Origin of the sequence: Mycobacterium sp. NPDC051804, assembly GCF_044452905.1 — a bacterium.
GTDB lineage: Bacteria > Actinomycetota > Actinomycetes > Mycobacteriales > Mycobacteriaceae > Mycobacterium.
Genome location: NZ_JBITCD010000002.1, coordinates 392984 through 623669 on the forward strand (window position 1 = coordinate 392984; position 230686 = coordinate 623669).

At 65.1% G+C, this 230686-nt stretch carries 217 protein-coding genes, 2 tRNA genes and 2 pseudogenes (2 of these 221 cut by a window edge); 88 read left to right on the top strand and 133 right to left on the bottom strand.

The features are described 5' to 3' along the window. The 3 genes in view from ACIA48_RS07620 to ACIA48_RS07630 are tightly spaced (at most 34 nt apart) and all read right to left on the bottom strand, a layout consistent with a single transcriptional unit that may run on beyond the window. Window positions 1-84, bottom strand: partial view of a vitamin K epoxide reductase family protein gene (locus ACIA48_RS07620; RefSeq protein WP_396729326.1) — the 5' end (the start) only. It extends 549 nt beyond the left edge of the window; 84 of the gene's 633 nt are visible here — the first part of the coding sequence; the start codon lies at window positions 82-84; its stop codon lies beyond the left edge, outside the window. Beyond that, a complete protein-coding gene (locus tag ACIA48_RS07625; RefSeq protein ID WP_396729329.1) occupies window positions 81-881 on the bottom strand; it encodes a thioredoxin domain-containing protein in 801 nt (266 codons plus the stop codon). Before ACIA48_RS07625 ends, ACIA48_RS07620 begins: the two co-directional genes overlap by 4 nt. 34 nt (window positions 882-915) lie before the next feature. Beyond that, the gene (locus tag ACIA48_RS07630; protein WP_396729332.1) at window positions 916-2013 is read right to left on the bottom strand and encodes an alpha/beta hydrolase; all 1098 of its coding nucleotides are present in this window, start codon (window positions 2011-2013) and stop codon (window positions 916-918) included. Between ACIA48_RS07630 and ACIA48_RS07635 the strand changes: the two genes are divergently transcribed. Together ACIA48_RS07635 and ACIA48_RS07640 are read left to right on the top strand one after the other, a co-directional pair. After that, window positions 2012-2857: an aldo/keto reductase gene (locus ACIA48_RS07635; RefSeq protein WP_396729335.1), complete on the top strand. Its 846-nt coding sequence runs from the start codon at window positions 2012-2014 to the stop codon at window positions 2855-2857. The genes ACIA48_RS07630 and ACIA48_RS07635 overlap by 2 nt on opposite strands. 5 nt (window positions 2858-2862) lie before the next feature. After that, entirely contained in the window at window positions 2863-3705 is an 843-nt protein-coding gene (locus ACIA48_RS07640) for an aldo/keto reductase (RefSeq protein ID WP_396729338.1), read from the top strand. Between the two features lie 54 nt (window positions 3706-3759). Here ACIA48_RS07640 and ACIA48_RS07645 read toward each other — a convergent pair whose 3' ends face one another. From ACIA48_RS07645 to ACIA48_RS07660, 4 genes are all read right to left on the bottom strand, one after another. Then, window positions 3760-5328 carry a long-chain-fatty-acid--CoA ligase gene (locus ACIA48_RS07645; protein WP_396729340.1) on the bottom strand — a complete coding sequence of 523 codons (1569 nt, stop codon included), beginning with the start codon at window positions 5326-5328 and terminating at the stop codon, window positions 3760-3762. 105 nt (window positions 5329-5433) lie between these two features. Next, the gene (locus ACIA48_RS07650; protein WP_396729342.1) at window positions 5434-6141 is read right to left on the bottom strand and encodes an HNH endonuclease family protein; all 708 of its coding nucleotides are present in this window, start codon (window positions 6139-6141) and stop codon (window positions 5434-5436) included. Further along, window positions 6138-8372 carry an ATP-dependent DNA helicase RecG gene (gene recG, locus ACIA48_RS07655; protein WP_396729344.1) on the bottom strand — a complete coding sequence of 745 codons (2235 nt, stop codon included), beginning with the start codon at window positions 8370-8372 and terminating at the stop codon, window positions 6138-6140. Before recG ends, ACIA48_RS07650 begins: the two co-directional genes overlap by 4 nt. Window positions 8373-8374: 2 nt before the next feature. After that, entirely contained in the window at window positions 8375-10009 is a 1635-nt protein-coding gene (locus ACIA48_RS07660) for a DAK2 domain-containing protein (RefSeq protein ID WP_396729347.1), read from the bottom strand. 224 nt (window positions 10010-10233) lie between these two features. On the opposite strand from ACIA48_RS07660, the gene rpmB reads away from it, so the two are divergent. Beyond that, window positions 10234-10428, top strand: a complete 195-nt coding sequence (rpmB, locus tag ACIA48_RS07665) for a 50S ribosomal protein L28 (RefSeq protein WP_396729350.1) — start codon at window positions 10234-10236, stop codon at window positions 10426-10428. Window positions 10429-10482: 54 nt separating this feature from the next. Here rpmB and ACIA48_RS07670 read toward each other — a convergent pair whose 3' ends face one another. Further along, window positions 10483-11163, bottom strand: coding sequence for a uracil-DNA glycosylase (locus tag ACIA48_RS07670; RefSeq protein WP_396729353.1), 681 nt, complete (start codon window positions 11161-11163; stop codon window positions 10483-10485). Window positions 11164-11191: 28 nt separating this feature from the next. Then, window positions 11192-12148 (bottom strand): thiamine-phosphate kinase, encoded by a 957-nt coding sequence (locus ACIA48_RS07675; RefSeq protein WP_396729355.1) that lies wholly within the window; start codon window positions 12146-12148, stop codon window positions 11192-11194. 74 nt (window positions 12149-12222) lie between these two features. Here ACIA48_RS07675 and ACIA48_RS07680 point away from each other — a divergent pair, with 74 nt between their 5' ends. Both ACIA48_RS07680 and ACIA48_RS07685 read left to right on the top strand, forming a co-directional pair. Then, window positions 12223-12465: an Lrp/AsnC ligand binding domain-containing protein gene (locus ACIA48_RS07680; protein ID WP_396729358.1), complete on the top strand. Its 243-nt coding sequence runs from the start codon at window positions 12223-12225 to the stop codon at window positions 12463-12465. A gap of 10 nt (window positions 12466-12475) precedes the next feature. Next, on the top strand, window positions 12476-13018 hold the full coding sequence (locus ACIA48_RS07685) for a DUF3515 domain-containing protein (RefSeq protein WP_396729361.1): 543 nt from the start codon (window positions 12476-12478) through the stop codon (window positions 13016-13018). 11 nt (window positions 13019-13029) lie between these two features. Here the strand turns inward: ACIA48_RS07685 and ACIA48_RS07690 are convergent, their stop codons facing one another. From ACIA48_RS07690 to ACIA48_RS07700, 3 genes are all read right to left on the bottom strand, one after another. After that, complete coding sequence (locus ACIA48_RS07690; RefSeq protein ID WP_396730693.1) at window positions 13030-14142, bottom strand: D-alanine--D-alanine ligase family protein; 1113 nt, start codon at window positions 14140-14142, stop codon at window positions 13030-13032. A 75-nt stretch (window positions 14143-14217) separates the two neighbouring features. Continuing rightward, window positions 14218-15318 (bottom strand): cystathionine gamma-lyase, encoded by a 1101-nt coding sequence (locus tag ACIA48_RS07695; protein ID WP_396729364.1) that lies wholly within the window; start codon window positions 15316-15318, stop codon window positions 14218-14220. Window positions 15319-15322: 4 nt separating this feature from the next. After that, window positions 15323-16321: an NAD(P)H-dependent glycerol-3-phosphate dehydrogenase gene (locus ACIA48_RS07700; RefSeq protein ID WP_396729366.1), complete on the bottom strand. Its 999-nt coding sequence runs from the start codon at window positions 16319-16321 to the stop codon at window positions 15323-15325. A 44-nt stretch (window positions 16322-16365) separates the two neighbouring features. Between ACIA48_RS07700 and cofC the strand changes: the two genes are divergently transcribed. The 3 genes from cofC to ACIA48_RS07715 are packed head-to-tail and all read left to right on the top strand — an operon-like array spanning window position 16366 to window position 20244. After that, window positions 16366-17010 (top strand): 2-phospho-L-lactate guanylyltransferase, encoded by a 645-nt coding sequence (gene cofC, locus ACIA48_RS07705; protein ID WP_396729369.1) that lies wholly within the window; start codon window positions 16366-16368, stop codon window positions 17008-17010. Window positions 17011-17064: 54 nt separating this feature from the next. Continuing rightward, complete coding sequence (locus tag ACIA48_RS07710; protein WP_396729371.1) at window positions 17065-19263, top strand: RNA degradosome polyphosphate kinase; 2199 nt, start codon at window positions 17065-17067, stop codon at window positions 19261-19263. Window positions 19264-19314: 51 nt separating this feature from the next. Further along, window positions 19315-20244 carry an NUDIX domain-containing protein gene (locus ACIA48_RS07715; RefSeq protein WP_396729374.1) on the top strand — a complete coding sequence of 310 codons (930 nt, stop codon included), beginning with the start codon at window positions 19315-19317 and terminating at the stop codon, window positions 20242-20244. Between the two features lie 96 nt (window positions 20245-20340). Here ACIA48_RS07715 and ACIA48_RS07720 read toward each other — a convergent pair whose 3' ends face one another. From ACIA48_RS07720 to leuC, 3 genes are all read right to left on the bottom strand, one after another. Continuing rightward, window positions 20341-20988: an HU family DNA-binding protein gene (locus tag ACIA48_RS07720; RefSeq protein WP_396729376.1), complete on the bottom strand. Its 648-nt coding sequence runs from the start codon at window positions 20986-20988 to the stop codon at window positions 20341-20343. Window positions 20989-21181: 193 nt separating this feature from the next. After that, window positions 21182-21775: a 3-isopropylmalate dehydratase small subunit gene (gene leuD, locus ACIA48_RS07725; RefSeq protein WP_396729378.1), complete on the bottom strand. Its 594-nt coding sequence runs from the start codon at window positions 21773-21775 to the stop codon at window positions 21182-21184. Between the two features lie 9 nt (window positions 21776-21784). Continuing rightward, window positions 21785-23221, bottom strand: coding sequence for a 3-isopropylmalate dehydratase large subunit (gene leuC, locus ACIA48_RS07730; RefSeq protein ID WP_396729380.1), 1437 nt, complete (start codon window positions 23219-23221; stop codon window positions 21785-21787). Window positions 23222-23259: 38 nt separating this feature from the next. Between leuC and ACIA48_RS07735 the strand changes: the two genes are divergently transcribed. After that, window positions 23260-23961, top strand: a complete 702-nt coding sequence (locus ACIA48_RS07735) for an IclR family transcriptional regulator (protein WP_396729382.1) — start codon at window positions 23260-23262, stop codon at window positions 23959-23961. A 72-nt stretch (window positions 23962-24033) separates the two neighbouring features. On the opposite strand, the gene ACIA48_RS07740 is transcribed toward ACIA48_RS07735, so the two are convergent. The 4 genes from ACIA48_RS07740 to ACIA48_RS07755 form a co-directional block, all read right to left on the bottom strand. Beyond that, window positions 24034-24106: transfer RNA gene (locus ACIA48_RS07740), tRNA-Glu, on the bottom strand. A 94-nt stretch (window positions 24107-24200) separates the two neighbouring features. Further along, window positions 24201-24275 (bottom strand) — tRNA-Gln (locus ACIA48_RS07745). A 118-nt stretch (window positions 24276-24393) separates the two neighbouring features. Further along, window positions 24394-25872: a glutamate--tRNA ligase gene (gene gltX / locus ACIA48_RS07750; protein WP_396729384.1), complete on the bottom strand. Its 1479-nt coding sequence runs from the start codon at window positions 25870-25872 to the stop codon at window positions 24394-24396. After that, complete coding sequence (locus ACIA48_RS07755) at window positions 25869-26657, bottom strand: fumarylacetoacetate hydrolase family protein (RefSeq protein WP_396729386.1); 789 nt, start codon at window positions 26655-26657, stop codon at window positions 25869-25871. Before ACIA48_RS07755 ends, gltX begins: the two co-directional genes overlap by 4 nt. 114 nt (window positions 26658-26771) lie before the next feature. Here ACIA48_RS07755 and ACIA48_RS07760 point away from each other — a divergent pair, with 114 nt between their 5' ends. Continuing rightward, a complete protein-coding gene (locus tag ACIA48_RS07760) occupies window positions 26772-27956 on the top strand; it encodes an MFS transporter (RefSeq protein WP_396729388.1) in 1185 nt (394 codons plus the stop codon). A 2-nt stretch (window positions 27957-27958) separates the two neighbouring features. Here ACIA48_RS07760 and ACIA48_RS07765 read toward each other — a convergent pair whose 3' ends face one another. Genes ACIA48_RS07765 through serA form a run of 3 tightly spaced genes read right to left on the bottom strand, consistent with a single transcriptional unit; the run spans window position 27959 to window position 31141 of the window. Then, window positions 27959-28573: a hypothetical protein gene (locus tag ACIA48_RS07765; RefSeq protein WP_396729391.1), complete on the bottom strand. Its 615-nt coding sequence runs from the start codon at window positions 28571-28573 to the stop codon at window positions 27959-27961. After that, entirely contained in the window at window positions 28548-29558 is a 1011-nt protein-coding gene (locus ACIA48_RS07770) for a 3-isopropylmalate dehydrogenase (RefSeq protein ID WP_396729393.1), read from the bottom strand. Before ACIA48_RS07770 ends, ACIA48_RS07765 begins: the two co-directional genes overlap by 26 nt. Then, window positions 29555-31141, bottom strand: coding sequence for a phosphoglycerate dehydrogenase (gene serA / locus ACIA48_RS07775; RefSeq protein ID WP_396729396.1), 1587 nt, complete (start codon window positions 31139-31141; stop codon window positions 29555-29557). The genes ACIA48_RS07770 and serA overlap by 4 nt, the downstream gene beginning before the upstream one ends. Window positions 31142-31171: 30 nt before the next feature. On the opposite strand from serA, the gene ACIA48_RS07780 reads away from it, so the two are divergent. The 3 genes from ACIA48_RS07780 to ACIA48_RS07790 are packed head-to-tail and all read left to right on the top strand — an operon-like array spanning window position 31172 to window position 33184. After that, window positions 31172-32602 carry a phytoene desaturase family protein gene (locus ACIA48_RS07780; protein ID WP_396729398.1) on the top strand — a complete coding sequence of 477 codons (1431 nt, stop codon included), beginning with the start codon at window positions 31172-31174 and terminating at the stop codon, window positions 32600-32602. A gap of 37 nt (window positions 32603-32639) precedes the next feature. Then, on the top strand, window positions 32640-32852 hold the full coding sequence (locus tag ACIA48_RS07785; RefSeq protein ID WP_396729400.1) for a DUF2945 domain-containing protein: 213 nt from the start codon (window positions 32640-32642) through the stop codon (window positions 32850-32852). A gap of 5 nt (window positions 32853-32857) precedes the next feature. Continuing rightward, window positions 32858-33184, top strand: coding sequence for a DUF3140 domain-containing protein (locus ACIA48_RS07790; RefSeq protein WP_396729402.1), 327 nt, complete (start codon window positions 32858-32860; stop codon window positions 33182-33184). 13 nt (window positions 33185-33197) lie between these two features. On the opposite strand, the gene ACIA48_RS07795 is transcribed toward ACIA48_RS07790, so the two are convergent. Continuing rightward, window positions 33198-34061, bottom strand: coding sequence for a MerR family transcriptional regulator (locus ACIA48_RS07795; RefSeq protein ID WP_396729403.1), 864 nt, complete (start codon window positions 34059-34061; stop codon window positions 33198-33200). Between the two features lie 109 nt (window positions 34062-34170). On the opposite strand from ACIA48_RS07795, the gene ACIA48_RS07800 reads away from it, so the two are divergent. Both ACIA48_RS07800 and ACIA48_RS07805 read left to right on the top strand, forming a co-directional pair. Continuing rightward, a complete protein-coding gene (locus tag ACIA48_RS07800) occupies window positions 34171-34593 on the top strand; it encodes a hypothetical protein (protein WP_396729405.1) in 423 nt (140 codons plus the stop codon). 43 nt (window positions 34594-34636) lie between these two features. After that, window positions 34637-35107: a phosphoribosyltransferase gene (locus ACIA48_RS07805; protein WP_396729407.1), complete on the top strand. Its 471-nt coding sequence runs from the start codon at window positions 34637-34639 to the stop codon at window positions 35105-35107. A 106-nt stretch (window positions 35108-35213) separates the two neighbouring features. Here the strand turns inward: ACIA48_RS07805 and ilvC are convergent, their stop codons facing one another. From ilvC to ACIA48_RS07820, 3 genes are read right to left on the bottom strand one after another with little or no spacing between them, the layout of a single operon-like run. Continuing rightward, a complete protein-coding gene (ilvC, locus tag ACIA48_RS07810) occupies window positions 35214-36215 on the bottom strand; it encodes a ketol-acid reductoisomerase (RefSeq protein ID WP_396730695.1) in 1002 nt (333 codons plus the stop codon). 53 nt (window positions 36216-36268) lie between these two features. Next, entirely contained in the window at window positions 36269-36778 is a 510-nt protein-coding gene (gene ilvN, locus ACIA48_RS07815) for an acetolactate synthase small subunit (protein ID WP_396729409.1), read from the bottom strand. After that, the gene (locus ACIA48_RS07820; RefSeq protein ID WP_396729411.1) at window positions 36775-38628 is read right to left on the bottom strand and encodes an acetolactate synthase large subunit; all 1854 of its coding nucleotides are present in this window, start codon (window positions 38626-38628) and stop codon (window positions 36775-36777) included. Before ACIA48_RS07820 ends, ilvN begins: the two co-directional genes overlap by 4 nt. Before the next feature lie 332 nt (window positions 38629-38960). Between ACIA48_RS07820 and ACIA48_RS07825 the strand changes: the two genes are divergently transcribed. After that, window positions 38961-39302 carry a PH domain-containing protein gene (locus ACIA48_RS07825; RefSeq protein WP_396730697.1) on the top strand — a complete coding sequence of 114 codons (342 nt, stop codon included), beginning with the start codon at window positions 38961-38963 and terminating at the stop codon, window positions 39300-39302. A 4-nt stretch (window positions 39303-39306) separates the two neighbouring features. On the opposite strand, the gene ACIA48_RS07830 is transcribed toward ACIA48_RS07825, so the two are convergent. Then, entirely contained in the window at window positions 39307-40137 is an 831-nt protein-coding gene (locus tag ACIA48_RS07830; RefSeq protein ID WP_396729413.1) for a DoxX family protein, read from the bottom strand. A 138-nt stretch (window positions 40138-40275) separates the two neighbouring features. Here ACIA48_RS07830 and ACIA48_RS07835 point away from each other — a divergent pair, with 138 nt between their 5' ends. After that, complete coding sequence (locus tag ACIA48_RS07835) at window positions 40276-41397, top strand: PQQ-dependent sugar dehydrogenase (RefSeq protein WP_396729415.1); 1122 nt, start codon at window positions 40276-40278, stop codon at window positions 41395-41397. Between the two features lie 39 nt (window positions 41398-41436). Here ACIA48_RS07835 and ACIA48_RS07840 read toward each other — a convergent pair whose 3' ends face one another. Together ACIA48_RS07840 and ACIA48_RS07845 are read right to left on the bottom strand one after the other, a co-directional pair. Then, the gene (locus ACIA48_RS07840; protein ID WP_396729417.1) at window positions 41437-41754 is read right to left on the bottom strand and encodes a DMT family transporter; all 318 of its coding nucleotides are present in this window, start codon (window positions 41752-41754) and stop codon (window positions 41437-41439) included. Window positions 41755-41756: 2 nt separating this feature from the next. Continuing rightward, window positions 41757-42491, bottom strand: coding sequence for a 3-oxoacyl-ACP reductase family protein (locus tag ACIA48_RS07845; RefSeq protein WP_396729419.1), 735 nt, complete (start codon window positions 42489-42491; stop codon window positions 41757-41759). Window positions 42492-42590: 99 nt separating this feature from the next. On the opposite strand from ACIA48_RS07845, the gene ACIA48_RS07850 reads away from it, so the two are divergent. Beyond that, on the top strand, window positions 42591-43190 hold the full coding sequence (locus ACIA48_RS07850) for a TetR/AcrR family transcriptional regulator (RefSeq protein ID WP_396729420.1): 600 nt from the start codon (window positions 42591-42593) through the stop codon (window positions 43188-43190). Here the strand turns inward: ACIA48_RS07850 and gatB are convergent. Genes gatB through ACIA48_RS07875 form a run of 5 tightly spaced genes read right to left on the bottom strand, consistent with a single transcriptional unit; the run spans window position 43187 to window position 47928 of the window. Further along, complete coding sequence (gene gatB, locus ACIA48_RS07855; protein ID WP_396729422.1) at window positions 43187-44689, bottom strand: Asp-tRNA(Asn)/Glu-tRNA(Gln) amidotransferase subunit GatB; 1503 nt, start codon at window positions 44687-44689, stop codon at window positions 43187-43189. The genes ACIA48_RS07850 and gatB overlap by 4 nt on opposite strands. A 23-nt stretch (window positions 44690-44712) precedes the next feature. After that, window positions 44713-45744, bottom strand: a complete 1032-nt coding sequence (locus tag ACIA48_RS07860) for an ATP-dependent 6-phosphofructokinase (protein WP_163686237.1) — start codon at window positions 45742-45744, stop codon at window positions 44713-44715. A gap of 17 nt (window positions 45745-45761) precedes the next feature. Then, a complete protein-coding gene (gene gatA / locus ACIA48_RS07865; RefSeq protein WP_396729425.1) occupies window positions 45762-47246 on the bottom strand; it encodes an Asp-tRNA(Asn)/Glu-tRNA(Gln) amidotransferase subunit GatA in 1485 nt (494 codons plus the stop codon). Further along, entirely contained in the window at window positions 47243-47542 is a 300-nt protein-coding gene (gatC, locus tag ACIA48_RS07870) for an Asp-tRNA(Asn)/Glu-tRNA(Gln) amidotransferase subunit GatC (protein WP_083125977.1), read from the bottom strand. Before gatC ends, gatA begins: the two co-directional genes overlap by 4 nt. 11 nt (window positions 47543-47553) lie before the next feature. Then, the gene (locus ACIA48_RS07875) at window positions 47554-47928 is read right to left on the bottom strand and encodes a MerR family transcriptional regulator (RefSeq protein WP_396729427.1); all 375 of its coding nucleotides are present in this window, start codon (window positions 47926-47928) and stop codon (window positions 47554-47556) included. A gap of 70 nt (window positions 47929-47998) precedes the next feature. Between ACIA48_RS07875 and ACIA48_RS07880 the strand changes: the two genes are divergently transcribed. From ACIA48_RS07880 to ACIA48_RS07890, 3 genes are all read left to right on the top strand, one after another. Beyond that, window positions 47999-48469 (top strand): SRPBCC family protein, encoded by a 471-nt coding sequence (locus ACIA48_RS07880; RefSeq protein ID WP_396729429.1) that lies wholly within the window; start codon window positions 47999-48001, stop codon window positions 48467-48469. A gap of 89 nt (window positions 48470-48558) precedes the next feature. Beyond that, window positions 48559-49215, top strand: a complete 657-nt coding sequence (locus tag ACIA48_RS07885; RefSeq protein WP_396729431.1) for an amino acid-binding protein — start codon at window positions 48559-48561, stop codon at window positions 49213-49215. A gap of 116 nt (window positions 49216-49331) precedes the next feature. Beyond that, window positions 49332-51053, top strand: coding sequence for a hypothetical protein (locus tag ACIA48_RS07890; RefSeq protein WP_396729433.1), 1722 nt, complete (start codon window positions 49332-49334; stop codon window positions 51051-51053). 59 nt (window positions 51054-51112) lie between these two features. Here the strand turns inward: ACIA48_RS07890 and ACIA48_RS07895 are convergent, their stop codons facing one another. Then, window positions 51113-51367 (bottom strand): hypothetical protein, encoded by a 255-nt coding sequence (locus tag ACIA48_RS07895; RefSeq protein ID WP_163725721.1) that lies wholly within the window; start codon window positions 51365-51367, stop codon window positions 51113-51115. A gap of 118 nt (window positions 51368-51485) precedes the next feature. On the opposite strand from ACIA48_RS07895, the gene ACIA48_RS07900 reads away from it, so the two are divergent. After that, window positions 51486-51980 carry a DUF2510 domain-containing protein gene (locus ACIA48_RS07900; RefSeq protein ID WP_396729435.1) on the top strand — a complete coding sequence of 165 codons (495 nt, stop codon included), beginning with the start codon at window positions 51486-51488 and terminating at the stop codon, window positions 51978-51980. On the opposite strand, the gene ligA is transcribed toward ACIA48_RS07900, so the two are convergent. Beyond that, window positions 51977-54061: an NAD-dependent DNA ligase LigA gene (gene ligA / locus ACIA48_RS07905; protein WP_396730699.1), complete on the bottom strand. Its 2085-nt coding sequence runs from the start codon at window positions 54059-54061 to the stop codon at window positions 51977-51979. The two genes, ACIA48_RS07900 and ligA, sit on opposite strands and share 4 nt — an antisense overlap. Before the next feature lie 102 nt (window positions 54062-54163). On the opposite strand from ligA, the gene ACIA48_RS07910 reads away from it, so the two are divergent. Both ACIA48_RS07910 and ACIA48_RS07915 read left to right on the top strand, forming a co-directional pair. Then, window positions 54164-54571 (top strand): MmcQ/YjbR family DNA-binding protein, encoded by a 408-nt coding sequence (locus tag ACIA48_RS07910; RefSeq protein ID WP_396729437.1) that lies wholly within the window; start codon window positions 54164-54166, stop codon window positions 54569-54571. Window positions 54572-54605: 34 nt separating this feature from the next. Beyond that, complete coding sequence (locus ACIA48_RS07915; RefSeq protein WP_396729438.1) at window positions 54606-56213, top strand: 4-coumarate--CoA ligase family protein; 1608 nt, start codon at window positions 54606-54608, stop codon at window positions 56211-56213. On the opposite strand, the gene ACIA48_RS07920 is transcribed toward ACIA48_RS07915, so the two are convergent. The 6 genes from ACIA48_RS07920 to ACIA48_RS07945 form a co-directional block, all read right to left on the bottom strand. Beyond that, a complete protein-coding gene (locus ACIA48_RS07920; protein WP_396729441.1) occupies window positions 56199-57011 on the bottom strand; it encodes a hypothetical protein in 813 nt (270 codons plus the stop codon). The genes ACIA48_RS07915 and ACIA48_RS07920 overlap by 15 nt on opposite strands. A 126-nt stretch (window positions 57012-57137) precedes the next feature. Continuing rightward, window positions 57138-57464 (bottom strand): ArsR/SmtB family transcription factor, encoded by a 327-nt coding sequence (locus ACIA48_RS07925; protein ID WP_396729443.1) that lies wholly within the window; start codon window positions 57462-57464, stop codon window positions 57138-57140. Beyond that, entirely contained in the window at window positions 57461-57955 is a 495-nt protein-coding gene (locus ACIA48_RS07930) for an SRPBCC family protein (RefSeq protein ID WP_396729445.1), read from the bottom strand. The genes ACIA48_RS07925 and ACIA48_RS07930 overlap by 4 nt, the downstream gene beginning before the upstream one ends. Window positions 57956-58011: 56 nt before the next feature. Further along, window positions 58012-59496, bottom strand: a complete 1485-nt coding sequence (locus ACIA48_RS07935) for a CATRA conflict system CASPASE/TPR repeat-associated protein (RefSeq protein WP_396729447.1) — start codon at window positions 59494-59496, stop codon at window positions 58012-58014. After that, window positions 59493-60131 (bottom strand): hypothetical protein, encoded by a 639-nt coding sequence (locus ACIA48_RS07940; protein ID WP_396729448.1) that lies wholly within the window; start codon window positions 60129-60131, stop codon window positions 59493-59495. The genes ACIA48_RS07935 and ACIA48_RS07940 overlap by 4 nt, the downstream gene beginning before the upstream one ends. Before the next feature lie 72 nt (window positions 60132-60203). Beyond that, window positions 60204-61214, bottom strand: coding sequence for a methionine synthase (locus ACIA48_RS07945; RefSeq protein ID WP_396729451.1), 1011 nt, complete (start codon window positions 61212-61214; stop codon window positions 60204-60206). Window positions 61215-61267: 53 nt separating this feature from the next. On the opposite strand from ACIA48_RS07945, the gene ACIA48_RS07950 reads away from it, so the two are divergent. Then, entirely contained in the window at window positions 61268-61909 is a 642-nt protein-coding gene (locus tag ACIA48_RS07950; RefSeq protein ID WP_396729453.1) for a sensor domain-containing protein, read from the top strand. 5 nt (window positions 61910-61914) lie between these two features. Here the strand turns inward: ACIA48_RS07950 and mnmA are convergent, their stop codons facing one another. From mnmA to ACIA48_RS07985, 7 genes are all read right to left on the bottom strand, one after another. Continuing rightward, window positions 61915-62982 carry a tRNA 2-thiouridine(34) synthase MnmA gene (gene mnmA / locus ACIA48_RS07955; protein ID WP_396729455.1) on the bottom strand — a complete coding sequence of 356 codons (1068 nt, stop codon included), beginning with the start codon at window positions 62980-62982 and terminating at the stop codon, window positions 61915-61917. Further along, window positions 62982-64202, bottom strand: coding sequence for a cysteine desulfurase family protein (locus tag ACIA48_RS07960; RefSeq protein WP_396729457.1), 1221 nt, complete (start codon window positions 64200-64202; stop codon window positions 62982-62984). The genes mnmA and ACIA48_RS07960 overlap by 1 nt, the downstream gene beginning before the upstream one ends. A 47-nt stretch (window positions 64203-64249) precedes the next feature. Beyond that, a complete protein-coding gene (locus ACIA48_RS07965; RefSeq protein ID WP_396729459.1) occupies window positions 64250-65089 on the bottom strand; it encodes a lysophospholipid acyltransferase family protein in 840 nt (279 codons plus the stop codon). Then, the gene (locus ACIA48_RS07970; RefSeq protein ID WP_396729460.1) at window positions 65086-65934 is read right to left on the bottom strand and encodes a GNAT family N-acetyltransferase; all 849 of its coding nucleotides are present in this window, start codon (window positions 65932-65934) and stop codon (window positions 65086-65088) included. The genes ACIA48_RS07965 and ACIA48_RS07970 overlap by 4 nt, the downstream gene beginning before the upstream one ends. 125 nt (window positions 65935-66059) lie before the next feature. Continuing rightward, window positions 66060-66725: a nitroreductase gene (locus ACIA48_RS07975; protein WP_396729462.1), complete on the bottom strand. Its 666-nt coding sequence runs from the start codon at window positions 66723-66725 to the stop codon at window positions 66060-66062. A gap of 111 nt (window positions 66726-66836) precedes the next feature. Next, a complete protein-coding gene (locus tag ACIA48_RS07980) occupies window positions 66837-67793 on the bottom strand; it encodes an electron transfer flavoprotein subunit alpha/FixB family protein (RefSeq protein ID WP_396729464.1) in 957 nt (318 codons plus the stop codon). Between the two features lie 41 nt (window positions 67794-67834). After that, a complete protein-coding gene (locus ACIA48_RS07985) occupies window positions 67835-68626 on the bottom strand; it encodes an electron transfer flavoprotein subunit beta/FixA family protein (protein ID WP_396729467.1) in 792 nt (263 codons plus the stop codon). 195 nt (window positions 68627-68821) lie between these two features. Here ACIA48_RS07985 and ACIA48_RS07990 point away from each other — a divergent pair, with 195 nt between their 5' ends. The 3 genes from ACIA48_RS07990 to ACIA48_RS08000 all read left to right on the top strand — a co-directional run bounded on the left by ACIA48_RS07990 (window position 68822) and on the right by ACIA48_RS08000 (window position 72448). Further along, on the top strand, window positions 68822-69598 hold the full coding sequence (locus ACIA48_RS07990) for a class I SAM-dependent methyltransferase (protein WP_396729469.1): 777 nt from the start codon (window positions 68822-68824) through the stop codon (window positions 69596-69598). After that, on the top strand, window positions 69595-71118 hold the full coding sequence (locus tag ACIA48_RS07995) for a 1,4-alpha-glucan branching protein domain-containing protein (protein WP_396729471.1): 1524 nt from the start codon (window positions 69595-69597) through the stop codon (window positions 71116-71118). The genes ACIA48_RS07990 and ACIA48_RS07995 overlap by 4 nt, the downstream gene beginning before the upstream one ends. A gap of 88 nt (window positions 71119-71206) precedes the next feature. Further along, window positions 71207-72448 carry a glycosyltransferase family 4 protein gene (locus ACIA48_RS08000; RefSeq protein WP_396729473.1) on the top strand — a complete coding sequence of 414 codons (1242 nt, stop codon included), beginning with the start codon at window positions 71207-71209 and terminating at the stop codon, window positions 72446-72448. Window position 72449: 1 nt separating this feature from the next. Here ACIA48_RS08000 and ACIA48_RS08005 read toward each other — a convergent pair whose 3' ends face one another. After that, window positions 72450-73700: a carboxylesterase family protein gene (locus ACIA48_RS08005; RefSeq protein WP_396729475.1), complete on the bottom strand. Its 1251-nt coding sequence runs from the start codon at window positions 73698-73700 to the stop codon at window positions 72450-72452. 74 nt (window positions 73701-73774) lie between these two features. Then, window positions 73775-74512, bottom strand: coding sequence for an acyltransferase (locus ACIA48_RS08010; RefSeq protein ID WP_396729478.1), 738 nt, complete (start codon window positions 74510-74512; stop codon window positions 73775-73777). A 90-nt stretch (window positions 74513-74602) separates the two neighbouring features. On the opposite strand from ACIA48_RS08010, the gene ACIA48_RS08015 reads away from it, so the two are divergent. Next, window positions 74603-75901, top strand: coding sequence for a PQQ-binding-like beta-propeller repeat protein (locus ACIA48_RS08015; protein ID WP_396729480.1), 1299 nt, complete (start codon window positions 74603-74605; stop codon window positions 75899-75901). Here ACIA48_RS08015 and ACIA48_RS08020 read toward each other — a convergent pair. The 7 genes from ACIA48_RS08020 to ACIA48_RS08050 form a co-directional block, all read right to left on the bottom strand. After that, entirely contained in the window at window positions 75898-76596 is a 699-nt protein-coding gene (locus tag ACIA48_RS08020; protein WP_396729483.1) for an esterase, read from the bottom strand. The two genes, ACIA48_RS08015 and ACIA48_RS08020, sit on opposite strands and share 4 nt — an antisense overlap. A 67-nt stretch (window positions 76597-76663) precedes the next feature. Next, window positions 76664-77797 carry a class I SAM-dependent methyltransferase gene (locus ACIA48_RS08025; RefSeq protein WP_396730700.1) on the bottom strand — a complete coding sequence of 378 codons (1134 nt, stop codon included), beginning with the start codon at window positions 77795-77797 and terminating at the stop codon, window positions 76664-76666. Window positions 77798-77823: 26 nt separating this feature from the next. Then, window positions 77824-78792, bottom strand: coding sequence for a class I SAM-dependent methyltransferase (locus ACIA48_RS08030; RefSeq protein ID WP_396729485.1), 969 nt, complete (start codon window positions 78790-78792; stop codon window positions 77824-77826). Window positions 78793-78803: 11 nt separating this feature from the next. Further along, a complete protein-coding gene (locus ACIA48_RS08035) occupies window positions 78804-79451 on the bottom strand; it encodes an enoyl-CoA hydratase (RefSeq protein ID WP_396729487.1) in 648 nt (215 codons plus the stop codon). Next, window positions 79448-80293 carry an NUDIX hydrolase gene (locus tag ACIA48_RS08040; protein ID WP_396729490.1) on the bottom strand — a complete coding sequence of 282 codons (846 nt, stop codon included), beginning with the start codon at window positions 80291-80293 and terminating at the stop codon, window positions 79448-79450. Before ACIA48_RS08040 ends, ACIA48_RS08035 begins: the two co-directional genes overlap by 4 nt. After that, window positions 80290-81132 (bottom strand): ABC transporter ATP-binding protein, encoded by an 843-nt coding sequence (locus ACIA48_RS08045; RefSeq protein ID WP_396729492.1) that lies wholly within the window; start codon window positions 81130-81132, stop codon window positions 80290-80292. The genes ACIA48_RS08040 and ACIA48_RS08045 overlap by 4 nt, the downstream gene beginning before the upstream one ends. Then, window positions 81090-81818 carry a YitT family protein gene (locus tag ACIA48_RS08050; protein WP_396730701.1) on the bottom strand — a complete coding sequence of 243 codons (729 nt, stop codon included), beginning with the start codon at window positions 81816-81818 and terminating at the stop codon, window positions 81090-81092. The genes ACIA48_RS08045 and ACIA48_RS08050 overlap by 43 nt, the downstream gene beginning before the upstream one ends. Window positions 81819-82048: 230 nt before the next feature. Here ACIA48_RS08050 and ACIA48_RS08055 point away from each other — a divergent pair, with 230 nt between their 5' ends. Beyond that, on the top strand, window positions 82049-83491 hold the full coding sequence (locus ACIA48_RS08055; protein WP_396729494.1) for a PLP-dependent aminotransferase family protein: 1443 nt from the start codon (window positions 82049-82051) through the stop codon (window positions 83489-83491). A 71-nt stretch (window positions 83492-83562) separates the two neighbouring features. Here ACIA48_RS08055 and serB read toward each other — a convergent pair whose 3' ends face one another. Further along, window positions 83563-84801: a phosphoserine phosphatase SerB gene (gene serB, locus ACIA48_RS08060; RefSeq protein ID WP_396730702.1), complete on the bottom strand. Its 1239-nt coding sequence runs from the start codon at window positions 84799-84801 to the stop codon at window positions 83563-83565. A 48-nt stretch (window positions 84802-84849) separates the two neighbouring features. Further along, window positions 84850-86595 (bottom strand): cytochrome c oxidase subunit I, encoded by a 1746-nt coding sequence (gene ctaD, locus ACIA48_RS08065; protein WP_396730703.1) that lies wholly within the window; start codon window positions 86593-86595, stop codon window positions 84850-84852. Between the two features lie 160 nt (window positions 86596-86755). Between ctaD and ACIA48_RS08070 the strand changes: the two genes are divergently transcribed. The 19 genes from ACIA48_RS08070 (at window position 86756) to ACIA48_RS08160 (ending at window position 108513) form a co-directional block, all read left to right on the top strand. Next, window positions 86756-87859, top strand: a complete 1104-nt coding sequence (locus tag ACIA48_RS08070) for an iron-siderophore ABC transporter substrate-binding protein (protein WP_396729497.1) — start codon at window positions 86756-86758, stop codon at window positions 87857-87859. Between the two features lie 10 nt (window positions 87860-87869). Further along, the gene (locus ACIA48_RS08075; protein WP_396729499.1) at window positions 87870-88145 is read left to right on the top strand and encodes a YciI family protein; all 276 of its coding nucleotides are present in this window, start codon (window positions 87870-87872) and stop codon (window positions 88143-88145) included. 118 nt (window positions 88146-88263) lie between these two features. Beyond that, window positions 88264-89313 (top strand): NAD(P)-dependent alcohol dehydrogenase, encoded by a 1050-nt coding sequence (locus ACIA48_RS08080; RefSeq protein WP_396729502.1) that lies wholly within the window; start codon window positions 88264-88266, stop codon window positions 89311-89313. Between the two features lie 107 nt (window positions 89314-89420). Continuing rightward, window positions 89421-90062 (top strand): cutinase family protein, encoded by a 642-nt coding sequence (locus tag ACIA48_RS08085; protein WP_396729504.1) that lies wholly within the window; start codon window positions 89421-89423, stop codon window positions 90060-90062. Between the two features lie 312 nt (window positions 90063-90374). After that, window positions 90375-90812 (top strand): DUF732 domain-containing protein, encoded by a 438-nt coding sequence (locus ACIA48_RS08090; protein WP_396729507.1) that lies wholly within the window; start codon window positions 90375-90377, stop codon window positions 90810-90812. Window positions 90813-90848: 36 nt separating this feature from the next. After that, window positions 90849-90977, top strand: a complete 129-nt coding sequence (locus tag ACIA48_RS08095) for a hypothetical protein (protein ID WP_396729509.1) — start codon at window positions 90849-90851, stop codon at window positions 90975-90977. 240 nt (window positions 90978-91217) lie between these two features. Further along, window positions 91218-92240 (top strand): 3-deoxy-7-phosphoheptulonate synthase, encoded by a 1023-nt coding sequence (gene aroF / locus ACIA48_RS08100; protein ID WP_396729511.1) that lies wholly within the window; start codon window positions 91218-91220, stop codon window positions 92238-92240. Between the two features lie 13 nt (window positions 92241-92253). Next, complete coding sequence (locus ACIA48_RS08105; RefSeq protein ID WP_396729513.1) at window positions 92254-94245, top strand: FAD/NAD(P)-binding protein; 1992 nt, start codon at window positions 92254-92256, stop codon at window positions 94243-94245. Beyond that, the gene (locus ACIA48_RS08110) at window positions 94242-95639 is read left to right on the top strand and encodes an adenylosuccinate lyase family protein (protein ID WP_396729515.1); all 1398 of its coding nucleotides are present in this window, start codon (window positions 94242-94244) and stop codon (window positions 95637-95639) included. The genes ACIA48_RS08105 and ACIA48_RS08110 overlap by 4 nt, the downstream gene beginning before the upstream one ends. Before the next feature lie 61 nt (window positions 95640-95700). Then, window positions 95701-96870 (top strand): pyridoxal phosphate-dependent aminotransferase, encoded by a 1170-nt coding sequence (locus ACIA48_RS08115; RefSeq protein WP_396729518.1) that lies wholly within the window; start codon window positions 95701-95703, stop codon window positions 96868-96870. A 213-nt stretch (window positions 96871-97083) separates the two neighbouring features. Beyond that, the gene (locus ACIA48_RS08120) at window positions 97084-98487 is read left to right on the top strand and encodes a phenylacetate--CoA ligase family protein (protein WP_396729520.1); all 1404 of its coding nucleotides are present in this window, start codon (window positions 97084-97086) and stop codon (window positions 98485-98487) included. A 1-nt stretch (window position 98488) separates the two neighbouring features. Continuing rightward, window positions 98489-98845, top strand: a complete 357-nt coding sequence (locus tag ACIA48_RS08125) for a chorismate mutase family protein (RefSeq protein WP_396729522.1) — start codon at window positions 98489-98491, stop codon at window positions 98843-98845. Next, complete coding sequence (pabB, locus tag ACIA48_RS08130) at window positions 98845-100950, top strand: aminodeoxychorismate synthase component I (RefSeq protein WP_396729524.1); 2106 nt, start codon at window positions 98845-98847, stop codon at window positions 100948-100950. Before ACIA48_RS08125 ends, pabB begins: the two co-directional genes overlap by 1 nt. Continuing rightward, window positions 100947-101870 (top strand): prephenate dehydrogenase/arogenate dehydrogenase family protein, encoded by a 924-nt coding sequence (locus ACIA48_RS08135; RefSeq protein ID WP_396729525.1) that lies wholly within the window; start codon window positions 100947-100949, stop codon window positions 101868-101870. Before pabB ends, ACIA48_RS08135 begins: the two co-directional genes overlap by 4 nt. After that, on the top strand, window positions 101867-103141 hold the full coding sequence (locus ACIA48_RS08140) for an aminotransferase class I/II-fold pyridoxal phosphate-dependent enzyme (RefSeq protein ID WP_396729527.1): 1275 nt from the start codon (window positions 101867-101869) through the stop codon (window positions 103139-103141). Before ACIA48_RS08135 ends, ACIA48_RS08140 begins: the two co-directional genes overlap by 4 nt. 48 nt (window positions 103142-103189) lie before the next feature. Then, the gene (locus ACIA48_RS08145; RefSeq protein WP_396729529.1) at window positions 103190-104884 is read left to right on the top strand and encodes a class I adenylate-forming enzyme family protein; all 1695 of its coding nucleotides are present in this window, start codon (window positions 103190-103192) and stop codon (window positions 104882-104884) included. Further along, the gene (locus tag ACIA48_RS08150) at window positions 104881-106155 is read left to right on the top strand and encodes an MFS transporter (RefSeq protein WP_396729531.1); all 1275 of its coding nucleotides are present in this window, start codon (window positions 104881-104883) and stop codon (window positions 106153-106155) included. Before ACIA48_RS08145 ends, ACIA48_RS08150 begins: the two co-directional genes overlap by 4 nt. Further along, complete coding sequence (locus ACIA48_RS08155) at window positions 106152-107492, top strand: ATP-grasp domain-containing protein (RefSeq protein ID WP_396729533.1); 1341 nt, start codon at window positions 106152-106154, stop codon at window positions 107490-107492. The genes ACIA48_RS08150 and ACIA48_RS08155 overlap by 4 nt, the downstream gene beginning before the upstream one ends. A gap of 166 nt (window positions 107493-107658) precedes the next feature. Next, window positions 107659-108513: an SDR family oxidoreductase gene (locus tag ACIA48_RS08160; protein WP_396729535.1), complete on the top strand. Its 855-nt coding sequence runs from the start codon at window positions 107659-107661 to the stop codon at window positions 108511-108513. 63 nt (window positions 108514-108576) lie between these two features. On the opposite strand, the gene ACIA48_RS08165 is transcribed toward ACIA48_RS08160, so the two are convergent. From ACIA48_RS08165 to ACIA48_RS08200, 8 genes and pseudogenes are all read right to left on the bottom strand, one after another. Beyond that, window positions 108577-110085 (bottom strand): adenylate/guanylate cyclase domain-containing protein, encoded by a 1509-nt coding sequence (locus tag ACIA48_RS08165; protein WP_396729537.1) that lies wholly within the window; start codon window positions 110083-110085, stop codon window positions 108577-108579. Window positions 110086-110165: 80 nt separating this feature from the next. Continuing rightward, window positions 110166-110255 (bottom strand): annotated as a pseudogene (locus tag ACIA48_RS08170) (hypothetical protein); the annotation flags it as partial. A gap of 403 nt (window positions 110256-110658) precedes the next feature. After that, window positions 110659-113331: an ATP-binding protein gene (locus ACIA48_RS08175; RefSeq protein ID WP_396729539.1), complete on the bottom strand. Its 2673-nt coding sequence runs from the start codon at window positions 113329-113331 to the stop codon at window positions 110659-110661. Between the two features lie 48 nt (window positions 113332-113379). Beyond that, window positions 113380-114876 carry an adenylate/guanylate cyclase domain-containing protein gene (locus ACIA48_RS08180; protein WP_396729542.1) on the bottom strand — a complete coding sequence of 499 codons (1497 nt, stop codon included), beginning with the start codon at window positions 114874-114876 and terminating at the stop codon, window positions 113380-113382. Between the two features lie 556 nt (window positions 114877-115432). Then, the gene (gene nrdF / locus ACIA48_RS08185) at window positions 115433-116395 is read right to left on the bottom strand and encodes a class 1b ribonucleoside-diphosphate reductase subunit beta (protein ID WP_396729544.1); all 963 of its coding nucleotides are present in this window, start codon (window positions 116393-116395) and stop codon (window positions 115433-115435) included. Window positions 116396-116531: 136 nt separating this feature from the next. Further along, a complete protein-coding gene (locus ACIA48_RS08190) occupies window positions 116532-118052 on the bottom strand; it encodes a flavin-containing monooxygenase (RefSeq protein ID WP_396729545.1) in 1521 nt (506 codons plus the stop codon). Window positions 118053-118178: 126 nt separating this feature from the next. Beyond that, window positions 118179-118925 (bottom strand): hypothetical protein, encoded by a 747-nt coding sequence (locus tag ACIA48_RS08195; protein WP_396729547.1) that lies wholly within the window; start codon window positions 118923-118925, stop codon window positions 118179-118181. Window positions 118926-118978: 53 nt separating this feature from the next. Next, the gene (locus ACIA48_RS08200) at window positions 118979-119719 is read right to left on the bottom strand and encodes a TetR/AcrR family transcriptional regulator (protein WP_396729549.1); all 741 of its coding nucleotides are present in this window, start codon (window positions 119717-119719) and stop codon (window positions 118979-118981) included. 151 nt (window positions 119720-119870) lie between these two features. Between ACIA48_RS08200 and ACIA48_RS08205 the strand changes: the two genes are divergently transcribed. Continuing rightward, window positions 119871-121055 carry an NAD(P)/FAD-dependent oxidoreductase gene (locus ACIA48_RS08205; RefSeq protein ID WP_396729551.1) on the top strand — a complete coding sequence of 395 codons (1185 nt, stop codon included), beginning with the start codon at window positions 119871-119873 and terminating at the stop codon, window positions 121053-121055. Window positions 121056-121124: 69 nt separating this feature from the next. On the opposite strand, the gene ACIA48_RS08210 is transcribed toward ACIA48_RS08205, so the two are convergent. Continuing rightward, window positions 121125-121838 (bottom strand): LysR family substrate-binding domain-containing protein, encoded by a 714-nt coding sequence (locus ACIA48_RS08210; RefSeq protein WP_396729554.1) that lies wholly within the window; start codon window positions 121836-121838, stop codon window positions 121125-121127. A 28-nt stretch (window positions 121839-121866) separates the two neighbouring features. On the opposite strand from ACIA48_RS08210, the gene ACIA48_RS08215 reads away from it, so the two are divergent. Next, the gene (locus ACIA48_RS08215; RefSeq protein WP_396729556.1) at window positions 121867-122241 is read left to right on the top strand and encodes a DUF5997 family protein; all 375 of its coding nucleotides are present in this window, start codon (window positions 121867-121869) and stop codon (window positions 122239-122241) included. Between the two features lie 135 nt (window positions 122242-122376). On the opposite strand, the gene ACIA48_RS08220 is transcribed toward ACIA48_RS08215, so the two are convergent. The 7 genes from ACIA48_RS08220 to ACIA48_RS08250 all read right to left on the bottom strand — a co-directional run bounded on the left by ACIA48_RS08220 (window position 122377) and on the right by ACIA48_RS08250 (window position 129423). Beyond that, window positions 122377-123051, bottom strand: a complete 675-nt coding sequence (locus ACIA48_RS08220) for an ArsR family transcriptional regulator (RefSeq protein ID WP_396729558.1) — start codon at window positions 123049-123051, stop codon at window positions 122377-122379. Between the two features lie 12 nt (window positions 123052-123063). Beyond that, entirely contained in the window at window positions 123064-123861 is a 798-nt protein-coding gene (locus ACIA48_RS08225; protein WP_396729561.1) for a methyltransferase domain-containing protein, read from the bottom strand. Window positions 123862-124206: 345 nt separating this feature from the next. After that, a complete protein-coding gene (nrdE, locus tag ACIA48_RS08230; RefSeq protein WP_396729564.1) occupies window positions 124207-126375 on the bottom strand; it encodes a class 1b ribonucleoside-diphosphate reductase subunit alpha in 2169 nt (722 codons plus the stop codon). Next, complete coding sequence (nrdI, locus tag ACIA48_RS08235) at window positions 126342-126785, bottom strand: class Ib ribonucleoside-diphosphate reductase assembly flavoprotein NrdI (RefSeq protein ID WP_396729567.1); 444 nt, start codon at window positions 126783-126785, stop codon at window positions 126342-126344. Before nrdI ends, nrdE begins: the two co-directional genes overlap by 34 nt. A gap of 31 nt (window positions 126786-126816) precedes the next feature. After that, window positions 126817-127065: a redoxin NrdH gene (locus tag ACIA48_RS08240; protein WP_396729570.1), complete on the bottom strand. Its 249-nt coding sequence runs from the start codon at window positions 127063-127065 to the stop codon at window positions 126817-126819. A gap of 429 nt (window positions 127066-127494) precedes the next feature. Continuing rightward, the gene (locus tag ACIA48_RS08245; RefSeq protein WP_396729573.1) at window positions 127495-129114 is read right to left on the bottom strand and encodes a GMC oxidoreductase; all 1620 of its coding nucleotides are present in this window, start codon (window positions 129112-129114) and stop codon (window positions 127495-127497) included. A 111-nt stretch (window positions 129115-129225) separates the two neighbouring features. Then, on the bottom strand, window positions 129226-129423 hold the full coding sequence (locus ACIA48_RS08250; RefSeq protein WP_396730705.1) for a rubredoxin: 198 nt from the start codon (window positions 129421-129423) through the stop codon (window positions 129226-129228). 132 nt (window positions 129424-129555) lie between these two features. On the opposite strand from ACIA48_RS08250, the gene ACIA48_RS08255 reads away from it, so the two are divergent. Continuing rightward, window positions 129556-130779 (top strand): alkane 1-monooxygenase, encoded by a 1224-nt coding sequence (locus ACIA48_RS08255; protein ID WP_396729575.1) that lies wholly within the window; start codon window positions 129556-129558, stop codon window positions 130777-130779. Window positions 130780-130781: 2 nt separating this feature from the next. Here ACIA48_RS08255 and ACIA48_RS08260 read toward each other — a convergent pair whose 3' ends face one another. Beyond that, complete coding sequence (locus tag ACIA48_RS08260; RefSeq protein ID WP_396729578.1) at window positions 130782-131333, bottom strand: NAD(P)H-dependent oxidoreductase; 552 nt, start codon at window positions 131331-131333, stop codon at window positions 130782-130784. Between the two features lie 90 nt (window positions 131334-131423). On the opposite strand from ACIA48_RS08260, the gene ACIA48_RS08265 reads away from it, so the two are divergent. From ACIA48_RS08265 to ACIA48_RS08275, 3 genes are read left to right on the top strand one after another with little or no spacing between them, the layout of a single operon-like run. Further along, window positions 131424-132020 carry a helix-turn-helix domain-containing protein gene (locus tag ACIA48_RS08265; RefSeq protein ID WP_396729581.1) on the top strand — a complete coding sequence of 199 codons (597 nt, stop codon included), beginning with the start codon at window positions 131424-131426 and terminating at the stop codon, window positions 132018-132020. 5 nt (window positions 132021-132025) lie between these two features. Next, a complete protein-coding gene (locus ACIA48_RS08270) occupies window positions 132026-133072 on the top strand; it encodes a DNA polymerase IV (RefSeq protein ID WP_396729583.1) in 1047 nt (348 codons plus the stop codon). A 51-nt stretch (window positions 133073-133123) separates the two neighbouring features. Next, entirely contained in the window at window positions 133124-134305 is a 1182-nt protein-coding gene (locus tag ACIA48_RS08275; RefSeq protein ID WP_396729585.1) for an AAA family ATPase, read from the top strand. A gap of 3 nt (window positions 134306-134308) precedes the next feature. Here the strand turns inward: ACIA48_RS08275 and ACIA48_RS08280 are convergent, their stop codons facing one another. Further along, window positions 134309-135175, bottom strand: a complete 867-nt coding sequence (locus ACIA48_RS08280) for an SDR family oxidoreductase (RefSeq protein ID WP_396729587.1) — start codon at window positions 135173-135175, stop codon at window positions 134309-134311. A gap of 26 nt (window positions 135176-135201) precedes the next feature. Further along, on the bottom strand, window positions 135202-135831 hold the full coding sequence (locus ACIA48_RS08285; RefSeq protein ID WP_396729589.1) for a TetR/AcrR family transcriptional regulator: 630 nt from the start codon (window positions 135829-135831) through the stop codon (window positions 135202-135204). Window positions 135832-135949: 118 nt separating this feature from the next. Here ACIA48_RS08285 and ACIA48_RS08290 point away from each other — a divergent pair, with 118 nt between their 5' ends. Together ACIA48_RS08290 and ACIA48_RS08295 are read left to right on the top strand one after the other, a co-directional pair. Continuing rightward, window positions 135950-137431 carry a cytochrome P450 gene (locus ACIA48_RS08290; RefSeq protein ID WP_396729592.1) on the top strand — a complete coding sequence of 494 codons (1482 nt, stop codon included), beginning with the start codon at window positions 135950-135952 and terminating at the stop codon, window positions 137429-137431. A 2-nt stretch (window positions 137432-137433) separates the two neighbouring features. Beyond that, window positions 137434-137814 (top strand): hypothetical protein, encoded by a 381-nt coding sequence (locus tag ACIA48_RS08295; protein WP_396729595.1) that lies wholly within the window; start codon window positions 137434-137436, stop codon window positions 137812-137814. A gap of 15 nt (window positions 137815-137829) precedes the next feature. Here the strand turns inward: ACIA48_RS08295 and ACIA48_RS08300 are convergent, their stop codons facing one another. After that, entirely contained in the window at window positions 137830-138330 is a 501-nt protein-coding gene (locus ACIA48_RS08300; RefSeq protein WP_396729597.1) for a homocitrate synthase, read from the bottom strand. Between the two features lie 230 nt (window positions 138331-138560). On the opposite strand from ACIA48_RS08300, the gene ACIA48_RS08305 reads away from it, so the two are divergent. Continuing rightward, complete coding sequence (locus ACIA48_RS08305) at window positions 138561-139325, top strand: sulfite exporter TauE/SafE family protein (RefSeq protein ID WP_396729599.1); 765 nt, start codon at window positions 138561-138563, stop codon at window positions 139323-139325. Here ACIA48_RS08305 and ACIA48_RS08310 read toward each other — a convergent pair. From ACIA48_RS08310 to ACIA48_RS08325, 4 genes are all read right to left on the bottom strand, one after another. Next, entirely contained in the window at window positions 139322-140389 is a 1068-nt protein-coding gene (locus ACIA48_RS08310) for a phosphotransferase family protein (protein WP_396729602.1), read from the bottom strand. The genes ACIA48_RS08305 and ACIA48_RS08310 overlap by 4 nt on opposite strands. Before the next feature lie 23 nt (window positions 140390-140412). Further along, the gene (locus ACIA48_RS08315; RefSeq protein WP_396729604.1) at window positions 140413-141768 is read right to left on the bottom strand and encodes a neutral zinc metallopeptidase; all 1356 of its coding nucleotides are present in this window, start codon (window positions 141766-141768) and stop codon (window positions 140413-140415) included. A 60-nt stretch (window positions 141769-141828) separates the two neighbouring features. Beyond that, a complete protein-coding gene (gene poxB / locus ACIA48_RS08320) occupies window positions 141829-143565 on the bottom strand; it encodes a ubiquinone-dependent pyruvate dehydrogenase (RefSeq protein ID WP_396729606.1) in 1737 nt (578 codons plus the stop codon). A gap of 72 nt (window positions 143566-143637) precedes the next feature. Further along, window positions 143638-144405 carry an SDR family NAD(P)-dependent oxidoreductase gene (locus tag ACIA48_RS08325; protein WP_396729608.1) on the bottom strand — a complete coding sequence of 256 codons (768 nt, stop codon included), beginning with the start codon at window positions 144403-144405 and terminating at the stop codon, window positions 143638-143640. Window positions 144406-144504: 99 nt separating this feature from the next. Between ACIA48_RS08325 and ACIA48_RS08330 the strand changes: the two genes are divergently transcribed. The 3 genes from ACIA48_RS08330 (at window position 144505) to ACIA48_RS08340 (ending at window position 148698) form a co-directional block, all read left to right on the top strand. Then, a complete protein-coding gene (locus ACIA48_RS08330) occupies window positions 144505-146031 on the top strand; it encodes a molybdopterin-dependent oxidoreductase (RefSeq protein ID WP_396729610.1) in 1527 nt (508 codons plus the stop codon). A gap of 57 nt (window positions 146032-146088) precedes the next feature. Continuing rightward, complete coding sequence (locus ACIA48_RS08335; protein ID WP_396729612.1) at window positions 146089-147636, top strand: ATP-dependent DNA ligase; 1548 nt, start codon at window positions 146089-146091, stop codon at window positions 147634-147636. A gap of 72 nt (window positions 147637-147708) precedes the next feature. Continuing rightward, window positions 147709-148698 carry an Acg family FMN-binding oxidoreductase gene (locus ACIA48_RS08340; protein WP_396729614.1) on the top strand — a complete coding sequence of 330 codons (990 nt, stop codon included), beginning with the start codon at window positions 147709-147711 and terminating at the stop codon, window positions 148696-148698. Here ACIA48_RS08340 and ACIA48_RS08345 read toward each other — a convergent pair. From ACIA48_RS08345 to ACIA48_RS08375, 7 genes are all read right to left on the bottom strand, one after another. Further along, window positions 148691-150379 carry a GAF domain-containing sensor histidine kinase gene (locus tag ACIA48_RS08345; RefSeq protein ID WP_396729616.1) on the bottom strand — a complete coding sequence of 563 codons (1689 nt, stop codon included), beginning with the start codon at window positions 150377-150379 and terminating at the stop codon, window positions 148691-148693. The genes ACIA48_RS08340 and ACIA48_RS08345 overlap by 8 nt on opposite strands. A gap of 2 nt (window positions 150380-150381) precedes the next feature. Next, window positions 150382-151029 (bottom strand): hypoxia response regulator transcription factor DosR/DevR, encoded by a 648-nt coding sequence (dosR, locus tag ACIA48_RS08350; RefSeq protein ID WP_396729618.1) that lies wholly within the window; start codon window positions 151027-151029, stop codon window positions 150382-150384. 25 nt (window positions 151030-151054) lie between these two features. After that, entirely contained in the window at window positions 151055-151492 is a 438-nt protein-coding gene (locus ACIA48_RS08355) for a pyridoxamine 5'-phosphate oxidase family protein (protein WP_396729620.1), read from the bottom strand. Window positions 151493-151496: 4 nt separating this feature from the next. After that, window positions 151497-152906 (bottom strand): wax ester/triacylglycerol synthase family O-acyltransferase, encoded by a 1410-nt coding sequence (locus ACIA48_RS08360; protein ID WP_396729622.1) that lies wholly within the window; start codon window positions 152904-152906, stop codon window positions 151497-151499. 64 nt (window positions 152907-152970) lie between these two features. Continuing rightward, the gene (locus tag ACIA48_RS08365; protein WP_396729625.1) at window positions 152971-153387 is read right to left on the bottom strand and encodes a pyridoxamine 5'-phosphate oxidase family protein; all 417 of its coding nucleotides are present in this window, start codon (window positions 153385-153387) and stop codon (window positions 152971-152973) included. A gap of 22 nt (window positions 153388-153409) precedes the next feature. Continuing rightward, window positions 153410-153835 (bottom strand): hypothetical protein, encoded by a 426-nt coding sequence (locus ACIA48_RS08370; protein ID WP_396729627.1) that lies wholly within the window; start codon window positions 153833-153835, stop codon window positions 153410-153412. Beyond that, window positions 153832-154506, bottom strand: a complete 675-nt coding sequence (locus ACIA48_RS08375; protein ID WP_396729629.1) for a helix-turn-helix transcriptional regulator — start codon at window positions 154504-154506, stop codon at window positions 153832-153834. Before ACIA48_RS08375 ends, ACIA48_RS08370 begins: the two co-directional genes overlap by 4 nt. Before the next feature lie 48 nt (window positions 154507-154554). On the opposite strand from ACIA48_RS08375, the gene ACIA48_RS08380 reads away from it, so the two are divergent. Further along, window positions 154555-154959 (top strand): group III truncated hemoglobin, encoded by a 405-nt coding sequence (locus ACIA48_RS08380; protein ID WP_396729631.1) that lies wholly within the window; start codon window positions 154555-154557, stop codon window positions 154957-154959. Window positions 154960-154961: 2 nt separating this feature from the next. Here ACIA48_RS08380 and narI read toward each other — a convergent pair whose 3' ends face one another. The 7 genes from narI to ACIA48_RS08415 form a co-directional block, all read right to left on the bottom strand. Next, window positions 154962-155690, bottom strand: a complete 729-nt coding sequence (gene narI / locus ACIA48_RS08385; protein WP_396730707.1) for a respiratory nitrate reductase subunit gamma — start codon at window positions 155688-155690, stop codon at window positions 154962-154964. A 2-nt stretch (window positions 155691-155692) separates the two neighbouring features. After that, a complete protein-coding gene (gene narJ / locus ACIA48_RS08390) occupies window positions 155693-156328 on the bottom strand; it encodes a nitrate reductase molybdenum cofactor assembly chaperone (RefSeq protein WP_396729633.1) in 636 nt (211 codons plus the stop codon). Next, entirely contained in the window at window positions 156325-157971 is a 1647-nt protein-coding gene (gene narH / locus ACIA48_RS08395; protein ID WP_396729635.1) for a nitrate reductase subunit beta, read from the bottom strand. Before narH ends, narJ begins: the two co-directional genes overlap by 4 nt. Next, window positions 157968-161663 carry a nitrate reductase subunit alpha gene (locus ACIA48_RS08400; RefSeq protein WP_396729638.1) on the bottom strand — a complete coding sequence of 1232 codons (3696 nt, stop codon included), beginning with the start codon at window positions 161661-161663 and terminating at the stop codon, window positions 157968-157970. The genes narH and ACIA48_RS08400 overlap by 4 nt, the downstream gene beginning before the upstream one ends. Further along, window positions 161660-162886: a nitrate/nitrite transporter gene (locus tag ACIA48_RS08405; protein WP_396729640.1), complete on the bottom strand. Its 1227-nt coding sequence runs from the start codon at window positions 162884-162886 to the stop codon at window positions 161660-161662. The genes ACIA48_RS08400 and ACIA48_RS08405 overlap by 4 nt, the downstream gene beginning before the upstream one ends. 149 nt (window positions 162887-163035) lie before the next feature. After that, on the bottom strand, window positions 163036-164424 hold the full coding sequence (locus ACIA48_RS08410) for an MFS transporter (protein ID WP_396729643.1): 1389 nt from the start codon (window positions 164422-164424) through the stop codon (window positions 163036-163038). Window positions 164425-164533: 109 nt separating this feature from the next. Next, a complete protein-coding gene (locus tag ACIA48_RS08415) occupies window positions 164534-165118 on the bottom strand; it encodes a carboxymuconolactone decarboxylase family protein (protein WP_396729645.1) in 585 nt (194 codons plus the stop codon). Between the two features lie 107 nt (window positions 165119-165225). Between ACIA48_RS08415 and ACIA48_RS08420 the strand changes: the two genes are divergently transcribed. Together ACIA48_RS08420 and ACIA48_RS08425 are read left to right on the top strand one after the other, a co-directional pair. After that, complete coding sequence (locus ACIA48_RS08420; RefSeq protein ID WP_396729648.1) at window positions 165226-166524, top strand: amidohydrolase family protein; 1299 nt, start codon at window positions 165226-165228, stop codon at window positions 166522-166524. 112 nt (window positions 166525-166636) lie between these two features. After that, window positions 166637-167158 carry a chitin-binding protein gene (locus ACIA48_RS08425; RefSeq protein ID WP_396729651.1) on the top strand — a complete coding sequence of 174 codons (522 nt, stop codon included), beginning with the start codon at window positions 166637-166639 and terminating at the stop codon, window positions 167156-167158. 49 nt (window positions 167159-167207) lie between these two features. On the opposite strand, the gene ACIA48_RS08430 is transcribed toward ACIA48_RS08425, so the two are convergent. Further along, a complete protein-coding gene (locus tag ACIA48_RS08430; protein ID WP_396730709.1) occupies window positions 167208-168428 on the bottom strand; it encodes a cytochrome P450 in 1221 nt (406 codons plus the stop codon). Window positions 168429-168453: 25 nt separating this feature from the next. Beyond that, window positions 168454-169491, bottom strand: a complete 1038-nt coding sequence (locus tag ACIA48_RS08435) for an LLM class F420-dependent oxidoreductase (protein WP_396729653.1) — start codon at window positions 169489-169491, stop codon at window positions 168454-168456. Window positions 169492-169577: 86 nt separating this feature from the next. Between ACIA48_RS08435 and ACIA48_RS08440 the strand changes: the two genes are divergently transcribed. Next, window positions 169578-171074: an acyl-CoA carboxylase subunit beta gene (locus ACIA48_RS08440; protein WP_396729656.1), complete on the top strand. Its 1497-nt coding sequence runs from the start codon at window positions 169578-169580 to the stop codon at window positions 171072-171074. A gap of 211 nt (window positions 171075-171285) precedes the next feature. On the opposite strand, the gene ACIA48_RS08445 is transcribed toward ACIA48_RS08440, so the two are convergent. From ACIA48_RS08445 to ACIA48_RS08455, 3 genes are read right to left on the bottom strand one after another with little or no spacing between them, the layout of a single operon-like run. After that, entirely contained in the window at window positions 171286-172332 is a 1047-nt protein-coding gene (locus ACIA48_RS08445) for a TIGR03857 family LLM class F420-dependent oxidoreductase (protein WP_396729658.1), read from the bottom strand. Next, complete coding sequence (locus tag ACIA48_RS08450) at window positions 172329-172703, bottom strand: nuclear transport factor 2 family protein (RefSeq protein WP_396729659.1); 375 nt, start codon at window positions 172701-172703, stop codon at window positions 172329-172331. Before ACIA48_RS08450 ends, ACIA48_RS08445 begins: the two co-directional genes overlap by 4 nt. Next, a complete protein-coding gene (locus ACIA48_RS08455; RefSeq protein WP_396729661.1) occupies window positions 172700-173755 on the bottom strand; it encodes a phosphotransferase in 1056 nt (351 codons plus the stop codon). The genes ACIA48_RS08450 and ACIA48_RS08455 overlap by 4 nt, the downstream gene beginning before the upstream one ends. A 59-nt stretch (window positions 173756-173814) precedes the next feature. Here ACIA48_RS08455 and ACIA48_RS08460 point away from each other — a divergent pair, with 59 nt between their 5' ends. Then, on the top strand, window positions 173815-174444 hold the full coding sequence (locus ACIA48_RS08460) for a TetR/AcrR family transcriptional regulator (RefSeq protein WP_396729663.1): 630 nt from the start codon (window positions 173815-173817) through the stop codon (window positions 174442-174444). Here the strand turns inward: ACIA48_RS08460 and ACIA48_RS08465 are convergent. The 3 genes from ACIA48_RS08465 to ACIA48_RS08475 form a co-directional block, all read right to left on the bottom strand. Next, entirely contained in the window at window positions 174413-175537 is a 1125-nt protein-coding gene (locus ACIA48_RS08465) for an alpha/beta hydrolase (RefSeq protein ID WP_396729665.1), read from the bottom strand. The two genes, ACIA48_RS08460 and ACIA48_RS08465, sit on opposite strands and share 32 nt — an antisense overlap. After that, window positions 175534-177159, bottom strand: coding sequence for a flavin-containing monooxygenase (locus tag ACIA48_RS08470; RefSeq protein WP_396729667.1), 1626 nt, complete (start codon window positions 177157-177159; stop codon window positions 175534-175536). The genes ACIA48_RS08465 and ACIA48_RS08470 overlap by 4 nt, the downstream gene beginning before the upstream one ends. 99 nt (window positions 177160-177258) lie before the next feature. After that, on the bottom strand, window positions 177259-178191 hold the full coding sequence (locus ACIA48_RS08475) for an acyl-ACP desaturase (protein ID WP_396729668.1): 933 nt from the start codon (window positions 178189-178191) through the stop codon (window positions 177259-177261). Between the two features lie 241 nt (window positions 178192-178432). On the opposite strand from ACIA48_RS08475, the gene ACIA48_RS08480 reads away from it, so the two are divergent. Genes ACIA48_RS08480 through ACIA48_RS08495 form a run of 4 tightly spaced genes read left to right on the top strand, consistent with a single transcriptional unit; the run spans window position 178433 to window position 182377 of the window. Next, window positions 178433-179446 carry an aromatic ring-hydroxylating dioxygenase subunit alpha gene (locus tag ACIA48_RS08480; RefSeq protein ID WP_396729670.1) on the top strand — a complete coding sequence of 338 codons (1014 nt, stop codon included), beginning with the start codon at window positions 178433-178435 and terminating at the stop codon, window positions 179444-179446. Continuing rightward, window positions 179443-180072 carry a cysteine hydrolase gene (locus ACIA48_RS08485; RefSeq protein WP_396729672.1) on the top strand — a complete coding sequence of 210 codons (630 nt, stop codon included), beginning with the start codon at window positions 179443-179445 and terminating at the stop codon, window positions 180070-180072. Before ACIA48_RS08480 ends, ACIA48_RS08485 begins: the two co-directional genes overlap by 4 nt. Then, entirely contained in the window at window positions 180069-180683 is a 615-nt protein-coding gene (locus ACIA48_RS08490; protein WP_396729675.1) for a PaaI family thioesterase, read from the top strand. Before ACIA48_RS08485 ends, ACIA48_RS08490 begins: the two co-directional genes overlap by 4 nt. 8 nt (window positions 180684-180691) lie before the next feature. Next, window positions 180692-182377, top strand: a complete 1686-nt coding sequence (locus ACIA48_RS08495; protein ID WP_396729677.1) for an acyl-CoA synthetase — start codon at window positions 180692-180694, stop codon at window positions 182375-182377. On the opposite strand, the gene ACIA48_RS08500 is transcribed toward ACIA48_RS08495, so the two are convergent. After that, window positions 182361-183839, bottom strand: coding sequence for a coniferyl aldehyde dehydrogenase (locus ACIA48_RS08500; RefSeq protein ID WP_396729679.1), 1479 nt, complete (start codon window positions 183837-183839; stop codon window positions 182361-182363). The genes ACIA48_RS08495 and ACIA48_RS08500 overlap by 17 nt on opposite strands. Before the next feature lie 115 nt (window positions 183840-183954). On the opposite strand from ACIA48_RS08500, the gene ACIA48_RS08505 reads away from it, so the two are divergent. From ACIA48_RS08505 to ACIA48_RS08515, 3 genes are all read left to right on the top strand, one after another. After that, window positions 183955-184731 carry a coniferyl-alcohol dehydrogenase gene (locus tag ACIA48_RS08505; RefSeq protein ID WP_396729681.1) on the top strand — a complete coding sequence of 259 codons (777 nt, stop codon included), beginning with the start codon at window positions 183955-183957 and terminating at the stop codon, window positions 184729-184731. A 64-nt stretch (window positions 184732-184795) separates the two neighbouring features. Next, a complete protein-coding gene (locus ACIA48_RS08510; RefSeq protein WP_396729684.1) occupies window positions 184796-186004 on the top strand; it encodes a cytochrome P450 in 1209 nt (402 codons plus the stop codon). 3 nt (window positions 186005-186007) lie between these two features. After that, on the top strand, window positions 186008-186649 hold the full coding sequence (locus tag ACIA48_RS08515) for a TetR/AcrR family transcriptional regulator (RefSeq protein ID WP_396729686.1): 642 nt from the start codon (window positions 186008-186010) through the stop codon (window positions 186647-186649). 15 nt (window positions 186650-186664) lie between these two features. Here ACIA48_RS08515 and ACIA48_RS08520 read toward each other — a convergent pair whose 3' ends face one another. Further along, window positions 186665-187513, bottom strand: coding sequence for a mycofactocin-coupled SDR family oxidoreductase (locus ACIA48_RS08520; RefSeq protein WP_396729689.1), 849 nt, complete (start codon window positions 187511-187513; stop codon window positions 186665-186667). Window positions 187514-187582: 69 nt separating this feature from the next. Continuing rightward, window positions 187583-189046 carry an aldehyde dehydrogenase family protein gene (locus ACIA48_RS08525; protein WP_396730711.1) on the bottom strand — a complete coding sequence of 488 codons (1464 nt, stop codon included), beginning with the start codon at window positions 189044-189046 and terminating at the stop codon, window positions 187583-187585. Window positions 189047-189240: 194 nt separating this feature from the next. On the opposite strand from ACIA48_RS08525, the gene ACIA48_RS08530 reads away from it, so the two are divergent. Beyond that, window positions 189241-190452 (top strand): CaiB/BaiF CoA transferase family protein, encoded by a 1212-nt coding sequence (locus ACIA48_RS08530; protein WP_396730713.1) that lies wholly within the window; start codon window positions 189241-189243, stop codon window positions 190450-190452. 9 nt (window positions 190453-190461) lie between these two features. On the opposite strand, the gene ACIA48_RS08535 is transcribed toward ACIA48_RS08530, so the two are convergent. Beyond that, complete coding sequence (locus ACIA48_RS08535) at window positions 190462-191106, bottom strand: DUF2510 domain-containing protein (protein WP_396729692.1); 645 nt, start codon at window positions 191104-191106, stop codon at window positions 190462-190464. Between the two features lie 272 nt (window positions 191107-191378). Here ACIA48_RS08535 and ACIA48_RS08540 point away from each other — a divergent pair, with 272 nt between their 5' ends. Both ACIA48_RS08540 and ACIA48_RS08545 read left to right on the top strand, forming a co-directional pair. Then, the gene (locus tag ACIA48_RS08540) at window positions 191379-194543 is read left to right on the top strand and encodes an adenylate/guanylate cyclase domain-containing protein (RefSeq protein ID WP_396729693.1); all 3165 of its coding nucleotides are present in this window, start codon (window positions 191379-191381) and stop codon (window positions 194541-194543) included. Window positions 194544-194559: 16 nt separating this feature from the next. Further along, window positions 194560-195792: a glycosyltransferase gene (locus ACIA48_RS08545; RefSeq protein WP_396729695.1), complete on the top strand. Its 1233-nt coding sequence runs from the start codon at window positions 194560-194562 to the stop codon at window positions 195790-195792. A gap of 54 nt (window positions 195793-195846) precedes the next feature. On the opposite strand, the gene ACIA48_RS08550 is transcribed toward ACIA48_RS08545, so the two are convergent. Beyond that, on the bottom strand, window positions 195847-197991 hold the full coding sequence (locus ACIA48_RS08550) for a molybdopterin-dependent oxidoreductase (RefSeq protein WP_396730715.1): 2145 nt from the start codon (window positions 197989-197991) through the stop codon (window positions 195847-195849). A 126-nt stretch (window positions 197992-198117) separates the two neighbouring features. Here ACIA48_RS08550 and ACIA48_RS08555 point away from each other — a divergent pair, with 126 nt between their 5' ends. Genes ACIA48_RS08555 through ACIA48_RS08565 form a run of 3 tightly spaced genes read left to right on the top strand, consistent with a single transcriptional unit; the run spans window position 198118 to window position 200931 of the window. Continuing rightward, a complete protein-coding gene (locus ACIA48_RS08555) occupies window positions 198118-198531 on the top strand; it encodes a Zn-ribbon domain-containing OB-fold protein (RefSeq protein ID WP_396729697.1) in 414 nt (137 codons plus the stop codon). Window positions 198532-198550: 19 nt separating this feature from the next. Then, window positions 198551-199699 carry a thiolase family protein gene (locus ACIA48_RS08560; protein ID WP_396729699.1) on the top strand — a complete coding sequence of 383 codons (1149 nt, stop codon included), beginning with the start codon at window positions 198551-198553 and terminating at the stop codon, window positions 199697-199699. A 2-nt stretch (window positions 199700-199701) separates the two neighbouring features. Continuing rightward, complete coding sequence (locus ACIA48_RS08565; protein WP_396730717.1) at window positions 199702-200931, top strand: amidohydrolase family protein; 1230 nt, start codon at window positions 199702-199704, stop codon at window positions 200929-200931. On the opposite strand, the gene ACIA48_RS08570 is transcribed toward ACIA48_RS08565, so the two are convergent. The 11 genes from ACIA48_RS08570 to ACIA48_RS08620 form a co-directional block, all read right to left on the bottom strand. Further along, window positions 200932-201708 carry an SDR family NAD(P)-dependent oxidoreductase gene (locus tag ACIA48_RS08570; RefSeq protein ID WP_396729701.1) on the bottom strand — a complete coding sequence of 259 codons (777 nt, stop codon included), beginning with the start codon at window positions 201706-201708 and terminating at the stop codon, window positions 200932-200934. It lies immediately after the preceding gene. After that, window positions 201705-202688, bottom strand: coding sequence for an NAD-dependent epimerase/dehydratase family protein (locus ACIA48_RS08575; protein ID WP_396729702.1), 984 nt, complete (start codon window positions 202686-202688; stop codon window positions 201705-201707). Before ACIA48_RS08575 ends, ACIA48_RS08570 begins: the two co-directional genes overlap by 4 nt. A 34-nt stretch (window positions 202689-202722) precedes the next feature. Further along, a complete protein-coding gene (locus ACIA48_RS08580) occupies window positions 202723-203916 on the bottom strand; it encodes an acyl-CoA dehydrogenase family protein (protein ID WP_396729705.1) in 1194 nt (397 codons plus the stop codon). An 8-nt stretch (window positions 203917-203924) separates the two neighbouring features. Continuing rightward, window positions 203925-204962, bottom strand: coding sequence for an acyl-CoA dehydrogenase family protein (locus ACIA48_RS08585; protein ID WP_396729708.1), 1038 nt, complete (start codon window positions 204960-204962; stop codon window positions 203925-203927). A 2-nt stretch (window positions 204963-204964) separates the two neighbouring features. After that, complete coding sequence (locus ACIA48_RS08590; RefSeq protein WP_396729711.1) at window positions 204965-205801, bottom strand: amidohydrolase family protein; 837 nt, start codon at window positions 205799-205801, stop codon at window positions 204965-204967. Next, window positions 205798-207414 carry an acyl-CoA synthetase gene (locus ACIA48_RS08595; protein WP_396729713.1) on the bottom strand — a complete coding sequence of 539 codons (1617 nt, stop codon included), beginning with the start codon at window positions 207412-207414 and terminating at the stop codon, window positions 205798-205800. The genes ACIA48_RS08590 and ACIA48_RS08595 overlap by 4 nt, the downstream gene beginning before the upstream one ends. Window positions 207415-207416: 2 nt before the next feature. Further along, complete coding sequence (locus tag ACIA48_RS08600) at window positions 207417-208625, bottom strand: amidohydrolase family protein (protein ID WP_396729716.1); 1209 nt, start codon at window positions 208623-208625, stop codon at window positions 207417-207419. 13 nt (window positions 208626-208638) lie between these two features. Continuing rightward, entirely contained in the window at window positions 208639-209490 is an 852-nt protein-coding gene (locus ACIA48_RS08605; protein ID WP_396730719.1) for an enoyl-CoA hydratase, read from the bottom strand. A gap of 88 nt (window positions 209491-209578) precedes the next feature. Beyond that, window positions 209579-210583, bottom strand: coding sequence for a dihydrodipicolinate synthase family protein (locus tag ACIA48_RS08610; RefSeq protein ID WP_396729719.1), 1005 nt, complete (start codon window positions 210581-210583; stop codon window positions 209579-209581). Window positions 210584-210593: 10 nt separating this feature from the next. After that, window positions 210594-211391 (bottom strand): SDR family NAD(P)-dependent oxidoreductase, encoded by a 798-nt coding sequence (locus ACIA48_RS08615; RefSeq protein ID WP_396729722.1) that lies wholly within the window; start codon window positions 211389-211391, stop codon window positions 210594-210596. Between the two features lie 13 nt (window positions 211392-211404). Further along, window positions 211405-212166: a crotonase/enoyl-CoA hydratase family protein gene (locus ACIA48_RS08620; RefSeq protein ID WP_396729725.1), complete on the bottom strand. Its 762-nt coding sequence runs from the start codon at window positions 212164-212166 to the stop codon at window positions 211405-211407. Between the two features lie 178 nt (window positions 212167-212344). On the opposite strand from ACIA48_RS08620, the gene ACIA48_RS08625 reads away from it, so the two are divergent. Then, window positions 212345-213082 carry a TetR/AcrR family transcriptional regulator gene (locus ACIA48_RS08625; protein ID WP_396729727.1) on the top strand — a complete coding sequence of 246 codons (738 nt, stop codon included), beginning with the start codon at window positions 212345-212347 and terminating at the stop codon, window positions 213080-213082. 3 nt (window positions 213083-213085) lie between these two features. Here the strand turns inward: ACIA48_RS08625 and ACIA48_RS08630 are convergent, their stop codons facing one another. The 4 genes from ACIA48_RS08630 to ACIA48_RS08645 all read right to left on the bottom strand — a co-directional run bounded on the left by ACIA48_RS08630 (window position 213086) and on the right by ACIA48_RS08645 (window position 216643). After that, window positions 213086-214261 (bottom strand): thiolase family protein, encoded by a 1176-nt coding sequence (locus ACIA48_RS08630; RefSeq protein ID WP_396729729.1) that lies wholly within the window; start codon window positions 214259-214261, stop codon window positions 213086-213088. A 78-nt stretch (window positions 214262-214339) separates the two neighbouring features. Then, a complete protein-coding gene (locus tag ACIA48_RS08635; RefSeq protein ID WP_396729731.1) occupies window positions 214340-215212 on the bottom strand; it encodes an enoyl-CoA hydratase/isomerase family protein in 873 nt (290 codons plus the stop codon). Window positions 215213-215222: 10 nt separating this feature from the next. Then, window positions 215223-215990: a FadR/GntR family transcriptional regulator gene (locus ACIA48_RS08640; protein ID WP_396729733.1), complete on the bottom strand. Its 768-nt coding sequence runs from the start codon at window positions 215988-215990 to the stop codon at window positions 215223-215225. After that, window positions 215990-216643: a hypothetical protein gene (locus tag ACIA48_RS08645; RefSeq protein WP_396730721.1), complete on the bottom strand. Its 654-nt coding sequence runs from the start codon at window positions 216641-216643 to the stop codon at window positions 215990-215992. Before ACIA48_RS08645 ends, ACIA48_RS08640 begins: the two co-directional genes overlap by 1 nt. Window positions 216644-216754: 111 nt before the next feature. On the opposite strand from ACIA48_RS08645, the gene ACIA48_RS08650 reads away from it, so the two are divergent. Genes ACIA48_RS08650 through ACIA48_RS08675 form a run of 6 tightly spaced genes read left to right on the top strand, consistent with a single transcriptional unit; the run spans window position 216755 to window position 223632 of the window. Further along, on the top strand, window positions 216755-217549 hold the full coding sequence (locus ACIA48_RS08650; protein ID WP_396729736.1) for an enoyl-CoA hydratase/isomerase family protein: 795 nt from the start codon (window positions 216755-216757) through the stop codon (window positions 217547-217549). Between the two features lie 23 nt (window positions 217550-217572). Further along, entirely contained in the window at window positions 217573-218376 is an 804-nt protein-coding gene (locus ACIA48_RS08655; protein ID WP_396729738.1) for an enoyl-CoA hydratase/isomerase family protein, read from the top strand. After that, window positions 218373-219164 carry an enoyl-CoA hydratase/isomerase family protein gene (locus ACIA48_RS08660; protein ID WP_396729740.1) on the top strand — a complete coding sequence of 264 codons (792 nt, stop codon included), beginning with the start codon at window positions 218373-218375 and terminating at the stop codon, window positions 219162-219164. The genes ACIA48_RS08655 and ACIA48_RS08660 overlap by 4 nt, the downstream gene beginning before the upstream one ends. Then, window positions 219164-220624: a class I adenylate-forming enzyme family protein gene (locus ACIA48_RS08665; RefSeq protein ID WP_396729743.1), complete on the top strand. Its 1461-nt coding sequence runs from the start codon at window positions 219164-219166 to the stop codon at window positions 220622-220624. Before ACIA48_RS08660 ends, ACIA48_RS08665 begins: the two co-directional genes overlap by 1 nt. Next, window positions 220617-222131, top strand: coding sequence for a class I adenylate-forming enzyme family protein (locus ACIA48_RS08670; RefSeq protein WP_396729745.1), 1515 nt, complete (start codon window positions 220617-220619; stop codon window positions 222129-222131). The genes ACIA48_RS08665 and ACIA48_RS08670 overlap by 8 nt, the downstream gene beginning before the upstream one ends. Next, window positions 222124-223632 (top strand): class I adenylate-forming enzyme family protein, encoded by a 1509-nt coding sequence (locus ACIA48_RS08675; protein ID WP_396729746.1) that lies wholly within the window; start codon window positions 222124-222126, stop codon window positions 223630-223632. The genes ACIA48_RS08670 and ACIA48_RS08675 overlap by 8 nt, the downstream gene beginning before the upstream one ends. On the opposite strand, the gene ACIA48_RS08680 is transcribed toward ACIA48_RS08675, so the two are convergent. From ACIA48_RS08680 to fabG, 4 genes are read right to left on the bottom strand one after another with little or no spacing between them, the layout of a single operon-like run. Beyond that, window positions 223607-224284: a GntR family transcriptional regulator gene (locus tag ACIA48_RS08680; protein WP_396729748.1), complete on the bottom strand. Its 678-nt coding sequence runs from the start codon at window positions 224282-224284 to the stop codon at window positions 223607-223609. The genes ACIA48_RS08675 and ACIA48_RS08680 overlap by 26 nt on opposite strands. Before the next feature lie 3 nt (window positions 224285-224287). Then, window positions 224288-225481: an acyl-CoA dehydrogenase family protein gene (locus ACIA48_RS08685; protein ID WP_396729750.1), complete on the bottom strand. Its 1194-nt coding sequence runs from the start codon at window positions 225479-225481 to the stop codon at window positions 224288-224290. After that, window positions 225478-226698, bottom strand: coding sequence for an acetyl-CoA C-acetyltransferase (locus tag ACIA48_RS08690; RefSeq protein WP_396729752.1), 1221 nt, complete (start codon window positions 226696-226698; stop codon window positions 225478-225480). Before ACIA48_RS08690 ends, ACIA48_RS08685 begins: the two co-directional genes overlap by 4 nt. Beyond that, complete coding sequence (fabG, locus tag ACIA48_RS08695; RefSeq protein ID WP_396729754.1) at window positions 226695-227432, bottom strand: 3-oxoacyl-ACP reductase FabG; 738 nt, start codon at window positions 227430-227432, stop codon at window positions 226695-226697. Before fabG ends, ACIA48_RS08690 begins: the two co-directional genes overlap by 4 nt. Window positions 227433-227543: 111 nt before the next feature. Here fabG and ACIA48_RS08700 point away from each other — a divergent pair, with 111 nt between their 5' ends. Together ACIA48_RS08700 and ACIA48_RS08705 are read left to right on the top strand one after the other, a co-directional pair. Continuing rightward, on the top strand, window positions 227544-228716 hold the full coding sequence (locus ACIA48_RS08700; RefSeq protein WP_396729756.1) for an acyl-CoA dehydrogenase family protein: 1173 nt from the start codon (window positions 227544-227546) through the stop codon (window positions 228714-228716). Continuing rightward, window positions 228713-229540, top strand: coding sequence for a mycofactocin-coupled SDR family oxidoreductase (locus tag ACIA48_RS08705; RefSeq protein ID WP_396729758.1), 828 nt, complete (start codon window positions 228713-228715; stop codon window positions 229538-229540). The genes ACIA48_RS08700 and ACIA48_RS08705 overlap by 4 nt, the downstream gene beginning before the upstream one ends. A 13-nt stretch (window positions 229541-229553) precedes the next feature. Here ACIA48_RS08705 and ACIA48_RS08710 read toward each other — a convergent pair whose 3' ends face one another. The 3 genes and pseudogenes from ACIA48_RS08710 to ACIA48_RS08720 form a co-directional block, all read right to left on the bottom strand. Next, the gene (locus ACIA48_RS08710) at window positions 229554-230006 is read right to left on the bottom strand and encodes a MaoC family dehydratase (RefSeq protein WP_396729760.1); all 453 of its coding nucleotides are present in this window, start codon (window positions 230004-230006) and stop codon (window positions 229554-229556) included. An 11-nt stretch (window positions 230007-230017) separates the two neighbouring features. Next, window positions 230018-230134 (bottom strand): annotated as a pseudogene (locus ACIA48_RS08715) (formyltetrahydrofolate deformylase); the annotation flags it as partial. 25 nt (window positions 230135-230159) lie between these two features. Then, window positions 230160-230686: the 3' portion of a GGDEF domain-containing protein gene (locus ACIA48_RS08720; RefSeq protein WP_396729763.1), read on the bottom strand. It continues 295 nt past the right edge of the window; the window shows 527 of its 822 coding nt (coding positions 296-822); its start codon lies off the right edge, out of view; it ends in the stop codon at window positions 230160-230162.

The window sequence follows — 230686 nt, forward strand, 5'->3', positions numbered from 1 at the left end:
GCTGGGCCTACCGACTGTGACACCCGTCGCCTGCGCCGACGCGGGTTCGCGCGGCTCGACGGTGCTGGGTGTGGTCACGGTCATGGCGCAGGTGCTGGTGCCGGTGCGCCGGGCGGAGGTGCGAGGGGCGTCGGCTCGGCGGCTGGCGGCGGTACACCGGCGTCGAAGGCGGGCAGCTTGCCGACGATCTCCTCGATCTTGGCGACCAGTGCTTCAGGAGTGGTCGGGCTGTAGTCCTCACCGTTGATGCGAATCGTCGGTGTCGAGTTGACCTTGGTGGCCGCGGCGAGTCCCGACACCATGTCGGCGTTTGTCTCCTTGGAGATGCACTGGGGAACCTCGCCCGCGGCGCCTGCCTGACGCGCGATCTCGGCCAGCCGGGCGTTGTCGGGGAACGGGCCGACGCCCTCCTGGGGCTGCTGTGCGTACAGCGCGGCGTGGAACCGACGGAACGCCTCGATCGAATCGCCGGCGACGCAGTACGCGGCGTTACCGGCCCGCGTCGAGTAGCCGTCGCCCTGGCGGTCCAGGATCGACACCATGTAGTAGTCGGCCGCGACAGCACCCGAATCGATCAGCTTGTTCACCGTTGGACCGAACTGCTGCTCGAAGCTGCGGCAGGCCGGGCACAGGAAGTCCTCGTAAAGCCCCAGGACCACCTTGGGCTCGTCGGTGCCTTCCTTCTTGATCAACTGAGCAGATGTCGAAGTGACCCGGATCGGATCCGCCTGGCCCGCGGTCGGCTTTTCGTCGGCCGACAGCACGATGTACATCACGAGCGTCACGGCGAAGATCACGACGATCGCGGTCAGGCCGATCTGGACCGCGCGATTGCGCTTGCGGTCGGAGGCGTTCAGGTCGTATTTCGGTTTCGAAGCCACGCGCTAAGAGTACCGGCGGCCTTTCCCAGGTTTCTCACGTGCGGGCCAGATGAGCCCGTAGCGCTGAGATCGATTCCGCGATGGCGGTCGCGCTGTCGCCCCCGACCGGGAAGAAATTGAGGAAGCCGTGGATCAGCGATTGGAACTCTCGGTAGTCGACCTCCACGCCTGCCGCGCGCAGAGCGTCGGCGTACTGCCTGCCTTCGTCGCGCAGCGGATCGAAGCCGGCGGTCAGCACCAGCGCCGGCGGCAGTCCGGACAGGTCGTCTACCAGCAGCGGCGATACCCGCGGATCGGCCGCATCGACGTCCGCGCCGTCGATGTATTTCTCGAGGCCGAACTCCAGGTCCCCCCGGGTGAGAAAGAACCCGTCGCCGAACAACGTTCGCGACCGCGTCTGCGCATTCCATTCGGTCACCGGATAGAACAGCAATTGCAGCGCCGGGAGCTGAACACCCTCGTCACGGGCGCGCAGCGAAACCAGCGCGGCGAGGTTCGCACCGGCGCTGTCGCCCCCTACCGCCACTCGGCCGACGTCGGCTCCCAACTCCGCGGCGTGGTCAAGGGCCCAGGTGAATGCGGTGAACGCGTCGTCGACACTGGCAGGCGCTTTGTGCTCCGGCGCGAGCCGGTAGTCGACCGACAACACATGCATGCCGCCCTCCCGGCAGATCTGCCTGCACGCGTCGTCATGCGTCTCGAGATCGCCGACCACCATTGCGCCACCGTGGAAAAACACCAGCAGCGGCGCGCCATCGCCGCTGATCGGTCGGTAATGACGCGCACGGATGGCCCCGACCGATCCGGGAATGACGAGGTTCGTCACCGATGCGACGGGGATGTCCTGTCTGAAGCTGTCCGTCAGCATCCTCAACAGCGCGCGAGCTGTCGGGACGTCGGGATCCAGGATCAGACTTCCAAGGCCCAATCTGTTCTGGCCGAAGAGCATGAACTGCAGTGTCGTATCAAGGGTGTTGCCGTCGATGACGACCGAACGACCACCGAGCAGCACCCTTTTGACGGACCGCGGGATGTGCGGAAGGGCCCGCAGACTCGTGCCGCCGAGCTTCACCAACCGGGCCTTGCCGCCTGTCGGCGTTTTCTCGGTCTGGACTGGCAGACTCGAAGTCATGGCTTCTCCTTCGATCACGCTGAACGACGGTAACCCGATCCCTCAGGTCGGACTCGGTGTCTTCCAGACACCCCCCGATGACACCGAACGCGCGGTGACCACGGCCTTCGAGGCAGGCTACCGCCACGTCGACACGGCCGCGGCGTACCGGAACGAACGCGGGGTCGGACAGGCGCTCGCGAAGTCGGGCCTGTCCCGCGAGGACGTCTACATCACCACCAAGCTGTGGAACTCCGACCAGGGCTACGACTCCACCCTCAAGGCGTTCGACCGCAGCATGGACAAATTGGGCTTCAATGGATCGGACTCCTACCTCGACCTGTATTTGATCCATTGGCCGTTGCCCGCGAGGAACACGTTCGTCGACACGTTCAAGGCGTTCTCTCGGTTGCGCGACGAAGGCCGCATCAAATCGATCGGAGTCAGTAATTTCGAGCCAGAGCACCTGCGAATTCTGGTGGACGCGACCGGCATCGTCCCGGCCGTCAACCAGGTCGAACTACACCCGCTGTTTCCGCAGGAGGAGCTGCGTCAGGTGCACGGACAACTGGGCATCGCCACGGAGGCGTGGGCCCCATTGGGCCAGGGTGCGCTACTCGACAATCCGACGGTGACCGAGGTCGCCGACCGGCATGGGAAAACGCCGGCACAGGTACTGATTAGGTGGCATATCCAACTCGGCAATATAGTCATCCCGAAATCGGTGACCCCCGAGCGAATTGTGAGTAATTTCGACGTGTTCGATCTTGAACTGAGCGAGCAGGACATGGCGTCCATTTCCTCGCTCGGCAGCGATGGATCACGGTTGGGTCCCGATCCTCGGACCTTCGACTTCACAGGTTAGGTGACATGACCCCCTCGCCCGGTGCGATCCCCGCCGTCACTCTGAACGACGGGAACACCCTTCCGGTGATCGGTCTCGGCGTCGGCGAGTTGTCGGAATCCGAGACCGAACAGTCGGTGGCCGCTGCGCTGGAGGCCGGCTACCGATTGATCGACACCGCGTCGGCCTACGGAAACGAAGCCGCCGTTGGCCGCGCGATCGCCTCGTCCGGAATTCCGCGCGAAGAGGTGTTCGTCACCACCAAGCTGGCGACGAAGGATCAGGGGTTCCAGGCGTCGCAGGACGCGCTGAAGGCCAGCCTCGAACGTCTCGGCCTCGAGTACGTCGACCTGTACCTGATCCACTGGCCGGCCGGTGACCCCGGTAAGTACGTAGACAGCTGGGGCGGTCTGATGAAGCGAAAGGAAGAGGGCGACACCAAGTCGATCGGCCTGGCGAATTTCCACGCCGAGGATCTGTCCAACGTCATCGACCTGTCCTACTTCACGCCGGCGATCAACCAGATCGAATTGCACCCGCTGCTGAACCAGGCGGAATTGCGCGCGACCAACGCCGACTACGGCATTGTCACCGAGGCCTACGGTCCCTTGGGCGTCGGAAACCTGTTGGACAACCCGGCAGTCGTTTCTGTGGCGGAGGCGAACGGCAAGACGGCGGCGCAGGTGCTCATCAGGTGGAGCATTCAGCTCGGCAATATCGTCATTCCGCGGTCGTCGTCGCCGGAGCGGATCAAGTCGAACATCGAGGTCTTCGACTTCGAGCTGAGCGACGACGACATGGCCACACTCAACGGGCTGAACGACGGCACCCGTTTCCGGCCGGACCCCGAAACCTACACGGGCTCTTAATTTTCGTCACGACACCTCGCGGGTAAAGCTCGCTCAAGAAGCGGCGCGGCACGGCTAGGCTTGTCCGCTCGGAGCACCCGCGTTCTCGCCCGCTCCCCAGAAGGGCTCGCGCAGTTGTCGTTTCAGTATCTTGCCGGGTCCGGATTGCGGCAGCGGTGTGTCGCGGAACTCGACAGAGCGCGGACATTTGTAACCGGCGATCTGTGTGTTGCAATGCGCGATCACATCCTCTGCCCTGAGCTCGGCTCCAGCCGTCGGCACGATGATCGCGTGCACGCACTCACCCCACTTGGGGTCGGGTACGCCGATGACCGCCACTTCGGCGACACCCGGCATGAGAGAGATCGCATTCTCGACTTCGGCCGAGTAGACGTTCTCACCGCCCGTGATGATCATGTCCTTGACCCGATCGACGATGAACACGAAACCCTCGTCATCCATGAAGCCCGCGTCGCCGGTGTAAAGCCAGCCGTCTGCAAGCACCGCTGACGTCTCAGTGGGCTTGTTCCAGTAACCCTGCATGATCATCGGACCGCGCGCCGCGATCTCACCAACCGTGCCCCGCGGCAACTCCTTTCGCTCCGTACCGACGATTCTCAACTCGGCCGAGAGCACCGCCTGCCCGCACGACTTGATACGGCCGGCAAACGGCCCGTCAAGTGTGGCGTAGCGCGGCGGCAGCATGGTCAAGCCAGGGGACGCCTCGGTCATACCGTAGGCATGAATGAACCCGCAGGTGGGGAAGGTGTCAATTGCCTTGCGCAACATGCCTTCCGGCATCGGCGACGCACCATACGTGATGTATTCGAGGTTCGACAGATCGACTTCGCCCACTGTGGAAGAACTGATCAGCATGTTGATCATGGTCGGCACATACACGGCGTGCGTGACCTTCTCGCGCTCCATGGTCTGCAGGCAGTCGACGGCATCGAAACGAGGAACAAAGACGTGGCGTCCGCCGCAGATCGTGACACCGAATGTTGCACCGCCATCTGCCAGGTGGAACATCGGGGCGGAATGGAGGTAGGCCATGTCTTGGTCGTAATACATTCCGGCGATGGTGTTCATCGCATTCCACACCAGGTTGTTGTGACTGAGCATCACACCCTTGGTCTTGCCCGTGGTGCCACCGGTATAGAACAGACCGGCCAGCGTGTCACCACCCGCGCCCGAATCTGCGGCCGGAGGTCCGGTCGCAAGGTCTTCAAATGACAGCGCACCCGTCGGCGGCGTGTCGTCGTCAAGATAAAACACCGCTTCGATTGTCGACAGATCCGCCAGCGCAGCGGCATGCTCTTGCATAGCGCCGTCGACGAACAGGACGCGCGCGCCGGAATCTTCGAGGATGTGGCGGATCTCCGGTATTGCCAGCCTCGTGTTCAGCGGCACGACGGCCGCACCGAGCCACGGGATGGCGTACAGAAGTTCGAAGTAGCGATCACTGTTGAGCGCCAGGATCGCGACGCGATCGCCGAGTTGCACTCCGACCTCTTTGAGTCCACCCGCGATTCGCGCCACACGGTCCACCGTCTCCGACCAGACCCGCCGTCGTTCCCTGAAGACAGTGGATTCCTCAAACGGCCGGATCTGCGCTGCGCGTCGCAACCCCTGAGTCAGATACATGGCCCACCTCCATGCCTGCCCGACCATAACCGGGCCGTCCTTGACGGCGGCGCGTTTTGTGGCGCGCAATTACCGAGTTGCTCAGCAAAGGCGCGGCGAATGCAGTCAGCCGGTCGGGCAGGTCGCGGCCGCATCGCGTAGGACAACTGCCGACGGCGCGTCCACCGGCAGCGCGTAGCCGCGCAGCACGGCGATGAACTGGACCGAGTACTGACACCGGAACGCGGCGTTGGGCGGCATCCAGGCCGCAGGCTCCTGGTCGCCCTTGTCCTGATTTGCCCCTCCGGCGACGGCAATGAGATTGGCCGGATCGTTGGCGAATCGCAGCCGCATATCGTCTGTCCAGAACCGTGCGCCGAGATCCCACGCCAACGCCAGCGGAACGATGTGGTCGATCTGCACTGCGGCGCCAGTCTTCTCACCGCGGGTAAAGGCGATCTCGGCGTTGGTGTAGGGATCGTGCATCAGACCCGTCGCCACGGCATTGGGACAACGTTTGATCGAAATGTAGGACTTGTCGACGAGGTCGCGGTCGAGGATGTCGTTGCGAGTATCGCAGCCGTTGTGGCCACCCGGCGCAGAATTGTCATCGGTCCAGCTGTCGCCGAACGCATCCCGTCGATAGTCGTATCCTCGGATGCGCAGCGGTATCTGGGCGACGCCTGCGAGCACGTCGACTCCTGGCGCGACAGTCGGGATGTCGGCGCTCGCGATGAACTGCGATCGGTTGATCGACGAGTTGGTGACTTGAATGGCGACCAACACCGCGATGGACACGATCGCGACCAGCCACAGCAGGTACCTGCGGTTCACGCCTTTTCCAGATATTCGATGCGGTCGGTGTCGGAGAACGGCGCGGCCAGCGACGCCATCCCGGGGTCACCGGGATTCGTCGCGTAGTGCCCATCGCAGAAGTCGCGCGCGGCGAGAATGAGATCGAGATGTTCGAACAACGACAAGAAGCGCAGCGTGATCGGGCGCCCGGATTGGCTGTAGCCCAACACATCTCCCTCGCGTCGCTCCATGAGATCGAGGTCGGCGAGTGTGAAACCGTCGAGGGTCGAGGCGACGGCCCTGAGGCGCTCCCCCGCCTTCGAGGCCTCCGGCAGTTGGGTGACGAGCAGACACAGGCTGGGATGTTGTCCGCGGCCGATACGACCGCGCAGCTGGTGCAGCTGGCTTATGCCGAACCGGTCGCCGTCCATCACCAGCATCACGGTCGCGTTGGGCACATCGACGCCGACCTCGATCACCGTGGTGCAGATGAGGACATCGATGTCTCCCGCGCGAAACGCGGCCATCACCGCGTCCTTTTCGTCGGCGGACAACCGGCCGTGCATGAGCCCGAGCCGCAGGCCTGAGAGTGGGCCGCGCCGCAGCCGCTCGAACAATTCGACGACGGTCACTGCGGGTGGGCCCTGTTCCTTGACCTGGTCGCGCCGCTTACCTCTGCCCTTGCCGTCGTCGTCCGCATCGATGCGCGACGCGACGATGTAGGCCTGCCGTCCGGCGCCGACTTCTTCGATGATCCGTTGCCAGGCACGGTCGAGCCAGCGCGGATGCTCTTTGAGAAAGATCGTGTTGGTGGTGATCGGTTGGCGACCGCGTGGCAGTTCACGAAGCACCGACGTCTCGAGATCGCCGTAGTGGGTCAGCGCGACGGTGCGCGGGATCGGTGTCGCGGTCATCACCAGCAGATGCGGTGTGACGCCCTCGGGCGCCTTGGCGCGCAGCCGATCTCGTTGTTCGACCCCGAACCGATGCTGTTCGTCGACAACGACCATGCCGAGGCGATGGAACTCGACGGTGTCCTGGAGCAGCGCATGTGTGCCGATGACGATGCCCGCTTCACCGGAGGCGACTTCGTCGCGCACCTGCTTCTTCTGTTGTGGGGACATCGATCCCGTCAGCAGCGCAATGCGCGTCGCCCTCTCGGCACCGCCGAGTTGACCGGCCATCGCCAGCGGTCCGAGGACATCGCGAATCGAGCGGGCATGCTGGGCGGCAAGGACTTCCGTCGGGGCCAGGAGTGCGCACTGGTATCCGGCGTCGACCATCTGCAGCATCGCCAGTACCGAGACGATGGTCTTGCCGGAGCCGACCTCGCCCTGCAGCATGCGGTTCATCGGTCGGCTCGCCGCCAACTCGGTGGTCAGCACCTCCAGGACATCCTTTTGACCTTCGGTCAGTTCGAATGGCATTTGATGGCGCATGGCCGCGACGAGACCGTCGTCGGATGGCACCGCGATGGGTCCGGCGTCACTCAATGCGCCGAACCTGCGCTGCGCCAACGCCCATTGCAGCCCGATGGCCTCGTCATAGGTCAGACGCGCGATCGCCGCATCGCGTTCCGCGGCCTTTTCCGCCATGTGGATAGCGCGCAGAGCTTCGTCCTCGCCGATCAGATGGTGTTCGCGCAGAAAGGCTTCAGGCAGCGGTTCCTCCATCGGATCCAGGACGTCGAGCACCTGGCGCACACAGGCGTAGATGTCCCAGCTCTGCACCTTGCTGTTGGCGGGGTAAATCGGGAAGAAATCGCGATCGAAGAGGGAGAGCAACTTGCCTTCGTCGGCTGTCCCTTCCGCTCGGGCAATCGCGGTGAGCGATCGGGTCCCGGCGACTCTGCCGTCCTCGTGGATCACCAGGAAGGCCGGATGCGTCAGCTGCATGGTGCCTTTGAAATAGCCCACCTCGCCCGAAAGCATCACCCGCTGGCCTTCTTTGAGGGTTTTCTTGATGATCTTCACGTTGAAGAAGGTCGCGGTCACCTTGGGCTTGCGGTTGCCGATCGTGACGACCATGTATTCCCGTTTAGGCGGACGGTTTGTCACCCGAAGATCCACCTTGGTGACGCGGTCGATGAACGTGACGTGTTCGCCTTCTTCGAGTTCCTCGCCTTCGCCGGACGTAATCATCTCGTCGCTGTACTTGCGCGGATAGTGCCGCAGCAGGTCGTTGACGGTGACGATGCCGAAATGCTCTTCCAACAGATCGGCGGAGTTCTTGCCGACGACGAAGTCGAGCCGATCGGTCAGCTTGGCCACGGCTACTCGACGCCGATCAGCAGAGCATCTCCGCGATGGTCGGTGTGGTAGGTCACCAACTCGGTGCCGATGTGTTCGCGATGCACGTGCTCCGCCAACGCCTCGCCGACCGCTGCGTCGACACCGGCACCGGTGAGAACGGTGACGAGTTCACCGCCCGCCGCCAACAGGAGGTCGATCAATCCCGCACCCGCTGTCGCGACGTCCTTCCCCACAATCAGCACCTCGTCGGCCGCGATGCCGAGGCCGTCGCCCGGTTCGCACGTGCCAGCCCACGTGAGCGCCTCCTCGGTGGCGACGCGCACCGATCCGTGCCTTGCAGCGGCCGCAGCGCGCGCCATCGTGTAGCCGTCGTCGACGGCTTGCCGGTCCGCTTCGTGCATGGCCAGCGCGGCGAGGCCCTGCACCATCGACGCCGTCGGCACCGGCACCACGTCGATACCCCAGCCGATGGCGGCGGTGCAGCCCGCGACGAGTTCCTCGGCCGCGACGTACCCGTTGGGCAGCACCATGATTTGCGCCGCACCCGTGTTGACCAGGGCGTGCAGGAGCTCTTTGGCGCTGACGGGCCCGCCCGGATCGAGACGCAGCACGTGCGCACCCTCACCCGCGAACAGCTCTCGGGCGCCGGCACCGTCGACCACGGCGAGCACGGCCCGCTCCCGGGCCCATCCGCCGGACGGCCGCGCACCCGTCGTGCCGCTGAGCGACGTGATTTGGATGCGGCTCAGCGTGCCCAGCGGCAGCGCCGCCTCGACCGCGGCGCCGGCGTCGTCGGCATGCACATGCACGGAGTACTGGCCCGCATCGGTTGTCGTCGCGATGGCCACCGACTCGCCCAACCGGTCGAGGCTGCGCCGAAGCGTCTCCACCCCGGCCGCGTCACACCCGCTGAGCAGGTACATAACCTCGAAATTGGGGGTTGTCACCGTCGCGGCGGCGGCGACGGGCTCCTGCGGCGGGGACGGCACGTACTCCTCTCGGTGCCGGACCTGCCCGGTCAGAGTCGCGCTCATCGCATCCAGCAGTACCAGCAGGCCCCGCCCACCGGCGTCCACCACGCCGGCCTCGGCCAGAACGTCGAGCTGCCCGGTGGTCTTGTCCAGTGAAACGGCCGCCGCGTCGGCCGACGCCGCGACCACGGTGGCGATTCCGGAGTCGTCGGCGCCTGCATCCTCGGCGGCATCCGCCGCATCCTGGAGCACCGACACGATAGTGCCGGGAACCGCTTCACCCATCGAGCTGACGACCAGGCCGACCGAATGCCGCAGAGCCGCCCCGAACAGCGCTCCGCTGACGTCGGCGAGCACACCGTCACGATCGGCGGCCGCCGAAGCGGTGACATCGGCCAGCCCGCGCAGGATCTGGGACAGGATGACGCCGGAGTTCCCCCGTGCGCCTTGCAGCGCACCGCGAGCGAGCGCGGCGGCGATCTCTACGACGTTGTCGGACGTCGCGAGGGCATCGGCCTGCGCCCACGCCGCACGCATTGTGAACAGCATGTTTGTACCGGTATCGGCGTCGGCGACGGGGAATACATTGAGGCGGTTGATCTCGTCGGTGTGGGTGATGAGGTCGCCGACGGCGGTATGCGCCCAATCCCGCAGTGCGGAGGCGTCGAGCCGCCGATCCGACATGCCCACCTCCAGCCGCCATGGCGGCACCCGCTGGCTCGGGGCGTCGCCGTGCGCGCAAGCCTAGCCATTCGTCCTGACAGCCCCTACAGAACGTTCGCGCCTGTGGAGACCATTTTGGTGATCCTTGGCGCGGCCGGTATCCTGGTCAGGTTGTCGGGTCGACCCGCCGCCGGTTGTGGGCGGAAACCCAGGCCCCCCAAGTACTGATTCGAGGAGTTCTACATATGGCTGCCGTGTGCGATATCTGCGGGAAGGGCCCCGGCTTCGGCAAGTCGGTGTCGCACTCCCATCGCCGGACCAGCCGTCGGTGGGATCCGAACATCCAGACCGTGCGCGCCGTGTCCACCCCGGGTGGCAACAAGAAGCGCGTCAACGTGTGCACGTCGTGCATCAAGGCCGGAAAGGTCTCGCGCGGCTGACGCGCGCTGACGGTTTAAACCGCCGTATAAATCCGTACGCTCACCACGCCGGTACTACGGAAGGCGCCAGTCGATCGGTTCGGCGCCCATCTTCGCCAGTAGTTCATTCGCCCGGCTGAACGGCCGCGAGCCGAAGAAACCCCGGGACGCCGACAGCGGTGACGGGTGCGGCGACTCGATGGCCACGCAATCGGCACCGAGCATCGGCTTCAAGGTGGACGCGTCGCGGCCCCACAACACCGCGACGAGCGGCTGCTGCCGCGCGACCAGAGCCCGGATAGCGCACTCAGTCACCGCCTCCCAGCCCTTACCGCGATGCGAGGCGGGGGTTCCCGGCCGGACGGTGAGCACCCTGTTCAGCAGCATCACGCCACGCTCGCACCACGGCGTCAGATCCCCTGTCGCGGGAGCCGGATACCCGAGATCGTCGACGTACTCGGTGAAGATATTGGCCAGGCTGCGCGGCAACGGCCGCACCTCGGGCGCCACCGAGAAGCTCAGACCGACGGCGTGGCCCGGTGTGGGGTACGGGTCCTGGCCGACGATGAGAACCCGCACTCGATCGAACGGGAAACTGAAGGCGCGCAACACGTTCTGGCCTGCTGGTAGATAGCGTTGGCCCGCTGCGATCTCGGCCCGCAGGAACTCCCCCATCTGCGCGACCTGAGACTGCGCGGGTTCCAGCGCGCGCGCCCAACCATCCTCGACGATTTCATTAAGCGGTCGTGCACCCACGATGGGTCAACTTAGCGTGCGTGCCGGCTCAGAACGACTGCCATCCCGATTCGCCGCGCCATGGCTGTCCATCTAGCAGGACTGTGGCGGGACCATCCAGCACCCGTCCGATCACCCGCCAGCCCTCCGGCGGCGACCCTGGGAACGTCGCCACCAGCGAGTGGTCCTCGCCTCCCCCGAGCACCCAATCAAGCGGATCAACCCCCAGAGCTGCGCCCGCCGAGACGAGCGGATCGAGATCTGCGCTCAGCGATTCCGACGAGAGGGCGATCCCGACGTCGGACGCTTTCGCGATGTGCCCGAGGTCGGCCATCAGCCCGTCGGAGACGTCGGTCATCGACGTCGCACCGGCGGCCGCCGCGGCCGCGCCCCGACCGTATGGCGGTTGCGGCACCAGGTGACGGCGACGCAGCGCGTCGAAATCATCAAAGCCGTTGAGCAACAGCGCATATCCAGCGGCAGACCATCCACTGTCTCCCACGACCGCGACGGTGTCACCGGACCGGGCGCCGTCGAGACGAACGGCTTGGCGACCGCCCAGATCGCCGAGTGCGGTCACCGAGATCACCCATTGCGGCGCCGTCACGAGGTCGCCTCCCACGATGCCGGCGCCCAGCAGCCTCGCCTCGTGCCAGAGGCCGTCGGCCAGCTCCACGGCGTGCGCGGCCTGCGTATCACCGGGCGCTCCGAATGCGACGACGAACGCGGTGGCCGTCGCCCCCATCGCCTCTATGTCGGCCGCATTCTGCGCGATCGCCTTGCGGCCGACATCGTGAGGTGTCGACCAGTCGAGCCGGAAATGGCTCCCCTCGACGAGCATGTCCGTCGACACCACCGTCGCGCCGTCGCGGGCCAACACCACCGCGGCGTCGTCACCGGGCCCCAGCGCCACCACGTCGGGTTGCTGGCGACCTGCGACGAGCCGGTCGATGACGGTGAACTCGCCCACCCCGGCGAGGGTTTCGGGGGGCTCGTCGCTCGCCATGTCGCCTCCCCTGCGCTGCGGTACGTTTGGTCCCTGCGGCGTGGAGTCTATGCAGCCAGAGGGAGGACAGCCGGGTGGTCGAGGCTTTCATGCTGATCCAGACCGAGGTGGGCCGCGCTGAAGTCGTCGCCAAACAGCTCGCGGGCCTGCCCGGTGTGGTGTCGGCCGAATACGTCACCGGTCCTTACGACGTGGTGGTGCGCATCGGCGCGCAAAACCTCGACGAACTGCAGGCCAGCGTGGTTCCCAGCGTCCAGCATGTCGCCGGCATCACCCGCACTCTGACCTGCCCGATCGCCGACGGGCCGCGCCCATAGAGTTTGGGGTGTGGACGACGCCGAAACCCGTGACGGACCCCCGAAGGCCCTGATCATCGCGGCGCTCGCCGTGGCCGTCGCCGCTATCGGCTCGATCCTGGTCTTCGCGGCCCTTCGGCAGGCCCCCGCGACGGAAAAGCCCGTTGCGATCGTCTCGGTGCCCGCCCCGCAGGCCGACAGCGCGGACTGCCGGGCGCTGATCGACAACCTGCCTGAACGGCTCGGCAACTATCAGCGCGCCTCCGCAGCCGACCCCGCGCCACCGGCGGCCGCGGCGTGGCGTGCGACTCCGGACGGTGAGGCCGTGATTCTGCGGTGTGGTTTGGACCGGCCGGCGGAGTTCGTGCTCGGCAGCCCCCTGCAGGTGGTCGACGACGTGTCGTGGTTTGAGATCGCCGACCAAGGACGCAGCACGTGGTTCGCTGTCGACCGCCCGGTCTACGTCGCATTGACGTTGCCAGCGGACTCCGGCCCGACACCGATTCAGGAGATCTCGCGGAGCATCGCGAAGTCGTTGCCCGCCAAGCCAGTTGATCCCGGACCGGTGCGCTGATCCTCAGCGCCCTAGCGTAGGCCGGTGCCGCGCTTGAGTGCGGTTTCGACCATGGTGGCCAGAAGCGTCGGATAGTCGACACCGCTGGCCGCCCACATCCTCGGGAACATCGAGATGGTGGTGAATCCCGGCATCGTGTTGATCTCGTTGATGATCGGACCATCGTCGGTCAGGAAGAAGTCGACACGGGCAAGGCCCTGGCAGTCGATGGCCTGAAACGCCTGAATCGCCAACTGGCGCACCTCATCTGCGATGCTGTCGTCGACCTTGGCCGGCACGTCAAGCTCCGCCGCGTCTTCGAGGTACTTCGTCGCGAAGTCGTAGAACGAGTCCTCGCGACCGCGAACACCCGCCACCCGGATCTCACCGACGGTGCTGGCTTCGACGCGGCCGTCGGGGAATTCCAGTACCCCGCACTCCAATTCACGTCCGACGATCGCGGCCTCGACGATCACCTTGGGATCGTGGCGCCGGGCCAGCTCGATCGCCGCGGGCAGCTGATCCCACGCCGTCACGCGGCTCACCCCGATCGACGATCCACCGCGCGCGGGCTTCACGAACACCGGCAGCCCGAGGCGTTCGCGCTCCTCGAGATCCAGCGTGTCCTGCCGGGGCCGAAGTACGACCTGGTCGCCGATCGGCAGACCTTCCGCGGCCAACAGCTTCTTGGTGAACTCCTTGTCCATGCCGGACGCGCTGGCCAGCACACCGGCGCCGACATACGGCACACCCGCCAGCTCGAGCAGGCCCTGGATCGTGCCGTCTTCGCCATACGGGCCGTGCAGCACGGGAAAAACCACGTCGACGGCTTCGAGCACCTCCGGAGCGCCGCGGCCAACCGATAGCAGCTCACCGCGCCGTCCGGGATCGGCGGCGAGGGCCAGCTCCCGGCCCGTTGACCCGGTGACCTGCGGCAACTGACCGTCGGCGATGGCTAGGGTGTCGGGCTCGGCATCGGTGAGCATCCACGCACCCTCGGGGGTGATGCCCACAGCGACCACCTCGAAGCGCTCCGGATCGAGGTTGCGCAGGATGCTTCCTGCGGAAACACAGGAGATTGCATGCTCATTGCTGCGGCCGCCATAGACGACGGCGACGCGAATACGCCGGGTCGCGTTGGGCACATTGCTGGCAGTCACAACCTAGAGAGGCTACCGTCCAGCCCGATCGCAGGTCGCCCAATATCCTGACCTGCGGTTTTAGGATAATGCCTGCTCGAAATCGCTGATCAGGTCGTCGGTGTCCTCGATGCCCAGCGAGATACGGGCGAAGCCGTCGCCGACCGGATCGTTCCAGCGCCCGCGACGGTCCACCGAGGTGTGGATGCCCCCGAAGCTCGTCGAGGAGACCACCAGCGCGCTGCGCTCCACGAGTGCGTGCACCGCCTGTGCGTCCTCCAGCTCGATCGCGACCAGCCCACCGAACCGCTTCATCTGCAACGCCGCGACTGGGTGCGACGGGTCGTCGGGCAGCCCGGGATAGCGGACCGACCGCACCGCCGGATGCGTTTCCAACATCACCGCGAGCGCCTGCGCGTTGTGGCATTGCCGCTCGAAACGCAGACCCGCGCTGCCGAGGCTACGCAGCACCAGCCACGCCTCGAACGGTCCGAGGATCGGTCCGGCGAGCAGACGCTCCTTTTCCACCGCGGCCATCAGCTCGGGGTGGCTGCCCGCGACGTATCCCGCGATCAGGTCGCTGTGCCCCGACAACGATTTCGTCGCGCTGGCGACAACGAGATCGGCGCCGAGCGACAGCGGCTGCTGGCCGAGCGGCGTTGCGGTGGTGTTGTCGACGACGAGGGTCGAACCCCGACGACGGCAATCCATCGCCAACCGGTGCAGGTCGACGACATCGAGTCCGGGATTGGCCGGCGTCTCCGCAAGCACCACGTCGGCATCCGACGCCGAACACATCTCGGCGCACGAGGCCTCAACCACCGTGATCCCAAGTGGCGCAAGGTGTTCCGTGGCATAGCGGCGAACTTGGTTATAGCCGTCGGCAGGCACCACGAGTTTGGCGCCGGGCTTGGCGAGCACACGCAACACCGCCGTGATGGCGGCCATTCCGGAGCCGAACGTCAATGCTGCCGCGGCGCCTTCGAGTTCGGCGAGCGCCGACTCCAGCTGTCGCCAAGTCGGATTCGAGTAACGCCCGTACTTGTCGAGCGACTCCGAATCCTCGGCTGGCAGATAAAAGGTCGAAGCGAGTACCGGCGGTGACACGACCGGGTTGCCCGGAACAGCTGCTGAGCCAACTGCTTTGACGCTGCGAGTGGAATCGCCGTACAGGCCGTCCATTGCCCTACTCCGGTTTGGTACTGCGTCCGAGCAAGAGCGTAACCGCCTCGTAGACCGATGCGCCCTTGTGGCAGACCCGATTCACGGCGTCGGTAAGTGGCATCTCGACGTCGTAGCTGTCCGCCAGCGCCAAGATGGACTGGCATGACGCCACGCCCTCCGCGACGTGCCCGTCAGCGGCGCGCATCGCCGACTCCATGGTGCCGCCCTTGCCCAGCCGCTCACCGAATGAACGGTTCCGGGAGTGCCGCGACGTACACGTCGCGATGAGATCACCGACGCCCGCAAGACCCGCCAGCGTTGCCGGCTTGGCGCCCAACGCGATTCCGAGTCGCATGATCTCGGCGAGCCCGCGGGTGATGATCGCCGCCGCCGTGTTCTCCCCCAGCCCCACACCCGCGGCCATCCCCGACGCCAGCGCGATCACGTTCTTACATGCGCCACCGACTTCGGCGCCGATGACGTCAGCGTTGGTGTAAGGACGGAAGTATCCGGTCGAGAACGCGCGCTGCAGCGCCACCGCCCGCCCGGAGTCAGTGCATGCGACAACCGTCGCCGCCGGTTGTTCGTCGGCGATCTCGCTGGCGAGGTTCGGCCCGGAGATCACCGCGACGCGCGACGGGTCGGCCCCGGTGACTTGCACGATCACCTGGCTCATCCGCATCAACGTGTCCAGTTCGATGCCCTTGGCCAGGCTCACCAGTGTGGTGTCCCCACCGATGAGAGGAGCCCACTGCACGAGGTTGGTGCGCAACGACTGAGCGGGCACGGCAAGCAGCACGGTGCAGGCGCCGGTCAGCGCTTCGGCCGGGTCACTGGTCGCGCGGATGGTCTCCGGCAGTTCGGCGTCATCGAGATAGAAGGGGTTGCGATGGGTTTTGTTGATCTCGTCGGCCAACTCGGGCCGACGGGCCCACAACCTCACATCATTGCCGGCGTCAGCCAGGACCTTGGCGAGTGCCGTTCCCCAAGCTCCGGCCCCCAGCACCGCCGCGTCGACCACGCCTTCACCCTAGCGCGGTACGGCCTGCTGGCAGGATGGCGCTCATGGTCGGGTCAGCGGAAGCCGATATCGGGCTGGTGATCGCGGTCAAACGGCTGGCTGCCGCCAAGACCCGGCTGGCGCCGGTTTTCTCCGCGGCCACTCGCGAAGGCGTCGTGCTGGCGATGCTGATCGATACCATCACCGCAGCCGCGGCCGTGCCTACGGTGCAGTCGATCACCGTCGTGACCCCCGACGATGTCGCCGGCGACGCCGCCAGGCAGCTCGGCGCGCGGGTGCTTCCCGACCCGACGCCGCAGGGTCATCGGAACCCGCTGAACAACGCCATCGCCGCCGCGGAGGAAGCGGTGCGCACCGAAACCTCGAACATCGTTGTGCTGCAGGGCGATCTGCCTGCGCTGCAAACGCAGGAACTGACCGAGGCGATCGCGGCCGCCCGCACCTACCCTCGCAGCTATGTCGGTGACCGGCACGGCACAGGGACATCGGCCTTGATTGCCTTCGGCGTCGAACTGGATCCGCAGTTCGGCCAGGATTCGGCCGAGCGCCATCGCCATTCGGGCGCCATCGAGCTGACCGGCGCCTGGCCTGGGCTGCGCTGTGACATCGACACTCCCGACGACCTGCTGGTGGCGCGTCGACTCGGCGTCGGCGCGACAACCGCGCAGGCCATCGCTGGTGCCAAGTAACAGTTCGCTCATCGCGGTGGCAGGGCCACTACTCAATAGGGAATCATTTGAGGCATGACGGACGCCGATACTGAGATCCTTGCCCGCGATTCCGGGTCGACGGCCGAAACCGCGCAGCCGGCGCGACCCGGTGCGCCGCAGTCCGGAGACTCAGCGCCTGAAGCGCCACCCGCCGCGACATCGCGAGCGGTCGACAACGCGCTGCCGGAAGATCGTTACCTCAATCGGGAGCTCAGCTGGCTCGACTTCAACGCCCGGGTCCTCGCGCTCGCTGCCGACCCATCGCTGCCCTTGCTGGAGCGCGCGAAGTTCCTCGCGATCTTCGCGTCGAACCTCGACGAGTTCTACATGGTCCGCGTGGCGGGACTGAAAAGGCGCGACGAGATGGGCCTGTCGGTGCGGTCTGCCGACGGATTGTCGCCGCGCGAGCAACTGCGTCGCATCAACGAGCGGACACAACAGATCTCAAGCCGGCACGCACACGTATTCCTCGATGCGGTGCGGCCTGCGCTCGCCGACGAAGGCATCGTCATCGTCACGTGGGCCGAACTCGACGAGGACGAGCGCTCACGGTTGTCGACGTACTTCCACGAGCAGGTGTTCCCGGTACTCACGCCGTTGGCTGTCGACCCGGCCCACCCGTTCCCGTTCGTGAGCGGCCTGAGCCTGAACCTCGCCGTCACCGTGCGGCAACCCGAAGACGGCGGGCAGCACTTCGCCCGAATCAAAGTGCCCGACAACGTCGACCGCTTCGTCGAACTGGCGCGACGTGAAGGCTCGTCCGATGTCGTGCGGTTCCTTCCGATGGAGGAATTGATCGCGGCATTCCTGCCAGTGCTGTTCCCCGGTCTGGACATCGTCGAGCATCACGCATTCCGCATCACCCGCAACGCGGACTTCGAGGTGGAAGAAGACCGCGACGAAGATCTATTGCAAGCACTGGAACGAGAATTGGCACGGCGGCGCTTCGGTTCGCCGGTGCGCCTCGAGGTGTCCGACGACATGACCGAGAGCATGCTCGAGTTGCTTCAGCGCGAACTCGACGTGGACAGCGGCGACGTCATCGAGGTGCCCGGCCTACTCGACCTTTCATCGCTGTGGCAGATCTACGGTCAGGACCGTCCCGCGCTCAAGGACCGTCCATTCGTGCCAGCGACGCCACCAGCGTTCGGTGAGCGAGAGACCCCCAAGAGCATCTTCTCGACGTTGCGTGACGGCGACGTGCTGGTGCACCACCCCTACGATTCGTTTTCCACCACGGTGCAACGGTTCATCGAGCAGGCGGCCGCGGATCCCAACGTGTTGGCCATCAAGCAGACGCTGTACCGGACATCGGGTGATTCGCCGATCGTCAACGCACTCATCGATGCCGCCGCGGCGGGTAAACAGGTTGTCGCGCTAGTGGAGATCAAGGCGCGATTCGACGAACAGGCCAACATCAAGTGGGCCCGCGCTCTGGAACGCGCGGGCGTGCATGTGGTCTATGGACTCGTCGGGTTGAAGACCCACTGCAAGACCTGCCTCGTGGTGCGCCGCGAAGGATCGACGATTCGCCGCTACTGCCATATCGGCACCGGCAACTACAACAGCAAGACCGCGCGCCTCTATGAGGATGTCGGTCTGCTGACGGCCGCACCCGACATCGGCGCGGACCTCACCGATCTGTTCAACTCGCTGACGGGCTACTCGCGTAAAGACTCGTACCGCAACCTGTTGGTCGCGCCGCACGGTGTCCGCAAGGGCATCATCGAACGGATTGAACGCGAGATCGCGGCAAAGCAGTCCGGTGCTGACGCCGGCATTCGGCTGAAAGCCAACGCATTGGTCGACGAGCAGGTGATCGATGCGCTGTATCGGGCATCGCAGGCTGGTGTCCGCGTCGAGGTCGTGGTCCGCGGCATTTGCGCATTGCGTCCTGGCGTGAACGGATACTCCGAAAACATTTCCGTGCGCTCGATTCTGGGCCGCTTCCTCGAGCACTCGCGGATTATTCACTTCCGCGCCATCGACGAGTTCTGGATCGGAAGCGCCGACATGATGCATCGTAATCTCGATCGACGAGTCGAGGTCATGGCTCAGGTCAAGGATCCGAGACTGGCTTCCCAGTTGAACGACGTCTTCGATTCCGCCCTTGACCCTGCCACCCGATGCTGGGAGTTGGACATGGACGGCAAGTGGACGGCGTCGCCGCACGAGGGGCAGACGGTCCGCGACCATCAGGTGTCGTTGATGGAAAGTCGCCGCCACCCTTGAAGTCCGTCGGCTATGAGCTCTCCAGGCCCCGAATGACCAGCAGGAGTTGACGTGCCGAGGGACAATCCACCCCGCACGGTTCCGGCGGGCAAGGCAGTTTTCGCCGCGGGCGCGGTGCTGTGGCGACCGGGTGACGATGACGCCTCGCCAGAGGTCGCAATCATTCACCGTCCCCGGTACGACGACTGGTCACTTCCCAAAGGGAAAGTCGACCCCGGCGAAACAGAACCCGTGACTGCTGTGCGCGAGGTGGCGGAGGAGACCGGCTACGCGGCACATCTCGGTCGGCGGCTGGCCGCGGTGAGCTATCCCGTCGACGAGAACATCAAGAAAGTGCGGTACTGGACAGCACGCACTATAGGGGGCGAGTTCAGCCCGAACTCCGAAGTCGACGATCTCAAATGGCTTCCCATATCCGAGGCCGTCAAGGCGGTGGGCTATCCGCACGACCGAAAGGTCCTACGCCGCTTCAAGAAGCTGCCGGCCGACACGAAGACTGTGCTGATCGTCCGGCACGGCACCGCGGGCAGCAAGTCCCGATACAAGGGCGACGACCGGCACCGTCCGCTGGACAAGCACGGGCGCGCTCAAGCGGAGTCTCTTGTCGGACAGTTGTTGTCCTTCGGGGCCGAAACGCTGTTCGCGGCCGACCGGACTCGCTGCGAACAGACGATCGCACCGCTGGCCGAAGAACTCGGTGTCGATATCAGCAGCGAGCCACTCCTGACCGAGGAAGCCTATTCGGAGAATCGGAAGGCCTCCCGGAACCGATTCTTGGAAATCGCCACATCCGAGGGCACCCCCGTGATCTGCACTCAGGGCAAGGTGATTCCGGATCTCATCTCGTGGTGGTGTGCGCGCGACAGCGTCCGCCCGGACAAGTCGCGCAACCGCAAGGGCAGTACGTGGGTCCTGTCGTTGTTCGACGGACGCCTGATCGCCGCCGATCACATCGGCAGTCCGCTCGCCATCAAAAAATAAGCGCTGCAGTCGGCGGCCAGCTAGCAGGCCTGACTTTCATTCAAAACACAAACACGCCGTGGGTCGGGATGACCCACGGCGTGTTCGATGCTGAACCTACCTGCGGCCCTTCTTGGCCGGGGCACGCTTCACTGCCTTCTTGGCGGCGGTGCGCTTCACTGCCTTCTTGGCGGCGGTGCGCTTCACTGCCTTCTTGGCGGCGGTGCGCTTCACTGCCTTCTTGGCTGCTGATTTCTTCACAGCCTTCTTGGCGGCGGTGCGCTTCACTGCCTTCTTGGCGGCGGTGCGCTTCACTGCCTTCTTGACGGCTGCTTTCTTCACAGCCTTCTTGGCGGCGGTGCGCTTCACAGCCTTCTTGACGGCTGCCTTCTTCACAGCCTTCTTGACGGCTGCACGCTTCACAGCCTTGCGGGCGCCGCCCGCAGTCACGCCACGCTTCACTGCTGGTCCTTCCGCCGGGAGGCGCTGCGCGCCAGAGACAACCGCTTTGAACTGAGCACCGGGCCGGAATGCCGGCACGGACGTTGGCTTAACTTTCACGGTCTCGCCGGTGCGCGGGTTGCGCGCAACACGAGCGGCGCGACGACGCTGTTCGAAAACGCCGAAGCCGGTAATTGTGACGCTGTCACCCTTATGAACCGCACGCACGATGGTGTCTACGACATTCTCCACCGCTTCTGTTGCCGACCGACGATCCGAGCCCATTTTCTCCGTCAGTGCGTCGATGAGCTCTGCTTTGTTCATGCAAAACCTCCGAAAACCAGTAGCCCACTTTGGGCCGACTAGAGGACACGGTAAACCCAATGGCCACTGATTTCCAAGAGCCACGCGCAATTTCACGAGAATCTAGCGAACTTTCTTGCCCCCCTTGGGCTCCTGCCGGGGCCCCCGATAACCGGGTTCAGGGGTGATGATTTCGGCTCAGAAAGCCATTTCGTCACGCCGGCAAGGTACGCGGCTTCCAGCTCGGCCGACGCGTTTCATACGAATCGATTTCATCGCATTTGCGCAGCGTAATGCCTATATCGTCGAGTCCTTCGAGGAGCCGCCAGGCGGTGTAATCGTCAATGTTGAACGGCACCATGACCGTTCCCGCGACGATGTTCCGATCTTGAAGATTCACAGTAATTTCCATGCCGGGATGCTCCTCGATGAGCTTCCACAACAGTTCGACATCATCTTGCGCGACTTCGGCGGCCAAGAGGCCCGCCTTGCCCGCGTTGCCCCGAAAAATATCGGCGAAGCGAGATGAGATGACGACTCTGAAGCCGTAGTCCATGAGTGCCCACACGGCATGTTCGCGCGACGAACCGGTGCCGAAATCGGGACCCGCCACCAACACCGACCCTTTGTCGAACGGCGACATGTTCAGGATGAAAGACGCATCGGATCGCCATGCTGCGAACAAGCCATCCTCGAAACCTGTTCGGGTTACCCGCTTCAAATACACGGCGGGGATTATTTGGTCGGTATCGACATTGGACCGGCGAAGCGGAACGCCGATACCGGTATGAGTGCGGAATGGTTCCATCACAGGCTCCTATGAATGAGTCAGATCAGCGGGCGAGGACAACGTGCCGCGCACAGCAGTGGCCGCAGCGACCGCGGGCGACACCAGATGAGTGCGGCCGCCCTTGCCCTGCCGTCCTTCGAAATTTCGGTTCGATGTCGATGCGCAGCGCTGCCCCGGGGACAGTTGATCTGGATTCATTCCAAGACACATCGAGCAGCCGGCCTGCCGCCACTCGGCGCCTGCAGCGGTGAAGATCTCACCGAGGCCCTCTGATTCAGCCTGCGCGCGCACCCGCATCGAGCCGGGTACGACGAGCATCCGCACACCGTCGGCGACCTTACGTCCGCGGAGCACATCGGCGACTACGCGCAAATCCTCGATGCGCCCGTTCGTGCACGAGCCGACGAAGACTGTGTCGACGGCGATGTCACGCATCGCCGTTCCGGCCCGAAGATCCATGTACGCCAACGCCTTTTCAGCGGCTTGACGCTCACCCTCATCGAATATCAGCTCAGGATCCGGTACCGACGCTGACAGCGGAACCCCCTGCCCGGGATTGGTCCCCCACGTAACGAACGGGCTCAGCGTGGCCGCGTCGATGTAGACCTCGGTGTCGAACTCAGCGCCGTCGTCGGTGCGCAGCTGACTCCACGCCGCCACTGCGGCATCCCAGTCGGCCCCCTGCGGCGCGTGCGGGCGACCACGCAAGAACTCGAAAGTTGTCTCGTCGGGCGCGACCATGCCGGCCCGCGCCCCGGCCTCGATGCTCATATTGCAAACCGTCATACGCCCTTCCATCGACAGCGATTCGATGGCGCTGCCGCGGTATTCGATGACGTATCCCTGTCCTCCGCCGGTGCCGATCTTTGCGATCACCGCGAGGATGATGTCTTTCGCGCTCACGCCCGCGGGCAGCTGTCCGTCGACGTTGACCGCCATCGTCTTGAACGGCCGCAGCGGAAGCGTCTGCGTTGCGAGCACGTGCTCGACCTCGGAGGTGCCGATGCCCATCGCCAGCGCACCGAACGCGCCGTGCGTAGACGTGTGGCTGTCGCCGCACACCACCGTCGTACCCGGCTGGGTCAAACCCAACTGCGGCCCGATGATGTGCACGATGCCTTGTTCGGCGTCACCCATCGGGTGCAATCGGATGCCGAACTCTTCACAGTTGCGGCGCAGCGTCTCGACCTGAGTGCGCGAGACCGGGTCGGCGATCGGCTTGTCGATGTCGACCGTCGGCACGTTGTGGTCTTCGGTGGCGATTGTCAGATCGGGTCTGCGAACCGGACGACCGTTGAGCCGGAGGCCGTCGAACGCCTGTGGACTGGTGACCTCGTGCACGAGGTGCAGGTCGATGTAGATGAGGTCGGGTTCGCGGGCCGCGCCGTCCCCCGAACCTTTCGCGACGACGTGGTCATCCCACACTTTTTCGGCGAGCGTGCGTGGCTTTTCTTGGGCTGCCATCTTGACTTTCTCACATTCTGGGACGCTAGTATCTCCCTGTGAGACAGGATAGCGGTATCGGCGTGCTGGACAAAGCGGTGGGCGTGCTGCATGCGATCGCCGATTCGCCGTGCGGACTTGCGGAGCTGTGCGAGCGCACCGGGCTGCCCCGCGCGACTGCGCATCGCTTGGCCGCCGGCCTGGTAGTGCACCGGCTGTTGACCCGCAACGGCGACGGCCAATGGCGGCTCGGGCCTGCGCTTACCGAATTGGCGGGGCAGGTCAACGATCCCCTGCTGGCCGCCGGCGCCGTGGTGCTGCCGCGCCTGCGTGAAATCACCGGGGAAAGCGTGCAGATCTATCGCCGCGAAGGGACCGCGCGCATTTGTATCGCAGCTCTGGAACCACCTGCCGGGCTTCGCGATACCGTCCCTGTCGGCGCGAGGCTTCCGATGACGGCCGGCTCTGGCGCCAAGGTGCTGTTGGCCTACGCTGACGCCGCCACGCAGCAGGCTGTGCTGACCACGGCGAAATTCACCGACCGCACGCTCGCCGAGATACGCAAACGTGGCTGGGCGCAGAGCGCCGCGGAACGCGAGCCAGGGGTGGCGAGTGTGTCGGCACCGGTGCGCGATGCCAACGGCGCGGTGATCGCCGCCGTATCGGTATCGGGACCGATCGATCGGATGGGGCGTCGCCCCGGAGCAAGATGGGCCGCCGATCTGTTAGCTGCCGCCGATGCGCTCACGCGCCGGCTGTAAAACTGACCTTGGCCTCAAGACTCAATCGCCTCGGCATGAGAGCAAGCTCTCTGCGCTCGGCTCACTCGCTTGTACCCCCGATGGGATTCGAACCCACGCTACCGCCGTGAGAGGGCGGCGTCCTAGGCCGCTAGACGACGGGGGCCAGAACTATTTCCGGACAGCCAGCATAGCCCAGCGGATTATGCGGACCTAATCAGCTCGAGACCGATGCTCTTCGCGAACTGCTCATCGCGAAATGGCTGGGGTACCAGGACTCGAACCTAGAATGGCTGAACCAGAATCAGCTGTGTTGCCAATTACACCATACCCCATTGGCTGCCTGTAACCGCAGGTCACAGGCCTTTTTCGACCCAACTAAGCAATCGGCGGCACCGCCGCGCGTTGTTTCGGGCCGACGTGCAGACTACCAAAGATTCGCGGCCACTTTTCTCACGCCTGCGCTGCGACGGCGGCGGCATGTTCGCGGCCCGCTCGTAGTCGCTGCAGGCTGCGCTCTCGACCCAGCAGCTCGAGTGATTCGAACAGCGGCGGGCTGACTGACGCGCCCGTGACGGCGACTCGAAGCGGGCCGAACGCCTTGCGCGGCTTGAGCTCCAAATTCTCGAGCAGCGCAACCTTCAGCGCGTTTTCGATCGCCGCGGTGGTCCACTCCCCGACTTCCTCGAGCGCGACAAGGGCGGCGTCCAGGACCGCAACGGCGTCGGCCTTGAGTTCTTTCGCCGCGGACTTCTCGTCAAGCGCGAACTCCGCGTCGTTGAGGAACTTCAACAGGTCCCATGCGTCGCCGAGCACGACGATGCGTGTCTGCACGAGCTTCGCCGCCTCCGCGAACTGGGCCTCGTCGAGCCTCGTGTCGTGACCGTGGACCGCGAAATACGCCGCCAGCCGAGCGGTGAAATCGTCCTCGCTCAAGATCCGGATGTGTTCGGCGTTGAGTGCGTCCGCCTTTTTCTGATCGAACCGGGCCGGATTGGAGTTGACGTCGACGACGTCGAACGCAGCCACCATCTCGTCGAGGCTGAATACGTCATGATCCTCGGCGATACCCCAGCCCAGCAGCGCCAGGTAGTTCAGCAGCCCCTCCGGTATGAAGCCACGCTCGCGGTGGATGAAGAGGTTCGACTGTGGATCGCGCTTGGACAGCTTCTTGTTGCCATCTCCGAGAACACTTGGCAGGTGGGCGAACTCGGGCACCCGGTCGGCAACACCGATGCGAATCAGCGCTTGGTACAGCGCAATCTGGCGCGGTGTACTCGGAAGCAGATCCTCGCCGCGCAGGACATGCGTGATCTTCATCAGCGCGTCATCGACCGGATTGACCAAGGTGTACAACGGATCTCCGCTGGCGCGGGTCAGGGCGAAATCGGGAACGATACCCGCCGCGAATGTGGTTTCCCCTCGGACGAGGTCATTCCAGGTGATGTCCTCTGCGGGCATCCGTAACCGAAGCACCGGCCTGCGTCCTTCGCCGAGGAACGCGGCGCGCTGCGCGTCGGTGAGTTCGCGGTCGTAATTGTCGTAGCCGAGTTTGGGGTTTCGGCCCGCCGCGACGTGACGGGCTTCGACTTCCTCAGCAGTCGAAAATGCCTCGTAGGCATCACCGGATTCCTGCAACCGGGCCAGCACATCGCGGTAGATTTCGCCGCGTTCCGACTGCCGGTACGGCGCATACGGACCGCCGATATCGGGGCCCTCGTCATAGTCGAGGCCAAGCCAGCTCAACGCATCCAGCAGCGCCAGATAGCTTTCCTCACTGTCCCGTTCGGCATCGGTGTCCTCCAGCCGGAACACGAACGACCCGCCGCAATGACGTGCGTAGGCCCAGTTGAACAGCGCAGTACGGATGAGGCCGACGTGTGGTGTGCCGGTTGGCGACGGGCAGAACCGAACTCGCATGTCGCTCGTCATGACTTTCCTTTGCGCACAACTGGATTCGACAAGGATCCGATGCCTTCGATGGACACCGTGACGGTGTCGCCGTCCTCGATCGGGCCGACACCGTCCGGTGTCCCGGTCAAGATGATGTCGCCGGGCAGCAGTGTCATCACCGCTGAGATCCATTCCACAATTGCGCCGACGTCGTGGATCATCAGCGACGTCCGGCTGTCCTGTTTGGCCTCGCCGTTGACTTCGGTGCGCAACGCCAGATCGGATGGATCGAGATCGGTGACGATCCACGGTCCGATCGGACAGAACGTGTCATGCCCTTTTGCCCGGGTCCACTGCCCGTCCTTCTTCTGCTGATCACGCGCCGACACGTCGTTGGCGATCGTGTACCCCAAGATGTTCTCCGCGGCGCGCGCGGCCGGAACGTCCTTGCAGGGTCGGCCGATGACGACGCCGAGTTCGCCCTCGAAATGCACCGGGTCGGCGTCAACGGGCAGCTGAATGGGCACATGCGGGCCGACGATTGCGGTGTTGGGCTTCATGAACATCACCGGGTCGGGGAAATCTCCCCCACCCATTTCCGCTATGTGCGCCGCGTAGTTCTTTCCAATGCACACCACCTTGCTGGCCAGGATCGGCGCAAGCAGTCGCACATCGGCCAGCGGCCACTCCCGTCCCGTGAAGGTCGGCGTACCGAAGGGGTGCTCGGCGATCTCTTTGGCGACTGCCTGGGTCGGGTCGTCGGGAGATCCGTCGATGCTGACAAAGGCGACCCCGTCGGGGCTGGCGATACGTCCAAGGCGCATGCCGTCAGCCTAGTGGCCGCGGTCCTCGGCGCTGCGCCCACTCCCGACGCTTCAGCGTCTCAAATAGTGAGATCTGAGTTCAGATATATGAGACACCCGTGTAACCATGAAGCCATGCCCGCCGACTCGATCAGCACCGCGCGATGCTGGTCGATGCTCGTCATTGCGCTGACCGCGACGACGAGTGCCAACGTGTTCATCAACGGCGCGGCATTTCTCATACCGGCCCTGCAGCGCGAGCGCGGGCTCGACCTTGCCTCCGCGGGCTTGTTGTCGTCGCTGCCCGGTTTCGGTTTGGTGCTCACGCTCATCGCGTGGGGCTACATCGTCGATCGGATCGGCGAACGCATCGTGTTGAGCCTCGGTTCGGTGCTCATCGCCGCAGCGGCGTTCGCTGCCGCATCCGTGGACTCTTTGTTCGCGATGGGCGCGTTCCTGTTCGTCGGCGGAATGGCGGCTGCGAGCAGCAATTCGGCCAGCGGCCGATTGGTGGTCGGGTGGTTTCCACCGGATCGACGCGGGTTGGTCATGGGCATCCGCCAAACCGCGACGCCGCTTGGGGTTGGTCTGGGCGCCTTGGTGATTCCGCGGGTCGCCGACTCTTACAGCATCTCCGTTGCGCTGTGGTTCCCGGCGATCGTGTGCGCGCTTTCCGCGGTCATATGCGCGTTGTTCGTGATCGATCCGCCGCGTCCGCCACGCTCCGAGGCCCCGCCCGAGCACCTGACGAACCCCTATCGGGCGTCGTCGGTGTTGACCCGGATACACGCTGTCTCCGTACTGCTGGTGGTACCTCAAGCGGTGCTGTGGACATTCGCACTGGTGTGGTTGATGACCGACCGTGGGTGGTCGGCAGCGTCAGCGGGCGCGCTCGTCACGGTGGCGCAGGTGCTTGGCGCAGGTGGTCGAATCGCCGCCGGCCGTTGGTCTGATGTGACGGGTTCGCGGCTGAGGCCGATCCGCACCATCGCGCTGGCGGCCGCCGCCGCGATGGGCCTGTTGGCGTTGACCGACTGGCTCAGTTCACCAGTCAGTGTCGCCATCATGGTTATCGCGTCGGTGATCACCGTGTCGGACAACGGGTTGGCATTCACCGCCATTGCCGAGATCGCCGGACCGTTCTGGAGTGGACGGGCATTGGGTATGCAGAACACCAGCCAGCTCTTCGCCTCCGCCGCTTCGGCCCCGCTGTTCGGCGCTTTGATCGGTGTCATTGGCTATCCCGTGGCGTTCGCCGCGTGCGCGGTTCTGCCGCTGCTGGCTGTGCCCATGGTCCCGGTCGAACCAGCAGCGGACTGAACTCACTCGCGCTGCGAGCTGCGCGGCAGCATGACCAATGCGGCCACCAAGAAGCACAACGCGCCGATGAAGGTACCCACGTTGGCCAGCAGGGCATCTGCGGTGACGCCGGTTTCGCTGACGAACGCGCCGAGTGCGGACACCGCGAAGGCGACGCAGCCGATCATGTTGATCCACTCCCCCTGCCAGTCACGCGATTTCAGCTGGATGACGCCGACGATCGCCGTCACCGCGATCACGCCGAGGACACCGCTGATCAGAAACGCGAGAGACCCCAACGCGTCCGGTGCCCACACGAGGCGGCGCTCCGGTTTGACCGCGTGGGCCCACAGGGCGGAACCGGTACTGATGTTGAACAGGATTGTTCCGACGAACTGAGTTGCCGCAGAAAGCCATCCGATCCCCTTTGTGGGACCGGACAACACCAGCTGCATCCAGCCTGCAGTAGTGAAGAACCAGGAGCCAACGAAGCACAACAGGTTGGCGAGACCGGCACCGGCGACTGCGGACAGCCCCGGAATCGTCGCGATCGCGAACAGCGACGAGCCGACGGCGAACAGCCAGCACTGCCGACTGAGGGTCGCAACGCGACTAGAGATTTGACGCGATCCGATCACCGATCTCGGTGGTGGACCGCTTCTCGTCGCCGCGCGTGGCCAAATGCTGCTCGACGGCCTTGTCGACGCGGGCGGCCGCATTGAGTTCACCGGCGTGCGAGAGCAACAACGCTACCGACATGATCGCCGCGGTGGGATCGGCGATGCCCTGCCCCGCGATGTCGGGCGCACTGCCGTGGACCGGTTCGAACATCGACGGGTTCGTGCGCGTCGCATCGATGTTGCCGCTCGCCGCCAGTCCGATGCCGCCACACACCGCGGCGGCCAGGTCGGTGACGATGTCGCCGAACAGGTTGTCGGTGACGATGACGTCGAACCGGCCTGGATCGGTGACGAGGTGAATGGTGGCGGAGTCGACGTGCTGATACGCGACCTCGACGTCGGGGTACTCGGCGCCGATCTCTTGCACAGTGCGCCACCAGAGTGCGCCTGCATAGGTAAGGACATTGTTCTTGTGCACCAAGGTCAGCTGCTTGCGTCGCTTCGCAGCGCGACCGAACGCGTCGTGCACAACCCGTCGCACACCGAACGCGGTGTTGACGCTGACCTCGGTGGCGATTTCGTGAGGAGTGCCCACCCGGATCGCGCCCCCGGTACCCGTGTACGGGCCCTCGGTGCCTTCGCGGACCACGACGAAATCGATCTCCGGGTTTCCGGCCAGCGGACTGCTGACCCCCGGATAGAGCCTGGCGGGACGCAGGTTGATGTGGTGGTCGAGTTCGAACCGGATTCTCAGCAGCAGACCGCGTTCCAGTAGACCGCTGGGAACCGACGGATCGCCGATCGCGCCGAGCAGAATCGCGTCGTGCGCGCGGAGCTCGTCGAGGACCGATTCGGGCAGCACCTCACCGGTGGCGTGGTACCGCCGCGCGCCGAGGTCGTAGTTGGTCTTCTCCACTCCGGGCACGACGGCGTCGAGCACCTTGACCGCCTCGTCGACGACCTCCGGGCCGATGCCATCGCCTGCGATGACCGCCAGTTTCACGTCAGATCCACCACTTCCAGCAGCTTGGCGCCGACGGCCGCGCTGATCGCGGCGCGGACATCCTCCGGCACATCACGGTCGATGCGCAGCAGGATCGTCGCGCCCGGCCCCTCGGCATCCTCGCTGAGTTGGGCGGCATGGATGTTGATGTCGGCCGTGCCCAGCAACGTGCCGATCTTGCCGAGCGTGCCGGGCTGGTCGATGTAGTTGACGATCAGGTAGACGCCCTCGGCGCGCAGATCGAAGTTGCGACCGTTGATCTGCACGATCTTCTCGACCAGTTGCGGACCTGACAGTGCACCGGACACGTTGGCAACCGAACCGTCTGAGTAAACCGCGCGGACGTCGACGACGCTGCGGTGGTTCGGGCTCTCCGTGGCGGTGCTGATGTCGGCCTCGACACCGCGCTCGGCGGCGAGGGCCGGCGCGTTGACGAACGTCACCGGATCCTCGATGACGGCGCTGAACAACCCGCGCAGCGCTGAAAGGCGCAGAATGTCAACATCTTCGGCGGCGAGCTCGCCACATACGTGGACCGACACCGACACCGGGAATTCGTCGGACAGCACCCCGACGAGCAGGCCCAGCTTGCGGACCAGATCCAGCCACGGCGCGACCTCCTCGCCGACGACACCGCCGCCGACGTTCACCGCGTCGGGCACGAACTCGCCAGCCAGCGCGAGCTTCACGCTTTCGGCGACGTCGGTACCCGCCCGGTCTTGCGCCTCTGCGGTCGACGCGCCCAGGTGTGGCGTCACCACCACCTGGGCCAGTTCGAAAAGCGGGCTGTCCGTGCACGGTTCGGTGGAGAACACGTCAAGGCCTGCACCGCGCACATGGCCGCTGTTGATCGCGTCCGCGAGCGCGGCCTCATCGATCAGGCCGCCACGTGCCGCATTCACGATGATCACCCCGGGCTTGGTCCTGGCCAGCGCGTCCTTGTCGATCAGGCCTGCTGTCTCCTTCGTCTTGGGCAGGTGCACCGAGATGAAGTCGGCGCGGCCCAACAACTCGTCGAGGCTGAGTAGCTCGATACCCAGCTGGGCTGCGCGTGCCGCGGATACATACGGGTCGTACGCCACGACGTGCGTGCCGAACGCGGCCAGCCGCTGAGCGACCAACTGGCCGATTCGCCCGAGACCAACGACGCCGACGGTCTTGCCGAAGATCTCGGTGCCGGAGAACGAAGAGCGTTTCCAGGTGTGCTCGCGCAGTGTCGCGTCGGCGGCAGGGATCTGGCGCGCCGCCGACAGCATGAGCGCCAGTGCGTGCTCGGCCGCGCTGTGGATATTGGAGGTCGGCGCATTGACCACGAGGACGCCGCGGGCGGTGGCCGCGTCGACGTCGACGTTGTCGAGACCGACGCCGGCGCGGGCGACGATCTTGAGTTTCGAGGCCGCGGCAAGCACCTCGGCGTCGACCGTGGTCGCCGAGCGCACCAGGAGCGCGTCGGCTTCGGGCACCGCGGCCAGTAACTTCTCTCGGTCCGGACCGTCGACCCACCGCACTTCCACTTGGTCACCCAGTGCGGCCACGGTCGACTCCGCCAGCTTGTCTGCGATCAATACAACGGGCAGGCTCACGCGGTCAGCCTAATGGGCTGTAATTGAGCGGTGGACGTCACCGTGGTCGGCAGTGGACCCAATGGCTTGGCCGCCGCCGTAATCTGCGCGCGCGCCGGTCTGTCGGTGCAGGTGTTCGAGGCACAGCCGACGCTGGGCGGCGGTGCGCGGACCCTGGCCGATCCCGAGTACACCGGCATAGCCCACGACATCTGCTCGGCCGTGCACCCGCTCGCCCTCGCATCGCCATTCCTGGCCGCATTCGATCTGCCCTCCCGCGGGGTGGACTTGAAGGTGCCCGCCGTCTCGTACGCCAACCCCCTCCCCGGTAGGCCGACGGCGATCGGGTATCACGATCTCGACCGCACCTGCGCGGAGCTGCTCGACGGAGATTCGTGGCGGCGGCTACTCGGCCCACTCACCGGCCGCGATGACGGTGTCGTCGACTTTCTCCTCGGAGACAAACGTTCGATCCCGCGCGATCCGATTGCCGCGGCCTTCATAGCGCGCAACATGCTCGAGCAGGGCACGCCGCTGTGGGGCAGGCTCGCGGGTCCAGACGCGCGGGCGTTGTTCACCGGCGTTGCCGCGCATGCCATCAACCGGATGCCGTCCTTCGTCACCACCGGGGCGGGCCTGATGCTGGCCACCCTCGCGCACACCGTCGGCTGGCCCATCCCGGTCGGCGGCAGTCAGGCCATCCCCGACGCCCTGATCGCCGACCTGCGCGCGCACGGCGGCGTCATCAGGGCGGGCGAAGAGGTCACCCAACCGCCGGGCGGCGTAGTGCTATTCGACACCGCCCCCACGGCGCTGCTGTCGATCTACCGGCACACTATCCCCACGCGATATGCAAAAGCTCTGCAGCGCTACAGGTTTGGCCCGGGGGTGGCCAAGGTGGATTTCGTGCTGTCCGACGAAATTCCATGGGCGGACCGGCGTGCGGCGGAAGCGCCGACTCTGCACATGGGTGGCAGCCGGGAGCAGATGGCGCTCGCGGAAAAGGAGATCGCGGCCGGCAGGCATCCGGACTGGCCGATGGTGCTCGCTTCGCTGCCCCACCTCGCCGACCCGAGCCGTATCGATGCGCAGGGACGCAGACCGCTGTGGACGTATGCGCATGTGCCGCATGGTTCGCCCGTCGACCAGGCCGAAGCGATCACCGGGATCTTCGAGCGGTTCGCACCCGGATTCCGCGACATCGTCGTCGCAGTGCGATCGGTACCGGCGTCACGATTGGCCGAGCACAACGCCAACCTCGTCGGCGGTGACATCGGCGTGGGCGGCAACACCCTGCTGCATGCGCTGGCCGGACCGACGCCGCGGGTGAACCCGTGGACGACACCGATTCCGAAGGTCTACCTGTGCTCGTCGGCAACTCCCCCCGGCGGCGGCGTGCACGGCATGGCCGGCTTGTATGCAGCTCGCACGATGCTGCGTCGCGAATTCGGCATCAAGTCCTTGCCGCAACTCTCGCCATAGCCTGTTTTGTCGGGAATCGCCGGGGTACACCCGCGATATGAGTTCGGATTTTCACAAGGGCGACAAGGTCCAGTGGAGCAGCCACGGAAGTACCGTCACCGGGACTGTCGAGGAGAAGATCACCAGCGATACCGAGACGGCGGGACGAACGGTGCGCGCATCACCGGATGAACCGCAGTACCGGGTGCGCAGCGACAAGAGTGGGCGCGACGCCGTACACAAACCCGACGCATTGAAACGGGCGAAGTAGGCATCATGGCTGACGACAACGCCGCCACCTGGAGCGAGTTTCGCAATACCGTGAACATGACCGCCGCGAAACTCGAAAAGTGGCTCGACACAGACGAATCCAAAGCCGTAGGACAAAAATCCGGCGGGGAGTCCACAGGCCATGCCAGTGGGAGGCGGATCGTGAAGTTACTCCGATCCGACAAGTCGGATCTGAGCGACGACGACTACAGCCATATGCGCAAAGTAGTCGGTTACACGCACCGGCACTTGGCTCAGCGTCCGTCGGGTGACATCAGTGAGTCTGCGTGGCGATATTCACTGATGAACTGGGGACACGATCCGTGTAGTTAGTGCCCTCCCCACGCTACTGGCCAGCGGTCGCGAAGAAATCGACAGCCGCACGCAGGCTGTCCAATCGCGGCGCGTGCAGCTCCTCGATCACTCCATCCCAACCCGGCCCGCCGACACTGACCGACGCATGCGCTGCAAGGTCATTGGCCGTGCTGACGTCGGCGGTGTTCTGGGTCTGTGACCACAAGAGTGCCGCCACCGGTCGTCCTTTGCGTTGGACCGCGTCGAGTAGCGCAGCCCGCGGGACATCCGCGCCGAGCATCAACGCCCCGCGTCCGTGCTCGGCAAGCGCCGCGCGTAGCGCTTCCAGTGCCAGAAAGTGTGTTTCGCCGGACGTGCACGCGAGAATGATCGACGCGGAATCTTCAGGCGCGACGATGGGAAAGCGCTGCAGCGACCGGGCTACCGCCCACGACACCGCATGCTCGACATCGATACAGCCCTCGCCCTGGGCCTGCCGTTGAGCGATGTCGTCAAATGCCGGGCATATAAGTTGATCCCAGGTGTCGAGCACGCCGAAGTGGTGCAGATGGCGGTCGAGTAGAAGACCCGCGGTGAACAGATCGAAATCGAAGGCGGCGTCGAGCAGTGTCGTGGAATCACCACGCGCGGGTTTTATCGAGTCGATCGCGGTTCGCGCGGCGCTGCGGGGGCTCGCACCCTCGACGATGAGTTCGTACATCCGTCGCGCCACCGCGATATCGGTCTCGCTGTAGAGGCGATGACGACCCGGGCTGTGTTCGGACGGACCCACGCCGTAGCGCTGATTCCAGCTGCGCAACGTCGCGGTGGGCACGCCCAGGCGCTCGGCAACGACGCGGACCGTGTAGAGGGGTTCGTCCGCGTTGGCGAGCTCACGCTTTCTGGAAGTTCTCAACCCCGACAGAATAAGACTTCAAACTGGGCAGATCGAGATTCAATGCATAATCGATGCAAATCTTTTTCGGATCGGTGTTTCGCCTGATATTTGGGGTATCCCGTCCAGCGTGACCGCGCCCGACGACGCCCGGCGACCAGTTGGACTTGACGATGCGACTGTCGAGGCCGTCGGTGAGGTGTCCGAAGCGCTGGAATTCGTCGAGCGAGCACGCGGTCACCTCTATTCCTTTCATCAGCTGATGGGCCATGGTGATCTCCTGCTCGGCAAAGCGTGCGACAAGCTGCGCGAGGCTGGGCACGACGCGGTGGCCGACCGACTCGAAGAGGATCTCGTCGGCCGCAATGTCCTGCACGGACGCTGGACGTTCCAGATCGTCGAGGAGTTCGACGACACCTACTGGTCGGTGTTCCGCGACCATGAACGACGCGTGCGCGAGGAGCTGCAGCAGGGTGCGCGTCACGTGTTCGAGGCGGAGATGAAGGAGCGTCGCCGTACCCACGGCAAGGCGGGCCACGAACGACATCCGTAGCGGCGTCACCACGAAAACGGCCGCAACCGATTACGGTTTGCCAATGACCGATCGGGAAGAATTGTCGTGGGACCAGTTCGGTGCCGCCACACGGCAACTCGCCTCCTCCGTCGTCACCGACGGTTTCGCACCCGACCTGATCCTCGCGGTGGCGCGCGGCGGGTTGTTCGTCGCAGGTGCGCTCGGCTACGCGCTCGACGTCAAGAACGTGCACATGATGAATGTCGAGTACTACACCGGCGTGGACGAACGTCTCGACGCACCGGTACTCCTGCCTCCACTTCCCGATGTCGCCGATCTGGGTGGCGCACGCATGTTGATCGCCGACGACGTCGCTGACACCGGAGCGACCCTGCGTTTCGTGCGCGACTTCTGCGCGGAGCACGTCGCCGAGGTCCGGTGCGCCGCCGTCTATCAGAAGCCGCAATCGGAAATCGATTGCGAATACGTCTGGCGCCGGACCGATCTGTGGATCGAGTTCCCGTGGACGGGCCTGCAGCCGACGCGGTCCTAAACCAAACGACGCGCTCGACCATTTGGCCAAGCGCGTCGTCAGTCTCCTAGCAATTTGTGGAGTCGCAGCCGCGCTCACCGCGGCTCACACTCCACAAATCACACGGTCAGGCGGTTTCGGTGATGGGCCGGTCGACCCAGCTCATCAGGTCGCGCAGCTTCTTACCGGTCACCTCGATGGGATGCTCGGCGTTGTCCTTGCGCAGTCCCTCGAGTTCCTTGTTACCGCCCTCGACGTTGGCGACCAGACGCTTCACGAAGGTGCCGTCCTGGATCTCGGTGAGGATCTGCTTCATGCGCTTCTTGGTGTCGGCGTCGATCACCCGCGGCCCGGACAGGTAGCCGCCGAACTCTGCGGTGTCGGACACCGAGTAGTTCATCCGTGCGATGCCGCCCTCGTACATCAGGTCGACGATGAGTTTGAGCTCGTGCAGCACCTCGAAGTAAGCGAGCTCGGGTTCGTAGCCCGCCTCGACCATCACGTCGAAGCCCGTCTTCACGAGTTCCTCTGTGCCACCACACAACACGGCCTGCTCACCGAACAGGTCGGTCTCGGTCTCGTCTTTGAACGTCGTCTTGATGACGCCGGCGCGGGTGCCGCCGATGCCCTTGGCGTAGGACAGTGCAAGCGCCTCACCCTCACCCTTGGGGTCCTGGTCGACCGCGATCAGACATGGCACACCCTTGCCGTCGACGAACTGACGGCGGACCAGGTGGCCCGGCCCCTTAGGGGCGACCATGCCGATGGTGACGTTGGCAGGCGGCTTGATCAGGTCGAAATGGATGTTGAGACCGTGGCCGAAGAAGAGCGCGTTGCCGTCCTCCAGGTTGGGCTCGATGTCGTTCTTGAAGATGTCAGCCTGGGCGGTGTCGGGCGCCAGCAGCATGATCACGTCGGCCCACTTGGCCACCTCGGCGGGCGTGTCGACGTCCAGCCCCTGCTCGGTGACCTTCGCGCGGGACTTCGATCCTTCCTTGAGGCCGACCTTCACCTGCACGCCGGAGTCGCGCAGGGACAGCGAATGGGCGTGGCCCTGGCTGCCGTAGCCGATGACGCCGACCTTGCGGCCCTGGATGATCGACAGGTCCGCGTCGTCGTCGTAGAACATCTCAACTGGCATTCGTGACTTTCCTTCTCTTTGACTCTTCTACTGATTGGGGATTACTTGACGGTGCCGATGCCACGCGGTCCGCGCGACAGGGACACCACACCGGACTGCACGAGTTCGCGGATCCCATAGGGCTCCAACACCCGCAGCAGCGCCTCGAGCTTCTCCGGGGTGCCGGTTGCCTCGACGGTCAGCGACTCCGTAGAGACATCAACGACCTTGGCGCGGAAAAGATTCACAGCCTCGATAACCTGGCTACGGGTCGTCGCGTCGGTGCGCACCTTGATGAGTGCCAACTCTCGCGCGACCGCATTGTCTTCGTCCTGTTCGACGATCTTGATCACGTTGACCAGCTTGTTGAGCTGTTTGGTGATCTGCTCGAGCGGTGAGTCTTCGACACTCACCACGATCGTCATCCGGGACATGTCCTTCTGCTCGGTCGCACCGACGGCGAGCGACTGGATGTTGAAGCCACGCCGCGAGAACAGCGATGCGACGCGCGCCAGCACGCCGGGCTTGTCCTCGACGAGCACCGACAGAGTATGGGTGTTGACGGTGCTCACGCGTGCCCCTCTTCATTGTCGAACAGCGGGCGGATACCGCGCGCGGCCTGGATCTCGTCGTTACTCGTGCCTGCGGCCACCATGGGCCACACCTGGGCGTCGGCGCCGACGATGAAGTCGATGACGACGGGGCGGTCGTTGATCTCACGCGCCTGCTGGATGACGGACTCGACGTCTTCGGCACGCTCGCAACGCAATCCGACACAACCAAGGGCCTCGGCCAGCTTGACGAAGTCCGGGATGCGATGAGAATGCGTGGCGAGATCGGTTTGGCTGTAACGCTCTTCGTAGAACAGCGTCTGCCACTGCCGCACCATGCCAAGGTTTCCGTTGTTGATGATCGCCACCTTGATGGGCGCGCCCTCGACCGCGCAGGTCGCGAGTTCCTGGTTGGTCATCTGGAAGCAACCGTCGCCGTCGACGGCCCACACCTCGGCTTCGGGGCGGCCGAACTTGGCCCCCATCGCAGCCGGAACCGCGAAGCCCATCGTGCCGAGACCACCTGAGTTCAGCCAGGTTTTCGGCTTCTCGTACTTGATGAACTGCGCAGCCCACATCTGGTGCTGCCCAACGCCTGCGACATACACGGCGTCCGGGCCGGCCAGCTTGCCCAGAGTCTCGATGACATACTCCGGCGAGAGGCTTCCGTCACTTTGCGCGCCGTAGCTCAACGGGTAGGTCGATTGCACCCCGCGCAGATACTCCCACCAGTTATCGGTCTTGATCGAACCGATGCTGCCGTCGCGCCGCAACACCTCGGTCAGGTCGGTGATCACGGCTTTGACGTCGCCGACGATCGGCACGTCGGCGTGACGGTTCTTACCGATCTCGGCGGGGTCGATGTCGGCGTGGATCACCTTGGCTTCTGGCGCAAAGGAATCCAGCTTGCCGGTGACGCGGTCATCGAAGCGCGTGCCGAGCGCGATCAGCAGATCGCTGCGCTGCAAGGCGGCCACCGCGGCCACCGTGCCGTGCATTCCGGGCATGCCCATGTTCTGCGGATGGCTGTCGGGAAACGCACCGCGGGCCATCAACGTGGTGACGACCGGGATGCCCGTCAGCTCGGCCAGATTCAGCAGCTCGTCGGTCGCCTCGCCGCGGATCACGCCGCCGCCCACGTACAGCACCGGCTTGCGCGCCGCCACGATCAGCTTGGCAGCCTCACGAACCTGGCGGTTGTGCGGCTTGGTGTTCGGCTTGTAGCCGGGCAGATCGATCTGCGGCGGCCAGCTGAACGTGCACTGCCCCTGCAGCACATCCTTCGGGATGTCAACGAGCACCGGGCCCGGGCGGCCCGACCGTGCGATGTGGAACGCCTCGGCCATCACCCGTGCGATGTCGTCGCCGTTGCGGACCAGGAAGTTGTGCTTGGTGATCGGCATCGTGATGCCCGAGATATCGGCTTCCTGGAAGGCGTCCGTACCGATCAGCGCGCGGCCGACCTGGCCGGTGACAGCGACGACCGGGATCGAGTCCATGTACGCGTCGGCCAGCGGAGTGACCAGGTTGGTGGCACCGGGACCCGACGTCGCCATGCACACACCTACCTTGCCGGTGGCGTGCGCATAGCCGCTGGCGGCATGACCCGCGCCCTGCTCATGGCGCACCAGGACGTGACGCAGCTTCTGCGAGTCGAAAAGCGGGTCGTACACCGGCAGCACGGCACCGCCGGGGATGCCGAAGATGGTGTCGACGTCGAGTTCTTCCAGCGACCGGATTACCGCCTGCGCTCCGGTGAGCTGGTGCGGCGCAATGCGTTTGGTTTGAGCCGAGCCGGGCTTGGGCGCGGCGGGTGTCCCGTTCGGCGCGGTCTCCGACTGCTCGGGCGGTCGCGTGGTGGGTGCGCTCACGATGTCTCTCTCTATTCCTGGTTGTTTCTAGGATCTCAAATCGGTGGTGGGGCAAGAAAAAACCCCCGTCAGCTGGGCTGCTGTACGAGGGTCGCGCGTCGATGCTGTTGGCTATGCCCGGGCGAGGGCTAGCGCGGCATCAACGCGCTTCCCAATTACTACGAGCATTCCCGGGGCCTGCATAACACTCGACGGTAGCCTCCGCACAGGTCACGGGTCAAATTCCGGGCTCGCACGGGTGACCGAATTTTCGGCACCGGCGCGCACAGTGCGAAAATGACGTCGTGAGTGCCGACACCGATCAGAAGCCCGTCGTCATCCGGATCTCTCCGATGGCCCATTTCGCGGTCGGATTCCTCACGCTGGGCATGCTGGCGGTGATTCTCGCCGGCCCGCCCTGGGTCGCACTCCTGCTCGTCATTCCGATCATGCTGTCTGTGGCAGTGGTCAGGTACCGCACGACCGCCGACAGCGCGACAGTGACGGCGCGTTCACTGCTGGGCAGCCAGACCGTCGGCTGGGACGACATCGACGGCCTGCGGTTCGGCCGGTCGTCCTGGGCGACCGCGCACCTGCGCGACGGCAGCGAACTTCAGCTCCCCGCAGTGACGTTTGCGACATTGCCGCAGCTCACCGAGGTGAGCGCGGGCCGGGTGCCCAATCCGTACGCGTAGCCCGTTATCCGAGCGGGTTGCCGCCGTTGAGCAGCACCCAAGCCGCCACACCCACAGCGATCGCAAGCAGCAACGCGATGAACGAGCCGACGAACGGCCGCCGCGCCCAGCCGCGCCCGGCGTCGAGTCCGTATCGGCCGGGACCGGTCAGGACGAGCACCGCGACCGCACCCGCGAGGAACACCTTGTACTCGTGGCCGTCGGTGAGGAACAGCGCCAGCCTGGCCTCTTCATGGGCCGCCATTGCTTCGGCGCATAGGCCGGTGACCAGGTATGCCAGCGCGCCGGCCGCTGCCACCGGGGTGAACAGGCCGAGCGCCAGGAGCAGACCTGCGGCGATCTGACCGAAGGTCGTGACGTAGGTCAAGATGTCGGCGTACTTGAAGCCCATCGTGCTCAGCGAGTCGCCCCAGCCGTCCAGGCCGGGGCCGTCCCACAATCCGAAAGCCTTCTGCAGTCCGTGGACGATCAGGATCGCGCCGACGCCGAGGCGCAGAAGGAGCAGACCGAGATCCTGGGTGCCGCGACGGTCGTCGCCGCGGGCACCGGCGTCGATATCCGGTCCGTATTCGGCGGGTTCGGCTCCGTACGACGGGACCGCGTGCCGACCGCCAGGCTGGACGTACGGGAGCGGTTCGGGCTCGTTGAGCAGCCCGAAGCTGGGCGTTTCGGAGGACGACCCGCCGGCGTCGTACGGCGGGATCGCCGTGGTCTCGAAGTCGCCGGCGTAATTCGCGGACGGAAGATCGTCCTCGGGGTCGACCAGGCTTGCCGACGCGGGGCGCCCGGCCGAGTCTTCAGGCCGCTGCCACGCACTGGGGTCGTGGGGGTTCACGACCCCAGGGTAAGGGCACGTCACCTGTGAACCGAGGATTGGCACGGCGCTTTCGGCACCCTATTCGCGGGCCTTCCGCAGACGCGCCGGACGCATCTGCGTGGCGCGCACTGCCGAACAATCCGTAACCTGGCTCGCATGAGACTGAGCCGGCCGACGCGGGCTGTGTTCGCCGTGGTGTCCGCGGCGTTGCTCGTGGTGTCCGGCTGCGCACGATTCGACGACCTGCAATCGCAGCCGTTCACGACCGAACCGGAGCTGAAGCCCGGGCCGTCATCGAAGCCGCCACCCCCGCCGCCGCTGCCGCCGAAGCCGTTTCCGAAGGAATGCCCCGCACCCGGCGTCATGCAGGGCTGCTTGGAGAGCACCAGCGGTCTGATCATGCTGCCCGACAGCCAGTCGGCGCTGGTGGGCGAACGCACGACCGGCGCGGTCAAAGAGGTGTCGGTGCGCGCCGAACCCAAGGTCAAGCTCGTCCTACCGGTCGACGGGGCCGGGGACGGCGGGCTGATGGACATCGTGTTGTCGCCGACCTACAGCCAGGACCGGCTGATGTACGCCTACGTCAGCACGCCGACCGACAACCGGGTCATCCGCATCGCCGACGGCGACATTCCCAAGCCGATCCTGACCGGTATCCCCAAGGGTCCTTCCGGCAACACCGGGTCGCTGATCTTCACGAGTCCGACAACGCTGCTCGTACAGACGGGCGACGCCGGTAATCCCGCCCAGGCGGGCGACCCTGGCTCGCTGGCCGGCAAGCTCCTGCGGATCGAGCAGCCTACGACGGTCGACCAGGCGCCGACGACCACGGCGCTGTCCGGCTTGGGCGCAGGCGGCGGATTGTGCATCGACCCGTCGGACCAGTCGCTGTACGTCACCGATCGCACCCCTACCGGGGACCGCCTCCAGAAGATCGCCAAGGATTCCAAGGTGTCGACAGTGTGGACGTGGCCCGACAAGCCCGGAGTCGCCGGCTGCGCCGCGCTCGACGGCACCGTGCTGGTGAACCTCGTCAACACCAAACAGTCCGTCGCCGTGCGCATGGCACCGGACACGGGCGCGGTCACCGGCGATCCCGAGGTGGTCCGTCAAGACCAGCACGGGCACGCCTGGGCCATGGCGGTCTCGCCCGACGGCAATGTCTGGGGCGCGACCATCAACAAGACTGCCGGTGACGCCGAGAAACTGGACGACGTCGTCTTCCCACTGTTCCCGCAGGGCGGTGGCTTCCCGCGCCAGAACGCCGACAACACCTGATATCGCTGCAGCACTTCGGTTTTCATGATTCGACGCTTTTCAGGATTCGACGAGGCGTAGTCCCACGATCCCGACGACGATGATCGACAGGAACAACAATCGCGCAATACTGACGGCCTCGCTGAACAAGACCATGCCTGCCACCGCGACGCCGACGGCGCCGATACCGACCCACACGGCATAGCCGGTTCCGGCCGGCAGCTGCCGAAGTGCCACCGCGAGCAGGACGAAGCTGAGCACCGCACCGCCGATCCCGATGACACTCGGCCACAGCCGGGTGAACCCGTCGGATTGTTTGAGCGCGATCGCCCACACAATCTCGAGCAGACCCGCGAAGACGAGCAGCATCCAGGCCATCGTCAGGCGTTCGTGCCGCCGTCGGCGGTGAGCACCGCGCCGGTGACGTAGGACGCGCCGGGACCGGCCAAAAACGCCACCACATCGGCGATCTCGCCGGCGTCGGCGAACCGGCCCAGCGCCGCAGCCTCCCGCTGATAGTCGGCGGTGTGGCCGTCGACGGGGTTCATGTCGGTGTTGGTCGAGCCGGGCTGGACGAGGTTGACCGTGATCCCCCGGTCACCGACGTCACGCGCGAGGCCCTTGGTGAAGCCGATGAGCGCGGACTTGCTCATCGCGTACAACGCGATGCCCGGATACGGCACGCGCTCAGCGAGATTGCTTCCGATGCTGATGATTCGGCCACCACTAGACATGTGCCGCACTGCGGCCTGGCTGGCCAGATATACGGCTCGGACGTGAATGTTGAGGGTGCGGTCGACCTCCTCGGGTGCCACGTCATCGATGACCCCAACCGGAAAAATGCCGGCGTTGTTGACGAGGATGTCCAGCCCGCCCAACTCCGCGACGGTCTGCTCGACCGCGTTCACCACCTCCTCGGCGGCGGCACTGTCGGCCTTGATGGCGACCCCGCGGCGGCCGAGGCCGCGGATCTGATCGACGATCTCGTCGGCGCCCTTCTTGGAAGAGACGTAGGTGATCGCGACGTCTGAGCCCTGTTCGGCCAGGCGCAGCGCGATGGCTGCCCCCATCCCCCTGCTTCCGCCGGTCACCAACGCGACTCTCGACTCAGACATCAGATCCTCCTATTTTGTGTCGTTCGATATATAATTAAACGAACGCGCTAAACTTGTCAATGATTTACCTGTCGTTCGATACATAAATGGAGGCGCGGTATGGCGACACGTGGCAGACCACGGTCCTTCGACCGTGCTGACGCCCTACGACAGGCGATGGCCGTGTTCTGGGAGCACGGCTACGAGGCCACGTCGATCAGCGACCTGACCGCCGCGATGGGGATCAACTCGCCGAGCCTGTATTCGGCGTTCGGCAGCAAGGAACAGTTGTTCCGCGAAGCCGTCGCGTATTACAACGACACCTTCGGAGCGACGGCCGCCACCGAGTTGCGTGAGCGACCCACGGCCCGCGACGCCATCTCAGCGGTGTTGCGCCACCACGCGGAGGTCTTCTGCGACCCCGCAAACCCCCGTGGGTGCATGATCGTGCTCGCCGCGAACACGTGCAGCGACGACGCCCGATCGGTACACGAATATCTCGCCGACTGGCGGATGGATCTCGAGCGCGACTTCCGCGCTCGCGTCGAACGCGGGATCCGCGAAGGTGATGTGCCCGCCGGCGCCGATGCCGCCTCGATCGCCGCGTTCTACAACACCGTCAACCACGGCATGGCGATTCAGGCCCGCGACGGCGCCGATCGAAACAAGTTGTCGGCTATCGCCGAATCGGCGATCTCGGCGTGGGACGGACTGACCTAGCTGCAGGCAGCAAGCACCAATTCGCGGACCCGCGCCGCATCGGCCTGACCCTTTGTCGCCTTCATCACCGCACCGACGATGGCGCCGGCCGCCTGGACCTTGCCACCCCGGATCTTCTCCGCGACATCGGGATTGGCGGCCAGCGCGTCGTCGACCGCCGCCTGGATCAGCGAGTCGTCGCGCACCACGGCGAGCCCCCGATCGGTCATCACCTGTTCGGGCTCACCCTCGCCGGCCAGCACACCCTCGACCACCTGACGGGCCAGCTTGTTCGACAGCTTGCCCTCGGCAACCAGCTTCACCACCGCGGCGACCTGCGCCGGGGTTATCGGAAGCGCCTCGAGTTCCACTCCGCCTTCATTCGCCTTCTGCACCAAGAAGTTTCCCCACCACGCCCGTGCAGCCTCACTGGACACGCCATGCTCGACGGTCGCGGCCACGAGATCGATGGCGCCGTTGTTCACGAGATCGCGCATCACCTCGTCGGAGATGCCCCAGTCGTCCTGAATTCGCCTGCGGGTCAACCACGGTAGCTCGGGAATGGTGCCGCGCAGGCGCTCGACGAGTTCGGCGCTCGGCGCGACGGGTTCGAGGTCGGGCTCCGGAAAATACCGGTAGTCCTGCGCGGTCTCCTTGCTGCGGCCAGCGGTGGTGTGGCCGGCCTCGTGGAAGTGCCGCGTCTCCTGCGTGATCGTGCCGCCCGCGTCGAGAACTGCCGCCTGACGCCGCATCTCGTACCGAACGGCGACCTCGACGCTCTTGAGTGAGTTCACATTTTTGGTCTCGGTGCGTGTGCCGAACTCGGTGGCACCCTTGAGCTTCAGCGATAGGTTCGAGTCGCAGCGCATAGAGCCCTGGTCCATCCGGACGTCCGAAACTCCTAGGGCGCGCAACAGATCCCGCAATGCGGTCACGTACGCTCTCGCGATTTCCGGCGCCCGCTCGCCGGTGCCCTCGATGGGCTTGGAGACGATCTCGATCAGCGGTACGCCGGCGCGGTTGTAGTCGAGCAGGGAGGTGGTTGCACCTTCGATGCGGCCGGTGTCGCTGCCGAGGTGCGTCAGCTTGCCGGTGTCCTCCTCCATGTGCGCGCGTTCGATATCCACGCGCCAGGTGGTGCCGTCCTCGAGGGGCACGTCGAGGTAACCGTTGACGGCGATCGGCTCGTCGTACTGGCTGATCTGGTAGTTCTTCGGCTGGTCCGGGTAGAAGTAGTTCTTCCTCGCGAACCGTCCCCACGGAGCGATGTCACAGTTCAACGCGAGTCCGATCCGGATCGCTGACTCCACGGCGGACTGGTTGAGCACCGGCAACGACCCGGGCAATCCCAGGCAAACGGGGCACACCTGCGTGTTGGGCTCGCCGCCGAACTCGTTGGTGCACCCACAGAACATCTTGGTGGCTGTGGAGAGCTCGACGTGGACTTCCATGCCCATCACCGGTTCGTAACGGGCGATGACCTCGTCGTAGTCGAGTAGTTCAGAGGCGGCGACAGTCATGCCACCGAGTCTAGTGAGCGGCCTCAGCCGAAGAACTCGGCGGCGTCGTCGTAGCGGCTCTGTGGCACCAGCTTGAGCTGACGCACCGCGTCGGCGAGCGGCACCCGGCCTATTTCCTGGCCCCTCAGCGACACCATCATCCCGTACTCACCCGCGTGAGCAGCGTCGGCGGCGTTCACGCCGAAGCGGGTCGCCAGAATCCGGTCGTACGGCGTCGGGGTGCCGCCGCGTTGCACATGGCCGAGCACGGTGACCCGCACTTCCTTGTTGATCCGCTTCTCCACCTCGACGGCGAGCTGTTGCGCGATACCCGTGAACTTCTCGTGACCGAACTCGTCAATTCCGCCCTCGCGCAACCGCATTGTGCCCTCGGCGGGTTTAGCTCCTTCGGCCACCACGCAGATGAAGTGGGCATCGCCGCGCACGAAGCGCTGCTTGATCAGCCGGCACACCTCGTCGACGTCGAATGGCTGCTCGGGGATCAACGTCATATGCGCCCCGGACGCCAGGCCCGCGTTCAATGCGATCCAGCCGGCGTGACGGCCCATCACCTCGACGAGCATCACCCGCTGATGCGATTCCGCGGTGCTGTGCAGCCGGTCGATGGCCTCACTGGCCACACCGAGCGCAGTGTCGTGGCCGAACGTGACATCGGTGCAGTCGATGTCGTTGTCGATCGTTTTGGGCACCCCGACGACGGGGACATTCTCCTCCGAGAGCCAGTGCGCGGCCGTCAACGTGCCCTCGCCACCGATCGGGATCAGCACATCGATCCCGTTGTCGTCGAGTGTCTGCTTGATCTGATCCAGTCCGGCGCGCAGCTTGTCGGGGTGCACCCGCGCGGTGCCGAGCATTGTGCCGCCCTTGGCCAGCAGCCTGTCGTTCCGATCGTCGTTCGCCAGCTGAATGCGCCGGTCCTCGAGTAGGCCACGCCAGCCGTCCAGGAAGCCGACCACTTTGGAGCCATAGCGCACGTCACAGGTGCGGACCACGGCGCGGATCACCGCGTTCAGGCCGGGACAGTCGCCTCCGCCAGTGAGTACTCCGATGCGCATCTGTCCATCCTCCCCTGTCAGAGCGCGGTTGGCAGCGGACCTCGCGCAACTTCATAGGCCGCCCCGACCCGATACAGCCGGTCGTCGGCCATCGCGGGCGCCATGATCTGGAGCCCGACCGGCAGATTGTCATCCGTGGACAGTCCCGACGGCACCGACATCCCGCAGTGCCCCGCCAGGTTCAGCGGCAACGTGCACAGGTCGAACAGATACATCGCCAGCGGGTCGTCGACCTTCTCCCCCAGTCCGAACGCGGTCGTCGGGGTCGCGGGCGAGATCAGTACGTCGACCTTCTGGTAGGCCTCGTCGAGATCCCGTGCGATCAGCGTGCGCACCTTCTGCGCCTGGTTGTAGTACGCGTCGTAATAGCCTGCCGACAGCGCATAGGTGCCAATCATGATGCGGCGCTTCACCTCTGGACCGAACCCGGCCGCCCGCGTCATCGCCATCACTTCCTCGGCGCTGTGCGTACCGTCGTCGCCGACGCGCAGTCCGTACCGCATCGCATCGAACCGCGCGAGGTTCGACGAGACCTCCGACGGCAGGATCAGGTAGTAGGCAGGCAGCGAGTAGTCGAAGTGCGGGCAATCCACCTCGCTGATCTCGGCGCCGAGCGTGGTGAGCTGCTCGACGGCGGCGTTGAACGACGTCAGCACGCCGTCCTGGTAGCCGTCGCCACGCAACTGCTTCACCACCCCGATCCGCACGCCCTTCAGGTCGCCCGCCGCGCCGGCCTTCGCCGCCGCGACGACGTCGGGCACCGCGGCGTCCACCGACGTCGAATCCTTCGGGTCGTGTCCGGCTATCACCTCGTGCAGCAGCGCGGTGTCCAGCACCGTCCGCGCGCACGGCCCGCCCTGGTCAAGCGACGAGGCGCAGGCGATGAGCCCATAGCGCGACACCGTGCCGTAAGTCGGCTTCACGCCGACCGTCGCGGTCAGCGCGGCGGGCTGACGGATCGACCCGCCCGTATCGGAACCGATGGCCAGCGGCGCCTGGAACGCCGCCAGCGCTGCGGCACTGCCGCCACCCGAACCGCCGGGCACCCGGTCGGTGTCCCACGGGTTGCGGGTCGGCCCGTAGGCCGAGTTCTCGGTCGAGCTGCCCATCGCGAACTCGTCCATGTTCGTCTTGCCCAGGATCGGGATGCCTGCCGACCGCAGCCGCGCGGTGACCGTCGCGTCGTAGGGCGACGTCCAGCCCTCGAGGATCTTCGACCCGCAGGTCGTGGGCATATCAGTGGTGGTGAAGACGTCCTTGAGCGCCAACGGCACACCCGCCAGCGGCGACGGCAGCGTTTCGCCGGCGGCCACCAAATCGTCGATCCGCGTGGCCTCTGCCAACGCCTTCTCCTCGGCGACGTGCAAAAAGGCGTGATACTCGCCGTCGGTCGCGGCGATCTGATCCAGGCAGGCCCGCGTCACCTCGGTGGACGACACCTTTTTGGCCGCGATCTTGGCCCCCAGCGTGGCGGCGTCGAGCCGGGTCAGGTCCGAGCTCACTCCGCCTCCCCCAGGATCCGCGGGACGGCGAACCGGCCGTCGACCGCCTTGGGCGCCTCGGCCAGCGCTTCGTCCTGCGTCAGGCAGGGCTCGACGTCGTCGGGACGGAACACGTTGACGTCCTTGAGCGGGTTGCCGGTCGGGTCGACCCCGGCGACGTCAACGGCCTGGATCTGGCTGACGTGGCTGAGGATGGCGTCCAGCTGTCCGGCGAAACTGTCCAGCTCGTCCTCCGCCAGTGCGAGGCGAGCCAGGCGCGCCAGGTGGGCTACCTCATCTCGAGAGATCTGTGACACGACTCCCAAGCCTAGTCAGGCAGGAGTCCGTGTTGCCGCGCACTGTCCTCCAACCGCAGCTGCTCCTCTCGCAGTAGGCGGCTGACGGTGCGGAGGTCGCGGATCTGTTGTTCCACGCGGGCGCGCTTGTCGGCGACGAGGCGGGCGCCGTCGGCGCAGTCGATGCCGCGGGCGCGCAGGCTTTCGAGCACCTCACGAATCTCGGCCAGGCTGAATCCGAGTGACTGCATGCTACGAAGCAGCTTGACCTGTTTGGTCAGCGACGGCGGATAGTCGCGGTAATTGTTGTGCCCTCGCGGAATCTCGCCGAGCAATCCCTCGCGCTCGTAATAGCGCAGAGCATGCCGTCCCACGCCGGTTGCGGCCTCTAAATCGCTGATACGCATCGCAACTCGCTTGACTGTAGACCCAACTTCACACTTTAACATCCGGCTACCGACCGAAAAGGAGCGTTACATGTATCTACTGGCGGACGCGGACGTCGACATCGCGTGCTCGGCCGCAGACGCGTTCGACTACGCCTGTGACCTCGAGAATTTCTCGGACTGGTTTCCCGGCGTCATAGACGTCGTCGCCCACAACGACGTGGCGTTTTCCCAAAACGGGCGTGAGTACCGCGAGACTGTCGATGTGCCCTTGCGCGGGCGCCGATCGGTGGGTATCCGGGTCATCGACGCCGAAGCGCCGCACCGGCTCATCACCGAAGGTGACCTATCGATCGTGCTGCCGCGCATGGAGATTCACCTCACCCAGTCGTCGCCGCAGGTATGCACGGTGCGATGGCGGATGCTCAGCCGCAACCCCAACACCTTGGCCCGCCTCGTAGTCCTGCCCATGGCGCGCACCGTGATGACCAAGCGGGCTGGGGCAGGTCTGCAACGGCTCAAGCAGCACCTAGAGAAGGTTCACAGCGACGGCCATCCGTAGCCGCCCAGCTGGACAAACGTCGCTGTGCGGCTTAGCGCGGGCCACATACCGGAGTGCTGACCGGCGGCCCCTGTGCAACAGTGTTGCGCGTGCCTTCGTATCTGCTGCGGGTCCAGCTGGAGGACCGACCGGGCAGCCTCGGCTCTTTAGCCGTGGCTCTCGGCTCCGTGGGCGCCGACATCCTGTCCCTCGACGTCGTCGAACGCGGGACGGGCTACGCCGTCGACGACCTGGTGGTCGATCTGCCCGCCGGCGCGATGCCCGACATGCTGATCACCGCCGCCGAGCAGATCAAGGGCGTCTATGTCGATGCCATCCGGCCGCACACCGGCCTGCTGGAAGCGCACCGCGAACTCGAACTCATCGACCACATTGCGGCGGCACCTGCGAAGGGCAGGCTGCAAGTGCTCGCCGATGAAGCGCCGCGCGTCTTACGGGTGGGGTGGTGCACCGTCGTCCGGCTGACCGAGTCCGGCCCCAAGCGCGTTGTCGGCAGTCACGGAGCTCCCGAGACACAGGCCGCCGAAACCCCTTGGCTGCCAATCGAACACGCCGAATCACTAGACGGCGGCGCCGATTGGGTGCCCCAGATCTGGCGTGACATGGACACGACGCTGGCGGCCGCCCCGCTGGGCAACTCCACCACCGCCATCGTGCTGGGCCGGCCCGGCGGCCCGCAGTTCCGGCCTTCGGAAGTAGCGCGACTGGGTTATCTGGCCGGCATCGTCGCGACGCTTCTGCGCTGAGTCAGGCTCCCGCGATGTCACTCGCAGCGGTCTTGGCGTAGTCAACTACTCTAGCCGCGCTTTCGCGCTGCCTCGAGGCTGATCATCACTGTTGATCACCTCGGGGGGAGAAGCCCATGTCCACTGCCATTCAAAATTCCGTCACGAGCACCGTGACCGATCGTCACGTCACCGCGGCGAAGAAAACGACGCCCGGAAAGCTGCAGGCGATTACTGCGAGCGGGCCGATCTATGCGGTGCCTGCCACCTACACAATGATTCCGCTCAGCTCAGCGATGGCGCTATACGGCGAACTGGCGGCCAAGGTGGTCAATCCGCGGGCCAAGGTCGTGTCCTCGCTGGCTGCCAGGGTCGAAGGAAAGACGGCCTACAAGGCGTGGGCCCAACAGACGTCTGCCTTCGCGTTGAGCATCACGCGATTGTCCCCAGCCCAGCGAGTCGCCGTCCTGCACGAAATACTGAACTACGTCCGCCATCGAGGAGTCGACGGCAACGAAACCGTCCTCGCCGCAGCGATCAACGGTGCGTGGCCATACCTGCGTCCCGAGGTTCTCGAGTGGAGTCTGCGTTACGCCAAGTCGGCGATTGCGCGCTCGACATTCACAGACAGAGTTCCTGTCGCGGTTGTCGACCCGACGACACGGGCTGTTGCGATTTTAGAACCGGGTGAGTTGAAGAACCAAGATCCGTTGGAGTGGTTGGCTTTTCACAGGTTGAAGATCGACGAGTGGCGCTTGTGGTTTCCGAACCAAGGCGTCGATGTTCCCGGCTTGGGCTCGATCGAGGACGCAGAGGGCTGGTTCAAGGATTCCGGCCTCGGCGGACCCGATCCTTTCAATGACCCGTCATTCAATGGGACACACGGCCTACCGAACGGACGCGGCCCGAAGGGACAAGGCAACGGCACCAATGGATTCGACTTTGGCTTAGGGCACGGCCCACTGGACGACCCATCCTTGACCGGACTTTACGGCGACTTGCCCGGTCGCGGCCCGAAGGGACAGCGCAACGGCACCAATGGATTCGACTTTGGCTTAGGGCACGGCCCACTGGACGACCCATCCTTGACCGGACTTTACGGCGACTTGCCCGGAGGTGCGAGAGGCGGCCGAAGCTCGGGCGGCGGTCTGCTGGACCGCTTGGGAGCGAACGGGATTGGCTCGCCTGGCGGTCCGCTGGGCTTTGGCAGCTCGCTCGGACCGAACGGTGGTGCCAGCCCGGATCGCGACGAACAGAAGGAAACGGGCGGAGCGCTTGCCGTCGGCGGGCTTATCGCGGGGGGCCTCGGTGGGATGGTTGCGGCGGGCAGCGCCATGGGGACTGGCAGCGTGATCGTCGGCGGCGTCGCTCTCGCCGGTTTTGGCGCGGGTCTTGTCATCGCTGGCGCGGTCATCGTGGCGGTCGCCGTTATCGCCAATGAGATGGACAAGGACCACACCAGCACTCGCCCGGGGGACGGCAACGCCCAACCAAAAGAGCAGAAGCCCGCCCCCGCAGAGCAGCCCAAGCCGGCAGAGCCCAAGCCGAAAGAGGATCCAACCCAACCTGTCGCCGAGAAAGATAAGTACAACGATCCATTCGGGAAAGGGAAGTCGCTTCCCTCTGGCGACGGAGAGGGCGGCGGTGACCCGACCACCATCTGGGACGGCGACGGCGGCGTTGGCCCGACCACCATTTGGGAGGGCGACGGCGGCGTAGGTCCAGCCTCGATCTGGGATGAGAATGGCGGCGGCGGCAATCCGACGACCGTCGGCGTTCGGGTCACGGGAACGACCGCGGTCGGTCCCGGACTGCGAGCAGCTGTGATGCAGGTTGGCCCGAACTTGTTCGTCTACTGACCTACGCCGTTGGGCCGGTTCCACCGCAACACGTACCGCGGTGGTGCCGGCCTTCGGTCTCAGGCTCCCGCGGGCACCGGATAGCGGTCGTTGACGTCGGCGTTGCTGTCCTTGCGCGCGCAGTGAGCGCAGCAGAAGATCGCGTCGGGTGTCTCGATGCCATGGCCCAGGATTCGGCACCCGCAGTGTGCACACTCCGGCGCCAGTTGCGCCGCGGCGCACTCGATGCTGTCGAATGTCGCGCTCTTGTCGTCGCCCCAGGTCACGGTGAAGGCTTTGTCGTAGTCGTTGCCGCAGGTATCGCAGATCGCCATCAGAACTCCTTTTATCTGTTCCCGTCGGGTTCCCGGTCCTCTCCACAACAAACTCACGCACCGATCCCCGCAGCCGTTCAGCAAACTGTGTCACCTTCGCGGTGAAATACTGTCGGCCATGAATGGGCCACAGCCCGGCTGGTATCCCGATCCCGCGAACCCGGCGCAGCAGCGGTACTGGAACGGAACAGGCTGGGCACTCGCCACTCCACCGACGAGCGTGGCCGGAGTGTTCGGCCGCGTGTTCGCCTACATGCTTGCGGTCGGTGTGCTCACCGGAATCATCAGTGGGACAGTGGGAATGCCGATCTTCGGCACCATCTTCGGGCTTATCGCCGGGATCGCCATCGGCATCGGGGTCGGGCTGATCGCCGGGGCAGTCATTGCTTTTGCCGCACGACCGTCCGTCGCACCCAAGACCTATCGCCTCTGCATCGACGTGACGCTGGTGGTGCTATACATCGCGACAGCCGCACTCGCCATCGTGTGGATCAACCAGAAAGCGCTGGTGGGCCCCCGGCCCGCGTACACGATGCTGGTCGTCGTCCTGATTGCCTTCATCGCAGTGCGGCCGCGATTCCGCCGCCTCGTGCCGACGCAGGCGACGCCCTAGACGGCGTCGGGCCCGTTCTCCAGCAGCCGCGTGAAGCCGTCCTCGTCGAGAACCGGGACCCCGAGTTCGACTGCTTTGTCGAATTTCGAGCCGGGTGAATCGCCCGCCACCACGTAGGCCGTCTTCTTCGACACCGAACTGGCGGCCTTGCCGCCGCGCGCGACGATGGCCTCCTTCGCGTCGTCGCGGGAGTACCCGGTCAGCGAGCCAGTGACGACGATCGACAAACCTTCGAGTGTGCGCTCGATGCTGGTGTCGCGTTCGTCGGCCATCCGCACACCGGCCGCGCGCCATTTGTCCACGATCGCGCGATGCCAATCGACGGCGAACCATTCGGTGACGGCCGCGGCAATCGTCGGACCCACACCCTCGACAACCGCGAGTTCTTCCTCTGAAGCAGCCATGATCGCGTCAAGCGTCCCGTACTCGGTGGCCAGTGCACGTGCGGCGGTCGGACCGACGTGCCGAATCGACAGGGCGACCAGCACCCGCCACAGCGGTTTCGCTTTCGCCTCATGCAAATTCACCAGCAATCGCTTGCCGTTGGCCGACAGGTTGCCGTCCTTGGTCTTGAACAAATCCGTACGCAACAGATCGGGGCTGCCGAGGGTGAACAGGTCACCTTCGTCGGTGATGACGCCGGCCTGCAGGAGCGCGACGGCCGCCTCGTAGCCCAGACCCTCGATGTCGAAGGCGCCGCGACCCGCGACGTGGAACACGCGCTCTCGCAACTGCGCCGGGCACGACCGCTGATTCGGGCAACGGATGTCCGCGTCACCCTCCTTCGCCGGCGCGAGGGTGGTGCCGCATTCGGGACACTGTGTGGGCATGACGAATTCGCGCTCGGAGCCGTCACGCAGATCGACGACCGGTCCGAGCACTTCCGGAATCACATCGCCGGCCTTGCGAATCACCACGGTGTCGCCGATCAGCACGCCCTTGCGCACGACCTCGGACGCGTTGTGCAGTGTCGCCTGGCTGACGGTGGAGCCGGCGACCTTGACAGGCTCCATGAACGCGAACGGCGTGACCCGACCGGTACGCCCGACGTTGACCTTGATGTCGAGCAGCTTGGTGGTCGCTTCCTCCGGCGGGTACTTGTAGGCGATCGCCCACCGCGGGGCGCGCGACGTGGAGCCGAGCCGCCTCTGCAGCGCGAGTTCATCGACTTTGACTACAACACCGTCGATTTCGTGCTCGACGTCGTGCCGGTGCTCACCCCAGTACGCGATGTGTTCGGTGACGGCGTCGATGCCCTGGACCTTAGCGGTGTGATCTGACACCGGCAGTCCCCACGCCTGGAGCGCGCGATATGCGTCGTGCAGGGTCTTAGGGCTGAATCCTTCCGTCTTTCCGATCCCGTGACAGATCATCCGCAGCTTGCGGCGTGCGGTGACCGCCGGGTTCTTCTGGCGCAGCGAACCGGCGGCGCTGTTTCGGGGATTGGCGAACGGCGGTTTGCCCTCCGCGACGAGCCCGGCGTTGAGGTCCTCGAAGTCGGCGACACGGAAGAACACCTCACCACGCACCTCGAGCACCTTCGGCACCGGGAATTCCTTGGTGCCGGTGAGCTTTTCGGGAATATCGTCGATGGTGCGAGCATTCAGCGTGACGTCCTCGCCGGTGCGGCCGTCACCTCGGGTGGCACCCCGCTCCAGCCGTCCGTCGCGATACACCAGCGCCAGCGCGACACCGTCGATCTTGAGCTCGCAGAGGTAATGAGCGTCTTGGGCAGCGGTGGGACCGATCTCTCCTTGAATTCTTGTCGTCCACGCCGTGAGTTCGTCGGGGGTGAACACGTTGTCCAGCGACAGCATCCGCTCCAGGTGATCGGCGGACGTGAAGTCGGTGGCGAAGCCGGCGCCGCCGACCAGTTGCGTTGGCGAGTCAGGGGTGCGCAGCTCCGGGTGACCGTCTTCGAGCGCCTGCAGTTCCCGCAGCAGCGTGTCGAACTCGGCGTCGGAGATGACCGGGGCGTCGCGGACGTAATAGCGGAACTGATGGCCCCGCACCTCGTCGGCCAGCTCTTGCCAGCGGCGGCGCACATCGGCGTCCGGGGCGTCTTCTGACTGTTCGGCCAGCGCGGTCTTCGCATCAGGGGTCGCCTTCGGGCTCACTCTCGCAGGCTAGCCGAGGCCCCAGACACGTCCGGACACGTCTCGGCGGGCAGATACTCTGACCGCATGCCGCATCCGGTGATGTTCCGCGACGACGACCCGGTGCTTGCGAAGGTGCGCACCATCGCCCTGGACTTCCCGGAGGCATACGAAAAGGTGTCGCACGGCAGGCCGTCGTTCTTCGTCACGAAGATGTTCGTGATGTACGGCGGGAGCGTCAAACCGGCGACCAAGGGTGCCGACTACACCCAGTACCCCAAGTCGATCATGGTCAAAGTCGACGAGAGCGACCGTCGGGCGCTCGAACAGGATCGACGCTTCTTCTTCCCCGCCTACCTGGGGCCCGCGGGCTGGCTGGGCCTGGATCTCGCCGCGACGAAGAAGCCCGATTGGGGCGAGGTCACCGAACTGATCGACGCGTCGTATCGGTTGACCGCACCCAAGAAGCTCATCGCGCGCCTCGACGAAGCTTGACCCGCCACCGGCCGGTCATGGTTCGATACGGGCCATGAGCTTCGCGAGCCCGTTCCCCGAAGTCGATATCCCGTCTTCAAGCGTCTACGACTTCCTGTTCGACCGCATCGACGAGGCCGACCTGGACCGAGTCGCTCTCGTCGATGCGAAGTCGGGCAGGGAGACCACCTACCGCGAGATGATCGCGCGGGTCGACGCGTTCGCCGGGGCGCTGACCGGGCGAGGCATCGGCGTCGGGGATGTCGTCGGACTGCTCTCGCCGAACAGTTCGGGATTCGCCGTCGCGTTCCACGGCATCCTTCGCTCGGGCGCGACCGCCACGACCATCAACGCGTTGTTCACCGCCAAGGACATTGCCAAGCAGCTGACCGACTCGAACGCCAAAATGCTGGTGACCGTCACGCCGCTGCTAGCGCAGGCGAAGGAAGCGGCCGCAGCGGTCGGGCTGGCCGCCAGCGATCTCGTTGTTCTCGACGGTGAGGGCCATGAGATCGCCGGCCATCCGAATGCCGCCGACCTGATGAAGCCGGGGCTGCCGGCACCCGACGTCAGCTTCGCGCCGTCGTCGCATCTGGCGGTGCTGCCATACAGCTCCGGGACGACCGGAAATCCCAAGGGCGTGATGCTGACTCACCGAAATCTGGTGGCCAATGTCGCCCAGATCCGGCCGCTGCACGGGATGGTCGCCGACGACGTGGTGGTCGCCGTGCTGCCCTTTTTCCACATCTATGGGATGACGGTGCTGCTCAACGCCGCTCTACAGGCGCGGGCACGCCTCGTCATCATGCCGAGCTTTGATCTGGGCGAATTCCTCGCCAACATCGCGAGCCACAAGTGCACGATCGCGTTCATCGCGCCGCCGGTCGCCGTCGCGCTGGCCAAGCATCCGCTGATCGGCGACTACGACCTCGGATCGCTGAACGTCGTCATGTCCGGCGCCGCCCCGCTGGATGCCGACCTTGGTCAGGCGGTCGCCGACCGGCTTGGGTGCCGCGTCGTGCAGGGCTACGGGATGAGCGAGCTGAGCCCCGTCAGCCACATCACCCCATTCGACGCGGGCGCGCACGACGTGCAGGGCAGAGCACCGTTGAGCTCGGTCGGGTGGACGGTGTCCAACGCGGCGTCCAAGATCATCAATCCCGAGACGGGCGACGAAATCGATATCCCCGCAGAGGGTCTCAGCGAGACCGGCGAGCTCTGGTTCAAGGGGCCGAACGTGATGGCGGGCTACCTGAACAACGACACCGCCACCAAGGAGACGATCGACGACGACGGCTGGTTGCACACCGGCGATCTCGCCCAGGTCGACGCCAACGGCTGTGTCTACATCGTCGACCGCCTCAAGGAGCTGATCAAGTACAAGGGATACCAGGTGCCGCCCGCCGAACTCGAGGCCGTGCTGCTGAGCCATCCGGCGATCGCAGACGCGGCGGTCATCGGCGTCGTCGATGCAGAAGGCGAAGAGGTACCGAAGGCTTTCATCGTCACGCAGACGGAGAGCGAACTGAGTGCGGACGAGGTGATGGAGTTCGTCGCCGGTCAGGTTGCGCCGTACAAGAAGGTCCGCCAGGTGGAGTTCATCGAGGCGATCCCGAAGTCCGCATCGGGCAAGATCCTGCGCAAGGATTTACGGACGACGTAGTCTCTCCGCCGCGTGCGCAGCGCGTGCCTGCCGGTATCCGAGGACAGCACCCGCGGCCGGGATCAGCAGCAGCCCGGCCAGCCCCCACAACGGATCCGACCAGTCGACCGGCGGGGCGTCACCCATCTGTTGCGTCAGGACCGGGGCCGCCGGGAGCCGGTTCACCCATGACGGCGCCGGGGCCGGCGCGGGGGCCGGAGGCGGAGGTGGCGGTGCAGCGGGTGCCGGTTCGGACACCGGGGCGCGCCACTGAGGTTCGGGATCGCGCTTCTGTATGCCCGGCGTGCGCCCATTGCCGACCGTCACGCGTGGAGCGTTGAATCCCGCGTTCGGTGCACCGGCGCGATCCGAACCGGAACGGCCGGGTGCGTCCGCCGCGCCAAATCCGCCGAACACGCTCGCGTCAGATCCCGCCGAGCGCGATGCCGCGCCGCTGTCGCCAGAGCCGGCGGCCAGACTCGGCGCCAACTCCCCGACGTCGGCCGTGGCGATACGGCCCGAGCCGAACGTGACCTCCGGGCTCTCGACACCACCCTTGTCGGAGTCGCCATCGCCCTCGTCGCGCTTGCCGCTGTCGCCGTTGCGGTCGCCGCGATCCGAGCCGCCGCGTCCGTTGCCGTCGCCGCGATCCGAGCCGCCGCGTCCGTTGCCGTCGCCGTTGCCGCGGTCAGAACTGTGGCCTCGATCGGAATGCGATCCGCGCGGATCAGCGAACGCCACCGTGGCAGAGCTGCCCAACAGGAGAAACGCCGCGAGTACACCGGCAGACGCGGTGAGACGCGGGCCGAGTCGGGCCACATTTACTCCTGCGAGTGGCAAATATGAAAAGACCTGATAAGACGTTGTCGCCGATGCATTGTTGCACGCGGCGGGCGGGTAGGACGGACATGTTGGACGAACGCGCGAAGAACGTGACGCAGGCCTCTATTTTTTCTCGACGTAAGTCCGCAAGCGGTCAATTGCGCTGTCCCAGCGTCGCGACAACGCATTCAGGTATTCGCTGGCATCGGCCAACGGCTGCGGTTGCATCCGCCAGATTCGTTCCCTGCCGTGACGCTGGCTGCTCACCAGCCCCACCGCCTCCAGCAGCAACAGATGTTTGGTCGCCGCCTGTCGGCTAACCGAAACCACGGTGGTGACCTCCGTCGTGGAGCAAGGTCCGCCGTCACAGAGTCGGGTGATGATGCGTAGGCGATTCGCGTCACCTAGAGCGTCGAACAACGGCGCTCGGTCGACGGCGGACGTACTCACAGTTTCTCGCTGAGGGCCAGGTACTTGCGGACCAGCTCGGTCTGCGCCGACCAGCCTTCGTCGTTGCCTTCGAATGCCGACTGCCTACGCTCGGCCGGGAGCGCCTCAAACCCGGACTCGACGATGCGCAGCAGCACTCCGTCCGACATTTCCTCGAGGGTGAACTCGACAAGCGTCGTCGGCTCGTCCGAGGAGTCGGCACCGTCATCGACCCCGAACGGGTGCCAGCGGAACGCCAGCCTGTGCTGCGGTTCGACCGCGACGATGTGCCAGGCGTCCGCCTTTCCGGCGTGCGGTTGCTGCGCCTTGGCGACGTCCGCGTCGACTGTGGTCGGGGTGATGGTCCCGATCACCGAGGTGCCCGGCACGAACGGTCCGTCGAAGCGCACACCGAACCACCGACCGAACTCGTCGGCATCGCTGATCGCGCGCCAGACTCGCTCCAGCGGGGCTTTCAACAGAACTTCCTTCTCGATCCGATCTGAATTCATATGCAACCTCCTGGTTGCTTTTCACGCTAATCGCGATGGCTGGAACGTGCAACCTTTTAGTTGCGTATAGATCGGCTACCGCGCCCGCTGTTGATCACGCTCGCGGCGCCGGCGAACAAAGCGCAGCCCAACACGGCCGCGGCGAGAATGATCAACGGTGTCGCGTCCAGCCACCCCGCCTGCCGTGCCCACGCCGTTGCGGCCCACCCAGACGCAGCGCCGACGAGTCCCGCGGCAAGAAGTTCCGGCCATCGGTAGCCGTGCGACCACCGGACCGCCAACACCGGCAGCGTCAATGCGACAACCGCGACAAGCACCATCATCGCTGCGCGCACGGACTTCGCCACCTCGAAATGCTCGCCAAACGCGGTGGCCACCCCGAGAGCACCGAGAAGCGAACCCACCACGCTGGTCTGCAGCACCGTCAACCAGTTCGCAGTACGCGCGTGCGCCGCGGCGACCTGCTGCAAGCGCAAGTCAGTCAGCGACTGCGCTTCACCGACCCGTTCACGACATGACTCGAGGTAAGCGATTTCATGACCGATGCGGTCGTCAATCCATCCCGCAAGGGTCAGCTCCCAAGCGAACGGTGACGTATCGGATGTCGTGCCCTGCAACGGTTCCGGTGAGTACGCACGCAGGTTGTGTGCCGCGATCTGAACAGTGCGGCCCAGATCACGCAGGTGGGTGATGGAGATGAGAAGCCCCGCGGCATCGCCCTGCGCTCGTCCCAACCTGCTTTGGGCATCGATCAACTCATTGGCCGCTGCGCCCGACCGTTCGAATTGCTCATGGAGCGAGAACAATTCCTCCAAGCCAGTATCGAGTCTGCGTTCCAGGTCACGCAACGTCGAGATGTCGGTCTCGAAGACTCCGATCTCAAAGCGAAGTTTTATGGCGTGCATGAGAAAGCGCCCCAGCGCGCCGACATCGTCGGCTGCCGCGGACAGCCAGCACCAGTCTGCCAACTCGGCGGACGCGGTAGGCGCAGACAACGCGACCAGGGAACGGCCCCATGCCCTTTCCATCTGCCATAACGCGATTCCCGGCTGTAGTGCGGCCGAGTATTCAACTCCGGCAGGGCAATTCCGTGTCAGAATGGCTCGTGCGGTGTCCGCCGCCGCTTCCTTGTGCGGTTCAGCGCAGGCGCCCGCGTACACCTGAGCGACGCCTAGGGCGCCGGTCCAGTCGTCGTCTTCCACCGCTTCGCGCCAGGCGTCGTCCAGCTCATCCCAACCGTCGCCAGATTCCGCACCCAGCCTCATCATGACCGCCGCCACGTCGTGGGCGGTGAAGGCAATCGCGTGGCGCCGTCCGCCGACATCGGATTTGGCGGCGACGATCCGAAACCACACGTCGTCCGTCGGCATCTGTTGGGGTAAGTCCACGGGCTGGTCATAACCGATCAGTGCCTCCGTCACCCCGAGTTTCGACGCCGCCGACCATGCCTTGGCCAGGGCCAGTGCCGGACCGGTGACGTCAGGTCCGAGCGGTGCGAAGACGAAGACATAGAAGGTCGGCTCGGTGACAGCGGCTGTCACGGTCGCCCACCATGCGCGGCGAGACTCATGATGGTGCGGTTGGCCTGCTCACGGACCTGCGCAGGAGCCGGCATGAGGCGGGGCGGTTCGACTAGGGGCCGCGGCGCGACGGCGGATTCCGGTGCAGGCGGAACGCGTCGCCGTTTGCGCAGAATGTTGATCACGATGGCGATGGCCACGACAGCGACGGCGAGCGCCGCCAAAACCCCGGCGATCCAGAGGCTGCTGGTGCCTGGACCGTCAGTCGGCGGAACGCCCGGTGGCGAGGTGACTGTTGGAGCAGCTTGTGTTGCAAGAAGGGCAATCGCGACTAGCGCGACACACAGCGCCGCCAGTGCCAGAGTCACCCGCAGAGAGGCCCTGCCACGGCCTCCGCGAGTCACGACGGGTCTCGCGCCATAGACGGGCGGCGGAGCGCCATACGCGGGCAGAGGCTCGGGTTCGTCTACCATCCAACGCAATTGGACGAGTTCCCGTCGGAGTACGACTTCCTCGCCTGCACGCACGGCATCGTCGACGCGATTCAAAGTTGCCGCGAAGTCGTCCCAGTATTCGGCGGGTAGGTGCGTATGCACGACGCGCTGCAGCATCTGCCCGGTTTCATCGAGCAGATTCGCCGGCAGATTGCCCGCCACGGGCCGACTATATCGCCGCAAAAGCGCCTGGGCAGCGGTAATGACCTGTCTCGTGGCCGCCGCGATTTAGGGCTAGACCGCGTCCGGATCCTCGGCGAAGACGTCGGCGGCCTTCTGCGCGAGTTCGATCGCGGTACGAGCCCATTCCGAAGTGGCCCCCGCGAGCCCGCACGCGGGAGTGACGCCGATCCGTTCACGCAACACCGAGCGTGAAAAGCCAAGCCGGTCGGTCACGGCCACCGCCGCCTTGGCGACCTCCTCGAACGACAGGCGGGTGGCGGGCGCGGTCGCCGGAACCACCCCAAGCAGAACGGTTCGCCCGCTTTCGACGAACTCGCCGATGCCGTCGAGATCGGCTGCTGTCAGCGTGGACACGTCAACAGACACGGCATGAACAGAGCTGCGCTGCAGCATGTTCCACGGCAGCTCCGCGGCGCAACTGTGCAACACCACCTCGGCGCCCATGGTGACGACACAGTCATCGATCAGGCCGATAGCGACGGGTTCGTCCACGGGATGCACAGGCGTCAGACTCGTCACCCCGGTGAGCCGGCCTTCGAGCGCCGCGGGCAACAGGGGTTCGTCCAACTGCATGACGACCGAGGTGTCCAGACGCCTGGCGACCTCGGCCCGGTGCCGCGCCATGCCCTCGCCGAGCGAGGCGGCTAGGTCACGCACCGCGCCCGCATCCGTGATGGCGCGATGTCCACCGGATAGCTCCAGCTGGGCCGCCAACGTGATGGGGCCCGGCGACTGAACTTTGACGGAGCGGTCACCGCCGCGCAGACCGGCGTTCTCCCATGCCTCCTCGAGTGCGTCGAGGTCCTCGTTGAGCAGACTGACGGCCCGACGTACCACCGAGCTACGGCCTGATGAGATCCGGTAACCGCGTGGCACGGTGTCGATCCCGATGTCGACCAGCAGCGCACCGGTCCTGCCGATCATGTCCGCGCCGACGCCCCGGGCCGGCAACTCGACGAGATGCGGCAGGGTGTGCAATTCGCCGACGACGATCTCTGCCGCCTGGCGGGGCGACATACCCGGCCACGATCCGATGCCGGTGGCGGCGGCGAAAACACTCACTCGTTGAACAGTATTCGATAGGGCTAATCTCGATCGGGAAGGGGGAGGTAGCCATGCCCGTAGCAACCAGGCCGTTTCTGGTCTGGGGCGCGGCATTGCTCATGGTTGCGGGCTGCACACAATCGGTCACCGGCACCGCAATACGGGCGGTTCCCGGTCTCGACGACGATTCGCTGTCGCCGGTCGACGTTGAGGCGGTCGTCCTGGATCAAGCACAGATGCGGGCGATCACCGGGGCGGGCGAGGACCTCTCGATCATCCCGAGCATGGACGGCAAGATTCCCGTCGACGTCGAACCATTCGTCAAAGGTGCTCCCCCACAATGTGAATGGCTCTTTGCAGACTCCCAGACGTTCGGTCCCGATGTGGAGGAGTTCCACAAGACAACGTTCCAGAATCCGCCCGACGGCGCCCTCATCTCCGAAGGCGTGGCGGCCTACCGCAACGCCGAGACGGCCCGCGCCGCCTTCGCCAGTCTCGTCGGCCGGGTCGACGACTGCGGCTCAACCACTTTGGGGTCGACGTTGGTCGGCGAATGGACGAGCGCCCGCGACACGCTGACGATGCGCGCGGGCGCCTGTGGTCGGGACTATCGCGTGAAATCGGTAGTACTGGTGGAGGTCACGTTCTGTCACTTCTCCGGCTCGGTACCAGACATCGTGATGACGAACATCCTCGCAAACGTGCCGGAGTGATGCCGCTAGCGCGTGATGGTCGCGCTGCCGAGCACTTCGTCACCGTCGGGATCTGGACGATAGAGCACTATCGTCTGACCCGACGCGACCCCGCGAATCGGGGCGCGCAGGTCGACAACAACGCGACCGTCGCACAGTTCAGCGACGCCGTCACCGATTCCACCGTGTGCGCGCACCTGGACCTGGCATTCCACCGGGCCGGTCGGCGCGACGCCGGACGTGAACACAGGCTGCTCGCCGGTGAGCGTCCATACGTCGAGATCCTCGGCGTTCCCGACGTGCACCGTGCCGGTGTCAGCATCGATGCCGGTGACATATCGCGGCTGGCCGTCGGGTCCGGGTCCGGCGATGCCAAGCCCCCTGCGCTGACCGACGGTGAAACCGTGCACACCCTCGTGTTCGGCGAGCACCGTTCCACCCGGGTCGACCACGTTGCCGCGGCGGACACCGATCCGGGCGCCGAGGAACGCGCGCGTGTCGCCCGAGGGAATGAAGCAGATGTCGTGGCTGTCCGGCTTTTCCGCGACAGCAAGACCCCGGCTCGCGGCTTCCACGCGAATCTGGGGCTTGGGGGTGTCGCCGATCGGAAATACCGCGTGGCGTAGCTGTTCGGCGGTCAGCACCGCGAGAACGTAGGACTGGTCCTTGTCAGCATCGACGGCGCGGCGGAGCCGCCCGTCGGACAGCCGCGCGTAGTGGCCCGTCGCCACAGCGTCGAATCCCAGCGCCAGCGCACGAGCGGCCAACGCGGAGAACTTGATTCGTTCATTGCACCGCACGCAGGGGTTCGGCGTTTCGCCGCGAGCGTAGGACGAGACGAAGTCGTCGACCACGTCCTCTTTGAACCTGTCCGCGAAATCCCAGACGTAGAACGGGATGTCGAGCACATCGGCGACCCGGCGAGCGTCACCGGCGTCCTCCTTGGAGCAGCAGCCCCGCGATCCGGTGCGCAGGGTGCCCGGCGCCGACGAGAGCGCCAGGTGCACGCCGACTACATCGTGACCGGCGTCAACCATCCGGGCGGCTGCGACCGAGGAATCCACGCCACCGCTCATCGCTACGAGCACGCGCACTACTCCACGGCTCCCATACTCGCCAGCGCCGCCTGTCGCGCCCGCTCGACCGCGGCGGGCAAGACCGCCAACGCGGCCTCGACATCGGATTCGGTGCTGGTGTGGCCCAACGACAATCGCAGTGATCCTCGCGCGCTGGCAGGGTCGGCACCCATCGCGATCAGCACGTGGGAGGGCTGGGCCACTCCGGCGGTACAGGCCGAACCCGTCGAGCATTCGACACCCTTTGCGTCCAGCAGCATCAGCAGCGAGTCGCCCTCACAGCCGCGGAACGTGAAGTGGGTGTTGCCGGGCAGCCGACCGCTGCCCTCCGCACCGTTGAGATGTGCATCATCGATGGTCGACAGCACGCCGTCGATCAGGCGGTCGCGTAGTTCGGCGACGCGCGCGCTGTTGGCTTCCAGCCCCTCGACCGCTATCCGCGCCGCGGCGGCCATGGCGACGGCACCTGCGACATCCGGTGTGCCCGAACGGACATCACGTTCCTGTCCCCCGCCGTGCAGCAACGGCACACATGCCGTGTCGCGGCGTAACAGCAGCGCACCGACGCCGGTGGGTCCACCGAATTTGTGCGCGGCGATGCTCATCGCCGACAGTCCGCTCGCGGTGAAGTCGACCGGAATCTGGCCGACCGCCTGGACGGCGTCGCTGTGCATCGGGATGGCGAATTCGGCCGCTATAGCGGCTAGTTTCGTGATCGGCATGATCGTGCCGACCTCGTTGTTGGCCCACATGACAGAAACCAGCGCGACATCATCATGGTCTCGCAACGCGTCCCGCAGCGACGACGGTGACACCGATCCGTCGGCCTCGACAGGCAACCAGGTCACGTCGGCGCCTTCGTGCTCGACGAGCCATTCGACGGCATCGAGCACCGCGTGGTGCTCGACCGGCGTGGCGATGATGCGTCGCCGACGCGAATCGCTGTCGCGGCGGGCCCAATAAATACCCTTGACCGCTAGGTTGTCGCTCTCGGTTCCGCCCGCGGTGAAGATCACCTCCGACGGGCGCGCGCCCAACAGCTTGGCGAGCGTCTCGCGGGCCTCCTCCATGCGGCGGCGGGCGGTCCGTCCGGTGCCGTGCAGCGACGAGGCGTTGCCGACCGTCGCCAGGACAGACGTCATCGCCTCGATGGCAGCGGGGTGCATCGGCGTGGTGGCGGCGTGATCCAGATAGACCGGCAGTGCGCCGCTTGCGCGAAGATCATCTGGCGAGGTCATAGCCGTTCCATGGTAGCGGCCCCTGACCGGCCGGCCAGAGCCCGAGGTCAGGCGACCAAGGCGTGACCGTGTCCGCGGCGCGCCACGTGTGTCGAGTCGCCACGCACGGCCGATTCGCACCGGTTGGCCAGGTCACGGCGATCGGAGCCCGGCAGCTGCAGCGATTCGACGTGCACCCGCACGACGGTGCGCTGTGCGGTGATGAGCCGCTTGATCGACGCGAGCAGCGTGTCTTCACCGACATAGGCGGCGATGGTCGACGGCTGGCCGTCGCGACGGTGGTAGCTCAACCGCAGGGGCTGAACCGGCCTGCCCGCATCGACGGCAGCCTGGAACATCGCCGGGCGGAACTGGCCGTACGCCAGACCACACCAGGTCGTGCCCTCGGGGAAGGCGACGACGGTCTGTCCGTCCCGCAACCGGGTGGCGATCATGGAGACGACGTCGGGCAGGCGCCGCAGGTTGTCCCGGTCGATCGGGATGACTTTCATCAGCCGCGCCAGGAACCCGAGCCCGGGCCAGTTGATCATCTCGGACTTGGCGACGAACCGGCCCGGTAGCACAGAGCCGATCGCGAAGATGTCGACCCACGACACGTGCCCGCTGACCACCAGCACGCCCTGCAGATTGCGAATCGGTCCGCCGGACACCGTGATTCGCACACCCAGGCAGCGCAGCATCATTCGGCAGTAGCTTCGCTGCACGTGGGAGCGACCCGGCACGGGAATGGCCAGCAGCGGCACGGCAGCCAGCATGAGGAAGGCGAAGGTGGCGCGTATCGCGACACGCCAGGCGACGATTACACGCTGGCCGACGGGCGCTTCCGTGGCGGCGACGCAGCTCGCGTCGCACGTGGCGCGTGGCAGCCAGGGACTGTCGACGCTCATGACGTCATCCCGTCGGCCATCGCGCTCGCCGCACCGACCGATCTCAACCGCTTGAGGTATCTGATGTCGGCCTGGCGTTTGTCCAGTAGCGCCGGGAAGTCGCCCACCCCGAAATCCGGATCGTGCGCCGGATCACCGCAGATCTGCGCGCCGAGCCGCAGATAGCCGCGCATCAGCGGTGGTACGGAGACCCGCGCGGGTGCGTCGATGTCATCCAGACCTCTGCCGTCGACCGTCACCGGCCGGTACGGATACACCGTGTACTCCGCGGGGGCGGCGTGGCGGCGGCGCACGAAGTCACGCACGCCGCGGATCTGGCTGCCCGGCGCGGTGTCGTCGGCACCCTCGACGGGAACCGACACGCAGCCGGTCACGTAGTCGTAGCCGCAGCGGTCCAGGTAGGCCAGGATGCCCGCCCACATGAGCAGCACCACGCCACCGTTGCGATGATCCTCGCGAACCACCGCGCGACCCATCTCGACCAGCGACGGCCGCAGCGCGTCGAGGCCCTGTACCTCGAATTCGGTTGCGGTATAAAGGCCTCCGGCAGCGATCGCGCCGGGCGGCGGCAGCATGCGGTAGCAGCCGACGATTTCGCCGGAGGTGTCTTCGCGGACCAGCAGATGGTCGCAGTGCTGGTCGAAGCGATCGGCGTCGAGGCCACAGGTTGCCCCGGTGAGCGCAAATCCGGGCTCGGAGGTGAACACGTCGTGACGGAGGCGCTGCGCGGCTTCGATGAGCGCAGGGTCGGTGGACAGCAACAGGGTGTAGCGAGGCATCGATGTAGCGGATCCCGCGCGGGTGTCGATGTCGTCGGGGGCGATGAGTACAGAAGCTCTGCTCATGAGGGCACGGTCGCCCAGCTGCATCTCCGGATGGCATCGGGCGCGTGACGTGTCCGTGATCGCTAGGTGACGAGTTGGGCGTTCTGTGTGCAAAAACACACGTTTTCCAGCTGACCCAGGAGAACTCAGCTGTCGAGGAACATCACGTTCACCCCGACGGGGTTGCGTGGGGTCCGCAGCCGGTTGGCGGGAAATCCCGGGTCGGCATAACCCACCGCGAGGCCGCAGAGGATCTGCAAATCATCCGGTATGTCCAGCTGTTTGCGTAGGACGTCGGGAAAGTGGGCGATCGACACCTGAAGGCACGTTCCGAGCCTGCGTTCGGTGAGGGCGAGAACCAGCGTCTGCAGGAACATCCCCACGGCGAGGCTGTCCGCGTTCCCCAGATCGCGGTGCATGCACACCACCCCGGCCACCGGCGCCCGGAAGAACTCCCAGTTGCGCAGCTGCGCGGTACGGCGCCCGTCGGCATCGTCGCGGGCGATGCCCATGGATCCGTACACCAGCGATCCGATCTCGCGGCGCAGCCGGGCGAAGCTGTCGGGCAGGCCCACGGTGGCGGGATATCCGGTTGACGCCTCGGCCAGTAGTGCCTCGACCAGTCGGTCGCGGCGCGGTCCGGTAGCCAAAAATAGTCGCCACGGCTGGATGTTGGAGTTCGACGGCGCCCGCATCGCCAGCGCCAGCGCCTCGTCGAGAAGTTCCCGCGGTACCGGTTTGTCGCGCAGGAACATTCGGGTGGAGTGGCGTTCCTGGACAACTTTGGCCAGTTCACTGGGACGTTCGTTCACTACTTCAGCTTGGCACCGGAGGATGTGAGGCGAACCCTGGAAAACGCGTAGTTCTGCGGAACGCAAAAACCCCCGACCACTGAACGTGTCGGGGGTTTTGCGTGCGTTTGGTCAGCCCTTGCGAGCCTTCACAGCCTCGGTCAGCTGCGGCGTGACCTTGAACAGATCACCCACGATGCCGAGGTCGGCGATCTCGAAGATCGGCGCCTCTTCGTCCTTGTTCACCGCGATGATCGTCTTGGACGTCTGCATGCCCGCGCGGTGCTGGATGGCTCCGGAGATGCCCAGCGCGATGTACAGCTGCGGCGACACGGTCTTACCGGTCTGGCCCACCTGGAACTGGCCCGGGTAGTAGCCCGAGTCGACCGCGGCGCGCGATGCGCCAACGGCGGCACCGAGGGAATCGGCCAGTTCCTCGACCACGCTGAAGTTCTCGGCGCTGCCGACACCACGACCGCCCGACACGACGACGGTGGCCTCGGTGAGCTCCGGGCGATCGCCGGCGACTGCCGGTTCACGCTTCGTGATCTTGGTGGCATTCTCGGCCTGCGCCGGAACCTCGACGCTGACGACCTCACCCGCGCCGTCAGCGGGCTCGGCGTCAATGGCACCGGGCCGGACGGTGATCACGGCCAGCTCGCCGGTGGACTCGGCCTCAACGGTGTAGGCGCCACCGAAGATGGAGTGAATGGCCTTGCCGCCGTCCTGGACCTCCACGACGTCGGTCAGCACGCCGGCGCCGATACGCGCGGCCAACCGGCCCGCGATCTCCTTGCCGTCCGCGGAAGCGGCCAGCACCACACCGGCGGGGCCTGCGGACTCGACCAGCGAGGCCAGCACATCCACGTACGGGGTGATCAGGAAGTTGTCGGCGTCGTCGGACTCGGCCACGTAGATCTTGGCCGCACCGGCGGCCTTGAGGCCGTCGGTGAGGCCCTCGGCGGTGCCCGGCTTGCCCACCACGACAGCGGAAGGCTCGCCCAATTTGCGTGCGGCAGTGATCAGTTCGGCGGTGACCTTCTTGGGGGCACCTTCAGCGTGCTCAACGAGCACAAGTACTTCAGCCATGTGTCTTCGTTATCTTTCTGGGTTCTGTTCGGAGTCTGGGGCTAGATGATTTTCTGACCGACGAGGTACTCGGCGACCTTGGTGCCACCGTCACCTTCGTCGGTGACCTTCTCACCGGCGGTCTTGGGCGGCTTCGGGGTCGACGCGTTCACCTTGGTGCCCGCGTTGGCGACGCCCACCTCGTCCGCTTCCACACCGATCTCGGCCAGCGTCAGCGTCGTGACTTCCTTCTTCTTCGCGGCCATGATGCCCTTGAAGGACGGGAAGCGAGGCTCGTTGATCTTCTCGTTCACGCTGACTACCGCGGGCAGCGATGCCTCGACGGTGAACACACCGTCGTCGGTCTCGCGCTCGCCCGTGACCTTGCCGCCCTCGACCGTCACCTTGCGCAAGTGGGTGAGCTGCGGAAGGCCCAGGTACTCGGCCACGATCGCGGGAACCGCGCCGCCGACGCCGTCAGTGGCCTCGTTGCCGGCGATGACGAGTTCCGTGCCCTCGATCGTGCCCAGCGCACGCGCGAGCGCCCAGCCGGTCTGGACCATGTCGGATCCGTGCATGCCCTCGTCGACGAGATGCACCGCCTTGTCGGCGCCCATCGACAGCGCCTTGCGAATCGCCTCGGTCGCGCGCTCCGGGCCGGCTGTGAGCACTGTCACAGTGCTGTCGCCGCCTTCCTTCTCCTTGATGAGAAGCGCCTCCTCGACGGCGCGCTCGTTGATCTCGTCGAGCACGGCGTCGGCCGCCTCACGGTCGAGAGTGAAGTCGCCGTCGGACAGCTTGCGCTCCGACCAGGTGTCAGGGACCTGTTTGATCAGGACCACGATGTTCGTCATGAGTCTGGTTCGTCCTCCTCGAAGGGGCCACTGACCGGCCCGCACTACCACGTTTCAAGCAACCACCATCATGTTACTCGTAAGTAACTTATGGGGGATCGCACGAACACCATAGCTGGTCGAAGTTTGCGTTCTAGCAGCCCGTAGGCGGTGAACAGTTCGTTAGTGAGCCGTTTCACGTTAGCCTGCCTTCCAATGAGCGCATTCGTCACTGATGGTCCGGACCTGCCTTTGACCGGCGAACGCACGGTTCCGGGCCTCGCGGAAGAGAATTACTGGTTCCGCCGCCATGAGGTCGTCTATGAGCGGCTGGCCAGTCTGTGCGCCGACCGCGACGTGCTAGAAGCCGGCTGCGGAGAGGGATACGGCGCCGACCTCATCGCCAACGTGGCACGCAACGTCATCGGTCTCGATTACGACGACTCTGCGGTTGCCCACGTACGCGCTCGCTACCCGCGGATCGACATGCGCCAGGGAAACCTGGCTGAGCTTCCACTAGCAGACGAAGCGGTGGACGTAGTGGTGAATTTCCAGGTGATCGAGCACCTCTGGGATCAAGGGCAATTCGTTGCCGAGTGCCTGCGAGTGCTGCGCCCCGGCGGCGTGCTGTTGATGTCGACACCGAATCGAATCACCTTCTCCCCCGGCCGCGACACCCCGATCAACCCGTTCCATACCCGGGAGTTGAACGCTGCCGAGTTGTCCGAACTGCTGTCCGGCGAGGGCTTTTCGGTCGAATCGATGCTGGGCGTGTTCCACGGCCCGAAGCTGCTCGAGCTCGACGGACGCCACGGGGGCTCGATCATCGACGCCCAGATCGTGCGCGCACTGGCCAACGCGCCGTGGCCCGCGGACCTGCTCGACGACGTGGCGTCCGTGACAACGGCGGACTTCGACCTCGTCGACGCGCAGGACGGCGACCGCAATATCGACGACAGCCTCGACCTCGTGGCGATCGCGGTGCGGCCGTGACGACCCCCACGGTTCCGGGGCAGTTCACCCTGGTTCTCCACACCCATCTCCCGTGGCTCGCCCACCACGGCCGCTGGCCGGTCGGCGAGGAATGGCTCTACCAGTCGTGGGCGGCCGCCTACGTCCCGCTGATGCGTGTGCTGCGCAAGCTAGCCGCCGAGGACCGCCGCCACCTGGTAACGCTCGGCATGACGCCGGTGGTGACCGCACAACTCGACGATCCCTACTGCCTCACGGGCATGAACCACTGGCTGGCCAACTGGGGCCTGCGCGCTCTCGAGGCGACGACACTCGGTGATCCATTACGGCAGTTCGGTGTTCGCGAGCGCGCCGAGGCCGAGCGTGCCCTCGACGACTTCTCGACGTTGTGGGCTCACGGTGGCAGCCCGCTGCTGCGCGAGCTGATCGACGCCGAGGCCATCGAACTACTCGGCGGCCCGCTGTCGCATCCGTTCCAGCCGCTGCTGAATCCGCGACTGCGCGAATTCGCCCTGCGGGAGGGACTCGCCGACGCCCAGCAGCGGTTCGCCCACACCCCCGCCGGGATTTGGGCGCCCGAATGCGCCTATGCGCCCGGGATGGAATTCGACTACGCCGCAGCAGGTATCAGCCACTTCATGGTCGACGGCCCGTCGCTGCACGGGGATACCGCCCTCGGACGTCCGGTCGGCTCGTCCGACGTCGTCGCGTTCGGCCGCGACCTGCAGGTCAGTTACCGGGTCTGGTCGCCGAAGTCCGGTTACCCCGGCCACTCCGCCTACCGAGACTTCCACACCTACGACCACACAACGGGTCTGAAGCCGGCACGGGTCACCGGCCGCAACGTCGCCTCTGACGCGAAGGCGCCCTACGACCCCGTTCGCGCGGACAGCGCGATCGACGGTCACGTCGCCGACTTCGTTTCGCATGTGCGCCAGCGGCTCATCAATGAGAGCGAGCGGATCGGCAGACCCGCGCACGTCATTGCGGCGTTCGACACCGAACTCTTCGGGCATTGGTGGTACGAGGGCCCGGTGTGGCTGGAGCGGGTGTTGCGCGCCCTGCCCGAAGCCGGCGTCCGGGTTGGCACGCTGTCCGACGCCATCGCAGACGGCTTCGTCGGCTCCCCCGTCGAATTGCCGCCCAGCTCATGGGGTTCCGGCAAGGACTGGCAGGTGTGGGCCGGTGAGCAGGTGGCCGATCTCGTCCAGCTGAACACCGAAGTGGTCGACACCGCGCTGACGACGGTGGACAAGGCTCTGGGCGAGACGGACGCGCCGCCCGCCCGTAACTTCGTTGCGGACCAGATCCTGCGGGAGACCCTTCTCACGGTATCCAGCGACTGGCCGTTCATGGTCAGCAAGGACTCGGCGGCGGACTATGCGCGGTATCGAGCGCACCTGCATGCGCATGCCACTCGGGAGATCGCAGGCGCCATGGCCTCGGGTCGCGAGGAGCACGCGCAGCGGCTAGCCGAAGGGTGGAACCGCGCTGACGGTCTGTTTGGCGCGCTCGACGCAAGGCGCCTGCCCCGCCCATGAAGCCAATTCTTCGCGACCGTGCGTGTCTGCACACGACACGCCGACAAGACGCACCATTTGGCGCACTCTCGCGGAGGACGAGCGCCCGATGAAGATTCTGATGGTGTCATGGGAGTACCCACCGGTGGTGGTCGGCGGTCTCGGCCGCCACGTGCACCACTTGGCCACCGCGCTGGTCGAGGCCGGACACGAGGTTGTGGTGCTCAGCCGCCGCCCCACCGGCACCGATCCGAGCTCGCATCCGTCGACCGACGAGATCGCCGAGGGCGTGAGGGTTGTCGCCGCGGCGCAGGATCCGCACGAGTTCGATTTCGGCACCGACATGATGGCATGGGTGCTGGCGATGGGCCATGCGATGGTCCGGACCGGCCTGGGAATCAAGAACACCCGCGGCAAACCCTGGCGGCCTGACGTGGTGCACGCCCACGACTGGCTCGTCGCTCACCCTGCGATCGCGCTCGCCGAATACTTCGATGTGCCATTGGTTTCCACCATCCACGCCACCGAGGCGGGAAGGCATTCGGGGTGGGTCTCGGGTGCGATCAGCCGCCAGGTGCACGCTGTAGAATCATGGCTGGTTCACGAATCCGACTTGCTAATCACTTGTTCGGCGTCGATGAGCGACGAGATCACCGAACTGTTCGGACCCGGTCTCGCCGAGACACGGGTGATCCGGAACGGAATCGACGCCGCGCGTTGGCCGTTCGCGAAGCGTCGCCCCCGGACCGGGCCCGCCCATTTGGTGTTCCTGGGCCGACTCGAGTACGAGAAGGGCATTCACGACCTGATTGCGGCCATGCCCCGTATCCGGCGCACCCATCCGGGGACGACGTTGACGGTGGCGGGTACCGGCACGCAGCAGGCGTGGCTCGCCGAACAGGCACGAAAGCACAAGGTACTGAAGGCCACAACGTTCGTCGGCCACCTCGATCACGAGCAGCTCGTTAGTCTGCTGCACACGGCTGACGTCGCCGTGCTGCCCAGCCACTACGAACCGTTCGGCATCGTTGCTCTCGAAGCCGCCGCGACAGGGATCCCGCTGGTGACCTCCAACGTCGGCGGATTGGGCGAAGCGGTGATCGACGGTCAGACCGGAAAGTCGTTCGCCCCGCGCGATGTCGCCGGGCTAGCCACGGCGGTGCGCACCGTGCTCGACGACCCAGACCATGCTCAGAGCATGGCGACCGCAGCACGGGAACGGCTCACGTCGGCCTTCGACTGGAACACAGTCGCCGACGAAACCGCACAGGTGTACGTAGCCGCCAAACGTGGTGAGCGCGAACCACATCGGCGCCGCACCATCGTCGAGCACGCACTGCCCGACCGCTGATTTAGGCGTCGAACCGGAGCTTCTCGACACCCAGGCCATCGACCCCCTCGTAGGCGAAGCGACTCCACAGCCCGCGCATCTCGCGGCCGAGTCCGTGATCTACCGGATCCGGGTGTGGGCCCAGCATCGGCGCCTTCGACCACGCACTCGGCATGCCGAGCAGCAGCGGCAGATCCATGCAGTGGCAGGCACCCAAGGGCGCATCCCGTGGCGACCAGTCAAGCCGATACACCGCGGCGCGGCCCCCGTGGGAACGCCAGCGGCGAGCCAGCCTCTCCGCGGGCCCGCTGAACACTCGGCGGGTCATCGCCACCGCGGCGGCGCGCGTGCCGAGCTTCTCGAACGGTCCCAGCGCCGCCAGCCGGGACGCCTTCGCACTGATCGTGACGAACGGGGCGGCGTCGCGTTTGGTACAGCCGACGAAGAGGTCGACCGTGCGGGCCACATGCGCGATCCGGGCACTCACCGCGTTGGCGGCGGGAAGCGGGTCGACCCCCAGGCTCGGCGCGAATGCCAATCCGCTGATGAGGCCGAACCGTTGCGCTGCAACCAAAGACGCGGTCTGGGCGCGGTGTAGTTGTTCAACGCTCGCCACGTAAGGGTCGACGTTCCCCAGGGACTCCGCTGCGGCGGCTCGCATCGCCGCCGTCATCGCGTCGCGGTCCTCCCGCATATCCAGCGGCGCGCTCTGGATGATCGCGCGCGAGTACAAGCCGTCGGCGGCCTCCGAAAGCAGCAGCGAGTACACCGAGTCACCGCCCGCGGACTGCCCGAACAGCGTGACGCGCTGCGGGTCGCCGCCGAATGCGGCGATATTGTCGTGCACCCACCGCAGCGCCAGGAGCTGGTCGCGGAGACCGAGGTTGTCTTCGTCGAGGCCGAACGGGGTGCAGTAGCCGAAGATGCCGAGCCGATAGCTGACTGTCACCACCACGACGCGGCCCTCGGTGACGAGGTCGTCGGGGTCGTAGTTCGGGGACTCACCGCCGCCGGAGACGTACGCGCCGCCGTGGAACCAGACCATCACCGGCAGCCCGTCGGCATCGCTGGGCGCGGTGACGGTGAGCACCTGACAGTCCTCATTTCGTGCCAGGCCGTCGGTGACCGGGCCCGTCACGAACACCAGCCGCGACGGCAGCTGGGGACACACGGGGCCGCGTGCGGTCAGTTCGCGGAGTTCAGCCCAGGAGGCCGGTGGCACCGGCGAGGCGAACCTGCCTGCGCTGCCGTAGGGCACACCGCGCGCCCGCACGAGCGCGCCGTCGTCTTCGATGAGGGCAGGGCCGGTCGACAGGTCGACGCGCCGCAGCGACAGCTCCGGAATCGTTAGCGCGCGGCTTTCTTGCGTTCGATGTCCGCCAGCGCGGCCGCAAGCTCGGCGCGCTGGGCTGCTGACGTCTCCCACGACAGCTTGCGATTCTTGACGACCTTCGCCGGCGCGCCGACTGCGATCGAGAAATCCGGGATGTCACCCTTCACCACCGCGTGCGAGCCCAGCACGCAACCACGGCCGATCATCGTGTTGCGCAGGATCGTGACCTTGGTCGCGACCCACGTGTCTGGTCCGATTCGTACCGGCCCCTTGATGATGCCCTGGTCCTTGATGGGCAGCTCGATGCTGTCCATCCGGTGGTCGAAGTCGCACACATAGACCCAGTCCGCCATCAGAACGGAATCGCCGAGCTCGATGTCGAGGTAGGTGTTGATCACGTTGTCCCTGCCGAGGACGACCTTGTCGCCGAAACGCAGCGAGCCTTCGTGGCAGCGGATCGTGTTCTTGTCGCCGATGTGCACCCAGCGACCGATCTCCATCGTCGACAGCTCCGGGGTCGCCTGGATCTCCACGCCCTTACCGAGGAACACCATGCCGCGCGTGATGATGTGCGGGTTGGAGAGCTTGAACTTCAGCAATCGCCAGTAACGCACGAGGTACCACGGGGTGTAGGCCCGGTTTTTGATGACCCATTTCAGCGAAGCCATGGTGAGGAACTTGGCTTGGCGCGGGTCGCGCAGCCGCGAACCCCGCCACCGCTTGTGCAGCGGCGCGCCCCACATCGTCGTCATGGCCGGAAAGCCTACGCGAGGCCACGAGCGCCGAACGGTTACCCTCACTGGGACTTCCAAGCGCGTGCAGAACAAAACCGAAGGGACGCAGTGTTTCGGCGATTGATCGTGCTGGCCTCAACAGTGCTGATCACGGCCTCTCTAGCCGGTTGCGGGAACACCGACACCTGGGTCGAGGCCCAGCCGGCGTCGGGCTGGCCTGCGCAGTACGGCGATGCCCGCAACAGCAGCTACGAACCGGCCGCGGGAGCTGACGGGCTGCGGCTGGAGTGGACGCGCTCGGTCAAGGGCGAACTCGCCTCCGCTGTCGCGCTCGGATCGGGCAGCTACCTGGCCGTCAACGCGCAGACCCCCGCGGGCTGCTCGCTGATGGTGTGGGAGACCGACAACCGTGCCCGGCAGCGCTGGTGCACCCGCTTGGTGCAGGGGCCGGGCACTGAAGGTCCTCTCTCCGGTCCTCTTTGGGATGGCTTCGACAACCTCTACGTCGGCCAGCCCGGCGCGATGCTGTCCTTTCCGCCCACGCAGTGGATCCGCTGGCGCCAACCCGTCATCGGGATGCCGACGACGCCGCGGATCCTGTCGCCGGGTCATCTACTGGTGGTGACGCACCTGGGCCAGGTGCTGTTGTTCGACGCCCAGAAGGGTGTGGTCGACGGGTCTCCTCTGGATCTGATCGCCGGTGTCGACCCCAAGGATTCCGAGCGCGGACTCACCGACTGCAGGCCGGCCCGCGCGCGCTGCCCGGTGGCGGCCGCACCGGCGTTCGCGAACCAGACCGGCATCATCGTGCTCGGCCTGTGGGAGCCCGACGCCGACGCTCCCGTTCTGGTCGGGTTGCGCTACCGCCCGGGCCAGAACCCCGTACTCACCCGCGAGTGGACCAGCGACGCCGTGGGCGGCGGCCCACTCGCCAGTCCCGTGCTGTCCGCGGACGGATCGACCGTGTACGTCAACGGGCGTGACGAACACCTGTGGGCGATCAACACCGACGACGGTGAACCGAAATGGTCGGTCCCACTGGACTTTCTGGCGCAGACGCCGCCGTCGGTGTCACCTGATGGGTTGATCGTGGCCGGCGGTGGACCCGGGGCGAAGCTGATGGGCATCAAGGACTCGGGCGACCGGGGTGAGGTGGTGTGGACCCACGACGACGTCGCACCACTGACCACGTCGAGCCAGGCCGGCGCCCACACCGCGTACGCGGTGGCGCGCGACGGCGAGAACGGTCAGGCGCTGGTCGTGTTCGACCCGGCCGACGGCCGCACTCTCAACCGCTATCCGCTGCCCAACGCGGGCGGCTGGCCCGTCGGTGTCTCCATCGGCCATGACCGACGCGTCGTCACCGCGACAAGCGAAGGCCGCGTGTACGGATTCGCGCCGGCTTAGACCGCCAGCATCGGTGCGAGCGCCGCGCGCGGCACCGACGCCTGGACCGGCCCCGCCGACTCCGGGAGAATTTCGCCCTGGCTGAAAAAGAAGATGAGCTTGTCATCAGTCAGCACGAAGTTCTGGTAGCTGGCCGGATCGAGTCCTGCGCTCTGCGGGATCGCGTCCAGCACCCCTTGCGATTTGAACAGGTCGTCGTTCACCGCGGGGTAAATCACGTCGAGCGGTTTGGTGCCCGGCTTGAACAGCGAATCGAACGTGATCGGCGCCTTTGTGGCGAGATTCCAGTTGAACGCCTCGTACCACGTCAATGGATGCGCACCTCCGACGTTCTGGTACACCTCGAAAACCAAGCTCTCGGTGCCGAGAAGAGGCAGACCCGAGCGGTAGCCGGTGCCCTTCGCGTCGAGGACGTAGGGCAGTCCGCGCGAGCCGGGCATATCTGAGACGTTGACGAATCCGTCGCGAGCCTGCTTCAGGTAGTCGGTCACCGCCCGCTGATCCGGGTACTGCGCGGGAAAGGAGAAGTCGAGCTGATAAGTGTCGTTCTGGGCGTGCACCCGGCAGATCTGGTCCGGGCTCACCGTGCCACCCAAATCGACGCAGGCCGACTGCGCCAGCGCCGTCGGAGTGCCGATCGTGCCGGCAACGGCACAGGCCGCCATTACGGCGGCCGCCAACTTGAGAATGCGCATCGTTGGACGTCCTCGCAGCCGGCACCGGCTCCACCGCCGGCGCATCACTGCCAGGGTACGTGGAGTTTCAGCGGGAGGGGCGGCAGATGAATGCCGTTGCCCTGCTTGCGGCCCCGGCACCGAGGCGGGTGATCACCACCGAGACCGCCTGCGCGCCCCGCAGGCGCATCCGCTGCCGCAGCGCGTCGGGGTCGATATCGACACCGCGGACCAGGATCTCGACGGCGCCGACATCGCGGCCCGAAAGCGCCTGGCGCAGTCGACGTTCGCTGTATACGAGCTCCTCGAGCACCTCGAAACCGCGCACCCCGTCCGGTAGCCGATCACCGGACAGGTAGGCGATATCGGGGTCAAGTTGCCACAATCCGTGACGGACGGCATAGTGGCGCACCAGGCCCGCGCGGACCACCGCGCCATCGGGATCGACGATCCATCGACCGGCTGGCGCGACCGCGCAGTCGCCGGGTTCGGCGTCGGTGATCTCCTCCCCCGTGTCGAGCATGCTGGCCCGTCGGGACACGCTCGGCACCGCCAGCCCCGCCGACCACAAGCACGCCTCGCGCACGCCACCGCCGACAGACACCACCTCGATTTCACCGATGAATCCCAACTGCCTCACCGCGTCGAAATCGATTCCCGGTGCACACTTTACGGCGAATTCCCGGCCGTGATACACGTCGAGCAATGCATCGAGACCCGGCGTGTAATCCCGCGGATCGAACCGGCGTCGTCCGCCGCTACGACGCGCGGGGTCGAGCAGGACGACGGCCGACGCGGTGATCGGTCGTAGCGCGTCGGCGCGGCACAGGTCCACGCCCGCGACGTTGTTCCGCGCCATCGCGAGCCGGACCGGATCGACATCGCTGCCGACGAGAGTCTCCGCGGAGTTTTTCAGCGCGGCAAGCTCGGTGCCGATGGAGCACGTGGCGTCATGCACCACCGCGCCGAACAAGCGTCGAGCTCGATGAGCCGCTACCGGGTTGGCCGTCGCCTGCTGGAGAGCCTCGTCGGTGAACAGCCAATCTCCGGCGGCGCCGAATTTCGCCACGGCCTTGCGCCGCAGCATCGTGGTCTCCACAAGAACAGCCGACCGCTCGCCGAAACGCTTTCGCGCCGAAGCGATATCGGCGACCAATGTGGCGTCGGTCAGCCGCAGGTCCGCGACTTCACCCAGCGCCTGCCTGCCGACGTCGCTATTCAGGTACGCGACGTCGTCGAGACGGAAAGCTACGACGGCTTAACCCCGGTGACCATCACGTTGTAGAACCAGCCCTTGGGTACCACGCGGCGCCACACGTTGTTGTCAACCCAACTCAGCGTGATCCAGCTGTTGAAGGCGAACTTTGCGTAGCCCCAGCCCAGTCGGCCGGGCGGCACGGCGGCTTCGAGAGTGCGCAACGGCCACCCGAGCATTGCCGCGGTGAATTCCGTTGTGGCGGTGCTGACATCGACCGCACCCGCATTGTGTGACATGCGCTCAAGATCGGCGGGCGAGAAGGTGTGCAGGTCGACAATCGCTTCCAACGCCGCCGCGCGCGAGGACTCGTCGAGCTCCTCCTGAGGACGGCGCCAGCTGGACAGCCCCGGCAGCTTCGTCACGTTTGTCACTGCGCGCCACGTCAGCGTCGACAACGGACGCGCGTAGTTCTCGCCCGCATTGCTCGGCTCGCCCGCGAAGATGAACCGGCCACCGGGTTTGAGCACGCGCACGACCTCGCGCAGCGACAGCTCGACGTCGGGGATGTGATGCAGCACGGCGTGGCCGACGACCAGATCGAAGGTGTTGTCGTCGTACGGGATCCCCTCGGCGTCGGCGACCCGGCCATCGATTTCGAGGCCGAGGTTCTCGCCGTTGCGCGTGGCCACTTTCACCATGCCCGGCGACAGGTCTGTCACCGAGCCGCGGCGGGCCACCCCGGCCTGGATCAGGTTGAGGAGGAAGAAGCCGCTGCCGCAGCCGAGCTCGAGCGCACGGTCGTACGGCAAGTTGCCCAGCTCGTCCTCAGGCACCGTCGCGTCGAAGAGATCGCGGGCGTAGTCGACACATCGCTTGTCGTAGGAGATCGACCATTTGTCGTCGTAGGACTCGGCCTCCCAGTCGTGATACAGCACCTGGGCGAGCTTGGAGTCGTGGCGGGCCGCCTCGACCTGCTCCGCGGTGGCGTGCGGGTTAGGAGCGGGGTCAAAACTCGTCATAACAGGGCAGCCTAAACGTCGAAGGTGGCCTTGGCGTCAGCCAGTACCTGAGCAGGGTGTTCGACGAATCGCTGCGCCCAGGCCAGCGCCGCGTCGTACACGCCGTCGGGGGCGACCATCTCGTCGATCAGGCCCAGTGCCAGCGCCTCCTTGGCGTCGAGGAACCGCCCGCTGAACACCATGTCCTTCGCCCTGGACAGTCCGACCGTGCGGGCCAGCCGCGACGTGCCACCCGCGGGCACCAGCCCGGCCAGGATCTCGGTGACCCCGAACCTGACGTTGTCGCCGGCCACGCGCCAGTCGGCGGCCAGCGACAGGTTCAGCCCGCCGCCCAGTGCATACCCCGTGATCGCGGCGACGGTGGGCCTGGGAATCGCGGCGAGCGCGTCGACCGCGCCGTGGCATACCCGGACCGCCTCCGCAGCTTCGGCGCTGTTGAGCAGCGACCGCTCGGGGACGTCGTCGCCGGCGGAGAAGATCTCGTGCCCACCGAAGAGGATGACGGCGCGGACGTCGTCGCGGCCGCCGATGTCCGCCGCGGCCGCTTCGAGCTCCCGGTACACCTGACGGGTGAGCGCGTTGGTCGGCGGCCGCGATAGCAGCAGCGTCGCGATGCCCGGGTGCTCCTCGCTGGTGTGGACGGATACGAACTCGTTCATGCCAGCGGTGCGTCCTTGGTGTAGCCGTCGGGCGCGCGGCGGTTGCGCGCGGCGTTGTACCGGTCGCTGTTGAAGAACTCGATCTCCCAGTTGCCTGTGTTCGTGTCCGCGGCGAGATGCGGCTCGACCGGCACGACCTTGCGCTCCACGGCAAGCACTTCGGCGACCGTGCGCCCGTTGAGCGAATCCAGTTGCGTCCACGTGGGCGGGAGCAGGAACGACTTGCCTTCGGCGAACTCGTCGAGACCCGCCTGCGGCGTGCTCCAGAACGCGCGGTCGGTTTCGGTGTTCTCACCGTCAGCACGCTGGCCTTCCGGCAACGCACCCACGAAGAAAAAGGTGTCGTAGCGACGGGTGCGCTCCTCCTTGGGCGTCACCCAATTCGCCCACGGCCGAAGCAGATCCGCGCGCAGCACCAGGTTCTCACGGCGCAGGAAGTCGGCGAACGACAGCGAATGATTCGCCAAGGCCTCCCGCGCCTCGCCGTATACCGACGCGTCGTCGACGATGCCGTCGGGATCACCGGCAGGTCCGGCGAACAGCACGCCGGACTCTTCGAAAGTCTCCCGCGCCGCGGCACACACCAGCGCCTCGGCCAGCCCGGGGTCGACGCCGAGACGTTCGGCCCACCAAGCGGGTTCAGGCCCGTACCAGGCGATATCGGCGTTGCGATCGCGGTCGTCGACGCCGCCGCCGGGGAACACCATCACGCCGGCGACGAAGTCCATCGCCGAGTGCCGCCGCATCAGGAACACTTCAATCTCCGGGGCGAGCCCTGCGCGGTTGTCGCGAATCAGCATCACCGTCGCGGCCGGTCTCGGGACTAGCGGATCTTCGGTCATGCTCTCCTCCTGTGCGCCGCGCGGCTTCGTGCCCGACGCGCGAAGTAGCGTCCGTCGGTGTTTTCGAGAACGATCGACTGACCGAACGCCGTTGACAGGTTCTCGGCGGTCAGTACGTCGGGAAGCAAGCCGGAGTCGACGACCTTGCCCTCCGACAGGATCAGACCGTGGGAGAAGCCGCGCGGGATCTCCTCGACGTGGTGGGTGACCAGCACCAGCGCGGGCGAATCCGGGTCGAGAGCCAGATCCTCCAGCCGTGCCAGCAAGTCCTCGCGGCCGCCGAGGTCGAGGCCCGCCGCGGGCTCGTCGAGCAGTAGCAATTCGGGGTCGGTCATCATCGACCGTGCGATGAGCACGCGTTTACGCTCGCCCTCGGACAGGGTGCCGTAGGTGCGTTCGGCGAGATGCTCGGCGCCGACACTCTCGAGCATGTCGATCGCCTGCTCGTAGTCGACGTCCTCGTAACGCTCCCGCCAACGACCCATCACCGAATATCCGGCCGATACGACGAGGTCGCGAACGACCTCGCCGTCGGGCACCCGCTGCGATAGCGCCGAACTGCTCAGCCCGACGCGGGAGCGTAGTTCTGCCATGTCGGTCCTGCCGAGGCGCTCGCCGAGGACCAGCGCCGTACCCGATGATGGATGCTCCATCGCGGCGGCAATGCGAAGCAGCGATGTCTTGCCTGCACCGTTCGGGCCGATGACGACCCAGCGTTCATCGAGTTCGACCGCCCAGGTGATGGGTCCGACGAGAGTTTGGCCGCCACGGCGCAGTGACACCTTGGCGAAGTCGATCAGCAGGTCGGGGTCGGCTGTATCTCCTTCGGCGACTGGCACCTGCCCATCGTAATGAAGCGATTTCGGCGTGCTCGGTCGCGCTCACCGTGACTGTGCACGCCCAAATCGCTGGCCTCGGCGACTGATGACCAACCGCTGACGGCGAGCACGCGCTTCGGGGTGATACGCACGAAGAATTGGACCAGCGGACCGATGCCGAACGCGTAGAGCACGGTGCCGACGCCGACAGTGCCGCCGAGCAGCCACCCGATTGCCAGCACGGTCGCCTCGATCGACGTGCGGACCAGGCGCACCGACAGTCCCGTCCGCACCACCAGTCCGGTCATCAGGCCGTCGCGAGGTCCCGGACCGAGACCGGCCCCCACGTAGAGCACCGTGCTGAACGCGTTGAGCACCACAGCGCCGACCATCATCGCGATGCGCGCCGCCATCGACGTCGGTGTCTGCATCAGCAGCAGACCCAGGTCGACCGTGATCGCGATGACGATGACGTTGGCGATCGTGCCGATGCCGGGCCGGTTCCGCAGCGGAATCCAGGCCAGCAGCACGGCGACGCCGACCACCGCCGACGCGACGCCGATCGTCATGCCGGTGTGCCGGGCCAGACCCTGATGGAACACGTCCCAAGGGTCGAGTCCCAGCTCGGAGCGAACCATCATCGCCATCGAGAGGCCGTAACCCGCCAGCCCGACCAGCAGCGCAGTACCGCGAAGCGACCCTCGCAGCAGCGTTCCCGTCACGAGTGGTGCGGGAAGCGCATGCGGATGAGCTCCACTTCGCGCGCCATGCGCTCGGCATCGCGATCGAAGAAGTCGACGCATCCGGCCGGCGACTGCCAGCTAAACACTCTCGCCAAATCGCGGCCCAGTTTTGATATCCAATTCGTCCTCACGGGTCGATAGTCCGACCAACTGGCTTGCTCATCAATAGCCAGTTGGCGCATACTGGCTTGCAAATGACAGTGGAAATGGCCGCACGAGCGCTGAATGTGGACCTTTTGGCCCGCGAACTGGGCAATTGGCGCACGTCCAGTCAAAGTGGACCTGCGTATCAGGGGCTGGCGGACGCGATCCGCCTGCTGATCATCGACGGTCGTGTACCGGTCGGCGCACGGCTGCCCAGTGAGCGCACGCTCGCCGACGTGCTGCGGGTCTCGCGCACGACGGTCACCGCCGCGTTCACGCAGCTACGTGAAGACGGCTATCTCAACGCGCGCCGCGGAGCCCGCAGCACGACGGCGCTGCCGGTGGCGCCCGCGGTTCGGACCGATGCCACGCCGCCCACTCTGAGCCTGGCTGCGGCCGCCCTGTCAGCTCCCGCAGCCGCCGTGATGGAGGCGTTCGTCGAGGCCACCCGCGACGTCACTCCGTATCTGCACGAACCCGGTCATGAACTCGTGGGGGTGAGCACGCTGCGTCAGGCCATCGCCGAAAGATATTGCGAGCGTGGACTTCCCACTGACCCCGAAGAAATCTTGGTGACGACGGGAGCGCTACACGCGATCTCGTTGATCCTGACGACGTATGTACAGCCGGGCGATCGCGTGCTCGTGGAGCAGCCCACGTATCACGGCGCATTGTCCGCGATCACCACCGCGGGAGCGCGACCGGTCCCGGTGGCGATGACCGAGGCCGGCTGGGAACTCGACGCCGTGCAGGCCGCGGTCCACCAGCTCGCGCCGAATCTCGCGTACTTCATCCCGGACAACCAGAACCCCACAGGTCTGACCATGGCCGCGGACGACCGGAAACGCTTGGCGCGCATCATCGCCGAGACGCGCACGCGCACCATCGTCGACGAGACGATCCTCGACATGTGGCTCGACGAACCGATGCCAACTCCCCTGGCGGCCTTCATGACGACGCGACGCGACCTCGTGATGACGGTCGGTTCGATGTCGAAGTCGTTCTGGGGCGGATTGCGCGTGGGCTGGATCCGCGCCGAACGTGCCACCATCGCGACGATCGCCGCACTGCGGCCGTCGATCGATATGGGCACCCCGGTGCTCGAACAGTTCGCCGCGGCAAGGCTTCTCGATTCCCGCGACGACATCCTGCCCGAACGCCGCGAGATTCTGCGGACCCGTCGCGCCCTGCTGCAGTCGCTGCTGAGTCGCCACTTGCCCGACTGGGAGCCCGGCACGGGTGTCGGCGGTATGTCCCTGTGGGTGCGACTGCCTGCACCGATGAGCACCGCACTGTCGGCGGCCGCCTCGCGGTTGGGCCTCGATCTGCCCGCGGGGCCGCGCTTCGGCGTCGACGGGACGCTGGAACGATTTGTTCGGATCCCCTATGCGCTACCCGAAGAACAGCTCACCGAAGCGATCGAATTGCTTGCGCGAGCGTGGCACAGCATCACAGGCTCAGCAGCACCGGAGCCGACGACCGTCGTCGTCTAGTTTCCGCGAGCAGACGCGTACACCCCCTATTCCGGTCCTAAATGGGGGTTTTCGCGTCTGCTCGCGGGGTTTTAGTCGGGGATTTCGACGCGGCGCATCAAACCGTCGCGTGCATCGGCAGCTTCGATCTCCCCGCGGGTGATGCCCAGGATGAACAGCACGGTGTCCAGATACGGGTGGCTGATCGATGCGTCGGCGACTTCGCGTAACGCCGGCTTCGCGTTGAACGCCACGCCCAGACCCGCGGCAGTGAGCATGTCGATGTCGTTGGCGCCGTCGCCGACGGCCACCGTCTGCTCCATCGGCACCCCAGCCTGATGCGCAAAGTCGCGCAGCGCCTTTGCTTTTCCGGGCCGGTCGATGACCTGCCCGATCACGCGGCCGGTCAACTTTCCGTCGACGATCTCGAGCTCGTTGGCCGCCACGAAGTCCATCTCGAGCTCGTGTGCCAATGGTTCGATGACCTGACGAAAGCCCCCGGAGACAATTCCGCAGTGAAACCCCAAGCGCCGCAACGTCCGCAGTGTGGTGCGTGCGCCAGGTGTCAGCTCGATCTGCTCGCCCACCTCTTCCAGCACGTTGGCGGGCAGGCCGGCGAGCGTCGCGACGCGGCGGTTCAACGACTCGGTGAAGTCCAGCTCACCGCGCATGGCCGCCTCGGTGATCTCGGCGACCGCCGCGTGCGCGCCGACCCGGTGGGCGAGCATCTCGATGACCTCACCCTGGATCAACGTCGAGTCGACGTCAAAGACGATGAGCCGCTTGGCCCGTCGTGACAGGCTGTAGTCCTCGAGTGCGATGTCGACGCCCTCGTCGACCGCGACCCGTGCCATCGCGGCCTGCAGTTGTTCGTAAGCGCTGCCCTGCGGCACCGACACCCGTAGCTCCAGACCGGTGACCGGATAGTCGGAGACCCCGCGGATGAAATCGATGTTGACGTTCAGCGCCGCGACTTCGTGCGCGACGACGCCGAACGCTTCGGCGCTGATCGGACGTCCGAGCACGACGATGGTGTGGGTGGAGGGTTCGCGAAGCACGGGCATGTCGTCGCTGGGCTCGATCGTGACGTCCAGGCCGAAGTCCTGAATGGCTGAGCGCACCTCGCTACGCAACTCAGCTCCGCCGGTGATCTGCTGAGCAGCAGCGACCAGCACTCCTAGAGTGAGTCGGCCCCGAATGACGACCTGTTCGACGTTCAGCAGCTCGACCTTGTGCCGAGACAGCACCTCGAACAACGCCGACGTCACGCCGGGCTGATCAGGTCCGGTGACGGTGATCAACAGCGACGAGCGAGCACGTGGGGAGCCGATGGGTGACGTCACCTTTGGATCTTCACCCCCAGTTGCCCTGAAGCCCCGTCAGGTGCGGACGTTCTCGTCGTCCAGTCGCGTCACATCGCCGTCTGACGGCCCGTGTGCGCGACCCACGTGCGCCTCGGCACGCATCCGATCCACCATGTGCGGGTAGTGCAGCTCGAATGCGGGCCGCTCCGAACGAATCCGGGGAAGCTCGGTGAAGTTGTGCCGCGGCGGCGGGCAACTGGTGGCCCATTCCAGCGAGTTGCCGTAGCCCCACGGATCGTCGACCGTGACGGGCTCGCCGTAGCGCCAGCTCTTGAACACGTTCCACACGAACGGAATCGTCGAGATGCCGAGGATGAAGGCACCGATGGTCGACACGACGTTCAGCGTGGTGAAGCCGTCGGACGGCAGGTAGTCCGCGTAACGGCGCGGCATGCCCTCGTCACCCACCCAGTGCTGCACCAGGAACGTGGTGTGGAAGCCGATGAACGTCAGCCAGAAGTGCAGCTTGCCCAACCGCTCGTCGAGCAGGCGACCCGTCATCTTCGGGAACCAGAAGTAAATGCCCGCATAGGTCGCGAACACGATCGTGCCGAAGAGCACGTAATGGAAGTGCGCGACGACGAAGTACGAGTCGGTGACGTGGAAGTCCAGCGGCGGGCTGGCCAGCAACACGCCCGATAGGCCGCCGAGGAGGAAGGTGACGAGGAAGCCCACCGAGAAGAGCATCGGTGTTTCGAATGTCAACTGCCCCTTCCACATCGTGCCTATCCAGTTGAAGAATTTGATACCGGTTGGCACCGCGATGAGGAACGTCATGAAGCTGAAGAAGGGCAGCAGGACCGCGCCGGTGGCGTACATGTGGTGCGCCCACACGGCCACGGACAGCGCCGCGATCGACAGCGTGGCGTAGATCAGGGTGGTGTAACCGAACACCGGCTTGCGGCTGAAGACCGGGAAGATCTCGGTCACGATGCCGAAGAACGGTAGCGCGATGATGTACACCTCGGGGTGGCCGAAGAACCAGAACAAGTGCTGCCACAACAACACTCCGCCGTTGGCCGGATCGTAGACGTGGGCGCCGAGGTGGCGGTCGGCGGCGAGGCCGAACAGTGCCGCGGTCAGGATCGGGAACGCGATCAGCACGAGGATCGACGTCACGAGGATGTTCCAGGTGAAGATAGGCATCCGGAACATGGTCATGCCGGGTGCGCGCATGCAGACCACGGTGGTGATCATGTTGACGCCACCGAGGATGGTGCCGAGACCGCCGACGGCCAGACCCATGATCCACAGGTCACCGCCCGCGCCGGGCGAGTGGATCGCGTCGGTCAGCGGTGAGTAGGCCGTCCAGCCGAAGTCGGCGGCACCGCCGGGTGTGATGAAGCCGGCGATCGCAATCAGGGCACCGAACAGGAACAGCCAGAACGAGAACGCGTTGAGGCGCGGGAACGCCACGTCAGGCGCGCCAATCTGCAGCGGAAGCACCAGGTTGGCGAAGCCGAACACGATCGGGGTCGCGTAAAACAGCAGCATCACCGTGCCGTGCATGGTGAACAGCTGGTTGAACTGCTCATTCGAGAGGAACTGCAGCCCGGGCATCGCCAGCTCGGTGCGCATGAACAGCGCCATCAGCCCGCCGATGAAGAAGAAGATGAAGCAGGCAACGCAGTACATGATGCCGATCAGCTTGTGATCGGTGGTGGTGATCAGCTTGTAGACCAGGTTGCCCTTGGGGCCGAGCCGGGCCGGGAACGGACGGCGAGCCTCGAGTTCTCCGATTGGGGGCGCTTCGGCTACCAACAGATCCTCCAAACATCCAGTCGGGAATTCCCGGCGGTCTTCACTGATGAATCCTAGCTCCCGGTGTACCCGGAAGTCGTGGTGGTCCTACAAACTGTCGTAAATGATTCACGACGCGGGCTGACCTGCGTCGAACTGGTCGGATGTTACCGTCGGCGGCGTGCTGATCAGCGGACCCCGCGCCGGCCTGGCGGCCTCGTCGGCGGCGATCGCGACCGCGCTCACCATCACCGTGGTCAGCGGGTGCGGATCGCTGGGCGGCGACACCGTCCCCACGGCGGGTCAGGAGTCCGTCGTGACGAGCACCACGCGGATCGCCAGCGCCGGCGTACTGGGTAATCAGCGCAGGCCAGACGAGTCTTGTGCACCCGAACCCACCCCCGTCGACCCCGGCCCGCCGGATCGCCGGGTCCGTCATGCGGCAGGTGAAACCGACGTGCGAGCGGATCCGCAGCGCATCGTGGTGCTGTCCGGCGACCAGCTCGACACGCTGTGTGCCCTCGGTCTGCAGTCGCGCATCGTGGCCGCCGCGCTGCCGGACGGCTCAAGCAGCCAACCGTCATATATGGGTCAGGTAATCCACGACGTGCCGGGTGCAGGTTCTCGCAGCACACCCGATATCGAGGTGATCAAGGCGGCGACCCCGGACCTGATTCTCGGCTCGCAGGCGCTGACGCCCGACGATTTCGGCGAGCTGTCGGCGATCGCGCCCACCGTGTTCAGCGGCCCGCCCGGTAGCGCGTGGCAGGACAACATGCGAACGGTCGGCGAGGCGACCGGTCGCCTCGACGCGGTGAACGGAATGATCGACGGCTTCGAGCGCGCCGCCGACAAGACCGGCGCCGAAAACGATGCCACCCATTTTCAGGCTTCGATCGTCGAGTTCACCGAGACCACGGCGCGGATCTACGGTATCGACAACTTCCCGGGCAACGTACTGGGCGCCGTCGGCGTCGATCGTCCTGCGGCACAACGCTTTAAAGACAAGCCGTATATCGAGATCGGTATCACCGACGCCGACCTGAACAACTCACCCGATTTCTCGGCGGCCGACGGCGACATCGTCTACCTCTCGTTCGACTCCCCCGCCGCCAAAGACCGTGCGCCCCGCATCATGGAAAGTGACCCATGGCGGAAGCTGTCGGCCAACCGCGACAATCGAATTTTCGCTGTCAACAACGAGGTGTGGCAGACCGGCGAGGGCATCGTCGCCGCCCGCGGGATACTGGCAGACCTCCCGTGGATCAACGCTCCGATCAACTAGCGTGGCGCAGATGTTCCACATCTTGAAATCCACCTACCTGCAACCGCCCGACGTCGTCAACGAGACCAGGCCCGCCCATCTGGAGTGGCTGAAGGACGAAGTCGCCGCGGGCCGCATCGTGCTGGCGGGGCGCCTGGAGGACGAGACCGGGGCCATCCTGATCACGGGCGACCTCAGCGCGGACGAGGCGCAGTCCATCGTCGACCGCGATCCCTACACGGCGGCTGACGTGGCCCGTTATGAGCAACAGGCGTTCAACGGGGCCTTCCGGGCACCAGGACTTTAGGAACTAAGTCACAGTTTCAGGGGGAAGATCGGGCTCCATCCATCCGTTGGGCAAGAGGTAGGCCGCAGTGTCGCGGCGAATTTTCTCTTGTGATTACCCGAGGTGGAAGGCCGTTTTGATGACCACTGTTTCCGCATATGCCGCCACATCGGCGACCGAGCCGTTGACCGAAACCACCATTACCCGTCGTGACGTCGGGCCACATGACGTCGCATTCGACATTCATTTCGCGGGCATCTGTCACTCCGATATTCACACGGTGAAAGCCGAGTGGGGCGAGCCGAACTATCCGTTGGTACCCGGGCATGAGATCGCCGGCATCGTCACCGAGGTCGGTCCGGACGTCACCAAGTTCAAGGTCGGCGACCGGGTTGGCGTGGGCTGCTTCGTCGACAGTTGCCGCGAATGCGCCCAGTGTCGAGCGGGTGAAGAGCAGTACTGCACCAACCCAGGAATGGTCGGCACGTACAACGGCGTGGGCCGCGACGGTGAGCCGACTCAGGGCGGCTACAGCGGCGCGATCGTCGTCGACGAAAACTATGTGTTGAGCATCCCGGACAGCGTGCCGCTGGACGCCGCCGCACCGCTGTTGTGCGCGGGCATCACGCTGTATTCGCCTCTGCGCCACTGGAATGCGGGTCCCGGCAAGAGCGTGGCCGTGATCGGACTCGGCGGCCTCGGCCACATGGGCGTCAAGCTCGCGCATGCGATGGGCGCGAAGGTGACCGTGCTGAGCCAGTCGCTGAAGAAGATGGAGGACGGCCTGCGGCTTGGCGCCGATGAGTACTACGCCACCTCCGATCCCGGGACCTTCGAGACGCTCGCCGGCTCGTTCGACCTCATCTTGAACACCGTCTCGGCCAACCTCGATCTGGATGCGTATCTCAAGTTGTTGAAGCTTGACGGCACGCTGGTCGAGCTCGGGATGCCCGAGCGCCCCATGACAGTGACCGCGCCGTCGCTGGTCTTCGGACGACGCAGCCTGGCCGGTTCGTTGATCGGCGGTATTGCCCAAACCCAGGAGATGCTGGACTTCTGCGCCGAGCATGATGTGCGGCCCGAAATCGAGATCATCAAACCGGATTACATCAACGAGGCGTATCAGCGAGTGCTGGCCAGCGACGTGCGCTACCGGTTCGTGATCGATACCGAGTCGCTGCGCAACTAAGCGTCCAACCTGCGGACAGATCGCGATTTCTGGCATACGGGCGATCTATCCGCAGTTTCGGTGCGAGGACGACGTAACGCACGCCACGGGCCGCGCGAAAAACATTTATGAAGTCCAGGCCTCTTGCGATACCTCCATGCGTTTTCCACTTGGCGGCGGCCGTCCTGCTCGCCGCGATCCTCGTAGTGACCCCAGCAGCATTTCCCTCAACCTCAGCGCCGCTGATCCCGACGGCGTCGGCGCAGTGCCCCGATGTCGAGGTGGCCTTCGCCCGCGGCCGCCAGGAACCACCCGGCGTGGGCGCGGTCGGCGACGTTTTCGTGAATGCGCTGCGCTCAAAGACGCCGTTGTCGATCGGCGTGTATGGAGTCAACTACGTCGCCGACACCGACGCCGCGGCCGGCGCCACCGATATGCGCATGCGCGTTCAATCGATGGCGAAAACCTGCCCGAATACCCGCATGGTGCTCGGCGGCTACTCCCTGGGTGCGACGGCGGCCGACCTCATGACGAGGGCGAACAGGCTGTCGTCGAGTGAGAGGCAGCATGTCGCAGCGGTCGTGATGTTCGGCAACGGCGGTAAGCGACTCGGTCCGGCCCCGGCCTACGCCGACAGGACGATCGACCAGTGCGCGGACGGCGACCCCATCTGTGGGCGAGGCTTCAATTGGGATTCGCACCTACAGCCGTCGTACATCGGTTCTGGACTTGTGGATCAGGCCGCAGGTTACGTCGCGGGCATGCTTTAGAAGTCCCAGTCCTTGTTCTCGGTGACGACAGAAGGGCTCGGCTAGCGCCGGAATTGCGGTCACCACTGAATGAACCCTGCTCAAAAGAACTGACCGTCTCGGACTATCCAGATCAGATTCCGCCTACCCTGTGCAAAGGCGAAGTGCTTCCGCCGTGGGGGTAGGCCATGACGCATAAATGCGCAACATCGTTGGCGACTGTGGTGGCCACCGTGGGCATCGCACTGATGGCTGCTATGCCCGTCGCACCAATTGCGTCAGCCGACCCACAAGGCTGTGTGCCGCAGAACGACGGCGACGGGCAGATCTGTAATGACGATGGCTCAGTCGTCACAATTCACGAGTTTTGCGATCCAAAACCATGCCCGAAAACGCCAACCCGCGAGCCCGAGTAGCACCCGGGGGGTTCTGGTGACGGTGCGCCGAACTGCCCTTCTTGCAGCCGCGGCGGCTGCGGTATCAATTAGTCTGCCGCAGATCGCGTCCGCCGACACCATCGACGAAATGGTCGAGAACACCGGCGCACTGGAAAGCCCGTTCTGGAGTCGGTTGCACGAGAACGGCTTCGGCTACCTCAATGCGCAGCGGGTGAGTAATGACGGCAAGATCGCTTGTGTCAACCGGCAAGCGGGCGTCCCCCCGGATCAGGTTGCGCTACTGCTGCGATCACGTGACTACACGGACGCCGAGGCGTGGGAGATTGTTCAGGCGGAGATGTCGTCGAGCACCTCAGTTCATTCCGTCTGTTGACGGTAACTGACCCTGGTAGCGATAGCCCGCCTTGGCATGCCCGTCTCCAACAATCGTTCAGTCAATCTGCTGAGGTGTCCCGACGGGCGCGGCGACGGGATTTTTGATCTCGACGCGGTACGCCTCGCCGCGGACCACCAGATCGCCAAAGTTCTTGTGCTGTAGAGAACTTCGAAGTCGATCACGCGCACTGGCGGTATGGCCGGAAACGAGCCTGACTAGCAATTAGGCACCCAATTGGTGACTTGCGCTGCGCCCACATGCTTACCGGACGGATAGGAAAACCTTCCCTGTCGGCAAGCGGAGTCTGGCATCTCGGCGATTACGAAATCACTCGCCAAACCTCACCATTTCAGCAATGCCCAACGTCAGCCAGCTCACCTAACTCGATCGGAAACACAGACCGTGACCAACACAGACACACTCCTCGTGTTCGACGAGACCGTCAGCCCCGCCGGCGTCGACGGATGGATACGGCACCTGGAGGCCGCTGGCGCGTTAACCGAGATGCACCGGCTGGGAGAGACTCTCATCCTTTCGGTATCCGATGCCCCCACGGCTGTTCCGGCGCTTCCGGCACCCACCCACCAAATCCAAAAGCACAAGGATGTCTTCTTGGGGCGCAGAGAACTTCGCCCTAACGGCACCGTGGTCTCCTTCGGACCGACCACGATCGGCGACGGTTCCGTCGCGGTGATCGCAGGACCTTGTGCAGTGGAGTCGGCGGAGCAGACGTTCGCCACTGCCGCCGCCGTCGCCGAACACGGTGCGGTCGGCCTTCGCGGTGGCATTTTCAAGCCCCGCACCTCGCCGCATTCCTTCCAGGGCTTGCAGTGGGACGGTCTTGACCTACTGGCCGAGGCCAGGGAGCGAACCGGTCTGCCCGTCGTCACCGAGGTGATCGACGCGGAGCACGTCAAGCGGCTCGCCTCGGTGGTCGACGCGCTCCAGATCGGCGCCAGGAACATGCAGAACTTTGCCCTGCTGACGGCGGCCGGCCAGAGCGGCCTTCCGGTGGTACTCAAGCGCGGCTTCGGGTGCACCGTGGATGAGACCATCGCCGCGGCCGAATATCTGCTGCTCGAGGGCAACGACCAGGTTGTGCTGTGCGAGCGGGGGATCCGCACCTTCGAGCCGTCGGCGCGCTTCACGCTCGATCTCAGCGCGGTCGCGCTCTGGAAGCAGCGCACCCACCTACCCGTCATCGTCGACCCCAGCCATTCCGGTGGCCACCCGGAGCTGGTGGAACCGCTGTCGCTCGCCGCGATCGCGGTCGGCGCCGACGCGCTGCTGATCGATGTCCACGTCCAGCCGGAACAGGCGCTGTGCGACGGCGCCCAGGCGATCCGTCCACAACACTTCGCCGACGTGATGAGCCGGCTCGCTCCTCTGGCAGCCGGACTCGGCCGCCACATGAGCGGCGCATAGATCGGGGCCTTCGGTGTTCACTGAAAAGTTGCAGCTGGCGATAGTCGGGCTTGGCCCACGCGGCCTGTCCGTCGCCGAACGCCTCTGCGCCAACGCAGAATCGTTGCTGCCGCGCGGGAGCGAACTCGTCATCCACATCATCGACCCGTATGTGTCCGCTGGCGGCCAGGTCTGGCGTAGCACGCAGAACCAGGTGCTGTTGATGAACACGGTCGCCTGTCAGGTGACCGTCTACGTCGACGACACAGTCGACTGTGCCGGGCCGGTGGTGACCGGACCTAGCCTCTACGAGTGGGCTCGCTCGATCGCCTTGATCGGCAGCCCGTCCGTGCCCGAGCCCATTCGAGCCGAGGCTGTCGCGCTAGGCCCGGACGACTATCCGTCCCGGGCGTTCTATGGCAGCTATCTGCAGTGGGCGCGCGATCGCATGATCTGGACGGCGCCACCGTCTGTCAGCTTCGAGTCGCACGAGGCGACGGCGGTGGACGTTCGTGACACCCCAAATGGTTTGCAGGAAGTCGTACTTGACAGCGGGGAGATCATCGGCGAATTGCAGTCCGTGGTGCTTGCGCTCGGTCACATGCCACATCGACTCGGCGAGCCTGAGACGGCGCTGAGTCAGCTCGCTGACCGGCACGGCCTGCGGTACATCGCACCGAGCAACCCTGCGGATGTCTCGCTGGATGCCATACCCGCCGGCGAACCGGTGATCATGCGTGGCCTCGGGCTCAACTTCTTCGACTACATGGCGCTGTTCACGATCGGCCGCGGCGGCACATTCGTGCGCGGTGCCGACGACACTCTGCGGTACCTTCCCTCAGGGCTGGAACCACGACTGGTTGCGGGATCTCGGCGCGGCGTGCCGCACCACGCCCGCGGCAAGAACCAGAAAGGGTCGTTCGGCCGGCACGAAGCGCGGTACATCACCGCTGAGGTGATCAAGCGGCTACGCGTCAGCGCCGACGCGGGCGCACCCGCGAATTTCCGTCGGGACATCTGGCCGCTGATCGACCAGGAAGTCCGCACGGTGTACTACGAGGCCTTGGTGCGTGAACACCAATGTGATTGTGATGCTGCACAATTCGCTGCACTGTTCACTGCTGCGGGGCCCGCGACGGTACCGCTCTTCGGTGACCCCTTGGCCATTGAGGAGAGCCAAGCCCAGCGCCGCGTCCTTGCGATGTTCGGTATCGATTCCGAAGATGGTTGGGATTGGCGGAGGATCGCGTCGCCGTTCGACGACGACGACCTCGCATCCACCGAGCGGTTCCGCGACTCGTTGCGGTCGTATTTGGACCATGAAGTGCGAGAGGCGGTCAAGGGCAACGTGGCCGGACCGCGTACGGCAGCCCTCGATGTCCTGCGCGACCTGCGCAACGAGATCCGGTTGCTCGTCGACCATGGCGGCCTGTCCGGTGACTCCTACCGGGACGAACTTCAGCGCTGGTACATGCCGTTGAACGCCGCCCTGTCGATCGGTCCGCCTGCCGAACGCATCGAGCAATTCGCCGCTCTCATGGATGCCGGTGTGCTCGAGGTGCTCGGCCCTGACATTCGGGTCGACTGCACAGGCGACGGTTTCGTCGCATACTCCAAAGCTTGCCCGGACCTCACCGTGCGGTCTGCCACGCTGATCGAGGCGCGACTGCCCGAGACCGATGTTCACCGAACGACCGACCCACTGCTGCGCGCGCTGCTGGACCGCGGCGAGTGCCAGCCCTATCGGATGCCGATCCGCGGCGGCGGTCACTACGTCGCCGGTGGAGTCGCGGTCACGCGGCGTCCGTACCGGCTGCTCGACGCCGAGGATCACCCACACCCGCGGCGCTTCGCATTCGGCGTGCCCACCGAGTCGGTGCACTGGGTGACAGCGGCGGGCATCCGCCCGGGCGTCAACTCCGTGATCCTCGGTGACGCGGACGCCATAGCCAGGTCCTGCCTGCACATCGCCGTGGACCGCCGACCGCAGCTCATTGCCGACGACCTGACCGAGAGGTCGGCATGAGTTCCATGGACCACGGAATTCTGGCGCCGGCGTGGGCGGCGACGGGAGCCGCTGACCTCGTCGACGACGACGCACTGCTGACAGCCATGCTCGCCACTGAAGTCGCCCTGGCGGAGGCGCAGGCCGAGTTGGGTGTGATCCCGCCCAGCGCGGCGGCGGCCATCAGGACCGCCGCTGTACCCGCTCGAATCGACCTCGCGGCGGTGGCGGCGGGAGTACGCGAGACTGCCAACCCCGTTGTCGCATTCGTCGGGCAGCTCACCGCAGCGGTCCGCTCCGTCGATGCGTCCGCAGCCGAGTACGTGCACCGTGGCAGCACCAGCCAGGACATCCTCGACACGGCACTGATGTTGCTGTGCGCATCAACGCTTGACCGCATCGCCGTGGACCTGCTGTCGTGTGCCGAAAGCCTTGCCGCACAGGCTAAGCAGCACCGGGACACACCGATGTCCGGGCGCACCCTGACACAGCACGCCGTGCCGGTCACCTTCGGGCTCAAGGCCGCCACCTGGCTGCATCTGGTGCTCGACGCCGTCGAGCGGGTGCGCCGGGCCCGAGCCACACTGCCCGTGTCGCTGGGCGGGGCGGCGGGCACCCTCGCCGCCTACCACCACTACGCACTGGACACGACCGATCCGGTCGCTGCGACGCTGCGTCTGCCTGCCTTGGTGGCCCGCCGCTTAGGCCTGGCCGAGCCGGATCTGCCCTGGCACGGGATCCGCACACCGATGGCCGACGTCGCTGCCAGCCTGATGGTCACCACCGGCGCACTCGGCAAGTTCGCCGCCGACGTTCTCGTGCTCACCCGGACCGAGATCGGGGAGGTCGCCGAGGAACAGGCTCCTGGGCGCGGTGCGTCATCGGCCATGCCGCAGAAGCACAATCCCGTGTACTCGACACTCGTCGCGACGGCTGCCCGGCAGCTGCCACCGATCGCCCTTGTGCTGTTCGGCTCCATGGCCGTCGAAGACGAGCGGTCCTCTGGCGGTTGGCATGCCGAATGGCAACCGCTGCGGGAGTGCCTGCGCATCGGCGCCGGTGCGGCAGCCAACGCCGCTTCCCTCGCGGCGGCACTGCGGATCTCACCCGAGGCGATGGCCGCCAATCTGAAGCTGACCCGTGGCGCCATCGTCTCCGAGCGGGTCAACGTCGTGCTGGCACCGCTGCTCGGTAAGGCCAACGCAAAACGCGTACTGGCGGAGGTGACATCGGCTGCCGAGCGGGATGGCGCCGACCTCGCTGACCTACTCGCCGTTGCGCTCGATGAGCGCGGAGTGGTCTGCCCCGACTTGTCCGGGCTGTTCGACCCGTCCGGCTACATCGGGATGTCCGCTCCGCTGGTCGACCGGGCGCTCGAGCGTCTCGAAAAGCTTCGGCAAGGAGATTCGGAATGAATCATGTTGCCGCGCTGGTGTTCACTCCGCGGCACGTCGAGTCTGGCTGCGAGGCCCAGCCATGACGGTTCGGCGACTGGAGCCCTATGCGGTCACGGTGTTCGCTGAGATGTCGGCGCTGGCCGCACGCGTCGGCGCGGTGAACCTCGGCCAGGGATTCCCCGACGCAGACGGGCCGGCGGCCATGCTCGCGGTCGCCCAGAACGCCATCGCCGACGGCGTCAACCAATACTCGCCCGGGCCCGGCATCGCGTCGCTGCGCGAGGCCATCGCCGCACAGCGGAAGCGCCACTTCGGCACCGACTACGACCCCGAAACCGAGGTGCTGGTCACCGTCGGCGCAACCGAGGCGATCGCCGCCGCGCTACTCGGGCTGGTCGAACCCGGCTCCGAAGTGTTGTTGATCGAGCCGTTCTTCGACTCCTACTCACCCGCCATCGCGATGGCCGGCTGCCACCGGCGGGTTGTACCGCTGGTCCGGGAGGGCCGTGGCTTTCGGATCGACGTCGACGGTCTCCGAAAGGCCGTCACGCCGAAGACCAAGGCAATGATCGTGAACTCGCCGCACAATCCGACCGGCATGGTGGCCTCCGACGATGAACTCAAAGCGCTGGCTCAGCTCGCGGTGGACGCCGACCTGCTGGTGATCGCCGATGAAGTGTACGAGCACCTGGTATTCGACGAGCACCGGCACATGCCGCTGGCCAACTACCCCGGGATGGCCGGCCGCACGGTGACGATCTCCAGCGCGGCCAAGATGTTCAACGTCACCGGTTGGAAGATCGGATGGGCCTGTGGTGCACCAGAACTCATCGCGGGGGTGCGCGCAGCCAAGCAATACCTCTCCTACGTCGGCGGGGCGCCTTTTCAGCCCGCGATAGCCCATGCGCTCAACACCGAGGACGAGTGGGTTCTCGCGGCGCGTGAATCGTTGCAGAAGAAGCGCGACAAGCTGAGCTCCGCCCTGGCAGATGTGGGATTCGAGGTGCACGACAGCTTCGGCACGTATTACGTGTGTGCCGACCCGCGTCCGCTCGGGTACGCCGACAGCACGACATTCTGCGCACAGCTGCCAAAACGCGCAGGCGTGGCGGCGATCCCGGTGTCCGCACTGTGCGACCCGAAGGCCGACCACGCAGAAGCGTGGAATCACTTGGTGCGCTTCGCCTTCTGCAAGCGCGAGGATACCCTCGACGACGCGATCCGCAGGCTGTCGGTGCTTCGCACCTAGACCTTCCACCGCGACCTTCCACCGCGCGACATGGTCACGCACGTACCCGCCCCATGACCAACCTTCGGTCATGGGGCGGTGGTCGTCGCGCCCGACATCATGTCCGTTGCCCGAGATGCTTACCAGACAGATAGGAAATCCTTCCCCTTCGGCAAGCGGAGTCTGGCGTCTTGGCGATTACGAAATCCCCTGCCAAACATCACCATTTTTGTCATGACCAACGTCACAGCATTGCCGAAGAGCGACACCGTCGCGGCGGTCGGCGATCGCGTGAAGAATCCTCGGATCCGCGACGTTGGCGGGATCCGTCTCGCGGACGATCTTGACTCGCTTACCCGCGACGAAATCGAAGCCACGCGGCAACACAATCTGCGAGCCACGCAGGCAGCCGCGCGCCAGTCCACCGCTGTGTGGCGACGCTTCCCGGGGCTGCAGGCCGTTGATACGGTCGCCGATCTTGCGGCGCTGCCCTTTCTCACGTCCGCGGATCTGGCCGCGGATTCCCCACCGCAATCTGCGGACCTCGTCTTCGACGCACGCAACCCCGGGCTCGTATTGCGATCGAGCGGGACCGCCAGCCGCCCGAAAATCCTCTATCACTCGTGGGATTTCACCGATCGTGTGCAACTTCTGGGCGCGCGTGGAATCCGAGCCGCATTGGAGACACCCCCGAACCGGATCGCCAATTGCCTGTTCGCCGGTGACCTGAACGGAGCGTTCCTCTTCGTCCAAGACATCGCGCGGTCACTGCCGGCACTTTCCTTCGCAATGGGCGAATACACCTCGCCTGCCGAAGCCGCTGCGATCATCGAAACGCACGGCATCGATACCTTGGCGGCGTCGCCCGCCTACGGAGCGGAGCTGTTGGCAAGGGGCCTGGACGGACGGCCACTGCCCCTGCAGAACTTCCTCTTCATCGGCGAGTCGCTGGGGGTCGAGCGGGAGCGCATCGTGCGCTCGGCCGCACCGGATGTCACCGTGCGGTCGCTGGCCTATTCGACGTCGGAAACCGGTCCCATCGGCTACCAGTGCCGCCACCAGACGGGTGCCGTGCACCACATCCACGAGGACGCCGTCGTGCTGGAGGTCATCGACGAGGCCGGCCGGCCGGTGCCCCCGGGGACGCCCGGCGAGCTCGTCGTCACGACTCTGACGACGTCAGGGATGGCGCTGTTCCGCTATCGGCTCGGCGATCGCGGTCAGCTGCTGACCGGCGACTGCGCATGCGGCAGTGCCGCCCGATCGGTCGTGCTCCTCGGCCGCATGCCGAACTCCATGACGGTCGACACGATCACGTTCTCCAGTGACCACCTCTTGGCGGCGCTCGCGACGCTCGGCGTATCCAGGCCGACTGACTGCCAGCTTCAGGTCCTGTGGGAGGACCACAAGTACCGGGTGCGCCTGCTGTTGTCGCGGGCGACACCGGAGGGCATCACGACCGACGCGGTCCGCGCAGCCCTGCACGACGCCCATGAGATTAACGAGGTGATCGTGAGCCCGCGGTGCGTGGATTTCGAGGTGCAACAGGCGGACATCGAACAGTTCGCACGCTCGAAGCGGGGGAAGGTCCCAGTCCTTTATCAACAGCACTCAATCGGTGGTTCTAAGGAGCGATGACATGAAAGTAATTGCCGGCCTTGATGTTCAGGAAAAAGCTCACCCCGACACTCTGGAGACGCTGCGCGCCGAGCTGGATCGAATCGACGCACACTTTCTCGCAGCCCTCGGTGCGCGCGTCGACGTGTGCCGGAGCATCGCCCACTACAAACGGGCACATGGCGTGCCCATGATGCAACCTCACCGCATCGGTGTAGTGCAGGAGCGCGCGGCACGATTCGCCGAGGCCAACGGCCTCGACCTGACCTTCATGAAGCAGTTCTACGACCTGATCATCGGCGAGACCTGCCGCATCGAGGACCTGATCATCTCGCCCGCCGACACCGCGGACATCGACGCCGACGGGAGCGCCGCCTGATGCGCGTCCTACTGGTCGACAATTACGACTCTTTCACCTATAACCTCTTCCAGCTGATCGGCGAGGTCTCCGGCCAGGCACCGACCGTTGTCCGCAACGACACAGCCTGGAACGAGTTGCAATTCGACGGGTTCGATGCCGCGGTCATCTCGCCCGGCCCCGGCAGTCCCGAGAAAGACCGCGACTTCGGCGTCAGCGCCCGGGTGATCCTCGAAAGCGGACTGCCGGTGCTCGGCGTCTGCCTCGGGCATCAAGGTCTCTGCCACCTCTTCGGCGGTGAGGTGGGCCGCGCGCCCGAACCCATGCATGGACGCATCTCGGCCGTCCGGCACAAAGGCATCGATCTGTTCGCGGGCATTCCCTCGCCGTACGACGTGGTGCGCTACCACTCGCTGGCCGTCACCTCGGTTCCGGAGGACTTCGAGGAGTTGGCGTGGACCGACGACGGGGTCGTGATGGGCGTCCGCCATCGCAGTCTTCCGCTGTGGGGCGTGCAGTTTCATCCCGAGTCGATCAGCAGCGCCTTCGGTCACGAGCTGATCGCCAACTTCCTCAATCTCGCATCGGGCGGGCAGGCGGCTGTCTCCGTCCCGGCCTTCGCCCCGGCGTCCGCTGCCACGACGGATCCTTCTCGCTACGACCTGCACGTGCGGCACCTCGACGTCCACCCCGAGGCGCTGACGGCCTACAGCTCCCTCTTCGCCGGCGGTGATCAAGCCTTTTGGCTCGACAGCAGCTCGGTGATCGAAGGGTTGTCGCGCTTCTCGATCATGGGCAACGCGGATGGTCCGCTCGCCGAATACCTCACCTACAGCGTCGCTGAGGAGAAGGTCACCATCCGTCAGGCCGACGGAACGACCGAGCTGGTTCTGCAACCGTTCTTTGACTACCTCGGCGACGAGCTGCGCACCCGCGCGGTTCCTGCCCCGGCCGACCTGCCCTTCGATTTCAACCTCGGCTATGTCGGGTATCTGGGTTATGAACTGAAGGCCGAGGCCGGGGGCACGAACACCTATCAAGCCGACACACCCGACGCCGCAATGGTTTTCGCCGACCGGGCACTCGTCCTCGACCACGCAACACGCACCAGCTACCTGCTTGCCCTGTCCACCGCCGGCGACGCAGCCAGCACCGCAGCGACCGAGGCCTGGCTGGCCGCAACCGCGGCGATCTTGTATGACCTCCCTGCTGCTCCCACTGATCCGGCCCCGGCCAGGCCGCTGTCAGGCCCGGCCATGACCGATCCGAACATCGGCATGCACGTCGAGCTCAGGCATGACCGGGACGCCTACCTCAAGCGGATCGACGAGTGCCTGGAAGAGATCAAAGCCGGTGAGTCGTACGAGATCTGCCTGACCAACATGGTCACCGTCCACAAGTCGATCGACGTGCTACCGACATTCGCTCACCTTCGCAACGTAAGCCCCGTCCCGTTCGGTGCCCTGCTGGACTTCGGCGACGACGTGGCTGTGCTCAGCGCATCCCCGGAGCGGTTCCTCTCGATCGACGGGCAGGGAGTCGTCGAGGCGAAGCCGATCAAGGGCACTCGTCCACGAGGCGCGGATGACGCCGAGGACCGCGCCTTGGCCGACGAACTGCGCGACAACCCGAAGGACCGCGCCGAGAACCTCATGATCGTCGACCTGCTCCGCAATGACCTCAACACGGTGTGCTCGGTGGGATCGGTCCATGTGCCGAAGCTCTTCGACGTCGAGACCTACCCGGCGGTGCACCAGCTCGTCTCCACAATCCGCGGGCGACTCGCACCGGGCCGGTCGGCAGTCGACTGCGTCCGCGCCGCGTTCCCGGGTGGATCGATGACCGGCGCCCCCAAGGTCCGCACGACGGAGATCATCGACCGGCTCGAGCAGGGTCCCCGCGGAGTGTATTCCGGTGCGCTCGGATGGTTTTCACTCTCGGGCGCAAGCGATCTCAGCATCGTGATCCGCACCCTTGTCGTCGCGGACGGGCTGGTGACGTTCGGTGTCGGCGGCGCCATCATCGCCCTGTCCGATCCGGCCGGGGAGTTCGACGAGACCGTGGTCAAGTCGAGGACGATGATCACCGCCCTCGCGACGTCGGGCGAGCAGGAGCGTGCGGCATGAGCGCCACGCCAGCCATCGGGCGCATCGTCGTCGCCGGCGGTTCGGGCGCGGTGGGTTCGCTGTTCGCCGAGCGGCTGCAGGAAGCCGGCAACGACGTCGTCGTCGTCGACGTCGCCGCCCCCGGGCCCAATCACCCTTTCATTCGATTCGTCCAGGGCGACATCGCCGATCCCGACGCGATCGTGACCGACCTCGTCAGAGCAGCAGACGCTGTCCTGCTGTCCGTGCCGGAGCCGATCGCTTTGGCCGCCATCGACCGGATTGCGCGGGAGCTGCGACCAGACGCCCTCATCGTCGACACGCTGTCGGTGAAGAGCGCGGTGGTCCCTGCCCTGCGCGCGGCCGTGATGGTCGCAGGCGAGGCGCTGAGCCTGAACCCTATGTTCGCTCCCTCCCTTGGCTTCGTCGGGCACCCGGTCGCTTCGGTGACTGTGCGCGACGGCCGGCGGGCGCGCACGCTGCGCACACTCATCGAGCAGTGGGGCGCGCGCGTGGTGTCCGTCACCGCCGACCAGCACGACCGGATGTCGGCGGCCTCGCAGGCCCTCACCCACGCCGCCGTGATCGCCTTCGGCGCCGCCCTTGCCGAGTTGAAGATCGACATCACCGATCTGGACCAGATTGCTCCACCGCCGCACGCCGCGCTGCTGTCACTGCTGGCGCGCATCGCATCTGGTGCACCCGAGGTGTATTGGGACGTCCAGGCGGCCAACCCCCACGCCCCCGCGGCTCGGCGCGCCCTGGCGCGCGGGGTGTCGCAGCTGACGGATGTCGTCGAGGACGACGACCCCGCGGCATTCGGTGACCTGCTCAACCGTCTCTGCGGGGTGCTCGGCCCCCTGCAGGGTGCCTACCGAGAGCGCAGCGCAAAAGCGTTGCGCGCCATCACCACTGACCGAACAAGGGAGATAGTCAAATGACAAACCTGATGGAGATCCACACGCCCACCGCCACCGGGTCAACAAACGCGAAGAGCCGGCCCAACTGGGTCGAGTCCCGCGTCAGCAAGACCTCGGACTCGCTCGACCGGGCCTTCGCAGAGAACCTGACCGGGCATGTCATCACCGCGCGTGACGGCAAGCGGGTTCAACTCGAAGACGGCAGCGACGCCGTGGAGTTCGTCTCGTGCTCGTATCTCGGCCTAGAGTCGCACGCGGACCTGATCGCCGCGGCCACAGAGGCGATGAGCCGCTTCGGTCTTCACTTCTCGACCTCGCGCAACCGGGGACGGCCGCCGTACCTTCGCGAGCTCGAGGAGCTGCTCTCCATCATGTACGGCGGTGCCGAAGTGGCCGCCTTCACCTCGGTCAGCAACGTTCACCTGGGCCTGCTGCCGCTGCTCGGCGCGGGCGCGTTGCCCAGCTATCCCGTATCCGACGCAGGCGTCACCTTCCTGGTCGAAAAGACCGCGCACGCCTCGATTCAGGTGATCCGCGGCGTGCTCGAGCAGATCGGGCCCACCAAGCGCTTCGACATGACCGATCCCGCGGCGCTGCCCACGGCGGTTCGTGAGGCCGCGGCCACCGGTCGGACACCGATTGTGTTGGTCGACGGCGTCGGGTCGATGGGCGGTCTCATCGATGTCGCGTCGATGCAGGCCATCCTCGAACCCTTCGGCGGTCACCTCTATGTGGATGACGCCCATGGGGTTTCGATCGAGGGTTCACTCGGCGCCGGATACGCCTTCGAAGCGCTCGGGGGGACGCTCCCTAAGAATGTCGTCCTCGCCGGCTCGCTGTCGAAGGCATTCGGTGGCGCCGGCGGCTTCGCGGTCGTGCCGAGCCAGGAAGACATGCGGGTACTGCGGAAGTTCGCCAACCCGTTGGTGTTCGGGCACTCGATCATGCTTCCGATGCTCGCGGCGAACGTCGCCGCCGCACGGCTGCACGTCGACGGCCAGGTTGCGGAGTTGCAGGGGCAGCTCTGGCGCAACGCCGTCGAGTTCGATCGGCTGACGGCGGGCCTGCTGGTCAATGCCGGGCTGCATTCACCAGTCCGCGGTGCGCTTTACAACAGCGAGACCGAGGCGTTCGCGGCGGCCCGCCGGTTGAAGCAGGCCGGTGTGCTGGTCCTGCCCGCGTTCTATCCCACGGTTGCAAAAGGCACCGGACTGATGCGCTTCGCCGTGTCAGCCCTGCACCAGCAAAGCGATCTCGAGACAGCCGCCCGTGCCCTCGAGCTCACTCCCTGAACTTCTACCCACCCATCCAATCGCACTCAACAGCAAGGAGTTTGAACAATGACGATTTCCACCCACGCACTGCTGACCCCCGAACAACGTTCCCAACTGGCGGCGCTGCCCGAGCTCGGAGGAGGAAACCTGCTGGCTACGGCCATGGCCGTGCACCCCGACCCGCACATCCCGTTCATCCGCACGGGCCGGCCGGTGATCAACACCGCCGGGGAGGAGCAGACGGAGTTCACGCTCGCCCAGATCGATGCACTCGCCCAGAGCTGGTCGGTCTGGTATCACGAGCAGGGCGTCGGTCCGCGTGACCGGGTCGCGCTCTACATGGCGGACACATTCGCCTACACCATCCACCTGAACGCACTGGCGCAGTTGGGCGCCATCGGCGTGCTCATCAACAGCAAGGCCTCGCCGGCTCTGGCGCTCGGGCTGTGCCAGCGCACGACGCCGGTGGGTATCTACACCGACCGGTCCCGCTTCGAAACCATCGCCGAGGGAATCGGATCGCTCGAGGGCCTTCAGTGGGTTCAGCTCGCCGACGACCTGCCCGCTCCGCCTCCGGCAGTGCTGCCCGACGCCTGGCGCTTCAAGCATGCCGCGGAGGACCCGGTGTCGATCATGCACTCGTCGGGAACGACGGGAATTCCGAAGGCCGTCACCCAGACTCACGCGTCCAGCGTCGCCGGACCGCGCTTCCGCCTTCAGAACTACATCGAGCCCGCCAACGAGCGAATGATGACCGCTCAGCCGCAGTCGCATCTCGGGTGCATCGTGTACACCGCATACTCGATCCTCGCCGGCACCCCGCTGGTTGCGCTCTATGACCCGAGCGGTGAGGAGCTGGCCGAAGCCGTGTGCCTGCACGAGCCGAAGGGTGTCATGGCATTCGCGCACGCCTACGCCGAGTTGGCTGTCCTCGAAACACCCAGCGGGACTGTCGATTCGGTTGACTACTGGGTCAACATGGGTGATGCCATCCACGAGGCCCACATCGGCGCGATCCTGGCCAAGCGCAGCCCGAACCAGGAGCCCCCGACTTTCTACGACCGGTTCGGCACGACCGAACTCGGATGGGGTCTGGTGGTCTTGCCGCGGACCTTGGCGTCGGAGCGCACGGACCGTCGGGTCGGCAAGCCCGATCCCGTCGCCGAGGTCGCGGCGCTGCGACCCGACGGCAGCAAGGCGCCGGTGGGCGAGGTGGGTTTCTTCGGGGCCAAGGGCCCGTCGATCACCGCCGGGTACTGGAACGACTCGGACACCACCTATCGCTCGAAGCTCGGCGGTTACTGGCTGACCGGCGACCTCGTGTATCAGGACGAGGACGGAAACTACTACGTCGTCGACCGGACGAAGGACGCCATCGAGACCACCGAGGGCACCGGCTACTCCGTGCTCATGGAGGAGGTGCTGCTCAGCGAGATCGGTGCCATCACAGACGTCGCCGTCGTCGCAGGCCGCCTCGGTGACGACATCATTCCGGTCGCCGTCGTCATCACCGACGATTCGTCGGCCGATCCCGAACTGCTGCTGGCTGAAGCCAACGAGGTGTTGGCCAACGCGGGCGGCCATCCCCGCATCGCCGTGCTGGACGTCGCCCAGACTCCGGCCGACTTCCCGGTGGGCGTGACGGGCAAGGTACTCAAGCGCGAACTACGCGACAAGTACAGCGATCTCGCGCAGAATCTGTCCCAGGAGAACCGCGCCGTCGCCGCGTTCCTGATGCCCGAAAGCGTGGTCGCGGGATGATCGGCAACTGGCTGTCATCCCTGGTGCCCGAGCCCGGTGCGCGTCGTCGCCTGGGCTTGGCCACCGGGGTCTACAACATCGGCACCGGAATGTTCATGACGTCGTCAGTCTTGTATTTCACTGAGGGACTGGGACTGTCGGTCGCCGAGGTCGGCCTGTGGCTGGCTGTGGCCGGACTGATCGGCCTGTTCGCCGGCGTTCCGATGGGTCACCTTGCCGACCGCCGCGGCCCCCGTGGAGTCGCGACCATGAGCCTGGTCGTGCTGGCACTGACGATGGCGGGCTACGTCTTCGTGCAAAGCATTTGGATGTTCGTCGCGGTAACCGTAGTGGAGATGCTGGCGACGTCGGCGTCGAGAGCTTCGCGCGGCGGTCTCATCCGCCGCGTCGGAGGCGAGGGTGCGGCCGCGTACCGCTCCCAGCTCCGGGCTATCGAGAACGCCGGCGTCGGCATCGGTGCCGCCGTCGGGGGCTTGGCGCTGACGCTGCACTCGCTGGCCGCATATCAGGTGCTGTTCTTCGCCAATGCCGCAACTTTTTTGATCGGCGCATGGGTGTGCGCGAGGCTCCCATACTTTTCACCGCTCCCTGCTCCGCCCGGCACGCGACGCGGCGTGGCTCTACGGGACAAGCCGTTCATCGTGTACACGATCCTGAACGGGGTCATGAGTCTGCAGTATGCGGTCATCACATTCGCCCTGCCGCTGTGGATCGCCATGGAGACGAACGCCCCGCGTTGGATGGTCGGCGCCGTGCTGATCATCAACACGATCGGCGTTGTGGCACTGCAGGTCTGGGTCGGGCGGAAGGTCAAGACCGTCCGCCAGGGCGCCGCCGCCATGCGCGTTGCCGGGTTTGTATTCCTGGTTGCCTGCGTGGGAGTGGCGCTGGCCGCCGACCTCTCGATGTGGGCCGCGGTCGCGGTTCTGATCGCGGCGGTGGCTGTCCATTCGGTGGGCGAGATGTGCCACGCGGCAGCGGTTTTCGCGCTGAGCTTCGAACTGGCGCCGGCACACGCGCAGAGCGAGTACGTGGGCCTGCAAGACATGGGTCTGGGCACCGCGTTCGCGGTAGCGCCCGCGGTGCTCGGTGCTCTGTGCCTCGGGCTTGGCCAGATCGGCTGGGTGACGCTGGGTGCGCTGTTCGTCGCGGCGGGTCTGTTCACCGTGCCGGTCGCCCGGTGGGCACTGCGCACTCGATCCTTCTCCGTCCCGACCGACGAGCCGTCGACCGGTCTTGTCGCGGCCACTTCGGAAGGGAACGCAGCATGATCGAGCCTCGGCCCCGCGCTTTCATCCTGACCGGCGCCCTGCCCGTGGTCTGCCGGGACCCCATCTACATCGAGGAGCTCCGAGGAAAAGGTCTGAAGGTTCTGGTGATCACCCCGGCGGACTTCCGCCGGTACGCGGAGACGCACTGTGGCGACCCCGCGCACCCAGCCTCCGTGATCGACGAGATCGCCTTCGTCGACGGGTCGGTCGGGGCCGAGGGCTCCTTCCTTCCCGGTGTGATCGAGCACGCGGGGCACTGGCGGGACCGGTACGACGTAGCGGGCATCTATGCAGTGGGGGAAACGCTGGTCGAGCCGACCGGCGTGGTCGCCGATTACTTCGGCCTCCCGTTCCCCGGATTGCGGGCGGCCCGCGCCTGCCGCAGCAAGTACCTCCAGCGGTGGTATATGCCAGATCTCAGCCCGGTATCCGTTCTGATTCCGCCCGGCGCGCGCGAGTCCGTCGACCATGGGTCCGTCCCGTTCCCAGCGGTGGTCAAACCGGCAACGAGGCACTCGAGTCAGGGCGTGCAGATGGTGCACAAGCGCGCCGAGTTGGCTGCACAGCTGGCCGAGTATCCGGAGCAGGAGACCATCCTCGTGGAGCAGGCCATCACCGGACAGGAGTACTCGATCGAAAGCCTGGTCCAGGACGGCAAAGCGCTGTTCGCTTCGGTGACGCGTAAGGAGACGACGGATGTCGACTCCCAGTACTTCGTCGAAATGGCCCACACCGTGCCCGCCCCGCGCGATGCTGCGTGGGATGCGGTGCAGCGCGCCAACGCGTCGATGCTCGATCAGCTGGGCGTCGAGAACGGCATCACGCATGCGGAGTTCAGGCTCGACAATGCTGGCGAGGCCCGCCTCATCGAGGTTGCCGCCCGGACGCCCGGCGACGGGATCATGGTGCTGTACCGGCTCGCGACGGGTCTGCCGATGGAGCCGGAGATCCTGCGGATCGCACTCGGAGAGGTCGCCGACTATCCCGAGGCTCGGCGCTTCGCACGCCAGGTGTACGTGGGGCACAAGCCCGGAACCCTCGTCGATGTGAAAGTCGACTGGCCCGGAGTCGAGGCTCGCTGGGTCGACGACGGCAATCCCTGGCCGGACATTTCCGCATCGCCCGCCGATGCGCCGGCCGCTCTGCGCGCAGTGTTCGTCTATGAACCGATTGGCACGGAGCTGGGGCCGATCCGCAGTTCGGACGACCGAGCAGTGACCTTTATCATCGACGCGCCGACGCTCGCCGAGTTGGACGAGATCGAGGAGAGGGTTCGCCGGGCGGTGACCGTCCAGACGGACCCATCGTCGGACCGAAGTGCACAGTCGCCGTCGTAACTCAAGGCTCGATGGTGACAACGACACCCTTGGAGTTGCCTGCGAGATGGGGTCGAGGTCATGGTCATGGTCACGGTAAGACCGTGAAGCAACACGAGATTCGACTGACCAGATGCCATTTGCGAAGTCTGGTATCTACCGTGCGGACCGGGGATATGGTTCGCCGATGAAGACGGCGTTCATCACCGGTGCTGCGAGCGGAATCGGCGAGGCACTAGTCGTGCGACTCCATCGCGAAGGCTGGCAAGTTTTCGCGGGGTACCGCAACAGCCCGCCCGACCAAACCCGGTGGCACAGCATGGTCAATGCAATCGCGCTGCCCTGCGACGTGACCGATCCAGCTCAGATATGCGCGGCAGCCAACACGATCAGCGAGCACACCGGCGGTCGGCTTGATCTGTTGATCAACAACGCGGGCTACTCGTCTCGCGAAGGAGTGATCGAAGCGGCGAACATGGACGAGTATCGCCGCGCTTTCGAGGTCAACTTCTGGGGACCGTTACAAGTGGCGCAGGCGATGCTGCCGATGCTGCGCCACAGCGAGGGACGCATCATCAACACAACATCGGCGTCGGTGTACATGACCATCCCGATGGCGTCTGCCTACCCGGCAGCCAAGTCCGCGCTTGTAGTCCTCACCCGGCATCTGCGCATGGAGCTAGCACCGTTCGGCATCGAGGTCACCAACCTCGTACCCAGCGGCGTGGACACCCCCATGGTGGACACCACACCGGAAGCCGCCGAACAGTTTTGGACGTTGATCCCCGAGCCACTACGCGACCAATACCGTCAGCACTTCCTAGATGGCGCCTCGGCCATCGGCGACAACTTCAAGCTGAAACCCCCGGATGTCTTCGCAGATAAGGTATTTAAGAAAATCATCTGCGCCAGGCACCTCAAACTCACCTACGTGATCGGCCCGCGCAGCTCCGCGGTTCTCCCGTGGTTGGATCGCCTACTCCCAGCCCAGCAGGTGCAGAACATCTGGCGGCGCATGTTCACCGCCAGACCCCATCGGTAAATGACTGCGCCGCAAGACGATTCTCGATCACTGACCCACACACACAACGCCGCATGTTGGTTGTCAGCCTTCGGGCGACAGGCCGAAGACCCGTACGGCCTCTGACTTCCCCTTCAGCGCATGCGATCCCCGATCGACGAGAAAGGGCGGTCGAGCAGTCAAAGCGTCGGCGGACTGCTCGGTGACAAGGGTGGTGTCGCCTGTGGTCTTAGTGAACTGCTCGACGCGGGCGGCGACGTTGACGGTGTCGCCGATCAGGGTGAACTCCAGCTTGCTGCCGCCGCCGATGGTTCCCGCGATCACTGTTCCACTGTTGATGCCGATACCAATCCGCAACTCGCTTCCGAAACGCTCAGCGACCAGACGCTGGATCAGCACAGCAGCACCTAGCGCAGCATCGGCGTGATGCGGAAGGTCATTGGGAGCGCCGAAGACAGCCAGTGCTCCGTCGCCGAGGAACTTGTTGACATGCCCACCCGCATCGACCACGGCGGGCACGACGATTTCGAATAAGGCATTGAGCCGGGCGACGACATCCTCGGCAGCGTTGGCTTCGGCGAAGGGGGTGAAGTCGCGGATGTCGACGAACATCACCGTCACCTCGCGACGCTCCCCGGTGAACACGTCATCACCCTGCTCAAGCAGCTTTGTCGCGAGAGCGGGATCGACATAGGTGCCGAACGCGACCTGAAGCCGTTGCCGCTCAGCGAGTCCCGCCTGCATCCGGTTGAAAGACGCCGCCAATGCGCCGAGGTCATCGTCCTGTACTACCGGGACGCGCTTAGAGTAGTCGCCTGCCGCTACACGTTGAGTTCCCGCAGCTAGGTCCCGAATGGGGTGCATTGACGGCGAAAAAGAGGCAGCGACGGTCATAGGCAATGCGAAAACGAGTGTCATCGCGCATCCGATCGCGACAGCTAGCACCGGAATGTCACGAGTCCGATCGAAAACGGCTGCGAGCATCGCGCCCGCAACGGCGAACACAAATGCGACAGCGAGTATCGCCAGGTTCGACCACGCGGCAAAAGACGGGCGAGAGCGGGGCAGGGAATCACCGATCCCCGTTTCAGCGGCAATGGAGACCCTGACGGGCCGCAGTGCTCCTTCAAAGAAGCTGTGCGCTGCGATCAAGAAGCAGCCAGTTCCGATGGCTCCCACCAGGAATCCGTACTGGACGAGCCGCACTCCGTTCGCCCCGGCGATCAGTCCGACACCAACTGAGAGCACGACTGCAAGAATCACGTTGCTTGCTACCCCTAGCGAAACACTCCTTCGCGCCCAGATATAACTGGCCTCTAACGCCATCTCCGGATCGACGTCACGTCCGCCAGCCCACTGCTCAACAATGCGCGGCGGGCCGACACCAGGAAGGCCCATACCGTATGCGACCACAACCACCGCAATTACGGTGACGGCGGCCACCTCGATGTATTTCCCTGCCCCCTCGAATGCCAGCACGACAAATGACACGACCAGGTAGATCGGCAGGGCTGCGCCGACGAGGACTGTGTTGACTACCCACGAGTACCTCGGTCCGTACCGATCCCAAGCCCACTGCCAAATGCGATCCATGCCGGGAGACTAGGCGTCGCTCCCCTTCAATCCGGCAGAAATCGCCAGCGTCTCGACGGCCTCAGGGCGCAGCAGCAGATTTAGAAGTCCCAGTCCTCGTCTTCGGTAACGACGGCCTTGCCGATGACGTAGCTGGACCCCGACCCCGAGAAGAAGTCGTGATTCTCGTCGGTGACCATGTCAATGACTCGATAACCTGCCTGGGCTGCAAATACTGCTGACAAGACCTTTCAAGAGATACCCGTGAATGACAAGGGTTTGTAGTCATTTTGCAGTCAGCTTGCCACTCAACTTGCGAATCCGTGAAGAGGGCACACCTGTCGCGCTGAGATCGGCGACCCGGGCGCGGGGCGAACAGTTAGCGTGATCACGTGGCGGGGGCACAATCAATCGAAGGCTACGACCAGACCTGTCGCCTGGGAGTGATGTACTTCCGGTCCCTGCTTGCTCAAGCTGGACTCGCTCACGGAGAGTTCTCTCCGCGCGAGGTATTTCTGAGACCAACATTCGAGACACCACGACCTGGTGCTACCTGGCCTGCTAGGCGACCGAGCGCTCTGTCTCAAAAGTGATCTATTTCGAGACGCTCAGTTCTGCTCGAGCCTGGTCGATCTGGTCGTAGGCATAGGCCACCATTTCGGCGGCAGTCATCGCCTCACCCTTGCGGGCGAGCGATTCGTAGGTCTGATCGCCGAGAACCTCGCGCATATGGCTGATCGAGGCGGTGATTTCGGGAACCGCTGCCGCTATCAGCGGGCTGAAGGCGAACCCGGCGATCGTGGCCGCCGGTACACGCCGTCCAAGCCGGTCGAAGACAGCGGCGACCAGGGCCAGCGGGACGGCCATCATGGTGGTGTTGCCGGAATCGTGGTAATTGCGGATGGCCACGAAGGCGTGATCGAAAGCAGTAATCAGGTCGCCGTACTGCGCCTCGAACCGGGATAATCCGGCCAGCAAGGCGGTCTCGTTGCCGCGGTTGCCGCTCTCGCGAGCGATCGCCAACCCCCGGCGGCGGGCTTCCATCGCGCGGCGGGGATCAGCCTCGCGGAACGCCAATCCGTAGTTGTAGAGAGCGAAGGAGAGCACGAAGGGATTACGGGTAGCCTCAGCGGCCTCGATCAGGCCGGAGGCGACGGCCACCGCCTCGTCGGTGCGACCGGCCAGCAGCAGTGTGCCAGCCAGAAGGGACCATGTGAGTGTGTGGGTATCCCGACCGTGTGTGATTTGTGCGCGGCACCACTCGACCATCCGATCAGGCTGACCGGCGGCTGTGTACGCGACACCGAGTAATCCTTCCGCGCCGAATGGCACCTCGCCGCCGCCGCCGTTGTTGATAAGTGCCTGCCCTGCTTCGCTGTAGCGGAGGGCCGCCTCGATACGCCCGGCAAACAAGCACTGTGACGCCATCGAATACAGGGCTCCGCAGCGGCGATGACCGATTGCACTCGCGGGTTCGATGAGTTCTTCGGCCCAGGCGATCGGCTCATAGTTTTCACGGGCGAAGCCGAGAACTGCCGTATAAATAGCGATGGCGGCGGCGGTTTCGACGTCGCCCTGATCGGTTGCCCACCGGAATGCGATGCGCAGATTGGCCAGCTCAGTAGTGAACCAGTCGTAGGCCTCTTGCTGTCGGGGACTGTCCCAGAGCGCGAGGATGTCTTTTTCACGTCCGGCGAAGTAACGGGAATGCGCGGCGCGTGTCTTTGTAGCGTCGCCTCGGGCCACGAGTTGCTCCTCGGCGAACTGACGGACCGTTTCCAGCATCGAATAGCGAGTTCGTCCCGAGGATCGGTCTGCCACGAGCAGCGACTTGCGCACAAGAGCGTCGAGGACGTCGAGGATTGCGTACTCGTCGAGGCCATCCGATTCGACTATTGCGCGGGCGCTTTGGAAGTCGAACCCGCCCGCGAAGACCGAACAGCGGTTAAGCACGATCGTTTCGGTGTCGTCGAGAAGATCGTAGGACCAGGCCACCGTGTGGCGCAGTGTGTGGTGACGTTGCACTCCGCGTCGCGAGCTGACGAGCAGCCGGAAGCAATGATCGAGACGATCACGTACGTCGCCCGCCGTCATCGACGCCATCCGCGAGGCCGCCAGTTCAATGGCCAGCGGGATACCGTCGAGACGCTGGCAGATATCCAGCACCGCACCCGCCTCATCAGGCGTAGCCATGGAGAAGCGGGGGGAAACACTCTGGGCGCGTTCGACAAAGAGATCGACTGCTTCGCAGTCGATTCCCTCATCCAGGTCCAACGAGGGAACCGGCCACACCTGCTCTTGGGCGATACCGAGTCCCTCTCGACTGGTGGCTAAGACCCTCACGGTCGCGGACTGGGTGATCACCGCTTCGATCAGGTTGGCGACAGCGTCAAGCACATGTTCGCAGTTGTCGAACACCAATAACCGCAGACGGCCCTCCAGCGCTGCGGCCACCGACTCGCTGACCGTCTTGCCGGGTTGTTGGTTGATGCCCAGCACTGCTGCCACGGCGTCGGGTACTGCTGCCGGGTCGGCAACGGCTGCCAGCTCGAAAACCCAGCTCCCGTCTGGGAACTCATCGGCCAGTCGTCCGGCTACCTCCATCGCCAGGCGCGTCTTACCAACACCACCGACTCCTGTGAGCGTCACTAGCCGGTGGGATTTAACCACCGCTGCAAGCTCAACCAATTCGGACTCGCGCCCGATCAAGCTGGTTGTCGCCGGTCGCAGGTTCCCCGGCGTCGTATCAAGCGCACGCAATGGAGGAAACTCGACTTGCAAGTGCGGTGCTTGCACCTGGAACACTCCGACCGGCATCGGCACATCTCGCAGCCGTCTCGGCCCCAGATCGATGAGGTCTACGCCGCTGAGCAGAACCGCGGTCGAATCAGCCAGCAGGACCTGGCCGCCGTGCCCTGCGGCCATCACCCGCGCTGCACGGTTCAGTACCGCACCGAAATAGTCCCCGTCGCGCAGTTCGGCTTCACCGGTGGCCAGGCCCATCCGCACCGGCAGCTCCAACGCCCGCTGGGCGGCCACGGCGGCATCCACTGCGGACTTCGGCGACGAGAACGCTGCCACCACCCCGTCACCGGTGTGCTTGAACAAGAATCCGCCGTGGGCTTCGATGGCCGACCGCAACGCCTCGTCATGCACAGCCAGCGCCGCCCGCATGCTGTCGGCGTCGGCCTCCCACCGACGAGTAGACCCCTCCACGTCGGTGAACAGAAAGGTCACCACCCCCGACGGCGGCACCCCCGCAGACACCCGCTCAGGATCTCATAGAAACCGCAGGTGAAGGCGACATTTGCGCGTTCAGAGACCGAATACCTGCACCTCGGCTGACTTCCCCTTCAGCGCATGCGATCCCCGGTCCACAAGTCTTGGCGGTCGAGAGGTCAGGGCGTCGACGGCCTGCTTGGTGATAAGGATCGTGTCGCCGGTGGCCTTGGTGAGCTGCTCGACGCGGGCGGCGACGTTGACGGTGTCGCCGATCAACGTGAACTCCAACTTGCTTCCACCGCCGATGGTTCCCGCGATGACCGTGCCGCTGTTAATGCCGACACCGATACGAAGCTCGCCGGTGAACCGCTCGGCGACTAGACGTTGAATCAGCACAGCAGCGTTCAGCGCGGCGTCAGCGTGATCCGCAAGATCGTTGGGTGCGCCGAACACGGCCAGTGCGCCGTCGCCGAGGAACTTGTTGACGTGCCCACCGGCGTCGACCACGGCGGGCACCACGATCTCGAACAAGGCGTTGAGTCGGGCCACGACATCCTCGGCAGGGTTCGCTTCGGCGAACGGTGTGAAATCGCGGATGTCAACGAACATCACCGTCACCTCGCGACGCTCGCCGGTGAACACATCGTCACCCTGTTCAAGCAGCCGTGCCGCCAACGCGGGGTCGACGTAGGTGCCGAACGCCGACTGAAGTCGTTGCCGCTCAGCCAAACCCGCTTGCATGCGGTTAAACGATGCCGCTAAGACACCCAGATCGTCGTCTTGAACGACCGGGATCCGCTGGCTGTAGTCACCGAGTGCTACTCGTTCGGTTCCTTCGGCGAGGTCGCGAATAGGTTGCAACAGCGGTGAGAGCAAAGCGCCGACGGCCAGCGGCAGTCCGACGCTTAGCACCAGCGCAGATCCGATCACGACGAATACGAGCGGTGTCTCGCGAGCACGATCAACGATGGTCGCGACCATCGCGGCCATTACGGCGCTAAGGAACATGAGCGCGAGCATCAACACGGCCGCCCAGGCAGCAAAAGTCGGACGAGCACGGGGCAGTGAGTCACCAATATCGGAATCACCGGTCAAGGCAACCCGCACCGGCCGCATCGCTGCTTCCGTTCCGCTGTGCTCACCGGCCAGCTGAGTTGCCGCTCCAACGGCGGCACCTAGGATTCCGTACTGAATAAGTCGGGAATCGGTCGCTCCGGCTATCGCACCGACAACGACTACCAGCACGGCGACGCAAACGGTGTTGGCAACTACCGCTCGAACGGTCGCCCCCCGGGTCCACGCATAAGAGCTTTCAAGTGCCACCGCCCGATCTACGTCGCAACCGGCGGCCCATCGCTCCACGATGCGCGCCTGGCGTATGCCCGGAAGAACCACAACGTACACCAGCACCGGCGCGGCCAATGTTGGGAGAATCGCCGCCACCGCGTAGTGCTCGGAATGCTCGATAGCGACAATCAGAAACGTTCCGAAGAGATTCGAGAACAACACCGACGGAGAACTGATCGCGCATATCGCCCACGAATACCGCGCTCCATGCCGATCCCACGCCCACTGGTAGATGCCATCCATGCCGGGAGATTAAGCGTCCCTCCACATCAATCCGCCGGAATTGACCAGCACCGCCACGGATTCAGCAGACTGACGGACCAGTGTTTCGAGACGAAATTCGAGAGTCGCCCATTGCATCTGCTGTGAGACAACACGACCCGCAGCCCTTCATCGGAGCCTTACAGAGCTTCGATTTGGCGCTGCGCATGCCAGGGCGGCTTGCGCTAAATGTACTGCGACATAACTCCATCGGTGTACATCAGGACAACGATGATGACTACGGCGAGCACGCCAAGGCCGACCGCGATTCCGAGCCACAACGCCTTTGTTGGCCTATGTGGATCGTCAAGGTCAAACGGCGCAATGTGGTCATCGCCGACGGATCTGTAGCCGTGCAGCGCCCACTGCCGGGACGCGTCTTCTGTCGACGTTTTTTTGGGGGCGGACGAAGACACACCGTCGAGAAATGTGGGCAAAATGTGGGCACAAAGCCTCAGGCGCTACCTACGGGACGGCGGCGGAGTATTGATCGTCTGATCATAACCAGAAGAAAGATGCGCCTCCGAGACCTGGTGTTTTAGAAGTCCCAGTCCTCGTCTTCGGTAACGACGGCCTTGCCGATGACGTATGAGGAACCCGACCCCGAGAAGAAGTCGTGATTTTCGTCGGCGTTGGGGCTCAACGCCGACAGGATCGCCGGGTTGACGTCGGTCTCGTCGCGCGGGAACAGCGCCTCGTACCCGAGGTTCATCAACGCCTTGTTGGCGTTGTAGCGCAGGAACTTCTTGACGTCCTCGGTCAGGCCGACCTCGTCGTACAGGTCCTGGGTGTACTCGACCTCGTTGTCATAGAGCTCGAAGAGCAGCTCATAGGTGTAATCCTTGAGCTCGGCCTGCACGGCGGCGTCCTGCATGGCCAGCCCGCGCTGGAACTTGTAGCCGATGTAGTAGCCGTGCACAGCCTCGTCGCGAATGATCAGCCGGATCATGTCGGCGGTGTTGGTCAGCTTGGCCCGGCTCGACCAGTACATGGGCAGATAGAAGCCCGAGTAGAACAGGAAGCTCTCCAGCAGCGTGGAGGCAACCTTGCGCTTCAGCGGCTCGTCACCCTTGTAGTACTGCATGACGATCTCGGCCTTGCGCTGCAGGTTCGGATTCTCCTCCGACCAGCGGAACGCATCGTCGATCTCAGACGTCGAGCACAGCGTCGAGAAGATGTTGCTGTAGCTGCGCGCGTGCACCGACTCCATGAACGCAATATTGGTGTAGACGGCTTCCTCGTGCGGCGTCAGCGCATCGGGAATCAGGCTGACCGCGCCGACGGTGCCCTGGATGGTGTCGAGCAGCGTCAGGCCGGTGAACACCCGCATCGTCAGCTGTTTCTCGTGGTCGTTCAGCGTCCCCCAGGACGGGATGTCGTTGGACACCGGGACCTTCTCCGGCAACCAGAAATTGCCGGTCAGCCGATCCCAGACCTCCGCGTCTTTTTCGTCCTGCACGCGGTTCCAGTTGATGGCCGAGACTCGGTCAATCAGTTTCACGCCATCGCTCACAAGAACCCCGTTTCACCTGGTCTTCTAGGACTTGGCTATAGAGCTGCTATAGCGCCTTCAACACTACAACTGGGGTCCGACTTTCGACCGCAACACAACATCTTGTCTTTGCGTGTCGCGGCGGCTACACCGACGCGCGGCTGCCCGCGGTGCGAAAGTTGTACTCCGAAGCGTCGAATCTGCGGGTGGCCAGCCAGTACTGCCACGTCATCCCGCTCCACAGCGTCCGGTTCACCCCGTGCTCGTCCATGTACCAGCTGCGGCAACCGCCGGTGTTCCACACCGTGCCGGCGAGATCGTGCTGCAACTCCTTGTTGTAGGCGTCCTGCGCGGCGCGAGTCGGGGCCAGCGCCTGGGCGCCCTTCTTGTCGACGGCGGCGATCGCATGGGCCGCGTAGCGGATCTGCGACTCGATCATGAACACGACGGAGTTGTGCCCCAGCGCGGTGTTCGGACCGAGCAGGAAGAACAGATTCGGCATGTCGGCGATCGTGATACCGCGTAGCGCGGTCATACCCTCACGGTTCCACCGGTCGATGAGGTCTTCGCCACGGGGCCCCTTGATATCGACATAGGTATAGGAGTCGGTGACGTGAAAGCCAGTGGCGGACACCACGACGTCGACGTCACGCTCGGTGCCGTCGCTCGCGACGATGCCGGTCTTCGTGAACCGCGCGATGCCGTCGGTGACGACTTCCGTCTTCGGGTTCGCGATGCCTTTGTAGTAGGTGTCGGAGTTGAGGATGCGCTTGCATCCCGCCCGATAGTTCGGGGTCAGCTTCTTGCGCAGCGCGGGATCCTTGACGGAGCGCCGAATGTTGGCCTTGCCCATCAGCTCACCGAGCTTGAGCAGGCGCGGCTGCTTGGTCATCGCAAATCCGACGCCCTCGTGAATCCAGTAGATCCCGGCGCGCATCGCCGCACGCGTGCCCGGCACGTAGGTGAACACCTGCCGCAACCACCGCGGGATCGGATTGTTGGGCCGCGGCATCACCCACGCAGGCGTGCGTTGGTAAAGCTGAAGCTCCGCAACGTCTTTCACGATCTCGGGAACGATCTGGATGGCGCTGGCACCCGTCCCGATCACCGCGACGCGCTTACCGGTCAGGTCGACGCTGTGATCCCACTCCGCCGAGTGGAAGACCGCACCCTCGAATTCGTCGAGCCCTTCGAACTCCGGGATCAGCGGGATGTGCAATCCCCCGGCGCCCGAGATGAGGAACTGCGCCACGAACTCGCGGCCGTCCTTCGTGAAGGCGTGCCACCGCATTTCCTCGTCGTCCCAGTGCGCCCGGTCGACGTGGGAGTTGAACTGGATGTAGCGCCGCAGCCCGTACTTGTTCGTCACACCCTGCAGGTAGTCCTGGATCTCGGGCTGAAACGACCACATATGCGTCCAGTCGGGCTTGGGCTCGAACGAGAACGAGTACATGTGCGACGGGATGTCGCAGGCGCAGCCCGGATAGGTGTTGTCCCGCCAGGTGCCGCCGATGTCGTCGGCCTTCTCCAGGATCACGAAGTCGACGTTCTGCTGCTGCAGTGCGATAGCCATCCCCAGACCGGAGAACCCCGAGCCGATGATGAGCGCGCGGGTGTGCACCGGTTCGGCCGCTGTCACCTCTGGCGTGTCCTGCGCCATCGTCATGTTGGACTCCCTGCCAATCGTCGTGGGCCCATTTCCTGGGAACGCCGGTACCGGATACTTTAGCTAGTGTCCGGATTGCGGTCCAAGGTGTCAACGCACGACGTTGGCGAGGAGTTGCGACGGGCGTCAGGCGTAGACCACGTCGCGTTCGGCGCTGCGGTGCCGGTGCGGGTCGAAGGTCTCGAAATGGCCAGATCCGACCATGCCGATCCCACGCTGCGGCATCCGGAAGTCGCCGAGGCGGGCTTGCCGGAGCAGCGGGCCGCTGGTCCCCAGGTCGCGACCCCGCAGGACAGCGCGGGAGTCATCGATGAGCCAGACCTGTTTCGGGGCCATCGAGTAGCACTGGCCGTTGGGCGCACGACCGGTCAATCGCACTTCACCCACGTCGAGGGTTCGTCTGGCCACGCGGTCGAGCCGGCGCAGCATCACCGGGTTGGTCCACGTCGGCTCAGACAGCCGGCCGCTGATCTTGCTCATCAATCGAGTCGCCCGGGTGGACTGCAGGTCGACACTCCAGTGCAGAACGTCGGGAATGTCGATGCGCACCGAGTGCGGGCCCGTCCAGGCGACGTCGATGTCGCACTGAACGGCATCATTGGGCGTGGCAGAGCTGAAATACCTTGCGCAGCTTTGCTGTCCGGGTGTGGTGGCGTAGAACGTCCAGTTGCAGGACGGATCACGGTGCCACACCGACACATACGGCGGTGCGAACGTCGTCGCCGGGATCTGTCGCATGGCCAGGTAATGGCCATTGGCAAACGGCAGACCCATGATTCCGAATCCGACGAAGCGCTCGTCGTCACCGGGGGGCAGGACCGGGTCGGCCAGCACGGCCGCCACGGCATCTTGGGGTGTTAGTTGTTTTGTCATGCGCCAATGATGTTCGGCGACACCGCCTCACGACATGAGGCGTCTGCCTCAAATCAGGCGACGGGTTGCTGCCGCCGCACAGCGGTGTGAATCGGCTGGTCGGCGTCGATCTCGATGCCGAGCAGTTCGGCGGTGCCGTTGATCGCACCCACCATGATCGTCGTCATGTGCGCGATGAACTTGTCGGCCGGCATGCGCCGCGGGTTGTCGTCATCGACGCCAAGCCACCAGTCGGTTGCCGACGCCGCGGTGCCGAAGATCGCGAACGCGGCGAGCTCGAACGCCTCCGGTTCGGGCGCGAGGTCTTCGAGTTGGGTGCTGATCATGTCGGCGATGGCGAGGGTGATTTCGCTGCCCTTGTTGACGGTCGTCATCGCCGTGGCCGACTGGTCGGCGAACCGACCCTGCAGCAGGAACCGCACCACGTTCGGGTGTTGATCGACGAGTTCCACATAGTGCTGGACGCCGCTGCCGACGATCTGGCGCGCGGAGTCGGTCTGGACGTTGACCGACGGGATGATCGCCGCCCACAACATGTCGCGCATTCGCTGACCGATCTCGGAGAACAAGTCGGCCTTATCGGCGAAATGGCGATAGATCTTGGGCTTGGCGGTCCCCGCCTCTTCGGCGATCTCCCGCACGCTGACGTTGGGTCCGAGGCCGTCGATCGCGCGGAAAGCCGCGTCGACGATTTCCGATCGCACCTTCTTCCGGTGCTCACGCCAACGCTCACTGCGGGCGTCCACTTTGACACCCGGCTCAGCGCTGGAATGTGATCTGGACCCTCGTCGCACCCGATCACTGTACCGCCCGGACACCGCTGACCTGCTCCGACCAGGCCCGGGCCGCGATGATTACCGAAGTATTAGGGCAATTTCCTCGGCGAGAGTCGTGGCCTCAGCTTGGGTACTATCTCTGCGATAGCCGATCGAAGAGACGAGATTCATGACGCAGCGATACGACCTGATCATCGCAGGTGGCGGGCCTTCTGGCTCGGCAGCTGCATGGCAGGCCGCGCAGACCGGCGCCAAGGTATTGGTGCTGGACAAGGCAGAGTTCCCGCGCGCGAAGCCCTGCGGTGACGGGCTCACCGCTCGTGCCGTGAGCTACCTGCAGAAGATGGGGCTGGCTGACGAGGTCGCCACCTATCACCGGGTCAACCGTGTGACGGTATTCAGCCCCAGCGAATGGGAGCTGTCGTTTCCCAAGCGCCCCGGCATGCCCGACCACGGACATACCGTCAGCCGTGAGCACCTCGACACCGTGCTCCTGAAACACGCGGAGTCCGCCGGCGCGGAGGTCCGCCAGGGCGCCGAGGTGACGGGCCCCGAGCTCGATCCCAGCGGCCGCGTGGTCGGTGTGACGATCAAGGGCGGCGAAAAGGTCTTCGGCGACGCGGTCATCGCGGCCGACGGCGCGTACTCCCCCATCAAGCGCGCGCTGAAGATCGACTCGGAATACAACGGTTACCAGGCCATCGCTATCCGGTCGGAGATGCACGCCAACCGACCCGACTCCGACAGCCTCGACATCTATCTGAAGCTGGCGTTCCAGGGCGACCAACTGCCGGGCTACGGCTGGGTGTTCCCGATGGGCAACGGGGTGTTCAACATCGGCCTCGGCTACGTCAACAGCTACAAGAACTGGCAGTCGATCAACGCCACCCAGTTCCTCGGCGAGTTCCTGCGCACTCTGCCCGCCGATTGGGAACTGCCGCCAATCGAGGAACTGAAGAAGAACAAGAGCGTGCGGGCGTGGCGACTGCCTATGGGCTTCACGGCGTGGCCGCCGTGGCGTCCGGGCGTGCTGTTCACCGGCGACTCGCTGGGCGCGGGCAAGCCGGCTTCCGGCGCCGGCATCTCCAAGGCGCTCGAATCCGGGCTCGCCGCAGGCGAATGCGCGATCGCGGCGCTGCAGAACGGCGGCCCCGACGACTTCACCAACTATGCGCAGCGCATGGAAGCCGCCTGGGGACGCGAGTATCGCCGCGGCCGCTACTTCCATAAGCTGCTGGGCCAGCCGCGGCTGGCCAATGCCGGTGTGAAGCTCATCGACAACGCCGCTTTCCGCGACCGGATGCTCAAGGCGCTGTACAAGAAGGCTCAAGGACCGCAGCACACGACGAAGTAGCTCGCCGAGTGTTTGGTGTTGTCGCGGTAATGGTCAAGAACGCGTGACAAAAGCCGACACTCGCGGCGGCTAGCGTTTACCGCGCGCTGCCCGGCCCGGCTTGCGGGCCACCTTGCCCGCTGCGGCGCGAGCGGCCTGCTTGGCGAGGGTCTTCTCCCGTGCCGTGCGTTTCGGTGCCGGCTGCGTCTGTGCGCGCGACGAACCCGGTTTGCGGCCTCGCACAATCCCGATGAAGTCCTCGATCAGCTCTGACTGCGGCCCTTCGGGGACAGCAAGCGCCACCGCGCAGGTGGGCGCATCGCCGATCGGGCGGTACGTGAGGTCTTTTCGGTGGTGCAGCCGCGCCAGCGATTGCGGGACGATGAGTGCGCCCATGCCTGCAGCGACGAGTTCTATTGCGCTCTCAGTGGTTTCGGGCCGGTGATCCACCCGAGTCCCCGGAGCGTCTGCCCAGTCGACGACGTGGTCGAGTGGGAGCAGGACCGGCTCATCCTCGAGGTCCGCGGCGGTGAGCTCGTCCGCTGCACTGAGAATGTGATCGGTCGGCACGACGGCGACTGCGGTCTCTTCGTATAGCGGGATAACGGCCAGCCCAGTTGTGTCAGCCGGCAGCCGGAGCACCGCGACGTCGACGGTGCCGGTTCTCACTTCATCGGCCGCGTCGGCCGCGGCGACGGTGCGCAGGCGCAGCGGAACGTCGGGGTGCCGCTCCCCCCAGATGCGGGCCCACTTCGCCGGCGTCCCACCGGGGACGTATCCGAGGGTGAGCGAGCGGTCGGGCACCGCATCAGGCTACCGATACGCTGGTCCCATGAGCAGGCCTAACGCGCAGTCCATGAAGCCCGCAACGGCGGCGAAGAAGCTGGACGTGTACCTGCCCGCGACGCCCACGGAGTTCCAGGAGAACGCGATCACCCGCTCCGAGCTCGCCGACCTGCAGGCGGACCCGCCTCAGTGGCTTCAGGATCTTCGGAAAAATGGGCCGCACCCGAAGAACCTCGTCGCAGCCAAGCTGGGTGTCTCGATCGCCGGTCTTGCGCGGGGAGGCGTCGTGGATGCGCTGACCACCGAGCAGATCAACGCACTGCTCGAGGACAAGCCGCCGTGGCTGATCGCCGAACGCGATAGCTACCAAGCGGTGCTCAGCGAGCAGCGACGCCTGAAAGCGCTACGCGCAGAAGGTTAGCGGGCGACGTGCTTAGGTCGGCGAGTGTTGGCTTGTGTCACGGTTCTCCGTCGAATTGCGTGACAAACCCCAACACTCGGCGGGGCTTTGCCTACCGAGCTTGGCGGAGCACCAACAGCGTTGCGGAGTCGGGACTCAGGCGCCGGGACGTAGCACCAGACTGACCTCGCAAGACCCTGCGCGCGGATCCGGGGTGACGGCCGCGCGATACCGAGCGCCGATTACGTCGGCGTTGAGGTCGATCACCTCTTGAATCAGTCCCTGCTGGATGCCGCGGACGACCTCCGGGGCCGTCTGCGCAACCTCGGCCAGCGGGCACGTGCAGATCTGAACCGTCACCTCGCCGAACGAGTTCAGCACCGAGCGCACCTGAAAACCCAACTCGCCCAACGTCGCCACCACCAGATCGGCGATCGTCGTCTCGTCTCGCTTGCGCGCCAGTCGGACCCGATGGGCGAGGTCGGCGCCAATGCGCAAGCCCCGCTGTTCGCGTTCCTCCGGGGTACCACCCAGGTGGGCGGCGAAGAGCGACACGATATCCGCGTAGTCCAGCTTCGGAGCCACCTCGTAGGTGAGCCGCGGCCGTCCGGCGCGACCGCCTTTCGTTCCGCCGCCGCGTCGGATGTATCCCTGGTCTTCCAGCGTCGTCAGATGAAAACGCGCCGTGGTGACGTGGATTCGCAGTGTGTCCGCAACATGTTGCGCGTCGACGGGACCCGAAGCGCTCCGCAACAGGCCGAGCACCTTGCTCCGCTGCTGACCGGCCGCGCGTTCCGACTGCGCGTCCGGATCCTGGTGCTGTATGGGCACACCCCGATCCTGTCATGACACCGGCACGACGCCGACCGCAGCGATCGCGGTCAGTGAGCGCCGGTACCGGTGAAAGGTGCGCCGCATCCCGATGACCCGCCGCCGGGCGGCGGCGCGGATGGCGATGTTCTTGACGATCCGCAACGCGCCGACGAAGCCTTCGTCGGCCAGCACGCGGGCCGGATTGAGCAACGCCATGGGTGCGTAATCGATGGTGATGTCCTGAAATCCGGCGTCGGCCAGCAGTTGTGTCCATTCGGCGGCGGTGAGGGGACGCGCGTTGACTTTGATCGATCGCGCGAGGTCGCGGCGGATGTCGTCCTTGGTCTCCTGCGGCATCGAGTCCGGCAACAGGCCCAGTTCGTGGATGGCGTAACGGCCGCCGGGACGCAGGACCCTAAACGCTTCGGCGATGATCGCGCGCTTGGCCTTATCCCCCTGCATCGTCAACATGGCCTCGCCGACGACAACGTCGGCGCTGTCATCCGGGAGTCCCGTTACCGCGGCGTCGGCGACGACGACCAGGCCTTGGACGGGCCGCACCACTTCGCGCACGGCCTCGGTGGCGGCTGCGGTGTCGTCGACACCAACGTAGGACCGCGGGTGCAGCGCGACGATGTCGCGGGCGGTGCGACCGAGACCCGGGCCTAGTTCGACGACGTCGGCGCCCTCGACTTCCGCGGCGGCCAGCAGCCGCGACGTCAGCTCGAGGCCACCCGGACGCAACACCCGCTTGCCCAGACGGGCCAGCAGCCAGTGTCCCGGCAGGTCGGCGTCGGACCGCTCGGCGAGCGGAAGGGATTCGGCCATCAACCGGCTCCTATTTAGAGGATATATTTCCGGTTAATGTAGGGCCGACGCGCGAGATAGGCAACCCTTACCTTGACGCCGGGGACGCCGAGTGGCCAGTTACATGACAGGTTTGACCTCCGAGCGTGCAATAACTGGACACTCGGCGACGAAAAGAAGCGAGCTACCTCTTCTTGTTCTTGTTGTGGTCGCCCACTTGCGGGCCAGGGGCAGGCTGAGCCTTGGTGGTCGGCTCGAACTTGCCGCCCTTCTTCGGGTCATAGGTCTGCTTTTGATCAGCCATGAACCGAGCTTAGGAGTGCGTCAGGTCCGAGTCGACCCTTTGAACAATTGCGCACCACTGCCTTACAGCATGCAGCTGACGCAACCCTCCACCTCAGTGCCCTCCAGCGCCATCTGGCGGAGCCGGATGTAGTACAGCGTCTTGATTCCCTTGCGCCAGGCGTAGATCTGCGCCTTGTTGACGTCGCGGGTGGTCGCGGTGTCCTTGAAGAACAGCGTCAGGCTCAAACCCTGGTCGACATGCTCGGTCGCCGCGGCGTAGGTGTCGATGATCTTCTCGTAGCCGATCTCGTACGCGTCCTCGTAGTACTCGAGGTTGTCGTTCGTCAGATACGGCGCCGGGTAGTAGACGCGGCCGATCTTGCCTTCCTTACGGATCTCGATCCTGCTCGCCACCGGGTGGATGGAGCTCGTCGAGTTGTTGATGTAGCTGATCGACCCCGTCGGCGGCACGGCCTGCAGATTCTGGTTGTAGATGCCGTCCTTCTGCACCGACTCCTTGAGCCGCGTCCAGTCCTCCTGAGTCGGGATCCGGATGCCGGCCTTCTCGAACAGCTCCTTCACGCGGTCCGTCTTCGGTTCCCACACCTGCTCGGTGTACTTGTCGAAGAACTCACCCGACGCGTATTTCGACTTCTCGAAACCCTTGAAGTGCGAGCCACGTTCGATCGCAATGCGGTTCGACGCTCGCAGCGCGTGATACAGCACCGTGTAGAAGTAGATGTTGGTGAAGTCGACACCCTCTTCGGAGCCGTAGTGGACGCGCTCCCGCGCCAGGTACCCGTGCAGGTTCATCTGTCCCAGGCCGATTGCGTGAGAGTCGTTGTTGCCCTGCTCGATCGACGGCACCGACCAGATGTGCGTCTGGTCCGACACTGCGGTCAATGCCCGGATCGCGACCTCGATGCTCTGCGCGAAGTCCGGCGAGTCCATGGTCTTGGCGATGTTCATCGAGCCCAGATTGCACGAGATATCCTTGCCCACTTGGGAATAGGACAGGTCGTCGTTGAACACCGACGGGGTGGACACCTGCAGGATCTCCGAGCACAGGTTGCTGTGGGTGATCTTGCCGTCGATCGGGTTGGCTCGATTGACCGTGTCCTCGTACATGATGTACGGATAGCCCGACTCGAACTGCAGCTCGGCCAGCGTCTGGAAAAACTCGCGCGCCTTGATCTTCGTCTTACGAATCCGCGCGTCATCGACCATCTCGTAGTACTTCTCGGTGACCGAGATGTCGGCGAACGGCAGCCCGTACACGCGCTCGACGTCGTAGGGCGAGAACAGGTACATGTCCTCGTTCTTCTTCGCCAGCTCGAACGTGATGTCGGGGATCACGACACCCAACGACAGCGTCTTGATGCGGATCTTCTCGTCGGCGTTCTCACGCTTGGTGTCCAGGAAGCGGTAGATGTCGGGATGGTGCGCGTGCAGGTACACCGCACCCGCACCCTGACGTGCGCCGAGCTGATTGGCGTAGGAGAACGAGTCCTCCAGCAACTTCATGATGGGGATGACGCCCGAGCTCTGGTTCTCGATGTTCTTGATCGGTGCGCCATGCTCACGAATGTTGGTCAGCAGCAACGCGACACCGCCGCCACGCTTCGACAGCTGCAGCGCCGAGTTGATGGAACGCCCGATGGACTCCATGTTGTCCTCGATGCGCAGCAGGAAGCAGCTGACCGGCTCGCCGCGCTGCTTCTTACCGGAGTTCAGGAACGTCGGCGTGGCCGGCTGGAACCGGCCGTCGATGATCTCGTCGACGAGTCGTTCGGCCAGGATCGTGTCGCCCGAGGCGAGCGTCAGCGCCACCATGACGACGCGGTCCTCGAAGCGCTCGAGATAGCGCTTGCCGTCAAAGGTCTTCAGCGTGTAGCTGGTGTAGTACTTGAACGCACCGAGGAACGTCGGGAACCGGAACTTCTTCGCGTAGGCGCGACTGATCAACGACTTGACGAAGTTGCGCGAGTACTGGTCCAGCACCTCGCGCTCGTAGTAGTTCTCCTTGATCAGGTAGTCGAGCTTCTCGTCCTGATCATGAAAGAACACGGTGTTCTGGTTGACGTGCTCCAGGAAGTACTGGTGCGCTGCCTCACGGTCCTTGTCGAACTGGATCTTGCCGTCTGCGTCATACAGATTCAGCATCGCGTTGAGCGCGTGGTAATCGGTCTCGCCGGCCGCGGTGGCCGGCGGGGCGGTTACAGGCTCTGCAGCTGTGACGGTTGGTGGCACGACTGTTCCTTCCAGAAGTCAGCAAGACCCACACGGACGGCGTCGACGTCGTCAGGGGTTCCCATTAGTTCGAAGCGGTAGAGGTAGGGCACGCGGCACTTGGCGGACACCACGTTGCCGGCGTAGGCGAATTCCTCACCGAAGTTGTTGTTGCCCGCGGCGATGACGCCGCGGATCAACGACCGGTTGTGCTCGTTGTTGAGAAACGCGATGACCTGCTTGGGGACATAGCCCCCAGTGTTGATATCGGGTGTCGCCTTACCGCCGCCGTAGGTGGGCAGAACGAGCACGTAGGGCTCGTCGACCTCGATGCGGCCGTGCAGCGGGATCCGGGTAGCGGGCACACCCAGCTTCTGAACGAAGCGGTGGGTGTTTTCCGAGACGCTCGAGAAGTAAACGAGGTTGCTCATTCGTTTTCTCCTCTCTGCTGTCTGGTTACCCCTAGGCGGTGGCGGCGACCGCGCCGAGCGCCTTGATGCGATCCGGCCGGAAGCCCGACCAGTGATCGTTGCCCGCCACGACGACCGGAGCCTGCAGGTAGCCGAGTGCCATGACGTAGTCACGGGCCTCGCTGTCGAGGCTGATGTCAACCTTCTCGTATGCGACGCCCTGCTTGTCCAGCGCCTTGTAGGTGGCGTTGCACTGCACGCATGCGGGCTTGGTGTACACGGTGATCGATGGCTGCGACATTCGGTACGGCTCCTCTACAACAGGCACTGCGCTGGGACTGGCAACTACTCGGGTACTACATACCGCTTAGGTTCAGCGGCCCGGAGGCCCTCGAAATTCCTGCCGTCCGGGGCCGCGATCCGTGGGGCCTAAGAGCCGACACCGGTGGATTTCTGACCTCCGGCCGACCCGTCGAGATTTGGAAACTATGGGGGTCTGTCGGTGTTCGAAACACTACACCTAGTGTCCGACAATCCGAAGGGATACCAGATGTTCTGAATAACATTTTTGAAATTCCCAGGTCGTAAGCATTTGCCGATCACAGCCACCGGCGTGTCGCACATCACATTTGCGGGTGTGTCGCCCTTCGGCACAGGTTTACCACCGGCCACCGACAGCTCAGCCACCGCCAACTGTCACAGTGACATAACAGCAAAGCCCTCGAAGCGGTTACGACAGCCGTCCAGCGTCGTTGGCGTAACGACGGCCGCGAAGAATCCCGTCGATGTTGCGCTCGGCGAGCGCGGTGATCGACATGAAGGGATTGCAACCGATATAGCCAGGGATCAACGACGCGTCGTTGACATAGAGGTTGTCGTAGCCCTTGACCCGTCCGAAGGCGTCGGTGGCCCGACCCCGCACCACCCCGCCGAGTGGGTGCACCGTATGGGGCGCGAACACCTTCCCGTCGAAGATGTCGTCGCGGTACTCGACACCATTGGCGCCGACGATCCGGTCGAAGACGTTCTTGGCCCTGGCCGCCTGGTGCTCGGTGTGTCCTTCCGGCCAGTCGATGGTGATCGCATCGGTGACGCGGTCGTACGTGATGTCCGCGCGGTCGTCGGTCTTGACCATCGCGTAGTAACCGAGCGCGTGTGTCTCGACAGGCAGGGGGATCGAGAAGACGCTGGCGTAGACCGGGTTGTCGGGGTCGTTGCGGCCATCGACGTTGATCATTCCCATCAGCGACTGCTCGGTGCCGGTCGGCTCGCTGGTCATGTGCGAGACCATGACGTCCCCGTTGTTGCCGTACCCCCGGCCGATCTCGTCGTTGAGATCCGGTAGCGCTCCGGTTTCGCGGGCCCGCAGCAGGATCTGCGTGGTGCCCAGCACGCCGGCGCTCAGATACAGCTGATCGCAACCCAGTTCGTCGCGCGCGACCTCGATCCCCCATCGGTCGATCTCGCGGACGGACACGACGTACTCACCGGAGGGTTCACGGCGGACACCGGTGACCTCGGTCAGGGCGCGCAGTTTCACGTACCCCGTCGCCAGAGCCGCGGTGATGTATGTCTGGTCAACGCTGCCGAACCGCCCGAAGTTGTTGCCGTACTGCTGCTCGAAGTCCAGTGCGGAGCGCGGAACCTCGCCTGCTTCTTCCTGTTTCATGTATTCGAAGGAATACGCGCTGGCGTTGTAATCCACGCCGTAGCCCGCGGCCTGCGCGTACTGGCGACCCACTCGAGCGTATTGGAAGTAGGGCGTCTGCTCGAACCAGTTCATGTCCCGGCGGTTGATCCGCAGCATGTCAGTGGCCCGCCCGATGTAGGTGGCGAGGAATTCTTCGGCGGCGATGTCGGGGAACGCAGCGCGAACCTGATCCGCAGTCGGGACCGCGGCGATCGCCGCGTTGATCATCGATCCCCCGCCGACAGCGATGCCACGAAACACGCTGTGCGCGCCGTGCACCGACTTGTCACAGATGCCGGCCTGAACCGGCTGCGGAGACGGGTTGTTCTTGGCAACGTCTTCGACGGAGACGCCCATGTACGACGGCACGAGGCTCGGCGGAACGTCGGAGAACCAGGCCGCACGGGTATCGGCGGGCAACATGCGGGTGAACCGTCTGCCGTCCTCGTCCGGCGTGTCCCAATGTCTGCCCTTCTCCAGAATCAGGGTCTGAATCCCGGCCTGCCCGAGCCGCAGCGCGGAAACTCCTCCGCCGTAACCACTACCGACCACGATCGCCGGGTAGTGACTCCGCGAGCTCTTGGCTGACGGCGGCGTCCGGAAATCAAGGAATCCAGCACCGACGGCGGCACCCGCGACGATCCCGGCCGAGGCTCCCAAGAACCGCCTCCGCGTGAGGGTCGACTCAACACGCCGGTGCCGCGCCCCGGCTGCGCGCTGGACCGGAAAATTGTCGGCGCTGTGCGATCTTGGCGAAGATTTCATCATTCTCTACATGTGTCGAATTAGGTCGCGGTCGCTGCTGATGTCAGTAAAAATCATGAAGTCGAGTTTGTCGCGAACACAGCATTCCGGGCAGTTCCAATCGTCCGGTACGGCAGCCCACGGAGTGCCCGGAGGAAAGCCTTCCCTCGGATTACCTGTGCGTTCATCATAGAAGTAGCCACATTCGGGGCATTGCGCCGACATCACAAGCGCTCTCCTTCATCGACCTGGGCCCGTCACTTTCGACGCCACACCGCGTGCAGTTCTGGGTACAGGTTGAATATATCAACTTTCTTTTGTAGTTTGCGATAGCAGATCTAGCAACTTTTGGAGGAGATGAAGCCGACATCGCGTACCAAGCATCGCGGGCTCACTGAGTCCGACCACGAAGTCACCGCGAACAAGGGTTGGCGGGACCGAAAGCGGTATCTCTGGCTACTGGCGCCGATCGTGCCGTTGCTTGTCGCCGAGTCGTGGTTCCTGGTGCAGGTGACCGGCCGGGAGCTGTTCTGGTGGTTCGGTCCGATCCTGACGTTCTTCGTCGTGCCGGTGCTCGACCACGTGGTCGGAGCCGACGCCGAAAACCCTCCCGACAGCGCTTTGGCGTGGCTGGAGAACGACCGCTTCTATCGCTGGACCACCATGCTCTGCCTGCCCGGCCAATATCTCTCATTGCTCTTTGCGTGCTGGATATGGGCCGGCGGCGGCTGGGTCAGCATGTCAATCGCCGACAAGCTCGGATTGATGTTCACCGTCGGCATCGTCGGCGGGATCGCGATCAGCACGGCGCACGAACTCGGGCACCGGCGTGCCGGCTTGGAGCGCAGGCTGAGCAAGCTCGCGCTTGCTCAATCGGGTTACGGCCATTTCTTCGTCGAGCACAACCGCGGTCACCACGCCAGAGTCGCCACGGCCGAGGATCCCGCGAGTTCGCGGCTCGGCGAATCGCTGTACGCGTTCATCCCACGATCGGTGACCGGCGGCGTCCGATCGGCATGGCGACTCGAACGCGCGAGATTCGAACGCATCGGAACGACGCACTGGAGTCTGCGCAACGACGTGCTCAACGCGTGGCTGCTGACCCTGGTGTTGTTCGTCATTCTGGTCGTCTGGTTCGGAATCGTTGTGCTGCCGTGGCTCATCGGCCAAGCGGTAGTCGGCTTCTGCATGCTGGAGACCGTCAACTATCTCGAGCACTACGGTCTTCGGCGACAAAAGCGTCCTGACGGGCGTTACGAGCGCGTGCGCGCCTGGCACAGCTGGAACAGCAACACGATCGTCGCCAACGTGTGTCTGTTCCATCTCCAGCGGCACTCCGACCATCACGCCCACCCGGTGCGCCGATACCAGACACTGCGTCATGCCGAAGAGGCGCCGCAGCTGCCGTCGGGCTACGCCACCATGATGCTGATCGCGATGATCCCGCCGTTGTGGCGGCGCATGATGGATTGGCGTGTCATCGACCACTACGGCGGGCAGGTGCACCTCGCGGCATTGAGCCCGCGCTATGAACAGCTTCGTAGGCGCAGTGCTCAGCGTGACGCGAGCCCGGCGCTGTAGTTTCAGCCGACTTCGGCGACCAGCTTGCCCACGATGTCACGCAGTTGGTCGGCAACCTCGGTGTTCTCGCGGGGATGCTTACCGTCGAATGCGGTCGAGCGCACCGAGAGACTCAGGTCCTCGATCACCCGCGGTCCCGCGATGCCGAAGGACTTTCGCGTCTCGTCATGGGCCCACACCCCGCCGTATTGGCCGAGCGCGGCGCCGACCACCGCCAGCGGCTTATCTTTCAGCGCACCGTTGCCGAACGGCCGCGACAGCCAGTCGATCGCGTTCTTCAACACGCCCGGAATGCTGCCGTTGTACTCCGGCGTGACGACCAGCGCGGCGTCAGCGTCGGCGGCGGCCTGCCGCAACGCCGCAACCGGCTCCGGGGTGCTTTCTACGTCCCCGTTGTCGATGTCCTCGTTGTAGAACGGCAGCTCCCCCAACCGGTCGAAGAACTCCAGTCGTGCACCGTCTGGAGCCGATTCGATGGCAAGTTCAGCGAGCTGCCGATTGACCGACGCCGCGCGCAGACTGCCGACCAGTACGAGCACCTTGATGTCGGACATGTTCATAAACCCTTTCGATCGCCCTATGGATCCTCGCACTGTTTAACCGGACCTTGGTCCGATTTCATCCCTCTGAATTAAAGTGGTGACATGCCTCCGCATGCGCTGCCGATCTCCGACGAGGCGCCGCAAGAACGAGGCGACGCCGCACGTAACCGCACGCTATTGCTGGAAGCCGCGCGCAGGCTCATCTCCGAACGCGGCGCCGACGCGGTCACCACCGATGACATCGCGGCTGCCGCGGGTGTGGGCAAGGGCACACTGTTCCGCCGCTTCGGCAGCCGCGCGGGGCTGATGATCGTCCTGCTCGACGAGGACGAGAAGGTCCAGCAGCAGGCCTTTCTCTTTGGGCCGCCGCCACTGGGACCCGGTGCGCCGCCGCTGGAACGGCTGCTCGCCTACGGCCGCGCCAGGCTGAAGTTCGTCAAAGCCCATCAGGCGCTGCTGTCTGACGCCAACCGAGACCCGCAGATGCGTTTCAACGCCCCAGCCACGCTGCATCACCGACACGTCACCGTGCTGCTGGAAGATGCGGCCACCACGGGTGATCTCGGCGCTCAAGCGACCGCCCTGCTCGCGCTGCTCGACGCCGACTACGTGCACCACCAGCTCACCGAGGGCGGCCAGAGCCTGAAGAGCCTGGGGGACGCGTGGGACACGTTGGCGCGCAAGGTCTGCGGCACCTGAGCGCGATGAGTCCGCGCTGGGTCCTGCACGTCGACCTCGATCAGTTCCAGGCCGCGGTCGAAGTCCGACGCAACCCCGATCTCGCCGGTCTGCCGGTCATCGTCGGCGGTAACGGCGATCCGGACGAGCCCAGAAAAGTCGTCACCTGCGCGTCGTATCCGGCACGCGCGTTCGGCGTACATGCTGGGATGCCGCTTCGAACCGCCGCACGCAAGTGCCCCGACGCGACGTTTCTGCCGCTGGACACCGACGCCTATGACGAAGCCTCCGAAGAGGTTATGAGCCTGCTGCGCGACTTCGGCCATCCCGTCGAGGTGTGGGGTTGGGATGAGGCCTACGTCGGCACCGACGATTCGGTCGATCCGTTCAAACTGGCGAAACAGATTCGTGAGGTCGTGGCCGCGAGGACCGGGCTGTCGTGTTCGGTTGGTATCAGCGACAACAAGCAGCGCGCCAAGGTCGCCACGGGTTTCGGTAAGCCGGCGGGGATCTACTCCCTGACCGAGGACAACTGGATGGCCGTGATGGGTGACCGCGATGTCGACGCCCTGTGGGGCGTCGGGCCCAAGACGGCGAAAAAGCTTGCGGGTATGGGCATCACCACCGTCGCCGACCTCGCCGCCACCGACGCGCAGCTGCTGACGTCGACCTTCGGCCCGACGACCGGACTGTGGATTCTGCTGCTTGCCAAAGGTGGCGGCGACACCGAGGTCAGCGCACAACCATGGGTTCCGCGCTCGCGCAGCCATGTGACCACATTTCCCCAGGACCTGACCGACCCCACTGAAATCGATTCGGCGGTAGTCGAACTCGCGAAGGTGACGCTTGCCGAGATCGTCGGTCAGGGCCGCACCGTGACCCGAGTGGCGGTGACGGTCCGCACCAAGACCTTCTTCACTCGCACCAAGATTCGGAAGCTGCCGTCGGCGGGCAACGACGAACAGACGATCGTCGACACCGCGCTGGACCTGCTGCATCAATTCGAACTGGACCGCCCGATCCGCCTGCTCGGCGTGCGGCTCGAGCTGGCCACACCCGAAGGCGGCTACTAGATCACGCCCACCGTGCCGCCCGACGTCACACCTGCCCAATACGCTGCCACCATGCTGCAGACGGTCGCGATCCGCGGATACCGGTCGCTACGTGACGTGGTGCTCCCCCTGGCCGGACTGACGGTCATCACCGGCGCCAACGGCACGGGCAAGTCCTCGCTGTACCGATCGCTTCGGCTGCTCGCGGACTGCGGCCGCGGTGAGGTGATCGGCTCGTTGGCAGCCGAAGGCGGCCTGGAGTCGGTGCTGTGGGCGGGTCCAGAACAGCTCGGCGGCGCACGACGCACCGGGCGGGTCGAGGGCACCGCGCGAACCAGACCCGTTTCGCTCGAGCTCGGATTCGCGTCCGATGACTTCGGCTATCTGGTCGACCTCGGACTGCCGCAGATGGCCGGCCACCGGTCGCTGTTCACCCGCGACCCAGAGATGAAGCGCGAGGCGGTGTTCGTCGGACCGGTGATGCGATCCGGTTCGACGTTGGTGCGTCGCACCCGGGAGTACGTCGAAGCGAGTTCGGAATCCGGACGCGGTTTCGACAAGGTCACCCAGGCGCTACCGGCGTACCGCAGTGTGCTCTCCGAGTATGCCCATCCAGGTGCGCACCCAGAGCTTGCCGCGGTCCGCGACCGACTCCGCAGCTGGCGCTTCTACGACGGCTTCCGGGTGGACGCCGGGGCGCCGTCGCGACTGCGCCGCGTGGGCACCAGGACACCGGTGCTGGCCGACGACGGCAGAGATCTGGCGGCCGCCATCCAAACGATCATCGAAGCCGGCTTCGACGACCTGCACCGCGCGGTCGCCGACGCGTTCGACGGCGCGACGGTTTCGGTCGCAGTACACGATGGGCTGTTCGATCTTCAACTGCAGCAGCCGGGTATGCTGCGCCCGCTACGAGCTACCGAATTATCCGACGGCACACTGCGTTTCCTGCTGTGGGCTGCCGCGCTGTTGAGTCCCCAGCTACCGTCATTGATGGTGCTCAACGAACCGGAGACGTCGCTGCACCCCGATCTGGTCCGGCCACTCGCGTCGTTGATCCGCGCGGCGGCAGGCGCCACGCAGGTCGTCGTCGTCACGCATTCGAATGCGCTGCTGGAGCATCTCGACGCGAGTCCGGTCGAGCACGCCGACAGTGACGCGATCCAGGTCAAGTTGTACAAGGATCTCGGCGAGACACGTGTCGACGGTCTGACCCCGCTCACAGCTCCCGCATGGGACTGGGGAAAGCGCTAGCCGTCAGCCGGATTTAGTCTTCGGGCGAAGCGCACGCGTGAAGAGCACGTTGACCTGGCGCATCGCGACGCTGTAGGGCCACCACATCGTGCGCTTGAACATGTACAGCGCCCGGATGTCCGGCGATGTGTAGATGAGGAACCGGTTTCGGCCAACGCCGCGCAGGATGCGATCGGCGACATGCTCCGGCGACACCGCGTGGCCGCTGAATCGGTTGGTCCACCGTTGGACGCTGGGATCCTCGCGGTCCACACCCGCAATCTGGATTGTCTGCACCAGTGGGGTTTTCACCGCTCCCGGCACGACGACAGACACACCGATGCGGTGCCGTGCGAGGTCGAATCGCAGCACCTCGGAAAGGCCGCGCAGCCCGTATTTGCTAGCACTGTAGGCGGCGTGCCACGGCAGGGCGACCAGGCCCGCGGCCGACGACACGTTGACCAGATGGCCGCCTCGGCCGGCGGCGACCATCGGCGGCACGAACGACTCGATGATGTGGATCGGACCCATCAGGTTGATGTCGATCATCGACTTCCAATGCTGGTGCGTGAGCGTGGAGACCGTGCCCCAGGCCGATACGCCCGCGATGTTCATCACCACATCCATAGCCAGGTGATCGGCGTGGACGTCAGCGGCGAAGTGGTCGACGGCCTCGTAGTCGGAGATGTCGAACGCTCGGTGCACATGAACCACGCCACCTAGTGCGCGGGCGTCGGCGACGGTCTGCTCCAGGCCTTCGGCGTCACGGTCGGTGAGATAGAGGTGAGCGCCCTCTGCGGCCAGTTTCAGCGCGGTCGCGCGCCCGATGCCGCTGGCGGCCCCGGTGAGAAGACAACGCTTGCCGGCGAAATAGCTCCCCTGAGAGGCCATGGCCGTGAGGATACCGGCGGCTCGCCCTAGGCCGACTGGCTCTCGCCCCAGAACGCGGACAACCACAGCCGCTCGACGATGTCGACCGCGCGGGCGGGCTCGTCGCCCCGGCCGACGAAAGCACTGTCGTGCGACAACGTGAACGAAGTTACGGCGGCGAGGGTACGCACCAGGGCAGGCACGTCGTCGGAAATGGGCCGCGCGTCAGGGTCGCTTTCGAGCAGAGTGATCAGCTTCGCGACGACGCCGTCGTAGAAGTCGTCCATGATGTCGCGGATCTCCGCGTCGGTGTTGCGGGCCGCCGCGCACGCAGTCATCACTGGATCGTCGTTTGCGTAGACGGTGACCGCGCTGCCCACCATCCGCTTCGCGAAGGCCGCAGGCGACTCGCCAGGCTCGCGCGGTGCGAAATGGTGTGTCAGGTCGTCAAGAAGCTCAGCCGCGTCCTTGACGATCGTCGCCAGCACCGCGTACTTCGAGTCGAAGTAGAAATAAAAGCCCGACCTGGCCACACCGGCGCGTTCGCTGATGGTGCTTACCGACAAATCGGCAAACGATCGCTCTTGGAGAAGCTCCCGGACCGCGGTCACGATCGCATCGCGCTGCCGGTCGCCCCTGCTGCGACGGACCTCGGACGATGCGGACTCGGCGGTCATGGGGTTAGACCCTTGCAGCACGACACGTCGGATCCAAACTTGACATGCGTCAAGTGTGCCATTCAGGATGTGGATAGGAGTGACAACGGCCACAGTCATTTGGCGTGAGGGAGCGTAGATGCCCACCATCAGCACCAAGGATTACCTAGTCGATCAGGCGAAGCGGCGGTTTACGCCGTCGATCACCAACTTTCCGGGTATGAGTGTGGTCGAGAAGCGGCTGCTCAAAACCGACTTCCCACAAAAGACGATGACGAGCCCGCCCCCGGGCAGCGACCTCAAGGGAGTCGCCGGCGACGCCGGCCTGCCGATCCTGGGCCACATGATCGAGATGTTCCGCGGCGGACCCGACTACCTGCTGCACATCTACCGCAAGTACGGCCCGCTGTATTACGCCGACTCCCCGGTTCTGCCCGCCGTCACGGCGCTTGGCCCCGACGCCGCCCAGGCCATCTACTCCAACCGCAACAAGGACTTCAACCAGCAGGGCTGGGTCCCGGTGATCGGCCCGTTCTTCCACCGCGGTCTGATGCTTCTCGACTTCGAGGAGCACATGTTCCACCGGCGGATCATGCAGGAGGCGTTCGTCCGAACCCGTTTGGTCGGCTATCAGGAACAGGTCGACAAGGTCGTCTCGCAGGTCATCGCGAACGACTGGGTAACCAACGACCCGCGATTCCTGATGTATCCGGCGATGAAGGAGCTCACGCTCGACATCGCCTCGATGGTGTTCATGGGTCACGAGCCGGGTACCGACCACGAACTCGTCACCAAGGTCAACAACGCGTTCACCACCACCACGCGCGCCGGCAACGCGATCATCCGCACCGGCGTGCCGCCGTTCACGTGGTGGCGCGGCCTGCAGGCGCGCAAGCTACTCGAGGACTACTTCCAGGAGCGCGTCCGGGAACGTCGCGGCAAGGACGGCTCCGACCTGCTGACGGTGCTGTGTCAGACCGAGGACGATGACGGCAACAAGTTCTCCGACGACGACATCGTCAACCACATGATCTTCCTGATGATGGCGGCACACGACACGTCGACGTCGACGGCCACCACGATGATCTATCACTTGGCGAAACACCCTGAGTGGCAAGACCGTTGCCGCGACGAGTCCGACCGCCTCGGCGACGGGCCGCTGGACATCGATTCGCTGGAGAAGCTCGAATCCCTTGATCTGGTGATGAACGAGTCCATCCGACTGGTGACCCCGGTGCAATGGGCGATGCGCCAAACAGTGCGCGACACCGAACTGTTGGGCTATTACCTGCCCAAGGGCACCAACGTCATCGCCTACCCGGGGATGAACCACCGGCTCGAGGAGTTCTACCCCGAGCCGATGAAGTTCGACCCGCTGCGTTTCACCGAGCCTCGCAACGAGCACAAGTCGCACCGCTACGCGTTCAGCCCGTTCGGCGGGGGCGCGCACAAGTGCATCGGCATGACATTCGGGCAGTTCGAGGTGAAGACGATCCTGCACCGGCTGCTACGCAAGTACCGGTTGGAGCTGCCGTACAAGGGCTACACGACCGAATGGGACTACGGCGGCATGCCGGTGCCCAAGGACGGAATGCACATCGTGCTGCGTCCGCTGCACTGATCGTGGGCGACAACCAGTTGGTCGACCGCACCATTGCCGCGTTGGCGATCGGGCGAATCGCGGCCGGCGTCCTGACCTGGATCAGCCCCAGTCTCACCGCGAGGGTGTTTGGGATGGCGGCCGACGACGGCCAGTCGCATTACGCGTGGCGGTTATTCGGTGTGCGCGACGTGGTCATCGGCATCGGCACGCTCCAGTCGTCCGGTCCTCTGCGGCGGGCCTTCGTGACGGCCGGTCTGGCATGCGATGTCGGCGACGGCGCGGCCGGTGCAATCGCGTTGTCCCGCGGCGACTTCCAGCGTCCGAATGGCGGCGCCCCAGTCACCGTGCCGGTGCTTGCAGTTGTCCTCGGCGCCTGGGTGCTGCGCGGGCTCGGACGCTAACCGCTCTCGGCGAGATCAAGCCGCCAGCAGCCGGTTGGCGCACGCGATCACCGCACGCAACGCCGACTGCGTCGGGTCGCCGGCGAGGCCCATCGCCCACTCGGAGTGCCCACCGTCGGAACCGCAAATGAAGGTCGCGGTGTTCTCGCCTGCGGGTAGCTGGTGGAACGCGATCATCTCGACCGCGATCCCCCGCGCGTGGAGCATCTCCGTCAGCGCGGCGACCGGTCCGGACGCGCGAGCCGATGACGTGCTGATGCGGTCTCCGACCGCCAGCGTCGCCTGGTAATTGCGGGGCTGCGGGCCCAGTCGGGTGGCGGACCGCTCAGCGTCGGTGCAGGCCCATTGGCCCAGCCGCAAAGGCCCCGTCGTGGGCGCGTATTGATCGAGGAACGTTTCGAAAGACATCGCATCGGCCTCCTCGCGCAGACCTCGGGGCATGGGTCCGTCCACGTGAGTCGCGAACGGTGCCGCACCCGGTATGGGCCCTGCACTGATAGCGGGTTCGAATGTCATGTGCCGGTCTTCTCTGTTCTTCAGAGGAAGTGACCGACGAAGTAGCGACGACCCACAGCGGGGGGTCGGTCAGGATCAGACCCCGCTGCGGGTTGCTACTACGAGTCGCCTCGGCACGTTGGCGATGTTAGACGCCCATCTACGAGGGTGCAAACACATTTCAGCACCGCTGAGGCCATCGCGATGCCCGCGACGCCCGGCCACGGGCCGGGAAGTAACGTGAGCGCGCAATGACGTGGTGGGATGCGGCCTTTCTCGCCGCGGCGGGTGTACTCGGCGGCCTCACCGGCAGCATCGCCGGGTTGGCATCGGTCGCGACCTACCCCGCGCTCCTGTTGGTCGGCCTGCCGCCGGTGACCGCCAACGTGACCAACACCGTGGCTGTCGTATTCAACGGAGTCGGTTCGATATGGGGCTCCCGCCCGGAACTCGAGGGCCAGGGGCCGTGGCTCAAACGCATCGCCCCCGTCGCGGCGCTGGGAGGTTTGGTCGGCGCGATCCTGCTGCTGTCACTGCCCGCCGAAGGCTTCGAGAAGGTGGTGCCCCTTCTCCTCGCGTTCGCCTCGGTGGCCATCGTCATCCCGGCCCGCCAACGCAAGGACGCGACGGTCGCGAGTCACCGAAGACATACGGTGACGTTGATACTCGAATCGGGAGCGATCTTCGTAATCTGCATCTACGGGGGCTATTTCGGCGCCGCAGCAGGCGTTCTGCTGCTTGCGATCTTGCTGCGCGCCGGCGGGGCGACGCTGGCGCACGCCAATGCGGGCAAGAACGTCATCCTCGGGATCGCCAATGTCGTCGCCGCGGCCATATTCGTCGTCGTCGCACCCGTGCAGTGGTCGGCGGTGCTTCCACTCGGGCTCGGGTGTCTTGTGGGATCGCGGCTGGGTCCCATCGTCGTGCGTCACGCACCCGCCAAGCCGATGCGACTGGCGATCGGCGCGGCGGGCCTCGCGCTTGCCGTCAAACTCGGCGTCGACGCCTACGGTTAATTCAAGTCAAACGGGTTGTCGCCCTTGACGACCCGAGTGCCGATGTCGATCAGGTTTTGGGCATTGGCATGCAGCGCCTCCCCCGCGTCCCTACTCGCCTTGCCCATCAGATAGCGAGACCAGGTGCCCTCGATAACAACGCCGAGCTTGAAGCACGCCATCGCCATGTACCAGTCCAGCCTTGGTGTCTCGCGTCCGCCGGCGTTCCAGTAGGCCTCGAGAAGTTCCCGCCTGGTGGCCAGTCCCCCGAGCGCGCCCAGCGCGCCGCCGGCGGTGATCGTGCTGGTGTCCAGCGGCCACGTGATCACCATCCAGCCGAGATCGAGGAGCGGATCGCCGACGGTGCACATCTCCCAGTCCACGAACGCCGCCAATTCCGGTTTGTCCCGGCGCAACAGGACATTGCTCAGGTGCGGGTCGCCGTGCATGATTCCCGGCTCGCTCTCAGGCGGGAGGTTGGCCTGCAACCAGTCGGCAAGGTCGGTGACGGCCAGAGATTCGGGGTCGTAACGGTCGTGGCGGTAGCTTTCGAGTAGCCGCAGAAACTGTGGAACCTGCCGCTCCACAAAGGATCCCGGCCGTTTCAGCTCGGCAAGCGGCTTATCTTCCCAGGGAGCGCTACCCAACCGCGCAAGGCTCGCAGCGTAGGAGAGTCCGACATCGTGCCGGAACGTCTCGTCGCGGACGTACGCTTCGGCCACCTCGCTGCCGGGGTTGAAGCCGTCGATCTCCTCCATGAGATAGAAGACGACACCGAGCACGTCGAGATCTTCACAGCCGGCGATGAACCCCGGATGCGGGACGTCCGAACCCGCAAGCGTGCGCAGCGCCGCGATTTCGCGCAGCATCGTCTTGTCGCTGGTCGGTCGAGGATGAAGCGGCGGACGGCGCAGCACCATCGGGCGTCCATCGATGTGCACCCGCACCACGATGTTCTGGGTGCCACCGGTCAACGGCGCCACGTCGGTCACCGTCGAGCCGAGGCCCTGCTGTTGCGCCCAGCGCTGCAGCGCAGCCTGGTCGTCGTCGCTCAGTGTCGGCAGCTGCTGCGCATCATCGGGCATACCTACATCGTGTCAGTCAGCCGCTACGCCTGGTAACGCAGGCAGGATTCGGCACCGTTGATCACACCCTCACGGAACGCCTCGACTCTGGCCCAGCCTGCGCCTTGGCGTTCGACGTCACCGTCGCCACGGAACACCAGCAGCGCCTTGATGCCCTCATCGAGATCGCCCGGCGAGATGTGGTACGTGCTGGTCTCGGGACGGTTGTAGAGGATCACGCTCGCCGTGTATCCACCCGCCAGGCAGTCCCCGCGCAACGTCGACGTCTTCACGTCGGACTCGTCGCCCAGCCGCGTCAATGCCGCCAGTCCCCACTGGGTGGCGAGCAGCGTGACCACCGCATAGTCGCCACCCTGTTTGTACACCTCGGGCATCGCGTTCACGTTGTCCCAGCCGACGTAATCCTCTGGTACACAATAGAACAGCGCGTATCCGTCGGCCGACTGGTCGCCGCACATCGGCGGATTGGCGGGGTCGAACGGCTCGATTCCGTTCAGCGGCTTCCATTGCTGGCCGTTGGAGATCTCCGGATAGAGCTGCGTGAAATAATCCTCTATGTCGTACGGCACCCCGTTGATGATCGAGTCGTACGGGGAGTCTCCCCCGCGCGACGCGTCCTCCTCGTCGTTAAAGGGTAGTGAGAGCACCATCGGTTCGTCGTCGCGATAGTCCTTGCACTTGTCCAGCCCATTGTCGTAGCCGTCCTGGAAGGCGCTCACGCGATCGAATCCGCTGCCATGTGCGTTGGGATCGACCTTCGGTGTGCCGGGCGTGTCGCGCAGATCGAGAACACCGGCAAGGGCGCTGTCCAGATCGGCGGCGTTGACGTCGAACACCTTGTCGTCCTGCGCGTGTCGTGACCATGCGCCCGCGAAGCAGTCGGCCTGCAGTTCCTTGGTGACGGTGCGCCCGGTGAAATTCGAGCGCGCCTGAACCGCGTGACCCCATTCGTGCGCCATCACGACCGCGATGGTGAAAGGCCCGAACTTGTCCTGCAATTCGGGGAGAAGTTCTTGGGCGTCCCACGCCACGACATCTTCGGTCGAGCAGTAGAAGGCATTGCCTGCGACCTCTTCGGGTGACGTGGTGCACGGCGGTGCGGGACTGTCCGCGGTAACGGCGTAATAGCCGCCCGAGATCTGCTCGAAGTCCTTGTCGTAGAGCTTTGGGTACTGCTCGGCCCAGTACCGCTCCAGATCCGCGATGGCCTGTATCGCGACCTCGTTCACCGGCGCCGACGCGTCACCCTCGATCTTGACGTTGCTGATGTCGGGCGAGTTTCCCTTGGTGCCCTCTGCTGGAGACTCCGACTTACCGGCGCCACCGCAGCCCGCCACGAGCAGGACAACAGCCGCCACCGCGGCCACCCTTATGCGCATGAGGGCAAACATTAGCGGCCAAGATCACCATTTGGCGGGCAATGCGCTCCCCGCACTCGTTCAGTCGAGAATGCGTCGCGCCACGTTCGTCGTCGCGAGGTCGAGCAACTCGTCGGCCCGCCCGGCGAGAATCGTCCGGATCGCGTACAGGGAGAACCCTTTTGCCTGCTCAACCGTGATCGCGGGCGGGATCGAGAGCTCCTGACGCGCGGTCACCACGTCGATCAGCGCAGGCCCGTCGAATTCAAATGCCTCGGCGAGTGCGGGTTCTAGATCCGACGGTGCCTCGACCCGTCGGCCGAAGATTCCCATCGCCGTGGCGATAGCGGCAAAGTCGGGGTTCACCAGATCGGTCCCGAAGTTGACGATGCCCGCGGCCTTCATCTCCAGTTCGACGAAATTCAACGACGAGTTGTTGAACACGATCACTTTGACCGGCAGCCGGTTCTGGATCAGCGTGATCAGCTCACCGAACATCATCGTCAGCCCGCCGTCACCGGCCAGCGCGACCACCTGTCGGTCGCGGTACGCGGTTTGCGCGCCTATCGCCAGCGGCAACGCGCACGCCATGGTGCCGTGGTTGAACGAGCCGATGAGCCGGCGTCGACCGTTCATCGTCAGGTACCGTGCCGCCCACACCACCGGCGACCCGACGTCGGCAGTGAATACCGCATCGTCGCTGGCGAGCCGATTGGCAAGTCCGGCAACGTATTCAGGACGGATAGGGGTCCGATCCCGGTCGTTGACCGCGAGATCGTCCATCCGCTTGCGGGTCTTGGAATAGTGGCGCAACGACCGGTCCAGATGCTCGCGCCCGCTCTTCTGCGTGAGCAGAGGCGCCAACGCGGCCAACGTGTCTCTGACCGTGCCGACGAGCCCAAGGTCGATCGGCGTGCGGCGGCCGAGACTACGGCCGCGGATGTCGACTTGAATGATCTTGGCGTTGTCGGGATAGAACTGCTGATACGGAAAGTCGGTGCCCAGCATCAGCAGCGCATCGCATTCCTTGATCGCCTTGTATCCCGATGCGAAGCCGAGCAGTCCCGTCATACCGACGTCGTACGGGTTGTCGTACTCGATGAACTCCTTGCCGCGCAGCGCGTGCACGATCGGCGCATTGAGAGTCGCCGCCAACGCGACGAGGGCCTCGTGCGAACCGGCGACGCCTGCACCGCCCAGGATCGTCACCGCCTCGGCGTCATTGAGGATCGCGGCGGCCCGCTGTAGCGACTCGTCATCGGGACATACCACCGACCGCGTCGCGACGACGGGCCGTGCGTTCCACCCGGAGGACTCCGCGCGCTGCAGGAAGATCTCGCCGGGGACGACGACGACGGCGACCCCGTTCTCCTCGACGGCCGCACGCATCGCCATCTCGAGGATGCGCGGCGCCATTTCCGGGGTGCTGACGAGTTCGCAGTAGACGCTGCACTCGCGGAACAGCTCCTGCGGGTGGGTCTCCTGGAAGTATTCCGAACCGATTTCGGTGCGCGGAATGTGCGCCGCGATCGCGAGCACGGGCACGCGGCTGCGATGCGCGTCGAACAGACCGTTGATCAGATGCAGGTTGCCGGGGCCGCAGCTCCCAGCGCACACCGCGAGTCCGCCGGTGAGCGCCGCGTCCGCCGCGGCCGCGAAGCCCGCGGTCTCCTCGTGACGGACGTGCTCCCAACTGATTTCGCCGGACCGACGGATGGCGTCGGTGAAGCCGTTGAGGCTGTCGCCGGGCAGACCGTAGACACGGCGTACGCCGCTGATCCGCAGGGCCTCGATGACGTGATCAGCGATGGTCGCCACGCGGCCCACCCTAATGCGATTTCGGTGTAGTTGGTCGCGGTGAGCGCGACCAACTACACCGAATCCACTGACCTACTTGGGGGCGAAACGCTGGCCCGCGTCCAGGCGCAAGCACTGTCCGTTGAGCATCGGGTTCTCGACGATGGCGGCGACCAGCTTCGCGTATTCCTCCGGTCGGCCCAGACGTTTCGGGAAAGCCGCGTCCTTCGTCAGCGCCTTGGCGAACTCGTCGGGGATGCCCTCGGTGAGACCGGTGGCGAACAGGCTGGGAGCGATCGCGAGGGCGCGGATGCCCAGGCTGCCCATGTCGCGCGCCATGGTGAGGCACATGCCGGCGATACCGGCCTTCGACGCCGTGTAGGCCACCTGGCCGATCTGACCTTCGAACGCGGCAATCGAGGCGGTGTTGATGATGACGCCGCGCTCTTCCTGCTCGTCGTCGACCAGGTCCTGCTTGCTCATCTGCCAGCCCGCCAAACGGCTGATGTTGAAGGTGGCGATGAGGTTGAGGTCGACGCTCTTGCGGAAGCTCTCCAGGCTGTGCGGGCCGTCCTTCTTGACAGTGCGCTCGGCCGCGCCGCCGCCGGCGGTCGTGACGATGATGTGCAGTCCACCCAGCTGGTCGATGGCCTGCTGCAGGACTTTCTCGGTGCCCTCGAAGTCGGTGACGTCGACCTCGTAGAACGAGCCGCCGATTTCGTCAGCTACTTCCTTGCCTTTCGACTGCGGGCGGTCCAGCACTGCCACGCTCGCACCGCGCTTGGCCAGCAATTCGGCCGTGGCCTTGCCGAAGCCAGACGCCCCACCGACGATGATGGCCTTCTTGCCGTCGATCTCCATTTGAGCTCCCTTTCCAAAATGTGCCCGGACTGTAAAGCAACTTAGCTGATGTCACTTTTCGGTAAGCCTTTCGGGTCGGCGCGTGGGTAGCTTGGCGTCATGACCGAGCGCGGTGGCAAAGCGATGGCGGGCGTCGCCGCGGCCGCGGTCGCGCTGGGCGTGACGCAATTGCTCGCGGTGCTCTTCGGGCCTGAGGCCGACGCGCGCATCGCCGTCGGATCGGCCGTCATCGATCTCACGCCGGGCCCGGTCAAGGAATGGGCCATCCAGACCTTTGGCACGGCCGACAAGCTGTTTCTGTCGATCGCCGTGGTGGCGGTGATCGCGGCGGTGGCAGCGGTGACCGCGCAATATGAGACGCGTCGGGCTCCGGTGGGCAGCGCCGCGATCGTGGTCGCCGGGATCGCGGGCTGCGCGGCCGTGCTGTCGCGTGCAGGGGCGGGCTTCGCCGACATCGTGCCGACGGTCATCGGCACCGTCTGCGGCGTCGCGGTGCTGCGACTGCTCACCTCGGGCCGGTTCACCGACGAGCCGGAGGGTGCCCCCGACTCCCCCGACCGCGGCAGACGGCTGTCGCTCGTCACGCTCGGATTCCTTGGCGCCGGAGCGCTCGCCGGGGTCGGCGGCGCTGTGCTGTCGAGGCTGACGACATCCGTCGCAGGCGATCGCAGCGCCTTCGCACTCCCGAAGATCGACGTCGCCGCGCCTGCCGTCCCGCCGACGGTGCAACCGGAGGGCGTTGCGCTGCCGACCTTCGTCACCGCCAACGACGATTTCTACCGGATCGACACGGCGCTGGCGGTGCCGCAGCTGAGCCGGGCGGACTGGGAACTGAAGATCCACGGCATGGTCGACCGCGAGATCACGTATCGCTTTGACGATCTCGAGAAATTCGAGGTCGTCGAGAAGCTGGTAACCCTGACGTGTGTGTCCAACCCCGTCGGCGGGGACCTCATCGGCAACGCCGCATGGACCGGCTACCGCGTGCGGGACCTGTTGGCGGAGGCCGGTATTCACCCGGATGCGGACATGGTGCTGTCGATGTCGATCGACGGGTTCACCGCAGGTAGCCCCGTCGAGGCCCTCACCGACGACCGCGATTCGCTGCTTGCCGTCGGTATGAACGGCCAGCCGTTGCCCACCGAACACGGCTACCCCGCGCGTCTGGTGGTTCCCGGCCTCTACGGCTATGTGTCGGCCACCAAGTGGGTCGTCGACCTCGAGCTCACCCGATTCGACCGCGCGCAGGGGTATTGGACACCGCTGGGCTGGTCCGCGCGCGGGCCCATCAAGACGCAATCGCGCATCGACGTGCCACGCAGCGGTCAGGACGTGTCGCAGGGACCTGTGACGTTCGGCGGGGTGGCGTGGGCCCAGGATCGCGGTGTGCGCCGCGTCGAGGTGCGCATCGATGAGGGCGACTGGGAGCAGGCCGATCTCGGCGCGAACTACGCCAATGACACCTGGCGACTGTGGAGCTTCCCGTGGCAGGCCACCAAGCCGGGACAGCACACGATCTCCGTCCGCGCGACCGACAACACGGGTGCTGTCCAGACGGAAGACATCGCCGGCGTGATCCCCGACGGTGCGACCGGCTGGCACACCGTCTCGTTCGCGGTCACATAGCGTCGGTGTGGGCCCCACCCGCGAGTTTCTGTCTGACCCGCGTGCCAGGCTGGGATCGTGCAGCTTCTCGACATCGTGACCGCATCGACCGAGGTCGGTGCCTCGTCGGCCCGGCTGAAGAAGATCGCCAGGATCGCCGACCTGCTGCGTCGGGCCGGCGACGAGGGCGACGCCACTCTAATTACGGTGATCGTCTCGTGGCTGTCGGGTGAGCTGCCCCAGCGTCAGATCGGCGTCGGTTGGGCGGCACTTCGTTCGCTGCCGCCCGCGGCAACCGACGCGACGCTGACGGTTCTGGACGTCGACGCCCGCTTCAGCGAGATCGGCACCGTCGCGGGCAAAGGGTCTCAGGCGCGGCGCGCCGACTTGGTCTCCGGACTGTTCAGGCAGGCCACGGACGCCGAGCAGACGTTCCTGCGCCGCCTGCTCGGCGGTGAACTCCGTCAAGGGGCCCTGATTGGAGTGATGGCCGACGCAGTCGCCAAGGCGGCCGATGTTCCGGTTGCCGCGGTACGGCGCGCGGCCATGCTCGGCGGTGATCTGCCCGCCGTCGCGGCGGCGGCGCTGACTTCGGGCGAGGCCGCGCTGCACGAGTTCACGCTCAAGGTCGGCCAGCCCGTCGGTCCGATGCTCGCTCAAACCGCGACGGGTGTCTCGGAGGCACTCGAACGCATCGGTGGCACAGCGATTTTCGAGGCCAAGCTGGACGGCGCGCGGGTGCAGATTCACCGTGCGGGTGACCACGTCCGGATCTACACCCGCAGCCTCGACGACGTCACCGCGCGCCTGCCGGAGGTGGTAGATGCGACGTTGGCGCTGCCAGTCACCAATCTGATCGCCGATGCCGAGGCCATCGCGCTGCGGGCTGACGGCCGTCCCCATCGGTTTCAGGTCACCGCGTCAAGGTTCGGGCGTTCGGTCGACATCGCGGCGGCCAGTACCGCCCAGCCGCTGTCGGTGTTCGTATTCGATCTGCTGCATCTCGACGGCACCGACCTACTGGACCTGCCGACAAGTGAGCGCATCGCCGCACTGGACGCGATCGTGCCGAAAGCGCATCGCGTCGATCGACTGATCACCGACAACGCCGAGAAGGCACAGGAGTTCCTCGCCGTGACACTGTCGGCGGGCCACGAAGGCGTCATGGCGAAATCGCTGACCACACCGTATGAGGCAGGCCGACGCGGCGCGGGCTGGCTGAAGGTCAAACCGGTGCACACACTCGATTTGGTGGTACTGGCCGTTGAATGGGGGTCCGGTCGACGCACCGGCAAGCTTTCCAACATCCACCTCGGCGCCAGGGACGCCCAGACCGGCGAATTCGTCATGCTCGGAAAGACTTTCAAGGGAATGACGGACGCGATGCTGGCGTGGCAGACCGAGCGCTTCACCGAACTCGCAGACGGCCCGACCGACGGCTATGTCGTGAAGGTTCGTCCCGAACAGGTCGTCGAGATCGCGCTGGACGGCGTACAGACCTCGTCGCGGTATCCCGGTGGCATGGCGCTGCGCTTCGCGCGGGTGCTGCGCTACCGCGATGACAAGGGCCCCGCTGAGGCCGACACCATCGACACCGTTCGCGCCCTCTATCAACGCGGCGACTGATCCGTAGAAGGTCCCACCAAGCAGGGTCTTTCGTCCCTAGTCCCCCGCCTTGTCGCGGCCGAGTATGAAGCCATGAACGCATACTTCCCGGATCGGGAGACGATCCACACGGTGTTGTCACTGGCCACTCGGGCGCCGTCGATCCACAACTCGCAACCGTGGCGGTGGCGCGTCGGTATCGAGAGCCTGCACCTGTATGCCGATCCGCAGCGGCATCTTGCCAATACCGACCCCGACAGCCGGGACCTGCTGCTCAGCTGTGGCGCGTCGCTGCACCACGCCGTCGTCGCGCTGGCGGCGCTCGGTTGGCAGGCCAAAGTTCACCGTCTGCCCAACCCCGCAGACCCGGAGCACCTGGCCGCGATCGAGGTGCGCGCCAACCCCGCCAGTGCGCTGGACGTGACGTTGGCGGCGGCAATACCGCGGCGGCGGACCGATCGCAGGTTGTACAACGCGTGGTCGGTGCCCGATGCCGACATTGCGTTGATGGGGGCACGTGCCGCGCGCGCGGGCGTGTCGGTGCGCCAGGTCGCGTCGTTGCCGAACCTGGAACACATTGTGGCCCAGGCTGTTCGTGAGCACGCTTCGGATTACGATTACCTCAGTGAGTTGTCGGAGTGGAGCGGACGGTATGCGTCGGTGGCCGGAGTGCCGGCCCGAAACACACCGGCGCCCGATCTCACTGCACCGATACCCGGACGTCTGTTCGCTGCGCCCGCACTGGCTCAACCCCCCGACGTCGCATCCGAAGACGACGCCGCGGTGGTGCTGGCGCTCGGGACGAATGACGACAGCCCCCTGGCCCGGCTGCGTGCCGGAGAGGCCACGAGCCTGGTCCTGCTGTCGGCTACCTCGTTCGGGCTCGCGAGCTGTCCTGTCACCGAGCCTCTCGAGATCGCTGAGACGCGAGAAGCCGTCCGTACCGAGGTGTTTGGCGACAGCGCCGTTCCCCAGATGCTGTTGCGTATCGGCTGGGCGCCGGTGAACGCCGACCCGCTTCCGTCCACTCCGCGACGTCCGGTCGCCGATGTCGCGCAATGGCTGGACACTGCGCCTACGTGAGCGGCGCAGACCACCGCAGCCGCGTGCCGCCGGTGGCAACACGTTCCATCGTGAACGCGCCACCGACCTCGTCAGCCCGGCGTCGGAGATTGGTCAAGCCGCTACCGGTGATGTCGTCGGGTACGCCGCACCCGTTGTCGACGACCTCGATCGACAGGTCGTCCTCCACCCTGACGCTCACGTTCAGCGTCGTCGCCGCCGCATGCCGAACCGCGTTGCTGACACTTTCCCGCACAACGGCTTCCGCATGATCGGCCAGGGTGGCGTCGATGACCGACAGCGGTCCGACAAACTGAACCGTGGTGCGCAGATCGGGGCTCGAGAACTGCGCGACGGCCTGGTCGAGTCGTTGACGCAGTCGAGTCGTTCCCAATGGGGCACTGTGCAGATCGAAGATGGTCGTGCGGATCTCCTGGATGACTTCTTGCAGATCGTCCACACACGCCGAAATCCGTTGTTGCACTTCAGCTGACTGGGCGCGCGGGATCGTTCCCTGCAAGGCGAGCCCAGCCGCGAAGAGCCGCTGGATGACGTGGTCATGCAGATCCCGGGCGATGCGGTCGCGGTCGGTCAGCACGTCGAGTTCGCGCATCTTGCGCTGCGATGTCGCGAGCTGCCAAGCCAGCGCCGCCTGATCAGTGAACGAGGCCATCATCTCGAAGTGGTTTTCGCTGAACGCATATGCACCTTCGTGCCGTAGCGCGATCACCACGCCCGCGACGCTGTCCGACGTACGCAGCGGAAGCACAAGCGCAGGACCCGGACCGGTGCCGAATCCCAGGTCGACGGAGTCGAACTTGCGCGGTGTGCCACTCTCGAATACCTGTCCGATCTCCGTTGTGCGCACCGGAATCGTCACAGACACACCACCCGTGGCCAGCGCCCCTGCCGTCGCCACCACGGCCAGGTCGACTACGTCGGAAGCTTCGACGTCTGACGGCACCGCCACCACGGTGGCATCGGCTCTGGTCAGCTTCAGCGCTTCGTCCACCACGAGCCGGAAAACCGTGGCCGGGTCGGCGCCGGAGAGCATCTCGGTGGCGATGTCGCGCGTGGCTTCGATCCACGACTGACGCGCCTGCGACTGTTCGTACAGGCGCGCATTGTCGATCGCGATCCCGGCCGCCGCGGCGAGCGCTTCGACCAGCACCTCGTCATCTTCCCCGAACGGTCGCCCGTCGGCTTTGTCGGTCAGATAGAGGTTGCCGAAGACCTCGTCGCGGATACGGACCGGCACACCGAGGAAGGTCCGCATCGGCGGATGGTTCGGCGGGAAGCCTACCGAGTCAGCGTGGTGCCGGATGTCTTCCAGCCGAATGGGTTTGGGTTCGTCGATCAACACGCCGAGGACGCCGCGCCCCTCGGGCAGATGACCGATAAGCTCGCGGGTTGGTTCATCGATGCCTTCGTAGATGAACTCGACCAGATCGTGTCCGTTGCCGCGTACACCCAACGCGCCGTATCGGGCGTCAACCAGTTCGATGGCCGTATGGACGATCGTCCGCAGGGTGGCGTCGAGTTCGAGCCCGGAGGTGATGACCAGCATGGCGTCGACGAGCCCGTCCAGACGGTCACGGCCTTCGACGATCTGCCCGATGCGGTCCTGCACCTCGCCGAGGAGTTCACGCAGCCGCAACTGAGACAGCGTGTCGCGCAAGGGACGTGCCCCGGGTTCGGACATGACTATTCGGGCCGACGACGCTGTTGGTCGAGCTTGGACGCGAAGACCGCCGCCTGGGTCCTGCGCTCCATCCCGAGTTTCGCCAGCAGTCGCGACACATAGTTCTTGACCGTCTTCTCCGCGAGGAACATACGTGCGGCGATCTGCTTGTTGGTGAGTCCCTCACCGAGCAATCCGAGCAGCGTACGTTCCTGATCGGTCAGCGCGGAAAGCGGATCCGGGGCTTCGGTCGCGCCGCGAAGCTTGGCCATGAGAGCCGCCGCCGCCCGGTTGTCGAGAAGTGACTTGCCCGAGCCGACGTCCTTGATCGCCTGGGCCAACTCCATGCCCTTGATGTCCTTGACGACGTAGCCGCTGGCGCCGGCGAGGATCGCGTCGAGCATGGCCTCGTCGGACGTGTACGACGTGAGCATCAGACAACGCAGCTCCGGCATGTCGGACAGCAGATCGCGGCAGAGTTCGATGCCATTGCCGTCTGGCAGCCGCACATCGAGCACCGCGACGTCGGGTCGAAGCGCGAGGATCTTGACCATCGCCTCGCCCACGGAACCGGCCTCACCGACCACCTCGAGCTCTGGATCAGATCCGAGCAGGTCGACCAGGCCACGCCGGACGACCTCATGGTCATCGACGAGGAACACCCTCACCATTGCGGGTCCTTCACAAGGGTGACGCCTAGCTTCCGTCGGCGCTGTAGTGCGGCAATCCCGGTTCCCGGAAGCGACGGCCGGTGATTTTCTCGGTCCGGATCCGGATGAAGTGGTCTCGTCGGCCCTCCACCCAGGGTTGCAGGAAGGTGCCTGCGATCTCGACCAGGTCGTCGACGCCGGTGATCGGCTGCGCGTGCCCGACGACCGTCACGCTCCATCCGGTGCGCAGGTCCGCATCCAGCTCGTCAGCCTCGAACGCGACGACAGAGTTGTCGCAGGCCGCGGCCAGTTTGGCGCCACCGGCAACACGGATCACCACGTCGTCGCGCCACAGCCGGAAGTTGACCGGCTGAATTGCGGGCAGCGCATCCTCGGTGAAGACGAGGCGTCCCACCCGAACCCCTTGCAGCAGATCCAGGCACTGTCTGCGGTTGAGGACATCGAGTTCCTGGGTGTTCGGCATGGTGTCAACCCCCTTGTACCAGTGTGAGCGTCCCCACAGGTGTGGAGCGCCAGTGGCCGGCGCTGACGGCCGTCAAGCGTTCGACTGCGCGCTCGATCCCGCTCGCGAGCTCATCGACATCCGGGGCAGCGTCGTAATCACCGATTATGCCGAATGCGAGGTGGTCGGCATAGCTCATGATCGCTATACCCGTACGCAATTTCAGTGCCAGCGGCGGAATGGGCAGCAACCGGATGACTTCTCGACCCATGACGCGCAAGCGCTTTCGCGGGCCCGGCACGTTCGTCGCCAACGTGACGACGCCGCGTTGAGGCAACCTGGTCAACGTCCGAACCGTCCACGCCGACAGCGCGAAGGGGACTGCCTTCGCGGCGGATACGAAGATATTCCCGGCCTGGCGCTGCCCACTGGCCTTGGCGCGCGTGAGCCGCTTGTGCACAGCTTGCAACTGCGCGACAGGATCGGCCTTCTCAACGGGCAGGCACGGCAACATGACCGAAACGCGGTTGTCCGTTTTGTCGGCCGCATCCGCGGACCGCACCGAGACCGGTACGAGTGTGCGCAGCGAGTCGGGCTGCGGTCGCTCACCGCGACGCAACAGCATCGTGCGGTAGCTATCTGTAATCGCTGTCAGCGCAACATCATTGATAGTCACGTCGAATCCATCGCAGATCTTCGTCACGTGTTCCATCGAGACCTCGACGGCGGCGTAGCGCCGCATGCTGGTCAGAGAACCGGTCAGTGACGACGACGCAGCGGGCCGCAGCAGGCCGCCGGCGATCTCGGCCGCCCCATGCAATGCTTGCGCCGCAGCGCTCGTGACGCCGACTGAGGTACGCCACGCGCCGGCGATCCACTCGATCGGGTTGAGCGACAACGTGGGCAGTCGCAGACCGCGCGGCGAGTCGTGCGCGGCGCGGATCTCGGTCGCGAAGGTGCCGCCCGCTCCGTCGTCGCAGATTCGGGACAGCATGTGTGTCGCCGCAATGCCGTCGGCGATGCAGTGGTGAACCTTCATCAGGATCGCCCACCGGTTGTGTTCCAGGCCGTCGACGATCCAGCATTCCCACAGCGGGCGGTCGCGGTCGAGACGCCGCTCCATCACCTCGGCCACCCATCGGGACAGGGCCGCATCGTCTCCGGGCCGCGGCAAGGCCGCCCGCCGGATGTGATGGGAGATGTCGAGGTCAGCGTCGTCGGCCCAGTGCGGAGCACTGAGGTCCAGAGGCTGGGTGTGCAGCACTTGACTGAACCGGGGCACCGACCGCACGCGCTCGCCGATCGTCGCAGTCAGTGAATCGAAGCTGGGCATGGGTCCAGCCAGGACGGCCACGGCACCGATCGCGAGGCTGACGTGGCGGTCGGAATCCTCGGCGTGGAGGAATCCCGCATCAAGGGTGCTCAATTGCTCCATATATCCACTGTCGGCGGTTTCGGACCGCCGCGGGAGAGCCAAAGGTCCCTAGTTCGAGGCGCCGTCAGTCAGTCGGCGCCAGCCCGAATCGGAAGCGCCGACCGCTGATTTCCGATGGTTCCACCCGCACGTAGCGCGGCTTATCGCCCGCCGTCCATGGCAGCAGTTGGGCACGCTCGGCATCCGCGATCTCGTCGCGGGTGTTGAGCACCTGCGCGATGCCCTTGACGATCACGCTCCAGCCTTCCGCCACGTTGTGGTCGTCGGCTTCGAACACCACCCGCGCGTTCATCACGACGGTGAACAGTTTGGTCGCGAACTCCGCGGTGCGGAACAGCACGGTTTTGCGTTGGACGACGAAGTTGACGGGAAAGATCTCGGGTTCACCGTCCACGCAGGTGACCAGGCGACCGAGCGTCCGACTCGACAGCAGGTTCCAGCTTTCCTCTGCGGAGAGGATGTCCATCTGTTTACCGGCCATGAAAGCAGTGTAGGGCTCGGGTTCAGCTGGACAGCAGCAGAATTCCGCCCGTGACCAACGCGATGACCTTGACCGCTTCCAGCGCCACGTACACGTAGTGGGCATGAGATCGTGGGCCGTTGGTGCCGGCCAGCACCGCATCGGAACGACGCGTCAACCGCGGTCGCACACCGACGAGTTGCGCTATCAGGGCGACGAAGGCAATAGCGAATATCACGATGGGGCCGGTGCGCGGATGGCTGAACCCCAATGCGACGGCGATGCCGACGGCGATCAGCACCTCGGCGCTGTTGAGGGCACGGAAGACCAACCGGCCGATGCCCAGTCCGATCTGCAGCGTGACGCCGGGTGCCCGGAACTTCAGCGGCGCCTCGAGAAAAGAGATGGCCAGCACCATGCCGAGCCAGACGAAGGTCAGTGCGGTCGCCACTGCCGGACCCGTGCTCATGACGCCTCCTTGTCTACGGTGAGGTGAGCCAGACACAGGCCCGGCTCGGCGAACGGCTCCAAGCGGTCGACGGCGACGGGCGCGCGCCACATGGTCATCGCACCCTGCATCAGACCGAGGTGGATCGGGCAGACGACCGACCGTGCTTCATCGACCAGTTCGAGAAACGGGCAATGACGAAGTCCGACTTGAACTTCGCCGTCGGTGTCGCGTCGCTGTGGCGCAAAGCCGAGGTCGTCGAGCAGGCCGATCAGCCGATTGACCGATGCGCGGACGCCCGGCTTCGTCCGGGTCGGGCGGGCTATCCGGTCTGCCCACGCACGACCGGCAGCGAGCGCCTTCGCGCTCGACTCGGGATCACCGGCCAGGGCGACGGTGAGAATTTCGGCGAGCATTTGATAGCGCCGCGAGCCGCCGGGATCCATTCCCGCGACCGCGCGATACATCTGCGGTGGCCGGCCCTGGCTTTTGTGGTCGGGTTCGACGCGCTCGGCCCTACCGTCGGCGACCAGGGCTTCGAGGTGAAAGCGAACAGTATTCGGGTGAACCTCAAGGTGTTCGGCGATGTCCACGATCGTCATCGCGCCGACCGCATCCCGCAGTACCGCCAGCACATCCTCCCGCCGGCCGGACGGCTGTGACGCGGCGCTCACTGTCGACGATCTCGACATACGCTAGAGTTTATACAAATGCTCTTGTAAAAACCAAGAGGAGTCACCATGAGCGATTTGGCCAACCGCAGCGATGTCGAGGTGCTGCTGCGGCGCTTCTACGGTCAGGTATTCGCAGACGACGTCCTCGCCGAACCCTTCAGTGAGCTGCGCGAGCAAGGGCTCGAATCCCATCTACCGGTGATGTGCGACTTCTGGGAGACCGTACTGTTCCGCGCCGGGCTCTACCGCGGTAACGCCCTGGTGGTACACCGTCAGCTTGATCTACGGCATCCCTTGTACGCCAAGCACTTCGCACGCTGGCTTGCGATTTGGGAGGCGACGGTCGACGATATGTACGACGGCCCCGCCGCTGACCGCGCAAAGCTTCAGGCGCGCAGAATCGCCAAGGCGATGCACCGCAGGCTCAGAGGCGTCGACGCCCGCGAACTCGACGTACTGGCGGCGGGCTAGAGTCACCACCCCCGGCGAGGCGGATGTGAGCCGACCAGTTCCTTACCTGCCGACACCTCCCGGCTGCGGTACACGATGTAGGGCCGGAACAGGTAGCCGACGGGTGCGCTGAACACATGCACCAGCCGGGTGAACGGCCAGATGCAGAACAGCACGAGCCCGATCATCACGTGGATGTGGAAGTACAGCGGCGCCTGCACCATCAGATCGCCGCGTGGCTGCAGCACCCAGATCGAGCGGAACCACGGTGACACGGTCTCGCGGTAATCGTGCTCCGCGCCTTCTGGTGTCACCCCGATCAGCGTGCAGCTGAGCCCGGCGACGATGGCCAGCACCAGCACGAGGTACATCACCTTGTCATTGATCGTCGTCGCCATGAACACCGGACCCGTCGTCCGACGCCGATAGACGAGCAGCGCAATACCGGTCAAGGTGGCGATCCCAGCGATCCCACCGAGGATCCCCGCCTGCAGGTGATACGCATGGTCGCTCATGACCATCTGGGTCCAGGACTCCGGGATCACCAGTCCGATGATGTGCCCGACGATCACGACCAGCATGCCGAAGTGAAACAGCGGGCTACCGATCCGCAGCAGCCGCGACTCGTAGAGCTGCGACGAGCGCGTGGTCCAGCCGAACTTGTCGTAGCGGTAGCGCCACCAGGTGCCGATGATGACGATCGCGAGGGTCACGTACGGCACGACGTCCCAGAAGATCTCCCAACCCGACATCGTCACCGGCCTCCTTCTGCCCGCCGTGGGGGCACCGTCAGCTGAAAGGGCTGCAGGCCAACCGCTTCGGCCGGTGGTCCTGAGTGCAGTAGCCGTCGGGCGTCCTGATCGCCGACGGCAGGCAACGTCGCCACCACCGCAGCGACGGCAGGCGCATACGGCGAGCCGGCATCGACCAGCGCCCGCCGCAACACGTCGATCGGGACACGGTGATCGGCGAGCAGCCGTCGTCCGGCCACTGGGTCGACGGTGGCGGCGAATTCCAAGACGACTGGAAGGTGATCCGGCGCTTCACCTTTCGGAGGCTGGACGCCGGCGTCGCGGTATGACTGTGCGAACACCAGCATCTCTGCGCCGCGATTGCGGGTATCCCCTGCGGTCCAGTAGGTCAACAGCATCGTCGAGCGTCGCCGCAGATCGAAAGTTTCGACGTAGTACGCCGCCGCCTGCATCGTGTTTTGCATCCGAAGTGTCGCAACGGTCGTTCCCAGCAGCGCGGCGTTAGGGCCAGTGATGCGCTCCAACAACTTGTTGACGGTGTCCAGCCTGCGGCCCTGTTGGTCGTCGGGGTAGGCCAACAGCAATGACGCCGCCTGCCACACCAGGCGATCCTGCAGCAGCTGATTCTTTCGCCTCACGACTTGCCGCCCGGGAACATGTCCGACGGCACTCCCCTGCCATCCCAGTTGAGCAGATTCACCCGGGATGGGCGATCGGCGTTGGCCGCCATGCCCTCGTGGGTCTGGCGCTGTTGCAGTGCGTGAAACGTTTCCACGGCCACCGGCACCGGACCGCCGCTGGCTTCCCCGAATGGACCCGACTCGTACATCCCCGGCCCACCGTCGAACGACAGTGAGCAACCCGTCTCCTCGAGATGCGGACCCTCGGCAACGTACGCGGTCGGAATCACATAACGCTCTTCGTATTTCGCCAATGCGAGCAATCGGTACATCTCATAGATCTGCTCTTCGGTCATCCCGACGGCCTCAGGAATGTGAGGCTGGGTTTCGCGGCCGAGGTTGATGTCGCGCAGGTAGGAACGCATAGCCGCCAAGCGCCGCAGCACCGCCTCGACAACGGCGGTGTCCCCGGCGGTGAAAAGTCCGGCCAGATACTCGATCGGAATGCGCAGCGCGTCCAGCGCCCCGAACAGGTTGCCGACGTCCTCGCCGTCATGTCCGTCGCGGCTGACCGCGTCGACGATCGGTGACAGCGGCGGGATGTACCACACCATCGGCACCGTCCGGAACTCTGGATGCAGCGGCAGCGCAACCCGATAGGTGTTGATCAGCGCGTAGACCGGTGACCGTTGGGCGGCCTCGATCCACTCGTCGGAGATACCCTCGGCGCGGGCGCCCGCAATCACCTGGGGATCGGTCGGGTCCAGCAGGATCTGCCGCTGCGCCTCGTAGAGATCCTTCTCGTCCTCGACCGACGCCGCCTCGAGCACTCGATCGACGTCGTACAACACCAACCCCAGGTACCGCAGACGGCCCACGCAGGTTTCGGAGCACACGGTCGGTAACCCGACCTCGATGCGCGGATAACACAGCGTGCACTTCTCGGCCTTGCCGGTCTTGTGATTGAAGTACACCTTCTTGTACGGACAACCGGACACGCACATCCGCCACCCGCGGCAGCGGTCCTGGTCGACAAGCACGATGCCGTCCTCGCTGCGCTTGTACATCGCGCCCGACGGGCACGACGCCACGCACGACGGGTTCAGGCAGTGCTCACAGATCCGCGGCAGGTAGAACATGAACGTCTGTTCCAGCTGCAGCTTCACCTCCTCGCTCACCTTCGCCAAAATCGGGTCACCGGGCACGATTTCGGGCGATCCCGCGAGGTCGTCGTCCCAGTTGGCCGACCAGGACACCTTCATGGGCTTGCCGCTGATCAGGCTGCGCGGCGGCGCCACCGGCATCTGGTCGCCGAGCGGTGCCGAGATCAGGTTCTCGTAGTCGTAGGTCCAGGGCTCGTAGTAGTCCTCGATGGACGGCAACTTGGGGTTGGCGAAGATCCGGGCCAACTTGGAGAACCGGCCGCCGTCGCGAAGCCGTAGGCGGCCCCGGCGGTCCCGCTGCCAGCCCCCGCGCCAGCGTTCCTGATCCTCGTAGGTGCGCGGATAACCCTGGCCGGGGCGGGTTTCAACGTTGTTGAACCACACATACTCGGTGCCGGACCGGTTGGTCCAGGCCTGTTTGCAGGTCACCGAGCAGGTGTGGCATCCGATGCATTTGTCGAGGTTCATCACCATCGCCATCTGCGCCATGACTTTCACTGGTAGCTCACCTCCTGGGAGCGACGGCGCACCACCGTCACCTCGTCGCGCTGGTTACCGGTCGGGCCGAGGTAGTTGAACGCAAACGAATGCTGCGCGTAGCCGCCGGCGAGATGACTGGGTTTGATCAGCAGCCGAGTCATCGAATTGTGGATCCCGCCACGGGTTCCGGTGGTCTCGGTGAGCGGCACGTCGATGGTGCGCTCCATCGCGTGGTAGACGAACACCACACCGTCGGGCATCCGGTGACTGACGGCGGCGCGGCACACCACCACACCGTTGCGGTTCACGGCCTCGACCCAATCGTTGTCGCGAACAGCGATTTTCGCAGCATCCGCCGGGCTCATCCACATCACCGGCCCGCCGCGGGACAGTGAAAGCATGAACAGGTTGTCCTGGTACTCGGAGTGGATAGACCACTTCGAGTGCGGAGTCAGGTAGCGGACCGTCAGCCCGACGCCGTCGCCGGTGCCCACCGCTGGTTCACCGAACAATCGCGACATGTCCAGCGGCGGCCGGTATGTCGGCAGCTGTTCGCCCAACTCCTCCAGCCAGTCGTGGTCGACGTAGAAATGCATGCGGCCGGTCAGCGTGTGGAACGGTTTGAGCTCTTCGATGTTCACCGTGAACGGTGCGTAGCGGCGGCCCCCGGTCTCGCTGCCCGACCACTCTGGGCTGGTGATGACCGGCACCGGACGGGCCTGCGTGTCGGCGTAGGTGATGCGCCGTTCCTCGCTGCCTTCGGCCAGATGCACCATCTTGCGGCCGGTCCGGCGCTCCAGCTGCCGGAACCCCTCGACCGCGAGCCTGCCGTTGGACGTGCCCGACAAGGCGAGGATCACGTCGGCCATCCGCTCCGCCGTCGTCATGGCCGGACGCCCCTGGGCCGCACCGGAATCCATCACCCCGAACTTTGCGGCGAGCTCGGCGACTTCGGTAGTCGGATGGGTGGTGATGCCCTTGGTGGTGACGCCGAGGCTGTCGACGAGCGGACCCAACGTCACCCATTTCTCACCGATCGCGGCGTAGTCGCGTTCGACCACCGCGATGGGACCCATGGTCTTGCCGGGAATCGGCGTCTCGCCGGTGACACGCCAGTCGTTTTCCGCGCCGCCGGGGTAGGCCATCGCCCCCGGGGTGTCGTGTTGCAACGTGCCGAGTACCACGTCGGTGCGTGTGCCGAGATGTTTGGCGGCCAGCGCACTGAACATCCTGGCGATCGCGCCGAACGCCTCGTAGTCGGAACGCGTTTCCCACGGCGGGTCGATCGCTGGGCTGAAAGCATGGATGTACGGATGCATGTCGGTGCTGGACAGATCCGCCTTCTCGTACCAGGTGGCGGCGGGCAGCACGACGTCGGACAGCAGCGTCGTCGACGTCATCCGGAAGTCGATCGACATAAGCAGGTCGAGTTTGCCTTCCGGAATCTCGTCGGTGTAGACGATGTCCCGTGCGCGCAACTCGGCTGGTTTTCCCTGAACGTTCGAGGTGGTGCCGAGCAGATGCCGCAGGAAGTACTCGTTGCCCTTGCTCGACGAGCCGAGCAGGTTGGCCCGCCAGACATTCAGCACCCGCGGCCAGTTCGCCGGATTGTCCGGATCGGTGACGGCGAGTTTCAGTGCGCCGCTTGCCAGTTGCTCGGCGACGTAGTTCGGAATTTGCGAGGCGTCGCGCCCAGCGGCCATCGCGTCGTCGGCGACGGCCAGGCTGGAGCGGTCGAACTGCGGGAAAAACGGACTCCAGCCCATCGCGGCGGCCGAGGCCAGTACGTCCATGGTGTGCTTGCCCGCGAACCGTCCGCGGCCGAGCGGGCTGGCCAGCGCGTCGGCTTGGTAGCCGTCGTAGCGCCACTGATCGGTGTGGGCGTACCAGTACGACGTACCGGCCATCTGCCGCGGCGGACGTGACCAGTCGGTGCCCATCGCCAGCGTCGCCCAACCGGTGATCGGCCGGCACTTCTCCTGCCCAACGTAGTGCGCCCAGCCGCCGCCATTTCGGCCCATCGAGCCGGTGAGCAATAGCAGTGCCAGTACGGCGCGGTAGGTGGCGTCGCCGTGGAACCACTGGCAGATGCCGGCTCCCATGATGATCATCGACCGGCCGTTGGTGTCCTCGGCGTTGCGGGCGAACTCCTTGGCCACCCGAATCGCTTGTGCGGCAGACACTCCGGTGATCGATTCCTGCCATGCCGGCGTGTAGGGATGCTGGGAATCGTCGAAACCGGTCGGCCAGTCCCCCGGCAGGCCGGGCCGACCCACCCCGTACTGCGCGAGCATCAGGTCGAACACCGTGCACACCAGGTGATCCCCGACGCGGCGCACCGGAACCCCACGCTCCAGGGTCGCGCCATGACCGTCGACGGTGTCGAAGCACGGTAGCAAAATCGCGGCGACCTCACCGCCCTCGGTCGCCACCGTCAGAGCGGGCACCAGGGCTTCCAGATCGAGGTTCCACTGGCCGACACCCCCGTCGCCGAAGCGGAACCCCAACGACCCCTGCGGTACCGCGACGGTACCCGTCGCCCCGTCGAGCAGGGCCGGTTTGAACGCTGAGTTCTCCTGTTCCGCGAACCCTCGGCCGAGATCGGCCGCGGTGAGGTTCTTTCCGGGCACCAGCGCCCCGTCTCGCTCCTCCAGCTTGATCAGGAATGGCAGATCGGTGAACTTGCGCGCATAGTCGACGAAGTACGGAACCCGCTGACGGACAAAGTATTCGGAGAGGATTACGTGACCCATCGCCATCGCCAGCGCACCGTCGGTGCCCGCCGCACACGGCATCCACTCATCGGCGAACTTGGTGTTGTCGGCATAGTCCGGGCTGACGGAGACGACCTTGGTGCCGCGGTAACGCACCTCGGCCATCCAATGGGCGTCCGGTGTGCGGGTGACCGGGACGTTGGAACCCCACATCATCAAATACGCGGCGTCCCACCAATCCCCGGACTCCGGTACGTCGGTCTGATCGCCGAACACCTGAGGGGAGGCCACCGGCAAATCGGCGTACCAGTCGTAGAACGAGGTCATCGCTCCACCGATCAGCTCGACGAACCGGGAGCCGGCGGCGTGGCTGACCATCGACATGGCCGGGATGGGCGAGAAGCCGGCGACCCGGTCCGGGCCATAGGTCTTGATGGTGTGAACGTGGGCGGCGGCGATCATCTCCGTCGCCTCGGTCCACGTCACCCGAACCAGCCCACCTTTGCCGCGGGCTTGCTGGTATCGGCGGCGGCGCTCCGGGTCGGCCTGGATGTCCGCCCACGCGAGCACCGGATCACCCAGTCGCGCTTTGGCTTCGCGGTACATCTCGACCAGCACGCCGCGAGCGTAGGGATAGCGCACCCGCGTCGGCGAGTATGTGTACCAGGAGAACGCCGCACCGCGCGGGCAGCCGCGCGGTTCGTATTCGGGACGGTCGGACCCCACCGAGGGATAGTCCGTTTCCTGGGTCTCCCAGGTGATGATGCCGTCCTTGACGTAGATCTTCCACGAGCACGAGCCCGTGCAGTTCACACCGTGTGTGGAGCGCACTACCTTGTCATGGCTCCAGCGGTCGCGGTAAAAGGCGTCGCCGTCGCGTCCGCCGCGACGCGTGACGGTGCGCAGGTCGTCGGAGAATTCACCAGGGGTGAAGAAACGGCCGCTGCGTTCGAGCAGTTCCTCGATAGGGCCGCCGGTGTGCGGTGTCGTCGTCATGTACCGCCCTTACTGGGTTGAGCCTCCGGTTCGTGCGCGTGTAACCGCAACGCGGTGTAGCCGAGGGCGACCAGTGCGGTGGCCACCAGGAGCAGCAGTCCGACGGTGTAGTCATTGTCGGTGGCGTCGTACGTCGCACCCATCACCAGCGGCGGGAAGTAGCCACCGAGGCCGCCTGCCGCGGCGACGATTCCGGTGACCGCACCCACCGACTGTGCGGGCGCCCGGCGTGCCACCCACGCGAACACACCGCCGGTGCCGACCCCGAGGAAGATCGCCAGCGTGATGAACGTCGCTGCGGACCACACGTCCGCCGGCGGCTGAAACACCGCAACCAACGCCATCGCCGCCGTCCCCGCGAAGGACGTCAGCACCACGTACTTGGGGGCGATCCGGTCGGCCAAAGCTCCGCCGACCGGTCGGGCCAGCACGGCGGCGAGCGCGAATCCTGCCGTGCGCGCGCCCGCGTCGACCGCCGTGAACCCATAGATCGTCTTGATGTAGGTGGGCAGATAGTTGCTGAATGCGACGAACCCGCCGAACACCACCGCGTAGAGGAACGACATCTCCCACGTGACGGGTAACTTCGCGGCGGCGACCAGCTTGGGCACCACAGCCCCGGTGTTGGGGGTGAAGTTTGGCGAGTTCCGCATCACCAGGACGCAGGCTGCCGCCGTCAGCGCGAGCGCGACCGCGACGATCACATGGGTGGTGACCAGACCGAACCACCGGACGAATCGCGGTGTGAAGAACGCCGAAAGCGCGGTGCCGACCATGCCCATCCCGAAGACGCCGGTGGCGAAACCGCGTCGCGAGGCCTCGAACCAACTGTTCGCGAACGGAATGCCGACGGCGAATATCGTTCCGGCGATGCCGAGGAAGAAGCCGCAGACGAGCAACAGCGGGTAGGACCCCGCTGCCCCGGCGGCACCCACGGCGAGTACCGGCACGATCGACGCGACGGATACGGCGATGAACATCGTGCGGCCGCCGAACCTGTCGGTCAGCGATCCGATGACGATGCGGCCGAGCGACCCGACGAGGATCGGCGTCGCCACGAGCATCGACGCCTCGGTACTGCTCAACTTCAGGTCGCCCGCGTAGGTAGTGGAAAGGGGGCCGATCATGTTCCAGGCCCAGAAGTTGATCGCCGACACCCACGTGGCCAGCACCAGGTTCACAGTTCTGCCGGTGCGGGTGTCCGGCGTCGTCGCCGTGCTCACACGCCCAGACAACCACCCGACTGCATCCGGAGGGCGGCTTTCGCGGAAACTATTGCGGTTAAAGCGGTGTCATCACGGCCGCCCCGGAGCGTTCGCGCGGGCATGAGCGACTTGTGATTATTTGCTGAAATGTCGCCCTGCTGGGGGAATTAGGGAGTGATGACCGTTCCGGGGTCGGGTTCGGCCGCGGAATCCAGCGAGGTGTCCTTCGTCTCGTGCATGACCAGGATCGCGATGAAGCTCAAGCACGCCGCGATGAACAGATAGAGGCCCACCCAGCCGACGCCGTAGGACGTCGCCAGCCAGGTGGCGATGAACGGGGCGACCGCGGCGCCCAGGATGCTCGCGACGTTGTAGGAGATTCCCGAACCCGTGTAGCGCACGTTCGTCGGAAACAGTTCGGGCAGGACCGCGCTCATCGGACCGAAAGTGAAGCCCATCAACGTCATACCGATGATCAAGAAGATCAGCATCGCGCCTTCGGACGTGGTGCCGGATCCGAGCATCGGCGCGAACAGCGCACCGTAGGCCATGATTCCGATCGTCACGACCAGCAGGGAGCGCCGGCGTCCGAAGCGGTCCGACACCAGACCGGAAAGCGGCAACGTCGCGGCGAAGAAGAGCACGGCGATCAACTGCAACTGGAGGAAGTCAACGTAGGCGAACCCGAGGCCCTTACCGTCTGGCGGCCGTTTGCCGGTGCCGAAGCTCAACGCCCAGGTCGTCACGATGTAGAAGATCGTGTACGTCGCGAGCATCACGAAGGTGCCGATGATGAGCTGGCGCCAACTGGTTCGAAACACTTCGGTCACTGGCGTTTTCACCTTCTCGCCGCGCGCGACGGCGCGGGTGAACACCGGTGTCTCGATGAGGCGTAGCCGCACGTACAGCCCGATGGCCACCATCACCGCGCTCAGCAGGAACGGCACACGCCAGCCCCAGGTGAGGAACGCCCCGTTGGGATCGGGGCTCAGATTGCTGTGCCCGAGCCACAGCAGCAGCCCTACGAAAAGCCCATTGGCCAACAGGAATCCGAACGGCGCTCCCAATTGCGGCCACATGGCCGCCCAGCCCCTTCGGCCTTTCTCCGCGGTTTCGGTGGCCAGCAGCGCTGCGCCACTCCATTCGCCGCCCAGTGCCAGACCCTGTGAGAAGCGCATGATCGCCAGCAGTGCCGGAGCGATGACACCGACTTGGGAGTAGGTGGGCAGCAGTCCGATGACGAAGGTCGCGATCCCCATCACCAGCAGCGAAGCGACCAGGGTGGCCTTGCGTCCCACCCGGTCGCCGAAATGACCGAACAGGATCGAACCCACCGGTCGGGCCACGAAGGCGAGACCGAAGGTGGCCAGCGAGGCCAGCAGCGCGGTCGTCGGATCGCCTTTGGGAAAGAACAGGTGCGGGAATACCGAGACCGCCGCGGTGGCATAGATATAGAAGTCGTAGAACTCGATGGTGGTACCCACCATCGAAGCGATCACTATGCGGCGACGCGGAATTCCGCCGACCAGATCACTGTCAGCGGTCTCAGAGTTCATCTCGCGCCTCTCTGCCATGGCAAAGACACATCATGCCAGCGCCCCACACCGTTTGAGGTTTGTACACGCAAATGCGGTTGACACGCCAGTCAGGGGCGCTGACCTGCGGCTAGCCAGAAGCGACAACGCCTTCGGAATCCCACGGCGCCAGAGGCGAATCCGACGTCGACCGGAACGCGTCGGGCACATCGTCGGTGACGCTCCACGTAGCCGCCAAACGACCGATACCCACCGCGTACGCGCAGTGCACGCCGAGTTCGACGAGTTCGGGTTCGCTGAAGTGCTTGCGCAGGTCGTCGTATACCGCGTCGTCGATCGCGAGGTGGTTGGTGGCGAACAGGTCGGCGTAGCGCAGCGCGCTGCGTTCGGCGTCGCTGAGATCACCGGCGTCGGCCGGCTGTTCGAGCGAGCACACCAGATCCTCGGTGAGACCGTCGTCGATCGCACTCTGGTAGCGCACCGACATACAGCTCCGGCACTGGTTGTGGAAGGCGATCCGCAATCGCACCAGTTCGACCAGTCGCGGCGACAGGGTGCCGGTGGAGACAAGTGCCGCGCGCACGGCCCCCAGCGCACCCGCGACCTCCGGCCGGTGACCGAGTATCGACGCCACGCCGAGGTTGATCCGGTCACCCTGACCGAGGTCGTCCACCGGGATCGCGGCGAAAGCCGCGGAAGGGTTGATTCGGGACATCAGGCACCTCGTATCGCCGTAGGTTAGCGGTGGGAAACACCGTAGCGCGCGGTCCGCGACAGCTAAACTGTTGGCCATACGGTAAGCAACTACAGAGGAGTGGCGCCGTGAACAAGGACGACATGATCCTGATCAGCGTCGACGACCACATCGTCGAGCCGCCCGACATGTTCAAGAACCATCTGGCCAAGAAGTACCTCGACGAGGCGCCGCGGCTGGTACACAACCCCGATGGGTCCGACACGTGGCAGTTCCGCGACGTTGTGATCCCCAATGTCGCACTCAACGCGGTCGCTGGCCGGCCGAAAGAGGAGTACGGCCTGGAGCCTCAAGGTCTTGACGAGATCCGGCCCGGCTGCTGGCAGGTCGACGAGCGGGTCAAGGACATGAACGCCGGCGGCATCCTCGGGTCAATCTGCTTCCCGACGTTCTGTGGTTTCGCGGGACGGTTGTTCGCCACCGAGGATCCCGAATTCAGCCTGGCGCTGGTGCAGGCCTACAACGACTGGCACGTCGAGGAGTGGTGCGGGGCGTATCCGGCGCGCTTCATTCCGATGACGCTGCCGGTGATCTGGGACGCCGAAGAATGCGCCAAGGAGATCCGCCGCAACGCCGAACGCGGCGTGCACGCACTGACATTCAGCGAGAACCCCGCCGCAATGGGGTATCCGTCGTTCCACGACGACTACTGGACCCCGATGTGGGAAGCGCTCGTCGACACCGAGACGGTGATGAACGTGCACATCGGCTCGTCGGGCAAGCTCGCCATCACCGCGGCCGACGCACCGATGGACGTGATGATCACGCTGCAGCCGATGAACATCGTGCAAGCCGCGGCAGATCTGTTGTGGTCCAAGCCCGTCAAGAAGTACCCCGACCTCAAGATCGCGCTGTCCGAGGGCGGCACCGGGTGGATCCCCTACTTCTTGGACCGCGCCGACCGCACCTATGAGATGCACTCGACGTGGACGGGTCAGGACTTCGGTAAGCAGAAGCCGTCGGAGGTCTTTCGCGACCACTTCTTGACCTGTTTCATCTCCGACCCGGTTGGCGTGGCGCTGCGCAATGAGATCGGAATCGACAACATCTGCTGGGAAGCCGACTATCCGCACAGCGACTCGATGTGGCCTGGTGCCCCCGAGCAACTCGACGAGGTCCTCAAGAAGTACAGCGCGACAGATACCGAGATCAACAAGATGACGTACGAAAACGCCATGCGCTGGTATCACTTCGACCCGTTCAGCCATATCTCGAAGGAGCAGGCGACGGTCGGTGCACTACGCAAGGCGGCCGAAGGCCACGATGTCTCCATTCAGGCGCTGAGCAAGCACGACCACGGCGGCGACGGCCTCGGGGCGAATTCGTTGCAGGCACAACTGGACCGGGCCACCGCGCAACAGAAGTGAATCAATGCGGCGCATCTGTACAGCGCCTTGCTAGGGACGACATAGCTCGCTCCTAGAGAGCCTTCCTAACCTCGCGTTCGGGTCGGGCATAAACCGACGAGAGGGCTAGGCAATGCAACTCAAACGATTGGTCGCGTGCGCGGCGGTGGGCTGTGCGTTGGCTACCGCAGGCATAGGCGCCACCTCAGCGGTGGCCAGCGCGGCACCTCCGTGCAGCGCAGGACCCGGTGCCCGGTGCGGTCCTGGTGGCGGACCCGGCGGCCCGGAATCAGGTGGTGATCGCGGCGGCCCGCCTGAGCAGCACTCGGCACCCGGCGACCCGGGCCGCGGTGGGCCTGGCGGACCCCCAGAAGACTTCCGCGGACCCAGCGGCCACGACTGGCGGCCGCCCTGGAACCCCAACGACAACGATTGGCGCGGCCGGTTCCAGGGCGCACCATGGGGTGCCGGACTGCCGCCGTGGGGCTGGGGCGCGCCTCCGCCACCGGCCTGGGACGGACCGCTCCCCGAGCCGTGGGGTCCGCCGCCGGCGCCCATCAACTACTTCGGCTTCACCGAACAGCCGCGGTGGGACCCGGGCTACAACCAGTGGGGCTTTGATTTCTTCGGGATCTGGATACCGCTCCCGATCTGACATGAATCCGAGGGTGGCCGTCCCGGTTACCGGGGCGGCCATCTTCAATTCACTTGAGCGAGTAGCGGATCGGAAGATGCTTGAGTCCGCCGACGAAGATCGTCGCGACCTGAGCAGGGTCGCCGGTCAGCTCCACTTCGTCAAGCCGCGGGATCAACTCGGAGAAGAAGCTGTTGACTTCCATCCGGGCCAGCGCCGCGCCCAGACAGAAGTGGACGCCATAGCCGAACGCGTTGTGCTTGTTGGGTTCGCGTCCCACATCGAATCGGAACGGCTCGTCGAAGACGTCTTCGTCACGATTCGACGAGACGTACGACAGCAGCACCGACTCCCCGGCCGAGATCGGAACGCCGCGCACCTCGGTGTCCTCCTGCGCGGTGCGCATGAACTCCTTCACCGGCGTGACCCAGCGGATCATCTCCTCGGTGGCCAGCGGCATCAGATCCATGTTGGCGCGCAGGCGCTCGCGCTGGTCGGGATGGTCGATCAGCGCCTGCATTCCGCCGGAGATGACGGCGCTGGTGGTGTCGTGTCCGGCGGCAGCGACGATCGCGTAGTACGACACGGTTTCGATGTCATTGAGCGGCTCACCGTCGATGGTGGCGTTCGCGATCGCCGACGCCAGATCTTCCGTCGGCTCGGCACGGCGAGACGCCGTCACCGCCGTGAAGTACGCGAACATCTCGAGCAGCGCGGTCATCTGCTCTTCTTTGGTGGTCCCGCGTTGCAGTTCCTCGTCGTCATTGCCGAACAACTCCTGGGTGTACTTGAGCATCCGCGGGAAGTCCTGCTCGGGAAGGCCGAGCATCGACATGATCACGTACAGCGGATAGTTCACCGCGACCTGCTGGACGAAGTCGCATTCCGGTCCCGCCGCCACCATCTGGTCGACGAACCGCTTGGCGAGTTCGTCGACGCGAACCTTCAACGCCCGCATGGCCTTCGGGCGGAACCAGTCCGCGCCGATCGCGCGAACGACCCGATGCTGGGGATCGTCCATGTGGATGAGCGTGTTGATGCCGACGGCGGCCTGCTGCTCGTCGCCTTCGGTGTTCATCAGCACTGGACGAGGTGAGTTGGTGAAGACGTCGTTGGCCCGTTCGATTGCCATGATGTCGGCGTGCTTGGTGATCGCCCAGAACGGCCGGTAGTTCGGCACCTCTACCCAGGACACCGGCGCATTGGCCCGCAGGTGGGTCAGCGCCGCATGCAGTGACGCCTCGTCGGTGTACGACTTGGGGTCGGCGAATACCTTCGCGGCTTCATCCATGATCCGGGTGGCCATAACCGGTTCCTCACTGTGCAGTCGGCGCGCGCAGCTCTGTCAATACCGCCGAGATTGTTGTTTCCGAAATCGTGCGTGGGAAGCCCACCATGACGCGGTCGATCAGACCGTCGCAGCGGTCGCGAATCTTCGCCGCCAGCTTGTCGATTGGCGCGACCACCGCGAACGAGTCGAGAACCTCGTCGTCGATGAGTGCGCCCATACCGTCCCAGTCACCCTTCAGCGACAGGCCGTGCAGCTCGTCGTGCAGCGCTCCCCAACCGTGCAGATCGAGCACCTTCTTGTACGCGGGTGTCGAACCGTAGAAGGCGATCTGCTTGCGGGTGCCGACGGCGGCGGCCTCTAACTCGGACTCGTCGGAACCGGTGACGACGAACAGCGGAGCTGACACCTGGAAGTCGTCGCGCGCCCGGCCCGACTTGGCCATTCCCCGCATCAGCGCGGGGATACTCACCTCTTCGAAGTAACGCTTGGTCGTGAAGGCATGCGCGAGAATTCCGTCGGCGACTTCACCCGTCATCTCCGTCATCGCCTCGCCGACCGCGGCGATGAACACCTTCGGAATGCCGTAATCGTGCGGCTCGGGCACGAACATCGGCGTCATGATCTTGTGCGTGTAGAAGTCGCCCTCGAAGCGCAACTTCGAGCCGCCGTGCCAGCACGCCCAGATCTCGCGCAACGCCAGCACGAACTCACGCATCCGCGGCACCGGCCGGCTCCACGGCATGCTGAAGCGCTTCTCGATGTGTGGCTGGATCTGTGAGCCGAGCCCGAGGTTGAGCCGGCCCTTCGAGTACTCCTGAAGGTCCCAGCCGACGTTGGCGACGGTCATCGGGTTCCGCGCGAACGCCACGGCGATGCTGGTGCCCAGTTCGATGGTCTCGGTGTGCTCGGCGGCGAGCGTCAGCGGCAGGAACGGGTCGTGGTTGACCTCGGCGGTCCAGCAGCCGTCATAACCCCGCCGTTCTAGGGTCACCGCCGCGTCGACCACGGCATGGAGCTGGCTGAACACGCCGCCGTCGACCTTGAGGCCGGCGCCGCTACCCATGCCCGCAGACGCTACAGTAAGCAATTCAGTATGGTCAACGTGAACATGCCGGTGCGACGATCGCCTTTCAACGACAGGAAGAGCGCATGACGAACGAACAGGGCTGGAAGGAGACGCTCGAAGACCTCGATCTTCGGCGTGAGCGTTCGCGCGCGATGGGTGGCCCCGAACGCCTGGCCAAGCATCACGGCAAGGGCAAGCTCGACGCCCGCGCGCGCCTGGACCACCTCCTCGACAAGGGCACCTTCCGGGAATTCGGCACCCTCGTGGGCGGTGAGATCGCGGCCGACGGGATCGTGGCCGGCTCAGGTCTCATCAACGGCTCGCCGGTGATGATCGGCGCGGAGGACTTCACCACGCTGGCGGGCAGCATCGGCCCCGGCGGTAACGCGAAGCGCTACCGACTGGCGGAGTTGGCGCTGCGGGACCGGGTTCCGTTGGTAATGCTCCTCGAGGGCGCGGGCTTCCGGCCCAGCGGCGAGCACTATGGCCGCACCCCAACGGATCTACTCTCCCAGGCGCAATGCTCCGGCAAGGTACCGATGGTCGGTGGTCTGCTCGGCCCGTCGGCGGGGCACGGCGCGCTGGTCGCTCCGGTCTGCGACTGGACCATCATGAGCAAGCAGGGCGCCATCTTCACCGCGGGCCCACCGGTCGTCAAAGAGTCGACGGGCGAGGATATTTCGAAGGAAGACCTGGGCGGCCCGTCGGTGGCGATCGCCAGCGGGGTCATCCACAATCTGGCCGACGACGACGAGGCAGTCCTCGACGACATCCGCCGCTACCTGTCGTACTTCCCGCCCAGCGCGTGGTCGTATCCGGCGTCGCTGCCCGAAGACGAAGCGGGCGAACCACGCTCGACGCCCGAGCTGCTCGACATCGTCCCGCGCGGCAACCGCCGCGTCTACGACATGCGGGCGGTCCTCGATGTGGTGTTCGACGATCGGGGCTGGTTCGAGGTGCAGCCGAAGTTCGGGCAGGCGATGATCTGCGCGCTGGCTCATCTCGGCGGCCACCCCGTCGCCGTGGTCGCCAATCAGCCGAAGGTGATCGCCGGGTCGATCGATGCCGACGCCGCCGACAAGGCAGCGCATTTCATCACCGTAGCCGACTCGTTCCATCTGCCGATCGTGTTCCTCGCCGACAATCCGGGCATGCTGCCGGGCAGTCGCTCCGAGAAGACCGGCGTGCTGCGCAGCGGTGCGCGGATGTTCGCCGCCCAGACGGCGGCGACCACGCTGAAGCTGCACGTAACCCTGCGCAAGGCCTACGGTTTCGGGTCGATGGTGATGTCGCTGCTGGGCTTCGACAATCAGAGCGCTACGTTCGCGTACCCGGGCGCAACGATGGGCGCGATGAGCGCCGCCGCATTGAGCAAGGCCTCCCACGCCGCCGAGGACATGGAGGCCAAGTTGCGCAAGGCGGAGGTCGAGGCGTCGTTCCGGTCGGCCGGCCACCTCGGCTTCGACGACCTCATCCACCCCGAGGAGACACGCAACGCGTTGCTCTCGGCGCTGCAGCGTGGGCTCTACAGCAGACAGGCCGCAGCAGAACCGGTGAGCCGCACCGTCATCACGCCCTAGCTATTTCCCGCGAGCGTGCGTGTCTGCGGGCAACACACCGAGCACTCCTGCGACTTCGCGCACGCTCGCGTCATGTCAGGACGCCGAGGAATATGTCGCGTCCTCGCGGCAAAGCACAATTTGCGACGACGAGCGTGCGCAAAGTCCTGCTCCGAGCCGGCATGTCGTCTGCAGACACGCACGCTCGCGCGGATGTGCTCGAGCCAGAGCGTCAGCGTTCGGTGTTGCGGTACTCAGCGACAATCGGTTCGAGTTCGTCCGGCGTCGCGCCGTGCATGATCACCGCGTCGGCGCCGTAGTCAAATTCCTTGCGGATTCGATCCACACACTGCTTGGCCGACCCGGTCGCCGAGGGTTCCAGCCACTCGTCGGGAATGAGTGTGGCGATGTGCTCGATCTGCTCGGCAGTCGCCTTGTGGTCGATGCCACCGCCGATGGACTGCACCACCTCGTCGTCCCTGAAGCGTTGCAGCACTGAGAGATCCCAGCCGTTGGTGTTGATAAGCAACTCGCCGTAACCCTGCAGATAGGTCGCCAGCCGCGCCACCGTCTTCTTGAGTCGGAGCTCCTCGGGCAGGTGGTCACCAACCGTCGCGAAGCAGGACCACACCTTCACGTCATCGGGGTTGCGGCCCGCCTGCTCCGCGGCGTCCTTGACGGTTTTCACCGCACGCTGCAAGGTTTCTGGCGTGAAGTAGGTGTGCAGGATGACGTCGTCGAACTCGCGTCCGCCCAGCGCCAACGTCTTCGGGCCGAACGCGACGATCGCCAGCCGGATGTCCTCGTTGAAGTCCGGATCCAGGAACAGCAACTGGTACTTACCGATTGGCCCGTCATGGTTGAAGATCAGTTCGCCGTGCCAGAGCTTCCGCATGACCTGCGCGAAGTCCTCCATCTGCGCGGTCGTGACAGCCGGCACGCCGAACGCACCGTACATCGCCGCCACGCCGCGGCCGATTCCCAGCGTGAATCGGCCCTTCGACAGCCGGTGCATCGTCGTCGCGTACGAGCCGGTGATCAGCGGATGACGCGTGTTGTGGTTCGTCGCGGCGGTGGCGATCTGCATGCGGTCGGTGACGGCCAACGCGGCGCCGGTCAGCGACGACGCTTCCTTGACGTTCCAGCGCTCCGAGATGAATCCCGTGCCGAAGCCCAGTTCCTCACCGCGGCGCGCTTCGTCCATCAGCCCGGCCGGTCCCTCACCGCCCGCACCGGCGAGGAGGTAGTAACCCAGCTCGTCAAGCACGCGTTCGCTCACGCCCAAACTCCTTGTTTGTAGCCGCAATTCCACACTTCGATGATTCTGCCATCGACGACGCGAAAGATTTCCATGCTGCCCACGGTGGTCTCTGTACCGTCCTTCAGCCTCATCGGCGATTGGTACACGATCGCCACATGTTCGCCGTCGTCGCCCGACACCACCAGGTTGAGGTCGAAGCGAATCGTCTCGAACATGTCCCAGTGGTCAACGATGCGCGCCACGGCCTGCTCGTGAGTGAGTGTCGTCGACTCGCCGACATCATGACGAATCACACTCTCCCCCATCAGCTCCTCGGCGAGGTCGAATCTGCGCTCGTTCCACACGACGAGGTTGTACAGCTCCACTACTTCCCGTGCGGTACGGGTCACGCGAAGACCTCCAGTGCGTCGATTTCGTCAATGGCAGCGATCGCGCGATCGGTCAGCGTGAGGCAGAGCTGACGCGACCGCTCAGGCACGACCTCCCAGGTCAGCAGAGCGACGACGGGCATCAGTGTCAGGTACACCGCGGCAGTGCGGTAGTCCCGCCACGCGGCGTCGAATCCGTAGTCGACTCCGCGATCGGCCATGTGGCCCAGATACTCACGGAGCAGGGCCTCGTCTCGGCCGGCGCGCGCCTCGACGGGTAATCCCTGCGTCAGTAGATACGCCACATCGGCGACACCAGACCCTCGGGCCGCGAACTGGAAGTCCACCACTTTGAGCGTGTCGCCGTGGAAGAACAGGTTGTCGGCCCGAATGTCACCGTGAACCAGCATGTCGTGTTCAGTAAGCGCGGACAGCGCTGCCGGGGCGCGATCCGAGAAGTGTTCGAAGAACTCGGCGATCTTTGGCGGCACTGCCTCTTCGCTTTTCTCGAGGTACAACTGCCATCCGTAGCCGAAGGCCGGCACCATGGCCTCACGGATCATCGGATTGTCGATACTCGGAAACTGCTCCAGCACATGCCTGTTTGCCGGTTGGCAGGACCAGGCGTGCAGCCCCGCCAACGACTCGAGACACGTCCGCGCCCGGTCCATCGACAGCCCCGCCAGATGGTCGGCGTTGTCCCAATCGGCAAGATCCTCGAGCAGCAACACGAAGTCGACACCGTTGTCTGCGATCCGGGCGACATGCACGTCCGGCGTAGCCATCGGCGCCCGGCCGGCGATGTCCCGGTAGAAGGCGACCTCCCTGCGATAGCCGCCCATCAAATCCATCGCGCCGCGCGCTTCGGACACCGCGGGAAGCTTCGCGATCAGGGTCGACGGCACACCGTTGCCCGTCAGGTGCAGGCGGTACAGCAGCGACGAGAAGCCGCTGTCCATGGCAATCTGCTCGGCACGGACATCAGTCACCGAAGTACTGAGTGCAGACGCCAGCCACTGAGGCGTCACGGCGTCGATCCCCAGTGGGACCTCCGTCGTACCCGCACTCACCATCGAGTTCCTCTGCCATTTATTTGACGAGACGCAACTAACATAGTTGTCGGTCGTCTAATATGCAATGCGTGCCGTCTCCTACGCGTGGCCTGACGCAGCCGGAACGGGTCGAGATCTCCAGTCGGAGGCTGGTCGAGGCGGCCGCCGAGCTGATCGTCGAAAAAGGCTGGGAGGCAACGACAGCCGCTGAGATTGGCCGTCGAGCCGGGTACAGCAGAGCGATGGTGCACGCGCGCTACGGCAGCAAGGAAGCGATCCTCGACGCCTTCTTTCTGCACGACTATGTCAAGCAGCTCAGTCCCGACGCCGATCCCAATTCCAGCGGACTGCAGGAAGCTGTCGGCCATTTCGACCGCGTTCGACGACTGTTCTCCGAGGATCAGGACTTTCTGCGCGCGATGTTCGTCGCCACGTTCGAGGGCGTCAAGACCACTTCCCCGCTGCGCGAACGCGTTCAGCGTTGGCTCCAGCGCGGCGTCGACAAAGTCGAAGACGGACTGCGACGCGGTATTGACGACGGATCGGTTCGCGCCGACATCGACATCGACCGCGCTACCAGCGATCTCAGCGCGGCGATTTTCGGTGCCGCATACCTGTGGACGGTCCTCGCTGATGGCTACGATCTCGATCGCGAATTGGTCTACGTCCGAGACCGATTCATCCGCGACTACGGCTCGTCTGCTCACTGACTCCGCGGAGGAACCGCTCGGAGGCCTGCTGAACCCCGCCCGCGAACAGGTGTCCGACGTGACTGCCCGGGTGCCAGTACAACTCGCCTCCCCATCGTTCGTGTAACTGCTGGGCAGGTTCACGCATGGCCATCCGGTCGTGCCAGGCGCCCACGATGAGCCGGCGAGACGGTGACGGCGTCGGCTCCACGTCCAGGTGGTCGACAACGGAGGCCACCGCGGCCACGTTGTCGGACCGCAGCAGCTCGATCGTCTCACCCACCGACGGCCCCCAGCGGCCGAGATGCTGGGCGATCATCGCGTTGAGCCCGAAGATCGGCGTGTAAACCGCTACCCCGTCGACTTTTTCGAGATGCGCCACCAGCGCCGCAACCGGACTTCCCATGGACACCCCGGACACCGCGATCGCACTGGACTGGGGCCGCAGCCACCGGACCAGCGCCCGAACCTCGGAGACCACCCGCATCATGCCCGCTACATTGTTCAGCGGATCCATGTCGGGATAGGTCGGCCACGCGTCACGGCGGGCACCGTGGCCGGGTTGCACCGGCAGCGCGATGTTGAAGCCCAGATCGTCCTGAAGTCGCCGGGCGCGCGAGAACAGCAGATCAATCGGTTGGCCCTGGCCGGCGCCGTGCACCCACACGAGCCACGGACGCTTGTCATCTCCGACCCGGCAGAGATGAACGACTGCGGTGGCGGGACCCCCGAACCCCTCGGCCACCAGCGCCTGCGGAAGTCGCGGATCGTGGTCGAACGTCATCTGTTCGTAGGCCAGCCGGCCGATCCGACGCCGTCGAATGGACTTGATCTGCAACGGTTCCGGGTCCGCATTGCCCTCTGCCACGCTGAGCCCGGCCAACTCTTGGGCCGCGGTCGCGCATGCGTCGATCGTCCGCTCCAGCTTTGGCGGCGGAGCGGTCAAGGTCATGCCGGAGAGGGCGAGCTCGTCGAGCACCACCTCACCGAGCTGACGGGCTCCACGCTGCGACACCGGCTTCCAGTCATCGGCACTCGCCACCGCGGCATGCGCCCTGGGCAGCACTCCGGCGAAGTCGCGGCCGATGAGCCGGGCGCGTTCGGAGGCCTTCATCCGAGCTTGAATCCGGTGTAGCCGGCGTCCGCGATCTCGTCGCACCGCCTCCGGTACTCCGGGATGCCCGCCGTGTAGCCCATGTACATCCGTTTCTTTCCGGGGACGTTGCCGCCGTTGTACCAGGAGTTGCACGACGGATCGACCAGCACGGTCGGCGCCACGAGTTCCGAAGTGTGCTCGATCCACTCACGCTGCGCATCCGGCAGCGCCTCGATGCTGCGATAACCGTTGTCCCGCAGATACACGATGCAGTCGCCGATCCACTCGACGTGCTGTTCGAGCGCGGCGACGAAGTTCGTTGCCGCCGAGGGGCTTCCGGGCGCCTGGACGATGAACAGGTTGGGGAAGCCCGCGACGGCGATCCCCAGATAGGTGTACGGGCCCTCGTCGGCCCAGAAGTCTCCGAGCGACATGTCGTCGCGGCCGCGAACGTTGATTCGGGTGAGCGCTCCCGTCATCGCGTCAAAGCCGGTGGCGTAGACGATGACGTCGAGGTCGTGGTGCCTCTGCTCGGTCCGGATACCGGTTGGCGTGATCTCGACGATCGGCCCCTTGCGCAGGTCGACCAGCGTCACGTTGTCGCGGTTGTATGTCTCGTAGTAACCCTGGTCGATGATCGGCCGCTTACATCCGAAGGGATGGGTCGGCGTCAGCGACGCGGCGGTCTCCGGATCCTTGACGATGCGCGCGACCGCCTCACCGTAGAGCTTCGCGGCCATGCGATTGGCTTCGATGTCGAAGAAGACGTCGCCCCAACTCAGCGCGCCGATCACGCCTTTCTCCTCGATGGCCCGCAGTTGGTCCTCCCGCGTCGCCGTTTTCAGTGGCGGGTTGGCCATCATCTCGAACATCACCGAGAACGCACTCAGTCGCGCTGCGCCGATCATGTGCGCACGCTGCGCCGCCCGGATTTCGGCGTAATTGGCCTTCAGCTCGTCGAGCTCACCGTCGTCGAAAGCACGCACCTCCCACGGCAACGTGTAGGCGGGCGACCGCTGGAACACCGTGAGGTGGTCCGCCTGCTTCGCGACGACCGGAATCAGCTGCACGCCCGTCGAGCCGGTGCCGATGACACCCACCCGCTTACCCGACAGGTCGAAACCCTCCTTGGGCCAGTGGCCGGTGAACAACGATGCGCCGGAAAAGGTCTCCATCCCCGGAAAGTCGGGGTCGAGCGGCACGGACAAAATGCCCGAGGCGGCGACCACGAACGGAGCGACCAATGATTCCCCGGCCTGGGTCTGGACCACCCATTCGGCCGCCGCCTCGTCGAAGGTCATCGCAACGACCCTGGTGTTGAAACGGATATCGCGGCGCAGGTCCAGTTTGTCCGCGACGAAGTTGAGATAGGCCTCGATCTCCGGCTGGGCCGGCATGGTCTCCGACCACACCCACTCCTGCTGGATCTCCTCAGAGAAGCTGTAGGAGTACTCGATGCTCTCGATATCGCAGCGCGCGCCGGGATACCGGTTGAACAGCCAGGTCCCGCCCACGTCCTCGGCGGCCTCCAGCACCAGGGTCCGCACGCCGAGCTCACGTAGCCGGTGCAGTGCGTACAGACCGGAGAATCCGGCTCCGATGACGATCGCATCGAATCGCGCAGGACTGGGCTTGGTCACGTGTCGGCACCTCGTGTTCGCTCCGACGGAGATACTGTAACTATTACAGTATCAGGCGTGAGCGTGCCGGTTGACGCGAGAGTTGTCGACTAGCTCAGCTCAACCGCCGGCAGGCGCACCCGCGCCGGCCAACCGCTCTTCGCGTCGCCGCTCGTAATGACTCGCCTTGTCCTCCACAAGATCCAGGAAGGCTGCCATCTCGTCGCGCGCACGCGCCCCCTCGCCGCCGACATCGTCGCGCTCGAACACTCTCCAGAACCGCAGGACGGGTCGTACGACGTCGTCGAGATGCGAACGGAGGTCGTAGATGCCCGCCTTCGCGATAACCAAGGCGTTGTCCGCGAAGCCGGGCATGGTGCTGCCGGGCATCTGGAAGTTGATGACCTCGTGAGCGATCGCCTTCATCGTCTCGTCCGGCGCGATGTCGAACGCGGCGTCGACCAGGTTTCGATAGAAGACCATGTGCAGGTTCTCGTCGGTGGCCACCCGGGTCAGGAGTTGTTCTGCGACAGGGCAGCCCGATGCCTTGCCGGTGTTACGGTGGCTGATCCGCGTCGCGAGTTCCTGGAACGATACGTAGGCCAATGCCTCCAGCATCGACTTGTCACCCGAGTCGTAGCCGGCCTTCATGTGGATCATGCGGCCCTCCTCGAGCGCCACGGGATCGACGCCGCGCGTGACGATGAGGTAGTCGCGTATAGCAATGGCGTGACGCGCCTCTTCGGCCGTCCACTGGCCGACCCATTGCCCCCACGCACCATCGGGCCCGAACCGCAGTGCGATTTCTCGGTGGTAGGACGGCAGGTTGTCCTCGGTGAGCAGGTTGACGACCATCGCCGCCTTCGCGACGTCATCGAGCGGTGAATCCTCCGGGACCCAGTCCTCACCGCCGAGGAACGCGAAGTCGCGACCGCGACTCCACGGCACGTAGTCGTGCGGATTCCAGGGCTTCGCCGACGCGAGGTGGCGGTTCAGATTCGCCTCCACCACTGGCTCCAGCTCGGTGAGCAATGCATGTTGGATTGTCGCCATCCGAGACTCTCCCCCGTACACAGGCTTTGACTTGCGGCTGAGTAACCTACGGTAGCGTAGGTCTATTTGAAATCGACCGGAATTGGCAAATGACTTTTGAGGTCGATTCAGTGGGAAGTTCGGTACCGCCGCTCCCTGAAACGAGACCCCAACTGCCTCGGCCTTTCAACGCCGACCGTCGCTGTCGAAACCTCTACTGTAATATCTTCCGTTAGATGCGCTTGCCGCTGAAGGAGACGATGTGAAGGTCCCGTTCACTTGGAAAGTCACCGGCTGGTTCATGGTGGGCTGGTCCGCCGAATTCCCGGTGGGCGAGGTCCGCCCCCTTCGGTATTTCGGCGAAGATCTTGTCGCCTATCGCGACGGCGACGGCGAACTCCATCTGATGCAGGCCCACTGCAGACATCTCGGCGCGCACATCGGCCATGGCGGCAAAGTCGTCGGCGACTGCGTCGAATGCCCGTTCCATGGGTGGCGCTGGGGCCCCGACGGGACCAACCGCTACATCCCCTATCAGCCGGACCGGCCCAACCGCGCTCTCAAGCTTCGGGTCTACCCGCTGAAGGAGCAATACGGCTGCGTGTTCGCCTGGCACCAACCCCAGGGCAAAGAACCGCAATGGGAGATGCCCGACATCTTCACGTCCTTCCCGCAGTTCGAGACCGACCCGTCAGCGTATTACCGTCCGTACCCCGAGTTTTCACGCCGGACCGAGAACGAACCGGTCCACCCCCAGATCGTCGCCGAGAACGGTCCGGACAGCTCGCACTTCCATTACGTGCACGGTGCCACCGTCACACCGGTGAACCTCGAGTGGAAGATCGTCGACGAACAGTGGCAGTTCCTCACCGGCTGGCCGGATGCCCGTAGCGACGACCCGAACAGCATGGCGCTGCACATCCACAGCCATATGTTCGGGCTCGGCGGCGCGATCAGTGTGTTCGAGGGATCGTCGAATCACCGGCTGATCTTCGCCGTCACTCCCGTAGAAGACGGCCAGTCGACGATGTTCTACTCGATCTGGTGGCCCAAGGTGGACGGCGAGACGTCCGACGTTCCACCCGACGATGTGCGCGAACGAGTCGAAAAGCAGTTCCTGCGCACGGTATGGGAAGACTTGGACATCTGGCGCTACCAGGAATACATCGAGAATCCGCCGCTGGCGAAGATCGATGCGAAACCCTATATGGCGCTGAGGAAGTGGGCGCAACAGTTTTACGAGGTTCCGCCAGCGGCCGCACCCGCGTCAGTATGAGAATCGACCTCGCCGAACTCGCCGCGCCAGCGCACACGGCGATCGTCACCCAGGAATGCCAGGGCGCCGTCGTCGGACCGAACGCAGGCCTTGCCGCCCTCGCGAACGAAGCCCGCCGAGAGGCCCTGCCCAATATCGAACGGCTGCTGCCGGCCGCGCGGGACGCCGGCGTAAAGGTGGTGCACTGTCTCGTGCAGCGCCGTCCCGACGGTCTCGGCGGCAATCACAACGCGAAGATCTTCGCGATCGGCGACGGCTCGGGAGGCGAGATAGCCATCACCCCGGGCACCCCGGGTGCCGAGTTGCTACCCGAACTCGGCCCGGCGCCAACAGATCTCGTGCTGCGCCGGTGGCACGGCATCGGCCCCATGGGTGGTACCGACCTCGACGCCGTCCTGCGCAACCTGGGTGTGACGACGATCGTCGCCGTCGGCGTCTCGGTCAACCTGGCCATCACCAACCTCTGCATGGATGCTGTGAACAAGGCCTACCGCGTCGTGCTGCCACGCGACGCCGTCGCCGGCATCCCCACCGACTACGCGAACACGGTCATCGACAACATGCTTTCCCTGCTCGCGACCGTCACCACCACCGACAAGCTGATCGAGGTATGGAAGAAGCCGTGACCGACACCGACCACCAGAGCACGGCCTTCCCCGAAATCACGCCCGTCGACACCGGCCCGGAACTGGGCCGGTTCATGACTGCCATGCGGCGCCTGCAGGACATCGTCGTGTCGACCAATCCAGGCGACGAATTGTGGGCCGACGCCGCCGGCCAGGTCGAGGAATTGTGTGCGCGCTTTGAAGTCCACCGCGCACCGCAGGGTGTCGCTCCCGCCGGGCGCGGACCCCACCTGCCAGGGCTCGGGCATCCCCTGATGCCGCCGTGGACGATGACGGAGTTCGGGCCCGACGGTGTGGTGATGACGGGCCACTTCAGCCGCTTCCACGTCGGCGGCAACAACGCCGTGCACGGCGGCGTCATACCGCTGTTCTACGACTGGCATTTCGGGATGATCGTCTCGGCCGCGGGCCGGGCCAACAGCCGCACCGCCTACCTGCACGTCGACTACCGCAAGGTCACGCCGATAGACCAACCACTTGTCTCGCACGGTCGGATAGATTCGATCGATGGGCGGAAGGCCTTCGTCACCGCGACGATGACAGACTCTGACGGCAACGTCCTCAGTGAAGCCAACGGCCTGATGCTCCGCCTGCTCCCCCACCAGCCATGAGAGGCACGATGTCCGATTCGCTCCCTTCGTCCGCGGTGTCCGACATCGCACCGCAGTTCACCGTTCCGGCCGCCGCCGACGCCGTCGCCGCGGTGATCGGCGACCGTGACTTCATCGTCCAGGGCGGCCGCCGCTACACCTATGCGCAGATCGTGGAGCGATCCAACCGGCTGGCGGCCTACCTGCACTCACGCGGACTGGGTTGCCACACCGAGCGTTCGGAGCTGCCCGGTCACGAGGTGGGTCAGGACCTGCTGGGCATCTACGCCTACAACGGCCCCGAGTACGTCGAGTCGATGCTCGGTTCGTGGCGAGCCCGGGTCGCGCCGTTCAACGTCAACTACCGCTACGTGAAGAACGAGCTGCAGTACTTGCTCAACGATTCCGGCGCGACCGCGTTGATCTACCACGCGACATTCGCACCGCGGGTCTCCGAGGTGCTGCCTCAGCTGCCGAAGTTGCGCGTGCTCATCCAGATTGCCGACGCGTCGGGCAACGACCTCGTGCACGGCGCCGTCGACTACCACTCGATCGTCGAATCGGGATCCGCCCAGCCGCCCCCGGTCGAGCCGTCCCCCGACGACCTCTACGTCCTTTACACCGGCGGCACCACCGGCATGCCCAAGGGCGTGCTGTGGCGCCAGCACGACATCTTCATGACGTCGTTCGGCGGCCGGAACATGGCCACCGGCGAGCTCACCAAGTCTTATGAGGAGATCTCCGCCCGGGTCAAGGAGAACCCGGGCACGAAGATCTTCACCCTGCCGCCGCTGATGCACGGCGCCGCCCAGTGGAGCGTGATGACCGCGCTCACCACCGGGCAGACGGTCGTGTTCTCCGAGGACCCAAGCCGATTCGACGCCGACGAGGTCGTGCGAACAGTCGAGAAGGAAAAGGTGCTGGCGGTACAGGTGGTCGGCGATGCGATGGCGCGCCCGCTGGCCGACGCCCTCGAGCGTTCGTCGGCGGATCTGTCGTCGATGGCCGTGGTGGCCAACGGCGGTGCGCTGCTGACCCCTACCGCCAAACAGCGGCTGATCGACGTCAAGCCCGGTCTGCTCATCATGGACGGCGTCGGATCGTCCGAAACCGGGATCCAGATGAATCACATGTCGGCATCCGGCGCCGTGTCGACGGGCAAGTTCAACGCAGGACCGGACACCTTCGTCGCCGGCGAGGAACTCGATTCGATCCTCGAACCCGGCCATGACGGCATCGGCTGGCTGGCACAGCGCGGCTTTGTGCCGCTCGGGTACAAGGGCGATGAGGCCAAGACGGCCAAGACATTTCCCGTCATCGACGGCGTCCGGTTCTCGATCCCGGGCGACCGAGCACGTCATCTCGCCGAAGGCGGCATCGAACTGCTCGGCCGCGAGTCGCAGACCATCAACTCCGGTGGCGAGAAGATCTTCGTCGAAGAGGTCGAGACCGCGATGCTGTCGCATCCCGCGGTGGCCGATGTGGTGGTCTCCGGCCGGCCGAGCGAGCGGTGGGGACAGGAAGTCGTCGCGATCGTCGCCCTGGTGGACGGCGCGAGCGCCGACGCACAGGAACTGATCGAGCACGCGTCGGACTCGATTGCGCGCTACAAGCTGCCCAAAGCGGTCGTGTTCCGTCCCGTCATCGAGCGCAGCCCCGCGGGCAAGGCCGACTACCGGTGGGCGCGTGAGCAGGCGATCAGCGGGAGTTCTTGAGTCGACGGCTGGTGCGGTTGCGCGCCATACGCAACGCGAAGCGTGAACCCGCCTGCATGGAACCGCTGAACGGCGGGGCCGCCCGGCCGGTAATAGTGAACGGAAGATCGCTCCCGACCACGGTGCGATGGTGGCTGAAGGCGTCGAACCCCGCCTTGCCGTGATACGCGCCCATCCCGCTCCGGCCGACTCCGCCGAACGGCGCAGCCGACGGAATCATCTGTGCGGCAAAGTCGTTGCGGGCGACACCACCACTGCGGGTGTTGCGCACGAAATGGCGGAAGTCCTCGTTGTCCGGCCCGTACCAGTACGCGACGAGCGGTGCCGGCCGCTCGTTGATGTAGTCGATGGTGTCGGCCACCTCCGAGTACGGCCGCACGACGAGCACAGGTCCGAAGATCTCCTCGTTGGCGATGCGCATGCTTTCGTCTACATCGCGCACGATCGTCGGTGCGACCTTGCGCGACCCACGGTCAGGCAGGGTCTCACCGTGCGGGGTGACACTCTCGACGGTGGCACCGCCGGCCCGCGCGTCGTCGATGAGCCCCACCACCCGGTCGAAGTTGGCCTCGTTCACCGACGAGCAGTAGTCGCCGTTGCCGACAATCGAAGGAAACATTTCGCGCAACGTCGCTCGCGCCGCGCCGACAAACTCGTCCACCCTGTCATCTGGCACGAAGACATAGTCCGGGCACACGCAGACCTGCCCACCATTGATCATGCGGCCCTGCGTGATTCGCGTGGCCGCCCGGGTGAGGTCCGCATCGCGCGACACCACAACCGGATTCTTGCCGCCCAACTCCAACGTCACGGGGACGAGGTTGTCGGCAGCGGCGCGCTGCACGAGCGCACCGACCGACGGCGAACCCGTGAAGAACAGGTGATCGAAGGGCAGTGCCGAAAAAGCGGTGGCGACGTCGACGCCGCCGGTCACTATGGTCAGCTCGGTCGGATCGAAGTATGTCGGGGCGGTCGCAGCCATCAGGTCAGCGGTCCGCGGTGTCACCTCCGACATCTTGATCATGACGCGGTTGCCCGCCGCGAATGCCGCCGACGCCGGCAGCACCACGAGATTCAACGGGAAGTTCCACGGCCCGATGATGCCGACAACGCCCAGAGGTGACGGCTGCACCTCGGCCCGCAGCCCGAAAAGCCGTGCGGCACGCATCAGTCGTGTCGTCCTCATCCATTGCGGCACATTCGATCTGGTGTGTTCGATGACCGAGATCATGCCGAGTATCTCGGTGAACAGCGTCCCTGCCCTCGGCCGGGTGCCGAAGTCGGCGGCCATCGCGTCGACGAACGCGTCGGCGTTGTCCAGCACCAGCGCCAGCAACCGGTCGATCCTGTTGCGGCGCACGGCGACACTCGGTCGGCCGTCGGCGATGAACGCCTGCCGCTGGCGCTGCAGCACGGCACCCATGTCGCGATCGGCGGCGATACCCGGTGTGGTCGTGTTCATCGCGCCGCCGTTTCCAAAGTGATTGTCTGGGTCACCAGAATTGTTTACTGTCGAGCTTACTGTCGGCCATTCGATGGTACGACGGACGTGCGCAGGTTGGAAGGGTTGGGTGCAGATGAGCAGGATCGTGGTCGTCGGCGCGGGGTCGGGTATCGGTGCGGCCGTTGCGAAACACTTCTACGACGAGGGCCACCACGTGCTGGCGGTCGATATCCGCGAGCCGCAATCACCGGTCTCCGAATACCGGCAGTGCGATCTGCGCGACGCCGACCGAATTGGCGCTCTCCTCGCCGACATCGGCGCCGGCTGGGACATGCTCGCCCACGTCGCGGGCATCCCGGGTACGGCTCCCGCCGCCGATGTGCTCAACGTCAACTACCTCGGGATGCGGTTGATGGCCGAGGGCATGCTGCCACTGCTGAACGAGGGTGGATCGATCGTCACGGTGGCATCGACGGCGGCGCTCGGCTGGGATCAGCGGACCGACATTCTGTCCGAGCTCCTCGAATTCACCGACGGCGAGGCCGTCGCGCGCTGGCAGGAAAGTCAGGACCCGGAGTATCCGGTGTACAGCACGTCGAAGCAGGCGGCGATCCTGTACGTCAAACGGCTGGCCGGACCCGCGTGGGCCAAGTACGGAGTCCGGGTCAACACCGTGAGCCCGGGGCCCGTCGAGACACCGATCCTGTCCGATTTCGAGCAGACGATGGGCAAGGACATCCTCGACATGTGCCGCGCAACTGTGGGCCGCCACGCGACCGTCGACGACATCGTTCCGGTGATCGCTTTCCTCGGCTCCCCGGCGGCTCGCTGGATCACCGGCCAGGACATTCACGTCGACGCCGGCTTTCTCACCTCGATGACCGCCGGGCCCCCTGTCCAGCTGGTATAGTCTACTGTAAGATTTACAGTACCGTTCGCAGGACCGAGCCGGACCCGGAGATGCTGGAGCAGTTGTGGAGAGCTCAGTGCACAACGTCACGGTCGAGGAGGCGGCTGACCTCATCCGTGACCCCTACCCCCTGTTCGCGCGGCGGCGCCAGGAGTTCGGAGTCTTCAGGGGCAGCGTCATGGACTGGTCCAAGACTCCAGAGTCGATGCTTCCCGAACACCCGTACGCTGCGGTCTCCTTCGATGCGGTCAACCGGGTGTTCCGTGACAGCAAGGTATTCAATTCGCACATCTATGACAGCACCATCGGCCTGTTCATCGGACCGACGATCCTGGCGATGGAAGGCAAGAAGCACTGGGAGCACCGCAATCTGGTCTCCGCAGCATTCAAGACGCGATCGCTGTCACGGTGGGAGCCCGAGATCGTCCGCCCGGTCGTCAACGGACTGATCGACGAGTTCATCGACGTCGGGAATGCCGACCTAGTCAAACAATTCACGCTCGAGTTCCCAACGCGGGTGATCTCGAAATTGTTGGGTTTGCCCGAAGAAGACCTGCCGTGGTTCCGCAAGCGCGCGGTCGAGCTGATCAGCTACACCGTGAAGTGGAAGCGGGCGTTCGAAGCGTCGGCGGCGCTGAAAGACTATTTCCTGCAACAGATCGAGCTGCGCAGGAGTAAGCCGACCGAGGACATCATCGGCGACCTGGTGACCGCCGAGATCGACGGCGAGAAGCTCACCGACGAAGCCATCTACTCGTTCTTGCGGCTGTTGCTGCCGGCCGGGCTGGAGACCACCTACCGATCGTCGGGCAACCTGCTGTTCCTTCTGCTCACCCATCCCGAACAGTTCCGCGCGGTGCAGGCGGACCGCGATCTCATCGGACCCGCTATCGAGGAGGGGCTGCGGTACGAAACGCCGCTGACCACTGTGCAGCGCTATGCCACCGAGGAAACCGAACTCGAGGGCGTCACCATTCCGCAGGGCGCGGTCATCGACGTGTGCATCGGGTCGGCCAACCGCGACGAGAAACGCTGGGAGCGCTCGGAGGAGTTCGACATCCACCGCAAACGCGTGCCGCACATATCCTTTGCCGCCGGTGAACACACCTGCATGGGGCTTCACCTGGCGCGCATGGAGACCCGCGTCGCCGTCGAATGCCTGCTGGATCGGTTGTCCGACATTCAGTTGGTCACCGAAGACAACCCGTCCATTCACGGGCAGCCCTTCCGCTCCCCGACCGCCATCCCCGTAACGTTCACTGCCGCCAGGTGAGCTGTGGGCGTCAACGCGAAGGCCGACACCCGTAAGCGGCGGGACCGTGGCTCGATCAGCGCCGACGAGATCCTGCAGGGCGCCTTCGACGTGGCGGCGCAGGTATCGATCGACAACCTCAGCATGCCGGCGCTGGCCAAGCATCTTGATGTCGGCGTCACCAGCATCTACTGGTATTTCCGACGCAAGGACGACCTGCTCGACGCGATGACGGATCTGGCACTGGAACGGTTCGAGTTCACCGTGTCGACCATCGACGCGTCCAATTGGCGTGCATCGCTTCGTGATCACGCGCATACCATGCGCAAGCATTTCCGCGATAATCCGATCCTGTGCGATCTGGTGCTCATTCGCAGTCAGTTCGGCGGTACCGCCATACGAGGTGCACTACAGAAGATCGAGCAGCCCATCGCGGCGCTGACCCAAGCGGGACTGAGCGCGAGCCAAGCCATCGCGGTGTACGGCGCGATCTCGGTGCACACCCGCGGGTCGGCGGTGCTGGAGCGAATCCAGGACAAGACTGAGGGATTCCCGGTTCAGCGCCCGAACGGTAAGCGCTACATCGGTTTTGCCGACGACATCGACTACGACTACATCCTCGAGAGCATCCTCGACCACGCGCAAACGCTGATAGACGCCTCCTAAGGGGCGCAACCTTTCTCAGCCCTTCCAGGGCACCGCCTTGACGTACCCGCCGGCGTCCACCCGCAACTGTGTGCCCGTGATATAACGGGCGTCGTCACTGGCGAGGAAGACCACCGGGTGGGAAACGTCCTCGGGCTCGATATACGGAATGGGCATGGCCTGCATCGCCGGGAATGCCATTTCGGCTTCCTCGCGGGCGGGCGAGGGCAGATCGGGCCGGAACACCCGGTAGAGACCGTCGTTGTGCAGCATGTCGGTGTTGACGTTCGTCGGGTGCACGGCGTTGACCCGAATCATCCTCTTCGCCAATTGAATCGACAGATCGTTGACGTAGTGCGCGACGATCTGCTTGGCGAAGCTGTATGCCGAACCGCCGGGCCCCTGGGTCGTCGAACTGCCCAACTGGGCGGCCAGTGAACCGGTCGCGATGATCGACGCGCCGTCATTGAGGTGCGGCAGGCTCGCCTGTATCACGTTGAACACGCCGACGAGGTCAGTGTCGATGGTGTCCGACCACGATTGCAAGGTCTGCCCCTTGCCCATCGGACAGATCCCGGCGTTGGCGACGACGATGTCGAGATACCCCATCTCCTCGACCGCGTCGGCAATCGCCTTCCACACCGCGCCGCGCTCACGGACGTCGACGATCGCCGTATGCGCCCGCACACCCTCCTTCTCCACGAGTCGCGCGGTCTCGTCGAGATCCTCGGGCCGGGACAGCGGATACGTGTTGCCCGCCAAGTCTTCGCAGATGTCGAGAGCGATGATGCTCGCCCCCTCGGCCGCCAGGCTCACCGCATGCGATCGCCCCTGACCGCGCGCCGCACCCGAAACGACCGCGACCTTGTTCTCCAACTTGCCCACGACGCCTCCTCATTGGCGATTTGTGCACGAAAAGGATCGCCTAGCACTCCTTTTCGTGCACAAATCGCGTCACTTCTGCCGGGGAATCCGGCATCCGATGGTCTTTGTCTCGAGGTACTGCTGAAAGCCCTCGATTCCGCACTGCCGTCCCACGCCGCTGTTCTTATAGCCGCCGAATGGCGCGTCGGCCCCGTAGAACATCCCGCCGTTGACGCCGAACGACCCGGTGCGGATGCGGCGGGCGATGTCCATGCCCCGGTCCATTGACCGCGAGATGACCGCGCCGGCAAGGCCGTACGCACTATCGTTGGCGATGCGCACGGCGTGGTCGTCGTCGTCGAACGGCATGACGATGAGTACCGGGCCGAAAACCTCCTCCTGCGCGATCGCCGCAGTGTTGTCGACCCCAACGATGACCGTCGGTTGGACGTAATGGCCGGCCGCAAGATGGTCGGGGAGACTGTCGACCACGCCTCCCCCGGCGGCGATTTCCGCGCCGTCGGCGCGCGCCCGCTCGATTGCCGCGAGCACGCGGTCCTTCTGCGCGGCGCTGATCACCGGTCCGACAAGGGTTTCCGGTAGCACCGGATCACCGACCGGCACATTCTGGTATGCGGCGGTGACGTTGGCGACGGCCTCGTCGTACAGCGACCGGTGCACGAGCATGCGCGTGGTGGCCGCGCACGCCTGTCCGGCGTGGACGCACACGCCGATCGCGGCGCCGAGGATCGCAGCGGGGTTGGCGTCGTCGAGCACGATCGCCACGGACTTGCCGCCGAGTTCGAGGAACATCCGCTTCATGGTGTCGGCGCCCTGCCGCATCAGCAGCTTGCCGACGGCGGTGGACCCGGTGAACGAGATCATGTCCACGCGCGGGTCGGTGCCCAGGACGCCGGCGACGTCGTTCGACGGGGTCGTGACGACGTTCAGCACGCCTGGCGGAATATCGGTGTGCTCGGCGACGAGCCTGCCCAGCCGCGTCGCGTTCCACGGAGTATTCGGGTCGGGCTTCAGCAGCACCGTGTTGCCCGCCGCCAGGGCGGGTCCGAGTTTGTTGAGGATGACCTCGATCGGGAAGTTCGACGGGGTGATCGCCGCGACGACGCCGACAGGTTCCTTGACGACGGTGCGCACGTTGCGGTCGCCGAACAACCCGCCGCCCTCGAGAACGCGCTCCCATTCGAAGTCGTCGATCAGGCCCGCCGGGTAGCGCAACGACTCGGCGAGTGGCCAATCCAGCTGTGCGGACTGCGTTGTCATTGCGGGACAGCCCACCTCGGCGATCAGTTCCTCGCGCAGGTCGTCCTTTTCGGCCTCGATCGCGGACTGCAGCTGCTCTAGGCATCGCTTGCGCAACTCACGGTTCGTCGACCAGTCGGACTCGTCGAAGGCACCGCGGGCGGCCGCGATCGCGCGGTTCATATCATCGGCATCGGCGGCGGCTGTGGTGCCCAACAGCAGTCCGGTCGCGGGGCTCACGTTGTCGAAGGTCGCGCCGGAAGTGGCTCCCACGAGTTGGCCGCCGATGAGCATGCGGGATTCGGCGCGTGCCGACGCCCGTCGACCGATATCGACGCTCGTTCCGGTCAGCTCTACTGAATCCTTGGTGGCGCTCACCCGGTTACCTCGTACAATCGGAATCAATGATGCTGGACGCTCAACTGTAACTATTACAGTAGGCGAATACAACGACGTATGCGCAGGGAGAGGTCGACTTGATCAAGGTGATGGAGGGCGTTCGCGTTCTCGAGGTTGCACAGTTCACGTTCGTCCCCGCCGCCGGGGCCATCCTCGCCGACTGGGGCGCGGACGTGATCAAAGTCGAACATCCGGTGCGCGGCGACACCCAGCGCGGCTTCATCAACATGGGCGGCTTCCAGCTCGACCCCAATCGGCACCCGCTCATCGAGCATCCCAACCGCGGCAAGCGCAGCGTAGGCATCGACGTCTCCACTCCCGGCGGTCAGGAAGTCCTGTACGAGATCGCGAAGACTGCCGACGTGTTCCTGACCAATTACATGCCCGCCCAACGGCAGAAGAACAAGTTCGACATCGAGCACATAAGGGCGGCCAACCCGGACATCATCTACGCGCGCGGCAGTGCCTACGGAGACAAGGGCGCCGAACGCGACACCGGCGGTTTCGACGGCACTGCGTTCTGGACACGGAGTGGTGTGGGCCATGCCCTGACCCCCGAGGAGATCGGCGGGGCACTGCCACAGGGCATTCCGGCGTTCGGCGATTCGATCGGCGGGATGAATATCGCGGGAGGGATCTCCGCGGCGCTGTTCCATCGGGAGCGCACCGGCGAGGCGGTCGAGCTCGACGTGTCTCTGTTGAGCACCGCGTGGTGGGCCGCCGGGGCCAGCGTCACCCAAGGCATGGAGACCGGCGAGACGATGCGCTCGCTGATGCCGGGAACCACCGCGTCGGTCAATCCGTTCATGGCGAATTACCTGACGTCGGACGGCGGCACGATCAACCTGTGCATCGTCAGCCCGACGGGATACATCCGGGATGCGTTCGAACACCTCGGACTGCCCGAGTTGGCCGACGATCCGCGGTTCTGCGACGTCATGCCGCTGATTCAAAACGCCGAAGCGGGTGTACAACTCATCGCCGAGGCGATCCGCAGCAAGCCCTTCGAATACTGGCGCCAGCACCTCAAGACCATGAAGGGCCAGTGGGCGCCGTTCCAGAGCCTCATCGACCTTGCCTCCGATGAGCAGGCGGTCGCCAACGACATGATCGTCGAGGTGGAGGCCAGCGACGGCGGGGCGCCGTTCAAGGTCGTCCGCGGCCCCGTGCAGTTCAACCATGAGCCGCTGGAGACGACTCGGGCACCGCAGGCGTCGGAGCACACCGAGATCGTGCTGATGGAACTCGGGCTGGACTGGGATCGCATCGAGGCGCTCAAGGACTCCGGCGCCATCGCCTGAGCCGTTGCGCTATTGGTTGACGGGGTCTTGTGCGCTGACGCCGTTCGTCGAGACATGGGGGGTCCAGCGGACGCCGTCCCAGTACCGCAGCTGGTGACGCCGGTACGGATCCGGATACCAGTTCGGGGCGGGGCCGCCCTGGGACGGTGCAGTGGCTGGCGACGAGGAGCCCGGATGCAGCCAAGGTGCCGGCTGGTGACGACCCGACTTCAATTCGGTGAGCCACTCTGCGGTCGATCCACCGCACGCGACGGTCGTGCCCTCCAGCTTCGGCCACCCCAACGAAATTCGTTTCTTCTCGATGGTCATCATCGGGTATTCGACGGCGCGTAGATCCTGAACGGCTCCGTCCTCATGCCGGCTGAACCAAACCCGGCGATTGGTTGCGACAAGCAGGCGCACCTTCGCCTTGGCCCCGCTCAATGCCGCGATGGTGTACCCCGACGCATGCTTCACGTCGATGAGCGCCTCGTCGGCGGCAACTTGCTGCGCGATTGCGCCCATCAACTCACAGCTCGCTTGGTACACGGCCGGGGCGGCTGCTTCTCGCGCCATTCGGTCGCCTACGTCGCGGTCCGCCTTGTTCGGTGGATCAAGGTGCGTATCGGTCACCCGACGCGCTATCAGCTCGACTTGTTCAGATGTGATCGCCACAGCGAAGCCCCTTCCCCATTGCCTATTCAACCGGCTGGGTTTAAATTACGACGCCATCGACCGTTGTACGCCGACTTCATAACTCGCTGAGTCCGCGTCAGCGACGCCGCGGCGCCCTAATCTTGCGATCTCAATTTCGCTGCACCGCTTGCGTGCACGGAACAGTCTGCCTGAGTACGACCTCGCCGGTTCTGCGAAAACGCGGTCCGCGTCCATTCCGTCGGCGATCATGAAAGCAATTGACGGGGAGGAAAGGGCGAATGGTCCGTCCGATGACCAAGGCCACCGATCGGTGTCGGACGTGCGGGAATGAGCTCAGAGTCGAGGCTCGTTTCTGCGACGAATGCGGCGCGCCGGTTTCAGCGCCCATTCCGACCGGTGAACGTAAGCAGGTCACCGTCCTTTTCATCGATGTAGTGGGTTCGATGAAGCTCGCCGCCGCCCTGGATCCGGAACGACTCCAAGAGATCATGAATGAATTGTTCAACAGGGCCGCGGCGGTGGTTCAGCGCTACCAAGGCATGGTCGACAAGTTCACCGGTGACGGGCTGATGGCGCTGTTCGGTGCTCCGGTCGCGCTCGAGGATCACGCGCTACGTGCCTGCATCGCGGCGCTTGAGATTCAGGCAGTCACCAAGAGCCTGGCCGAGGAGGTTGGCCGGCAAGACGGACGAGATTTGCAAATCCGGGTGGGGTTGAACTCAGGCGAAGTGATAGCAGGCGAAATCGGTGCAGGCCCGGGCAGATACACCGCCGTCGGCCATCCCGTGGGGATGGCCCAACGTATGGAGTCCGCCGCGCCCGCGGGCGGCGTGTTGTGTTCGCAATCGACCGCCGACCTGGTCGAAGGTTCGGCGTTGCTGGGGCAGCTCGAAGATGTCGTAGTCAAGGGCGCCAATAAGCCGGTAGCTGCTCGACAGCTCATATCGGTGCAATCCGGCAAGAGAGTGGTCGGCCGCAACGAAGGCGTGATGTTGGGCCGTGACGCCGAGATGAACTGGCTGCGCAACATTTTCGGATCCAAGCAGGGCGGCCTCATAGCGATCATCGGCGATCCGGGGCTTGGAAAGAGTCGGCTGGTCGCCGAGTTCACGGCGATCACAGCGCGCGAGGGTGCCGACGTCGTGATCGCTCGTTGCGAAGCACACACCGCAACTCTCGCTTTCCGCTCGCTGTCACGTATGTTGCGCGCGATGTTCGGGGTAGAGGAACTCAGCGATGCCGATGCCCGGGAGTTCACGGCGGCGCAATACAACGGTCTTCTGCCGGCGCACTCCCCTGATGCGCAGATCTTGTTCGAGGCGATGGGTATCGCGGAATCCGGGGCGGAGCTCCAACAAGTCAGCATCGACGGCCGGCGCCGGCGCCTGGTCGAGATGATGGCCCAGGCCGTGCTGGCGCGATCGACGCGCACAGTATTCGTGCTCGAGGATGCGCATTGGATCGACGCACCCAGCGACGAAGTGCTGTGCGAGTTCGCCGCCACGCTCACCGTCACCACGTCGACTCTCGTCACTACCTATAGACCGGAGTTCCACGGTGCTCTGCACCAGAATTCACGCCACTCGATCACTCTGTCGCCGTTGGTCGGATCGACCGCGGTGTCATTCGTCGAACAAATACTAGGGAACGACCCAGCGCTGAAGTCTCTCGCCGACCGTATCGCTGTCGCTGCGTTGGGTAATCCGTTTTTCGCCGAGGAGATCGTCCGGGACATGGCGGGCAGCGGCGTGCTGAACGGAAGCCGCGGCGACTACCGACTGACCCGCGCCGTCGACGAGATCGCCGTCCCGGCAACCGTTCAAGCGGTCCTCGCCGCACGTATCGACCGACTGCCTACCGAGGCGAAATCGATTTTGAACGCGGCTGCGGTTATCGGAACCCGGTTCGATGTGGAGACGCTGCACACACTGCTGCCAAACGTCGCGCCCACCCGGTTGGCAGACCTGGTGTCCGCCGAGCTCATTGATCAGACGGAATTCGTTCCGAGGCAACGGTATTGTTTCCGCCACCCGCTGGTACGCACGGTGTCCTATGAGTCACAGTTGATTACCACACGTGCGCAGGCGCACCGGCGACTGGCCGCGGCGATCAAAGCGCGTGATCCAGCGGCCGCTGACGAGAACGCGGAACTCATCGCCACACACTACGAAGCCGCGGGCGACGTCGCCGAGGCATATTGCTGGCATATGCGCGCTGCAGAATGGCTTGCATCGCGCGACCTTCGATCAGCATGCTCCCGATGGGAGAGCGCGCAGCGCATTGCAGACCAGATGCCAGACGACCATGATGATGTCGCCGCCATGCGGATCGCGACCCGGATGATGCTCATCTCCAAGTCGGTATTCGTTGGCCACGATATCGACGCTGATGAGCAGTTCAACGAGTTCCGTGAGATGACGACACTCACCGGTGACATGATGTCCCTCGCGATCGGGATGGCAGGGCGCGTCATCTCGCTCACTGCCAATGACATTCGCGTTCCCGAGGCGGCGCAGCTAGCCGAAGAGCTGGCCGTCTTGGCCGACCGCATTGACTGCAATGCTGAGACCTTGGGCGTCATTCTGTTCGCGGTGACTTTTGCTCGCTTCGCCAACTGCGATTTCGCCGCGGCATTGAATATGGCCGAGCGGATCACAGCTCTGCTCGAGCACCTACCGACCATGGAACTCGCACTGGCCGGTTCCGTTCGCGGCGGAGCCGAGAGTTTCACGGGAGACCACGAAAACGGCCGCAAGCACATGCGGGAGAGCTACGAGAACACACAAGGTCTTCCGCCTTCCAGTCAAGCGATCGTGTGGGCTTACTGGGGTGTCTTGGCGACCGTCGGAATCTACAAGCCATCCGAAATCGTCGACGACATGCGCAGAAACTTGACTCGTGCTGAGTCGTTCGGTGACCTATTCTGCATCATCGCCGCGCAGTGGTCCACAGGCGTCGTACTATTGCGCACCGACGATCCCGCTCGCGACGAGGCGATCGAGCTGTTGGAACGCGCTCGCGAAAGCATCTACAAGAACCACTTGTTCACCGCTGCGTTGCCGGCCATTGTCGCCGATCTCTCCATCGAGGCTGCATGCAAGGGAAGGCGGGACGAAGCGATTATTGAACTGCGAAATACCTTTGTGCTGCACGTAACGCGAGGCTGGCGCTTCGTGGCCGGGAGGGCTGGCGAAGCGCTCGTCGAACTCCTTATCGAGAGAAGCGGATCCGGCGATCTCGCAGAGGCCCACCAAATTGTCGACAACCCACTCGCGCGCCATCCAGACATCCCCGCGATGGACCTGTGGTGGCTGAGGTCCAGGGCTCTGCTGGCCGAGGCTGAAAGTGACGACAGCCACGCCGAACTGACCCGGCAGTACCTCGCCCTGTGCGAAAAGCTCAATGCTCGAGGCCGGCTCGCCGAAGCACGGCACATGGCTGATCGACTCGGCTGACCCACTTTAGACAACGATGGCAACGATTCTCGCGTACACCTCACCGGCGCTCGGACACCTGTTACCGATGAGCGCGGTGCTGTCCGAGTTGTCGCATCGTGGGCACACCGTTGCACTACGGACCCTGTCAGGCGGCGTCGACACCGGACAGTCACTCGGCTTCAGCACCGAAGCGATCGCTCCCGCCATTGAAGCGATCACCCAAGACGATTGGAAAGAAACGAATCCGATCGCGGCGCTGAAGAAGGTGGCCGAGGTGCTCGCGAGGCGCGCAGAAATCGAAATCGGAGATCTCGCGGACGCGATAGCCCAGGTCAGACCGGACGCCATGCTGCTTGATGTGAACTGCTGGGGCGCTCTTTCCGCCGCCGAGGCCGGGGACATCCCATGGGCGTCCTTCTGCCCGTTTACACCACTGCTGCGCTCGCCAGGAGTTCCGCCATTCGGGTTGGGTCTCAAACCCCTGCATGGCCCGCTGGGTCGGGCGCGCGACAGCGTAGCGAGGGCCGTACTGCTGAGTCCTCTCGAACGGGTGATGCGTCCACGCCTCAACACAGTCCGCGCGAGCGTCGATCTGGACGCAGTGCGGTCGATGGACGAATTCCTGCGCCGCGCCCCGCTGATCCTGATCGCCAGCGGGAAGCCGTTCCAGTATCCCCAAACCGACTGGGGTGACACGGTTCACATGATCGGGCCTTGCGCTGCGGATCCGGTCTCCGATGCACCTCCCGATTGGTTATCGGCTATCGAGGAACCGATCGTGCTCGTCACCACCTCTTCAGAGCAGCAAGGCGACGCCCAACTCGTGTCGATTGCCATAACCTCGCTCGCCGATATGCCTGTGCACGTGGTCGCCACCATGCCGGCCGGACGCTTGAGCGCGCCGACCATGTCGGCCAAATCGACAGTGTGCGAGTTCGTTCCGCATGGCGCCGTTCTGAGCCAAGCGGTCTGCGCGGTGACTCACGGCGGCATGGGTGCGACGCAAAAGGCACTCGACCACGGTGTTCCGGTGTGTGTTGTGCCATACGGGAGAGATCAATTCGAGGTCGCCCGGCGGGTGGAAGTCGCGCGGTGCGGTACACGACTACCCGCCAAAAAGCTGACCGTGTCGCGATTGCAGGCCAAAGTGCAAGAAGCCCTGACCATGGCCGACGGGGCGCGACGCGTCGCCGATGGATTCGCCGCAACGGGCGGACCCGCACATGGCGCCGACCTGTTCGAGCAACATGTGCTGGCGGTTACCTAGCGTTGACTTCCCTGGCTGCGCGTGGGCCCAGCGCTCAGGCCGTCTTTACTCGACTTACTGCGGCGTAGACGCAGAGTCAACGCGGTCGACGCGTACGGGAACGCCTGTCAGCCAGGCCATCCCGGACACCGACTCGACGTCGCCGGGCGCACTGGATGTTAGGCGGTTCACGTTCGCCCCGCCCGCGCGGTTGGCCAGTTGCCACCCGCCCGTGCCCTTGTGACCCCAGCCGTGCGGTATTGCGACCACGCCGGCGACAAGGTCCTTCGTGGAGGTGACCGGCACGGTGATCTCACCGTAGGGCGAGCTGATCCGCACGACGTCGCCGTCGGCGATCTGCATCTCGGCCGCGTCGTCGATGTGCATCAGCGCGTGGTGGCGACGTTCGCCGCGCATCAACAACGGCGAGTTGTGCATCCAGGAGTTCTCCGAGCGAGGCTCCCGCATGCCGATCATCCGGAGCGGATAGCCCTCAGGATGTCCGCTGCGCGAGAGTTTGGCGACCTCGTCAGAGATGTCGTCATGGATCAATCGGACGCGCCGAGACAGGTAACCGATCGCGTCATGTAGCACTCCGGTCTGGATATGCGGCGCCAGCACAACACCGTGCGGGTGCCGCTCGGTGAGTCTGCGCAGCGACAAACCACCGCGGCGTAGGCCGAACCGGTCACCTCCCTCCGACATTCGTACAAGAGCGTCAATCATGAGGCGCGGGGTCAGACTTTTCCCAAAGGCGCCCAATGCTTTTCGGATGGAACCGAAGGCCGCGAATGCCGGAATCTGCCGTCCCACTCGCGTGGCGAGGTCTGCGACGATGTCCCACTCCGTCCGCGATTCACCCGCGGGTGCAACCACGGCCTCGGTGGCCTGACGGAACGGCGTGGCCTGAAAACCCTGGAATGTGTAGGGGAAGTCGTCACGCTCGTACATGGTGGTGACGGGCAGGATGTAATCGCAGCGCGCGGTCGTCTCGGTGACATAGAAGTCAAGCGCCACCGACAGATCCAGCGTCTCCAGTGCCGCCTCGAGTTCATCGCCGTTCGGCACCGACAGCACCGGGTTTCCCGCCGATATGAACATCGCCTTGATCTGACGATCGCCCGGCGTCGTCATCTCCTTGGCCATCATGGCCGCAGGTTCGGACCCGATCGCACTGCGAATCCCGCTGACACGTGAGCGCTTCCGCCGTCGGGACCGCCGCATCACGGCGCCCATCATGGTGTTCTGCCATTTGGCCCCGACGGTCTGCATCGTGCTGAACACCGAACCACCTGGGGCGTCGAGATTTCCGGCGACCAGGTTGACCGCATCGATCAGGTAGGTGGTGAGAGTGCCGTACCGGCCGACGCAGGTACCGAGTCGCCCGTAGATCGCAGCGCGCGGCGTGTGCACGAGATCGCGGGCAAGCGTCCGCACGCTTGCCGGATCGATGCCGGTCTGACCGGCCGTCGCCTCCGGGGTGAACGGTGCGCTCAGCGAGCGCAGCCAATCCACGCCGTCGGCCGCCCGGTTCACCCGGTCCACATCGACGAGACCTTCGGAGAACATCACCTGGAGCAGCGACAGCAGCAGGTACGAATCCGAGTCGGGAACGATACCCAGCCATTCGAACGCCATCGCGGTCTCGGTCCGCCGCGGATCGACGACCACCACGCGTCCGCCGCGCTTGACGATGTCCTGCATGCGATCTTTGATCCGGGGCGCGGTCAGGAAACTGCCGTGGGAGACAACCGGATTGGCGCCCATCAGGACCAGCAGATCGGTGCGTGTCAGGTCGGGGATCGGCACCGATGTCGGCACGCCGTAGAGCAACTGGCTCGCGATCAGCCTGCTGTTGGTGTCCTGCGACGAGGCAGTGAAGTAGTGGCCGTGCCTGCCCAGACCCTTCATGAACAGCAGCGCCGCGAAGGTGTGCGCGTAGCTGAAGGCGCCGGGATTGCCCATGTACCAACCGACGCCGCCGGAACCGTGCCGCCGCAGCACGCCCGACAACCGTGCGGCGATATCGGACATCGCCTCGTCCCACGTGACCGGTTCGAATCCGTTCGGACCTCTACGCAACGGGGTCATGACGCGATCGGGATCGTTCTGCACCTCGGTGAACGCGATGCCCTTCTGACACGCGAACCCCGCGGACAGCGGATGTTCCTTGTCCGGGCGCAACGCGACGAGGCGACCGTCCTCGACGGTCGCGATCATGCCGCACAGCGGCTCACAGATCCGGCAGAACGTGGGCTTGTGTTCGATCACCGGTGCCACGCCGACTAGGATACTGTAATAGTTACAGTTGGGATAGGCTGTTGCTCCGACTAGGGAGGATCACCCATGCAGAAGGCGCTTGCGCCCGAAATCTCGACCTGGCCGCAGGACAATCCGCAGCTCGTCGGGAGCCGCTGCGGCAGCTGCGCGGCCACCGCCTTCCCCGTCCAGCAGCGCTGCCCGAGGTGCAGCCGCGGCGAGATGTCCGAGGTCCTGCTCCCCCGGCGCGGAACGCTGGTGGCGTGGACGACGCAGGGATTCCCGCCCGGCGCTCCGTACAAGGGCGCCACAGGTAAGGACTTCGTTCCGTTCGGCGTCGGCCTGGTGCAACTCGACGACGTCATCCGCGTCGAGGGCCGGCTCACCGAGAACGATCCGGCCAAGTTGGAGTTCGGCATGGACGTCGAGCTGACCATGGTGCCGTTCACCACCGACGAGGAGGGCAACGAAATCGTGACGTTCGCCTTCCAACCGGTCTAACCGAAAGGTTCCACAAGCCATGACCAACGACGTCGCCATCATCGGTGTCGGGCTACACCCGTTCGGCCGCTTCGAAGGCAAATCGGCCATGGAGATGGGCGTCGACGCCATCTTCGCCGCGGTCGCCGACGCCGGTGTCGAGTGGAAGGACATCCAGGCCGCCACCGGTGGCAGCTGGACCGTCGCCAATCCCGACGCCATCGTCGGCATGGTCGGCCTGTCCGGAATCCCGTTCACCAATGTGTTCAACGCATGCGCCACTGCCGCCAGCGCCGCGAAGGCCTGTGCCGACGGAATCCGGTTGGGCGACTACGACATCGGCATCGCCGTCGGGCTGGACAAACACCCCCGGGGCGCGTTCACCGAGGATCCGGCGCTGGTGGGTATGCCGAGCTGGTACGCCGAGAACGGCCAGTACCTCACCACACAGTTCTTCGGGATGAAGGCCAACAAGTACCTGCACGACCACGGCATCTCGCAGGAGACGCTGGCCAAGGTCGCGGCCAAGAACTTCCGCAACGGCGCCCTGAACCCCAACGCGTTCCGTCGCAAGCCCATCGCCGAAGAGGACATCCTCAACTCGACCATGCTGAACTACCCGCTGACCCAGTACATGTTCTGTGCGCCCGACGAAGGTGCAGCCGCGGTGGTCATGTGTCGCGCCGATATCGCGCACAAGTACAGCAAGAAGCCCGTGTATCTGAAGGCCGTCGAGGTTCGGACGCGCACCTATGGCGCCTACGAGGTGAATACGACGTTCGCCCCGGTCGATCAAGTTCCGGCACCCACCGCCTACGCCGCCAAAAGCGCGTTCGAAAAGGCCGGTGTGGCACCGGAGGACGTCGACGTGATCCAGCTGCAGGACACCGACGCCGGCGCCGAGGTCATCCATATGGCCGAGTGCGGATTCTGCGCCGACGGCGATCAGGAGAAGCTGCTGGCCGACGGCGCCACCGAAATTCACGGCGCGTTACCCATCAATACCGATGGCGGACTGATCGCCAACGGTGAACCGATCGGCGCTTCCGGTCTGCGGCAGATCCACGAGTTGGTGCGCCAGCTTCGCGGCGAGGCGGGCGACCGGCAGGTGCCCGGCGAGCCGAAAGTCGGCTTCGCTCAGCTATACGGTGCACCCGGCACCGCCGCGGCGACGATCCTCACGAGGTGACCATGGCTCAGTTCACCGGGGCGCCGATCTTCGACGCCGACCAGCACATGTACGAGACGCCGGAATCGCTGACGAAGTTCCTGCCCGAGAAGTATTCGCGCGCCGTGCAGTTTGCACAGTTCGGCAGGCACACGCGAATCGTGATCAACAACAGGGTCAACGACTTCATCCCCAACCCGACGTTCGAGCGTGTCGCCGCACCCGGCGCGCACGAGAAGTTCTTCGCCGGCGAGAACACCGAAGGGCTGACGCTGCGCGAGATGCAGGGGCCGGCCATCGATGCGCCGGCCGCGACGCGCAATCCCGTCGACCGCATCGCCGAACTCGACCGCCAAGGTGTCGTCGAGGCATTGAACTATCCGACGCTGGCCAGCCTCATCGAGCACGCGACGGCGGACGATCCCGAGCTGTCACTGGCCGTCATCCACGCGTTGAACCAGTGGATGCTCGAGCAGTGGACGTTCAACTACGCGGACCGTGTGTTCTCGACGCCCATCATCAACCTCTCGGAGGTCGACGGCGCCCAGCGTGAGCTGGAGTACCTGCTGGCCAACGACGTCAAGGTCGTGTTGATCAAACCCGGCCCGGTCAACGGCATCCGGGGCTGGCGCTCACCCGCGCTGCCGGAGTTCGACCCGTTCTGGCGCGACGTCGAAGCCGCCGGTCTGCCGGTTGTGCTGCACGCCAGCTATCCCCCGCTCGACGACTATGTCGCGAAGTGGGAACCGCCTTACACCCAGAACTTCATGGCGCAGAGCGCATTCCGCTGGATGGTGTTGGGCCACCGGGAGATCTCCGACATGATCGCTGCCCTGATCTGTCACGGCACGCTGACCCGATTCCCGAAGCTGCGAATCGCCAGCGTCGAGAACGGTAGCTCGTGGATCTTCCCGTTGTTCAACGACTTCGAAGATCTCCACAAGAAGATGCCGCAGAACTTCCCCGAGCACCCGCATGACGTGTTCCGCCGGAACATCTGGGTGAGCCCGTTCTGGGAGGGCTGCGTCTCCGATGTCGTCAGCACCGTCGGCTGGGACAAGGTCCTGTTCGGCTCGGACTACCCGCACCCCGAGGGACTGGCCGAACCGAAGGGGTTCTGGAAGTACGCCGAAGGTATGGACGAGCGACGCACCTACGACTTCATGGGTGACAACGCACGGCGGTTCATGGGCCTACCGATCGCGAACCCCGACCCGGCTGCGGTCGAGCCGCCCGTGCTGTCGAACGCCTGACTACTTGCGCATGCCGCCGCTGACGGTGATGTCGTCACAGGTCACAAACGATGACGCTTTACTCGCGAGATAGAGTGCGGGTCCGACGATTTCGCTGACGTCGGCAACGCGTTTTTGGGTATTACCCTCGGCGAGCATCGCCATCGTGCCCGGCTGTTGCGCCTCGAAGCCGGCGATCATCTCGGTCGCGAAGGGTCCTGGGCTGAGCACGTTGACCCGAATCCTCCACGCCGCCCATTCGTTGGCCATCGACACAGTCAGGTGACGAAGCGCGGCCTTCGACGCCCCGTACGCGACGGAGATTGGCGTCGACGCATACCCTTCCATCGACCCGATGTTCACGATGCTGCCGCCTCCGCCCTCCCGCATCACCGGTGCGACGCACTGACTCATCCGCAGCGCGCCTTCGACGTTGACACTGAAGATCTTTCGCCACAGATCGAGTTCAACCGTCGACACGGTCTGCAAGGTCGGGTTGATCCCTGCGTTGTTCACCAGCACGTCGATCCGCCCGCACTTTTGCACGACCTGGTCGACGAACCCCGGAATGGCGTCCCAGTCACCGACATGGCAGGCCAGTCCGACGACGTCGCTGCCGGTCGCCTCGCTGATCTCGGCCGCCACCGCATCGCAGCTCTCCTGCTTTCGGCTGGCGATGACAACAGACGCACCCGCCCGGGAGAAGCCCTCGGCAATCGCGCGGCCCAGGCCCCGGGTCGCGCCGGTGACGATCGCCACCTGGCCGGTGAGATCGAACAACTCACCTGGATCACTCATGATCGGCGGGCTACGTCCTTGGCGTTGTCGACATGGAACCGTGCCGCCTTTCGGATCGACTCGGCGGCGGGGCGCGGCTTCCAGCCGAGTTCGCGCGTCGCTTTGCCGTGATCCGCAGGCGAGGTGGTGTGCAGGAGTCGCACGCCTGTCACGTCAATGACGGGATCGCGTCGCAGCACGCGCGACACCACGCCGCTGAGGAAACCGGCGGCGTACATCACCGCGAGTGGGATGCCGAAGCGCGGCGGTCTCGCACCGACGCCTTCTGCCGCAGTTGTCAGCAATTCCTGCATCGGCATGTAGGTCTCGGAGATGATGTAACGCTCGCCGACCCGCCCGTGCTCAGCGGCGAGCAGGAACGCGTCGGCAACGTCCTCGATGCCCACGACCTCCGTGGACACGCCTTTGACGTAGACCGGAAGCTGTCCCTGGGCAGCTAATTTCACCATCAACCCCTGATTGGGCTGCCAGTCGTGCGGTCCGTACGGGTTGGACACGTTCAACGCGACAGCGGGTAGCCCCCGTTCGCGGGCGTAGCGCAGGACCAACTCCTCCGCCTTGAGCCGCGACTCGATGTAGGGGCCTCCGACGCCCGGCCAGTTGAAGGCGTCGTCTTCGGTCGCCGGACGGCCTTCGCCGAGGGCGATCGTGCCAATGGTGCTGCAGAACACGAACCGATACAGATCGGCTTCGGTGGCGATATCGAGCACCCGCTGCAAGCAGTTGACGTTGGTTTCGAAAAGTGGTGCCGGGTCGCGCAAATGGAACCTGGTATCCACCACGCAGTAGTACACGACATCGCGGTCGGCCATTGCCGCGCACAAGGCGTCCTCGTCGTACAGGTCGCCGTAGCACCGCTCGACGTCGAGGTCGTCTATCCCCATCGTCTTGCTGGACTTGCGAAGCAACACGCGGACGTCGTCGCCGCGCTCGACGAGCTTTCGCGTGACATGGGAGCCGACAAAGCCACTGGCTCCCATGACGAGGGCTTTTTGCGGCCGGCGAGGCGTCAACCTACGACGCTTTCTTGGTGACAGGCGCGTACGCCGGCTTACCGAGGCCAAGCACGTACTGCGCGATCATGTTTCGGAACACCTCGAGCGTGCCGCCGTAGATGCCGACCAGCGGTGCGAACCGGTAGACGTACTCGGCGGCTCCGTCATCGGCGGCCCCGTCGGTGCCGATCGGCAAGGAAGCCGCCGTACCCAGGATGTCCATCAGATCGGGCGAGATGTCGCGCATCGTCTGAGCGAGCGCGACGCGTCCGAAAATGCTCGGGGCGCTCAGCGAGGCTTCCATCCGGGCGACGCTTCGGCCCAAGCGGTAGGCGACGGAACCGTCGTCGATCAGTCGCCGGCCATCGGGTCCCGTCTCGGCAACCTTGGCGGCCGCCTTGTCGACCGCCGTGGCCATGAATCCGGCCTGATGCATCATGATCGACACGTCCTGCAGACCGTCCTGCGCGGCTTCCACCGCACCGTGTTCGACGTTCAGCGGTTCGCGCACCACGGTCCAGCCGTCGTTCACCTCTCCCAGCCGGTACTTGTCGTCGACGCGAACATCGCTGTAGTAAACGATGTTCGTACGATCACCGTCGACGGTACGAACACCTTGGATCTCGATCCCCGGTGAATCGAGCGGGACGAGAAACATGGTCAGGCTCTTGTGTTTCGGTGCGGCCGGATCGGTGTTGGTGATGAGGAAGACGTATTGACAGTTGTGCGCGCCGGTGGTGAACATCTTTGATCCGTTGATCACCCAGCCCTCACCGTCACGCACCGCGCGCGTCTTGCAGGTCGCTACATCCGACCCGCCCTCGGGTTCGGTGTAGCCGAGGCAGAGTCGGGCACGGCCGCTGTATACCTGCGGCATCACCTCGGCTTTGAGTTCGGCTGTACCGAACTTCTCGACAGACCGCGCGATCATGGCGGTGGTGCCCGAGGTGACCCAAGGCACGTGGGCCCGTCGCTTCTCCAGTGCCCAAATTCGGGCCCGAAGGCGATCGAAGCCGCCTTCGGACTCCGGTTTCCATTCCTTCGCAAGGTAGCCCGCTTCGCCCAGCGCAAGGTGCACGCCCTCGTCGAAATTGTCGCCGGTCTCGCGATCACGGCGGATCACCTCGTCGGTGACGTGGGTGCGCAGGAAGGCGCGCGTCTCGTCGAGGAAGGCCTGATCGTCGTCGGAGAGTTCGACCCGTGAGAAATCCATTGCGTCCCTTAGCTGCTTTCCCGTGCGACGACGATCTCGGCGATGTACTTGGCGGTGACACCGGGATCGCCACCGGCCAGCGACCATCCGCGGGCCCGCACCAGATAGGCGGTAGCGGCGGCTTCCGCCGAAACACCGAGGCCCCCTTGGACGTGTACCGCCATCGTCGCCGCCTTCGAGGCCTCTTCGGCCATGAACACGAACGACGACGGGGCCAGCTCGGGACGCTCGTCGGGCTCGTTGTCGAGGAACCACGCTGCGCGCCGCGCCAGGTTTCGTCCACCCTGGACCGTGATGGCGATGTTGGCGAGCGGATGCGAGATGCCCTGCAGTGTCGAGATCGGGACGCCGAGCGTGTAGCGGGACTTGGCGAACTCGGCGGCGATGGTCATCGTCTCCTCTACAAGTCCGACCAGCGCTGCCGCGGTGAGGACTCGCCATTCATCCAGTGCCCGTTGATATTCGGCCAATGCTTCCGAACCGCTGCCCAGGACGGTGCGATCATCGGCTGTGCTGGGGTCGACCCAGGCCATCGGCATCTTGCCGATGTTGTCGACCTTGGCCGGGCGGCTCCCGAAGGTCAAGCGCACGACATCGTCACCGTCGCGCACGATGATGTGGTCCGCGATCGATCCGGTCGGGATCAGCCGAACCCCGGACACGTTGTCTTGCCTTGGATCAAGCGCGATCAGTTGCTTACCGTTGACCACATCGGGCTCGGCCGTTCCGAGCCGCGCCAGCAGCCGGGCCGCACACACGTGGTCGATCCAGGGAACCGGGGCCAGCGCCCGGCCGAGTTCCTCGGCGACCAGCGTCAGGTCGACGAGCGTAGCGCCGTCACCTCCGCTGGATTCGGGTAGCGCCATGCTCGTTGCACCCATGCCGCACAGGCGTTCCCACAAGCTCTTGTCGAAACCGGATTCCTCGGCGGCACGAACGGTTTCGATCGGGCAGTGCGTTTTGAAGAACTCCCGATACGCGGACTGTATCGCCTCGTGGTCGTCAGACAGGCTGTAGTCCAGCCTCCGCAGTTCGTAGCGGTCCATCGTCACTGCTCCTCTCGGGGCCCGAAAAAGAAATCCTGTGCATTGTTGTAGAGGTAGTTCTCCAGCACCTCGGCGGGCAGATCCAGCGCCAATGCCTCAGGCACCACGCGGTGCATTCTCAGCACCGGCCAGTCCGAAGCGAAGATCACCTTGTCGGGCCCTCGGGTGCGCATGTAATGCAGCAGGCTGTCCGGCAGTCGCTTCGGCGACCACGCCGACGTCATCAGGCGCAGGTTCTTGTACTTGATCAGCAGGCGGATCGCGACATCCCACCAGGGGTCGGCCCCGTGAATCATGCAGAGCTTCAGCTCGGGGAATCGCACGCAGACGCGGTCGAGGTGAATCGGGTTCTGCGCCTCCCCGGGGATCGGCGGACCAGGCAGCCCTGTGTTGATGCACAGTGGCAAGCCGAGCTCGGCGCACTTGGTGTAGAGCGGGTAATAGACGGCGTCATTCGGCGGGTACTGACCGTCACCCCAAAAGCTCGGCCCCACCGCGGTATACGCCACCGGCAGGTCGCGGACGACGGCGCTGAGTTCTCGCAGCGACGGCATAGGTCGCAGCAGGTTCACACCACCCACGGCTAGGGCGAACTTGTCCGGTCGCTGGTCGACGAACTTGCGAGCCGTCACCGACGGCTTCGTCAGGTTGTCCATCAGGATGGCCTTTTCGACCCCGCGCTCGTCCATCTCCTCGAGCAGCTGCGGCAGCTCGACCTGGTCGTAGAGCGACTGCGGTCCTTTGAAATAGTCGTCACGCACCTTGAGCATGAACTCGGGCTGCTTCTCGGTCTCGCCGAAGTGGACGTTGACCAGGCAGTCAATAGCCTTCGGGCTCATGTCAGCGACGCCTCCTGCACGGCAGTGGCTTTCGCCCAGCGATAGTCCGGCTTACCGTTTCCGAGCCGACGGACCTGATCGACGATGATGAACTCCTTCGGCGCCTTGAACCGCGCGAGATGCGACGTGCATTGACGATGGAGCTGATCCGGGGTGACGTCGACAGCCTCCTTAAGGGCCACGAGGGCGACGAGTTCTTCACCCCAACGGTCACTGGGCCGCCCGACCACCAGCGCGTCCACCACACCCGCGTAGGCGCGCAGCACTTCCTCGACTTCTTCGACGAAGACCTTCTCACCCCCGGTGTTGACGACAAGCGAATCTCGTCCGAACAACTGCAGCGAGCCGTCGGCAGCGAGCGAGCCACGGTCGCCGGAGATCACCACCCGCTGCCCCTCGACGACGGGGAACGTCTTCCGGGTGGCAGGCTCGTCGTCGAAATAGCCGAGCGGGATGCGGCCAGCGCGCGCGACGAAGCCGACTTCCTGCTCCCCCGGTTGCAGAAAGCGGCTGTAATCCTCGGACAGGACCAGTGCGCCCTCTCTGAGCACGAACGTGTCCTTCTGATCCCCGACCTGACTGCGCCCGAAGCCGACGTTCCCGGTTTCCGATGAGCCGTAGCCGTTGATCAAGGTGATCTGCGGAAGCAATTCCAGCAGCGCCTCTTGGTGTTTCGGATTGGTCGCCGCTCCGCCGGTGCCGATCGCATACATCGACGACAGATCGTAGGAACCGGAGCGCAGTTCCTCCACCAGTGGCCCCGCGTAAGCGTCACCGACCATCGTCATCATGCCGACCTTCTCACGCTCGGCTGTCTCGAGTACCGCACTCGGGTCGAATCGGGTCTTGTCGTAGAGGACGATCGGCAGCCCATTGAGTAGCCCCGCGAAGGCTGTCCACATGCCGGCCGCGTGCATCAGCGGCGACACCGCGAACCATGGCTGACCCTCGAATCCGAGCTTGGCGTGGATCTCGTCAATCGTCTCATGGTCGGCGCCGTTCATGGACACCACGTAGGTGTCGCTCTGCCGCCACATGACTCCCTTGGGGCGGCCAGTGGTCCCGCCGGTACACACCATCATCACGTCGTCGGGCGACGGCACTGAATCGTGGTCCGTATCTCCCTGCGCCAGAGCATCTTCCAAGCTGATGGCGCCGGGTAGGAGCGGGACGGAGCTGTCGTCGTCGACCGCGATCATCACGCCCGCCGCAGCTGGCGGGAGAACGTCGGCGAACTTGGGCCCGAACGAGCGGTGGTAGATGACGGCCCGCGGTCTGAGGTATTCGAGAAGCTCGGCCACCTCACGCGGGGCGTAGTTGTAATTGACATTGACCGGCACCGTGCGCGCCTTCAGCGAACCGATGACCATGTCGGGGTACAGGTCGTTGTGCATGATGAGCGCGACGCGATCCTGTCCGCACTCCCAGTTCTCGAGCTCGGCCCGTTCCCGCTGCGCGCCCAGCCCGCGGGAAGCCAGGAAATTGGCCAGACGGCGGGTGCGCTCCGCCGACTCGCCAAACGTGCTGCGGCGCGTGCCGCAGACGGTCATCAGTCGGTCGGGTACGGCTTCGGCGATAGCGTCGAGCACCGCCCCGATAGTCCATTCCCCCATGGCTACGTCGAGGCCGTCACGTTCGCGCCCAACAGCTCGAGTGCGTTGTCGCGCATGACCTTCCGGGTGTCCTCGTAACTGAATTCGGGGAACTGCGGGATATCGGCGGTGAAGGTCATCGGATCGGCCAGGCCCTCACCGTGCGGCCAATCCGACCCGAACAGGATCTTGTCGACACCGATGGTGGCGGCGAGCAGCTTGACGTCGTCCTCGTAGTACGGCGCGATCCAGACGTTGTTCCTCAGCTGTTCCACCGGATCCTCTTTGAAGTGGTACGGCGCGGTGTTGGCGGCCTTCTTGAGCCGTTTGATCAGGCGGTAGACGAAGTACGAGCCGTTCTCGATGCTCGCCACCTTGAGTGTCGGGTGCCGCGTGAACACCTGATGCACGATCATCGAGGCCATCGAGTCGTGGATGGCACGGTCGTCGAGCAGCACCTGGTCGAGCGGATCCTTCTTGCCGAATCCCTCGAAAGTGGCTTTACCACCCCACTGTGCCGCGATCGCGAGATAGCCGCTGTCGGAGAGGTGGAAAATCACCGGAACGCCGGCCTCGGCCAGCCGGGCCCACACCGGATCGTGCAACGGGTCACCCAGCGAGCGGGGCTTGACCGACCCGGGGACGGGCGCGGGCCGCACGCATACGTTCTTCGCACCGCGCGACAGGACGAACTCGACCTCCTCGACGGCCTTGGCCGGATCGGCCAGCGAGATGATCGGCGCCGACAGGAACCGGTGGTCGGGGCGGTCGAAACCCCAGTCTTCGTCCAGCCACAGATTGAATGCATGCACCGTCGCCATGGTCGCTTCGATGTCGTGCTTGAGAGCTTCCTCCACGCCGCACGCGAAAGTCGGCAGCATGAACACGGTTTCGAGGTTCTGCTTGTCCAGGATCTTCAGCCGGGCATCGCGATTCTGATACTCGGGATGGTCGGATAACCGGTCGACCTTCATCAGTGAGGCCGGGTCCACACCGTCGGGGATTTCCCCGCGGAACAACAGGTCCAGGCAGCCCGGCTCGATGATCGGGTCGAACGTCGGGTTCGGGATGAAGTGATTGACCACGCCCCCCATGACCGCGAACGTGCGCTTGCCTTCAGTGAGCATTTGCACGCCGCGACGCTTGAATTCCTTGGGCAGGTGGCGGGTACAGGAGTCGATCGTCTCGTAGTAGTGGTTGTCGACGTCGATGGCCATGTAATCCAGGGTCACGATTCCTGTCCTTTCAAGATCGTTGGGCTGGCGGGAAGTTGGGCTGACGCTTTTCGAAGAAACTGGTGATGCCTTCGATGAAGTCGGGACGCTGCATGGATTCGTGCATCAGCTTCTCGGCATCGTCGCTGGCATCGAAAACTTCGCGCATGGTGTCTGCGTACACCTGTTGTTTGATCACCGCCAGCGAGCTGGGCGCACAATTGGCGGCGATGTCCTCGGCATAGGCGATCGCCCGCGGTAGCAACTCCTCCGGTGCGACGACCTCTTTGACCAAGCCGAGTCGCTGTGCCTCGTCGGCCAGAAAGACCCGGCCGGACAACAACAGGTCGAGAGCGACGCCCTGGCCGACGACGCGGGGCAGGATCCAGGAGATCCCGTATTCCGCGATCAGGCCCCGGCGGGCGAATGATGTGGTGAATTTCGCGCCGTCGGCCGCGAACCGCACATCGCACATCAGCGCCATGGTCATACCCATGCCGGCACAGGCGCCGTTGATCGCCGCGATGACCGGCTTGCGCATCGTGGTCGTGAAGTGTGGATGGCGCGCACCGACCAGCTTGCCGACGTCGGTGTCCGCCGCGGCGTCGACGGTGGCGGCGCTGATCGAGCTGAGATCGCCCATGTCCGCTCCTGCGCAGAACGCGCGGCCCTTGCCGGTGACCACAACGGCCCGCACGCCGGGATCGGCTTCGGCGTCATCGAGACGAAGGTAAAACGTGGTGGCCAGCCCGCCACCCCAGCCGTTCATCCGCTCGGGTCGGTTGAGAGTCAGCACCGCGACGCCGGTGTCGAGCACCTCGTAAAGCACCGGTTCGTTCTGATCGGAGGCAGCGGGGTCAGCGACGCGATCCTCAACGCTCACCCGTCGGCCCTCCTCAGGCTTCTCGAACTGCATGTATGTGCATACTGTACACCTATCGGTAGTGCCTTCCGCAACCGTCTGCCGGTCATCAGCCGACCAGACCGAACCGCCGATACGCAGCGTCGATCTGGTTTTTGACCTCCTGCGGCACCACGGCCTGCGGCGGCCGCGAGTGGGGGTACGACCCAATGGGCAACCCAAGCACCGACGCGGCGTACTTGAACGCCCCGCCCCAGTGAGTGAAATAGTCGGGCCGACCCGGATAGCACGTGAAGCACCCGCCGATGTCGACGGTGAACTGGTCGATACCCGATTTTTCGGCGTAGTCGATAGCCTCGGACAGCTTGTCACCCCATACGAGTTCCCAGTATTCGGAGAACGCACGACGTTGCGGGGTGTCATACAGATAGCCAGACGTACCCAATTGCGCGGGCCCCACGATGCCCGCGCGCAACCACCCTGCGCGGTAGACAGTCGTCTCGCATTCCCAGATCGTCAGGTCTGGCGCCAGGTTGTGCAGCTGACTGCTCGCGGTCGGCCGGAACGCACCCTCCTTCGTCGCGCACACCGCGGGGATCTCGTCGTAGATCCGCGCACCTTCGGCCGGTGTCAAGACGTACCCCGACGACGGCGAATTGAACATGCCCAGCGCGATATCGCTCCGGTCAGCGATGTACCGGAAGAAATTCAGCACACCCTCGCCGCCGTGCGCCTCCATCATCGGCGTCTGGATGTAGACGATGTCGGCCCCCGCCTGTTGCGCGTGCAACGTCAGCTCGAGGCAGTCCTTCGCGGACGTCGCAGCGGTGCAGGCCTGCACGACAACGTCGGGATCAGCTGCTCGGCCTTCCTCAATGGCGACCTCCAGCAAGCGCTTTCGCTCATCCGTCGTCAACGACCAGAACTCCGCGATACCACTGGTGCACCACAGCATCGGGTGGCGCAACTCACCTACGCAGTAACGCACCAACGTCCGGTAGGCGTCCCAGTCGATGTCGTCGCCGTCGTCGCCACAGAACGGCGTGTACAAGGAGTTCCCTATCCCCCGCAAGTTGCCGCGGGCCCACTCACGCGCGTCTTTGGCTGTCGCCACTGTTGCCTCCTCAGGTGAAGTCGCTGCCTCCGTCGACATTGACGTTGGCACCGGTCATGTACGAATTTCGCCGCGAAGCGAGAAACGCAACGACAGGACCCATTTCGTCGGGCAGACCAGCGCGCGGTAAGTGCGCCGGATGACCGAAGTGCTCGTCGATGGCCGACATCAACGCGTACGGATCGCTGCCGTCCACCCCGACCGACGCGGCCCAGCCGACCAACGCCTCGGATGCGATGCTGCCCGGCGAAACGACGTTGACCATGATTTCGTCCTTCGCCAACAGCAACGAGAGGTTCTTCGAGATGCTCGTCAGTGCCGCCTTGGCAGCCGTGTACGCGGGCAAGATGACGCTCTGACGTTGCGTCGAGTGTGCCGAGAAGTTCACGATGCGCGCCCACTGCGCTTTTCTCAGCAGCGGCAGCGCGGACCGTACACAGTGCACCATCCCCATCACGCCGTCGTCGAACGCTGCGCGCCACTGATCGTCGGTGAGGTCGTCGAAGGTGCCGACGGATCCGGGACCGACCGCGTTGATGAGGACGTTGAGTTCACCACCCCACCGCGTACTCAGCTCGTCGAAAACCCGCTGCACCTGCTCGGCATCGGAGGTGTCGGCCACCAGTCCGAGCGCATCCGGGCTTCCTCGCTCGGCCAAATCCGTTGCAGCGGCATCGAGTACCTCCATCGTCCGGCCGACGACGGCTACCCGCGCGCCGTCCTCCGCAAGGCAGCGGGCAGAGGCCAGTCCCATGCCGCGCCCGCCTCCGACGACGACCGCGCCCGCATCAGCCAACCCGAGATCCATGTGGCGCGCGCCGTCAGGTGCCGGTCCAGTTGGGTGCGCGCTTCTCCGCGAACGCGACCGCCCCTTCTTTCGCGTCGTTCGACGAAAAGATCGGAACGATGTACTCGAGTTGCTTCTTCCACATTTCTTCCTCGCTCCAACCAGCGGACTTGACGAGGATTTCCTTGGTGGTGGCGACCGCGAGCGGACCATTGGCCGTGATCTGTTCGGCCAATTCGATTGCGCCGGCTAGCGCTTCGCCCGGTTCGGTGAGCACGTTGACGAACCCCCACGCCTCGGCCTGCTCGGCGGTGAAGCTCTCTCCCGTGAGCGCCAGTTGAAGGGCCTTCTGATACGGGATTCGCTTGTGCAGACGTAACAAACCGCCACCTGCGGCCACGAGGCCGCGCTTCACCTCGGGGATACCGAATTTCGCCGTCCGCGATGCCACCACCAAATCCGTCGCGAGCACCACTTCGGTGCCACCCGCCAGCGCGTAGCCCTCCACGGCCGAGATCAGCGGTTTCCGCGGCGGCCGTTCGGTGAAGCCGATTCCGCGACCGGGAATCGCGACCATCTCACCCGCGGCGAAGGCCTTCAAATCCATACCCGAACAGAAATTGCCGCCCGCTCCGGTCAGCACCGCGGCGGAGAGGTCTTTGTCCTCGTCGAGTTCATCGACCGCGTCGGCCAGCCCCTGGCTGACGGCAAGGTTCACCGCATTTCGCGCCTCCGGCCGATTGATCGTGATGACGAGTACGCGCCCCTGGCGCTCCGTCAGGATTTCTTCCGACACACTTCGCCTTTCGCCTAAGCAGCTAGAAACACTTACTATAGGGCTTACAGTAAAGAAGCGGAACGGTGGACCAGTACGGTTGACCGCAAGGGCTGAGTGGCGACACACCTGCGTAGACGCAGATCAGAGGGCAATTGCCGGTACATTCAGTCCACGAGTCGAAATGGAGGTGCCGTACGTGGCAAGGCAGGCGACCGCCGAAAAGCGTCCACGGCGCGAGCGCGGGTCGATCAATCCGGACGACATCATCAAGGGTGCGTTCGAACTCGCCGAGGAAGTGGGCATCGACAACCTGTCCATGCCGCTGCTCGGTAAGCACCTCGGGGTTGGCGTGACCAGCATCTACTGGTACTTCCGCAAGAAGGACGACCTCCTCAACGCAATGACTGACCGCGCGCTGCGCCAATACGTCTTCGCCACGCCCTATGTCGAGGCCAAGGACTGGCGTGAGACGCTGCGCAATCACGCGCGGTCGATGCGAAAGACGTTCCTGGGCAACCCGATTCTGTGCGATTTGATCCTCATCCGTTCGGCCCTGAGCCCACGCACCGCGCGGCTCGGCGTGCAGGAGGTCGAGAAGGCGATCGCCAGCCTGACGGAGGCCGGGTTGTCGGCCGATGACGCCTTCGACACGTATTCCGCAGTGTCGGTACACGTCCGCGGTTCGGTGGTGCTCCAGCGCCTGCGCGAGAAGAACCTTGCGACTGACGACGGTCCTGCCGATATCGACGAAGCGATGGCGATCGACAGCGATTCGACGCCGCTGCTTGCCCTGGTCACCGAGAAGGGCCATCACCTCGGCGCGGCCGACGACAAGAACTTCGAGTTCGGTCTCGAGTGCATCCTCGACTACGCCGGCCGGCTGATCGACGAGGCCAAGAGCACGCCACCGAAGAAAACCGCGCGCAAACGCTAGCGATTAGACCTCGACGACGACCGCGCCGCCCTGGCCGCCGCCGGCACACATTGCGGCCACACCGATGCCGCCGCCGCGCCGCTGCAGTTCGTAAACGAGCGTCGTCACCATGCGCGCACCCGAGGCCGCGATGGGATGGCCCAGGCTGCAACCGCTTCCGGAGAAGTTCACCAGCTCCTCGTCGATCCCGTACTCGCGGCAGGCCGCGATCGGCACCGACGCGAATGCCTCGTTGATCTCCCACAGCGCGACGTCCGACGGCCGCAGACCGGCACGGTCGAGCACCTTGCCGATCACCTTGACCGCGCCGAGTCCGCAGTCGCGGGCGGGGACACCCGCTGCGCCCCAAGCCTTTACGGTGGCCATCACGGGAAGGTTGTTGGCCTCCGCGTAGCCGCTCGCGACGAGCGCCACACCCGCGGCGGCATCGTTGGTGCCGCTGCTGTTGCCCGCGGTGATCGAGAAGCCCTCGATCTCCGGGTGCAGGACCTTGAGTCCGGCCAGCTTCTCGACGGTGGTGTCGCGGCGGGGATGCTCGTCGACGCTGAAGTCCACGACCGATCCGTCGAACTGCTGGATCTTCATCGGGATGATCTCGTCGAGGAACTTGCCCGCGTCCTGCGCCGCGACGGCCCGCTCATGTGACCGTGCCGCCCACGCGTCCATCTCCTCGCGCGTGATGCCAACCGACTGCGCGGTGTTCCAGCCCACCGTGATGGACATGTCCTTCGTCGGCGCATCGGGCGTCTCGACGTGCGTAGGCGGCATCCACCGCTCCTCGAACTTCAGCTCGGGGCCCGGGATCCGCCAGTTCGTCAGAGGGGTCATCGACAGCGACTGAACGCCGCCTGCGATCAGCACGCGCTCCATGCCCGAGCCGATCTGCGCGGCCGCGTTGCCGATCGCGGTCAGGCTGCCTGCGCAGTGCCGGTTCACCGACTGACCCGGGACGTGATGCAGCCCCGTCGCGTCAGCGGCGTAGCGTGCCAGATCGCCGCCGCCGTAATGCGATTCGGCGAAGATGATGTCGTCGATGTCGGCGGGGTCCACACCGGAACGGCGAACCACCTCGGGCAGCACGGTGGTGATGAGTGTCTCGGGCGGGGTATTGACCAGAGTCCCCTTGAAGGAACGGCCGATTGCCGTCCTGGCTGCACCGACGATGACGGGTGTGGACATGTTTTCTACCTCGGGTTTCGGCTTCGGTAACTTTACAAAAGTAGCAGAGAGTGTTGCTTTCCCAGAAGGTGAGGGTGCTCACTCCGGCTCGGGGACGTGGAAGTGCTCGTCACGCAGCCGGAACGCCTCCTTGGTGCCGTGCTGCGCGCGGGTCTTCACGAAGTTGAACTCACCCGGGGCGAACTGCAGGTTTGTCCCGTAGGCGTGGAACAGATAGCTGGCCACCTCCTCGCCCTGGTAGGCCTGGCTCTGCTCGACAAGGCGAAACGCTTCCTTGGCGATGACGACGCCGTCGGCGGGCATTTTCGCGGCCTTTTCCGCCCAGTACCGGGCCCTCGCGGTGACCGACGCCGGATCGCAGGTTTCGGTGAACACTCCGAGGTGTTCGACGGCGCCGGCTTCGATGATGTCGCCGGTCAGCAGAAGTCGCCGCGCCAGCACGGGACCGAGGCGATGGAAGAACATGTGCAGGCTGCCCAGCGCAGGGCCGAGGAACCGGGTGGCGGGCATGCCGATCTTGGTGTTGCGCCCGATCACCGAGATGTCGGTCATCAACGCCATCTCGAAGCCGCCGCCGAGCGCATAGCCGCCGATCTCTCCCACCGTGATCTTCGGAAAGCCCATCAGGTTGTGATAGAAGCCGAACGACTTGCGGTCGACGGTCAGGCGCCGCCGCTGGCTCGGACGACGTTTCGCCTCGGGCGCGTCTTTCTCGCCATACCAGCCGTACGCGTTGTTCATGTCCGCCCCGGTGCTGAACACCCCTTCGGCACCGCGCAGCAGCACGACGGTCAGATCGTCATCCTCTGCCACCTGGTCGAGGTATCGGCCGACGGTCTCGCGCATCGCCGCGTCGTAGGAGTTGCGCTGAATCGGGTTGTTGAACGTGATCGTGGCGATGCGCTTGTCGCGGTCGACATCGAAAAGCACCCGGTCGTCGGTGGTCGTCATCGGAAGTCCTTCACTCGGCATTGGAAATCAGTTTGGCCTCAATGGTTTTGTCCGCACCCACGGCAAGCGTGTTGCGTCGCGCGGCAGACAGGTGGTCCTGCGCCAGCTTCACTGCACGCGCCTCGTTGCCGTCGCGGATCGCGTCCACCAGCCGTTGGTGGTCGCGAAGTGCGGCCCGCATGGTTTTGAGTTCCATCGGGTCACCCTCGTCGCTCCACACCGAAGACTCATGCGCCGACCAGATCAGCTCCAACGATCCGATCAGCAGGATCATCGGCTCGTTGCCGCAGCGGGACACGAGCGCTTCGTGAAACCTGCGGGCATTGGGCACGTATCTCGTCAGGTTGTCGAATTGCTCTGTCTGAATTTGGATCTCGGCTTCGAGGTACGGCACGACCTCGGTCATCCGATCGTCACGGGCGGCACACAGGCCCGCGCAGATCGGCTCGAGATGCATCAACGCACCGCTAACGTCAGCGGGAGTCGCAGATCGGGTCTGCAGCACCATGCTGATCATGTGCGCCGTGCGTTCGGCCGACGGCGGATGAACGATCGCGCCGCCCATATTCCCGCGGCGCACGGAGATCAACCCGTCGGTCTCCAGAATGTGAATGGCCTCGCGCAGAGCGGGCGGGCTGACACCGAACTCGGCGAGCAGGGTCTCCTGCGATGGCAGGACGTCACCTTCCTTGATGCGTCCGGACAGGATGTCGTCACGAAGGCGCGATGCCACGATCTCGGCGACCCGTGGCTGACGAATCCGCTGCACGCTGGTCATCAGCCGGTCGCCCGACGGTGTCCGAAATCGAAGACGCTGAGCTTGTCGGGCGACGAAGCGGCCGTGCTGAATTCGCCGATGCACAGCACTTCGTCACCGAGCAGCAGGCGTGCGGTGGAGGTGACCCGGCCGTCGGCTTCCGTGCGAGCAACGTCGAACCCGAGCTCCATCAGGACCGGAGTCGGCCGTCGAAATGTCACCGTCAGCGAGCGGGTCTTGCCGGTGCGCCCTGACGCGCAACTCTGATGCTGGGTGATGCAGTCGAAGAACACCGCCAAAAAGCCGCCGTTGACCAACCCCGGCGGCCCTTCGTAGACCACCGGAAAAGTGACCCGGCCGGATGCGGTGTCGGCGTCCATGGCGTCGAAGCTGTACTCGGGGAAGCACGGGTTGTACGCGCCGACGTCGAAGGCGTGGTCCAGATAGACCCGTTGGTCGTCGGTGCTCTGCGGACCAATACGAGGGGTTAAATCGGACGGTGCGGCAGGGGCGAGCTCCCGTTCCCACTCGGCGATCTGGGCGACCATGGCGTCGACGGTCGGGTGCTCGTGTTCCAACGACAACAGCAGCCCGGTCAGCCTGCGCAGCGCCCCGGCGGCTTCCACCGTCTGGGGCAGCGGTTGCTCACCGAATCGCGAGGTGCCCTTGGCCATCGGTTGCCTTTCGCCTGCCGCCTGTTCCGTCAGCACGCTTTCCTTGCTAACTTGTACAAGATAGCAATACTGTATGCCTAACCGTATAACGAGGGAAGGGCGGAGGCAACGGTGACTGACGACGGGGCGGTGACGACCTCCCGCGTAGACGGCGTACTCCATGTCACGCTCGACCGGCCATCACGGCGCAACTCGTTGAGCCCACAGATGGTGGATGCGTTCGTCGACGCACTGACCGACGCCGCCACCGACGACTCGCTTCGCGCCGTCCACATACGCGGCGGCGGAGCCGATTTCTGCGCGGGGGTCGACTGGGTCTCGGCCAACAGCGGTGAACGTCCCCGCACCGGCGACCTCGTACGCCGCGTCCCGCATGGCGCGCACCGCGTGATCGAACTGGTCCACACGATCCAGTTGCCCGTCGTGTGCAGTGTGCGCGGCTGGGCCGCGGGACTGGGGTGCAATCTGGCGCTGGCCGCCGACTTCACCGTGGCGGGTACGGACGCCGTGTTCTGGGAGCCGTTCTTGGACCGCGGATTCAGTCCGGATTCTGGGTCGACGTGGCTGCTGCCGCGGTTGGTGGGCTTGGCGCGGGCGAAGAGCATGCTGCTGTTGGGCGAGAAGGTCAGCGCAGCCGACGCCGCCGACTGGGGATTGATCCACCGTTGCGTGGACGGTTCCGAACTCGACGACGCCGCCGCAGAACTGTTGACTCGGTTGGCTTCCGGCCCCACTGTCGCGATCGGGCTCGCCAAACAGGCCATCCACTACGGGCTGGACGCGACGCTGCCACAGACGATGAACCAGGAGCTGTTCAACCTGGAGTTGTCGTGCCGTACCAAGGATTTCAAAGAGGGACTCGCGGCCTTCCGCGAGAAGCGCACGCCGGAGTTCGGTGGCCGGTGACCCAGACGGAAAAGGATCAAGCCATGTCATTTGAGGACATCACCTACGAGGTCGACGGGCACAAGGCCACGATCACGCTGAACCGACCCCACGCGCTCAACGCGCTGAGCCCCCACATGATCACCGAACTCCGCACCGCATACGACGAAGCCGAGAACGACGACAACGTCTGGATTCTGATCGTGACCGGCACCGGTCGTGCGTTCTGCACCGGCGCGGACGCCAAGCAGATCCCCGAAGACGGCAAGGTCATCAACGAGCGGCCCTACCTGTCCACCTACGAACAATGGGAGGCGCCGCAGGAGGGCACGCCGCCGTTTCGCCGGATGGCCAAGCCGGTTCTGGCCGCTATCAACGGCATCTGCTGCGGCGCCGGATTGGATTGGGTGACAACCGGCGACATCGTCATCGCATCCGACAAGGCAACGTTCTTCGACCCCCATGTGAGCATCGGACTCGTGGCCGGCCGGGAGATGGTGCGATTGGCGCGGGTGCTGCCTCGAAACGTCGCGCTGCGCATGTCGTTGATGGGCAAGCACGAACGGATGAGCGCGGAGCGCGCCTACGAACTCGGCATGATCAGCGAGGTCGTCGACGACGACAAACTCCTCGAACGTGCCCACGAGATCGCCGATATCGTCAACTCGAATGCCCCACTGGCCGTTCGGGGCACGCGCCTGGCGATCCACAAGACCCTCGACCTCCCCCTGAATGAAGCCGAGATCCTCGCCGAAGCGTTCCGCGAGCGGAATCTGCACACCCAGGATTCCCTCGAAGGACCCAAAGCGTTCGTCGAGAAGCGCGCCCCGAACTGGCAATGCCGATGACCTCGAACGGTTTCGAGACGATCTTGCTCGACGTGGACGCGAGCGCGCACGTCGCGACGATCACGCTGAACCGCCCGGACTCGCTGAACTCGTTCAACCGGACCATGTGCGAGGAGATGGCCGAGGCATGGCGGATCGTCAAGCTCGACGATTCGGTCAATGCAGTGGTCGTGCGCGCGGCGGGTAGCCGGGCGTTCTCCGCGGGGCTGGATGTCAAGTCGCCCTATGGCCAGCCGGACAACGTGTGGAATCACGAGGATCCGGGCGAATACCTCAGCCCCAAGTGGCAGAAGATGTGGAAGCCTGTCGTATGCGCCGTGCAAGGCATGTGCACCGCAGGCGCCTTCTACTTCGTGAACGAATCCGACGTCGTCATCTGTAGTGACGACGCGACGTTCTTCGACTCGCACGTCAGCGTCGGCCTGGTGTGCGCGCTGGAGCCGATCGGCCTGATGCGCCGCGTCGGCCTGGGTGAGACACTGCGAATCGCGTTGATGGGCAACGACGAACGGGTGAGCGCCGACACCGCACTGCGGATCGGCCTGGTGTCCGAAATCGTGTCCGCCGACCAGCTGTGGGCCCGCGCCCACGAGATCGCGACAGCGATCGCGGCCAAGCCACCGACGGCGACCCAGGGCACCGTGAAGGCGATCTGGGAATCACTGGACAAGCCCTACCGCGCGGCGATGGAGCAGAACCTGATCTACACGAGGCTGGGAAATCCGCTCGGACAGGCCGAACTCGCCGCCCGCTCCCCCGGCAACAGGTCCACGCCGAGGCTGCGCTGATGGCCACACATCCGCTCAGTCGGCGCATCGGCGATGTGCTGAACCTGCGGCCAGAAGGTCCCGCCGTCGAGTTCGACGCTCAATGGCTGACATGGGGCGAAGTTGCCGCGTTGGCTGGCCGTGTCGAAGCGCTCGATGTTGCGGGCCGCCAGGTCGGAATCCTGTTGCGCAACAAACCGGCCCACGTCGCGGCGTTCCTCGGAGTGCTGATCGGCGGCGGGACGGTCGTCGTCATCAACCCGTCGCGCGGCGACGACCGCATCAGGGCCGACATCGAATCACTTCGCCTACCGTTGGTCATCGGCACCGGCGACGATCTGACCTCCCTGGTGACACCGACGGCGTACACCACGACCGCGGCGATCTCCACCCTCACCCAGCCGCCCGCCGTGACTGCCGCGCGCGAGCCAACTGGGAAGGCCGGCCGTGCCGGGGTCGCGGTGCGGATGCTGACCAGTGGTACGACGGGTCCGCCCAAGCGCATCGACCTCACCTACGACATGCTGGCCCGCAGCGTGATCGGCACCGACTTCGACTCCACGCCGGCACCGACGGAACCTCGACGTGGCGTCGCTATCGTCAACGCCCCGCTGGTGCACATCGGCGGTGTGTTCCGCGTACTCCAATGTGTCTGCGAAGCACGGTCTTTTGCACTGCTGGATCGCTTCGAGCTCGACCGGTGGGCGGATGCGGTGCGCAGGCACCGTCCGCAGGCGGTCTCATTGGTTCCCGCGGCGCTGCGCACCGTCCTGCATTCCGGCCTGACCCGCGACGATCTGCAGAGCATCCGCGCCGTCACCTCGGGCACCGCGCCGCTCTCCGCCGAGGATGCCGACGCCTTCACCGACAAGTTCGGCATACCGGTGCTGACGTCCTACGCCGCAACGGAGTTCGGCGGCGGCGTCGCAGGCTGGTCGCTACGTGATTACGAGAAGTACTGGGAAGCCAAACGAGGCAGCGTGGGCAGGGCCACGCTCGGCGCGCACCTGCGGGTCGTCGATGACGATGGCACACCCGTCGCCGACAACGAACCGGGGCTACTCGAGGTGAGGCCCGGTCAGCTCGGGCCGACCGGAGACTGGATGCGGACCACCGACGTGGCACGCATCGACGCGGACGGGTTTCTTTGGATCCTCGGCCGCGCCGATCAGGCGATCATCCGCGGCGGCTTCAAGGTAATGCCCGACGACGTGCGCACGGCTTTGGAGAGTCATCCCGCCGTGCAGGGTGCGGCAGTGGTCGGCCGACCTGATCAGCGGCTCGGCGAGACACCGGTGGCGATGGTCGAGCTGCGCGAAGCCGTCGAGGTCGCAACGCTGCTCGACCACCTCCGAACACGGTTGGCGCGCTATGAGATTCCCACCGATATCGCGATCGTCGATCAGATCCCCAGAACACCGTCCGGTAAAGCCGACCTGACCGCCGTCCGCGGGCACTTCACCTCCGTCGAACATGCCTGACGCCACCGTCGCCGACGTATTGCGCGAGCAGGTGCGCAGGCGCGGCGACCATCCGCTCCTGGTGTGCGACAGCGAGCGCCTCAACTACGCCGAAGCTGACCGCCGCTCGGCCGAGCTGGCCTGCGGACTCCTTGGCCTCGGTGCAGGCAAAGGCACTCACGTCGGCGTGCTTTACCCGAACGGCGCCGAGTGGATAGTGGCGATGCTGGCTGCGGCGCGTATCGGCGCGGTGGTCGTTCCGGTCTCGACGTTCGCGACCGCCCCCGAGATGGCGGCCCAACTCGCACACGCCGACGTCGAGATCCTGCTTGCGGCGGAGTCGTACCGCGGCAACAACTATCGCCAACGGCTGGCCCAGATCGACCACACGCGGCTCCCGCTGCTGCGTCACGTTCTCATCGAGAGTGCGCCGCGTGATGTCGCCGACGAATCGCTGCTAAAGGCAATGGAGGCCGACGTCGACGCCTCGGATGTGCTGGCGATCATCTACACGTCGGGTTCCACCAGCGCCCCCAAAGGTGTCATGCACACGCATGCGTCGCTCCTCGACCACCAGCACGTGCTCAACGACATCCGCGGCCTCACCGCAGAGGACAAGCTGTTTTGCAACTCACCGTTCTTCTGGGTGGGTGGGATCGCGTTCTCGATCTTGGCGTGCATGCTCGCCGGCGCCACGCTCGTATGCTCCAATGCCGTTGACCCTGGCGAGACACTCGACCTCCTGGAGTCCGAAAAGCCGACGATGACCAATGGTTTCGTGGGGGGCATCGCGGCGCTGGCCCGTCACCCCAGCCTGGCGCAGCGCGATCTGTCGTCGATGCGCCGCGGAAATCTGTATCCGATCATGGCACCGGATGTGCGACCAGCGGACCCAGAGCTGCGACACACCATGCTGGGTATGACCGAGACCGGCAGCGTCATCACGATCAGCGCCGATGAAACCGACCAGCCCGAGCATCGCCGCGGATCGTTCGGCAAGCCGGCGCCGGGCTTCGACACCGCGATCATCGACTCCGACACCGGCGACCGTGTCGAGCAGGGGCAGGTCGGCGAACTGTGCGTCCGTGGACCGTTTCTGATGCAGCGGTATTACAAGCGCACCCGTGAGGAATGCTTCGACTCTGACGGCTGGTTTCACACCGGCGATCTCGTACGTACAGATGCCGACGGCTTTGTCTACTTCATCGGCAGGCGCGGCGCGATGATCAAGACCGCGGGCGCCAACGTCGCACCGGCGGAGGTGGAGAAAGCGATCGCCAAGGTCACCGGCTTGGTGGCACACGTCGTGGGGTTGCCCGATCCCGATCGCGGGCAGGTGGTGGCCGCCGTGATCACGCTCGACGAAGGCGCCGAGTTCGACGAGGGCACGCTGCGGGAACGGCTCAAGGCAGAGCTGTCCGCGTACAAGATTCCGCGGCGGTTTGCCGCGGTGCCCGGTTCTGACATCCCTCTGATGTCCAGCGGAAAGATTGACATGCCGCGTCTGACAAAGGTTTTCGATGCCTGACACGATCGACGAATTGGTACGGCTGCACGCTATACATCAGGCCGACAAACCGATGGTGATCGACACCGAGGGCCGGGTCACCTATTCCGAACTGGACGTCGTGACCCGTGACCTGGCGGCGGCCTTCGTGTCTGCGGGTGTCGGCAAGGGCACTCGAATCGGTCTGATCATGCCCAACTGCGTGCAGTGGGTGCAGATCGCGATTGCGCTCACCCGCATGGGTGCGATCCTGGTTCCGCTGAGCACACTGCTGCAGCCACCCGAGCTCGTCGCCCAGTTGCGCGTCGCGTCGGTGCAGCACCTCATCGCCGTGAAGGAGTTCCGCGGTCACCGCTACCTCGATGAGGTGGCGCGGGAGCGGCCGAATCTTCCTGCGCTGCGCGAGGTGTGGGATGCCGATGATCTGCCGCAGGGCACTGCCGATTCACGCATCGACGCGATAACCGCTATCGTCACCCCGAGCGACACCCTGGCGATCATGTTCACGTCGGGCAGCAGCGGCCCGCCGAAAGGCGTGATCCACTCACACGGCAACGCGCTGGGTGCGGTGCGATCGGGCCTGGCCGCCCGCTGTATCGACGCCGACACCAGGCTGTACCTTCCGATGCCGTTCTTCTGGGTCGGCGGATTCGGCAGTGGTGTGCTGTCGGCGCTGCTGGCCGGCGCCACCCTGGTCACCGAGCAGATCCCCCGACCAGATACGACACTGCAGCTGATCGAGCGCGAACGGGTCACCCTGTTCCGCGGCTGGCCGGACCAAGCCGCGGCGCTGGCACGCCAAACCGATTCGGTGACAGCCGATCTGTCCTCGCTGCGGCCCGGCAGCCTCGAGGCGTTGCTACCCGCCGATCAGCGCGCCGAACCCGGCGCCAGGGCGAAGCTGTTCGGGATGACCGAATCGTTCGGGCCCTACTGCGGCTATCCCGCCGACACCGACATGCCGCGATCGGCACGGGGCAGCTGCGGAAAACCGTTCGACGGTATGGAGGTTCGGATCGTCGACCCCGACGACGGCACGCCCGTCGCTCGCGGCACGATCGGGATGATCCAGCTCCGCGGACCCCACATGATGCGTGGCATCTGCCGACGCGGCCACGATGATCTGTTCACCGCCGACGGCTTCTACCCCACCGGCGATCTCGGCCACCTCGACGACGACGGCTTCATGTTCTACCACGGTCGCTCCGACGACATGTTCAAGGTCAGCGGCGCGACGGTGTACCCCAGCGAAGTCGAGGATGCGCTGCGCGCGATCGACGGCGTCGGTGGAGCGTTCGTCACCGAGGTGGACGGAGCCGTCGGCGCGGTCGTGATTTCCCAACTGGGTGTCGACGAACTTCGTGACGCGGCGCGCCAACAGCTCAGCGCCTTCAAGGTTCCGACGGTATGGCTCGCCGTCGACAGCGACGACACGGTGCCACGTAAAGCAACGGGCAAGGTCGATGTGCCCCGACTGCGCGAGCTACTGCGCGGGGCTACTGAACCACACCCCGCTCGGTGAGGTGCTCGATCAGCGGCTGAGCTCCCGCCGCCAGATGCTCGGACATCGCTGTGCGGGCGAGGTTTTCATCGCGCTTCTCCAACGCCGCCAACAGCCGACGATGGTGCTCGTTCGACTTCTCCGGCCAGCCCGCGATGATCGGGAACACTGACTCGGGCGCGTAGCGGGTGATCTGCGACATCAGCTGGGCGAGTTTCGGTGAATCCGAGGCGACGTTGATCGCGCGATGAAACTCGTGGTTCAGCCGCACCGCGCGTTCGTCGTCTTCGGCGGCGTACGCGTCTTCCAGGTCGGACTGGATCTGCTGTAGTTCGCGCAGTTGGTCGTCGGTGATGTTCGCCGCGGCGCGCGCGGCGAGTTCACCGCCAATGTAGGCCTGCACATCGGACACGTCGGTGAGGTCGCGGCCGGTCACCGGCAGCACCACGAAGCCACGGTGCGGCTGCTGAGCCAACAGCCCTTCGGCCTTCAGCTCGAAAAGTGCCTCGCGCACCGGGGTGACACTGACGCCGAGATCAGCCGCGAGCTGGTCCAACCGCACGTAAGTGCCTGCGGCATAGGTGCCGTCGAAGATCCGCTTACGCACGATGCGCGCGACGTCTTCGGCCAGCTGGGTCCTCGCCAGCGTCTGGGGAATCTCGGGGACGGACACGGATCAGATCCGGTAGTCGGCGAGCAGACGCTTGCTGATGATGTTCTTCTGGATCTCGCTGGTGCCCTCGCCGATCAACAGGAACGGTGCGTCGCGCATCAGGCGCTCGATCTCGTACTCCTTGGAGTAGCCATAGCCGCCGTGGATCCTGAAGCTCTGCTGGGTCACTTCCGAGCAGAACTCGCTCGCAAGGTATTTCGCCATTCCCGCCGCGACGTCGTTGCGTTCGCCGGAATCTTTCAGCCGGGCGGCGTTGACCATCATCAGATGTGCCGCCTCGACTTTGGTCGCCATCTCCGCCAACTGGAAGGCGATCGCCTGGTGTTCTGCGATCGGTTTCCCGAACGTCTGCCGCTGCTGCGCGTACTTCACGGCGAGCTCGAAGGCGCGGATACCCACTCCGCAAGCCCTGGCCGACACGTTGACACGGCCGACCTCGATCCCGTCCATCATCTGGAAGAAGCCCTGGCCAGGCGCCTCACCGAGGACGTCGCCGGCCTGTGCGACGTACCCGTCGAAGATCAGCTCCGTGGTGTCGATTCCCTTGTAGCCGAGCTTGTCGATCTTCCCGGGGATCGTCAGCCCCGGCGCGACTTCACCGAAGCCCGTAGGCTTTTCGATCAGAAACGCAGTCAGGTTGCGGTGCGGTTTGTCGGCACCCTCGTCGGTGCGGACCAGCGTCGCGACCAGAGTCGAGCTACCACCGTTGGTGAGCCACATCTTCTGACCGTCGATCGTGTACGTACCGTCGTCGTTGCGTTTACCCCGGGTGCGGATCGCCGCGACGTCGGAACCGAGTTCGGGTTCGGACATCGAGAACGCGCCGCGCGTCTCGCCGGTTGCCATCCGCGGCAGGTAGTGCTGCTTCTGCGCATCGGTGCCGTGCTGGCGGATCATGTACGCCACGATGAAGTGGGTGTTGATGACGCCGGAGACGCTCATCCAGCCACGGGCGAGTTCCTCCACGCACAACGCGTACGTCAGCAGCGACTCTCCGAGGCCGCCGTACTCCTCGGGAATCATCAACCCGAACAGACCCATCTCCCGCATCTGGTCGACGATGGCCTGCGGGTAGGTGTCCGCATGCTCGAGTTCCTGGGCGGCCGGAATGATCTCCTTGTCGACGAATTGCCGTACGTTGGCGACGATCTCGGTCTGGAACTCGGTCAGACCGAGCGTCTGGGCGATCTTCGTCATGCGCTGCCCACCCTCTCGAACACCGCGGCCAAGCCCTGCCCGCCGCCGATGCACATCGTTTCCAATCCATACCGCGCGCCGCGGCGGTTCATCTCACGTGCGAGCGTCGCCAGCATTCGCCCACCCGTCGCACCGACCGGGTGGCCCAGCGAGATTCCTGAACCGTGCACGTTGGTCCGGTCGTGGTCGGCGGCGGTGAACTCCCACGCGCGCATGCACGCCAACGCCTGCGCCGCGAACGCCTCATTGAGTTCGATGAGGTCGATGTCGCGCAGCGACAGTCCCGACTTGGCGAGTGCCGCTTCGGTCGCGGGTACGGGCCCAATGCCCATGATGCTGGGCGCCACGCCCGCCGATCCCCACGACACCAGCCGAACCAGCGGTGTGAGGCCGAGCTCGGCGGCCTTCTCGGGGGTGGTCACGATGCACATGGATGCGGCGTCGTTCTGCCCGCTGGCGTTGCCCGCTGTGACGGTCGCCTCGGGGTCGCTTTTCAGCAGAACGGGTTTCAGCTTCGCCAGCGATTCCACGGTGGTGTCGGCGCGGGGATGTTCGTCGGTGTCGATCAGTTCGTCACCCTGACGGGTGGAAACGGTGACGGGGATGATCTCCTCGGCGAGGATGCCGTCCTTCTGCGCGGCGACCGCCCGCTGATGCGACGTCACAGCCAACTCGTCCTGTTCCTGTCTGGAGATGGAGTACTGCTTGCGCAGGTTCTCCGCGGTCTCCAGCATGCCGCCGGGCACTGGGTAGTGCTTGCCGCCCGCGGTGGTGCGCCCGCGGGCCAGCGCGTCGTGCACCTGCACTCCGGACCGGGCTCCGCCCCAACGCATGTCGGTCGAGTAGAAGGTGACGTTGCTCATGCTCTCGGCACCGCCCGCGACGACGAGGTCGTTGTCACCGTTGGCGACCTGGAGGCACGCCTGGATCACCGCCTGCAGTCCCGAGCCGCATCTGCGGTCGACCTGCATACCGGGCACGGTCACCGGCAGACCGGAATCAAGTGCGACGACGCGTCCTATCGCGGGTGCCTCGCTACTCGGATAGCAGTGCCCGAGAATGACGTCTTGTACTGCGGCGGGCTCGATTCCGGTGCGTTCGAGCAGCCCGGTGAGCGCCGCGACCCCGAGGTCAACGGCGGTCAGCGATTTGAACATGCCGCCGTAACGGCCGATCGGTGTGCGTACCGGTTCACAGATCACGGCCTCGCGACTCATACGTGCCTTCCCCCGGTCACCTCGAGAACGGTGCCGGTCATGTACGACGAAAGATCGCTGGCGAGGAACAACGCAACCTTGGCGACCTCGGCGGGTTCGCCGGCGCGGCCCATCGGCACCTCCGCCAGCTTCTGGTCCCAAATATGTTGTGGCATAGCCTCGGTCATTGCGGATCTGATGAGACCCGGTTGGATCGCGTTGACCCGCACTCCGAGATGGGCCAGTTCCTTGCCCGCGGCCTTCGTCATACCGACGATGCCCGCCTTGGCCGCCGAGTAGTTGGTCTGCCCGATCAAGCCGACCTTGCCCGAGATCGACGACATGTTGACGATCGCGCCGCGCTTGTTCTCGCGCATGATCGCCGCGGCGGCTTTCATTCCGTTCCAGGTGCCTTTCAGATGCACGTCGATGACCTGATCGAATTGCTCCTCGGTCATCTTGCGAAGCGTTGCGTCGCGGGTGATTCCGGCGTTGTTGACCATGATGTCGAGTCCGCCGAATTCGACGGCGGCGGCGACAAGCGCATCCACCTCATCCGACTTCGTCACATCGCAACGGACGGCGAGCGCATGCTGCTCTCCCCCGAGTTGTTCCGCCGCGGCCTCGGTGGCGCCGAGGTCCAGATCACCGAGCACGACGCGCGCGCCCTCGGCGATGAACTGCTCCGCGATCGCGTACCCGAGGCCCTGCGCGCCTCCAGTGACGACGGCGGTCTGACCGGTCAGCAACGACACCTGATCACCCCTCTTAGCTGGTCGGGCCCTAAACGGGGCCCCGTCAGAGGGACATCATATTTCATATATGATTTCCCCGGCTACCACACTCCCCGCCGAAGAGGAGCATCGATGACGACGTCCGAAGTCAGCGACGAGGACTTTCAGGAGATCCTGGCGCAGACACGCACCTTCGTCCGCACCGCGGTCGTCCCGCGCGAACAGGAAATCCTTGCCGGCGACTGCGTACCCGACGATCTGCGCGACCAAGCCAAGAAGATGGGCCTGTTCGGCTACGCGATCCCCCAGGAATGGGGCGGGCTCGGACTGAACCTCGCGCAGGACGTCGAGCTGGCCATGGAATTGGGCTACACCTCGCTGGCGCTGCGATCGATGTTCGGCACCAACAACGGCATCGCCGGACAGGTTCTCGTCGGGTTCGGGACCGATGAGCAGAAAGCGCAGTGGCTCGAGCCAATGGCCACCGGCGAGGTCGTCGCCTCCTTCGCGCTGACCGAACCGGGCGCCGGGTCGAATCCGTCCGGACTTCGGACGAAGGCCGTTCGCGACGGAGACGACTGGATCATCAACGGCCAGAAGCGCTTCATCACCAACGCCCCGACGGCGAACCTCTTCATCGTGTTCGCGCGCACCCGCCCCGCGGACGACGACGGCGCGGGCATCGCGGTGTTCCTGGTGCCTGCCGACGCGGCCGGTGTGGTGGTCGGCGCCAAGGACGCCAAGATGGGCCAGGAGGGTGCGTGGACGTCCGACGTCAGCTTCGACGACGTGCGCGTGCCAGCCTCGGCGCTCATCGGCGGCAGCGAGGACATCGGATACCGGGCCGCGATGATCTCGTTGGCGCGCGGCCGCGTCCACATCGCCGCGCTTGCCGTCGGCACCGCGCAGCGCGCGCTCGACGAATCGGTCGCCTATGCGGCGACAGCCACCCAGGGCGGCACACCGATCGGCAACTTCCAGCTCGTGCAGGCGATGATCGCCGATCAACAAACCGGAGTGCTGGCCGGACGGGCCCTGGTGCGCGACACCGCGCGGGCGTGGGTCAGCGGAGAAGATCAGCGGATCGCACCATCCGCGGCGAAACTGTTCTGCACCGAAATGGTCGGCCAGGTAGCCGATCTCGCGGTTCAGGTCCACGGCGGCAGCGGCTACATGCGCGAAGTGCCCGTCGAACGCATCTATCGCGACGTCCGTCTGCTACGACTCTACGAAGGCACCAGCGAGATCCAGCGACTCATCATCGGGGCGAACCTCGTCAAAACGGCACAAAGGGAGAGCAAATGAGCGGTCGTCTCACCGGCAGAGTGGCATTCATCACCGGAGCGGCGCGAGGCCAGGGCCGCGCACATGCGATCCGCATGGCCGACGAAGGTGCCGACATCATCGCCGTCGACGTCGCGGGTGCGCTGCCTCCATCTGTGCCGTACCCCGCGGCCACACCGGAGGACCTCGCCGAAACGACGCGACTCGTCGAAGCCACCGGACGGCGGATCCTGTCCTACGCCGTCGACACCCGCGACCACGAAGGCCTGCGCAAGGTCGTCGACGAGGGTGTCGCCGAACTGGGCCGTCTCGACGTCATCGTCGCCAACGCGGGGATCACAGCCCCGCATGCCTGGAACGAGATCACCCCTGACGAATGGCGAGATGTCATCGACGTCAACCTCACCGGCACCTGGAACACGGTGATGGCCGGAGCCCAGCACATCGTCGACGGCGGCCGCGGCGGATCGATCATCCTGATCAGCTCCGCGGCCGGAGTCAAGTTCCAGCCCTTCATGATTCACTACACGGCGAGCAAGCACGCCGTCACGGGAATGGCACGGGCATTCGCTGCCGAACTCGGCACGCACTCGATCCGTGTCAACAGCGTGCACCCCGGCCCCGTCGTCACCGAGATGGGTTCGCCAGAGATGGTCGAGGCGATCGCCAAGGCCGCCGAGATCGTCGGCAACAACGCACTGCTGAACGTGCTTACGCCGTTCCTGCCGGCCTGGGTCGCCCAGCCCGAGGACATTGCCGACGCCGTCTGCTGGCTGGCCAGCGACGAGTCCAAAATGGTGACGGCGCAGGCGATATCGGTCGACCAGGGCTCAACGCAGTTCTGAAGCCTCGCGAGGTTTATGCCAGGAAGCGGACGATCGATTCCGCCACGGCGGCAGGCTTCTCCGAGCCCTCGATCTCCACTGTCGTCGTCATCGTCGCCTGTGCCCCGCCGTCGAGCTGATCGACCTTCGTGAGCTCGGCGCGCGCACGGATCTTGGCGCCCACCTTGACCGGCGTGATGAAGCGAACCTTGTTGTAGCCGTAGTTGATTGCCATCGTGATGTTCTCGACGGTGTACAGCTGGTGCGAGAAGTGCGGAATCAGTGACAGCGTCAGCAATCCGTGCGCGATCGTTCCGCCGAACGGGCCATCGGCCGCACGTTCGGGGTTGACGTGGATCCACTGATGGTCGTCGGTGGCGTCGGCGAAGGTGTTGACACGATCCTGCGTGACCTCGAGCCACTCCGTCGGACCGAGCTGGCTGCCTTGCGCCGCGACCAACTCATCGAGCCCACTAAAGGTTTTCACTGTCGCTCCTCTTAGAAGATCACTGTGCGATTGCCGTATTGGATGGTCCCGTCCTCACAGTGCCACAACACCGCAGGTGACAATACGAGGCCTTCCACATCCGAACCCAGCCGCACCAGGTCCTGAACGTCTACGGGCAAGGGGAAGTGCCTGTCAGGCTGATTCTTCGGATTCCCAAAAGCCGCCCGCCGGTCGATCCAGGACAGTGAGCGAGGGCGATAGCACCTGCTGCACCCGATTTCCGCCGCCTCGGCGCGCTTCACGCATGGCCGTATTGGCCACATCGAGCAACTCATCGAGGACGTCGTACGGCGGATGACCCGCCAGCGGGCTCAGCGGAGTGCTCACCACGCCGATGCTGGCGGTCAGCCGACTGGGCGACGTCGCCACCGTAGCCCGCACACGCTCCGCGAACGGGGAAGGATCGTCGTCGGTGAGTATGTCGGCGATATAGAACTCGGCATCCGCCACGTGAGCGAGCACCGCGACGCGGCGGACCGTTTCGCGCAACTGCTGGCCGACGGCCACTCGCGCCCGGTTCGCCGCACCCACACCGGCCATATCCTGCAGGAGCGAGAAGCTGTCGAGATTCACCACGGCCACCGCCAGGAATCTGTCATCGCCGCGGGCTCGCGAACTCATGAGCGTCGCGACCTTCTCGGCGAATGCATCTCGGGTGA

Coding starts and splice junctions, on each gene's coding strand:
- ACIA48_RS07720 (WP_396729376.1), bottom strand. CDS start 20,988: ATGAACAAAGCAGAGCTCATCGACGCACTGACGGAGAAAATGGGCTCG.
- ACIA48_RS08530 (WP_396730713.1), top strand. CDS start 189,241: ATGGAGGGCGTTCGCGTTCTCGAGGTTGCACAGTTCACGTTCGTCCCC.
- pabB (WP_396729524.1), top strand. CDS start 98,845: ATGCGCGTCCTACTGGTCGACAATTACGACTCTTTCACCTATAACCTC.
- ACIA48_RS08325 (WP_396729608.1), bottom strand. CDS start 144,405: ATGGAGATCGACGGCAAGAAGGCCATCATCGTCGGTGGGGCGTCTGGC.
- ACIA48_RS08640 (WP_396729733.1), bottom strand. CDS start 215,990: ATGACCAGCGTGCAGCGGATTCGTCAGCCACGGGTCGCCGAGATCGTG.
- ACIA48_RS08655 (WP_396729738.1), top strand. CDS start 217,573: ATGTCATTTGAGGACATCACCTACGAGGTCGACGGGCACAAGGCCACG.
- ACIA48_RS08455 (WP_396729661.1), bottom strand. CDS start 173,755: ATGGTGAGTGCGGGTACGACGGAGGTCCCACTGGGGATCGACGCCGTG.
- ACIA48_RS08225 (WP_396729561.1), bottom strand. CDS start 123,861: ATGGCCGAATCCCTTCCGCTCGCCGAGCGGTCCGACGCCGACCTGCCG.
- ilvC (WP_396730695.1), bottom strand. CDS start 36,215: ATGTTCTACGACGACGACGCGGACCTGTCGATCATCCAGGGCCGCAAG.
- ACIA48_RS08095 (WP_396729509.1), top strand. CDS start 90,849: ATGCCCGTCTCCAACAATCGTTCAGTCAATCTGCTGAGGTGTCCCGAC.
- ACIA48_RS08560 (WP_396729699.1), top strand. CDS start 198,551: ATGACCAACGACGTCGCCATCATCGGTGTCGGGCTACACCCGTTCGGC.
- ACIA48_RS07850 (WP_396729420.1), top strand. CDS start 42,591: ATGGCGACACGTGGCAGACCACGGTCCTTCGACCGTGCTGACGCCCTA.
- ACIA48_RS08555 (WP_396729697.1), top strand. CDS start 198,118: ATGCAGAAGGCGCTTGCGCCCGAAATCTCGACCTGGCCGCAGGACAAT.
- ACIA48_RS08410 (WP_396729643.1), bottom strand. CDS start 164,424: ATGAACTCTGAGACCGCTGACAGTGATCTGGTCGGCGGAATTCCGCGT.
- ACIA48_RS08380 (WP_396729631.1), top strand. CDS start 154,555: ATGAGCGATTTGGCCAACCGCAGCGATGTCGAGGTGCTGCTGCGGCGC.
- ACIA48_RS08365 (WP_396729625.1), bottom strand. CDS start 153,387: ATGGCCGGTAAACAGATGGACATCCTCTCCGCAGAGGAAAGCTGGAAC.
- ACIA48_RS07790 (WP_396729402.1), top strand. CDS start 32,858: ATGGCTGACGACAACGCCGCCACCTGGAGCGAGTTTCGCAATACCGTG.
- ACIA48_RS08120 (WP_396729520.1), top strand. CDS start 97,084: ATGACCAACGTCACAGCATTGCCGAAGAGCGACACCGTCGCGGCGGTC.
- leuC (WP_396729380.1), bottom strand. CDS start 23,221: ATGGCAGCCCAAGAAAAGCCACGCACGCTCGCCGAAAAAGTGTGGGAT.
- ACIA48_RS08260 (WP_396729578.1), bottom strand. CDS start 131,333: ATGTCCGACATCAAGGTGCTCGTACTGGTCGGCAGTCTGCGCGCGGCG.
- ACIA48_RS08565 (WP_396730717.1), top strand. CDS start 199,702: ATGGCTCAGTTCACCGGGGCGCCGATCTTCGACGCCGACCAGCACATG.
- gltX (WP_396729384.1), bottom strand. CDS start 25,872: ATGACGAGCGACATGCGAGTTCGGTTCTGCCCGTCGCCAACCGGCACA.
- ACIA48_RS08290 (WP_396729592.1), top strand. CDS start 135,950: ATGCCCACCATCAGCACCAAGGATTACCTAGTCGATCAGGCGAAGCGG.
- ACIA48_RS08660 (WP_396729740.1), top strand. CDS start 218,373: ATGACCTCGAACGGTTTCGAGACGATCTTGCTCGACGTGGACGCGAGC.
- ACIA48_RS07675 (WP_396729355.1), bottom strand. CDS start 12,148: ATGGCGAGCGACGAGCCCCCCGAAACCCTCGCCGGGGTGGGCGAGTTC.
- ACIA48_RS08670 (WP_396729745.1), top strand. CDS start 220,617: ATGCCTGACGCCACCGTCGCCGACGTATTGCGCGAGCAGGTGCGCAGG.
- ACIA48_RS08280 (WP_396729587.1), bottom strand. CDS start 135,175: ATGGCCTCTCAGGGGAGCTATTTCGCCGGCAAGCGTTGTCTTCTCACC.
- ACIA48_RS08035 (WP_396729487.1), bottom strand. CDS start 79,451: ATGAACGAGTTCGTATCCGTCCACACCAGCGAGGAGCACCCGGGCATC.
- narI (WP_396730707.1), bottom strand. CDS start 155,690: ATGTCGGGTTGGGAGATCTTCTGGGACGTCGTGCCGTACGTGACCCTC.
- ACIA48_RS07880 (WP_396729429.1), top strand. CDS start 47,999: ATGTATCTACTGGCGGACGCGGACGTCGACATCGCGTGCTCGGCCGCA.
- ACIA48_RS08310 (WP_396729602.1), bottom strand. CDS start 140,389: ATGCCCGATGATGCGCAGCAGCTGCCGACACTGAGCGACGACGACCAG.
- ACIA48_RS08645 (WP_396730721.1), bottom strand. CDS start 216,643: ATGGCCAAGGGCACCTCGCGATTCGGTGAGCAACCGCTGCCCCAGACG.
- ACIA48_RS07710 (WP_396729371.1), top strand. CDS start 17,065: ATGACGGACGCCGATACTGAGATCCTTGCCCGCGATTCCGGGTCGACG.
- ACIA48_RS08570 (WP_396729701.1), bottom strand. CDS start 201,708: ATGAGTGATCCAGGTGAGTTGTTCGATCTCACCGGCCAGGTGGCGATC.
- ACIA48_RS08040 (WP_396729490.1), bottom strand. CDS start 80,293: ATGACCGAAGATCCGCTAGTCCCGAGACCGGCCGCGACGGTGATGCTG.
- ACIA48_RS08340 (WP_396729614.1), top strand. CDS start 147,709: ATGAACGCATACTTCCCGGATCGGGAGACGATCCACACGGTGTTGTCA.
- ACIA48_RS07960 (WP_396729457.1), bottom strand. CDS start 64,202: ATGACCTCGCCAGATGATCTTCGCGCAAGCGGCGCACTGCCGGTCTAT.
- ACIA48_RS07950 (WP_396729453.1), top strand. CDS start 61,268: ATGCCCGTAGCAACCAGGCCGTTTCTGGTCTGGGGCGCGGCATTGCTC.
- ACIA48_RS08430 (WP_396730709.1), bottom strand. CDS start 168,428: ATGGATGAAGCCGCGAAGGTATTCGCCGACCCCAAGTCGTACACCGAC.
- ACIA48_RS08030 (WP_396729485.1), bottom strand. CDS start 78,792: ATGACGAGTTTTGACCCCGCTCCTAACCCGCACGCCACCGCGGAGCAG.
- ACIA48_RS07835 (WP_396729415.1), top strand. CDS start 40,276: ATGAGACTGAGCCGGCCGACGCGGGCTGTGTTCGCCGTGGTGTCCGCG.
- dosR (WP_396729618.1), bottom strand. CDS start 151,029: ATGGTGAGGGTGTTCCTCGTCGATGACCATGAGGTCGTCCGGCGTGGC.
- ACIA48_RS08415 (WP_396729645.1), bottom strand. CDS start 165,118: ATGTCCCGAATCAACCCTTCCGCGGCTTTCGCCGCGATCCCGGTGGAC.
- ACIA48_RS08355 (WP_396729620.1), bottom strand. CDS start 151,492: ATGCCGAACACCCAGGAACTCGATGTCCTCAACCGCAGACAGTGCCTG.
- ACIA48_RS08495 (WP_396729677.1), top strand. CDS start 180,692: ATGTCCGATTCGCTCCCTTCGTCCGCGGTGTCCGACATCGCACCGCAG.
- ACIA48_RS08635 (WP_396729731.1), bottom strand. CDS start 215,212: ATGACGACCACCGACGACCGGGTGCTTTTCGATGTCGACCGCGACAAG.
- ACIA48_RS08080 (WP_396729502.1), top strand. CDS start 88,264: ATGACCACTGTTTCCGCATATGCCGCCACATCGGCGACCGAGCCGTTG.
- ACIA48_RS08180 (WP_396729542.1), bottom strand. CDS start 114,876: ATGGATGGCATCTACCAGTGGGCGTGGGATCGGCATGGAGCGCGGTAT.
- ACIA48_RS08090 (WP_396729507.1), top strand. CDS start 90,375: ATGACGATGGCTCAGTCGTCACAATTCACGAGTTTTGCGATCCAAAAC.
- ACIA48_RS07785 (WP_396729400.1), top strand. CDS start 32,640: ATGAGTTCGGATTTTCACAAGGGCGACAAGGTCCAGTGGAGCAGCCAC.
- ACIA48_RS08115 (WP_396729518.1), top strand. CDS start 95,701: ATGACGGTTCGGCGACTGGAGCCCTATGCGGTCACGGTGTTCGCTGAG.
- ACIA48_RS08150 (WP_396729531.1), top strand. CDS start 104,881: ATGATCGGCAACTGGCTGTCATCCCTGGTGCCCGAGCCCGGTGCGCGT.
- ACIA48_RS08000 (WP_396729473.1), top strand. CDS start 71,207: ATGAAGATTCTGATGGTGTCATGGGAGTACCCACCGGTGGTGGTCGGC.
- ACIA48_RS08215 (WP_396729556.1), top strand. CDS start 121,867: ATGAGCAGGCCTAACGCGCAGTCCATGAAGCCCGCAACGGCGGCGAAG.
- ACIA48_RS08485 (WP_396729672.1), top strand. CDS start 179,443: ATGAGAATCGACCTCGCCGAACTCGCCGCGCCAGCGCACACGGCGATC.
- ACIA48_RS08160 (WP_396729535.1), top strand. CDS start 107,659: ATGAAGACGGCGTTCATCACCGGTGCTGCGAGCGGAATCGGCGAGGCA.
- ACIA48_RS08285 (WP_396729589.1), bottom strand. CDS start 135,831: ATGACCGCCGAGTCCGCATCGTCCGAGGTCCGTCGCAGCAGGGGCGAC.
- ACIA48_RS08615 (WP_396729722.1), bottom strand. CDS start 211,391: ATGGATCTCGGGTTGGCTGATGCGGGCGCGGTCGTCGTCGGAGGCGGG.
- ACIA48_RS08585 (WP_396729708.1), bottom strand. CDS start 204,962: ATGGACCGCTACGAACTGCGGAGGCTGGACTACAGCCTGTCTGACGAC.
- ACIA48_RS08550 (WP_396730715.1), bottom strand. CDS start 197,991: ATGATCGCGACCGTCGAGGACGGTCGCCTCGTCGCGTTGCGCCCGGAC.
- ACIA48_RS08685 (WP_396729750.1), bottom strand. CDS start 225,481: ATGACGAAGATCGCCCAGACGCTCGGTCTGACCGAGTTCCAGACCGAG.
- ACIA48_RS08085 (WP_396729504.1), top strand. CDS start 89,421: ATGAAGTCCAGGCCTCTTGCGATACCTCCATGCGTTTTCCACTTGGCG.
- ACIA48_RS08500 (WP_396729679.1), bottom strand. CDS start 183,839: ATGAACACGACCACACCGGGTATCGCCGCCGATCGCGACATGGGTGCC.
- ACIA48_RS07990 (WP_396729469.1), top strand. CDS start 68,822: ATGAGCGCATTCGTCACTGATGGTCCGGACCTGCCTTTGACCGGCGAA.
- ACIA48_RS07660 (WP_396729347.1), bottom strand. CDS start 10,009: ATGTCGGATCGGCGGCTCGACGCCTCCGCACTGCGGGATTGGGCGCAT.
- ACIA48_RS08425 (WP_396729651.1), top strand. CDS start 166,637: ATGCAACTCAAACGATTGGTCGCGTGCGCGGCGGTGGGCTGTGCGTTG.
- ACIA48_RS07910 (WP_396729437.1), top strand. CDS start 54,164: ATGCCGCATCCGGTGATGTTCCGCGACGACGACCCGGTGCTTGCGAAG.
- ACIA48_RS08665 (WP_396729743.1), top strand. CDS start 219,164: ATGGCCACACATCCGCTCAGTCGGCGCATCGGCGATGTGCTGAACCTG.
- ACIA48_RS08590 (WP_396729711.1), bottom strand. CDS start 205,801: ATGAGCCCGAAGGCTATTGACTGCCTGGTCAACGTCCACTTCGGCGAG.
- ACIA48_RS08675 (WP_396729746.1), top strand. CDS start 222,124: ATGCCTGACACGATCGACGAATTGGTACGGCTGCACGCTATACATCAG.
- ACIA48_RS08155 (WP_396729533.1), top strand. CDS start 106,152: ATGATCGAGCCTCGGCCCCGCGCTTTCATCCTGACCGGCGCCCTGCCC.
- ACIA48_RS08315 (WP_396729604.1), bottom strand. CDS start 141,768: ATGCGCATAAGGGTGGCCGCGGTGGCGGCTGTTGTCCTGCTCGTGGCG.
- ACIA48_RS07895 (WP_163725721.1), bottom strand. CDS start 51,367: ATGGCGATCTGCGATACCTGCGGCAACGACTACGACAAAGCCTTCACC.
- ACIA48_RS08020 (WP_396729483.1), bottom strand. CDS start 76,596: ATGCGCATTCTCAAGTTGGCGGCCGCCGTAATGGCGGCCTGTGCCGTT.
- ACIA48_RS07845 (WP_396729419.1), bottom strand. CDS start 42,491: ATGTCTGAGTCGAGAGTCGCGTTGGTGACCGGCGGAAGCAGGGGGATG.
- ACIA48_RS08075 (WP_396729499.1), top strand. CDS start 87,870: ATGTTCCACATCTTGAAATCCACCTACCTGCAACCGCCCGACGTCGTC.
- ACIA48_RS08700 (WP_396729756.1), top strand. CDS start 227,544: ATGACGACGTCCGAAGTCAGCGACGAGGACTTTCAGGAGATCCTGGCG.
- ACIA48_RS08595 (WP_396729713.1), bottom strand. CDS start 207,414: ATGGGGGAATGGACTATCGGGGCGGTGCTCGACGCTATCGCCGAAGCC.
- ACIA48_RS07840 (WP_396729417.1), bottom strand. CDS start 41,754: ATGGCCTGGATGCTGCTCGTCTTCGCGGGTCTGCTCGAGATTGTGTGG.
- ACIA48_RS08475 (WP_396729668.1), bottom strand. CDS start 178,191: ATGGCGACAATCCAACATGCATTGCTCACCGAGCTGGAGCCAGTGGTG.
- ACIA48_RS08305 (WP_396729599.1), top strand. CDS start 138,561: ATGACGTGGTGGGATGCGGCCTTTCTCGCCGCGGCGGGTGTACTCGGC.
- ACIA48_RS08265 (WP_396729581.1), top strand. CDS start 131,424: ATGCCTCCGCATGCGCTGCCGATCTCCGACGAGGCGCCGCAAGAACGA.
- ACIA48_RS08375 (WP_396729629.1), bottom strand. CDS start 154,506: ATGTCGAGATCGTCGACAGTGAGCGCCGCGTCACAGCCGTCCGGCCGG.
- ACIA48_RS08460 (WP_396729663.1), top strand. CDS start 173,815: ATGCAATGCGTGCCGTCTCCTACGCGTGGCCTGACGCAGCCGGAACGG.
- ACIA48_RS07965 (WP_396729459.1), bottom strand. CDS start 65,089: ATGAGCGTCGACAGTCCCTGGCTGCCACGCGCCACGTGCGACGCGAGC.
- ACIA48_RS08630 (WP_396729729.1), bottom strand. CDS start 214,261: ATGTCCACACCCGTCATCGTCGGTGCAGCCAGGACGGCAATCGGCCGT.
- ACIA48_RS08250 (WP_396730705.1), bottom strand. CDS start 129,423: ATGTCGGCGCAATGCCCCGAATGTGGCTACTTCTATGATGAACGCACA.
- ACIA48_RS08435 (WP_396729653.1), bottom strand. CDS start 169,491: ATGGGTAGCGGCGCCGGCCTCAAGGTCGACGGCGGCGTGTTCAGCCAG.
- ACIA48_RS07630 (WP_396729332.1), bottom strand. CDS start 2,013: ATGACTTCGAGTCTGCCAGTCCAGACCGAGAAAACGCCGACAGGCGGC.
- ACIA48_RS08195 (WP_396729547.1), bottom strand. CDS start 118,925: ATGACAAAACAACTAACACCCCAAGATGCCGTGGCGGCCGTGCTGGCC.
- ACIA48_RS08145 (WP_396729529.1), top strand. CDS start 103,190: ATGACGATTTCCACCCACGCACTGCTGACCCCCGAACAACGTTCCCAA.
- ACIA48_RS08400 (WP_396729638.1), bottom strand. CDS start 161,663: ATGACGACGACACCGCACACCGGCGGCCCTATCGAGGAACTGCTCGAA.
- ACIA48_RS08540 (WP_396729693.1), top strand. CDS start 191,379: ATGACCAAGGCCACCGATCGGTGTCGGACGTGCGGGAATGAGCTCAGA.
- ACIA48_RS07760 (WP_396729388.1), top strand. CDS start 26,772: ATGCCCGCCGACTCGATCAGCACCGCGCGATGCTGGTCGATGCTCGTC.
- nrdI (WP_396729567.1), bottom strand. CDS start 126,785: ATGAGCAACCTCGTTTACTTCTCGAGCGTCTCGGAAAACACCCACCGC.
- ACIA48_RS07695 (WP_396729364.1), bottom strand. CDS start 15,318: ATGGACGGCCTGTACGGCGATTCCACTCGCAGCGTCAAAGCAGTTGGC.
- ACIA48_RS07645 (WP_396729340.1), bottom strand. CDS start 5,328: ATGTATCTGACTCAGGGGTTGCGACGCGCAGCGCAGATCCGGCCGTTT.
- ACIA48_RS07875 (WP_396729427.1), bottom strand. CDS start 47,928: ATGCGTATCAGCGATTTAGAGGCCGCAACCGGCGTGGGACGGCATGCT.
- ACIA48_RS08465 (WP_396729665.1), bottom strand. CDS start 175,537: ATGAAGGCCTCCGAACGCGCCCGGCTCATCGGCCGCGACTTCGCCGGA.
- ACIA48_RS07805 (WP_396729407.1), top strand. CDS start 34,637: ATGACCGATCGGGAAGAATTGTCGTGGGACCAGTTCGGTGCCGCCACA.
- ACIA48_RS08690 (WP_396729752.1), bottom strand. CDS start 226,698: ATGAGTCGCGAGGCCGTGATCTGTGAACCGGTACGCACACCGATCGGC.
- ACIA48_RS08440 (WP_396729656.1), top strand. CDS start 169,578: ATGACGAACGAACAGGGCTGGAAGGAGACGCTCGAAGACCTCGATCTT.
- ACIA48_RS08580 (WP_396729705.1), bottom strand. CDS start 203,916: ATGGATTTCTCACGGGTCGAACTCTCCGACGACGATCAGGCCTTCCTC.
- ACIA48_RS08360 (WP_396729622.1), bottom strand. CDS start 152,906: ATGGAGCAATTGAGCACCCTTGATGCGGGATTCCTCCACGCCGAGGAT.
- ACIA48_RS08205 (WP_396729551.1), top strand. CDS start 119,871: ATGACGCAGCGATACGACCTGATCATCGCAGGTGGCGGGCCTTCTGGC.
- ACIA48_RS08010 (WP_396729478.1), bottom strand. CDS start 74,512: ATGACGACGATGTGGGGCGCGCCGCTGCACAAGCGGTGGCGGGGTTCG.
- ACIA48_RS08125 (WP_396729522.1), top strand. CDS start 98,489: ATGAAAGTAATTGCCGGCCTTGATGTTCAGGAAAAAGCTCACCCCGAC.
- ACIA48_RS07755 (WP_396729386.1), bottom strand. CDS start 26,657: ATGCGCCTTGGACGTATCGCCAGCCCCGACGGGGTCGCCTTTGTCAGC.
- ACIA48_RS07900 (WP_396729435.1), top strand. CDS start 51,486: ATGAATGGGCCACAGCCCGGCTGGTATCCCGATCCCGCGAACCCGGCG.
- ACIA48_RS08300 (WP_396729597.1), bottom strand. CDS start 138,330: ATGACATTCGAACCCGCTATCAGTGCAGGGCCCATACCGGGTGCGGCA.
- ACIA48_RS08370 (WP_396729627.1), bottom strand. CDS start 153,835: ATGAGCACGGGTCCGGCAGTGGCGACCGCACTGACCTTCGTCTGGCTC.
- ACIA48_RS07970 (WP_396729460.1), bottom strand. CDS start 65,934: ATGAGCAGAGCTTCTGTACTCATCGCCCCCGACGACATCGACACCCGC.
- ACIA48_RS08140 (WP_396729527.1), top strand. CDS start 101,867: ATGACAAACCTGATGGAGATCCACACGCCCACCGCCACCGGGTCAACA.
- ACIA48_RS08705 (WP_396729758.1), top strand. CDS start 228,713: ATGAGCGGTCGTCTCACCGGCAGAGTGGCATTCATCACCGGAGCGGCG.
- ACIA48_RS08330 (WP_396729610.1), top strand. CDS start 144,505: ATGACCGAGCGCGGTGGCAAAGCGATGGCGGGCGTCGCCGCGGCCGCG.
- ACIA48_RS08525 (WP_396730711.1), bottom strand. CDS start 189,046: ATGCTCATCGGCGGCCAACTCGTGGGAGCCACTTCCGGCGCGACCTTC.
- ACIA48_RS08135 (WP_396729525.1), top strand. CDS start 100,947: ATGAGCGCCACGCCAGCCATCGGGCGCATCGTCGTCGCCGGCGGTTCG.
- ACIA48_RS08240 (WP_396729570.1), bottom strand. CDS start 127,065: ATGTCGCAGCCATCGATCACCGTGTACACCAAGCCCGCATGCGTGCAG.
- ACIA48_RS07860 (WP_163686237.1), bottom strand. CDS start 45,744: ATGCGCATCGGAGTACTCACTGGCGGAGGCGACTGTCCCGGCCTGAAC.
- ACIA48_RS08505 (WP_396729681.1), top strand. CDS start 183,955: ATGAGCAGGATCGTGGTCGTCGGCGCGGGGTCGGGTATCGGTGCGGCC.
- ACIA48_RS07825 (WP_396730697.1), top strand. CDS start 38,961: ATGGCCCATTTCGCGGTCGGATTCCTCACGCTGGGCATGCTGGCGGTG.
- ACIA48_RS08545 (WP_396729695.1), top strand. CDS start 194,560: ATGGCAACGATTCTCGCGTACACCTCACCGGCGCTCGGACACCTGTTA.
- ACIA48_RS07915 (WP_396729438.1), top strand. CDS start 54,606: ATGAGCTTCGCGAGCCCGTTCCCCGAAGTCGATATCCCGTCTTCAAGC.
- ACIA48_RS08190 (WP_396729545.1), bottom strand. CDS start 118,052: ATGACGATGGCGCAGGACACGCCAGAGGTGACAGCGGCCGAACCGGTG.
- ACIA48_RS08055 (WP_396729494.1), top strand. CDS start 82,049: ATGACAGTGGAAATGGCCGCACGAGCGCTGAATGTGGACCTTTTGGCC.
- ACIA48_RS08110 (WP_396729515.1), top strand. CDS start 94,242: ATGAGTTCCATGGACCACGGAATTCTGGCGCCGGCGTGGGCGGCGACG.
- ACIA48_RS07890 (WP_396729433.1), top strand. CDS start 49,332: ATGTCCACTGCCATTCAAAATTCCGTCACGAGCACCGTGACCGATCGT.
- cofC (WP_396729369.1), top strand. CDS start 16,366: ATGGTCGGGTCAGCGGAAGCCGATATCGGGCTGGTGATCGCGGTCAAA.
- leuD (WP_396729378.1), bottom strand. CDS start 21,775: ATGGAACCATTCCGCACTCATACCGGTATCGGCGTTCCGCTTCGCCGG.
- ACIA48_RS08275 (WP_396729585.1), top strand. CDS start 133,124: ATGCTGCAGACGGTCGCGATCCGCGGATACCGGTCGCTACGTGACGTG.
- ACIA48_RS07980 (WP_396729464.1), bottom strand. CDS start 67,793: ATGGCTGAAGTACTTGTGCTCGTTGAGCACGCTGAAGGTGCCCCCAAG.
- ACIA48_RS07640 (WP_396729338.1), top strand. CDS start 2,863: ATGACCCCCTCGCCCGGTGCGATCCCCGCCGTCACTCTGAACGACGGG.
- ACIA48_RS08255 (WP_396729575.1), top strand. CDS start 129,556: ATGAAGCCGACATCGCGTACCAAGCATCGCGGGCTCACTGAGTCCGAC.
- ACIA48_RS08165 (WP_396729537.1), bottom strand. CDS start 110,085: ATGGATCGCATTTGGCAGTGGGCTTGGGATCGGTACGGACCGAGGTAC.
- ACIA48_RS08345 (WP_396729616.1), bottom strand. CDS start 150,379: ATGTCCGAACCCGGGGCACGTCCCTTGCGCGACACGCTGTCTCAGTTG.
- ACIA48_RS07985 (WP_396729467.1), bottom strand. CDS start 68,626: ATGACGAACATCGTGGTCCTGATCAAACAGGTCCCTGACACCTGGTCG.
- ACIA48_RS08575 (WP_396729702.1), bottom strand. CDS start 202,688: ATGGGAGCCAGTGGCTTTGTCGGCTCCCATGTCACGCGAAAGCTCGTC.
- rpmB (WP_396729350.1), top strand. CDS start 10,234: ATGGCTGCCGTGTGCGATATCTGCGGGAAGGGCCCCGGCTTCGGCAAG.
- gatB (WP_396729422.1), bottom strand. CDS start 44,689: ATGACTGTCGCCGCCTCTGAACTACTCGACTACGACGAGGTCATCGCC.
- ACIA48_RS08270 (WP_396729583.1), top strand. CDS start 132,026: ATGAGTCCGCGCTGGGTCCTGCACGTCGACCTCGATCAGTTCCAGGCC.
- ACIA48_RS07930 (WP_396729445.1), bottom strand. CDS start 57,955: ATGAATTCAGATCGGATCGAGAAGGAAGTTCTGTTGAAAGCCCCGCTG.
- ACIA48_RS07635 (WP_396729335.1), top strand. CDS start 2,012: ATGGCTTCTCCTTCGATCACGCTGAACGACGGTAACCCGATCCCTCAG.